The organism is Cupriavidus necator A5-1, from assembly GCF_000744095.1.
GTDB classification, from domain to species: Bacteria; Pseudomonadota; Gammaproteobacteria; order Burkholderiales; family Burkholderiaceae; genus Cupriavidus; species Cupriavidus necator_A.
On record NZ_JQLI01000001.1, the window covers coordinates 112884 to 339199 of the forward strand.

General features: G+C 62.1%; 195 protein-coding genes, 3 rRNA genes and 44 pseudogenes (1 of these 242 only partly in view). 121 read left to right on the forward strand and 121 right to left on the reverse strand.

The window, feature by feature from the left end; all coding sequences use genetic code 11:
* Positions 1-362: 362 nt before the first annotated feature.
* From K307_RS00575 to K307_RS00585, 3 genes and pseudogenes are all read right to left on the reverse strand, one after another.
* Complete coding sequence (locus K307_RS00575; protein ID WP_042875676.1) at positions 363-1448, reverse strand: IS630 family transposase; 1086 nt, start codon at positions 1446-1448, stop codon at positions 363-365.
* A 119-nt stretch (positions 1449-1567) separates the two neighbouring features.
* The gene (locus K307_RS00580) at positions 1568-2101 is read right to left on the reverse strand and encodes a tautomerase family protein (RefSeq protein WP_042875678.1); all 534 of its coding nucleotides are present in this window, start codon (positions 2099-2101) and stop codon (positions 1568-1570) included.
* Between the two features lie 76 nt (positions 2102-2177).
* A pseudogene (locus K307_RS00585) lies at positions 2178-2393 on the reverse strand (OsmC family protein); the annotation flags it as partial.
* Positions 2394-3118: 725 nt separating this feature from the next.
* On the opposite strand from K307_RS00585, the gene K307_RS00590 reads away from it, so the two are divergent.
* Positions 3119-3571, forward strand: a complete 453-nt coding sequence (locus K307_RS00590) for a pyridoxamine 5'-phosphate oxidase family protein (protein ID WP_042875680.1) — start codon at positions 3119-3121, stop codon at positions 3569-3571.
* A 69-nt stretch (positions 3572-3640) separates the two neighbouring features.
* Positions 3641-4756, forward strand: coding sequence for a medium chain dehydrogenase/reductase family protein (locus tag K307_RS00595; RefSeq protein WP_080744798.1), 1116 nt, complete (start codon positions 3641-3643; stop codon positions 4754-4756).
* A gap of 209 nt (positions 4757-4965) precedes the next feature.
* On the opposite strand, the gene K307_RS00600 is transcribed toward K307_RS00595, so the two are convergent.
* The 3 genes from K307_RS00600 to argH form a co-directional block, all read right to left on the reverse strand.
* Positions 4966-5373, reverse strand: a complete 408-nt coding sequence (locus K307_RS00600; protein WP_042875682.1) for a RidA family protein — start codon at positions 5371-5373, stop codon at positions 4966-4968.
* Positions 5374-5496: 123 nt separating this feature from the next.
* The gene (locus tag K307_RS00605) at positions 5497-6459 is read right to left on the reverse strand and encodes a Bug family tripartite tricarboxylate transporter substrate binding protein (protein WP_042875683.1); all 963 of its coding nucleotides are present in this window, start codon (positions 6457-6459) and stop codon (positions 5497-5499) included.
* A gap of 18 nt (positions 6460-6477) precedes the next feature.
* Positions 6478-8016, reverse strand: a complete 1539-nt coding sequence (gene argH, locus K307_RS00610) for an argininosuccinate lyase (protein WP_042875684.1) — start codon at positions 8014-8016, stop codon at positions 6478-6480.
* Between the two features lie 163 nt (positions 8017-8179).
* Between argH and K307_RS00615 the strand changes: the two genes are divergently transcribed.
* Positions 8180-9061 carry a LysR substrate-binding domain-containing protein gene (locus tag K307_RS00615; RefSeq protein WP_042875686.1) on the forward strand — a complete coding sequence of 294 codons (882 nt, stop codon included), beginning with the start codon at positions 8180-8182 and terminating at the stop codon, positions 9059-9061.
* A 63-nt stretch (positions 9062-9124) separates the two neighbouring features.
* Here K307_RS00615 and K307_RS50765 read toward each other — a convergent pair whose 3' ends face one another.
* Entirely contained in the window at positions 9125-9349 is a 225-nt protein-coding gene (locus K307_RS50765) for an IclR family transcriptional regulator C-terminal domain-containing protein (protein ID WP_230625383.1), read from the reverse strand.
* A gap of 254 nt (positions 9350-9603) precedes the next feature.
* On the opposite strand from K307_RS50765, the gene K307_RS44025 reads away from it, so the two are divergent.
* Positions 9604-9873: a hypothetical protein gene (locus K307_RS44025; protein ID WP_051974536.1), complete on the forward strand. Its 270-nt coding sequence runs from the start codon at positions 9604-9606 to the stop codon at positions 9871-9873.
* Positions 9874-10258: 385 nt separating this feature from the next.
* Here K307_RS44025 and K307_RS44980 read toward each other — a convergent pair whose 3' ends face one another.
* The 5 genes and pseudogenes from K307_RS44980 to K307_RS00650 form a co-directional block, all read right to left on the reverse strand.
* Positions 10259-10552 carry a YciI family protein gene (locus K307_RS44980; protein ID WP_080744799.1) on the reverse strand — a complete coding sequence of 98 codons (294 nt, stop codon included), beginning with the start codon at positions 10550-10552 and terminating at the stop codon, positions 10259-10261.
* 147 nt (positions 10553-10699) lie between these two features.
* A pseudogene (locus tag K307_RS44985) lies at positions 10700-11228 on the reverse strand (IS66 family transposase); the annotation flags it as partial.
* A gap of 424 nt (positions 11229-11652) precedes the next feature.
* On the reverse strand, positions 11653-12393 hold the full coding sequence (locus K307_RS00635; protein WP_042875689.1) for a hypothetical protein: 741 nt from the start codon (positions 12391-12393) through the stop codon (positions 11653-11655).
* A 476-nt stretch (positions 12394-12869) separates the two neighbouring features.
* A protein-coding gene (locus tag K307_RS00640; protein ID WP_230625384.1) for an IS3 family transposase occupies positions 12870-14422 on the reverse strand; the annotation gives its coding sequence in 2 pieces (ribosomal slippage) (positions 12870-13960 and positions 13960-14422; 1554 coding nt in all).
* A 30-nt stretch (positions 14423-14452) separates the two neighbouring features.
* Complete coding sequence (locus tag K307_RS00650) at positions 14453-15103, reverse strand: TetR/AcrR family transcriptional regulator (RefSeq protein WP_042875691.1); 651 nt, start codon at positions 15101-15103, stop codon at positions 14453-14455.
* Between the two features lie 131 nt (positions 15104-15234).
* Between K307_RS00650 and K307_RS00655 the strand changes: the two genes are divergently transcribed.
* The 5 genes and pseudogenes from K307_RS00655 to K307_RS44995 form a co-directional block, all read left to right on the forward strand.
* On the forward strand, positions 15235-16317 hold the full coding sequence (locus K307_RS00655) for an alkene reductase (protein ID WP_042875692.1): 1083 nt from the start codon (positions 15235-15237) through the stop codon (positions 16315-16317).
* A 52-nt stretch (positions 16318-16369) separates the two neighbouring features.
* Complete coding sequence (locus tag K307_RS00660) at positions 16370-17158, forward strand: SDR family NAD(P)-dependent oxidoreductase (protein ID WP_042875694.1); 789 nt, start codon at positions 16370-16372, stop codon at positions 17156-17158.
* A gap of 42 nt (positions 17159-17200) precedes the next feature.
* A complete protein-coding gene (locus K307_RS00665; RefSeq protein WP_042875695.1) occupies positions 17201-18064 on the forward strand; it encodes an alpha/beta fold hydrolase in 864 nt (287 codons plus the stop codon).
* A 6-nt stretch (positions 18065-18070) separates the two neighbouring features.
* Positions 18071-19072, forward strand: coding sequence for an NADP-dependent oxidoreductase (locus tag K307_RS00670; protein WP_042875696.1), 1002 nt, complete (start codon positions 18071-18073; stop codon positions 19070-19072).
* Between the two features lie 426 nt (positions 19073-19498).
* Positions 19499-19815 (forward strand): annotated as a pseudogene (locus K307_RS44995) (3-hydroxyacyl-CoA dehydrogenase NAD-binding domain-containing protein); the annotation flags it as partial.
* A 228-nt stretch (positions 19816-20043) separates the two neighbouring features.
* Here the strand turns inward: K307_RS44995 and K307_RS00680 are convergent.
* Positions 20044-20730 carry a TetR/AcrR family transcriptional regulator gene (locus tag K307_RS00680; RefSeq protein ID WP_329955785.1) on the reverse strand — a complete coding sequence of 229 codons (687 nt, stop codon included), beginning with the start codon at positions 20728-20730 and terminating at the stop codon, positions 20044-20046.
* Between the two features lie 447 nt (positions 20731-21177).
* Here K307_RS00680 and K307_RS00685 point away from each other — a divergent pair, with 447 nt between their 5' ends.
* The gene (locus K307_RS00685) at positions 21178-22071 is read left to right on the forward strand and encodes an NAD(P)/FAD-dependent oxidoreductase (RefSeq protein WP_042875698.1); all 894 of its coding nucleotides are present in this window, start codon (positions 21178-21180) and stop codon (positions 22069-22071) included.
* 98 nt (positions 22072-22169) lie between these two features.
* Entirely contained in the window at positions 22170-22631 is a 462-nt protein-coding gene (locus K307_RS00690) for a methyltransferase family protein (RefSeq protein WP_035825701.1), read from the forward strand.
* A 709-nt stretch (positions 22632-23340) separates the two neighbouring features.
* Here K307_RS00690 and K307_RS00695 read toward each other — a convergent pair.
* A complete protein-coding gene (locus tag K307_RS00695) occupies positions 23341-23787 on the reverse strand; it encodes a winged helix-turn-helix transcriptional regulator (RefSeq protein ID WP_196251501.1) in 447 nt (148 codons plus the stop codon).
* 311 nt (positions 23788-24098) lie between these two features.
* On the opposite strand from K307_RS00695, the gene K307_RS00700 reads away from it, so the two are divergent.
* From K307_RS00700 to K307_RS00725, 6 genes and pseudogenes are all read left to right on the forward strand, one after another.
* Positions 24099-24743: an isochorismatase family cysteine hydrolase gene (locus K307_RS00700; protein ID WP_042875700.1), complete on the forward strand. Its 645-nt coding sequence runs from the start codon at positions 24099-24101 to the stop codon at positions 24741-24743.
* The gene (locus tag K307_RS00705; RefSeq protein WP_042875702.1) at positions 24740-26317 is read left to right on the forward strand and encodes an aldehyde dehydrogenase (NADP(+)); all 1578 of its coding nucleotides are present in this window, start codon (positions 24740-24742) and stop codon (positions 26315-26317) included. Before K307_RS00700 ends, K307_RS00705 begins: the two co-directional genes overlap by 4 nt.
* A gap of 106 nt (positions 26318-26423) precedes the next feature.
* Positions 26424-26741: a hypothetical protein gene (locus K307_RS00710; protein ID WP_051974537.1), complete on the forward strand. Its 318-nt coding sequence runs from the start codon at positions 26424-26426 to the stop codon at positions 26739-26741.
* The gene (locus K307_RS00715; protein ID WP_042875703.1) at positions 26738-26956 is read left to right on the forward strand and encodes a hypothetical protein; all 219 of its coding nucleotides are present in this window, start codon (positions 26738-26740) and stop codon (positions 26954-26956) included. The genes K307_RS00710 and K307_RS00715 overlap by 4 nt, the downstream gene beginning before the upstream one ends.
* Before the next feature lie 198 nt (positions 26957-27154).
* On the forward strand, positions 27155-27769 hold the full coding sequence (locus tag K307_RS00720) for a VOC family protein (RefSeq protein WP_042875704.1): 615 nt from the start codon (positions 27155-27157) through the stop codon (positions 27767-27769).
* 487 nt (positions 27770-28256) lie between these two features.
* Positions 28257-28886: pseudogene (locus tag K307_RS00725) on the forward strand (epoxide hydrolase); the annotation flags it as partial.
* Positions 28887-29305: 419 nt separating this feature from the next.
* Here K307_RS00725 and K307_RS00730 read toward each other — a convergent pair.
* From K307_RS00730 to K307_RS00750, 5 genes and pseudogenes are all read right to left on the reverse strand, one after another.
* Positions 29306-29644 (reverse strand): annotated as a pseudogene (locus tag K307_RS00730) (transposase); the annotation flags it as partial.
* Positions 29622-30085, reverse strand: a pseudogene (locus tag K307_RS00735) (tyrosine-type recombinase/integrase); the annotation flags it as partial. The pseudogenes K307_RS00735 and K307_RS00730, both read right to left, overlap by 23 nt.
* A 689-nt stretch (positions 30086-30774) precedes the next feature.
* Positions 30775-32250 carry an amidase gene (locus tag K307_RS00740; protein WP_042875705.1) on the reverse strand — a complete coding sequence of 492 codons (1476 nt, stop codon included), beginning with the start codon at positions 32248-32250 and terminating at the stop codon, positions 30775-30777.
* Positions 32251-32417: 167 nt separating this feature from the next.
* Positions 32418-33764 (reverse strand): MFS transporter, encoded by a 1347-nt coding sequence (locus tag K307_RS00745; RefSeq protein ID WP_042875706.1) that lies wholly within the window; start codon positions 33762-33764, stop codon positions 32418-32420.
* Positions 33765-33955: 191 nt separating this feature from the next.
* Positions 33956-35230, reverse strand: a complete 1275-nt coding sequence (locus tag K307_RS00750; protein WP_042875709.1) for a M20 family metallo-hydrolase — start codon at positions 35228-35230, stop codon at positions 33956-33958.
* 184 nt (positions 35231-35414) lie between these two features.
* Here K307_RS00750 and K307_RS00755 point away from each other — a divergent pair, with 184 nt between their 5' ends.
* From K307_RS00755 to K307_RS00760, 3 genes are all read left to right on the forward strand, one after another.
* On the forward strand, positions 35415-36002 hold the full coding sequence (locus K307_RS00755; RefSeq protein WP_042875712.1) for a cupin domain-containing protein: 588 nt from the start codon (positions 35415-35417) through the stop codon (positions 36000-36002).
* Positions 36003-36101: 99 nt separating this feature from the next.
* Complete coding sequence (locus K307_RS47205; RefSeq protein ID WP_155301013.1) at positions 36102-36257, forward strand: hypothetical protein; 156 nt, start codon at positions 36102-36104, stop codon at positions 36255-36257.
* 456 nt (positions 36258-36713) lie between these two features.
* On the forward strand, positions 36714-37160 hold the full coding sequence (locus K307_RS00760) for a DUF3761 domain-containing protein (RefSeq protein ID WP_042875714.1): 447 nt from the start codon (positions 36714-36716) through the stop codon (positions 37158-37160).
* A gap of 525 nt (positions 37161-37685) precedes the next feature.
* On the opposite strand, the gene K307_RS00765 is transcribed toward K307_RS00760, so the two are convergent.
* From K307_RS00765 to K307_RS00795, 8 genes and pseudogenes are all read right to left on the reverse strand, one after another.
* Positions 37686-38036 carry a hypothetical protein gene (locus K307_RS00765; RefSeq protein WP_042875715.1) on the reverse strand — a complete coding sequence of 117 codons (351 nt, stop codon included), beginning with the start codon at positions 38034-38036 and terminating at the stop codon, positions 37686-37688.
* 31 nt (positions 38037-38067) lie between these two features.
* Positions 38068-38944, reverse strand: a pseudogene (locus K307_RS00770) (alpha/beta fold hydrolase); the annotation flags it as partial.
* Positions 38945-39173: 229 nt separating this feature from the next.
* Positions 39174-39713 carry an alpha/beta fold hydrolase gene (locus K307_RS48765; RefSeq protein WP_230625386.1) on the reverse strand — a complete coding sequence of 180 codons (540 nt, stop codon included), beginning with the start codon at positions 39711-39713 and terminating at the stop codon, positions 39174-39176.
* Positions 39713-40228 (reverse strand): alpha/beta fold hydrolase, encoded by a 516-nt coding sequence (locus K307_RS48770; RefSeq protein WP_230625387.1) that lies wholly within the window; start codon positions 40226-40228, stop codon positions 39713-39715. The genes K307_RS48765 and K307_RS48770 overlap by 1 nt, the downstream gene beginning before the upstream one ends.
* 26 nt (positions 40229-40254) lie before the next feature.
* A complete protein-coding gene (locus K307_RS50770; RefSeq protein WP_042875718.1) occupies positions 40255-40581 on the reverse strand; it encodes a hypothetical protein in 327 nt (108 codons plus the stop codon).
* Positions 40582-40661: 80 nt separating this feature from the next.
* A complete protein-coding gene (locus K307_RS00785) occupies positions 40662-40871 on the reverse strand; it encodes an NAD(P)-binding domain-containing protein (RefSeq protein WP_042875720.1) in 210 nt (69 codons plus the stop codon).
* A 441-nt stretch (positions 40872-41312) separates the two neighbouring features.
* Positions 41313-42176: a questin oxidase family protein gene (locus K307_RS44030; RefSeq protein ID WP_051974540.1), complete on the reverse strand. Its 864-nt coding sequence runs from the start codon at positions 42174-42176 to the stop codon at positions 41313-41315.
* 117 nt (positions 42177-42293) lie between these two features.
* Positions 42294-42902, reverse strand: a complete 609-nt coding sequence (locus K307_RS00795) for a DJ-1/PfpI family protein (RefSeq protein WP_042875722.1) — start codon at positions 42900-42902, stop codon at positions 42294-42296.
* Between the two features lie 149 nt (positions 42903-43051).
* On the opposite strand from K307_RS00795, the gene K307_RS00800 reads away from it, so the two are divergent.
* Complete coding sequence (locus K307_RS00800; protein ID WP_051974541.1) at positions 43052-44026, forward strand: LysR family transcriptional regulator; 975 nt, start codon at positions 43052-43054, stop codon at positions 44024-44026.
* Positions 44027-44173: 147 nt separating this feature from the next.
* Entirely contained in the window at positions 44174-44362 is a 189-nt protein-coding gene (locus K307_RS00805; RefSeq protein WP_051974992.1) for a hypothetical protein, read from the forward strand.
* Between the two features lie 456 nt (positions 44363-44818).
* Here the strand turns inward: K307_RS00805 and K307_RS48775 are convergent.
* Positions 44819-44941 (reverse strand): annotated as a pseudogene (locus K307_RS48775) (IS5/IS1182 family transposase); the annotation flags it as partial.
* Between the two features lie 266 nt (positions 44942-45207).
* Positions 45208-46554, reverse strand: a complete 1347-nt coding sequence (locus K307_RS00810) for a hypothetical protein (protein WP_042875726.1) — start codon at positions 46552-46554, stop codon at positions 45208-45210.
* Positions 46555-46836: 282 nt separating this feature from the next.
* Between K307_RS00810 and K307_RS47210 the strand changes: the two genes are divergently transcribed.
* Positions 46837-47049, forward strand: coding sequence for a hypothetical protein (locus K307_RS47210; RefSeq protein ID WP_155301014.1), 213 nt, complete (start codon positions 46837-46839; stop codon positions 47047-47049).
* A 327-nt stretch (positions 47050-47376) separates the two neighbouring features.
* Positions 47377-47963, forward strand: a pseudogene (locus tag K307_RS00815) (J domain-containing protein).
* A gap of 454 nt (positions 47964-48417) precedes the next feature.
* On the opposite strand, the gene K307_RS00820 reads toward K307_RS00815, so the two are convergent.
* Together K307_RS00820 and K307_RS00825 are read right to left on the reverse strand one after the other, a co-directional pair.
* Entirely contained in the window at positions 48418-49212 is a 795-nt protein-coding gene (locus K307_RS00820) for an alpha/beta fold hydrolase (RefSeq protein WP_042875727.1), read from the reverse strand.
* Between the two features lie 108 nt (positions 49213-49320).
* Complete coding sequence (locus tag K307_RS00825; RefSeq protein WP_080744800.1) at positions 49321-50034, reverse strand: D-glutamate cyclase family protein; 714 nt, start codon at positions 50032-50034, stop codon at positions 49321-49323.
* Positions 50035-50196: 162 nt separating this feature from the next.
* Between K307_RS00825 and K307_RS00830 the strand changes: the two genes are divergently transcribed.
* Positions 50197-51351, forward strand: coding sequence for an ATPase (locus tag K307_RS00830; protein ID WP_042875729.1), 1155 nt, complete (start codon positions 50197-50199; stop codon positions 51349-51351).
* Positions 51352-51494: 143 nt separating this feature from the next.
* On the opposite strand, the pseudogene K307_RS45005 reads toward K307_RS00830, so the two are convergent.
* Positions 51495-51741 (reverse strand): annotated as a pseudogene (locus K307_RS45005) (filamentous hemagglutinin N-terminal domain-containing protein); the annotation flags it as partial.
* A gap of 393 nt (positions 51742-52134) precedes the next feature.
* On the opposite strand from K307_RS45005, the gene K307_RS00835 reads away from it, so the two are divergent.
* The 6 genes and pseudogenes from K307_RS00835 (at position 52135) to K307_RS00860 (ending at position 60807) form a co-directional block, all read left to right on the forward strand.
* Positions 52135-52683 carry a DUF1003 domain-containing protein gene (locus tag K307_RS00835; RefSeq protein ID WP_042875731.1) on the forward strand — a complete coding sequence of 183 codons (549 nt, stop codon included), beginning with the start codon at positions 52135-52137 and terminating at the stop codon, positions 52681-52683.
* Positions 52684-53389: 706 nt separating this feature from the next.
* Positions 53390-55325 (forward strand): annotated as a pseudogene (acs, locus tag K307_RS00840) (acetate--CoA ligase).
* 67 nt (positions 55326-55392) lie between these two features.
* Positions 55393-55698, forward strand: a complete 306-nt coding sequence (locus tag K307_RS00845; protein ID WP_042875733.1) for a DUF485 domain-containing protein — start codon at positions 55393-55395, stop codon at positions 55696-55698.
* Positions 55698-57362, forward strand: a complete 1665-nt coding sequence (locus K307_RS00850; RefSeq protein ID WP_042875735.1) for a cation acetate symporter — start codon at positions 55698-55700, stop codon at positions 57360-57362. The genes K307_RS00845 and K307_RS00850 overlap by 1 nt, the downstream gene beginning before the upstream one ends.
* Before the next feature lie 149 nt (positions 57363-57511).
* On the forward strand, positions 57512-59674 hold the full coding sequence (locus K307_RS00855) for a 3'-5' exonuclease (protein ID WP_042880985.1): 2163 nt from the start codon (positions 57512-57514) through the stop codon (positions 59672-59674).
* A gap of 14 nt (positions 59675-59688) precedes the next feature.
* Positions 59689-60807 carry a DUF294 nucleotidyltransferase-like domain-containing protein gene (locus K307_RS00860; protein WP_080744801.1) on the forward strand — a complete coding sequence of 373 codons (1119 nt, stop codon included), beginning with the start codon at positions 59689-59691 and terminating at the stop codon, positions 60805-60807.
* A gap of 135 nt (positions 60808-60942) precedes the next feature.
* On the opposite strand, the gene K307_RS00865 is transcribed toward K307_RS00860, so the two are convergent.
* The 4 genes and pseudogenes from K307_RS00865 to K307_RS50780 form a co-directional block, all read right to left on the reverse strand.
* Positions 60943-61194: a hypothetical protein gene (locus K307_RS00865; RefSeq protein WP_042875737.1), complete on the reverse strand. Its 252-nt coding sequence runs from the start codon at positions 61192-61194 to the stop codon at positions 60943-60945.
* A gap of 129 nt (positions 61195-61323) precedes the next feature.
* A complete protein-coding gene (locus K307_RS00870) occupies positions 61324-61500 on the reverse strand; it encodes a CsbD family protein (protein WP_042875739.1) in 177 nt (58 codons plus the stop codon).
* Between the two features lie 98 nt (positions 61501-61598).
* Positions 61599-61676: pseudogene (locus K307_RS50775) on the reverse strand (DUF3309 family protein); the annotation flags it as partial.
* A gap of 458 nt (positions 61677-62134) precedes the next feature.
* Positions 62135-62542, reverse strand: a pseudogene (locus K307_RS50780) (GH36-type glycosyl hydrolase domain-containing protein); the annotation flags it as partial.
* Positions 62543-62558: 16 nt separating this feature from the next.
* Between K307_RS50780 and K307_RS00875 the strand changes: the two are divergent.
* Positions 62559-62777, forward strand: a complete 219-nt coding sequence (locus tag K307_RS00875; RefSeq protein WP_419187132.1) for a GH36-type glycosyl hydrolase domain-containing protein — start codon at positions 62559-62561, stop codon at positions 62775-62777.
* A gap of 395 nt (positions 62778-63172) precedes the next feature.
* On the opposite strand, the gene K307_RS47215 is transcribed toward K307_RS00875, so the two are convergent.
* Complete coding sequence (locus K307_RS47215) at positions 63173-63400, reverse strand: hypothetical protein (protein WP_155301015.1); 228 nt, start codon at positions 63398-63400, stop codon at positions 63173-63175.
* Positions 63401-64250: 850 nt separating this feature from the next.
* Here K307_RS47215 and K307_RS47220 point away from each other — a divergent pair.
* Together K307_RS47220 and K307_RS00885 are read left to right on the forward strand one after the other, a co-directional pair.
* Positions 64251-64874, forward strand: a complete 624-nt coding sequence (locus tag K307_RS47220) for a hypothetical protein (RefSeq protein WP_155301016.1) — start codon at positions 64251-64253, stop codon at positions 64872-64874.
* Positions 64875-64893: 19 nt separating this feature from the next.
* The gene (locus K307_RS00885) at positions 64894-65412 is read left to right on the forward strand and encodes a hypothetical protein (RefSeq protein ID WP_042875743.1); all 519 of its coding nucleotides are present in this window, start codon (positions 64894-64896) and stop codon (positions 65410-65412) included.
* 103 nt (positions 65413-65515) lie between these two features.
* Here the strand turns inward: K307_RS00885 and K307_RS50785 are convergent, their stop codons facing one another.
* The 3 genes and pseudogenes from K307_RS50785 to K307_RS45020 all read right to left on the reverse strand — a co-directional run.
* A complete protein-coding gene (locus tag K307_RS50785) occupies positions 65516-65599 on the reverse strand; it encodes an IS3 family transposase (RefSeq protein ID WP_419187133.1) in 84 nt (27 codons plus the stop codon).
* Between the two features lie 24 nt (positions 65600-65623).
* Positions 65624-66370, reverse strand: a pseudogene (locus K307_RS00890) (IS4 family transposase); the annotation flags it as partial.
* Positions 66371-67247: 877 nt separating this feature from the next.
* Positions 67248-67614, reverse strand: a pseudogene (locus K307_RS45020) (low affinity iron permease family protein); the annotation flags it as partial.
* A gap of 233 nt (positions 67615-67847) precedes the next feature.
* Here K307_RS45020 and K307_RS48780 point away from each other — a divergent pair.
* The 3 genes from K307_RS48780 (at position 67848) to K307_RS48785 (ending at position 69565) form a co-directional block, all read left to right on the forward strand.
* A complete protein-coding gene (locus K307_RS48780; RefSeq protein WP_230625389.1) occupies positions 67848-68501 on the forward strand; it encodes an NAD(P)H-binding protein in 654 nt (217 codons plus the stop codon).
* An 8-nt stretch (positions 68502-68509) separates the two neighbouring features.
* Positions 68510-69139, forward strand: a complete 630-nt coding sequence (locus K307_RS00895; protein WP_155301018.1) for a DUF6988 family protein — start codon at positions 68510-68512, stop codon at positions 69137-69139.
* Positions 69140-69346: 207 nt separating this feature from the next.
* Positions 69347-69565: an NUDIX domain-containing protein gene (locus K307_RS48785; RefSeq protein WP_230625390.1), complete on the forward strand. Its 219-nt coding sequence runs from the start codon at positions 69347-69349 to the stop codon at positions 69563-69565.
* 244 nt (positions 69566-69809) lie between these two features.
* Here the strand turns inward: K307_RS48785 and K307_RS00900 are convergent, their stop codons facing one another.
* Positions 69810-70070: an XRE family transcriptional regulator gene (locus K307_RS00900; RefSeq protein ID WP_042875745.1), complete on the reverse strand. Its 261-nt coding sequence runs from the start codon at positions 70068-70070 to the stop codon at positions 69810-69812.
* A gap of 593 nt (positions 70071-70663) precedes the next feature.
* A pseudogene (locus K307_RS00905) lies at positions 70664-71583 on the reverse strand (tripartite tricarboxylate transporter substrate-binding protein).
* Positions 71584-71799: 216 nt separating this feature from the next.
* Between K307_RS00905 and K307_RS44035 the strand changes: the two are divergent.
* Complete coding sequence (locus tag K307_RS44035; RefSeq protein ID WP_051974544.1) at positions 71800-72132, forward strand: LLM class flavin-dependent oxidoreductase; 333 nt, start codon at positions 71800-71802, stop codon at positions 72130-72132.
* A gap of 406 nt (positions 72133-72538) precedes the next feature.
* Here K307_RS44035 and K307_RS00915 read toward each other — a convergent pair whose 3' ends face one another.
* The 4 genes from K307_RS00915 to K307_RS00930 all read right to left on the reverse strand — a co-directional run bounded on the left by K307_RS00915 (position 72539) and on the right by K307_RS00930 (position 76672).
* Positions 72539-73318, reverse strand: coding sequence for a DeoR/GlpR family DNA-binding transcription regulator (locus tag K307_RS00915; protein ID WP_042875747.1), 780 nt, complete (start codon positions 73316-73318; stop codon positions 72539-72541).
* 88 nt (positions 73319-73406) lie between these two features.
* Positions 73407-74408, reverse strand: a complete 1002-nt coding sequence (gene pdxA / locus K307_RS00920) for a 4-hydroxythreonine-4-phosphate dehydrogenase PdxA (RefSeq protein ID WP_042875749.1) — start codon at positions 74406-74408, stop codon at positions 73407-73409.
* Positions 74409-74444: 36 nt separating this feature from the next.
* The gene (gene dtnK, locus K307_RS00925; protein ID WP_042875751.1) at positions 74445-75692 is read right to left on the reverse strand and encodes a D-threonate kinase; all 1248 of its coding nucleotides are present in this window, start codon (positions 75690-75692) and stop codon (positions 74445-74447) included.
* Entirely contained in the window at positions 75689-76672 is a 984-nt protein-coding gene (locus tag K307_RS00930; RefSeq protein ID WP_042880990.1) for a 2-keto-3-deoxygluconate permease, read from the reverse strand. The genes dtnK and K307_RS00930 overlap by 4 nt, the downstream gene beginning before the upstream one ends.
* Before the next feature lie 221 nt (positions 76673-76893).
* Here K307_RS00930 and K307_RS00935 point away from each other — a divergent pair, with 221 nt between their 5' ends.
* The gene (locus tag K307_RS00935; protein WP_268989161.1) at positions 76894-77910 is read left to right on the forward strand and encodes an alpha-hydroxy acid oxidase; all 1017 of its coding nucleotides are present in this window, start codon (positions 76894-76896) and stop codon (positions 77908-77910) included.
* A gap of 119 nt (positions 77911-78029) precedes the next feature.
* On the opposite strand, the gene K307_RS00940 is transcribed toward K307_RS00935, so the two are convergent.
* From K307_RS00940 to K307_RS00975, 8 genes are all read right to left on the reverse strand, one after another.
* Positions 78030-78461, reverse strand: a complete 432-nt coding sequence (locus K307_RS00940) for an HU family DNA-binding protein (RefSeq protein WP_042875753.1) — start codon at positions 78459-78461, stop codon at positions 78030-78032.
* 112 nt (positions 78462-78573) lie between these two features.
* The gene (locus K307_RS45035) at positions 78574-79083 is read right to left on the reverse strand and encodes a hypothetical protein (RefSeq protein WP_230625391.1); all 510 of its coding nucleotides are present in this window, start codon (positions 79081-79083) and stop codon (positions 78574-78576) included.
* A gap of 181 nt (positions 79084-79264) precedes the next feature.
* A complete protein-coding gene (locus tag K307_RS00950; protein ID WP_042875755.1) occupies positions 79265-80320 on the reverse strand; it encodes an alkene reductase in 1056 nt (351 codons plus the stop codon).
* Between the two features lie 84 nt (positions 80321-80404).
* Complete coding sequence (locus K307_RS00955) at positions 80405-80755, reverse strand: ArsR/SmtB family transcription factor (RefSeq protein ID WP_051974548.1); 351 nt, start codon at positions 80753-80755, stop codon at positions 80405-80407.
* Positions 80756-80898: 143 nt separating this feature from the next.
* On the reverse strand, positions 80899-82236 hold the full coding sequence (locus K307_RS00960; protein WP_042875757.1) for an LLM class flavin-dependent oxidoreductase: 1338 nt from the start codon (positions 82234-82236) through the stop codon (positions 80899-80901).
* A 34-nt stretch (positions 82237-82270) separates the two neighbouring features.
* Entirely contained in the window at positions 82271-82981 is a 711-nt protein-coding gene (locus K307_RS00965; RefSeq protein ID WP_042875758.1) for an ABC transporter ATP-binding protein, read from the reverse strand.
* Positions 82978-83862: an ABC transporter permease gene (locus K307_RS00970; RefSeq protein WP_051974549.1), complete on the reverse strand. Its 885-nt coding sequence runs from the start codon at positions 83860-83862 to the stop codon at positions 82978-82980. The genes K307_RS00965 and K307_RS00970 overlap by 4 nt, the downstream gene beginning before the upstream one ends.
* Positions 83863-83871: 9 nt before the next feature.
* Complete coding sequence (locus K307_RS00975) at positions 83872-84954, reverse strand: ABC transporter substrate-binding protein (RefSeq protein WP_080744803.1); 1083 nt, start codon at positions 84952-84954, stop codon at positions 83872-83874.
* Positions 84955-85433: 479 nt separating this feature from the next.
* Between K307_RS00975 and K307_RS50790 the strand changes: the two are divergent.
* The 4 genes and pseudogenes from K307_RS50790 to K307_RS00990 all read left to right on the forward strand — a co-directional run.
* Positions 85434-85760 (forward strand): annotated as a pseudogene (locus tag K307_RS50790) (pseudouridine-5'-phosphate glycosidase); the annotation flags it as partial.
* Between the two features lie 581 nt (positions 85761-86341).
* Positions 86342-86794: a response regulator transcription factor gene (locus K307_RS45045; protein WP_080744805.1), complete on the forward strand. Its 453-nt coding sequence runs from the start codon at positions 86342-86344 to the stop codon at positions 86792-86794.
* Between the two features lie 213 nt (positions 86795-87007).
* Positions 87008-88063, forward strand: coding sequence for a hypothetical protein (locus K307_RS00985; RefSeq protein WP_042875760.1), 1056 nt, complete (start codon positions 87008-87010; stop codon positions 88061-88063).
* A gap of 124 nt (positions 88064-88187) precedes the next feature.
* A complete protein-coding gene (locus tag K307_RS00990) occupies positions 88188-88616 on the forward strand; it encodes a hypothetical protein (protein WP_042875762.1) in 429 nt (142 codons plus the stop codon).
* A gap of 176 nt (positions 88617-88792) precedes the next feature.
* Here the strand turns inward: K307_RS00990 and K307_RS00995 are convergent, their stop codons facing one another.
* The 3 genes from K307_RS00995 to K307_RS01005 all read right to left on the reverse strand — a co-directional run bounded on the left by K307_RS00995 (position 88793) and on the right by K307_RS01005 (position 91439).
* Positions 88793-89302 carry a RidA family protein gene (locus K307_RS00995; protein WP_042875764.1) on the reverse strand — a complete coding sequence of 170 codons (510 nt, stop codon included), beginning with the start codon at positions 89300-89302 and terminating at the stop codon, positions 88793-88795.
* A gap of 102 nt (positions 89303-89404) precedes the next feature.
* Positions 89405-89824 (reverse strand): c-type cytochrome, encoded by a 420-nt coding sequence (locus K307_RS01000; RefSeq protein ID WP_042881003.1) that lies wholly within the window; start codon positions 89822-89824, stop codon positions 89405-89407.
* A gap of 19 nt (positions 89825-89843) precedes the next feature.
* On the reverse strand, positions 89844-91439 hold the full coding sequence (locus K307_RS01005; protein WP_042875766.1) for a flavin monoamine oxidase family protein: 1596 nt from the start codon (positions 91437-91439) through the stop codon (positions 89844-89846).
* A gap of 182 nt (positions 91440-91621) precedes the next feature.
* On the opposite strand from K307_RS01005, the gene K307_RS47225 reads away from it, so the two are divergent.
* From K307_RS47225 to K307_RS01025, 5 genes are all read left to right on the forward strand, one after another.
* Entirely contained in the window at positions 91622-92317 is a 696-nt protein-coding gene (locus K307_RS47225) for a hypothetical protein (protein ID WP_155301019.1), read from the forward strand.
* A gap of 846 nt (positions 92318-93163) precedes the next feature.
* Complete coding sequence (locus tag K307_RS01010; RefSeq protein ID WP_042875767.1) at positions 93164-93631, forward strand: hypothetical protein; 468 nt, start codon at positions 93164-93166, stop codon at positions 93629-93631.
* A gap of 491 nt (positions 93632-94122) precedes the next feature.
* Positions 94123-95004 (forward strand): alpha/beta fold hydrolase, encoded by an 882-nt coding sequence (locus K307_RS01015; RefSeq protein WP_230625392.1) that lies wholly within the window; start codon positions 94123-94125, stop codon positions 95002-95004.
* Between the two features lie 134 nt (positions 95005-95138).
* A complete protein-coding gene (locus K307_RS01020; RefSeq protein ID WP_042875771.1) occupies positions 95139-96206 on the forward strand; it encodes a medium chain dehydrogenase/reductase family protein in 1068 nt (355 codons plus the stop codon).
* A 525-nt stretch (positions 96207-96731) separates the two neighbouring features.
* Complete coding sequence (locus K307_RS01025; protein ID WP_230625393.1) at positions 96732-96992, forward strand: DUF3307 domain-containing protein; 261 nt, start codon at positions 96732-96734, stop codon at positions 96990-96992.
* Positions 96993-97775: 783 nt separating this feature from the next.
* On the opposite strand, the gene acs (K307_RS01030) is transcribed toward K307_RS01025, so the two are convergent.
* Positions 97776-99833, reverse strand: coding sequence for an acetate--CoA ligase (gene acs / locus K307_RS01030; RefSeq protein WP_042875773.1), 2058 nt, complete (start codon positions 99831-99833; stop codon positions 97776-97778).
* A 196-nt stretch (positions 99834-100029) separates the two neighbouring features.
* Between acs (K307_RS01030) and K307_RS01035 the strand changes: the two genes are divergently transcribed.
* The 6 genes from K307_RS01035 to K307_RS01055 all read left to right on the forward strand — a co-directional run bounded on the left by K307_RS01035 (position 100030) and on the right by K307_RS01055 (position 103562).
* On the forward strand, positions 100030-100458 hold the full coding sequence (locus K307_RS01035) for an ACT domain-containing protein (protein WP_042875775.1): 429 nt from the start codon (positions 100030-100032) through the stop codon (positions 100456-100458).
* A gap of 3 nt (positions 100459-100461) precedes the next feature.
* Positions 100462-100770: a hypothetical protein gene (locus tag K307_RS01040; protein ID WP_051974551.1), complete on the forward strand. Its 309-nt coding sequence runs from the start codon at positions 100462-100464 to the stop codon at positions 100768-100770.
* A gap of 320 nt (positions 100771-101090) precedes the next feature.
* Entirely contained in the window at positions 101091-101687 is a 597-nt protein-coding gene (locus K307_RS01045) for a short chain dehydrogenase (protein ID WP_042875777.1), read from the forward strand.
* Between the two features lie 50 nt (positions 101688-101737).
* Positions 101738-102052, forward strand: a complete 315-nt coding sequence (locus K307_RS45065) for a high-potential iron-sulfur protein (protein ID WP_080744808.1) — start codon at positions 101738-101740, stop codon at positions 102050-102052.
* Between the two features lie 472 nt (positions 102053-102524).
* The gene (locus K307_RS01050; protein ID WP_042875779.1) at positions 102525-102815 is read left to right on the forward strand and encodes a hypothetical protein; all 291 of its coding nucleotides are present in this window, start codon (positions 102525-102527) and stop codon (positions 102813-102815) included.
* Between the two features lie 192 nt (positions 102816-103007).
* Positions 103008-103562, forward strand: a complete 555-nt coding sequence (locus tag K307_RS01055; RefSeq protein ID WP_042875780.1) for a thioredoxin family protein — start codon at positions 103008-103010, stop codon at positions 103560-103562.
* A gap of 26 nt (positions 103563-103588) precedes the next feature.
* On the opposite strand, the gene K307_RS01060 is transcribed toward K307_RS01055, so the two are convergent.
* The 4 genes and pseudogenes from K307_RS01060 to K307_RS48810 form a co-directional block, all read right to left on the reverse strand.
* Complete coding sequence (locus K307_RS01060) at positions 103589-103993, reverse strand: alpha/beta fold hydrolase (protein ID WP_042875782.1); 405 nt, start codon at positions 103991-103993, stop codon at positions 103589-103591.
* Between the two features lie 4 nt (positions 103994-103997).
* Positions 103998-104381, reverse strand: coding sequence for an amino acid synthesis family protein (locus tag K307_RS01065; RefSeq protein WP_196251503.1), 384 nt, complete (start codon positions 104379-104381; stop codon positions 103998-104000).
* Positions 104382-105354: 973 nt separating this feature from the next.
* Positions 105355-105570 (reverse strand): DUF2188 domain-containing protein, encoded by a 216-nt coding sequence (locus K307_RS01075; protein ID WP_042875786.1) that lies wholly within the window; start codon positions 105568-105570, stop codon positions 105355-105357.
* Between the two features lie 346 nt (positions 105571-105916).
* Positions 105917-106114 (reverse strand): annotated as a pseudogene (locus tag K307_RS48810) (universal stress protein); the annotation flags it as partial.
* On the opposite strand from K307_RS48810, the gene K307_RS01080 reads away from it, so the two are divergent.
* Complete coding sequence (locus K307_RS01080) at positions 106084-106431, forward strand: hypothetical protein (protein WP_051974552.1); 348 nt, start codon at positions 106084-106086, stop codon at positions 106429-106431. The pseudogene K307_RS48810 and the gene K307_RS01080 sit on opposite strands and share 31 nt — an antisense overlap.
* A 166-nt stretch (positions 106432-106597) precedes the next feature.
* Here K307_RS01080 and K307_RS47230 read toward each other — a convergent pair whose 3' ends face one another.
* Positions 106598-106819 carry a hypothetical protein gene (locus K307_RS47230; RefSeq protein ID WP_155301020.1) on the reverse strand — a complete coding sequence of 74 codons (222 nt, stop codon included), beginning with the start codon at positions 106817-106819 and terminating at the stop codon, positions 106598-106600.
* A 303-nt stretch (positions 106820-107122) separates the two neighbouring features.
* Between K307_RS47230 and K307_RS01085 the strand changes: the two genes are divergently transcribed.
* The 4 genes from K307_RS01085 (at position 107123) to K307_RS50795 (ending at position 109608) form a co-directional block, all read left to right on the forward strand.
* The gene (locus tag K307_RS01085) at positions 107123-107545 is read left to right on the forward strand and encodes a universal stress protein (protein WP_042875788.1); all 423 of its coding nucleotides are present in this window, start codon (positions 107123-107125) and stop codon (positions 107543-107545) included.
* A 151-nt stretch (positions 107546-107696) separates the two neighbouring features.
* Entirely contained in the window at positions 107697-108074 is a 378-nt protein-coding gene (locus tag K307_RS01090) for an amino acid-binding protein (protein WP_051974553.1), read from the forward strand.
* Positions 108075-108256: 182 nt separating this feature from the next.
* Positions 108257-108466, forward strand: coding sequence for a hypothetical protein (locus K307_RS01095; protein WP_155301021.1), 210 nt, complete (start codon positions 108257-108259; stop codon positions 108464-108466).
* A gap of 884 nt (positions 108467-109350) precedes the next feature.
* Complete coding sequence (locus K307_RS50795) at positions 109351-109608, forward strand: hypothetical protein (protein WP_042875791.1); 258 nt, start codon at positions 109351-109353, stop codon at positions 109606-109608.
* Here the strand turns inward: K307_RS50795 and K307_RS01105 are convergent.
* The 3 genes and pseudogenes from K307_RS01105 to K307_RS01115 form a co-directional block, all read right to left on the reverse strand.
* Positions 109605-110667, reverse strand: a pseudogene (locus tag K307_RS01105) (patatin-like phospholipase family protein). The gene K307_RS50795 and the pseudogene K307_RS01105 sit on opposite strands and share 4 nt — an antisense overlap.
* 17 nt (positions 110668-110684) lie before the next feature.
* On the reverse strand, positions 110685-110990 hold the full coding sequence (locus K307_RS01110) for a hypothetical protein (RefSeq protein ID WP_042875792.1): 306 nt from the start codon (positions 110988-110990) through the stop codon (positions 110685-110687).
* A 646-nt stretch (positions 110991-111636) separates the two neighbouring features.
* Positions 111637-112140, reverse strand: a complete 504-nt coding sequence (locus tag K307_RS01115; RefSeq protein WP_042875794.1) for a ProQ/FinO family protein — start codon at positions 112138-112140, stop codon at positions 111637-111639.
* 628 nt (positions 112141-112768) lie between these two features.
* Between K307_RS01115 and K307_RS01120 the strand changes: the two genes are divergently transcribed.
* Both K307_RS01120 and K307_RS01125 read left to right on the forward strand, forming a co-directional pair.
* The gene (locus K307_RS01120; RefSeq protein ID WP_042875796.1) at positions 112769-113236 is read left to right on the forward strand and encodes a (2Fe-2S)-binding protein; all 468 of its coding nucleotides are present in this window, start codon (positions 112769-112771) and stop codon (positions 113234-113236) included.
* A complete protein-coding gene (locus tag K307_RS01125; protein ID WP_042875798.1) occupies positions 113233-115548 on the forward strand; it encodes a xanthine dehydrogenase family protein molybdopterin-binding subunit in 2316 nt (771 codons plus the stop codon). Before K307_RS01120 ends, K307_RS01125 begins: the two co-directional genes overlap by 4 nt.
* 173 nt (positions 115549-115721) lie before the next feature.
* Here K307_RS01125 and K307_RS48815 read toward each other — a convergent pair.
* Positions 115722-115890, reverse strand: a pseudogene (locus K307_RS48815) (amino acid ABC transporter ATP-binding protein); the annotation flags it as partial.
* A 360-nt stretch (positions 115891-116250) separates the two neighbouring features.
* Here K307_RS48815 and K307_RS01130 point away from each other — a divergent pair.
* Entirely contained in the window at positions 116251-116730 is a 480-nt protein-coding gene (locus K307_RS01130; protein ID WP_155301023.1) for a hypothetical protein, read from the forward strand.
* A 319-nt stretch (positions 116731-117049) separates the two neighbouring features.
* Here K307_RS01130 and K307_RS01135 read toward each other — a convergent pair whose 3' ends face one another.
* From K307_RS01135 to K307_RS01150, 4 genes are all read right to left on the reverse strand, one after another.
* Positions 117050-118000 (reverse strand): N-carbamoyl-D-amino-acid hydrolase, encoded by a 951-nt coding sequence (locus tag K307_RS01135; protein ID WP_042875802.1) that lies wholly within the window; start codon positions 117998-118000, stop codon positions 117050-117052.
* A 60-nt stretch (positions 118001-118060) separates the two neighbouring features.
* On the reverse strand, positions 118061-119338 hold the full coding sequence (locus tag K307_RS01140) for a Zn-dependent hydrolase (protein WP_051974554.1): 1278 nt from the start codon (positions 119336-119338) through the stop codon (positions 118061-118063).
* Complete coding sequence (locus K307_RS01145; RefSeq protein ID WP_042875804.1) at positions 119335-120561, reverse strand: diaminopropionate ammonia-lyase; 1227 nt, start codon at positions 120559-120561, stop codon at positions 119335-119337. The genes K307_RS01140 and K307_RS01145 overlap by 4 nt, the downstream gene beginning before the upstream one ends.
* A gap of 70 nt (positions 120562-120631) precedes the next feature.
* A complete protein-coding gene (locus K307_RS01150; protein ID WP_042875806.1) occupies positions 120632-121516 on the reverse strand; it encodes a MurR/RpiR family transcriptional regulator in 885 nt (294 codons plus the stop codon).
* 304 nt (positions 121517-121820) lie between these two features.
* On the opposite strand from K307_RS01150, the gene K307_RS01155 reads away from it, so the two are divergent.
* The 4 genes from K307_RS01155 to K307_RS01170 all read left to right on the forward strand — a co-directional run bounded on the left by K307_RS01155 (position 121821) and on the right by K307_RS01170 (position 124859).
* On the forward strand, positions 121821-122615 hold the full coding sequence (locus K307_RS01155; protein ID WP_042875808.1) for a transporter substrate-binding domain-containing protein: 795 nt from the start codon (positions 121821-121823) through the stop codon (positions 122613-122615).
* 68 nt (positions 122616-122683) lie between these two features.
* Positions 122684-123343 carry an amino acid ABC transporter permease gene (locus K307_RS01160; protein ID WP_080744812.1) on the forward strand — a complete coding sequence of 220 codons (660 nt, stop codon included), beginning with the start codon at positions 122684-122686 and terminating at the stop codon, positions 123341-123343.
* Between the two features lie 12 nt (positions 123344-123355).
* The gene (locus K307_RS01165; RefSeq protein ID WP_042875810.1) at positions 123356-124006 is read left to right on the forward strand and encodes an amino acid ABC transporter permease; all 651 of its coding nucleotides are present in this window, start codon (positions 123356-123358) and stop codon (positions 124004-124006) included.
* Positions 124007-124094: 88 nt separating this feature from the next.
* A complete protein-coding gene (locus tag K307_RS01170) occupies positions 124095-124859 on the forward strand; it encodes an amino acid ABC transporter ATP-binding protein (RefSeq protein ID WP_042875812.1) in 765 nt (254 codons plus the stop codon).
* Between the two features lie 184 nt (positions 124860-125043).
* Here the strand turns inward: K307_RS01170 and K307_RS01175 are convergent, their stop codons facing one another.
* Positions 125044-126567, reverse strand: a complete 1524-nt coding sequence (locus K307_RS01175) for a flavin-containing monooxygenase (RefSeq protein ID WP_042875814.1) — start codon at positions 126565-126567, stop codon at positions 125044-125046.
* Positions 126568-126707: 140 nt separating this feature from the next.
* Here K307_RS01175 and K307_RS01180 point away from each other — a divergent pair, with 140 nt between their 5' ends.
* Both K307_RS01180 and K307_RS01185 read left to right on the forward strand, forming a co-directional pair.
* A complete protein-coding gene (locus K307_RS01180) occupies positions 126708-127190 on the forward strand; it encodes a pyridoxamine 5'-phosphate oxidase family protein (protein WP_042875816.1) in 483 nt (160 codons plus the stop codon).
* Positions 127187-128518 (forward strand): GAF domain-containing protein, encoded by a 1332-nt coding sequence (locus K307_RS01185; protein WP_230625395.1) that lies wholly within the window; start codon positions 127187-127189, stop codon positions 128516-128518. The genes K307_RS01180 and K307_RS01185 overlap by 4 nt, the downstream gene beginning before the upstream one ends.
* Here the strand turns inward: K307_RS01185 and K307_RS50800 are convergent.
* Positions 128452-128955: a porin gene (locus K307_RS50800; RefSeq protein WP_155301024.1), complete on the reverse strand. Its 504-nt coding sequence runs from the start codon at positions 128953-128955 to the stop codon at positions 128452-128454. The two genes, K307_RS01185 and K307_RS50800, sit on opposite strands and share 67 nt — an antisense overlap.
* Positions 128956-129643: 688 nt before the next feature.
* On the opposite strand from K307_RS50800, the pseudogene K307_RS48820 reads away from it, so the two are divergent.
* The 3 genes and pseudogenes from K307_RS48820 to K307_RS01195 form a co-directional block, all read left to right on the forward strand.
* A pseudogene (locus K307_RS48820) lies at positions 129644-129736 on the forward strand (glycine zipper domain-containing protein); the annotation flags it as partial.
* Positions 129737-129923: 187 nt separating this feature from the next.
* Positions 129924-130736 (forward strand): ribose-phosphate diphosphokinase, encoded by an 813-nt coding sequence (locus K307_RS01190; RefSeq protein WP_230625396.1) that lies wholly within the window; start codon positions 129924-129926, stop codon positions 130734-130736.
* Positions 130687-131049 (forward strand): TraR/DksA family transcriptional regulator, encoded by a 363-nt coding sequence (locus K307_RS01195; protein WP_042875818.1) that lies wholly within the window; start codon positions 130687-130689, stop codon positions 131047-131049. Before K307_RS01190 ends, K307_RS01195 begins: the two co-directional genes overlap by 50 nt.
* 114 nt (positions 131050-131163) lie before the next feature.
* Here K307_RS01195 and K307_RS01200 read toward each other — a convergent pair whose 3' ends face one another.
* The 6 genes and pseudogenes from K307_RS01200 to K307_RS48825 all read right to left on the reverse strand — a co-directional run bounded on the left by K307_RS01200 (position 131164) and on the right by K307_RS48825 (position 137560).
* Positions 131164-131406, reverse strand: a complete 243-nt coding sequence (locus K307_RS01200) for a hypothetical protein (protein WP_042875819.1) — start codon at positions 131404-131406, stop codon at positions 131164-131166.
* A gap of 45 nt (positions 131407-131451) precedes the next feature.
* Positions 131452-132064 (reverse strand): annotated as a pseudogene (locus tag K307_RS01205) (nitroreductase family protein).
* A gap of 181 nt (positions 132065-132245) precedes the next feature.
* Complete coding sequence (locus K307_RS01210; RefSeq protein ID WP_042875821.1) at positions 132246-133775, reverse strand: bifunctional aminoglycoside phosphotransferase/ATP-binding protein; 1530 nt, start codon at positions 133773-133775, stop codon at positions 132246-132248.
* 474 nt (positions 133776-134249) lie between these two features.
* Positions 134250-136550: a heavy metal translocating P-type ATPase gene (locus tag K307_RS01215; RefSeq protein ID WP_042875822.1), complete on the reverse strand. Its 2301-nt coding sequence runs from the start codon at positions 136548-136550 to the stop codon at positions 134250-134252.
* 420 nt (positions 136551-136970) lie between these two features.
* Positions 136971-137180: a hypothetical protein gene (locus K307_RS01220; protein WP_230625397.1), complete on the reverse strand. Its 210-nt coding sequence runs from the start codon at positions 137178-137180 to the stop codon at positions 136971-136973.
* The gene (locus K307_RS48825) at positions 137177-137560 is read right to left on the reverse strand and encodes a reverse transcriptase domain-containing protein (protein WP_329955909.1); all 384 of its coding nucleotides are present in this window, start codon (positions 137558-137560) and stop codon (positions 137177-137179) included. The genes K307_RS01220 and K307_RS48825 overlap by 4 nt, the downstream gene beginning before the upstream one ends.
* A 227-nt stretch (positions 137561-137787) precedes the next feature.
* Between K307_RS48825 and K307_RS47240 the strand changes: the two genes are divergently transcribed.
* From K307_RS47240 to K307_RS48830, 4 genes are all read left to right on the forward strand, one after another.
* Entirely contained in the window at positions 137788-138021 is a 234-nt protein-coding gene (locus K307_RS47240) for a hypothetical protein (protein WP_051974556.1), read from the forward strand.
* A gap of 182 nt (positions 138022-138203) precedes the next feature.
* On the forward strand, positions 138204-138704 hold the full coding sequence (locus tag K307_RS01235; RefSeq protein WP_042875824.1) for a hypothetical protein: 501 nt from the start codon (positions 138204-138206) through the stop codon (positions 138702-138704).
* 271 nt (positions 138705-138975) lie between these two features.
* Positions 138976-139107: a hypothetical protein gene (locus K307_RS50220; RefSeq protein WP_268989163.1), complete on the forward strand. Its 132-nt coding sequence runs from the start codon at positions 138976-138978 to the stop codon at positions 139105-139107.
* Between the two features lie 24 nt (positions 139108-139131).
* Positions 139132-139401, forward strand: a complete 270-nt coding sequence (locus K307_RS48830; RefSeq protein ID WP_230625399.1) for a hypothetical protein — start codon at positions 139132-139134, stop codon at positions 139399-139401.
* A gap of 285 nt (positions 139402-139686) precedes the next feature.
* Here K307_RS48830 and K307_RS45110 read toward each other — a convergent pair whose 3' ends face one another.
* From K307_RS45110 to K307_RS01260, 6 genes are all read right to left on the reverse strand, one after another.
* Positions 139687-140034: a YkgJ family cysteine cluster protein gene (locus tag K307_RS45110; RefSeq protein ID WP_080744814.1), complete on the reverse strand. Its 348-nt coding sequence runs from the start codon at positions 140032-140034 to the stop codon at positions 139687-139689.
* A 63-nt stretch (positions 140035-140097) separates the two neighbouring features.
* Positions 140098-140265 carry a hypothetical protein gene (locus K307_RS48420; RefSeq protein ID WP_196251505.1) on the reverse strand — a complete coding sequence of 56 codons (168 nt, stop codon included), beginning with the start codon at positions 140263-140265 and terminating at the stop codon, positions 140098-140100.
* Positions 140262-142136: an RNA polymerase sigma factor RpoD gene (gene rpoD / locus K307_RS01245; protein WP_230625401.1), complete on the reverse strand. Its 1875-nt coding sequence runs from the start codon at positions 142134-142136 to the stop codon at positions 140262-140264. Before rpoD ends, K307_RS48420 begins: the two co-directional genes overlap by 4 nt.
* A gap of 127 nt (positions 142137-142263) precedes the next feature.
* Positions 142264-143433, reverse strand: a complete 1170-nt coding sequence (locus tag K307_RS01250) for a DUF1275 domain-containing transporter (protein ID WP_042875826.1) — start codon at positions 143431-143433, stop codon at positions 142264-142266.
* A gap of 42 nt (positions 143434-143475) precedes the next feature.
* Entirely contained in the window at positions 143476-144300 is an 825-nt protein-coding gene (locus K307_RS01255) for a fused MFS/spermidine synthase (protein WP_042875828.1), read from the reverse strand.
* 13 nt (positions 144301-144313) lie between these two features.
* On the reverse strand, positions 144314-144586 hold the full coding sequence (locus tag K307_RS01260) for an HPr family phosphocarrier protein (protein ID WP_051974557.1): 273 nt from the start codon (positions 144584-144586) through the stop codon (positions 144314-144316).
* A 179-nt stretch (positions 144587-144765) separates the two neighbouring features.
* On the opposite strand from K307_RS01260, the gene K307_RS01265 reads away from it, so the two are divergent.
* Positions 144766-144969, forward strand: a complete 204-nt coding sequence (locus K307_RS01265) for a ribbon-helix-helix protein, CopG family (RefSeq protein ID WP_042875830.1) — start codon at positions 144766-144768, stop codon at positions 144967-144969.
* A gap of 287 nt (positions 144970-145256) precedes the next feature.
* Here the strand turns inward: K307_RS01265 and K307_RS01270 are convergent, their stop codons facing one another.
* The 9 genes and pseudogenes from K307_RS01270 to K307_RS01305 form a co-directional block, all read right to left on the reverse strand.
* Positions 145257-145787 (reverse strand): NADH-quinone oxidoreductase subunit B family protein, encoded by a 531-nt coding sequence (locus K307_RS01270; RefSeq protein ID WP_013959507.1) that lies wholly within the window; start codon positions 145785-145787, stop codon positions 145257-145259.
* Complete coding sequence (locus tag K307_RS01275) at positions 145787-147337, reverse strand: NADH-quinone oxidoreductase subunit C (protein WP_042875834.1); 1551 nt, start codon at positions 147335-147337, stop codon at positions 145787-145789. The genes K307_RS01270 and K307_RS01275 overlap by 1 nt, the downstream gene beginning before the upstream one ends.
* A 4-nt stretch (positions 147338-147341) precedes the next feature.
* Positions 147342-148796, reverse strand: a complete 1455-nt coding sequence (locus tag K307_RS01280; protein ID WP_042875835.1) for a hydrogenase 4 subunit F — start codon at positions 148794-148796, stop codon at positions 147342-147344.
* A 1-nt stretch (position 148797) separates the two neighbouring features.
* A complete protein-coding gene (locus K307_RS01285; RefSeq protein ID WP_042875836.1) occupies positions 148798-149457 on the reverse strand; it encodes a formate hydrogenlyase in 660 nt (219 codons plus the stop codon).
* A gap of 10 nt (positions 149458-149467) precedes the next feature.
* Positions 149468-150415, reverse strand: coding sequence for a respiratory chain complex I subunit 1 family protein (locus tag K307_RS01290; RefSeq protein ID WP_022534749.1), 948 nt, complete (start codon positions 150413-150415; stop codon positions 149468-149470).
* Between the two features lie 7 nt (positions 150416-150422).
* Positions 150423-152447, reverse strand: coding sequence for a hydrogenase 4 subunit B (gene hyfB, locus K307_RS01295; protein ID WP_042875840.1), 2025 nt, complete (start codon positions 152445-152447; stop codon positions 150423-150425).
* A 3-nt stretch (positions 152448-152450) separates the two neighbouring features.
* Entirely contained in the window at positions 152451-152726 is a 276-nt protein-coding gene (locus K307_RS50805) for a ribbon-helix-helix protein, CopG family (protein ID WP_042875842.1), read from the reverse strand.
* A 254-nt stretch (positions 152727-152980) separates the two neighbouring features.
* Positions 152981-153469 (reverse strand): annotated as a pseudogene (locus K307_RS45115) (IS630 family transposase); the annotation flags it as partial.
* Positions 153470-153620: 151 nt separating this feature from the next.
* The gene (locus K307_RS01305; RefSeq protein ID WP_042875844.1) at positions 153621-153890 is read right to left on the reverse strand and encodes a hypothetical protein; all 270 of its coding nucleotides are present in this window, start codon (positions 153888-153890) and stop codon (positions 153621-153623) included.
* Between the two features lie 381 nt (positions 153891-154271).
* On the opposite strand from K307_RS01305, the gene K307_RS01310 reads away from it, so the two are divergent.
* Positions 154272-154499 carry a hypothetical protein gene (locus K307_RS01310; protein ID WP_042875846.1) on the forward strand — a complete coding sequence of 76 codons (228 nt, stop codon included), beginning with the start codon at positions 154272-154274 and terminating at the stop codon, positions 154497-154499.
* A 65-nt stretch (positions 154500-154564) separates the two neighbouring features.
* Here the strand turns inward: K307_RS01310 and K307_RS01315 are convergent, their stop codons facing one another.
* Positions 154565-155080, reverse strand: a complete 516-nt coding sequence (locus K307_RS01315; protein WP_042875847.1) for a hypothetical protein — start codon at positions 155078-155080, stop codon at positions 154565-154567.
* 677 nt (positions 155081-155757) lie between these two features.
* Between K307_RS01315 and K307_RS01320 the strand changes: the two genes are divergently transcribed.
* From K307_RS01320 to rrf, 3 genes are all read left to right on the forward strand, one after another.
* Positions 155758-157289, forward strand: a 16S ribosomal RNA gene (locus tag K307_RS01320).
* 332 nt (positions 157290-157621) lie between these two features.
* Positions 157622-160500: ribosomal RNA gene (locus tag K307_RS01325) — 23S ribosomal RNA — on the forward strand.
* Positions 160501-160616: 116 nt separating this feature from the next.
* Positions 160617-160730 (forward strand): 5S ribosomal RNA (rrf, locus tag K307_RS01330).
* The 16S, 23S and 5S rRNA genes sit together here, the layout of an rRNA operon.
* A 590-nt stretch (positions 160731-161320) precedes the next feature.
* Here rrf and K307_RS01340 read toward each other — a convergent pair.
* The gene (locus tag K307_RS01340) at positions 161321-161629 is read right to left on the reverse strand and encodes an EthD family reductase (protein WP_042875851.1); all 309 of its coding nucleotides are present in this window, start codon (positions 161627-161629) and stop codon (positions 161321-161323) included.
* 364 nt (positions 161630-161993) lie between these two features.
* On the opposite strand from K307_RS01340, the gene K307_RS01345 reads away from it, so the two are divergent.
* From K307_RS01345 to K307_RS01360, 4 genes and pseudogenes are all read left to right on the forward strand, one after another.
* Positions 161994-162623 carry a plasmid pRiA4b ORF-3 family protein gene (locus tag K307_RS01345; RefSeq protein WP_080744815.1) on the forward strand — a complete coding sequence of 210 codons (630 nt, stop codon included), beginning with the start codon at positions 161994-161996 and terminating at the stop codon, positions 162621-162623.
* Positions 162624-162661: 38 nt separating this feature from the next.
* Positions 162662-163480 (forward strand): annotated as a pseudogene (locus K307_RS01350) (ISKra4 family transposase); the annotation flags it as partial.
* 217 nt (positions 163481-163697) lie between these two features.
* A pseudogene (locus K307_RS01355) lies at positions 163698-164063 on the forward strand (ISKra4 family transposase); the annotation flags it as partial.
* 69 nt (positions 164064-164132) lie between these two features.
* On the forward strand, positions 164133-164387 hold the full coding sequence (locus K307_RS01360; RefSeq protein ID WP_042875853.1) for a hypothetical protein: 255 nt from the start codon (positions 164133-164135) through the stop codon (positions 164385-164387).
* Between the two features lies 1 nt (position 164388).
* Here K307_RS01360 and K307_RS01365 read toward each other — a convergent pair whose 3' ends face one another.
* The 4 genes and pseudogenes from K307_RS01365 to K307_RS01380 all read right to left on the reverse strand — a co-directional run.
* Positions 164389-164805, reverse strand: coding sequence for a TraR/DksA family transcriptional regulator (locus tag K307_RS01365; RefSeq protein WP_042875855.1), 417 nt, complete (start codon positions 164803-164805; stop codon positions 164389-164391).
* A 99-nt stretch (positions 164806-164904) separates the two neighbouring features.
* A complete protein-coding gene (gene phaP / locus K307_RS01370; RefSeq protein WP_042875857.1) occupies positions 164905-165450 on the reverse strand; it encodes a TIGR01841 family phasin in 546 nt (181 codons plus the stop codon).
* A gap of 83 nt (positions 165451-165533) precedes the next feature.
* Positions 165534-165731, reverse strand: coding sequence for a hypothetical protein (locus tag K307_RS01375; protein ID WP_042875858.1), 198 nt, complete (start codon positions 165729-165731; stop codon positions 165534-165536).
* A 395-nt stretch (positions 165732-166126) separates the two neighbouring features.
* A pseudogene (locus tag K307_RS01380) lies at positions 166127-166773 on the reverse strand (glutathione S-transferase family protein); the annotation flags it as partial.
* A gap of 539 nt (positions 166774-167312) precedes the next feature.
* On the opposite strand from K307_RS01380, the pseudogene K307_RS45120 reads away from it, so the two are divergent.
* Positions 167313-167610 (forward strand): annotated as a pseudogene (locus tag K307_RS45120) (FIST C-terminal domain-containing protein); the annotation flags it as partial.
* An 8-nt stretch (positions 167611-167618) separates the two neighbouring features.
* On the opposite strand, the gene K307_RS01390 reads toward K307_RS45120, so the two are convergent.
* Positions 167619-168329 (reverse strand): SDR family oxidoreductase, encoded by a 711-nt coding sequence (locus K307_RS01390; RefSeq protein ID WP_042875861.1) that lies wholly within the window; start codon positions 168327-168329, stop codon positions 167619-167621.
* A 292-nt stretch (positions 168330-168621) separates the two neighbouring features.
* On the opposite strand from K307_RS01390, the gene K307_RS01395 reads away from it, so the two are divergent.
* The 12 genes and pseudogenes from K307_RS01395 to K307_RS50815 form a co-directional block, all read left to right on the forward strand.
* A complete protein-coding gene (locus K307_RS01395) occupies positions 168622-169104 on the forward strand; it encodes an SUF system Fe-S cluster assembly regulator (protein ID WP_042875863.1) in 483 nt (160 codons plus the stop codon).
* A 31-nt stretch (positions 169105-169135) separates the two neighbouring features.
* Complete coding sequence (sufB, locus tag K307_RS01400) at positions 169136-170584, forward strand: Fe-S cluster assembly protein SufB (RefSeq protein ID WP_042875865.1); 1449 nt, start codon at positions 169136-169138, stop codon at positions 170582-170584.
* Between the two features lie 65 nt (positions 170585-170649).
* Positions 170650-171420 (forward strand): Fe-S cluster assembly ATPase SufC, encoded by a 771-nt coding sequence (sufC, locus tag K307_RS01405; RefSeq protein ID WP_042875867.1) that lies wholly within the window; start codon positions 170650-170652, stop codon positions 171418-171420.
* A complete protein-coding gene (sufD, locus tag K307_RS01410) occupies positions 171417-172748 on the forward strand; it encodes a Fe-S cluster assembly protein SufD (protein ID WP_042875869.1) in 1332 nt (443 codons plus the stop codon). Before sufC ends, sufD begins: the two co-directional genes overlap by 4 nt.
* Complete coding sequence (locus K307_RS01415) at positions 172745-174013, forward strand: SufS family cysteine desulfurase (protein WP_051974560.1); 1269 nt, start codon at positions 172745-172747, stop codon at positions 174011-174013. The genes sufD and K307_RS01415 overlap by 4 nt, the downstream gene beginning before the upstream one ends.
* Positions 174013-174459 carry a Fe-S cluster assembly sulfur transfer protein SufU gene (gene sufU / locus K307_RS01420; RefSeq protein ID WP_042875871.1) on the forward strand — a complete coding sequence of 149 codons (447 nt, stop codon included), beginning with the start codon at positions 174013-174015 and terminating at the stop codon, positions 174457-174459. The genes K307_RS01415 and sufU overlap by 1 nt, the downstream gene beginning before the upstream one ends.
* A 4-nt stretch (positions 174460-174463) precedes the next feature.
* On the forward strand, positions 174464-174832 hold the full coding sequence (locus K307_RS01425; RefSeq protein ID WP_042875872.1) for an SUF system Fe-S cluster assembly protein: 369 nt from the start codon (positions 174464-174466) through the stop codon (positions 174830-174832).
* 1 nt (position 174833) lies between these two features.
* On the forward strand, positions 174834-175154 hold the full coding sequence (locus K307_RS01430; protein WP_042875873.1) for a Rieske (2Fe-2S) protein: 321 nt from the start codon (positions 174834-174836) through the stop codon (positions 175152-175154).
* 341 nt (positions 175155-175495) lie between these two features.
* Positions 175496-175882: a plasmid pRiA4b ORF-3 family protein gene (locus K307_RS01435; protein ID WP_051974561.1), complete on the forward strand. Its 387-nt coding sequence runs from the start codon at positions 175496-175498 to the stop codon at positions 175880-175882.
* A gap of 59 nt (positions 175883-175941) precedes the next feature.
* Positions 175942-177078: an IS110 family transposase gene (locus tag K307_RS01440; protein WP_042875874.1), complete on the forward strand. Its 1137-nt coding sequence runs from the start codon at positions 175942-175944 to the stop codon at positions 177076-177078.
* A 343-nt stretch (positions 177079-177421) separates the two neighbouring features.
* Positions 177422-177954: pseudogene (locus K307_RS50810) on the forward strand (ISKra4 family transposase); the annotation flags it as partial.
* A 77-nt stretch (positions 177955-178031) separates the two neighbouring features.
* Positions 178032-178779, forward strand: a pseudogene (locus tag K307_RS50815) (ISKra4 family transposase); the annotation flags it as partial.
* On the opposite strand, the gene K307_RS50820 reads toward K307_RS50815, so the two are convergent.
* On the reverse strand, positions 178751-178957 hold the full coding sequence (locus K307_RS50820; protein WP_063771650.1) for a helix-turn-helix domain-containing protein: 207 nt from the start codon (positions 178955-178957) through the stop codon (positions 178751-178753). The pseudogene K307_RS50815 and the gene K307_RS50820 overlap by 29 nt on opposite strands.
* Positions 178958-179051: 94 nt before the next feature.
* Positions 179052-179372 (reverse strand): high-potential iron-sulfur protein, encoded by a 321-nt coding sequence (locus K307_RS01450; protein ID WP_042875876.1) that lies wholly within the window; start codon positions 179370-179372, stop codon positions 179052-179054.
* Positions 179373-179746: 374 nt separating this feature from the next.
* On the opposite strand from K307_RS01450, the pseudogene K307_RS48850 reads away from it, so the two are divergent.
* The 3 pseudogenes from K307_RS48850 to K307_RS01465 all read left to right on the forward strand — a co-directional run.
* A pseudogene (locus K307_RS48850) lies at positions 179747-180130 on the forward strand (ISKra4 family transposase); the annotation flags it as partial.
* 137 nt (positions 180131-180267) lie between these two features.
* Positions 180268-180520, forward strand: a pseudogene (locus K307_RS01460) (H-NS histone family protein).
* An 11-nt stretch (positions 180521-180531) separates the two neighbouring features.
* Positions 180532-180726 (forward strand): annotated as a pseudogene (locus K307_RS01465) (ISKra4 family transposase); the annotation flags it as partial.
* Between the two features lie 304 nt (positions 180727-181030).
* On the opposite strand, the pseudogene K307_RS50825 reads toward K307_RS01465, so the two are convergent.
* The 3 pseudogenes from K307_RS50825 to K307_RS50225 form a co-directional block, all read right to left on the reverse strand.
* Positions 181031-181664, reverse strand: a pseudogene (locus tag K307_RS50825) (hypothetical protein).
* 253 nt (positions 181665-181917) lie between these two features.
* Positions 181918-182567, reverse strand: a pseudogene (locus tag K307_RS50830) (DNA-methyltransferase); the annotation flags it as partial.
* A 195-nt stretch (positions 182568-182762) separates the two neighbouring features.
* A pseudogene (locus K307_RS50225) lies at positions 182763-182897 on the reverse strand (helix-turn-helix domain-containing protein); the annotation flags it as partial.
* Between the two features lie 428 nt (positions 182898-183325).
* Here K307_RS50225 and K307_RS01495 point away from each other — a divergent pair.
* The 6 genes and pseudogenes from K307_RS01495 to K307_RS01520 all read left to right on the forward strand — a co-directional run bounded on the left by K307_RS01495 (position 183326) and on the right by K307_RS01520 (position 189743).
* Positions 183326-183567 (forward strand): annotated as a pseudogene (locus K307_RS01495) (H-NS histone family protein).
* Positions 183568-183848: 281 nt separating this feature from the next.
* Complete coding sequence (locus K307_RS01500) at positions 183849-187340, forward strand: DEAD/DEAH box helicase (protein WP_042875883.1); 3492 nt, start codon at positions 183849-183851, stop codon at positions 187338-187340.
* A 75-nt stretch (positions 187341-187415) separates the two neighbouring features.
* Positions 187416-187676, forward strand: a pseudogene (locus K307_RS01505) (universal stress protein); the annotation flags it as partial.
* Positions 187677-188082: 406 nt separating this feature from the next.
* The gene (locus K307_RS01510; protein WP_042875884.1) at positions 188083-188766 is read left to right on the forward strand and encodes a hypothetical protein; all 684 of its coding nucleotides are present in this window, start codon (positions 188083-188085) and stop codon (positions 188764-188766) included.
* Positions 188767-188917: 151 nt separating this feature from the next.
* Positions 188918-189390: pseudogene (locus K307_RS01515) on the forward strand (DUF4142 domain-containing protein).
* Positions 189391-189455: 65 nt separating this feature from the next.
* On the forward strand, positions 189456-189743 hold the full coding sequence (locus K307_RS01520) for a cupredoxin domain-containing protein (RefSeq protein WP_268989202.1): 288 nt from the start codon (positions 189456-189458) through the stop codon (positions 189741-189743).
* A 44-nt stretch (positions 189744-189787) separates the two neighbouring features.
* Here the strand turns inward: K307_RS01520 and K307_RS01525 are convergent, their stop codons facing one another.
* From K307_RS01525 to K307_RS01540, 4 genes are all read right to left on the reverse strand, one after another.
* On the reverse strand, positions 189788-191365 hold the full coding sequence (locus K307_RS01525) for a UxaA family hydrolase (RefSeq protein ID WP_080744818.1): 1578 nt from the start codon (positions 191363-191365) through the stop codon (positions 189788-189790).
* Positions 191362-192966 carry an aldehyde dehydrogenase (NADP(+)) gene (locus K307_RS01530; protein ID WP_042875886.1) on the reverse strand — a complete coding sequence of 535 codons (1605 nt, stop codon included), beginning with the start codon at positions 192964-192966 and terminating at the stop codon, positions 191362-191364. Before K307_RS01530 ends, K307_RS01525 begins: the two co-directional genes overlap by 4 nt.
* A gap of 38 nt (positions 192967-193004) precedes the next feature.
* Positions 193005-194336, reverse strand: a complete 1332-nt coding sequence (locus tag K307_RS01535; RefSeq protein WP_042875888.1) for an MFS transporter — start codon at positions 194334-194336, stop codon at positions 193005-193007.
* Between the two features lie 112 nt (positions 194337-194448).
* On the reverse strand, positions 194449-195660 hold the full coding sequence (locus tag K307_RS01540; RefSeq protein WP_051974565.1) for a fumarylacetoacetate hydrolase family protein: 1212 nt from the start codon (positions 195658-195660) through the stop codon (positions 194449-194451).
* 150 nt (positions 195661-195810) lie between these two features.
* Between K307_RS01540 and K307_RS01545 the strand changes: the two genes are divergently transcribed.
* Positions 195811-196773 (forward strand): LysR substrate-binding domain-containing protein, encoded by a 963-nt coding sequence (locus K307_RS01545; protein WP_042875890.1) that lies wholly within the window; start codon positions 195811-195813, stop codon positions 196771-196773.
* Between the two features lie 44 nt (positions 196774-196817).
* Here the strand turns inward: K307_RS01545 and K307_RS01550 are convergent.
* The 4 genes and pseudogenes from K307_RS01550 to K307_RS45140 form a co-directional block, all read right to left on the reverse strand.
* Positions 196818-197350: pseudogene (locus K307_RS01550) on the reverse strand (cytochrome b/b6 domain-containing protein).
* 30 nt (positions 197351-197380) lie between these two features.
* Positions 197381-197536, reverse strand: a pseudogene (locus K307_RS47250) (PepSY domain-containing protein); the annotation flags it as partial.
* 3 nt (positions 197537-197539) lie between these two features.
* On the reverse strand, positions 197540-198520 hold the full coding sequence (locus tag K307_RS01560; RefSeq protein ID WP_042875891.1) for a Bug family tripartite tricarboxylate transporter substrate binding protein: 981 nt from the start codon (positions 198518-198520) through the stop codon (positions 197540-197542).
* Positions 198521-199502: 982 nt separating this feature from the next.
* Positions 199503-199691, reverse strand: a complete 189-nt coding sequence (locus tag K307_RS45140) for a hypothetical protein (protein ID WP_080744820.1) — start codon at positions 199689-199691, stop codon at positions 199503-199505.
* A 327-nt stretch (positions 199692-200018) separates the two neighbouring features.
* Here K307_RS45140 and K307_RS01565 point away from each other — a divergent pair, with 327 nt between their 5' ends.
* On the forward strand, positions 200019-200843 hold the full coding sequence (locus K307_RS01565; protein ID WP_042875892.1) for a 3-keto-5-aminohexanoate cleavage protein: 825 nt from the start codon (positions 200019-200021) through the stop codon (positions 200841-200843).
* 814 nt (positions 200844-201657) lie between these two features.
* Here K307_RS01565 and K307_RS01570 read toward each other — a convergent pair.
* The 4 genes from K307_RS01570 to K307_RS01585 form a co-directional block, all read right to left on the reverse strand.
* The gene (locus K307_RS01570; protein WP_042875894.1) at positions 201658-203472 is read right to left on the reverse strand and encodes an L-lactate permease; all 1815 of its coding nucleotides are present in this window, start codon (positions 203470-203472) and stop codon (positions 201658-201660) included.
* Between the two features lie 1165 nt (positions 203473-204637).
* Entirely contained in the window at positions 204638-205171 is a 534-nt protein-coding gene (locus K307_RS01575; protein ID WP_042875896.1) for a tautomerase family protein, read from the reverse strand.
* Between the two features lie 76 nt (positions 205172-205247).
* Positions 205248-205664, reverse strand: a complete 417-nt coding sequence (locus K307_RS01580) for an organic hydroperoxide resistance protein (RefSeq protein WP_042875897.1) — start codon at positions 205662-205664, stop codon at positions 205248-205250.
* Positions 205665-206071: 407 nt separating this feature from the next.
* Positions 206072-206782 carry an SDR family NAD(P)-dependent oxidoreductase gene (locus K307_RS01585; protein ID WP_042875898.1) on the reverse strand — a complete coding sequence of 237 codons (711 nt, stop codon included), beginning with the start codon at positions 206780-206782 and terminating at the stop codon, positions 206072-206074.
* 509 nt (positions 206783-207291) lie between these two features.
* On the opposite strand from K307_RS01585, the pseudogene K307_RS48870 reads away from it, so the two are divergent.
* Positions 207292-207414: pseudogene (locus K307_RS48870) on the forward strand (SAM-dependent methyltransferase); the annotation flags it as partial.
* A gap of 373 nt (positions 207415-207787) precedes the next feature.
* Here K307_RS48870 and K307_RS01595 read toward each other — a convergent pair.
* A pseudogene (locus K307_RS01595) lies at positions 207788-208413 on the reverse strand (tyrosine-type recombinase/integrase).
* Between the two features lie 276 nt (positions 208414-208689).
* Between K307_RS01595 and K307_RS01600 the strand changes: the two are divergent.
* Complete coding sequence (locus tag K307_RS01600) at positions 208690-208911, forward strand: hypothetical protein (RefSeq protein WP_042875902.1); 222 nt, start codon at positions 208690-208692, stop codon at positions 208909-208911.
* 197 nt (positions 208912-209108) lie between these two features.
* Here K307_RS01600 and K307_RS01605 read toward each other — a convergent pair whose 3' ends face one another.
* On the reverse strand, positions 209109-210218 hold the full coding sequence (locus K307_RS01605; RefSeq protein ID WP_042875903.1) for an aromatic ring-hydroxylating oxygenase subunit alpha: 1110 nt from the start codon (positions 210216-210218) through the stop codon (positions 209109-209111).
* Between the two features lie 554 nt (positions 210219-210772).
* Positions 210773-211246 (reverse strand): hypothetical protein, encoded by a 474-nt coding sequence (locus tag K307_RS48875; RefSeq protein ID WP_230625404.1) that lies wholly within the window; start codon positions 211244-211246, stop codon positions 210773-210775.
* A 1047-nt stretch (positions 211247-212293) separates the two neighbouring features.
* Here K307_RS48875 and K307_RS01620 point away from each other — a divergent pair.
* From K307_RS01620 to K307_RS01670, 11 genes and pseudogenes are all read left to right on the forward strand, one after another.
* A complete protein-coding gene (locus tag K307_RS01620; protein WP_051974566.1) occupies positions 212294-212998 on the forward strand; it encodes a glycoside hydrolase family 25 protein in 705 nt (234 codons plus the stop codon).
* A 182-nt stretch (positions 212999-213180) separates the two neighbouring features.
* The gene (locus K307_RS01625; protein ID WP_042875908.1) at positions 213181-214701 is read left to right on the forward strand and encodes a hypothetical protein; all 1521 of its coding nucleotides are present in this window, start codon (positions 213181-213183) and stop codon (positions 214699-214701) included.
* An 805-nt stretch (positions 214702-215506) separates the two neighbouring features.
* Positions 215507-216589, forward strand: coding sequence for a catalase (locus K307_RS01630; protein WP_042875910.1), 1083 nt, complete (start codon positions 215507-215509; stop codon positions 216587-216589).
* 457 nt (positions 216590-217046) lie between these two features.
* A complete protein-coding gene (locus K307_RS01635) occupies positions 217047-218054 on the forward strand; it encodes a LacI family DNA-binding transcriptional regulator (RefSeq protein WP_042875913.1) in 1008 nt (335 codons plus the stop codon).
* Positions 218055-218157: 103 nt separating this feature from the next.
* Positions 218158-219492, forward strand: coding sequence for an FAD-dependent oxidoreductase (locus tag K307_RS01640; protein WP_042875914.1), 1335 nt, complete (start codon positions 218158-218160; stop codon positions 219490-219492).
* Positions 219489-221174 (forward strand): dihydroxy-acid dehydratase, encoded by a 1686-nt coding sequence (locus K307_RS01645; RefSeq protein WP_042875916.1) that lies wholly within the window; start codon positions 219489-219491, stop codon positions 221172-221174. The genes K307_RS01640 and K307_RS01645 overlap by 4 nt, the downstream gene beginning before the upstream one ends.
* 18 nt (positions 221175-221192) lie before the next feature.
* Positions 221193-222167 (forward strand): Bug family tripartite tricarboxylate transporter substrate binding protein, encoded by a 975-nt coding sequence (locus tag K307_RS01650; protein WP_042875918.1) that lies wholly within the window; start codon positions 221193-221195, stop codon positions 222165-222167.
* A gap of 234 nt (positions 222168-222401) precedes the next feature.
* Positions 222402-222954, forward strand: a pseudogene (locus K307_RS45155) (DUF4158 domain-containing protein); the annotation flags it as partial.
* Between the two features lie 102 nt (positions 222955-223056).
* A complete protein-coding gene (locus K307_RS01660; protein WP_230625406.1) occupies positions 223057-223962 on the forward strand; it encodes a YceI family protein in 906 nt (301 codons plus the stop codon).
* A 60-nt stretch (positions 223963-224022) separates the two neighbouring features.
* Positions 224023-224533 (forward strand): annotated as a pseudogene (locus K307_RS01665) (hypothetical protein).
* A gap of 1145 nt (positions 224534-225678) precedes the next feature.
* Positions 225679-226316, forward strand: the 5' portion of a protein-coding gene (locus K307_RS01670) for an ArsR/SmtB family transcription factor (protein ID WP_042875922.1). 28 nt of this gene lie beyond the right edge of the window; 638 of the gene's 666 nt are visible here — the first part of the coding sequence; it begins with the start codon at positions 225679-225681; its stop codon lies beyond the right edge, outside the window.

Consider the following 226316-nt stretch of genomic DNA (forward strand, 5'->3'; position numbering starts at 1 on the left):
CCAACTTCCGTAGTCGACCCACTGCCGCCGGTCGCGCGGTCGGGCATTTAAGGGCAGCTAACGGAATGGTCCGGTCACTCACGCCGGCGTCTTGGGGACAGGAGTTCGGCCTTTGCGGACGTTGGAGTGTCGGCGAATGTGAGCCAGCTCGTAGGCGCTTTGCCGACATTCACACCGTTGCAGCCTCGAATGTGAGGTACCGTTGCGAGTGGACGAGTACCTGCGACCCAATTTGGCCGGTTGGCACGGGTGCGGCCCAAAGGCCGCTTTGGAGTGCCCAACCGACGCTCGAACGCCATCGACTTTCGATCAAGTTCATACGGGTAGTGACAGGCTTCGTCTATCTGGCGGTCATCCTCCAGCTAGTGCAGCGTTCCATTCTGTTTGGAACTTAAGCGGCGGTTGGCGCGAATGACCTTCTGTAGGATGTCGCGAGCGCTCTTGGTCCAGATGAACGGCTTGGGGTTGGTGTTGTGGTGAGCGATGTATTCGTTGATGGCGTCGACCAGTTCCGGCACGCTGGTGAATACGCCGCGGCGAAGTCGCTCGGTTGTGATGTCGCGAAAGAACCGCTCGACCATGTTCAGCCATGATGCCGAGGTGGGTGTGAAGTGCATGTTGAATCGAGGATGCTTGGCCAGCCAGTCTTGCACCGCAGGATGCTTGTGGGTGGCGTAGTTGTCGGCGATCAGATGCAGCGTTTTGTCCTTGGGCGTCTCGCGGTCGATCTTGCGCAGGAACTTCAGCCACTCGGTATGGCGGTGGCGCTGCTGGCACTGGGCGATGACTTGGCCATCGAGCACGTTGAGCGCGGCAAACAGCGTGGTCGTGCCGTTGCGCTTGTAGTCATGCGTCATGGTGGCCGCACGCCCCTTCTTCAACGGCAAGCCGGGCTGCGTGCGATCCAGCGCCTGCACCTGGCTCTTCTCATCGCAGCACAGCACCAGCGCGTGCTCGGGCGGCGACATGTAGAGGCCAACGATGTCTTCAAGCTTCTCGACGAACTTCGGATCGCGCGAGACCTTGAAGCCGCGCACGATGTGCGGCTTCAACCCGTGGGCGTGCCAATGGCGCATGACGGTGCTGGCGCTCACGCCCAACTCGGCGGCCATCTTGCGCGTGCTCCAGTGCGTGGCTGCTTCGGGCTTGCTTTGCGTGGTCAGTTCCACCAGCCGCGCCGTGTCCACCTTCACCGGCGGCGCACCGCGCGGCAAGTCGCGTTCGATACCGGCCAGCCCCGATTGTGCATACCGCTCACGCCAACGCGACACCTGCACGCGTCCGATTCCCAACTGCTCGGCGATGTCCTTGTTCTGCATTCCGTTGGCGGCCAGCAGCACGATGCGCGCGCGCTGCGCCAGCCTCACGCTCGTGAGCTTTGACCGAACCAGCCTCGTCAACTTGGTTCGCTCCTCGTCGGTCAACATGATCTCGGGGGCAACTCGCACTCGCTCTCTCCACGTTGTGGTCGCAGTAGAGCATTGGAGACGCCGAATTCATATAGGTTCCATCAAGAACAGAACGCTACACTAGATCATCAGTGGACCCGTCGACCTGCGAGATCGCGCTAAGCGTTGTCGCTCGCCCATTGGAATACATCGACAGTGGCCTCGAGCGTCATTCGTGCCTTTTCGCGCCGTCTGCGTGCGAGTCGCTCCGCGCCGGCGCTCCGTTCGGCCTCACCGGCAAGCAAAGCGTGAATGTCGGGGAGCGTATAGATGGCGCCACGACTGCCCCAGGTACCGTCCGGAATCTCCGTCGGGAAGACCCAGACGCGCGATGCGACCTCTTCGAATGGTCGGTTCTCGGCGCGGGCCACCGCTTCCGTGACTGCCTTAACCAGCGCTCTACGCGACTCGTCGGTGTATTGCCCTTCGGGCGCCGACGGAATGATCCGGTAGCGCGCTGCTTTCGAGCGTTCCCCACCGACGAATACCGCAGCAGGTCGATGGAGATTGAGAACGGATACGCTCTGTGCAATCGGATTGGCCGGATCGTACCCTTCCGCTTTGATCAGAATGTCAGTCAATTCTTTGATCAGATGGGCTTCCGCCTCACGGGTCAAGGCATCTTCCGGCCAGAGTGCGTCGATCATTGGCATGGTGCTGCTCCTTTTCAGTGTTTTGGCCTGGCGGTTCGCAAGAGAGCTCTTCTACTCGTTCAGGCATGCATTCCGGTTAAATGAGCGCGATCATGACATCGATGTTGCCGCGCGTAGCCTTGGAATACGGACAGGTCTGATGTGCCCGGTCCACCAGCGCCTGAGCGACGTCACGCGGCAAGCCGGGAAGGCTCACGTTCAAACGCGCCTGGAGAAAGTAGGCGCCGTCAGTAGTCCCGAAATCAATTTCGGCATCGACACTCGTGTCGACCGGCAGCATGACGTTCAAGGCGCCACGCCTCGTTTGCGCTGCCATATCATGCCCTGTTAGTCGTCGGGACCGAGTGGCAAGGACCTACGCTAAGTCAAGCTTCACCTAGAACACTCCATCACCTATGTTGGTTTCTTAGGAATGGTTGGCAATGGCCGCTTAGGTCGGATGGCGCGAGTTGAATTGCAGAGCCAAAAGAAAAAATCGGCGAGACAGGGCATGTTCGCGACCGTCCGCAGGGGGCGGCGAGCCTAAGGTCAAAGCATCATTGGCGACCGTCTCTTCTCGGGGCGGAAACGGACGGCCGAAAATCGTGTTTGAGTGACTCAAGCTGGCCGCCTTCTGTCATTGGAGGAATAGGCTCCGGTCGTCGCTTCGTGGCCCCACGCGGCCCTAACAGCGGCTTCCGCGGGAAACTCCGTTGTTCTCTATTGTAGACTTGGCGCTACATCGCGGTTGCGTAATTCCGAGCCAACTCCACCAATGGCACCTGTGGACGGTCGCTGGAACCGGATCCCCGCCTCGCACTTGATTGATACAAGTCAACAAGCAAGGATCTGCTGCTTCTATCATGAAGCAAGGATCGATGGCTGTGGCGTCACGCAACTGCAGCCTTCCGGTTCATGACGGGTGCTATCGGACTGGCGGCCCCAGCCTGTCTTGCCTCTTCCCATCACTGCAATCGAGGCGTCTCCGGAGCGTTGGCAACGCGGTACCCCATTTCCCGACTGCAAGGGAGAATCATTATGGATGACGAGATCAGGAAGAAGATCCTGGCGCTACTGGAACAACACCGGATCATGACGATCGCCACGATCCGGCCGGATGGCTGGCCGCAGGCGACCACTGTGGGCTACGTCAGCAAAGGCCTTGTCCTCTACTTCCTGTGTGGCCTGGAAAGCCAGAAAGCAGCCAATCTGGCTCAGGACGACCGGGTATCCCTAACCATTGATGACGATACCTCTGACCTAATGGCGATCACGGGGCTGTCCATGGCAGCGCGCGCGAAGCTCGTCCTCGACCCCGCCGAGGCGGACGAGGTCCTGCACATGCTTCCCCTGAAGTATCCGCAGCAAATCAAGTTGCCAGTACCAATGCCTACCCGGAACGAGGTGAGGATTTTCCGAGTGACGCCCACTGTCATTTCTGTCCTTGACTACTCGAAAGGTTTCGGACACGCGGACCTGGTCGTGTGCTAACACTTGACTAAGACAACATAGACGTCGGCAATCCGCCACGCAGTCCTGCTACCGAGACGGCTCCGTCAAATGAGAAACACGCGCGTCATAGTCACTCATTACGGCGGGCCTGATTCGCTTCAGGTGATAGATGAAGAGTGCCCTGAGCCAAAGAACGGTGAGGTGCGGGTAAGGGGGCTGGCAGCGGGAGTGTACCAGCCCGACCTGATGATGCGCGAAGGCTTTCATCCCGAAACGCCTCCTCTGCCTTTCACACTGGGGTGGGACCTGGTTGGACTGGTGGATCGGCTTGGCGACGGAGTTGCCGAAGTCGATTCAGGTCAGTTGGTCGCTGCGCTACCCATCACCGGCGCGTATTCCGAGTTCGTCTGTCTGCCGCAGCGTGAACTTGTTCCGGTGCCTTTCGGATTGGACGCCGCCGAGGCTGTCAGCCTCGTGCTGAACTATGTCACGGCCTACCAGATGTTACATCGGTCCGCGAAAGTCAAGGCGGGCCAGCGCGTGTTGATTCATGGCGCGACAGGTGGAGTCGGGTCGGCATTGATGCAACTCGGGCGCCTTGCCGGGCTCGAGATGTACGGTACTTGCTCATCGCAACATATGCCTGTGATTTCTGCCCTGGGCGGGATCCCGGTTGATTACAAACAGGTTGATTTTGTCAAAGAAATTCAACGCCTCACGGGATCCGGTGTGGACGTCGTTTTTGATGGCATCGGTGGCCCCAATATTTGGCGTTCCCGCGAGGCCCTGTGTCCCGGCGGGACGGTAGTGGCTTATGGACTCTCTGCCGCGCTACGTGGAGGGCGATTGGCGTCTGGTCGCTCAGGCCGCAGGAATCGCTTCCAACGGCTCGCCATTTTCGTTTTGTTCATTGCCGCCGGCTACGTTCTCCCGGGCCGGAAGCGCGTCGTCGCCTATAGCATTCAGTGGCTCAAGCGGATGCGGCCAGCATTGTTTCGCCAGGATCTGATCGCCTTGTTCGATTTGCTTCAACAGAAAAGAATCAAGCCGCTGATCGCGGAAAGGTTTTCTCTGGCTGAGGCAAGACAGGCGCATGAGTTGCTTGGAGAGCAGGGTGTTACAGGCAAAGTCGTTTTGGTGGCAAAAGGCGTTGACGCGATTGCGAACCTCAGCGATGGCTGCAGAGAAGATACTTTCGTCCCCACCGAGGGCGACGGCTCATGAGCCCAGCCAACGTTCAATTGCTTGCGTGAGAGGTTGGTGTCCGTAGGAATGCTCAGCGGGAACCAGTGTCGTTCGTCTCTTCCCGACCCCTATGTGCACATTGAAACTATGCGCACATAGGGGTCGCTATGCAAACCTCTGCATAGCGACCCGAAGCGGCTATTCGCCAGTTTGCGGTTAGCGGCCGGTCTGCAGCCGCTAACAGACGGTCACGTGGAAGCCAGATCTCGTTTGACTGCCACGCATTTGATCTCGACCAATAAGCCCGGATGGGCGAGTTCGGAAACGCCTATAGAGGTCCATGCGCACGTGCCATGTGGAAAAACCCGATTCTTCACCGCGCGGAATACTGGCATATGCGCGCTCATCTGCACATGGTACGTCGTCATGTCGACAACGTCCTCAAAGAGGCAGCCGGACGCTTCGAGCACCACACGCAGATTTTCCCAGCATGCCAGAAATTGTGCCTCGGGATCGGCAATCACTTCGAGGTCGGCGGTACGCCCGACCTGTCCAGCGCAGAAAACGGTCACGCCTACCTTCACTGCGGGTATGTAACTGGCGCGCTCTACGATACGTTGCATCGTCGGCGGGACGATCAATTTGCGGTCTGCCATGTGTTCTTTCGTTATCAAATTCAAGTGGTCATTCCCTGCGGTCTTGGAATATCCCCGCTCGTGACAATCTGGGACGATCTCCAGGAGGCGCCATATCCAACATGCAAAGGCGCCCCGGCATCTTCATTCCAGCTGGATGTTGGCGTGCTTGACTACTTCGGCCCAGCGCCGGGTGTCGTCGGCTATCACCTTGTCAAGGTTTTGCGCGTTGCCATAGAACGGCTGCGCGCCTTGTGTGGTCAGCTGCTTGACCATGGCGGGATCAGTGGCAATGGCCCTGACGGTGTCCTGCAGCTTTCTGATGACCTCCGGGCTGGTGCCGGCGGGCGCCATCAAGGCGGACCACGACTCCGTTTCCGCGTCCTTGATCCCAAGTTCCGCGAACGTCGGCACGTCCGGAATCGCGGCATTTCTTTGCCGGCTGGCGACACCCAGCAACTTGACCTTGCCTGATTTCACATAGGGCTGCAGACCGGGAAGATTCGCAAACAGAACCTGAATCTGGCCGGCAAGCAGATCGGTCGTTGCCGGTCCGGCACCCTTGTACGGCACGTGCGTGAATTTGACGCCGGTGCGCAGCATGAACAGCTCACCGATCATATGGTTGACGGACCCTTGGCCCGCCGACCCCATATTGAGCTTGCCGGGATTCGCCTTCGCATACTGGATCAGCTCGGCGATATTCTTCGCCGGCGTGTTTGCGGACACGGCCAGCACGTTCGGCACCGTGGCAAATAGCGCGATGGGCGCGAAGTCCCTCGAAGGCGAAAAACTCAGGCTGCGCGACACCAGCGGCTGGATGACCTGACTGCCCATCGTCGCGTATAGCAGCGTGTAGCCGTCGGCGCGTGCCTTGGCCACGAACCCCGCGCCGATGGCACCACCAGCGCCAGGTTTGTTGTCGACAACGACCGGCTGGCCGAGCAACTGGGACATGCGCGTGGCTAGCAGCCGTGCTGTGAGATTCACGGTGCCACCCGGCGCGAACGGCACGACAAGGGATACGGGCTTGTCGGGATAGCCTTGCGCGCTGACAGCGGAGCAGCACGCCATGGCCGCGACCAGCACTGCGGTGAACTTGAACATGGTCGTCTCCTTCAGTCGTCAGCTGGCTTGCGCCAGGGCTTGCTGCACATGGCCGGCTGCGGCGATTGCCCGGGTGAGCTGCTCCAGCAAGGCAGCGGCGTTGTCGAGCCGTTTTTCGATGGATGCCAGCGTCTCGGCGTGCACGTTCAGTGCGGCTCGCTGTGCACCGATCCGATCGCGCACGCCTTGCGGTGCCGGCGCCCCGTACGATTCCCGCCCATTGACATTGCAGATCGGATCCAGACATTTTGCAACGTCCTCGGCCGGGAGCGCGGCCCGCCGCCCCAGCTGCTGCTGGGTCGCATCGTCAATCATCTCGGTCGTGATCGCCGTGGCCGGCAAACCCTCGTCGAGCGCACGCCGTACCACGGCGCCGATGATATGGTGCGCATCGCGGAACGAAAGGTCGGCGTTACGCACGAGCAGGTCGGCCAGATCGGTCACTGCGGAGAAATCATTGGCCGCGCGCGACGCCATGCGTTCGCGTTCCGGTTGCACGTCACGCACGAGCAGCGCCATCAACTCCAGACACTTCAACGCTTCTTCGCAACTCTCCCAGCAGGTACGCGTGCTTTCGCGACTGCTGTCGCCGGAATGCGTGAAGTGCGTGGATTTCACCGTGGTCAGCGCAGCCGACGTCAGGCCGATCAGATGCGCGGTCTTGCCGCGCAGATACTCCAGCACGACCGGGTTCTTCTTCTGCGGCATGATGCTCGACGTGCCGGCAATGCTGTCCGGAAACGTCAGAAAACCAAATTCGGGCGTCGACCAGATATAGAAGTCCTGCACCATGCGGCTGCACGTGATCATCATGATCGAGAGCGCCGCACTGAGCTCCAGTGCAAAGTCTCGCGACGCGACGCTGTCCAGCGCGTTGCCAAGCGGCCGGCTGAAGCCGAGCAGGTTGCTGGTCAGCGTGCGATCGATCGGGAACGACGTGCCAGCGAGTGCGCATGCGCCCATCGGGCAGCCGTCGAGCGTTTCCAGTACATGCTGCAGCCGGTCGATGTCCCGTGACCAGGCTTCGACCAACGCGGAAAAGTAGTAACCGTAGGTGATGGGCTGGGCGGCCTGCATGTGGGTATAGCCCGGCATGACATGGTCGGCGTAGGCGTCGGCCTGTTCCAGCGCACTATCGCATAGCGACACAAGCGCCGCGCAAATCCGCACCACGTAGGCCCGTGCGCGAATCCGGTCGTTGGTCGCGCCAATATCGTTACGGCTGCGCGCCGTATGCAGGCGGCCGCCGAGATTCTGGCCGACGAGCTGGATCAGATGCGCCTCGTAGTTGAAATAGGCGTCTTCTCTGGCAGGATCGAGCTCCACAGCGTCAGGGCCGTCCCGGCGGATTTTCAGGAGGGCATTGGCCAGGGTCGACGTAGTGGTTTCGTCGAGAATATCCTGCCGATCCAGCATAACCAGGTGGGCCAGATTAATCTGGGTTAGGACGTCGAAGTTCTTGTTGAAGAATTCGCGCGTGGTACGGGGCTGGAAAATATATTGAATTACCTCCTGCGCGGGAGGCTGCTTGAGACGACGGCTGACTTTCGATTCCATTTTCAACTCGATTGAAGAAGACCTGCATCGAGTTTGGTTTCCGCTAACCCATACGTCAAATCAGGCGATCACAGCTTCCTATACAATTCCGATATGGGTTGGCGCGATATGCGGCGAAGCGGCCACGCATGCCACAATCCCCCGTATTTCAGGAGCGAATTCGATGAATTTCAAGGAGATAGAGGCATTTCGGGCCGTGATGATGTCGCGCTCCATGACCACGGCGGCGGGCTTGCTGCATACCTCCCAGCCCAACATCAGCCGCTGGATCGGGATGCTGGAACGCAAGGTGGGATTCCAGCTTTTCCAGCGCGTGGGGACAAAGCTGCTCCCGACCGCTGAGGCCGAAGCGTTTTATGCAGACGTCGAACGGGCGTTCATGGGACTCGAATCGCTGGACGAAAGCGCGAATTCGATTCGGCGTAGAGGTACCGGCCTGCTTCGTATCGGCGCTGTCGGATCTATTGCGGAAAGCGTCTTGCCGGCCGCGCTGGCGATTTTCCGGCAGCATTTTCCGGATATCCCCGTTTTGCTGAATACCGGCAGATCCGATGTCGTCGCAAAATGGACGGCGACCGGGTTTTGCGATATCGGATTCTGCTCGGTCCCGACAGACTTGCCGAGCCTGCACTACGAGGAAATCAACGTTGCGCGCGGGGTGTGCATCGTGCCCCGTTCGCACCGACTGGCGACCCGAAGCGTCATCGAGCCCGCCGACTTCGATGCCGAGCAGTTCATCTCGCTGCCAATTGAAAGCGCGAACCGGCGCGAGATCGACAGTCACTTCCAAATAGGGGCCAGGGTGTTCGCCATCGAAACGCCTTATGCGACCACCATCTGCAAGATGGTCGGCAAAGGTCTGGGGGTGTCCATTGTCAGTCCTATCGTCAGCCGCGCGTTGGGTCTTGCCGATGTATGCGAAATACCTTTCTCACGCGAGGTCATGTTCCGCAGCTTTGCCGTGACATCAGACCATTTCCCGCTGAACTTTCTCGCCAGCAGGTTCGCGGAATGCGTGCGGCAGGCGTTTGACGCGTTTCATTGATTGAACAACGGGGCGCAGGTGGCCGGCCGTTCGTGGCGTTGACACGGGGCCATACGCGCCGCCTTAATGTCGGTTCATCCCCTGCCGAGCGGCGGGCGCTAAGGGAATGTTGGTCAACTGGGCCAACTCAGTTGCCGCCTCGCGTAGCAGCGCCGAATACTCGTGAATCCTCTCTGTCGTCAGCCGCACCCGCGGACCGGCAACGCTGATCACACCGACACAGCGCGAGCCGCTGACCACGGGCACCGGTATTGCCGACATACGCGGGGCGAAAACCTCGTCGATCATCGCGTAGCCGCGCACGCGCGCCCCCGTGCAGGAATCCCAGTAGCGCCTTCAGCGTCGTCGGCGCATTGGGCTCGTACTCATTGGGGCTGTCCGAAGCCCTGCAATATTACCAGCGCGACCGCCTGTTCGTCGGTCATCGTCATCAGCCACGCACTGGGAATACCTCGATGCATCGCCATTCAAACCGCCAGTGCAGCCGTGAGGTAACGCCATGTCATACGTCATTGCCAATATCGTCCGAGCACGGCGCAACCGTGAAGGAATTCCACATCCGCCGCACCGATGGCGCACCGTTGCCCGAGTGGCTGGTGGGTTCGCATGTCACGCTCGGAATCAGGGCGGGCGACGGCAGCGAACTCGAGAACCACTACTCGCTGATCGGTGTGCCCGGGCGGGCCGCCATCTACCGCATCGCCGTGCAGCGTGGAACGCATGGCAAAGGCGGTTCCCGATGCCTGCATGACGAATATTCGGTGGGTGACGCCATCGAAATGACGGGGCCATTCAACAGCTTTCCGCTGTAAGCCACGCCAGCATCGTCCCGCGTCGTTCTCGTGGCTGGCGGCATCGGTGTGACACCGATACTGTCAATGGCCCATGCGCCTCGCGCTCAGGGCATACCGTTCGACCTGCATTACCTCGCGCGCAGCAACGACCGTCTGGTGTTTCTGGACGAACTGGCCGCTTTCGCAGATGACCGTTGACGTCCAGCCCAGGACGTCCATCCTCGATGCCTTGATCGCCGCCGACGTGTTCGTCTCTGACTGCAAGCGAGGCGAATGCGGTATGTTAGTAAGCGTCCGATTCAAGACGTACTTGACCTGTGCAGCATTGCCGGTTCAAGGGGCGAGCGACCCTGATGCTCTCTTTGTGCGCATGACAAAGCAGTTTCGCAGGAGGGTTGGCCTGTCAGATAAGAACCGGCTCCGGAAATGCGCGATGCCACGAGTGAATTTCGACACTCTCGCGCAAACCATGACTCCAAAACGGATCCGACTGCAATAACGTTTCGATTTCTGCCTTGTCGGTTGCTTGAACGATCCATAGGCCACCAACTGGAGCTGCGTCTGGATCCGGTCTTAGCGAGCCCGCAGCCAGAACTTGATTTTGATGGCGCTGCAGCCAGGCTATGTGCGCGTCAAGAAGAGTCGCGCGCAGCGCCAAGTGGTCTGGTTTGTCATGAAAACGAACCGCGAATAGCATTCGTGCGTGCTCCTGATATGTGGGGCAATAGTACCCGAAACAAGGCTTTGGTCAGCCGGGGAGTAACGCCCAAATTGCTCAGGGCAGCAGTCGTCGATCCGATTGATAGTAACCGTGCGACCGACTAGCGTGCTTGACGAGGGACGTTCAGGTTGCGTTCGGGCGAAGCTGGTCGGCCACGGCCCAAGGCAGCAGTTCGCTGACGCGATTGACGGGGCGCTCGGCAATGCGGGCAATGACGTGTCGCAGGTAGCCTCGGGATCGAGACCGTTCAGTTTGGCTGTCGCAACAAGCGTATAGATTGCGGCGCCGCGTTCACCACCACTGTCGGAGCCGAAGTGTAGGAAGTTCTTCCGGCCGAGCGCAACGGCGCGCAAGGCGCGCTCCGCGGCATTGTTGTCGATCTCGACGCAGCCATTGTCGACATACAGCGTTAGCGCAGTCCACTGATTCAGTGCGTAATTGATGGCCTTCGCGGTATCACTTTTGTGCGAAACGGTGCTGAGCGTCGAGCGCAACCATATTTCGAAGGCGTCCAGTAAGGGGCGCGCTCGTTCTCGTCGGACGCGTCTTCGCTCGTTGGCGGTTTGCCGCGGATCTCGGCCTCAATCGCGTACAGTTCGCCGATTCGGCGAATCGCCTCGGTGTTGATCTCGTTCCTGCGTGCCAGGTGCAGGGTCAGTCCCCTGACGCCAAAATCTTGAGGTGCAGATCACGATGCTGTTCGCGATGCCTAATCTGTGGATAGTGCGCAAGAAGCTGTGCATCGCAACAGCATGAGATGCAAGCGTGGCGTCACGGCGCAAGCGGCGCCGCCACAGTGCGCTGTCGCAGGCCAGGACAGCACAGCTAATCTAAGCAAAGTCATCGCACTTCGCGATCACGCAAGCGTCGAGTGTCGGAGATCTGCGTAAATTCGTGTTGCGCAGACCTTCCTTAACTCTGCGTTTTGAGGCCGCAGCCAAAGGTACTTCGGTCGTTCCTTGGGTAGCGGTGAAGGACCGTTCCTGGCCGGAACGTGACGGCCAAGGCGGTCGACCGAGATCGGCCAAGACGGCGGTCGCCTTTCTTCCAGAGCAAGTATTTGACGATTGACTCGACTAGTCAGCCCGCCGCCACTGACCTGATTCGTGGCGCACGCTGACCCTGTCTCCATTAAGCAACACTTGCTCTTCACTCATCCTGATTGAGGTCGAAAGGTCAATGTCGAAATCGACCTTGAGTGCTTGTTCGACATAGGCATCCTCGATGGGAAGCTCCCAGGTCAGAAATAGCTGCGTGCAGTCCTGGTCGGCCGGGAAGTCGGTCACATCAAAACCGTTGCTGCCGCGTCGAATCACCCCATGAGGCTGGCAGGGATCGAATATCAACACCCTTCCCCGGCTCAGGGGGATTCGAAGACCCAACGACGGAAAATGTACGTCCAGCCCCTTGTCCTCGCTCAGGAAGAGATTGCAGAAGGCCGCACCGCCATACTGCTCTCCGTCATGGTGATACCTCGCGCCGCGGCAAGCCATGAGAGCGACGTCGCTCGGGGCAAACACTTCAGATAGTCCAAGCGTGCTCGTCCAATCGGACACCGCCCGCACGCAGCGCGAGTAGTCCGGCCAGCGAGCTCGCGCTCGTGCCAGAGGCATAACCTCGACGTCTCCGGGCTCCAGGGTCATGCGGGACGATATCTCCCTTGCCCAATCCGCGAGCAGACGTGCTGGCGGCTCGGGTATATTGACCGTGCCCGACAGCACGATGTCACTCACGCTCCGACTGCGGATGGCGTCGCCACCCCAGAAATAGGAGGTGAGGAGTGTTCGGGCCGGAGATTGTTGTGGGTTTTGGCTCATAGCCAGCAGTGTAATGCGGCTGCCTCGGTTGCTTTGCCATCGCGCCAGCCAACGGCGCTTGTCGACCCCGAACTGCCGTTCAGACTGCCCCGCTGCAACGGCCGCTTCCAGAGAGCAACCGCCGCTCGTCATCGCGTGTAAACGGGCTGGCTCATCAGCGGCTGGGCGGACGCCTACTACTTCTCGGCGGAACTGATAGTGTTTCCGGTCGGGACGGGAAGGTCCATCCGCTGGGCACCGCAATCGCGCTGCCGCCGTTCGGGCAGAAGGCAGGCGCTGCCCCGGTCCTGTTCGGCTTCATGCAAATGGGCTGCGCGGCCCCGCCATGGAGTTGTCTCTGCGCAGGTTGTGCCCGCCTATTTGGCCTTCTTTATCGTCCTGGCGGCCAGCTTGCCGTTGTCGCCGCTGGTGTTCTGGCGATCGGCCGGTCGCTGAATGCCAGAAGCGGCGTTTGTCAACGTACTTGTCGCGTCACCTCACGCAACCTGCTTTAGTTCTGCTGGCTCAATCCGTTCCGGATTGAGCCAGACTTTGTCGGCCAAGCTCCAGTTCCGTGTCGACCCTGACCAACGCTCTGGCGTTCTGGCCTTCGCCTCTGCATAGACCGCTTCTCGTTGAGCCAGCACCGCTGCGGATATACCGCTATGGCGCTGCGCCGGTGTCACGAATTTCAGCCCACTATGCTTGTGCTCGTGGTTGTACCAACGCACGAATCGCTGCGTCCATGCGCGTGCCTCGTCCACGCTGCCGAATGCCTGGCGCGGGTAGTCCGGCCGATATTTGCAGGTCCGGAACAGCGACTCGGCGTAGGGGTTGTCATTGCTCACGCGCGGCCGGCTGAACGAAGCGACCACCCCCAGGTTTTCCAGGGTGGCCAGCATCGTCGCGCCCTTCATTGGACCGCCGTTATCCGAGTGCAGAACCAGAGGACGTCCAGCCAGACCTTCGGCCAAACTGGATCGCCGCATGAGCAACGCCGCCAACTCCGCCGATTCCGCCCGATGCACTTCGTGACCGACGATCTTGCGGCTGAACACGTCCAGCATCATGTACCAGTAGTAATACTGTCCCTTGATTTCCGCTGGCATCCAGGTGATGTCCCAGCTCCACACCTGATTGGGTCCGGTGGCGCAATGGCTGGTCACCACCCGGGCCGAGGGCTTGCGCGCACGACCACGGTGATGCTGCTGCGACGCACTACGCAAGACACGATAAAAACTCGACCCCGAGGCCACGTACTGGCCGCGGTCCGCCAGCGTCGGGACGATTTGGCTGGGCGGCAAACTGGCAAACTCCACGCTGTTGGCTACCTCAAGAATTAGCTGGCGTTCCGGCTCGCTGAGCTTGTTGGCTGGCGCTGGCCGCTCAGTGGTGGTGCGAGCATCTGCGACCACCTCATCGCCCTCCTGAACCCAGCGCTGGAAGGTGCGCAAGCTCAGACCCAACTCGTCGCAAGCGTGGGCCAGTCGGCAGCCTGAGCGTTCTGCCTCTCGAATCAACGATATACACAACCGGCGATCTGGGACGCTGATCAGTCGTCCTCTTTTTCTCCCCAAATCGCCTGGGCTTTTTTTCTCAGGATGAGCAACGCGGCCGCTTCCGCCAGCGCCTTCTCCTTTCGCTGTAATTCCTTCTCAAGCTGCTGGATGCGCTTCTTGTCACCTTTCGACTGAAGCCGTTGCTCTCGCGCCTGCTCACCTGCGTTCGCATTGGCCGATCGACAGGCCTCTCGCCAGGCAGCGATCTGCTCGGCGTAAAGACCCTTGCGGCGGCAATACTCGGCCAATTCCGCTTCATTGAGCGGCGCGGTTTCCAGCACCACCGCAAACTTGTCTGCCGAGGACCAGGCCTCGGGGTTCTTTCCATCTCCCGGCACCGGGACTCCTTGCGCTTTCATCTGTCGACGCCAAGCATACAGCGTTTGCTCAGTGATCCCCGTCTCCCTTGCCAGCGCCGACACCAACGCGTTCTCAGGAGGCATCATGCGGCGCAACAGCGCTTCCTTTCTCTCTGCTGAATAGGCTCTCATTCACTCTGACTCTACCGCCCCCAGACTGGGTCAATCGAAATCAGTAACACGACAACTATGCTGACACCGGGGGGAAGTGCGCCGGTCATGCGAAGAAGTGTTTGCTGTTGTGGACACGCTCAGTGACGCGAGGATCGCGTCGCGGCAAACCGCCAGGATTTCGTCGGCCAGCGGCGAGTCGTCCGGACAGGCCCGCGACATGACGACGGCGCCCACCGCGTGCGCCAGTATGTCGAGGGACCGGGCTCGCGCCCGACCCGGATCGGCTCCGTCCGAAAGAGTGTCCTCGGGCCTCAGCGCAGCCAGCAGGCTCTCAATGCCAGCCGCGAACGCGGTCCGAACCGCTTCTGGTTGACGCGCGGCATCCCCGCCTAGTGCGGCCATCGTGCAACCGGTAGCGCGGGTGTCGCGGTGCTCGCGAGAAAGGTAATGCTGCACGAACTCTGGCGCGTTTACACCCTGGCTCATTGCCACCGTCTGCGCGATGCCGCAGGCCGCCGATTCCGCCATCAGGTCGGCCTTGGAGCGGAACTGTCTGTAAAAGCCGCCGTGGGTGAAGCCGGCGGCGGCCATCAGATCGGCAACGCCAACCCCGTCGTAGCCACGTTCCCGAAACATCTTGGACGCCGTCGCGACAACGTGCTCCCGGTTGGCCTGTGCCTGTGCCTTGGTGATCTTCATTTCCTGACCACGGTGGGTTCATGTCTGCGAAGGCTCCATTATACATTGATGTTAATCGTCATCAAAACATTGACAGTTAAGATTATGATCGTCATCATTGAGTGCAATTCCAACCTAGAGGCTGACGCAACATGACCGACAAGACGCTTTTCGAGCCCTACAACCTTGGGCGCCTGACACTCGCCAATCGTTTTGTCATGGCGCCGCTGACTCGCAATCGCGCAGGCGCGGGGCTGGTACCCAGCGAACTCGCCGCCACCTACTACGCCCAGCGCGCCTCGGCCGGCCTGATCATCACGGAGGCCACTCAGGTGTCGGTCCAGGCTCAGGGCTATCAGGACACGCCGGGCCTGTACACGCCCGAGCAAATCGTCGGCTGGCGCAAGGTCACCGAGGCTGTGCATGCCAAGGGGGGACGCATCTTCGCGCAACTCTGGCACGTCGGCCGTGTCTCGCACGTCGACGTCCAGCCTGACGGCGCTGTGCCGGTCGCGCCTTCGGCCATCCGCGCGGCGACGAAGACCTTTGTCAACAACGGTTTTGTCGACGTGTCGCAGCCGCGCGCCCTCGAACTCAACGAACTGCCGGGCATCGTTGGCGACTTTCGCCAAGCCGCGGCAAATGCAATGGCCGCAGGCTTCGACGGCGTGGAGATCCACGGTGCCAACGGCTACCTGCTGGAGCAGTTCATCAAAGATGGGGCCAACCAGCGCACTGACGCCTACGGCGGCACGATCGAGAACCGTGCGCGCCTGTTGTTGGAAGTCGTCGCGGCAGTGGTAGCAGAAATCGGCGCCGACCGAACCGGTGTGCGCATCTCGCCTGTGTCACCGGTAAATGGCATTTCGAGCAGCGACCCTCAGCCGCAGTACGACTACATCGCCGGGCAGCTCAGCGCGCTGGGCATCGTCTACCTGCATGTGGTCGAGGGCGCGACCGGCGGCCCGCGCGATGTCGCACCGTTTGACTACGACGCGCTGCGCCGCCGCTTCAGGCAAACGTACCTGGCCAACAACGGGTACGACCTGGAACTCGCCACCGCCAGGCTCAAACAGGGCAAGGCAGACCTGTTCGCTTTCGGCCGTGCCTTCATCAGCAACCCCGACCTGGTCAAACGCCTGAAGACGGGCGCCCCATTGGCCCAGCCCGACTTCGCCACGCTCTATGGTGGCGGCGCTGCGGGCTACACCGATTATCCATCCATCACAGCCTGAGTCGCGCGCCGCTTGCATCCGCGTCCGAACCGCCTTGAAAAGAAAATTATTCATGACCACGCTTCCGACTGTTCTCATCACCGGCGCCTCCTCCGGCATCGGCGCCACCTACGCCGAGCGCTTCGCCCGCCGCGGCCACGACCTTGTGCTGGTTGCACGCGACAAGGCGCGCCTCGAAACGCTGGCCGCGCGGCTGCGTGAAGAAAGTGGGGTGGCCGTGGAAGTGCTGCAGGCCGACCTCACCCAGCCCGCCGACCTTGCCGGGGTCGAGACTCGTCTGCGCGAGGATGCTCGCATAGGCATCCTGATCAACAACGCCGGGATGGCTCAATCGGGCGGCTTCGTGCAGCAGACGCCTGAGGGCATCGAACGCCTGATCACGCTCAACACCACGGCGCTTACGCGGCTTGCAGCCGCCGCCGCTCCGCGCTTCGTGGAGTCGGGTACCGGCGCAATCGTCAACATCGGCTCGGTGGTAGGTTTCGCGCCCGAGTTCGGCATGTCGATTTACGGCGCCACCAAGGCGTTTGTGCTGTTCCTGTCGCAGGGATTGAACCTCGAGTTGTCGCCCAGCGGCGTCTACGTGCAGGCGGTGCTCCCAGCGGCGACCCGCACGGAAATATGGGGGCGCGCCGGCATCGACGTCAATACGCTACCCGAGGTGATGGAAGTCGGCGAACTGGTTGATGCGGCACTGGTCGGCTTCGATCGCCGCGAACTCGTGACTATCCCGCCGCTGCACGTGGCGGCGCGCTGGGACGCATTGGATGGCGCGCGTCAAGGGCTCATATCGGACATTCGACAAGCCCAGGCGGCCGAACGCTATCGGCCCGAAGCCTGACCGCCACAATGACCGGGGCGTCACCCCCGACGAGAATCGACCATGAACTTCAAAGCGCTGCAGGCGTCTTATGCCCACGCTCAGACCAAGCTCGTAGAGGCGGGCGGAACCACGTTCGCTTATCGCGAACTGGGACAGCATGGCGGTACCCCGCTGGTCCTCCTCAACCACTGGGGCGCCGTGCTGGACAACTTCGACCCGCGCATCGTAGATGGCCTGGCTCGTGAGCACCACGTTATTGCCATCGACTATCGCGGAATCGGTTTGTCCGGCGGCACCGCGTCGGTGACCGTCGACGAGATGGCGCGCGACACTATCGCGGTGATCCGCGCGATGGGTTTCGATCAAGTAAATCTGCTCGGCTTTTCGCTTGGCGGTTTCGTGGCACAGGACGTGGCCCTGAAGGCGCCTGCCCTTGTGCGCAAGCTCATCCTTACCGGCACGGGCCCCGCGGGCGGTCAGGGCATCGATCGTGTCGGTGCGGTGTCGTGGCCGCTGATACTCAAGGGCCTGCTGACGCTACGCGACCCCAAGACCTATCTCTTCTTCACCACTACGGCCATCGGCCGGCAGGCGGCAAGCGCCTTCCTGAAAAGACTGAAGGAGCGCCGCGCCGATCGCGACAGGGGACCGACACCCCGCGCCTTCTTGCGCCAGCTCAAGGCGATTAAGGCTTGGGGCCAGCAGGTGCCGCAGGATCTCTCCGGCCTGCGCATGCCGGTCCTGATCGCCAACGGCGACAACGACATCATGGTGCCCACCACACTGAGTCGCGACATGGCCCGCCGCATTCCCCATGCGCAGTTGGTCATCTACGAAGACGCCGGCCATGGCGGCATCTTTCAATATCACGCCGACTTCGTGTCGAAGGCGCTGGCGTTCCTGGCAGCCCCCCACATTGGTTAAAGCAACATGCAAGCACTCACATTCAAACGCTATGGCAGATCACCTGAGATCGAGTTCGCCGACGTTCCACGCCCCACGTTAAAGGCGGATGAGTTGCTGGTGCAGGTCCACGCGGCCGGATTGAACCCAATCGACAACATGATTCCCGCGGGCACGTTCAAGCCCGTCCTGAAGTTCGAATTACCAGCAACGCTAGGCAGCGATATTGCCGGCGTGGTGGTTGAGGTTGGCAGTCGCGTGACGCGTTTCAAGCCGGGCGATGCCGTTTTTGCCAGTCTCTTCGATCTTGGCAGAGGGTCGATCGCCGAATTCGCGGCGGTGCCGGAAAGCGTTGCCGCACCGAAGCCGGCCAAGCTCGACTTTGTGCAGGCCGCCTCCGTTCCGATGGTTGGCCTCACCTCGTGGCAAGCATTGAAGGAGCGTGCCAATGTTCGAGCTGGCCAGAAAGTGTTCATCCCTGCGGGGTCGGGCGGTATCGGTACGTTCGCGATCCAGCTAGCAAAGTACTTTGGTGCCAAGGTAGGAACGACCACCAGCACGGGTAATGTCCCACTGGTCACCACGCTGGGCGCAGACGAGGTGGTTGATTATAAGAAGGAGAACTTCGAAAAAGTGCTGCGGGGCTACGACGTCGTGCTCGGTACACTGCGGGGCGATGCGATCGAGAAAGCCATCGGCATTCTCAAACCAGGGAGCAAGGTTGTCTCGCTCATCGGTCCGTTGGACGCAGCGTTCGCACGCGCACGACGCCTGAATTTCTTTCTAACGTTCGTGTTCGGCTTGATGAGCCGAAAAATCATGCGCCTTGCAAGAAAACGGGACGTCACCTACTCATTTCTATTCGTCCGTCCCGACGGCGCCCAACTCGCCGAGATTGGAGGACTTCTCGAGTCGGAACACATTCGTCCGGTGATCGACAGGGTTTTTTCGTTCGAGCAAGCGAAGGAAGCGCTTGAATACTTGGCCCAGGGACGCGCGAAGGGCAAGGTCGTCGTGAAGATCAAGTGAGTGGCCAAACGGTTGACTGTGCAGGAGCTTGCCCTAGCGACTGAAGACGCGGGTGACTAGGTTAAGGCTCATGGAGAACCGGATGGCCGGTTAGAGGTGCAGAGCCGCCGCCCGAACGTCCGAGCACAAGCGCGAGCGAATGACGCTTGTTGGCCGGGTCCGGCCCGACGCCGAGCACAACCGAGCGTTCTTCCTCACCGGTCCGCATAGGGCAGAAGACGACCCTTCTGAGTCATTCAAGGGTTCTTCGCGTGGGTCTGCTACCGCCTTCAAACCGGCCAATCGCCCTTTGTTCCATACTCTGGAAATCAACTGATGTAGCGCGGTGCTTTGCGTGTAGTCTCGTCGCAGACCTGTCTGAGGTTCGGTCTTCAGAGGCAAGTTGACCAAAGACCCTGGCCGAGAGCCAGGCCAGGGGAAACTCAAATTGTCTACGCGAAGAAAATCAACGTTGTCGGTACAGTCGGTACCGGCGCCATTGGCCGGGGCATCGCCCAGATGCCGCGCAGGCAGGCCTGACCGTCGATCTGTACGACATCAACGCGCAAGATGTGGCTGCCGCGCGCCAGTAGCTGCAGGATACCTTCGCTAAGCTGGCCGACAAGGGCAAGATCAGCGCCGCCGACAGCGAAGCGGCGCTGGCACGCGTCAAGGCATGCAACGCGCTGGAAGACCTGGCCGCCTGCGAAATGGTGGTGGAAGCGATCGTCGAAAAGCTGGAAGTAAAGCGCGATCTGGTCGCCAGCGGCGCGTGGGTGCCGCCGGATCATTCGGCGCAGTACACGCGTGCGGTGGAGCCGCTCGGAGCCCGCGCGGTCGCGTCTTCACGCAGACGGACGTGACGCCCGCTGCGCCGAAAGCCTGGCCACCGCGAGCACCAGCAGGCCGCCTGCCATCCCGAGGCAGCCGCGCACAGGCAGAGATCTTCGCTTCGCGCCGCATGCTCACGACCTCAGGCCGCTTTGTGGAGCCTACGCACCGTATGCCGCCATGAAGACCCGAACGGCCTCGCGCAGAAGAGCCCTGTTTTCCCGGGTATCCGGCATCTCGAGCTTCAGCAGTCCGCGGATGTGCCCGGAGCCCAGGAACATCGACAGGAACAGGTCCGCCGCCTGAAGCGGGTTCCGCACCTTCAGCGTGCCCGCCGAGTCGGCACGGCGCAGGTATGCAGCCAGCTCGCCGTTCACACGCTCCGGGCCGTCCTTGTAGAACGCACGGCAGGCTTCCGGCTGCGCCCCCGCGACGCCGTAGACAGAGCGCAACGCGCCCAGGGCGTCGTCCCCGCGCGCCAGTGCGAGAAACCGGGCGCCGATCGCCAGCAGCGCCTTCTCCGGCTGGTCCGGGTCCAGCGCCCCGGCGCCCGGGACGCCAGCCACCACCGTCGCCGTCCTGTCGCGCACGACCGCCTGGAACAGCCTCTCCTTGGAGCCGAAGTTGCTGTACACGGTCATCTTTGCCACACCGGCGTCCGCGGCGATGGCATCCACGCTGGCACGCTCCAGGCCATGCTCATTGAAGTGCCTTTGCGCCGCTTCCAGAATGCGCCGCAGGCGCTCGGGATCGCGTGGCCTCCCGCGTTGGGGCTTGGGAGCGGGAACTGGGGGGCGGGCCATGGGCAGATTTAGTGGATTCGACAGTTCATTATAGCTCGCGCGCATTATTGGACTTATGGTCCAGTAACTGACGGCGGCCCGAGGAACCCCCATGACGCAACAGATACGACCGACTGGACCTCGCAGCAGGCGTGGCGGGCACCACCCGCGACGCCGCGGCGATCGCGTGTCCATGCCGAGCAAACTCACGAAATAGGTCTCCGCCGCGCTGAGCAGGGTTACGAGGAACATCACCCCCAACGGTGGGCAGGGCGAGCAGCGGCAGCAGCGGGCCATCAAGCAGGGCGGACTGTGGAAGATTAATTGGACTTGACAGTTTGCTATTCCCGTCTCACATTACTATACTTGTAGTCCAATAATTAATCCGCCTATGACTTCCTCTTCTTGTAGCAGCCGCAGGCCGGCCCCGCTGCCCGTCTCGAGCGCGTAACGCTGGACGATATTGCGCGCCAGGCCCAGCCCGCCCCCATCCACAACACGGAGCTCATCACCATGAATGACGTCATCATCATCGGCGGCAGCTTTGCCGGCCTCGCCGCCGCCCTGCAGCTCGGCCGTGCCCGCCGCAAGGTCACCGTTCTCGATACCGGCTTGCCGCGCAATCGCTTCGCCGGCCACTCGCATGGCCTGCTCGGCCACGATCACAAGCCACCGCTGGACATCCTAGCCGAGGCGCGTCAGCAACTGGCGCGTTATCCCACGATCAGGCTGGTCAGTGCCCGGGCCGACAGCGTCTCCGGCGCCATCGACCGTTTCTCCGTCCTTACTGGCGATGGCGAAAGCCTTGAGGCGCGCCGCCTGATCCTGAGCTATGGCGTCGCCGACCAGATGCCTGATGTTCCCGGCTTTGCCGAAAGCTGGGGCACGTCCATCGTGCCCTGCCCCTATTGCGACGGCTTTGAAGTCGCCGGCCAGCATTGGGGCCTCGTCTGGTCCGGCCCGCAGTCGCACCAGTCTGTCAGGCTGTTCCACGATTGGACCGACAAGTTGACTGTCTTCGCCGATGGTCACGACATTCCGCCCGATATCCAGGTCGATCTGACGCGCCGCACCATACCTGTTGTCGATGGCCGGATCATCGAGATCGCCCATCACAAGGGCCATATCACCACCGTCAATCTCGATACCCGCCGCAATATCGCGGTCGACATCCTGTTCGCCCATCCGCGCAACAAGCCGTCCGCAAGCCTGCATGAATCACTGGGCCTCGCCACGGTGGATACGCCCGTCGGCATCGCCCTCAAGGTCGACGAGCGCCGCCAAACCAGCATGCCCGGCATCTACGCCGCCGGCGATCTCGCCACGCCCTTCTTGCCCTCGGTCACGCTTGCATCATCGCAGGGCGCGATGGCGGGTATCTTCGCCCAGCAGTCGATGCTGGTTTGAGGGCATAGATTCCCGAGGGCGTGATCCGCAAGACCTGCCGCTAATCAGGTGTGTGCGTGGCGGGTCATGCCGGGCACTAGGCCTCATCATGGAGTGTTATGAGCGTGCTTGAACTGAAGGTTCCTCCCCCCATCGTGGCGCTTGTCTTGGCGCTTCTTATGTGGCTGACGCCAGCCGTCGTGGGCCTTGTGCAGATTCCCTATCCGGCCCGCGTGCTCTGCGCTGTCGTTTTGGTGTGCGTCGGCCAAGGCATCAGCATCGCCGGAATGGTTGCGTTTCGGCGCGCCAAGACCACCGTGAACCCGGTTAAGGCAAGCTTGGCGTCCTCGTTGGTCATCCAAGGCGTGTACCGCTATACGCGCAACCCCATGTATGTCGGGCTCTTGCTTACCCTGTTGGCGTGGGCAGTGTTTCTGGTGAATCCACTCGCCGTCCTATGGGTGGTCGTGTACGTCCTTTACATCACTCGGTTCCAAATCATTCCGGAAGAACGTGTGTTGGCGTCTCTATTTGGGGCAGAGTACGAGGCTTACAAAGGGAGGGTACGCAGATGGGTATGAGGCCTGACGGGTCTGCAAGCACTTTCCCCTAAGTCAACCGCCTGACCAACGCTCCGGTTGACGCAGACAGCGCCGGTTCTCGGCTAAATTTTGCCTGGACAGCCGCTTAGTTGATATGGGTGCCTTCTGATTTTGAGGACTTGGAGCTGTCGTTGCCCCGAACCCCGGGATTGTGTGCAATTTGCACGCGCATGTCGAACGGCCGCTTCTGGCCGATCTCGGTCCGATTGCCGCAGCGAAACCGCGACCGTCTCTGACCGACCCTTGTCGGTCACTCGACGGTGCAGGCACCAGCGGCCGGATCGGCCGAAGAGCGGGCGTTCGTTGTGCCTCTTCTTATCCTCCTGGACGATGAGATGCGCTTCTCGCTCACACTTACGGTGGGGCCCCACTGGCCGCGAGAAGATCGAGAAGAATGCCGATGGCGGTCGCATCATGGTCATCGACGGCGCAAACTACCCTTCGCCAAGCGGACGTCAAGCAGCGGGTACGCCGTTGCCAAGGGTACATAGAGAACGTCAAGCGGACTGCCTGCGGGGCTGCGCGCATTGACCGACATGATCCGCGAATCCGCTGACGCGAACCTCGAGCGCGTGGCCGGGGAGAAGAAACGTCGCTCGCCGCCGGCGCATGGCACGCGGCGCTGATGCGCTATCTTCGCGCGTTGGCGTACTGCTCGAACGACCGCTCGAGACGCGACATCGGACCCCTATTTCCTCTTGAAGACAGCGCGTCGTTCTGCGCGCTCCGTCGCAAATTGACTGCCAAGCGACGCATCCAGGTCCTCTCGCTGCACCTCGATCCCGCATTGCGGACACACACTGGCGAGACCCACATCGTGGCCGCACTCACGATGCACAAAGTGCATGGCGACTTCTTCGTTGTCATCTTTGCACCATGTTTCTCCCCACGCCCGCAATGCGTAAACGACGGGATAGAAAGCCCACCCCTTTTGGGTCAGACGATACTCATAACGCAGCGGCCACTCGGTGTATGGTTGACGCTCAACCATGCCATCCGCCTCAAGCGCCTTCAAACGCGTAGCGAGCATCTGAGGCGTCGCATTCGTCTGGATCTGTATCTCTTCGAAACGCGTTTCACCCATGTACAGCTCCCGGAGCACCAGGACTGTCCACCGGTCGCCGACGATATCCATCGAGCGCGCCACCGGACACACCGTATTTGCCTTCTCCGTCACACGTGCCACAACTGATCTCCAGTGTTACTATTATTTTCATAGTAGCACAGCACGCGATGTCACAATCCTCCCAGATCGAGCTGCACGCGACCACGTCCGATATGCCGCTCGCGAGCAGTTCAGCCAGAAGTCTCTGTTTTTCTTTACACTATGATTTTCATAGTTATACTTCGTCGTATCGATGTGTGAGACGTCACGCACCACTCAAGCAGCCGGCGCCACTGCGAAATGCGACTCCGATCGGACCTACCCCTGAATGGAGAACCGAAATGACTAATCCTGTGTATCCCGAGGAGCGAACCGGCCTGCTGCTGGTGGACCCGTACAACGACTTCCTTTCGGATGGCGGCAAGCTGTTCCCGATGGTCAAGGACGTCGCCAACGACGTCGGACTGCTCGACAACCTGCGCGCTTCGGTGGCGGCAGTACGCAAAGCCGCCCTCCAGGTCTTCTACGTGCCGCATCGTCGCTGGCAACCCGGCGACTACGACCACTGGGACCACCCGAATCCGACGCAACGACTGGTGCAGAAGCGTCACACCTTTGCAAAGGGCGCGTGGGGCGGCGAATGGCATCCTGACTTCGTGCCGCAAGACGGCGACATCATCATTCAGGAACACTGGGCCCAGAGCGGCTTTGCCAACACCGATCTCGACTTCCAGTTGAAACAGCAAGGCATCACGCACGTGATCGTCGTCGGCCTGCTGGCGAATACCTGCATCGAATCGACGGCGCGCTTCGCCATGGAGCTCGGCTATCACGTCACGCTCGTGCGCGATGCCACGGCCGCCTTCAGCAAGGAAATGATGCACGCCGCGCATCACCTGAACGGGCCGACGTTTGCCCACGAAATCCTGACGACCGCCGAACTGGTTGCCGCCCTTCCCGTGGCATCGCAGGAGAGCGCAGCATGAACCTCACCGGAAATCTCCTGATAGGCGCGCAGGAAGTGGGCGCCATGGCGGGCACCATGCAGGCGCTCAATCCCGCGACCAATCTCAAGTTCGCACCAGATTTCGCATTCGGCGGCATCGACGAGGTCGACCGCGCGGCGCAACTGGCCGACGAAGCCTTCGACAGCTACAACAGCACGAGCCTTGAGGTGCGGGCAACTTTCCTGGAACGCATTGCCGAAGGGATCGGCGCCAATGCACCGGCACTGGCCCAACGCGCCGCGCTGGAAACCGGCCTGCCGGCCGCGCAGCTCGAAGCAGAAGCCACCAAGGCCGCCACCCAGTTCCGGCAGTTCGCAACGGTTGTGCGCCAGGGGCGCTTTCGACAGGCAACGATAGATTCCGCCCAACCCGAGCGTCAGCCGCGTCCGCGCATGGATCACCGTATGCAGAAGATCGGGCTCGGTCCGATTGCGATCTTCGGCGCAAGCAATTTCCCGATCTCGTACTCGGTCGCTGGCGGCGACACCGCATCGGCGCTGGCAGCAGGCTGCCCTGTTATCCTGAAGGCACACAACGCCCATCCCGGCGCATCGGAAATTATGGGACGCATCATCCAGCAAGCGGTGAAGGACGCCGGCCTGCACGAGGGCGTCTTTTCGATGCTGCGTGGCGACGGCAATGCGATCGGCGAGGCGCTGGTGGACCATCCGCTTATCAAGGGCGTGACGTTCACGGGCTCGGAGGCGGGTGGCATGGCGCTATACCGCCGTGCACAGCAGCGTCCCGACCCGATCCCGGTCTTCACCGAGATGACGAGCGTCAATCCCACCTTTGTACTGCCCATCGCACTGTTCTCGCGCGGTGGCGAGATTGGCGACGGTTTTGCCGAACGCATGCTGGTGAACGTGGGTCAGGCCTGCCTGAAGCCCGCGATCCTGCTGGCCATTGATGGTCTCGGCTACAGCGAACTGAAGCAGGCAATGATTGCCCGCGTCAACGCGATGCAGGCTCGCACCATGCTCACGCCCGGCATCAACCTGGCGTACCGCAAGAACGTCGATCGTCAGCTCGCTGCCGGCGCGGAGAAAATCGCCACGGGCGCCAATCCCGAAGGCGAATGGGACGGGCAGTCATACCTCTTCGAGGTCGATGGCGCACGCCTGCTTGAAGAGCCGGCCCTGCTCGAAGAAGTATTCGGCCCGGCAGCGCTGCTGGTACGCGTGAAGGATGACGAGCAACTGGTCGCGATCGCCAGGCGCTTCCGCGGCCAGCTTTCAGCGACGATGCATATCGAGCGCGCCGATCATGCGCTGGCGGCCCGGCTTTTGCCTGTCCTTGAACGCCGCACCGGCCGCATCGTCGTCAATGCGTTCGCACATCCGCAGGAAGTCTCCTACGCATCGATTCACGGCGGTCCGTTTCCGGCCACCTCGGATAGCCGCTTCACCTCGGTCGGTATGAGCGCGATCGAACGTTTCCTCCGGCCTGTCTGCTACCAGGGCTTCCCCGACGAGCTATTGCCGCAAGCGCTCAAGCAGGACAATCCCAGCGGTTTCTGGCGCCTGACGGATGGCGAACTGTCGAAAGCCTGATCGGGTTGCAGGCAGCGCGAACAGCGCCAGTAGTCTGCCTGCGCCGCAAGGGCGCGGGCCACGAAATCATGGTACGTAGCAACGATTTACGCATAGGAGATTTCCCATGCAGTTTCTTGTCCTAGTCTCTCTCGCCGTCCCCACTTCCCAACAGACGCCCACACGCGACGAGCGCGAAGCCGAGTTCGAGGTCATCCGGCACCTCTATGTCGATAGCATCGTCAGGCAGATCTGGCTGCGGGGCGATGGTGGCGCATGCATCATTGCCGAGAGCGAAGATGCAGAGACCCTCTGGACCAAGTTTTCCACCTTACCTTTGGTGAAATCTGGGTACCTTCAACCCCCAAAGGTAATTGCACTGAAGCCGTATGCCGGTTTTGGCCAGACCATATCAAACTCTGACTTTCAAGGAAATCGATTATGACTACCAACATCGCCAAGCGTTTGGTATTCGCCGTCGCCCTGGTTGCTGCTGCTGCCGGTGCGCAGGCTGCCAGCCTGTCCCACGCGGGCGCGCGCGACATGTTCACAGACGTTGCCCGTTCGATAAACGATGCACGCGATCCGTACACCGACGGTGCGCGCACGGTGCAGGAACCGCGCAGCCCGTACTACGACGGCGCCCACACATATCGCTGAACGATTACGGCGCGCATCTCGTGCCCATAACCATGACGCTCCGGCCCGGACTAGGGCATTCGAACGTCATGGAGATTCCTAATGCTCATCCCGATGCTCACTTCCACGAGGCATCCGCCATGGAAGCGAAGCATCGCGGCCGACCACGGGGACGTTGGCCGCATCCAGCCAATCCCATCCCTCTGAAGGAGTTCTATTGTGAAGACTATTGCCACGAACGACATGAAGCTCGAAGTTGTCGTCATCCCCGTTTCGGACGTGGATCGAGCCAAGCGCTTCTACGGCCGCCTGGGCTGGAAGCTCGACGCTGACTTCCCTAAGGGCGACGCGTTTCGGGTCCTGCAGTTCACGCCTCCAGGCTCGTCGGGTTCGATCCACTTCGGCACGGGAATCACGTCCGCCGTGCCGGGCTCGGCACAGGGACTCTATCTCGTCGTGTCCGACATCGAGGCAGCTCGCGCCGAGCTCGTAGATCGCGGTGTCGACGTTAGCGAAGTGTTCCACCGTTCCGTCGGTGAACCCCCGCAGGATGGCCCGCATCCGCAGCGCCAGACCTACTCCTCGTATGCAACGTTCAGCGACCCGGACGGCAATAGCTGGCTGCTGCAGGAGGTCACCGCACGATTGCCCGGACGCGTGAATGCGGACACGACATTCGCCTCGTCGACGGAACTCGCGGCCGCGCTCCGGCGTGCGGCGGCTGCGCATGGCGAGCACGAGAAGCGCAACGGCGGCAAGCACGATGAGAACTGGCCGACCTGGTACGCTGAGTACATCATGCGGGAGCAGTCTGGCGAGGAGCTGCCGGAGTAAGCGGCGGCCGCGCCCCTCACGCTGCCCGTCGAAGACGCGGGAGATGAGCGCCAGACTTTTCGCGTCATGGTGGTTGGGCATGGAGGTGGCGAGGCCGACGTGCGAATCCGCCAACGCGGTCAGCGTCTGCGGGCGCGACCCCATGTAATAGGCGTAGGTCAAAAGGTCGTGGTGGGTTGTCGCGCCTTACGTGCGCGCCAGCGCCTTGCCACCATCAGCTTCGCGGTGAGCGTCTGAACCACCTCACCGCGTTGGCAGATGGTTTTGGAGCTCATGACCACGGCGCCAATCACAGACGCATCAATACGTTAGCGCTAACAGAGCGCGTCGCCCTGCGCGCGTCGCAGACTCTCGCGCTCTTAATCGGAAAATTACCATGTTTATAGTATCGTCAGCGCCAACCCGGCGCAGCCTTCTTGCATCAGCCGCGGCTGTGCTCGGCCTTGTTTTGGCCACTTCCTTCAGTTACGCGCATGCCGTTCCGGCAGGCTTGCAGGCTCCTCCGGGACTGCTCGGCATCCACACCAACATGCCGGCGACGGTCCCAGCCAACGTCGACAAGGCGCTCCAGATCGGCGCCCCGGCGCCTGCCGGTCTGTCAGCGGAGGAGAATCGCGCCTATGAGCAGCTCGCCCTTACGTTCAAGGAAGTGGACTACGCCCGGATAATGGGGTCGCGCCCGCAGACGCTCTACGGCATTGCCGATTCACCCGTTGGCCTCGCCGCCTGGCTTCTCGACCACAATGATGGTGATGGCCAGCCGGCCGCGGCGGTAGTCTCGGCTCTGGACCGGACCACGAGCGCCACAGGCGAACTGACGCGTGACGAAATCCTCGACAACATCACGTTGTACTGGCTGACCAACACCGGAGTCTCTGCATCTCGTCTCTACTGGGAATATAAGGGAGGCTTCTTTAACGCCAAAGGCGTCAAGATCCCGGTGGCAGTGAGCGTGTTCCCCGGCGAGCAATATCAGGCGCCGCGAAGCTGGACAGAGAACGCGTACTCCAACCTCATCTATTACAACCGAGCTGAGAAAGGCGGCCACTTCGCCGCATGGGAGCAGCCTGTGATCTTCGCTCAGGAACTTAGGGCGGCATTCAGGCCGCTGCGCTGAGCTAGTGGACGCCGACGGACTCCCTCCCCGGCGTCCGCCTCCTCACCCCCAGAATTTCAAAGTGGTGGCGGCAGCCCTTCCGGCGCCGTCCACAGATTAGGAGATTGACCATGTTTGGACCATATTCCCTGACGACTCCAGGCCGGAGATGGTGCATGCCGCGCACGAACTCAATGGCTCCCACATATGCCCACGCCATTGTGCCAACGGACGAACTCATCGCGATCAGAGCCGGGGGATGTGGGAGGGAGCGTGGCGTGAAGTGGACGTAGGCAGGGCGCGAGGTTGCGGAAACTCAGGACCATTTGGACACCGCGAGCGTGCGATGAGGCGGCCTGAGACAGCGAGCACGACTGTCCGCTTGCGGCTCCGGTGTCCGGAGAGCCGACGATCGAGTTTGATACGTAGGACGTGTGGTTTCATGTGACGACTCGCTGTGGTGGCGGTCCGCGGATGTAGGCACTGCGCGGGATGACCTCAATGATGAGCATCGGTGCACCACAGCGCCGGCAGCGGAAGGGCGTCGGTGCAGCGAGATCGGTGTCGTCAGGTGGAGCGGTCACCGTAGGCACGACATTCAACAGCTCGTGCGCTTTGGCCAGATTCGCGCGGCGCACCGGATTGGCAAGCAGGCCATAGTGTCGAATGCGGTGGAAGCCGCCAGGCAGCACGTGCAACAGGAAGCGTCGCATGAACTCATCCACATCCAGCGTCATGGTCTTGTAGCGGGTGCGCCCTTTGGCCCGGTAGTCCTTCCACGTTCAACGCCACCACTTCGCTTGCGCGCAGGCCGGCGCCATAGGCGCCGCGAGCGCGGTCTGGTGCTTCAGGTTCCCAGCGGCAGCCAGCAGTCGGGCGACTTCGTCGGGGCTGAGTACCACCGGCAGGATGCGTGGCACTCGCACCGGACGCATCTTGGCCATGCGTTGGGCATCGCCGAGGGTCACTTCAAAGAAGAACTTCAATCCGGTGATCGCGGCATTGAGCGAAACCGGAGAGATGCCGTGATCAACCAGATGGAGTTGTTAGCGCCGTAGGTCTTCGGTACTGGCCGTGTCGGGAGAGGCGCCGAGAAAGACCCTGAACTGACGCACGGCGCGAATGTATTGGGTCTGGGTCTTGTCCGCGAGCCTGCGCATCCGCATGTCTTCGATCATGCGCTGGCGTAGCGGGCTGATGGTAGGCGTCGCGACTGACATGGCTGTGCTCCTGTCGAGGTTCGAGGCGAATTGCCTCGGTCCTCAACATAGGAAACAGCGCTGGCGGTTAAGTCACTTCGCGCTTGGCCGGAGGGTTACCGCGCGAGCGGTTTAGTGTACGCCTGTGAGGGCGTGCAATCTGCGGGGTGAAAGTCCCCGCCGGAGTTGGCCACAGCTCCGTAGCTGAAGGTAACTGCGTCGTCGCGAGGCGGGGTGGGGAGTAACCGGAAGCGAACTGTCGGTCCGTAGGTTAACGAACCTGTTTCGGCGGGGTATGGCGGCGAGCCCGCACTAAAGTGGCGAAGCTTGGAAGTAACACAGCACGCTGTTGTGGCGGATAAAGCGGTGCGGTGGCGTACCACGTGGTTGAGGACGGAACGATGGGACGGTAGCACGAAGCAAGCGGGGAGACCTGCCGGCGAGGTGAACGCTGGCAGGAGTCAGAGTCCCGATAGTACTGCACACGGAAGCGTAAAGCCGTGGAGACCTGCGTCAGAGCAAAAGGCGCACTAGGGAAGCGGGGCAGGAAAGTTGATAGCAGAAGATCGGAAGGAAGCAGAGATGAAGATCGAAGCATCGCCAGTGTCGAAAACGACTAGACGAGATGCAAACGCGCTGGGAAGCTGCGTGCAGCGGAAATTCGCGTCAGCTTCAATCTGGACGGACGCTATGTTGGCTGCTCATAGTTGCTATGTCATCTCGTTGACGATTGACCCCGCCCATACCGGTGGCCGCTGTCCGCGCCAGGGACATGCCGCCTCCAATTGTGCAGCGAGACGGAACAGTGTGTCCTCCCGTCCAAAGCTGGCCATGAAATGCGACCCGATCGGCAGACCCGTTTGCGGGTCGATGGAAAGCGGCACCGACATTGCCGGTGTCCCGGTTACGTTCGATAGCGCTGTAAACGGTGACTGGTTGAAAACGTGGGCGATCCAGCCGAGCCCATCGACGGATGTTTCCACCCGGTTGTAGTCGCCAATGCGAGGTGGAAGTGCGGGTAGTGTCGGCGTCAACAGAATATCGTAGTCACCGAAGAACCACCCCAGCGCCCGTGTGACCGTGTTCCTAATCTGCAATGCCGACAGTAGGTCTACGGCGCCAATCTGGCTTCCGTATCGATAGAGCGCCAGCGTTGCAGGTTCGAGGTGGTTTTCATCCACGCTCCGACCGGTGGCGGCGGCAATCCCGTTGATCCGGAACGTCGCGTTGGCGGCCCAGATTTGCGCATTGCATTGCACGAAGGTGTCCCAGCTTACACCGAGATCTGGCACGACTTCTTGCACATGATGACCCAGCGACTCAAGGATCCTGGCCACCTTGCTCAAGGCATTGGCAACCCCCGTGTTGGTGCGTGCGCCATTCAATGGGTTCGTCATGAACCCGATCTTCAGGCTTCCCGGTGGCTGCTGGGTCTCCCACAGATAGCTGGCATTGGGCGGTGCAGTGTAGTAAGGCTCGCCCACACCGCCGCCGTGGATGCCATCAAGCAGCGCTGCACTATCGCGCACGGATCGGCTCACGGCAAAATGCACGCCCAGACCATTCCATACTTCGTCTACAAAGGGGCCGTTGGACACCCGTCCCCTGGTTGGCTTCAGGCCGAAGAGTCCATTGAACGAGGCAGGCACCCTGATCGACCCGCCTCCGTCCGTCGCATGCGCAATGGGAACGATACCGGCGGCAACCGCCGCGGCCGCGCCGCCGCTCGAACCGCCCGCGCCATGCTGCAGACTCCAGGGATTCCTCGTCGGACCGTACAGCACGGGTTCGGTCGTCGTGCTGACCGCGAGTTCCGGTATGGTTGTTCGTCCAAGCGTAATCAAGCCTGCCTGGCGGAAGCGCGTCATGACGTATGAGTCTGCCTTTGCGACGGTTCCGATCGCCAGACGACTGCACATTTCGCTCCTGCGTCCCTGCATGGCGACGCCGAGATCCTTGAGGAGAAACGGCACGCCGCCGAGCGGCCTCTGATCGGGGCTTACGGTGCCGGCCGACTGTATGTCCACCTCTTCGGGCCAGTAATCGAGTACAGCATTTACGTGGGGATTGACCGCCTCGATGGCAGCCAATGCGGCCTTCGCAACTTCCGTTGCTGTCACTTCTCTTGCTGCGATGAGGTGATGCAAGCCCATGCCGTCAAGGGCAGCGTATTCGGCGAGCTTCATTCGGATGTTCCTTTTCAGCGAGACATCAGGAAGGTGCGCGGCGCCAGGTTGCGCGCCCTGTCTGGTTTGACGGGAGGCAATGAAGGACGTTCGTCACACATCCTGCTCCCCGGATGCCTAATTATTGAGTGGCTACCGGCATGCACGATCACTGGTCAGAGGGCGATTCACTTCGCTCGATGCATGCCAGCAGTGATGGTCGGCTCCTGGTGAAGCGTGGCATCGGTCCCAGGCTTCAAGCGCAGGAGTAGGAAGATGACTGCGCACGCCAGCAACATTGCTGCCATCAGCAGGAAGCCGGGGTAGACGCTGCCGGTCATGGATTTCGACCAACCGATGATGCTTGGGCCGAAGAAGCCGCCAGACAGGCCAATTGTATTGATCAGGGCGATGGCTCCGGCCCGTGCATCTCCCTTTATGTACTCGGCCGGAACGGCCCAGAAGACGATATTGGCCATCCACATCAGGCCGGTAGCAACAGTTATGCATGCCAGTGTCACTGCGAAATTGCCGTCGGCAAGGTACCAGCCAATGAAACAAAGGCAGCTTATGACGGCCGGCACGGCGATGTGATGTCGACGCTCCTGACGCTTGTCGGAACTACGGCCGCCGAAGAAGATGGCAAACGCCGCGGCCACATAAGGGATGGCCGCATACCATCCGAGTGCCTGCGTGCTGGTAACGCCAGTGGACTTAATGATCGTCGGCAGCCAGAAACTCAACGCGTAGATCGGCGCGATGATGCACAGATAGCCAGCCGCCAGCACATACACCTTGGGATCACGCAGTACAGTGAGGAACGATTCGTGCCGCCGGTCCACGGTCGTGGTCGTTTCCGCGGCCAGCATGTGTTTCTCCGCCTCGTTGAGCCATTTCGCATTGGACGGGCCATCGGCGAGCAGGAAGTAGGCCGCGACGCCGAGCACAAGGGTGGGGGCTCCTTCAATGAGAAACATCCATTGCCATCCGGCGAGATTGCCCGTGCCGGCGAAAGCCGTCATGATCCATGCGGACAGCGGGCCACCAACAATTCCGCTGAACGGGCCTGCAAGCCAAACCATCGAGATTGCCCCGGCTATGCGGGTGGGACCATACCAGCGCGATAGGTAGAACAGTACGCCCGGCGCGAAGCCTGCTTCGAAGACGCCCAGCAGAAAGCGCAAGACGTAAAAGACAGGGACGCTGCTGACGAACATCATGCACATCGAGGTAATACCCCAGAGCACCATGATGCGGCTGAATGTGAGCCGAGCGCCAACCCTGGGTAGCAGCAAATTGCTTGGTACCTCGAACAGGACGTAGCCCACGAAGAATATCCCGGCCCCGATGCCATAGGCGGCGTCGGAGAAACCGAGGTCGCTCTGCATCTGAAGCTTTGCAAAACCTACGTTGACTCTGTCCAGGTAGGCGAACAGGAACCCGATGAACAGCAATGGCAGTAGATGCAGATCTATCTTTCGATAGAGGGACACACCGTCCGTCCCGCTCTCTGAAATACGGTCTTTCCGAGACACAGACCTCTCCTTTGGTTGGTATGTATGGCCTTGCCACGCGTGCGCACCGACACCAGGCGGTGCAGTCGAAATGATCCTCGCGCAATTGCTTGGCAAGTTCGCTTCATGTCGACCAGCACTTCCCGGTAGCGGTGCGTCCGATGGCTGCCCGTGTGCGGTGGGCCAGGGCGCGATGCGGCAGTTGGAACTGCTTATAGTTGTGCGGACATGATCGCCAGCATGGCGTCACAGAGGACCTGCGCCCCGGCTGCGACATCAACCTCGCGCGCGTTCTCGGCCTCGTTGTGGCTGATGCCTTTTTCGCAAGGCACGAAGATCATTCCGGTGGGAATATGCTCTGCGGTGTACTTGGCGTCGTGGGTTGCGCCGGAAACGATGTCCAGGAATTTCATGGCCCGACCACCCGCGGCGTTGCGCACGGTTGCCACCACGCGATCGTCGAACGTTACCGGCGTGGACCTCAGCAGAACCTTCGCTGACACCGGGCAACCTTCGACCTCGCCGGCGCAAAGTTGAAGGATCTTCTCATCGGCGCGCAGCAGGAAATCTGGGTCGGGATGTCGCAGATCGATATTGAATGTCACCCTTCCTGGCACGGTGTTGGGCGATCCCGGATAAACCTCCAGCCTTCCGACGGTGAAGCGCAGGATATCCTCGGGGTCGTCCATCGCCGCGCGAATGCGTGCGATGAGCGTGGTGGCGGCCACCAATGCGTCCTTGCGATGCCGCAGAGGCGTGGTGCCCGCGTGGGCCTCGGCGCCTAGCAACTGGATTTCGTAGGCATGAAGGCCTTGAATGCCGGTTACAACTCCCACGTCGCATGCCTGGCTCTCAAGTACAGGGCCCTGCTCGATGTGGGCTTCGATATAGGCAAAGCCGCTCATGTCAAGCGCGCGCGTCTCCAGCACCGGTAACTCCGCAAGCTGAATCTTCAGCGCGTCTTGCACATCGATGCCGTCGACGTCCTTGATCGCCAATGCATCGGCCAGCGGCAGCGCGCCGGCCGCAACTGCGGAGCCCATCGTTGGTGGGGGAAATCTTGAGCCCTCCTCGTTCATCCACACAATGAGTTCGAGCGGGCGTTCGGTCTCGATGCCGTGGTCGTCGAGCGTCTCGAGCACTTCGAGACCTGCGAGCACGCCATAGACGCCATCGAACTTGCCCCCGGTTGGTTGCGAATCGAGATGGGAACCTGTCAGGACCGGGCTAAGGTCCGGGCTCTTTCCGGGGCGGCGGATAAACAGATTGCCGATGGGGTCGATCGAGGCCTGATAGCCTCGGCAGGATGCCCATTGGAGCAATAGCATCCTGCCCCGGGTGTCCTCCGTGGTGAGCGCCTGGCGGTTGACGCCGCCCTTGGCTGTGGCGCCGATGTCCGCCATGGCGCAGATATGTTCCCAGAGTCTCTGGCTGTTGATGCGAGGGCCGACGGGGGTAAGTGAGCGGATAGAATTGAGGGCGTTCATCTGGCTGTCTGCCTTGTTTCGTTGCGAGCCAGTTTGCCCAGTCGATTCCTGTTAGTCAAGTCACTTGACTAACAGGAATCTTGCTGTCATAAATAGTGATGCGGGGACGACTTCAAGTGCGTTTGCCGGAAAATGCGCTTATACTTCACATTTGGCGCGGCCGAATATAATCGTTGTGTAATTTATGGAAAATACCGGACTAAATCAAGAAATTATTATCGGAGGCCGGTTGAAGCATGCCAGACTTAATCTCAAACTGAGTTTGCGCCAGCTAGCCGAAAAGGTCGGATGTACCGAAAGTTTCCTTTCGAAAGTTGAAAATAACAAAGTACGACCTTCGCTTCCGATGATTCACAAGATCGCCGTGAATCTAGGGATCAGCGTTGCCAGACTGTTTGCGGAAGAGGGGGATGCGTCAGGCGTTGTCACTGTGATGCGCGAGGGGCAGCGGCAGGTTCTACGTACCGAGCATAAACGCGCGGGGAACGGCGTCACTTTGGAAACCCTGGTTCCCAATCATCTGTGCACGTTGCTGGAGGTGAATATTCACCATATACCGGTCGGCACCTCGTCCCAGGGGTATCTGGAACACCAGGGCGAGGAGATGGGCTACGTGCTGGAAGGAGAGCTCGAGTTGACCGTGGAGAGCCAGATAGCGATCGTGAGGAAAGGCGATTCTTTCTTCTTTCTTTCGCATCTTCCTCACGGCTACAGGAATATCGGCCTTGTCGATGCCCGGGTGCTATGGGTCAATACTCCACAAAGCTTCTAGAATTTCCCCCCCGGTGACAGCCGGCCGCTCCGAATTTGTTGCCGTTGGCTGGTGCTTTGCAAGCAGTCGCGCGAGGTTGTTCCTGATGCGGGGAAGCGAATGCGCGGTACCTTCGGCTCTCATTTCCTCACCCTGATGCCCGAGGGGGTTGTCGCCGATGATTTGGCTAGCGGCAAGTTGTGGCACAATTTGGCGTTGCAGCATGAAGCACCCATGCCGGTTAATGCGATAACGGAGACGAGTTCGATTGCCTGAGCAGGAGCGACGCTTATCGAGTTCCGTCGCGAGCAGTTTGAATAGTTGAATGGTCCCTAGCCGGACCAAATCGGTCATTGCGGTGCGCCTGCTTGACTGACTCAAATTGGCCGACCTCGGTCAAGTAAGGCATGGCGCGGGGTCGACTCCACCCGCCCCCGGATTGGCTGCACGTTGCGCTTTCATGGATTAGATCGCCCGTCGGTTGCGTGCAGCATTGGATACATCACTGTCGACTTTTCCGGCCGCTGTCAACGCCGCGCACTCCGCGAGAGTTAATGGAGACGAGCCCGACGCATGTCCGTAACGCTCTCGCGCGCTCATGTCTGTGTGGTCGCTTTTTGCACGTCTTTCCCGGGCTGAGGATCGCAATTCTCGGCCAATGCCTGGTCCGTGGCCGGATTCCGCGCAAGCGTTTTTTCATGTCGTTGTTTCACCCTGATCTGGGAGCAGCCAATGAAGATCCTGCTGATATCGATGGCCGTTGCTGCCGCGGCGGGCATATCGCTTAGTGCTAATGCGCAGGCACCCGCCAGCGCCCCGTCAGGCAGCACCGCGCTTTGCAAGGACGGGACCTACTACGCCGGCGCCACCAAAAAAGGCGCCTGCGCCGGACACAAGGGCATCAAGGATTGGTATGGTGCCGAGTCCGCGGCCTCGGCACCTGCCGCGGCCGCTGGTCCGGCATCGAAGGCCCCAGCGCCTGTGGCTCCTGCCGGCGAGAAGAAGACCGCCGCGGCGCCGGGCGGCGGGCCTGGCCAAGTCTGGGCGAACTCCTCCACAAAGGTCTACCACTGTCCGACCGATCGTTACTATGGCAAGACCAAGACCGGCGAATACATGTCGGAGGCAGACGCGAAGGCTAAGGGCTTCAAGCCAGATCACGGCAAGGCCTGCTCCTGAGGCCATAGCTTGCGCACGGAACCCTCTGGTTCCGTGCGGGTGTTCTGTACCGGTGTCCGCGACGCCCGGCACAGTGTTTTCCCTTTCCGCTGTCGGTTCGGGCGTACGTTTTCCTGTCAGGTTTCTCGTTGAGCAGTGGGGCTGGCCTGACTCGGCAGTGGCCCCCAAACAGTGTGGGGCGGTGAACCCGCCGGCAGTAGGCCTAGCGTCACCTGTCGCGATCATGTCTACCATCCCATGATGGCGGACCGGTTCCGACCCATTCTGCCGTTCGACTTCAGGGATCAAATGGCGGCAATGGTCCCGACTAGCGCCATTGCCGCGCCCAATAGCGCGATGACCTGGCAGTCTGCCGACGCCGGCGAGGGCATTGCCTTACCGCGCACGATTCCACCGCTTGCCATACAGTCTGGCGTGAAGTCGCCATCATGACCGTCGCGTTGGCAAGCTTTCAGCTCGACGCAGCGCGAAGTGTCCTCCCGTGGCGCCGGCGCGGGCGTTGACGGCCAGCCGCCTTGCGTGGCGTCAGATCATCCCCCCAGAATGGTTGCGTGCCCTGATGACCTCGGTGGTATCCGACTTTGCCCCTCTGCCGGGCTCGCAACGCACGTCGAGCGGGAGGTCGTCGGGCTGCGGCGTGAACTGCTGCAGCAGGGCAATGGCGCCGCGTCGATGGCTATGTTCGGGAACCCCATTCGCGTAGTGGCACAGGCAGCCGAAGCGGCGCAGCCGGTCGATCTCGTCTTCGAACAGTACCGGAAACATCTGTGCGCGGCGCGGATGATCGCGCACACTCGGGTCTTCGTCGATGACATCGTCCGCCGGTCCCGACGGTTGGCGGGCCTGCGCGTTGTCAGATTTGGAAGTTCGATTCATCGCGCATCTCCTCGTCGAAGCCGGATCGCGCTTAGAGCGGGGAAACGTCGAGCACTGCCTGGGCGAACGCCGTCGGTGCTTCCTGCGGGAGGTTGTGGCCGATGCCACCGGTCAGGTCCCGGTGTTCATATTTGCCGGTGAACTTGCCGCGATATGCACTGGGCGCGGGATGCGGTGCACCGTTAGCATCCACTTCCATCGTTATGGTGGGTGCGCCGATCGTGGGGGCGGCCGCCAGCCGCTTCTCGATGTCATCGTATTTGGCTTCGCCTTCGGCCAGCCCTTGCCGCCAGCGCTCGTTGTGTACGCTGACGGGCACGTGAACGGGTTCTGGAATGCGGCGGCACTGCGCTCGAAGGTGGAGTCGTCGAACTTCCAGCGCGGCGATACCTGCTGCCAGATCAGCCGCGTGAAGTCGTGCGTGTATTTTTGATAGCCATCGCGGCCCCGATCGGTCGGAAGATAGAACTGATACCACCACTCGAGCTCGGCCGCGGGGGGCAACGGCATCCTGCCTGCCGCCAGGCTGCCGATCAGGTAGCTGCTGACCGCGACGAGCCCGTTACAGCGTTCCGGCCACAGTGCGGCGATGATGTCGACCGTGCGCGCGCCCCAGTCGAATCCCGCGAGGACGGCTTTCTGGACTCGCAGTGCATTCATCAGCGCGACGATATCAAGCGCCACGGCTGCCGGCTGCTCGTTACGGAAGGTGTCCTTCGACAGAAATGTAAGTGGAACCATAGCCGTGCGGGTACGGAACGATCACGCGGTAGCCGCGCGATGCTACCAACGGGGCGGCATCGACGAAGGCGTGGATATCGTAGGGCCAGCCATGGAGCATGACCACGGCAGGGCCGTCGACGTCCGAGCTCGGCGTAGCCCACATTGAGCAGCCCTGCGTTGAAGTTCCTGCGAGGCCGATCGATCTCGTTTGTCATTGTTCTCTCCTCCTGATGACTGAGGAGGCTTGCGGCAACCCGATAGTCAATCTAGTTTTGGGGCGGTCATTTGCAAACCAGAAAATGGAGGGCGAGGCGTGGCGGATGACCTGGCAGCGGGTAGAGGGCGGCCGTTCGTCTGGCGCCGCGCGCTTGCCCGCACGGCGCCCGGCTCATGCGACCAGCAGTCGACTCGGCATCAGTCCCCGGGCGTCGCCGATGGCTCGCCCTGTAGGAAATCCCGGATTCGGATCGTCCTGGCAATGAGATCGGGCCGTTCTTCCTGGAGGAAATGGCCGGTGTTTTCGACATGAAGCGTCGTCACACTGGACGCCCGGGGCGGAATGACCTTTTTCATCCATCGGTAGGCCGGGCCGCCCACGGCCAGCACGGGCATGCCGAGCTTGTCGTAGGTCTTCGCGTCCGCGATGTCCTGAGTGAATGACTGGTACCACGCATTGCTCGCGCGGATCGCCTCGGCGCTGTTGTAGGCGCGTTCGTAGACTGCGCGGTCGTGTGCGTCGACCGCACCTTCGTCCAGCAGGAAGTAGCGGAAGAGCCAGTCCTGTTCGACGCGCACGCGCCCCGCGAGCAGTTGCTCGGGAAACCCCTTGACCTGGTGGAAGGCGAACCACCACAAGTAGGGGTGTGCAAAGTCGAGCTTGTCGCCGAACGTGCCTTGCGCGGGCAACAGCGGGAACGTCAGCAGGCTGTCGTCGGGATGCGGAAATTCTAGCATCACGAGCTTGCCTGCGGGAAGTTCGCCGCATAGGCGAACGCGACGGCCGATCCAATGTCATGGCCGGCGATGTTGACATTGTCATGGCCGAGCGACGTTACGAGTCCGTGGATGTCGCGCGCCATGGTCTTCTTGTCGTAGCCGTAGGCCGGCTTGGACGATCCGCCCATGCCTCGCAGGTCGACGGCGATAACGGTGTAGTGCTCGGCCAGTGCCGGCATCACCTTGTGGAAGGTCCACCAGGTCTCTGGCCAGCCGGGCAGCAGCACCAGCGGCTCGCCACTGCCGCCTGCCACGTAGTGCAAACGGACACCGTGGACGTCGGCATACCCGTTCCGGAAACCGGGTAGCGATTTCACCAGTGCGCTATCAGATACCGACTCGCTGGCAACCGTGGGCGTCTTCTCGACCGACGCGCGTGCCGTATCAGCCGGCCGCGCGTGGCCCGGCATTGCAGTCAGCATCAACACCGCGAACGCGGCGCCAGCGCTGCCAAATTTAGCGATCGAGTTCAAGAAATGTCTCCAGGCTGGAAATGGATTCAGACGGTGGCCGTGCGGGGGTCATCGGCGCTAGGTTTGGCCACGGGCTGAGCAGGGGCGTGGCGATCGTGCACGTGAGCCGTCGGCGTGCGGTCGATCAGCAGGCTCAGCAGTTCGGGCCGGGCGTAGTGGCCGCGCGAGTCCATCAGTTGCTTGCGTCGATCGATCAGCGAGAAGTCGAGGTCGGCGATGACGCCGATCAGCATGCTGGGCGAATGCAGCAGCTCAGCGAAGGGCGGGATCGCCTTAACCACTGTCGCCCACGGCGCGAGCCTCGCGATCTCTTCCGCGCCGGACGTGTCGGTGCCGACGAGCAGGCCGCTCATGTCGGGCTTCAGCGCGTTCGTGCAGTCCCACAGTATTCTTTTCGACGGCGTATTTCCAACCTGAGAGAGCGCGTCGGGCGCTATGGTCCAGGGCGTGGCCAATACGACCACACGTCGGCAAAGTGCACCGTCTCGGCAACCGTGCCGACGCTTGCCCCGAGTGCTGCTGCGTCTGCATTGAGCTTACCCAAGTCGCGGCTGAAGCTCAGCATCACGTCGTGGCCGCGAGGCACGAGATGCTTCGCGAGGCCAGTCCCTACGTTGCCCGCGCCGATAATTCCGATTTTCATGATCGAGTCTCCTTCCTGCCAGGATCACGGCCGATCTCAGCCGATGTTGGCCCATATCGACTTGTACTGAGTGTAGCTCTGCAGCGCCTGGGCGCCCCCGTAGGCGTGCGGCCACTTTGGTGCTACAGGGATCGGACCTGTCATTTCAGGCAATGAGCTAAAGTGAACGATTAGTCTGCTGCCACGATACTGACGGATGCCCAGCCGTAACCTTCGCTCAGCGGAACTCCAGTCCAGCCGCGTCGCGCTGGGCGGCGCTCCAGTTCCTGGCCCGGAGGAGTCGCGACGCCCAGTCCTCTGCCGCTGCCAGATAAACCGGTTGCGGATTCAGGCGATACTCCCGGACGCAGGCTTCGGCGAATTTGAGCGCGTGGGGGATCTTCCGTGTCGATGGAGCGGTCAATGACCACTGACTCTTCCTGGGGCGGCCAATCGTTGTGCTCAAAAGCCCGCTCGTCGCCGTAGGCCGCAGCCGTTGCGTCGACGTTTTGCCAGACATGGGCCAGCGCAGTCTTGTGCAGCCCGGCCGGGAGGTGTGGCAGCAGCAGGCGAAGCGCGGCCGCTACCGTGACCATGTTGAAGTAACACGAGGGGCTGACGGGACGCGTTGGCCAGGTACAGGCGCGCACCCGCCTCGGTAAGCGAGCTTAGGGCGCGCTCGACCGATTCAGGCTCGGCCGCACGGTCTACAGCCCGTGAGAACTCCTCCCTACGCGCTTGCATCACACGGAGGTAAACCTCTCTCGGCATGCCCGGCCGCGCCTGGCCGCTCAGAAAGAGTGGGATCCGGCCGAGCGCGTCGCCGAGTTGGAGCGCACCCGCGAGGCGCGGAGTGCCGGGGAGCTTGCGGTAGTAGGCAGCCCAGTACGCCAGCGCGACCCCGAGTTCTTCGACGCGCAGCGGAGTCTCGGTGTTTGCCAGCGCGCGAAGCGCATGCGCAGTGCGAAGGAATCCATGGCCGCCCGCCGAAGGGGCCGCTGGTAGCAAACGGCCGATCCACTCCGTGAACACTGTCCGCCAGGGTGCCTCGGTCAGTTGAGCATGAAAGAAGGCAACCCAGTCTGGAAACCGCTCGATGGCCCCGAGCGCCTCCGCCCAACATTCTGCCGTGATGGGCGAGCGGGGGAGCGGCATCGCATCGAGTTTGCGCCGATATCGGCCCGCCCAGGCGACCACCACGTCCTCGCGACCCAGCGCGACCAGCGCCTCGGCGGCCATCGGTCCGTGATTGGGTGCGCCGCCACCTGCGATCTCACTGCCGGTTCCTCGCAAGCGCTCGAGTGCTTCGTCGAAGGTGCTGTTCATAATTTGACTCCCTCCGGGTCCTCCGGGAACTGCAGAGGACGGGACAAACCGACGGTCATCGAGACCCGGACCCAGCCGCTGTTACCAGGCGATGAGCGAAAATCACCAAAACGGTTGTCATCCCGTGACTCCTTCATCGAATGGGCTTCTCTTCGTGCCTTTCCATAGGTAGTTGCAAATTGCCGCCGTGAAAGGCTTGAGATCTCGAGGATGCCGTGAGGAGATGAAATTCCGGTCGATCACGACACTCTTGTCCTCCCAGATTCCCCCGCAACCTACGATGACCGGCTCCACGGCCAGCTCGTTGTATTGCTCGGCGGATAGCTCGCTGTCGCCCGTAAAGCCAGTGATCCGGCGGTCGCGAACGATGCCAGCTTCGGCTGCAAGCAATGCACCCCTGCAGATGCAGGCTACCAACTTGCCTCCTCCTGCGATCGCGCGCACGAAGGCTTTGATTTGCTCGTCCTGACTCAGGATTACAGGACTTTTCGCACCGCCCGGGATCAAGATGCCATCAAACTCTTGGGCCTCGACCTCAGCGATGGAGTAGTCCACGTCGTAGGTGCCGACTTTCTGGAAGTAGCTGTAGATCTCAATCGTACCCCTGGCCGGCGAGACGATATCGACCTGTGCCCCAAGGAGTTCGAGTGCGAAGCGCGGCACCAGGCACTCCTCTTCCTGGAAGCCATCTGCGATGAGCGCTGCGATCCGAGGTTCGTTTGACATGTATGTCCTCCTTGCCCCCGCTACTTGAGCAGCTTGAAGGGGTGGGTCCTACATCCGTGCCCAGTCGCGGAGTCGTCTGAGGTCGTCAACAGAGATGGTGGCCCCCTCTGACATATCCGCCAAGCGGATTTTGTGTATATCATTTATCCATGTCGCGAATAGATGAACAGGTCGCCGCAAGCCACCCTGACGGGGTGAGCCTTGAAGCCTTCGATCTAAATCTGTTGCGTGTTTTGGACGCGCTGCTCGCCGCACGCAGTGTGTCTGGGGCTGCACGCCGTCTCAATTTGAGTCAGCCGGCGACTAGCGCCGCGCTCTCGCGCCTGCGCCAGGCGCTCCAAGATTTGCTGCTCGTGCGGATCGGTAACCGCATGACGCCCACGCCTCTCGCGGAGGAGCTGGGACCCCGCGTTGCGCGTATTCTCAAAGACGTCCGAGATGCGCTGCACGCAGCCGCCAGCTTCGAGCCGGCGACCACCCAGCGGCGCTTTCGCATCGGCGCCAACGACTACGCCTCGCTGGTCGTGCTGGCACCGGTCGCGGCGCGCCTGCGCCAACTCGCACCACGCGCTACGCTTGAAATCTTGCCTCTCGATACTGCTCCTGACCTGGGACTTGCCACGCGCGCGCTCGATTTCGTCATCGCCGATCGCTGGAGCTTGCGCGGCATTCGCGGCCTAGAGACGCTGCTTCACGAGTCTTTCGTGAGTGTCGCGCGGGCGGACCACCCTCGATTGCCGCGCCGCGTAACGCTCGAAGCGTTTCTTGCCGAAGATCATGCCTTGCTTGCCCCTCGTGGCATGTCTTCTGGAATCGTTGATCATGCACTCGAAAGGATGGGGCATACCCGACGAGTAGCGTTGACCGTGCCGCATTACCTGGTCGCGCCGATGATCGTGGCGCAGACGGACCTGATCATGACACTTCCGCGGCGCATCGCTGACTGCTTTGCCGATTCCCATCGCTTGCGCATTTTCCCGCCGCCGATCGCGCTAGAAGGATTTGATGTGGCAATGGCATTCGATCTTCGTAGCGAGGCCGACCCACCTGTGCAATGGCTAAAGCAACTTCTGCGCGCCATTGCCGGAGACGTCGACAAGGTCAGCGGAAGGAAGAGGCAATGACACAGAACGGCCGTGCCGCGAGCAGGGCGCTGAACCCTGACAAGAACGGCCCTATTGGTTGGGAAAGCGAGGATCGCTTCTGCGGCAATGGTGTTCCGTAAGTCTGGCTTCTTGGTGCGCAATCGCACCAACGCCAAGGATGTGACCATGAACAAGAAGAAAGAGTCGGCAGGCAGGTTTGATGCTGTATTTTTCTTCTATCCGCCAGGCTCGAAGCCTAAGAACGCCACTGGCGTGACGGCCAGTGGCCCCGCTAATGCGCAGATCCTCGCAGTCATGGACGCTGTTCAGGCTCGCGTATTCGCCAAGTTCGAGGAATCGGCAAGGCTTGGATAGATTGTCGCCAGAAAACAAAGCTAGGGGATCATGTTTGCGCGGGCGGTCCTGGCGTTTGTTGCACTGCCCGGCGTAGTGGCCTTTGCTGTGCCCGGCATCTGGCTGATTGCCAGCTCACACACGCAGCTCGCACAACGGGGGGAGCGTTCAAATTTCAGCGGTCGAGTGGACAGGAAAAGCATGCCCACTGTTCTAGCGGTTTGACCGACCGGTTCGACTCAGAAGCCGACGTAGCCGCAATGGTTGCCTAATGGCTGTTCCTGGCCGGCAGGCGACATCAGTCAGTCGATCGCCGGTCGGCGCTTGCCGGCCCCCTTCAGTCCTTCGACGCGGCGTCGCGCCAACGGCAGGTTTCAGGGTCAGCGGCCATCCCTTCCCATGGCTCGCCGGCAGGTCGTCCAGCATCGGCGTATGGGCGGCCGCGCCGGGGAGCATGGGGTTGGGAGCCGTCTTCAGCAGCTCCTGATCGATCCATATCGTGATATCTCCTCTGGCAATCAGCCCTACGTTGTATCGCGCCCAGTTCTGGACGCGGTAGACCGCTTTGGGCCCGCTTCGCTGCCGCTTATCCTTGCGCATCGTCCCGGAAAAAGTCCAAGACACTACGCCGCTTCACCCAAAGTTAACAGGGCCACTGCCCCAGCCGTTGCGCGTGAACGTCAGCCGCCACGGACCCGGGATTCATGCAACAACGCCGTCAGCCAGCACTATCGAACTGGCAAACAGCAGCCTCCCATGCCCGCTGATCAAGGCCGGTTGACCAGACTGCTTACACTAGCCGACTTCGCGAAGTTGAATCATCAAATTTGTTAATACTGCGGATTGTGCGCGTGGTGGATGCTGATTCAATAGGTCCGAACAAATGGGTAGAAGCAATTGAAGCCGCGCACCGCAAAGATCAACCATGTGGTAGCGGAGACTGCGGAGGCCGTCTTCATGCGGAAATAGGTGTTGCTGCTGCCGCGATCCGAGTAACTCAAGCCCCCGTCTCCTTGCTGCTGGGCTACCAGGTTGTCGAGATACAGGTCGATCTTTCCCTGGATCGCCCAGGTGCTCCAGCCTAGGCTCGCATAGAAGGCTTTCACCATCTTGAGCGCCACCATCATCTGCCCGGTGCCTTCGTACCAGGCGTCCTGCAGTTTATCGTTGACAATGATGAGGTCGCCGTTCGCACCCGAGCTGGCGGAGAAATAGTCATACCAGGCGTTGAAGTAGGTACCCTGGTTGGCGCGCTCACGGCTATGGACGAAATCCACGCCACCGCTGTATTCGAACGGGCTTGGCGACGTCTCGACCGCCCAGCGAACCAGCGAATAGTATGCGTTGTTGAAGTCGTCACCCATCGACGCGGCCCCGAACGTCAGCATGTCGGTGGGGAACTTGCCATCGTTGCGCCCGCCGTTGAAATGCAACTCGGCTGCGTTCCACACGTTGTTGGTCAGGAATATGTAGATGTTGCCGAGAGTGGAGTCGATCGAGTAGTCGCCCGCCAGCGAAGCGTTGGCCCTCGCGTACAGTGCGCTGTTCGCCCTGATACCCTTGAGGAAGGCATAGAGGTCGAGGTTGTGCTCTGTCGAGGCCACGCTTTGCAGTCGATTCGACGCAAAGTTCACGGCACCGTCGCCGCCCCATTGGGTCTTCCACTGATTGCTTGAAACATAGCGCGCAATGGCGACAATCATGTCGTCGAATGTCGTGTCGCCCGGATTGCGGGCCTTATAGGCCAGTGCTGCCAGGCCGACCCATGCCGTCGGGCCGACGTCAGTGAAGGGCTCGGCTACGGCACCGTTGGCGTTGGAGGTCGAACAGGTATAGGCCGTGTACCATGATCCCTCCGCATTCTGGGCCGCCTTCAACCGGCTAAGGATTGCCAGTGCTTTAGTCGCGCTGTGCTGGCGGTTGCCGGGGCGCCGATCCTGAAGGTACGCGATCACCGCCAGTGCTTGGTCGTAAGTGTAGCCGCGGTCGTCGGGCGCGCGCGGAACGACCAGTTTGTAAACCCCGTTTTCGATGGTGTACTGATCGTTGTAGTCGTTCTTGTACGATTGGACGCAGCCCCCCAAGTATTGGCCGTCTAGCCAACCGTAGGCGTTAGCGACCGCCGTATCGATTTGCGATGGCGTGGCAGCAAACGCGTTCAGACTTGCCGCTGCGAACGTTAATTTGATCAGAGCTTTTGCGAGACGCTTCATGGTATTTCCCCTTTCCATTTCTCACACCGCATGGGCACTTGTCACGGCGGCTGTTCCACGACAACGTGGCAGAGCCCATATTCATCCAGAGCCCTGTGCCGCCATTCAGCTTGAGCCCGTGGCGATCGCCTAACGGCTTGGCGGTCCGGCGCCGCCACCGTCTCAGTGACGGCTCCGATAATGCTCGGCTCGTGGCGCCGTGGTTGCACCGTTCCGCGTTTTGCGTGAGTGGGGCAAGCATTGCGTCTGACTTGGCGGGGACCGCGCGGAACCGTTACAACATTGAAAATGGCCGTCTCGCCGTTCGTCATGCCGATCGCGGGCATGCCAGGCTTCGATCCTTCGCAAAAATCTAGCGCAACGAATAGCAGGCCGGTGCCTTCGCGATCGGCGCATCTCAAAGCCGCCTTGACATGGGCGGCGCGGCTCGAAGAAATACAGCGCGAGCAACGTGCCAAGATCCGCAAACAACTGATTAGGCAGGCTTTTTTATAGGTTCGGATTAGCAGTCCTGGAGCAGCGCTGGTGAAACGCGGTACGTTGTTTCAGCGGAGAAACACGCCGTGGAAGCGGGAACATTGGTAGATAGGGGAGCCCGCAGAGACCCCCAAAGGCATCTCAGGCGTTGCTGAGCTCAGGGGGTGCACTTCAGATTGAGTGGCCGCGTTCGTGAATGTGTTTCAGACGTAAAACAAGCCTGGCGCGAGACACTACTTCTCCTCCATGAATGAGAATCCGGTGATCCATGCGGCCAGCGCAGCCCTCTCCTGCTATGCCGAGCAAGCCCCCACCAGCTGTCCCATCGCCCCATGACCACCCACCATCTATTCGACCCTCAGCGTGCAACCGGACGCCACCCTGGACGAGATCAAGCGCGCCTACCGCAGCGCCGCGATGAAGTGGCACCCCGGCCGCAACCTTGGCCGCGAGGCGGAAGCGCACGCGGCATTCCAGGAAATCCGCGATGCCTACGCCATTCTTTCCGATGCCTGGCAGCGCCAGGTCTACGACGAGGTATTCAAGGGGAGATGCGGCGCTGGCAGGCCGAGCGCGAGGCGCAGGAAGTACAGGAGCGCGAGGCCTAGCGCGTCGCGCAGGAACAATACGAGAAGATGGTCGCCATCGCGATGCGCTTTGCCGACGACGGCAACAACCGAGACGCCATCTTCGGCGTGCTGCTCGACCGGGGCTGCGAGGCGGAACTGGCGGCACGCATCGCTGACAGCGTATGGGCCTTGCAGGAGGAGTCGCGGTGGGCAAGTGCGCCGGCCGTGGATGCGCCTGACACCGAGGCTGCCCCGACGCCCGCCGGCTCGGCGGCGTCAAGCCCAGACGAGGTGGCGCAGCCCAGGTATCACCCCGGCGCGTTCGATTCGTTCTGGTATGGCTTGTTCGGCATCCGCTCGTAGCGGGGCCTCCGTTTGTCGTCAAGCGCTAGCTGTGGAGCCTCAAGACGTTGTTTCTCCACGCTGGAAGTCGGGACAAGAACTGGTCAAAATCTCACTAATTCGTATTCCTGCATATCAAAAAACAAAGAACCGAGGTCACAAGCGGTTGTGTGTTCGCGAGGGCGGAACTTGTTGATACGTATAAACGCAAGCGAACGCGACCTTGGTTGGCTGGGAGCGCTGAAGATTGGGTACGAGCTCTCAATTCTTGATTCGCCGATCCGCGGGGTCGAGAGCGGCTTTCTACACGCGCCTTCTCGTTTTCGGCTGCGCTCCGTGACCGATCGAAGTTCAACCAATTCGACCCTTCCACCGGTGTCAGCGTGGGGGCCTATAGGCCGGGAAGGGACCACCGCCAGTTGACTACCGGTCGGCGCCTCGCGTTCCTGCACGGTCATTCAGAGAGCCGACCTGATCATCGTTCGTGCCCTGCAATAAAGCCCTCAACAGTGTCGTGCAGCAGTTCTGGCTTCTCCAGGAAGATGAAGTGGCCACCATCCAGCATGGCAAACTCGGCCCCCGGAATCCGCTCAGCAAGCTCCGCGGAGAAATACGGCGGGGCACAGAAGTCGCGCTCGCCCACCAGCACCAGCGTCGGCGTCGCGATCGAAGGTAGATCCTTGAAGGCGTCGTGCCCAACAATCATGTCGATCCGGGCAAAGGCGATCTCCGGTTCAAATGTGCCAGCCGCTGTAGCGTTCACCCACGCCTGCACCTTTTCCGGGTGCTCGCGCATGAATCTCGGATCGAAGAGGAATAGTGCGTTGGCCTCGGTGGACGCGCGCAGGCCGGAATCGTTCAACATGCGTCGCCGCATGTCGAACTGGCGACGGTAGAACGCGTCCGCGCGTGCAATGGACGAGACAATGGTTGCGCTGCGCAATAGCTCCCGGTGATGGATCGCCAGCAACTGCGCAATGGCGCCGCCGGTCGAGGAACCGACCACGTGTACCGGCCCGCATCCGACCGCCTCGATGACCCGCGCCATGTCCCGCGCGTGTTGTGTAATCGTCATGTCGCGTGCGGTGTGCTCGGACGCGCCGGTGCCGCGGTGATCCGGCACGGTCACCTGATGGTGCCTGGCGAACAGATCGATCTGCGGGCCCCAGGATGCGCCCACGCCCGCAAGCCCTGCCAGCAGAAGAACGGGCGAACCCTGGCCCTTGACCTCATAGTGGATCGAAACACCGTCGGACGTTACGTTTGGCACTTTGCTTCTTCGGTTCAGGGCGACGCGAAGGACACGGCGAACGCGTCGACGATCGCGCTGTTGAGATGGATATTAGTGCCGCCAAACGGGAACACGCCAACAGAGACCTCAGATCAGCGTGACGTCCTCGATCGCCACGTCGCCCACCAGCATGTAGCCGGGCGCATGCGTGATACATAGCGGCAGCCGCGCCTGCACAGCCGTGGCCTGAGGCGTCGCGCCGCAGCCCCAGAATACCGGGATCTCGCCTGGCAGGATGTCGGTGGACTCGCCCTCGTCGGGACGGTTGACGTCTGCAATGCCGATCGCCGACGGATCGCCGGCGTGCACCAGCTTGCCATGCGCTGCCGGCAACGCGGCGCAAATCTCGGTAGCGCGCGCGGCCTGGGCCGGCGTATAGGGGCGCATCGACACCACCATCGGTCCGCGGAACGGCCCCACCGGCGTGGTTTCGATGCTGGTGCGGTACATTGGCACCACCTTGCCTTCATCGACATGCCGCACGGGCAGGCCGGCGCGCTGGAGCGCATCTTCGAAGGACAGCGAGCAGCCCAGCACGAAGCCGACAAAGTCGTCGCACCACAACGCGCCGATGTCGTCGCACTCTCCGGCTAGCTTGCCATCGCGCCAGACCCGGTAGCGCGGCAGATCGGTGCGCAGGTCGATACCCTCGCCCAGCGCTGGCACCAGCGGCGAGCCAGGCCCGGTCATGCCGATCAGAAATCGTCGGCCCACTGGCGTGGCAGGATTGCTGCGGATGGCGGCGCGCGCGATGGCGGGGCTGGCTGCCCAGCCGGGCAGCGCAACGGTAGGGGGATGCATGTCGGTTCGCCCCAGGCCGGTGTCGCTTTACCGAAGCGCCTCACGCGCGGTTTCCTTGACGCGCAGCAGCCCAAGCAATGTAATTTACAATGCACAAATATAGCGATCCAGCTATAATTCACTATAATTGGCTATAGTTTTCTGTAGTCGACCTCATTTGGGATGGAAGTGTTTCGTAGAAAGGCCCTCGCCGCCGCACTCGCCGCCAAGATTCTGGAGGTGTCGCCAACATCCGCTTCCAGTTCCGGCTTGTTTCTGGCGGCTCCCCGCCGGACTGGTAAGTCAACATTCTTGCGGGAGGATCTGCGGCCAGCGCTGGAGGATCTACGCGCTCTGGTAGTGTATGCCGACCTCTGGGAGGATCGCCGGGCTGATCCAGGCGAGGTTGTCGTTGGCGCGGTCAGGGCGGAACTGGCCAAGCATGAGGGTGTCATCACCCGTCTCGCGCGGGCGGCAGGAATGGATAAGGTTGCCGTTGGCGGTTTGTCGTTCTCCTTGGATCGTGTCGGTCTGGGCGAGGGGATTTCCCTTTCGGCCGCATTGGCTGCACTGTCCGATGAGTCCAACAAACCCATCGTGCTGGTCATTGATGAAGCGCAGCAGTCTATCGTTAGCGAGAAAGGCAACGATGCCCTGTTCGCACTCAAGGCGGCGCGCGACGAACTAAACAGCAGCCGACATAAGGGCCTGCGTATCGTCGCGACTGGCTCGAACCGGGACAAGCTGGCCATGCTTCGCAACAGCAGCGACCAGGCTTTCTACGGCGCACCCCTCGTTCCGTTCCCCGTCCTTGGCATGGACTACATTCAGTGGTTCTGTGATCGGCTCAATCTGGGTGCCAAGCTCGATCCGACTCAAGTGTTTGAATTGTTCAAGCGCGCTTCTTTCCGCCCGGAGTTGCTCGGTGCCGCGGCGGATGCGCTCCGCTTCGATTTCGGAATCGCGCCAGGTGATGTCCCGGCGAGGTTTGCTGCTGCTGTAGAGGAGCAGATCGTTGAGAGCAATGTGGAACAGATGCGGGTCGTGCACAGCCTCACACCGCTTCAATCGACGGTGCTTCGGGTCATGGCTGTTCGCGGGAATAGCTACGCCCCGTTTGAGGCTACCACCGTGGATGCTTACAACATGGTGCTGAAGTCTATCGATCCTGGCTCGGACGCAAAGGTGGACGTCTCCGGCGCGCAGCAGGCGCTCGCAGCACTGCAGGAAAAGGCTCTCGTTTGGAAGGCTGCGCGTGGTGTCTACGCGCTCGAGGAAACTGGACTTATCGCGCTGATGGACCAGGCCGGAATGCTCGCGGCAGTGCCTGTGGCGTAGCCAGCGCGATCTTTATGTCGATGCGACTCCAGTCCTGAAGTAAGGGGGTCGCTTATTGCTGGACTTCTCCTGCCGCGAAGCCGCTATATCAAAGGGTCGGGGCAGAAGATTGCGGCCAGCTACCCGCGCGCGCTGCGACTGTCTCCAACGAAAGATCCTTCGCCGAGCGACACAGCTCTACGCTGCAGTTGCTCGTTAGCGGTGGTGAAATCATTGAACGTGACCTGCCCGGTAGTCAGGGCCAAGTTGCCGGTTGCGCACCGTCAGGCCATTCACGCTGATGCCGTTCGGATTGGCCAGAATCACGTGGGCACGGGGTCCGATCACGCTGAGAGCTCCTTCCAGCACGGAGGGATTAGTGCTGGTGACATTGTTCAGGATGGTGCGGGCGATAGTACGTGCTTACCTCGTATTTGCATCGCTTACCTGTGCTTTTATCGCTTCGTCTCGCCAAGTTGACTATGCCCACCCGACGGGTGCCCACTGATACTTCGATACTTCCATCGCGGCAAAGGTGCGTCAAACCTGATAGTCGTGGCTGGCCAGATCGGTCTTGATTGTCCAGGTGCCGCTGAGGATTCAACCAGTGGATGCAACGGATTGGTCGGATTGGTGAAATCGTTCTGCAGGTGTTTCGTACTACACTCTGCTCATTCCCACGCCGCGTTGCCTGCGGTGAGAAATGGTCTGACGATAGGCTTCCGATGTTCATTGAGGGTCTCGGTATAGTGCCGCAGACGTCGCTGCGGACTGGTCTCGAACGATTACTTACTTGGGGAATGTATGAAAACACCGAACTCCGGCTCCCATGCCGCTCCGTTCGACGTTCCGAACGTTGATCACTTTCGCTTCCACCGGCCTCACGCACATCTTGCCCCGGCATTCGGCAACGACAGGTTCGCGCTCAAGGCCGAAGCCTTCGCGCGTTTTTTCGGGACGCCCGTTTTTTTAGGGGCACAGACGGTAATCGTCGCCATCTGGATTGGGGTGAACGCCCTCGGTTTCACCAGGTTCGACGTTTACCCATTCATTCTCCTTAATCTGGCATTTAGTCTCCAAGCGGCCTATGCCGCGCCGCTCATTTTGCTTGCTCAGACGCGACAGGCGGCGAGAGACAACGCACACACCGAGGCTGACGCGCAACACAGGGAGGCCCTTGCTGTCGCTAACGAGCAGCGGCAGGCAATTGCCGCGCAAAACGCGGCACAACTGCTGGAGTTGCTGCAGCGGAATACGGAACTGACCGAACTTACCCAAAAATTAACTGTGCGTGTTGAAACGCTGACCGTCGAGTTGCACGAGAAGCTCTTGCAAAAAGACTCAAAACCATAGACCCGGCTCCCTGCCCATCAAGGCCGAAGTGGACATTGGTGAGGTACTCCCCCTTGAGCCCCCTCCAGAGGCGAGTGAGCGGTCGATCGAGGGGGCGCGAGGCCGCTCCGGGATCGGAAGCAGCCCTTCGTGCCCACGGCTCGCTCGGCTTACATCACGCCACCTTGATCTCAATGCGCATCGGTTGCGCGAAGTCGGCATTCGGGATGTGCAGCTTGTGCCGAAACTGCCGCTCAAGACAGATGCCAAGCGTCGGCGAGTGTCCGTTATCGGGTAATCCGCGCAAGACCTACGGTCAGCCAAGCGCAGACCTTCAAAAGCTGCCTGCGCGGCATTCGGCGTGAGCCAGACCTGCTGTCGCTATCGTGCCAAGGGCTCGGCGGCGAACGCTGAACGCTTTTCATTGCCGAGTGGCCTGGCTGGCGAGTTCGGAGCCGAGCGTGCGTCGAACATCGATTCGCTTGGGTGGCTTCCCTTTAGCTTGATGTGAAGTCGCGGCGGGAAATCCTGTCTACACTTCCTAATGGGAGGACACCAGCCAGCCCCCAGAATCTCCACGCTATTCCGCCGTACGCGTCGAACCTGCCACGACAGGTGCGCCGAGATGACTTCCACGGTACCCCATGGCGAGACGTAAAAGGCAATTCAGGCCGACCAGGGCCTTTTCTCAAGCGACGAGCGCGGCCGATTTTCATGCGAGGACACTATGTCTACCATCGAACCCGGACATCCCGACGCCGCCGCCCTTGAGATTCCTCCGGTCAGCCATGCAACCATCGACGGCATGGACGCCTACCATAGGCTGGTGGCGGAGGCAGAGCACGATCATCAGGCGTTCTGGGCACGCCTTGCCCGGGAGCATCTGGCGTGGCGAAAGCCATTCACCAGTGTTCTTAACGACACCCATGCACCGTTCTACCGATGGTTTGAAGATGGTGAACTGAACGCGTCGTACAACTGTCTGGACCGGAATCTCGCCAACGGCAACGCTGAAAAGACCGCCATCGTTTTCGAGGCGGACGGTGGCGAGGTTAGTCGCATCACTTATCAGGCTCTCTATCATCGCGTGTGCAGACTCGCCAACGCGCTACGCGCGCGCGGCATAAAAAAGGGCGATCGCGTGGTGATCTACCTACCCATGTCGATCGAAGGCGTGGTTGCAATGCAGGCCTGTGCCCGCATCGGCGCGACGCACTCCGTGGTTTTCGGCGGCTTCTCCGCCAAATCACTGCACGAGCGGATGACCGATGTCGGGGCGATAGCGGTAATCACTGCCGACGAGCAGGTCCGCGGTGGGAAGACCCTACCGCTGAAGACGATCGTCGACGAAGCACTTGCAATGGATGGCACCGATGCCGTGCGCACCGTCGTGGTCTATCAGCGAACCGGTGGGCAGATTCCGTGGGTCGCCGGACGCGACGCGTGGCTCCATGAACTGGAGCAGGGCCAACCCGATACCTGCGAGCCAGAGTGGGTCAGTGCCGAACACCCCCTTTTTGTGTTGTACACGTCGGGGTCGACCGGAGCGCCGAAAGGGGTGCAGCACAGCACCGGTGGCTATTTGCTCTGGGCCGCCGTGACGATGAAATGGACCTTCGACATCAAGCCGGACGACGTATTCTGGTGTACCGCCGATATCGGCTGGATTACGGGGCACACTTACATCTGCTATGGCCCGACTGCTGTCGGTGCGACCCAGGTGATGTTCGAAGGCGTCCCAACTTATCCGAACGCTGGCCGCTTCTGGGACATGATCCAGCGCCATCGGGTGAGCATCTTCTACACAGCACCAACGGCCATCCGCTCTCTCATCAAGACGGCCGAGGCAGACGAGGCCGTCCACCCGCGTAGCTTTGACCTGGGATCGCTACGCCTGCTTGGCACGGTCGGCGAGCCGATCAATCCGAGCGCATGGCGATGGTATGCCGAGCACGTCGGCGGCAGCCGGTGCCCCGTGCTTGACACCTTCTGGCAGACCGAAACCGGCGGTCACATGATCTCGCCGCTTCCGGGTGCTTCCCGACTCGTGCCGGGATCATGCACCCTGCCGCTGCCTGGCATCGATGCGGCGATCGTTGACGAGGCCGGCAATGAGGTGCCCAACGGGCAGGGTGGTGTACTGGTCATTCGCAAGCCATGGCCGCAAAGGCTACTATCCCGATGAACTCGGCGGCAGGCTGTATCTCGCGGGCGATGGTGCAGTCCGCGACCGGGAATCGGGCTACTTTACGATCACAGGCCGCATCGACGACGTGCTAAACGTATCTGGTCACCGGATGGGAACCATGGAAATCGAGTCTGCGCTGGCAGCGAATCCACTTGTCGCAGAAGCGGCGGTAGTCGGGCGGCCCGATGAAACTTGCGGAGAGAGCATCGTTGCCTTCGTGGTCCTCAAAGCGCCTCGTCCGACGGGGGCGGATGCCAAGAGAGTGGCTGACGAATTGCGCGCGTGGGTGGGCAAGGAAATAGGCCCGATCGCAAAGCCGAAGGACATCCGCTTCGGCGACGCGATGCCCAAGACACGTTCCGGCAAGGTTGTGCGCCGCCTACTGCGATCCGTCGCGAAGGGCGAGGACATATCGCAGGATACGTCCACTGTCGAAAACCCAGCGGTGATTTCGCAGTTCGCCAAGCCGGTCTGAACGCGGCATTGCTGGCCTGCTGCACAACCTCTGCGCATTCTCTTTACGACAAGACCGGAGATACAACATGGAAGAAGATCTCGCACAACGGATAATCGCGAATCCCAATTATCAGCGGCTGGTTTCGACACGTTCCACGTACGGATGGGTGCTGGCCGGCATGATGATGGTTGTGTACTACGGTTATATCCTGCTGGTTGCATTCGGAAAGTCGCTGCTTTCCGCCAGGATTGGCGATGGCGTGATGACCTGGGGCATCCCGATTGGTCTCTTCGTGATCGTTTTTACCGTGGCCATCACGGGCATTTATGTCTGGCGCGCCAACCGCGAGTTCGATGATCAGACGGCGCAGATTCGCAAAGAGGTGCTGTAATGAAAAGACACCACCACATCCTATGCGCACTGACGCTGTTTTCTGCCGCCGCTGCCGTCCTGGCAGCAGGGGGGGATCTCGGTGAATTGCAGAGGCAACCGACCAACTGGACTGCGATTGCGATGTTCGCTGTCTTTGTCGTGTTCACTCTGTTCATCACCAAATGGGCGGCCAGCAAGACAAAGTCCGCAGCGGATTTTTATACGGCCGGTGGCGGCATCACCGGCTTCCAGAACGGTCTGGCGATTGCTGGCGACTACATGTCCGCGGCCTCCTTTCTTGGCATCTCGGCTGCGGTCTACTCCAATGGCTACGATGGCCTTATCTATTCGATTGGCTTCCTGGTCGGCTGGCCTGTCATCACCTTCCTGATGGCGGAGCGCCTGCGCAACCTCGGTCGCTTCACCTTCGCCGATGTCGCAGCGTATCGCTTCAAGCAGACGCCCATCCGGGTGTTCGCGGCTTCAGGCACGCTTGTGGTAGTGGCGTTCTACCTCATCGCCCAGATGGTCGGCGCCGGCCAACTGATCAAGCTGCTGTTTGGCCTGGAATACTGGCTCGCCGTAGTGATCGTCGGCACGCTGATGATGGTTTATGTGCTGTTTGGCGGCATGACCGCGACCACGTGGGTCCAGATCATCAAGGCATGCCTCCTGCTCGCCGGCGCATCGTTCATGGCTTTCATGGTGCTCGCGCAGTTTCATTTCAATCCTGAAGCGCTGTTCGCCAAAGCGGTCGATGTCCATGCCAAGAAGGACGCCATCATGGGCCCGGGCACGTTTATCAAAGACCCGGTCTCCGCCATTTCGTTCGGCATGGCTTTGATGTTTGGCACAGCGGGCCTGCCGCATATCCTGATGCGGTTCTTCACCGTGCCGAGTGCCAAGGAAGCACGCAAGTCAGTGTTCTGGGCGACGACGTGGATCGCCTACTTCTACCTCCTGACATTCATCATCGGCTTTGGCGCCATCGTTCTGGTCAGCACGAATGCGGTGTACAAGGATGCACTGGGCGGGTTGCTGGGCGGTAACAACATGGCAGCCATCCATCTTGCAAACGCCGTTGGCGGCAATGTGTTCCTCGGTTTCATCTCCGCCGTTGCCTTCGCAACGATTCTTGCGGTGGTCGCGGGGCTAACCCTGTCCGGCGCCACCGCTGTCTCACATGACCTTTATGCGACCGTTTTCAAGAAGGGCAATGCTACCAGTGAAAAAGAACTGGGGGTCTCGCGTCTTACGACAGTTGCGCTGGGCATCGTGGCGGTGATCCTGGGGATTGCGTTCGAGAAGCAGAACATCGCCTTCATGGTGTCGCTTGCGTTCGCCGTTGCGGCATCGGCTACCTTCCCCGTGCTGTTCATGGCTGTGCTGTGGAAAGACTGCACCACGCGCGGGGCAACCATTGGCGGCTTTCTCGGCCTGATTGTTGCTGTCGGCCTGACCATCGTGTCCAAGTCGGTTTGGGTGGATGTATTCGGCTACAAGGATGCGATCTTTCCCTATACCTCGCCCGCTTTGTTCTCGATGACGGCTGGCTTCGCCGGTATCTGGCTGTTTTCGATACTCGACCGGAGCGCGCGCGCCCTTAGCGACCGGGCGGGCTATCCGGCGCAGAAGGTAAGGTCGGAAACCGGTATCGGCGCTGCGGGCGCTTCCGGCCACTGAAGGGCCATGCGTCCGGCAAAGGGACGCGACCTGCAGGTGAGCAATGGCCTCGCGCCAGGGCGTGGGTGCCTGTATCACCAGCCGCTTCTCCCCCAGCGATTGGTGGAGAAGCGGCGCGCTTTGCGCATGGAATGTTTGTGAGACTTCGAATGATTCGAGAGGCGATCGCCAGACACCATTTTGGCCTGGCATTGCTGCTGCTCTTCGCAGTACAACTGCTCATTGTCTGCGCGATCTTTGCCTTTCTTGCGCTCGACATGACAAACGTGCAGCGCGCATGGTTGGGGGAGATGCTGTGGCAACGCCTCGCGTTAGGTGGTGCGCTCGCGGTGCTGCTGCTATTCGCGTTGGCCTTTGGCCTCAGAACGTTGCTTGAGGCCTATGTGACGCCCGTCGCCCGCCTGGCCGAAGACGCAGTGCTGCTTGCGGCCAACCCCGGCCATCGCATAACGGCACAGGGCGCTCGCAACGTGCGCATTCTCGCCGAAAAGCTTAACCTGCTGGCAGCAGTTCATCAATCGCTGCACGACGAGGTGCAGGAAAAGATTGAGGTGGCAAACCGCGCGCTGGCGCAGGAGAGGAATCGGCTCGCCGCGCTCATGGCTGAGCTCACAATGAGTGTGCTGGTCTGCAATATCGATGGGCGTATTCTCCTCTACAACGCCAACGCCAGGCATTTGCTCGAGAGCCGTGATGGTGGCGTCTTCTCGCCTGGCGGCGCCGCAATCGGTCTGGGCCGCTCACTGTTCGGTGTGTTGGAACGCGGGCTAATCCTGCATGCGCTCGAACAAATCCAGTATCAGCTCGGGCAGCATGCAGATGGCATGACGCGACCGGTATCCGGCTTCGTCACCACGCTCGCAGGAGGGCGGATCGTGCGCGCCCACATGTCCCCTGTGTTTAACGGTGGGCATGCCATGAACGGCTTCGTGCTGACACTGGAAGACATCACGCGCAATGTCGAGGCAGCGAGCCGCCGCGACGCATTGCTGCTGTCGCTTACCCAGGACGTTCGCGTCGGACTGGAAAAAATCCATACGGCTGTGCAAGCCATGCAGTCATCCCCGGAAACGGACTGCGCGGAACGGGCCCGGCTGACCGGGATCATCCACAACGAAGCGAAGCACCTGAAGATCCAGTTCGACCGCGCCGTGGATCGGCATGGTGACAGTATGGACAACCGCCAGGAACTGGAAGAGATTCGCGGGGCTGATCTGATCGCGCTGCTGCTGCGGCGCATCTGCAGTGCGACTCTCAGCGCCACCGCCAGCCCCATGATCGACGCAACAGTCTGGCTCAGGGTGGACAGCTACGCATTGACGCAGTCGCTCGTATATCTGTCACGGCAGCTTGGCAGCGAAGCCGGCGTTACCGAGGTGCAGTTCGCCCTGTCTCGGTCCGACCGGCTGGCCCAGCTTGACCTCACTTGGCGCAACGCGCCGTTGGCCGCTGACACGCTGGCGGCATGGGTGAATGCGCCCTTGCAAATCGGCGCGAGTGGCCAGGTATTTACGCTGAATGCGCTGATTGCCCGTCACGCAGGCGAGGCGATATATTGTGCTGACGCGTCTTCGGGTGTGGCGCGCTACCGCTTGATGTTGCCGGTCTCCGAGCCCCGGCCGGCGTTGAGCATCCCGCTGACACAGGTCGGCCGCCCTGAATTCTACGATTTCGACCTGTTCCACCAGGCGGGACAAAGCGCCGAGATCGACCACCGTCCGCTCCCGCAACTTAGTTACACGGTGTTTGATACCGAGACCACGGGACTTGACCCCGCCGCCGGCGACGAGATTATCTCCGTTGGCGCGTTGCGCATTGTCAATGGCCGGTTGCTGCAGCAGGAAAACTTTGACCAACTTATCCAGCCGCGGGCTCAATTGAGCGCGGACTCGATTGCGATTCATGGCATCACGCGCGCCATGCTCGATGGCCAGCCACCGATCGAAGCCGTGCTGCCGCAGTTTCATCGCTTCGCCGCTGACACCGTGCTCGTCGCGCACAACGCCGCCTTCGACATGAAGTTCCTGCAATTGCTGGAAGCGAGAACCGGAACGGCCTTCACGCAGCCGATCCTCGACACGCTACTGCTATCACAGGTGATTCACCCCCATAAAACCGACCACACACTGGAGGCGCTCGCCGAGCGCCTTGGCGTTGCGGTAATCGGACGTCATACTGCGCTTGGCGACGCGATCGTCACTGGCGAGGTCTTTCTCAGGATGCTTCCCCTCCTGGCGGAAAAGGGAATCTTTACCCTCAAGGAGGCCCTCGATGCCGAGCAACAGACGGCTTACGCGCGTATCAAATACTGAGGGACATAGCGCCCATGGATAGCCATTCCACGATCAATCCTGATGCTGCTCCCGATCCATGCAGCGTCGAGGGAAACGTATTCGCACAAGATCTGGGCCATGTTCGTCTGGGCATCGTCAGCGCGACGGACGAGGCGGGCTTGCAGCGGGCAGCCGCTGAGATTCGAGCGCTTATGCATCGCCTGGTTGGCGAAGTACCCGCGGAAGCGTGCACCCGCCTGATCTCCAGGCTGAATGATGCGCTGACGCGCCGCGTGATCGAACTGACTTGCGCAGACGCGCGGATGCCTGCTGGACACTGGTGCTGGATAGCGCTCGGCAGCGAAGGCCGGGAGGAACAGACGCTGTCGACCGATCAGGACAATGGCATCATCATGGCTGGCCACGACGGTGCTGAAGGACTGCGCGAGAGACTGTTACCGCTGGCACTGCGTATCAACGAAGCGCTCGACGCCTGCGGATTTCCGTTGTGCACGGGGAAGATCATGGCGAGCAATCCGCAATGGTGTCTTGACCTGCATGAATGGCGGGAGCGCTTCGCTAGCTGGATCATTGATGGTGATCCGCAGGCGCTGCTCAACGCAACCATCTTCTTTGACCTGCGCCCGCTTTTCGGTGCTCACGACCTGGCAGCGGCGCTGGCGGACTGGTTAGCGGAGATCGGGGCGGACAGCCCCCGCTTTCTGTTCCAGATGACCGAAAATGCATTGCGGCGTAAACCACCGCTCGGTGTGCTGCACGATTTCGTGGTCGAGAAAGGCGGGATGTTTGCTGGCACCATCGATCTCAAACGGGACGCCGCAACGCTATTTGTCGACGCGGCGCGCATCTATGGCTTGGCCTGTGGGGCCCGCACCAGCAACACGGCGGATCGCCTCAGACTGGCCGCCGACGCGGGGCGTCTTCATCCGACCGATGTGCAAGCCTGGATAGACGCGCTCTATTTCATCCAGAAGTTGCGCCTGAAGAATCAGCAGTCACATTACGAACAGGGCTCGACCATGCACAATCATGTGGATCCGAATGAACTGGGCGTGGTTGAGCGGCGCGAGTTGCTCAACGCCTTGCGCGCAGCCCGCGCACTGCAAAGACGTCTGGCGCTGGATTACCTTGGCACAAGCCAGGGCATCTGAGCAAGGGCTCTGCTGCGGATCGAAGATGGCGCTGAACGTAAGCCGTTGGATGGTAGGACCTGACATGTCGCTGCGGCCCTGATCAATCTCGGAAAGCCGACATTGAGCTTTCATTAGACTTTTCTTTACCGGGCCTCAGGCGAAGACGCGCGATCTCAGGTCGTCCTCGAAATCGACAGTCCATTGCACACCCAGGTTTCCGTCGTACTGCCGGATTTCCCTGCCGAAGCCTACCGAGATGGTGCGGCCGTGAGCCGGCACATCGCCTGCCGCGTCTTCAACCGCTGTCACAGTGAATCCGTGGGGGGCGACTCCATTGCGCAGGCAGGTCTCGCGGAAAGCCTCCTGCTCCATGGGAGGGAATTGATTCAGCATCGTGTCCAGCATGGGTGCCTCCTGGCGCCGGCATGTAACGAGGAAAAGCCGAATCGGGAGAAGGCGGCCAGCCGACTGGTCGCCTTTGCCATCCCGCCGGCGGTGCGCTGGCTTGGGTGCTCGCCCTCTCTCCGTATCGTTTTATTGCGCCTTCTTGATATCCGCCTTGACGTCGCCATACGCCGCCTGCGTCTTGCCAATCTCCTTCTTCAGGGTTCCCGCCACTTGCGTTTGCCTGTTTCCAGTCATCTTGCCAAAGGCTTCCTTGACTTTCCCGGCGGCCGCCGTGACCCGGCCCTTCACTTGATCCTTGTTCATGATGTATTCCTCTTCATTGGTGTTGCGTGCCGGATGCTGAGGCTATCTGGCCGCGGCACAGCGTGCTGGCGATGTCGAGAATATTCCCGATGCCTGGTCTAGAGTCTGCCTAGCAGCAACAGGGCAAGGACCACAACAAGAATCACCCCGAGTGCGCCGGACGGAGCGTAGCCCCATCCGCCGCCGTACGACTAGGTGGGAATTGCCCCAACGAGGAAGGTAGCCAGGACAATCAACAGCAAGAGTCCAATTGACATGATGCGCTCCTGATTCTGCAAAAACATGCTTTCCGCCGATGCAGCCAGACGGACGGCAGCCGTTCTAGCGGATCGCGTTGTCGATGGCCACGCCATGGAATCCTGAGCACCGATTCGAGGGATTCGCTGAAGTACTTGTTGCCGGTACGTCGTATAGATAGAGACACCTCTATCCTGCTCAGAGCATAGTTGGGATGGGATCTCGTGTCAGTCCGGTGCAGTACGCTTGACGGGGCGCCGGCACGGATTGACTGCCCGGATACGGGAGACCTAGACCAGGAGACCAGCAGCGTGTACTCGCCCCCATCAAGAGGGACGCTAGCCTGGCCGTCCTTACAGGGGATGCTGACGCCGTCAAGGATCGCCTGCGAGACACCGCCGGCGCGGTGCAATGACGCGCTCCAGTCGCCGCCGCCGATCAGCGGCAGCCCGTGCTCGCCGGCGTGCGCTATGCAGCCGTCGATCCCCCGCGCGCAATGCTCAAACAGCGAGGCCGATACATTCGAGACCATTGGCTGGAAGAAGGCGTCGGCCTTGGTGGGGCCCAGCAGCTGGCCTTCCGGAACGGCACCATCTCATCCAGCACGCTGGTGTCATCCGAGCTGGCGATATAGCTGGCGGTAGCGAATGCCAGCCACGCGCGGTCGTCGGAAATCCTGGTTCGCACGCCTTGGCCCGGAGTGCGGCAACCACCAATGCTGGACGTCGCCTTCGACGAACTGTCGCCCGGCGGCGCGCAGCAGATGCCGCCGCGTGGCGTCGGGACTGGCAAGGGTGAGCGCCATGTGGGGCACCCTCGCCATGTTTGCACCGTTGGCGCAGACCCGCGATGCCGGGCGCGCTAACCGCTGGCGCGCGCATGCGGCCTTGCTGCTCGAGGCGGTGGAGCGAGCGGCCTGGGACGGCGACTGGTATTGCCGCGCGACCTTCGACAACGGCACCTGGCTCGGCTCGAATGACCGCGATGAATGCCGATCGACGCCATTGCGCAGTCCTGGCTTCCTCGGGGTCAGGCATTGACCCGCGGCCACCGGGCTCCGACTTGCGGTGCTGTGCGGAGGTAATGACCCTGTGCATGATGGCTCCGGTGTTTGTGTGACTCGGGCAGAGTGTCCCCGGGGTATGCGAACCGCCCTGAACAGGCAGCCGCGCGCCGTGGCGTCAGGGAGGAAGTACTCCTTCATCATGCAGCGCCGACGGACCACGGCTGACACCAATCCATGCTGAAGTCGGTACGCTGGCGGACGGTAGGCGCTTCACGAGTGCATAGGGAAATCGCTAGAGATCGCGGACTGGTGTTCCGAACCTTTCACGCGTCCTCGCACCGCACCAGGCAGGCTCCATTGGGCCGCCACATCCGGGTACGGCACCGTACCGACTATATACGGAGGACGCCCTGACGGCTCAGGCTTTACTCACTGCGTTTCACCTGACACAAACGCAGGATCGCGCGAATGGCTGCCATGATCCAAGGTCAATTTCGGCACGCCATCAAAGGGATTGGTGTGCAGATAGCGTTGACTCGCCAGCCAAGTGCATAGACCGTTCAGTATTGCGCAGGCAGTCATCTGGCTGGCCCGGGACAATGGGCCATCAAACAGCCGCCAGTCGGCGTCCCAGCGCGGCACCAGTCGCGTACCCACCCAACGCTCGGCCGGCTGGGGGTTTGCGAGAGATGCCACATAGGACGCTGTAGTGGGTGGCCTGAATTGACGGGGGGAAAATCAATCGCTCGGCGACGACGAACTGCCTGGAAATCCTGGTAGCCTCAATGTTGAGCAGGAAGTCCACCATGGGATCCATGACCTCGTAGGACAGGCTCACCGAGTATCGGAGACGGTTCATCTCAGGCCTCGCGTTAACGACGACCTGAAGAAAAAGAAAGAGATCCGGCCAGCGAAGGTCCCTGGGTAGCCAGTCAGCACCGATCTATGGCTGTTAACCTCCGCTCGGCATGTGGCCAGCGATCAGGTCAGGGCCCAGCGAGGACGATCCCACCGCAACTGAAGATCGGATGCGCCCAAAGAACAAGCCCTCGGCCGCATGACCGAGGGCATGGAAACATGAAGCTATCGTCCAGTGTGCCTATGCAAGCCGCAATTGGTTCCTCGGCGCTGCACTTGACTGGCTTTCGGCTACTCTCCCCACCCGCTCCGCATTTCCAAGGATCGTCAGCGCGTCGTCATCTATCGACGCAAATGGATCCACCGCCTCGAGAACCGGCAGTTTGCCGTGGATTTCCATTTCAGTGCAGTGCCAGCGGTGGACGACCGGTCCGCGTTAGTGGGCGCCGCAGGTGCGCGCGCAACGCCTGCCAGGCCATTTTGTAAGGGCGTTAGGACGGCATGCAACGGCCCCCTATACTGTTAGTTGTAGCGTCCTTGAAGCCGCGTGCTTTGGGTTCGCCTATCACTCGTTTCCGGGCCTTCCCCCTCGATGACGTCTTAGGACTGGTGACTCCTGAAGTCACTCACGGGGATTCCTGGAAATTTCATGCAAGATGCCACGCGGCGACCTCTGTTCGCCCACTCCCCCAGTAACCAAGGAAGCCGGTCGTTCGCCAAGATCGATGCAATGGATGTCCGGCGATTATTTGCCGAAAAACCGATCGCAAAGTTGATTTCCGCTTTCCTTGCTGCTCTTCCGTGTTTCAGGCTGGCCGAGCCGCGATCTCATCGTGACGATGATGCCGTAAAGATCCTCAGCAATGCGGGACGGATGGAAATGATTACCCGTTCGCGATGGAGGATCGGAGCCCACAGCGGTGGCGCTTTGTCACAACTGCCGCAGAACCTTGCAAGCAATGAAGGAAATATCGTGCCGAACAATCCTGCGAAGACCACCTACCGGGCCATTCCCGCCACGCGCCTGCTGCGCGACCGCCAGGTCGGCCAGTCGCCGAAGGGAAGCATCCAGCGATTTGGATTCATACGATTAGTGGCAACACAATGGCATCAGGCAGCCACGCTACTGATTGACTGGGATCGCGCTGTCAACGAAGGCTGGCCTAACCTGCGGTCACCATCCTGCCCCAGAGTCAAGGGGCTCTGGAGCCTGGGCCGCCTGGGCCGGAATCATTCCGCAAACATCCGCCGGTTCGCCGGAAGTGGAAATTGAGATTGAGTGAGGTAACACCATGCGTACGCTGCTGTATTTCAGGATGAAAGACGCCGTCACGGCGAGGCTGGCGCAAGCGCGATTAGGCGACTTGGCCGGTACATCAGCACTCGTCGCGGGACCGTGGTTCGTCCAGCGCGACAATCAGCCAGTTGACGGATTGCCGAAGATTGACCCCGGCCAGACTACGTATCGCGAAGAAGCAGCGATCACCGGGATTTTCGCGGGCGCGATCGTCGCCGCGCTGGTAATTTTCAGATACGGAGTCTCCGCCGGTACGGGCGCCACTGCCATTGCGTATGTTGGCGCTATCATGCTCGGCGCGATGATCGGCTGGTGGATCGGCGGATTGGTCGGCGCCAAGGTCGGCCGTCTCGGCCTGCGGCAGCAGAAAGCGCAAATGGCACCGGGCCAGTTGCTGATGATTGCCAGTTGCGACTCGAAATCCAAGGAATCCATGAAACAGTTTATCAACGAACTGGGCGGTGTCAGTATCGACGAGCACAGCGACTTGATGCCGAACTTCAGGTGGGTATGATTGCCGGAACGGATCTGCCGATGCGGTCCCGGAAATATACGGTACGCAGCTAGGAAAAGAGGGCCAGTCCGAACTGCCCCGAAAAAGTTGGACAGTTAAATCGCTAGGCGCCTAAGGGCTGAATCCTGTATTGCACGGAACTCAGCCCTTTTTGATTCAGCTTGATGCGATCGAGATTGAAGTGGATCTAGCCCATCTCGTTATACAGAAGTCATGATTCATCCCGCAGTGCTTGAATGGTGAGCGCGGCGTCCATGGTTCGCTGCGTGCCGATCCAGATCGTCTTGGCGGCGGGCTCACCATTGCTCTTCCGCCCAAGGAACCCCCCAAGGAAGCAACCAACCGGATCATCTGATTGAGTGTTACAGGTGTCTTCGGCTGGACCTTCTTGGCGAGCAGATATGCCCCCCGAATCTCGTCGGCGTCGAAGAACCGTGTCGGATGCAGATCCGGGCAGGTTCTGCCCAGTCGTATCAGTCTGGCAATGCGCCACGCCACCACCATATACAACGCCAAGGCCCGCCCCACACGATCCATGTGGGATAACTGCAGCGTTTCGACCTTGCAGCCGGTCTTCAGGACATGGAAGAACATCTCGATCTCCCATCGAGCGCGATACCAATCAATCAGCTCGATGATAGCATCGGCATCCTGCGTTTCCCGGGTCGTCAAGAACCGCCAAGCCACTGGCTTGACGCCCGCGGGCGCTCCGGTCTCCCTGGCCTCTACACAGGTGAGCGCCGGGCCGGCCAGACCTGGCAGCTTCACTCGTTGTGCGCAGTAGCTCCTGTTTGACCTGGCGCGCCTTCTGGCCTGCACGCCCTGGCAAGATAAAGGTGATTTCCCCAAGTACCGGGCTGGCGTCAACGCTATCCCACAACTTGCTCCCCTCACGAAGGTTGCGGTTGTACTGGCTGCGGATCAGCCAGTAAAGAAGGGGTTGTAGCACCTGCTTCCTGGTTGCCTCGAAAGTGGAGACCCTGAACCTGCATTTCGAGGCGCTCAACTATCAACCGGTTTGGGGTCGCCATCCTTAGTACTAGCGAAATGACCCCGTGCGCGCTCCGGATTGTGATGCGAGGCCCCACGCACTCGATGTCCCAGTTTTCGGAGCCCATCGCCCCCTATTAAGAAGCCCCAGAGATACGTTCCATCGGGGGTATATGCAATTGGTCATTGACGACCACGAACTATCCAAAATAGGTGTATGCTTAAACTTCACCCCCCTCTGCAATGGTTCGCACCCGGGAATTTTTGGCGCACCCACCGGGGAACACCATGTCAATCCCGCTCAGGTATGAGTCCACAGGCACAACGAGTAAGCACTCGTTCCAGTCTTCTCACAAGCTTTCCAAGACCGCACCACAACCAATTTCGCCGGCGCCGGGACCACCGGCTCTCGTCAAGGACGAGAGCTTCAAGTGGACGATGCCGGACGACCCGAAGGGCGATTACGCGTAGCGATTAAGCCGAAGCATGCAAAACCAAAAAGCCCCGCGCGGCGCAAGCCGGCGGGGCACGAGGCGTTTACTAGGGTTGCTCGTTCGAGAAAACGATCTCCCACCCTTCCAGACGCACCCACGTGATGAAAGCTCTGCTTCCTCACTTGCCCGAGGCCTTGGCCATGGGGCCCCAAGTGAGCTTTAGCCCGATCACAGCGCGTCGGGATCGCTGCGCCAATAGATTTTGGCGCCAGCCAGGCTTCGCCGACGTGTATATGAAGCCTGATTAATATTGTCGAATTGTCGCCCTGCCAGGGGGAGATTGATTTTTGGCGAACCTGTCCGCTGCCATAAAGGCCGGCCCCCACTTCTGCCGACCCCTGCCGGATTTTTTTAAGGGGTCTCTCCGTCCCTGACTGCATGCCGCGCTCGGGCCTTGGCTGCATGATTTTTTTTCGCGTCGTCCATGCTATGACTCGCTTTCACTCCTTCATCCTTGTCCGCTAACGCAGCCAATCTATGGTAGTAGGGAGGCTACTTGGCGAAGCTCATCTTCATCGAGATCTTCGATGGAAACCAGATGGTTGCTGGCTTCTTTGTGAGAACCTATAAGTTCATTTAACTTTAAATGCAAGGCGACGGAGTCTTTGTTCTGGCTTTGTTGAATCAGGAAAACCATAAGAAACGTGATAATCGTTGTTCCGGTGTTTATCACCAGTTGCCAGGTTTCGGAAAAATGGAATAGGGAGCCCGTTACCGCTGGTTTCATAGTGCGCATTTTCGCGCACATGACGTACACGGCGGCGGGTGCGGGCTGGCGCACACAGCCGAGTAAGCACGTCTCAGGGGCTGGATCGCATGCCTCGGAGCGGCAGGGGAAGGAAGAAGGGGCGACAGCAATCTTTCCACATCGGATTTCGGCCGATTCGCAGATGGCTTAAGACGGGCGCGATGGGAGACGGCCCCCGCCGTCCTCGACCAAGCGGACGGCGCATGCGGATTTCCGACGAGCCATCCCATGCACCAGTGCGCTGCTTGAACGGCGGCGAAAGGGAACGCGCCGGTCGTGGCCACACGACCGGCGCGGAGCTTGACGTTCAGGTCGAGCACGTCATTGCGGCCATGCAGGCGGCCGGCGTCAGGCGGCTGGTCGTGCCGTCGCTGGGCATCTACGACGAGGTGCCGGGCAAGTTCGGCGAGTGGAACAACGCCACCCTCGGCGAAGACCTGAAGCCGTTCCGCCATCAGGATCATCGAGTCACCGCAGCTGCACCTGCACGCCAACGTGGGCGTGAGCAAGCCCAATACCGACGGCGACAAGCACGGGTGGCGGCCACCGCCTCGGGAGTGAACGTGCTCAGCCGACCAGATCGCCGTTCGCGCCTGGGCAGAGTGCATCACGGCATAGGTCCGGTAACAGAGAAACCGGGTGTGCCTGGTCTTGGTGGTGACCGGCGGCTGGCCGTGCGCGAGAACGTGCGCGTAGTGGGCGCGAAAGCGATAGAATGCGACGCATCTCTTCGGGGGAAGCCCATGTCATTACCCTGCACTGCCAGCTATCGAGAGGTCTCGCTTAGTATCCGGGCGCGAGACGAGCGCGAGTTCGTTCCGCAAGGCAATGCGCAATACGCGGGCAAGCGACAATGAGGGCTGAAATGCAGGGTGATTTGCTGGAGCGTACCGCTGCTTTCCACAAAGCGGCCGTCGCGTGCATCGGCAATTCGCAGCCGCGCGAAGATAAGAGGGCGGTATCAGCCTATCAATGTGCGCTCATGTCGGTTGAGCATGCCACGGGAGCACTTGCCTTGCTCAGTATCGGCCTGCCGAATGCAGCCATGGCGCTGTTTCGTCCGCAGTTTGAGACATTGGTTCGGGGCGTCTGGCTTCTAGAAGCGGCTGACGAGAAGTGGGTTCTCCAGTATCACGAGCCACTGTCTCAGGATTCAGGGCGTGCAGCCGAAAACGCGCCGGGTGTGAACGCCATGTTCGACCAGCTCCTCAAGCTGGGCGAGCCGCGAGTACAGGGTGTTATCGCCAATCTTGACCAGTATCGCGCGCTGAACTGGAGTGCACTCAATAGCTTCACGCATGGCGGCATGCACCCAATGGCAAGATCCGGTGCCGGGTACACGGATGAGCTTGTTGACAACGTCATCCGCAACGCGAACGCGCTGGTCTGCTTGGCGGCGCAGATCGCAGCGCTGGTATCCGCCGACCCACAGGCATGCATGGTGCCCGTGCGAAAGCTGCATGAGGACTTCCGGGACTGCATACCACTTGCCTGAGACTTTACGCGGGCGGCTGGTCTGGCTGCGCTTTCGCGGATTTCGGCTTTGTGCGGGTCGCTGGCAAGCCCCTGCACCTTGCGTCGGTCGGCTCGGCTCATGGCTTTGAAATGTCCCTCTCCTCACCATGGCGCACAGAAAAGTAGGGGCGTACCCATTTCTGCGTGGTCTTTGCGCCGGGCCAACTTATGCAGCAATCGATGGGCCATGGCATTTCCTTGCAAGGAGGCCCGTGTGCTGCTTGTTTCTAGGGACGGAAGCAAGTGGGCTCTGCCTGGCGGGCGCCCGAGCAAAGAGGAGACATTCGCTGATGCAGCACGCCGAGAACTGGAGGAAGAGACGGCCTTGACCGCCCAAGGGGGTGGTGTTCTTGTTTCAGGTAATAGGCGCGACGACAGTGCATCACGTTTTCGGAGCAAACATTAGCAAAACTGCGGCCCCGAGGCCTAACAAGGAAATTGCGCGTTGTCAGTGGTTCTCACTCTTGGAGCTGGTCGAGACCGTCGTCAGTCCTGCGCCAAATCGTTGAGTTGGTTTTTCAGCTACACCGACGTTAGATGCTAGTGGCGGTAGTGGAGATCGTCGAAGCTGCGCTGTCACAGGCCCAATCGCAATTACGAAACAAGATATCGGCGCGGCAGGACAACTCTCTTTGGTCATTGCGCTGCAATCAATACAACCGGGAGGTAAGGCGAGCGAGCCAACCGCGCAACTCATCTGCGCGAATATCTTGAAACTTACCGCAGAGAACCAGGGCGAGATCCGACTGAAGCGTCCCGAGCACGGCTGCAGCGTCGGACAAGGTAATGCCTGCGGCTCTCATACATACCGTAATGTCTTTCACGATTTCCGCCTTGAGCGGAATTTCCTCAGCGTCCGCGAAGCCAAGCTGCGCGTAGACATTGGTCGGCCCATACTCGAATCGAAACATGTGGACCTCCTATGTTGTTGTTTTTGAACCTGGCCATCGAGCGCGCTGTACCAATACAGTGCCGGCTGAGGGCAGGATTATTGGTGCATACATTCGATAAGACAATCGGGGAAACACTAAGTCGCTTATGGCCACGGGTAGTTCACGGCTCCAAAGCGATTTCATCACCCCGTAACAAGGGCAAGGAACTGGTGGCAGCCAAGCTGGGCGTTTGAACGGCTGAGTTACGTGCGAGCGAACGACGCTTCATGGGCCGAAAGCGATCAAAGGCGTCAGACGGATGGATGGCATTTTCGCGGCATAGGAGACAGTCACCATCCGGCAACGGCGACCGGATGTCCGCGCGGAGGCCTTCCAAACGTCGCCTTCCCGACCTAGGCTGTCACCAGTGGAGGCAACAGCGAATTGCGCGGGCTTGGTCAAACACGCGCGAAGAGGGCTGGGAAAGCACATCTCACCGGCCGACCCAGTCGGGCTCATGCCCCGCGCCGCTACAGCTCGGCCTCGGCAATCGCGCCTGAATGCTCGGCCGGCGCCGCGATCCTGAAAACAGCCAGCCCACGCCGGTGCGCTCCCTGTGTGAGGGCCTGTGATCACCGCAGGGCAATGCCCGACGAGGCGATCACCGACGCGTATTTGGGCAGGTCGCGCGTGAGCGTGGCATCCAGTTCCTGCGCCGACGAGGCACGACCACATGTCCCGCGTCTTCCAACTGGCTGCGGGTTGTGGCGTCATGCAGGACCGCTGTCACATCGCGGTTGATGCGCTCGACCACGGCGGCCGGCGTTGCGGCGGGCGCAAGCAGGCCCTGCCAGCTCTCCACGGCAAAACCCGCCGCACCGGCCTCTGCCAGCGTGGGTACCTGCGGCAGCGCCCTGGAGCGGTAAGGCGTCGTGACCGCCAAGGCGGTGAGCTTGCCGGCGCGTACATAGTCTGTCACCGCCGCCAGCGTGATCAGCGTGGCGTCGATATGGCCGCCAAGCAGGTCGACCGTAGCCGGCGCACCGCCGGGGTACGGGATGTAGTTGACTTTCATGCCGACCTGGCGCGAAAGCATTTCATGCACGACGTGCGCGATGCCGCCATTGCCGGGTAGTCCCAGCGCCAGTTCGCCCGGCTTGCGGCGTGCCAGCGATACGTAATCCTGGAAGCTGCGCACGCCGAGATCGGGCCTGACCACCAGCACCTGCGGATTGACTACCGCCTTGGTGACGCCGCGGAAGGCGCAGCTGGTGTCATAGGGCAGGTTCCTGAACAGCGATGCATTGAGCGTTACGCCTTCGCCGCCGAGCAAGAGTACGTGGCCGTCGGGTTTTGCCTTGGCTACCTGCGACGCGCCGATGGTGCCGCTGGCACTGACGACATTGTCGACCACGACTGGTTGTTGCCATTTCTCGCTGAGCTTGGTGGCCAGCGTGCGCGCCAGCTTGTCGGCGCTGCCGCCGGGAGCGACCGGTACGACAATGCGCACGGGGCGCGAGGGATACACGGCGTCGGTGGCGAAGGCCGGCATGCAAGCGGCGGCCAGCGTGGCAGCGGAAAGACTCAGGGTGGCGCGAAGGAAGTTGCATCTATGTCGATGTGGCGGAAATGCATGCGCTTAATCATCAGGGCAGGCATTTCTCGGTGGCGGGGGCGCTGAACGTCACGGGCAGCAAGCAGGGCCATCCCGTGCTGATCCAGGCCGGCTCCTCCGGACCAGGCGCTGGCGGCCCGCCATGCCGACGTGGTGTTCACCGCCCAACAGGACCTGGAAGCGGCGCGTGACCTTGCCCAAGGGCTCAAGGCACAGGTCAGAGCGCAGGGCCGCAACCCGGCACATTGCCTGATCATGCGCGGGCTGATGCCGATCATCGGGCGCACCGAAGCCGAGGCGCACGACAAGCTCGCAGAACTGCAGTCGTTTACCGACCAGTCCAATGCTCTGGCCATCCTGAGCGAGCAACTGGCCGTCGATGTATCGGGCTACGACCTCGACAAGCCGCTGCCTCCGCTGGCGCCCGAGCAGGTGGTGCACAGCCGCAGCGCGCTGCTGTTGAGCTCGCCGAGGGGCGCCGGCTGACGTTGCGCCAGCTCTATCACCTGGTGGCCAGCGCTTGCGGCCACCAGATCGTGGTCGGGACTGCGGAACAGGTTGCGCAACACATGATGGACTGGATCGCCAGTGGTGCCGCAGACGGGTTCAACATCATGCCGGCGTACTTCCCCGGGGCTTCGAAGATTTCACGCGCAAGGTTGTGCCGATCCTCCAAGCGCGCGGTGCCTTCCGGCGCGAGTATGAGGCTGACACACTGCGCGGTAATCTTGGTCTGCCGGTGCCGCCCGGCGCTGCCCTCACGGCATCCTCATGAGATCCAGTTCGTATCGCGCCTGGCTTCTAAAACGCGGGTCGCGACACTCCACCTGCTGGGATCAGCGGGCACCGCTCGCAGAGCTAACGGTCCTCAGCAGCGGCTGCGCGCGGGGAATCAGTCGGGGGCGACAGCCACACGTACCTGCTTCAATGCCTGGAACGGTTCCAGCTGCGCTGCGGTGGCCGCCGCGTCGGTGATCAGCGTCCATGCGCGGTCTAGCGGCGTCCAGTGCTGCTGCTGTGCCCGGCCCAGCTTGGTGGCGTCGGCCAGCACGAAGATATCTGCCGCCTGGCGGATGATGCACTCCTTCAGGTAGGCCTGCTCCGCGCTGGCTTCGCACAATCCCACGCCCGCGACCACGCCGTCCGCGCCGAGGAACGCTTTGTCGACACTGATGCGCGACAGCGCCACCTGGGCCAGCGGGCCGAAGGTCCCCATGCTGGAAGGACGCACGTCGCCGCCGATCAGGGTCACGCGGATGCCGGGCAGGCCGGTCAGGGCGGTGACGGCCAGCAGGTTTGTGGTGTAGACATGGAGGTCCTCGCGTGCCCCCAGCTGCCGAGCCAGCGCAGCGGCCGTGGTGCCGCTGTCGAGCAACACGGCGTCGCCGTCCTGCACGAAGCTCGCCGCCATGCGGGCGATGGATTCCTTCTGCTCACGCTGCAGCGACTTGCGTTCCTCGAGCGAGGCCTCGGGCTCGTGGCCACCCACCTGCATCAGCGCGGCGGCACCGCCGTAGGTCCGCACAATGCGGCCCTCGCGGGCCAGCGCGGTCAGGTCGCGGCGCACCGTGGCCACGGAAACCCCAAGGCTGCCAGTCAGGTGTTCGACATTGGCGACCTCGCCCGAGAGCACGAGTTCGAGAATAGCGCGGCGGCGGTCGGCGGCTTTCATGGCTGGCGAAATCAAAATTGGGGATGTTCAACGATCCCCGATCTTACAGGAGCCGGCAGTCCCGGCAGCCCCGGCGTGCGCCGATGGCTCAGGCGCGGCGCGTGGCCAGCTCGGCGCCCTGGCGCAGCGCCTCAAGTAGGCTGCGTTCGTCGGCGATCCCCTTGCCGGCGATGTCGAACGCGGTGCCGTGATCTACCGACGTGCGGATGACCGGCAGGCCCACCGTGATATTGACGCCGGCCTCCAGGCCGAGCACCTTGACCGGCCCGTGGCCCTGGTCGTGGTACATCGCCACCACCAGATCGAAGTCACCGCGGCCGGCGCGATAGAACAGCGTGTCGGCGGGCAGCGGACCTTCCACGTCCCAGCCGCGCGCGCGCAAGGCCTCGACCGCCGGGATGATCTTTTCCTCCTCCTCGCCGTGGCCGAACAGGCCGTTCTCGCCGGCGTGCGGATTGATGCCGCACACGCCGATGCGCGGCGAGGCAATGCCAGCGCGCTGCAGCGTCTGATGGCCGCGCTCGATCGTGCGCTGGACCAGGCCCGGCTCGATCTTGCGGATGGCGTCGAGCAGGCCGATGTGCGTGGTGACGTGGATCACGCGCAGCTTCGGCGCCACCAGCATCATCGACACCTCCGGGGTGCCGGTCAGGTACGCCAGCATTTCCGTGTGGCCGGGAAACTTGTGACCACCCGCGTGCAGGGCTTCCTTGTTCAGTGGCGCTGTGCAGATCGCATCGATCTTCTCGTCGCGGGTCAGCGCCACCGCGCGCTCGATGTAGCGGAAGGCGGCATCGCCGGCGACGGCGGACAGCTTGCCGAAGGGCAGGTCTTCCGGGATCAGGCCCAGGTCGATGCAGTCGATGGTGCCGGACTGGAAGCGCGCTTCTTCCGGGGCCTGGATGGCGTGCACCTTAAGCGGGGAGCCGACGAGCCGGCCGGCCAGTTCCAGCCGGCGCGCGTCGCCGATGACGAGCGGGCGGCATTGCGCACGAACGCTGTCATGCGCGAGGCTCTTGACGATGACTTCGGGGCCGATGCCTGTGGCATCGCCCATGGTGATGCCGATGACGGGGAGGTAGTCGCTCATTTACGTATCTCTTGTCGAGTGTGGCGCGGCGCGCCGTCAGGCTGACGGCGCGCGGGATTCAGTCATAGCCTGCCACGCAAGCCACAGGGCGGCCTCGGAGCCGAATGCGCCGGCCTTGGTAGCAACGCGGCGCGCGGGCACGCCGGGCAGCGCAGGCGTGTCGGACAATGGCACACCGGGTTCGACTTCGCGCCGCAGTGCCAGGGCGCCGATGCCGGCCGCCGAGAGCATGGCCCGAGCCGTCTCGCCGCCGGTGGCGATCAGGCCGCGCGTATGCTGGAAGCCGGGCAAGGACAATTGCGCCAGCGCGGCGCTCAGGCGCGGCCCTTCGCCCGGGTCGAACGCGTCGTCGCGACCAATGCTGACCAGCAGGTCGCCGCCTGCCCGCAGGCATTCGGTGATCGATTGCTGCGCGGCGTCCCACTCAGCGTGGCCCGCACCTTCGCGCAGGATCCGCGGCGGGACCACCATCGATGGCATCCCGGTGCGTTCGCGCAGGCACGCGGCCTGTCGCCCGGAGATGCCCGAGAGGCTGCCGACCAGCGTCAGGACCGGGCCGCGCTCAGGGGCAGGCAGCGGCTGCGGCGCACCGCCCTCGAACAGGCATTGTGCAGCCAGCGCACGAGCCAGGCCGCCCGAGCCGACCCAGAATGCGGGGACGTCGAGCTGCGCCGTGGCCGCGGCCAGCGCCGCCAGGTCTTGCTCCGTCTGCGCATCGCAGACGACGGCCTGCACGCCTTCGCGCGCCAGTCCGGCGATGGTTAGCCGTAGGGCCACGTCACCCGCGCGCACCATGTCCAGCGGCAACAGGGTCGCCCGCAGCCCCTGCGCGGCCAGTAGCGCGACAAGGTCGGCACGTCCGGTAAGCCCTTCCAGGCGCCAGATGTCGGAGGCTTCCAGCGGCTGGCCGTTCACGAACATGCAGCCACCGGCCGTAGTGCGGCCAGTGGCCGGAAAGGCCGGCGCGACGATGGCGAGGCCCGCCAGCGGCGGCAGCGCGGCGGTTTCGACAGCCCAGTTGCCTCGCAACGTGGAATCGATCTTCTTGTATAGCCGCCGCCTGGCGCCCTGGCCGCGATGCCAGGCTTCGAGATTGCGCGCCGCCGCCTCCTGGTGCGCCATGCGGCGGCTGTCGATGTCGCAAGCCACTACGTCGGCCTGCGACAGGTCCGCGCCCGCGGGCGCCGCCTCCAGTGTTACGACGGTCCGGGCGCCAGACATGGCGTAGCCGATCGCGCAGTCGGCAGCGCCTGACAGGTCGTCGGCGATGATGAGCCAGCTCATGCGGCGGTCCTCACCACCGCCTCGGCCTCCTTGCCCGCCACGCGGCGGGCGACCCAGGCGGTCACCAATGGCGTCAGTACGGCGGTGACCACCACGCATGCGGCCACCAGGATCGTGGCGCTCTTGGCCGATTCGGCGTAGACCGGATTGGCCGCCGCGACCAGCGTCGGCACGGCGGCGGCATTGCCGGCGGTGCTGGCGGCCGCGACGCCTGCCACGCCCGTGCCGCCGGAGAGGCGGTCCGCGAAGTACAGCGCGCAGCCGGTGACGGCCACCACGGCGACGCCAAGTCCGAGGCCTAGCATGCCCGCCTGCCAGACCTTGTGCAGGTCCAGGCCGGCGCCGAGCGCCAGCGCGAAAAAGGGGATCATTACCGGCACGGCCTTGCCCAGGAAATCGCGCATCTCCCGATCCAGGTTGCCCAGCAGCATGCCCAGCATCAGTGGAAGGATGCTGCCGACCATCGTCGGCCACGGGAACGCGGACAGGCCGGCCACGCCTAGCGTCACCATCGTCAGGAAGGGGCCGGACTCCAGCGACATGATGCTGTAGGCGCCCACGTCCTCAGGCTTGCCGTACTGGCCCATCAGGGCCATGTACAGGCCACCGTTGGTGTCGTTCATCGCGGCCACCACGGCAAGCGTCGACAGGCCGGCGAATATGCCGGCACTGATCGGCGCCTCGCCCAGGAAGTGGCCCATGATCACGCCCAGCACAATGGCTGTGCCGACCTTGGTGCCGAACAGCACGCCGCCCTTCTTGAGGATGTACGGCGTGGCCTTGATGTTGATGCTTGCGCCCATGCAGACATAGAACACCGCGAGGATGGGCAGGGCGCCGGTAAAGAGCGCACCGGTGAACGATCCGAAGAACTTCGGCCCTTCCGGCGCGAACGTGGCAACGAGCGAACCGATCAGCAGCGGCACGATCATCATGCCGCCGGGCACACGCTCGACGGCGCGCTTGATGGAAATCTGCATGTCTGTCTCCTGCCGCTGGGTGCGGCCCTTGTATGTTTCGAGCAAACAAATGATCGAAGCGATCATTTGTTTGCAGGAGTGTAGATCAGCAAACTAGATTTGACCAGTTCAATCATAAATGTGATTGAAAAGATCAAATTCGTGCGAGAGGCGTGCGAGGAGCCTGTTGCCTGCCTAGAGGGATAGCGGAGCTCATATCGCTCAAGTGGTGTTGAGCCAACATGGATGAACTTAACTTGAATCAGGTAGCAAGAGCTGCCCGTTGCTGGAGCGGCTACCGGTCGGCAAACTGCTCAGGGACTAGCGACTGGTCACTGCATGCTGTCCCCGACATTGGGGACGGATCAACACCTGGCTTCGTGGTCCGGCTTGGCATCCCGTTCGTGATGAGCACGGCCTCGACGGTCGGCCTGGATGCCTTGTGCGAGGCGGCCGGCCCGGTGCGCTGGTTCCAGCTTTATATGCTGCAGGACCGGGGACTTGCCACGGCACTGCTCGCCCGCGTGCATGCGGCAGGCTTCTCTGTGCTGGAACTGACGGTCGATACCGCTGTAACCGGCCGCCGGGTACGCGATATCCGCAATGGCTTCACGCTGCCGTTCCAGTGGAACGCGCGCAAGCTGCTGGATGTGTCCCGACGCCCGCGCTGGGCGCTGCAGATGCTGCGCGCGGGGTCGCCGACGCTACGCCTGTTTGCCGAAGCCGTGGGCCGTGTCCCGAGCGGATCTACCATCACGGAAGTCATGCAGCAGCAGATCAGCAATGCATTCACCTGGGACGACCTTGCCTGGCTGCGTGCGCGATGGCCCGGCAAGCTGGTGCTGAAGGGCGTGGTGACCGCGGCGCAGACCCGCCGTGCTGTCGACGCCGGCGCCGACGGCGTGGTGGTGTCCAACCATGGTGGCAGGCAGCAGGACGGGGCGCGCTCCACCATCGAATGCCTGCCCTACGTGGTCGAAGCCGCCGCGGGCCGCCTGGAGGTGCTTGCCGACTGTGGCTTTCGAACCGGCGCGGATATCGCCAAGGCGATCGCGCTGGGCGCCGGCGCTGTCCAGGTCGGCCGCCCTGCGCTGTTCGGGCTGGCTGCGGGCGGCGGTGAGGCTGGTGTGTGCCAGGCCATCACTATCCTGGCCGATGAGTTTGATCGTGCGATGGCGATGACCGGGGCGACGTCGGTGGGATCACTGCGTGGGCGGGTCGAACCCGGCTCTATGGACGCGCCCTCAGATCGACGTTGAGCGCGCGCGGGCCAGGGGCTCGGCAATCCTCGATCGCGGTCCCACTATTTCCTGGGACACTTGATCCATGAGACTGTTTCTCTCCTTGGTCGCACGCGCGCCGCTGTGGCCAGGCGCGATTACAGCGCCGCGTCCTTCAGCTTCTTCATGGCACGCACCTTGACCTTCACGCTGGCCGGCTTTGCCGCAAACCATTGATCCTGGCCGGTGAACGGGTTCTTACCGAAGCGCTTCTTGGTGGCCGGGACCTGAATGGCCGACACCTTGAAGAGGCCCGGCAGGGTAAATTCGCCGGCGCCCTTTTTGTGGATGGCGTTCACCATGGTGTTTTCCAGGTGGGTAAGCACCGTCTGAACAGTCTTCTTGTCCAGTTCGGTCTGGGCGACCAGGTGTGCCAGTAGGCTGGACTTGGTGAACGTGTCCTTCAGCGGCTTGACGATCGGGGCGGCCGCGGCAGCCTTTTTGGCCGGAGCGGCCTTCTTTGCCGGGGCAGCCTTCTTTGCTGCGGACTTCGTTGCAGTCTTTGCTACAGGTTTTGCTTTCGTGGCCATAGTCGTGTCTGGTTAAAAATGCGCGCCTGCAAGGGAGCGTGCGCCGCACCGCCGAAGAATAGCAAAAGCAGACGCGCCAGCAATAGTGAGAAGCGCTTAAACGCCGGCATTTTCAAGGGCTATTGCGCTGTTGCAACGTCAGATGGCAGCGATGGTGGCGGCAATGCGGTCGCACGTGCGATTGCTGGCTAGGCCCAGCATCTGACTGACCTCGTCTCGCGCGCGGCCGGCAAGCAGCTGACGCCGGCAGAAGGTATTGCGCAGCGTGCGTGGGCTTGGCTCGGCGCCGGAGAAGTGCGATCGCTTCCAGCGCGGTGGCCACGATCCGGCCAAAACTCATGTCCGTGATGTGTCGACCATCCGGGGTAAGCGTGAAAAGCAGGCCGCCCTCGATGGAGAGGGGTGCGCGCGGCCGGGCGCGCCAGGCACGAAGCAGCGGTACGGCGAAGTCGCCCAGATGGACCGTGCGGGCGTCCCGTGGTCCGTGTGCCTGCACGAAGAGGTAGGGCGGATTCGCGTCCGGATACAGATCAACCAGCCGCGCGGCGGCCGGGTTTTCCAGCCGCACGCCGGCGAAGACCAGATGCCGGCATAGGCGGTCCAGCAGTTTCACGTACCGCATGTGGGTCGCCGGTGAGTACGACCTGGCGTCGGGCGTCTGCCAAAAAGCCTCGATGTCGGCGGAGCCAAATGAAGCAATGGTTGCGCCCCTGGCCACCAGGTGTCGGCGAAAGTGCTCGAACTTGGTGCTGGACGATTACCGGGGAGCAAGCCCCGCTCGCGGGGCCTTCATTGCGGCTCGCTCAGGCGAGGGCGGGGTAGTCGATATACCCTTCCGCGCCAGGGTGATAGAAGGTGTCCGGCCGCGGCGCGTTGAGCGACGCGTCCAGCTCAAGCCGGCGCGGCAGGTCCGGATTGGCGATGAACAGTTGGCCAAACGCTACGGCATCCGCCTCACCCGCGGCGAGCAAGGCTTCGGCGGTTTGCTTGGTCATCTTCTCGTTGGCAATATAGACGCCGCCGAACGCCGCCTTCAGCGCGGGTCCGAGGCGGCCGTCGCCCAGCGCCTCGCGCGAGCAGATGAAGGCGATGCCGCGCTTGCCGAGTTCGCGGGCCACATAACCGAAGGTCGCGGCCGGATCGGAATCCCCCATCGAATGCGCATCGCCGCGCGGGGCCAGGTGCACACCGACACGGCTGGCGCCCCACACTTCGATGCAGGCGTCGGTGACTTCGAGCAGCAGCCGCGCACGATTCTCGATCGGGCCGCCGTAGGCGTCAGTGCGCTGGTTGGTGCTGTCCTGCAGGAACTGGTCGAGCAGGTAGCCGTTGGCGCCATGGACTTCCACGCCGTCGAAACCCGCCGCCTTGGCGTTCTGCGCGCCGCGGCGGTAGGCCGCGACCACGCCGGCGATCTCGTCGGTTTCCAACGCGCGGGGTGTCACATAGGCGCGCTTCGGGCGCACCAGGCTCACATGGCCTTCGGCGGCAATTGCGCTCGGGGCGACCGGAAGTTCACCATCCAGGAAGACGGGATCGGAGATCCGGCCGACGTGCCACAGCTGCAGCATGATGCGGCCGCCGGCAGCATGGACCGCCTCGGTGACCTGCTTCCAGCCGGCCACCTGTTCATCGGTCCAGATGCCGGGCGTGTCGGCATAACCCACGCCTTGCGGCGTCACCGCCGTGGCCTCGGAGATGATCAGCCCGGCGGAGGCCCGCTGGACGTAGTACTCGGCCATCATGGCATTCGGCACGCGGCCGCCGCCGACCGCGCGCGAACGCGTCAGCGGCGCCATGATGATGCGGTTGGGCAGGTCGAGATCGCCGACACGGATGGGATCGAAGAGAGTGGGCATGGGATTCGCCTTTGTTGTCGAGGTTGAACCGCGCACGATCGGTGCGCAATGGCATGGCGCCGTGTAATCCGCGGCGCAGGTTGTTTAAAGGTCCTGGTGGACGTGTTCGAGGAAGGCCTGGATGGTCTCCTCGTCGCGCTTGAAGAAGACCCACTGTCCGATGCGTTTGGAACTGATCAGGCCGGCGCGCTGCAGCGTTGCCAGATGCGCGGAAACGGTTGATTGCGATAGACCAACCTGCGCGTCGATCAGCCCGGCGCAGACGCCCAGGTCGAGCGGATATTCCTGCGCCGAGAAGTACGCTTCCGGCGTTCGCAACCATGACAGGATGTTCCGCCGCACGGGGTTCGCCAGGGCCTTGTGAATCGCGTCCACATCGAGCGCCGGCTTGACGGAGGGCGTGGCGGGGCGCTGTTTCGGTTTCTCACGAACCATATATCGTGCTTTCTTCAAATTAATATCGGCATTGTACGATATTTATCTCTGGCACGTTGCACGTCGAACGATGGGCAGCCGGCGACGAGGTCGCCGCCGAACGGCCTGCGGCCCATTGCAGGCGGCCTTGGCTACGCACTAGATTACTGTCCTCGCGCGTGGCCGGAAACGCCTGGTCGCTGCAGCCCGTAGTGGCCGCGCAGGGTCCGCGCGTCATACTCATAACGGAACAGTCCCCTGCGCTGCAGGATCGGCACGACGTGCTCGGCAAAATCGTCGAGGTGAGCCGGCAGTACCGGTGGCATGACGTTGAACCCATCCGCGGCCCCACTCACGACCCAGTCTTCGATCGTATCGGCGATGCGCTGCGGAGATCCCGCGATGGTGTAATGCCCGCGGGCGCCGGCCAGCTTGTAAAGCAGTTCGCGCAACGTCGGCCTCTCGCGCTCCACCAGCGCGGTGATGACCGCTGCGCGGCTCTGGGCCGCCTGCACCGTGGCGGGGTCGGGAAAGTCCTGCACCGACAGCGTCTGGTCCAGGTCAAGGTGGGAGAAGTCGTAGCCGCCGAAGCGGTTCGACAGTCGCGCAAGGCCCACGGAAGGCGCGGTCAGCGCATTCAGTTCGTCCCAATGTCGCTGCGCTTCCGCGTCGGTCGATCCGATCACGGGGCTGATGCCGGGCAGAATGATGATCTGGTCCGGGTTGCGCCCGATGAGACGCGCCTTCTCCTTAAGCTCCCGGTAGAAGCTGATGGCGGTTTCCTTCTGTAGGTGCGCGGCGAAGACGGCCTCCGCGTAGCGGGCTGCGAAAGCCTTGCCTGCCTCGGATGACCCCGCCTGCACCAGGACCGGCCGTCCCTGCGGTCCGCGCGGGAGGTTGAGCGGGCCGGCGACGCGATGGAAGGGGCCGACATGGTCGACCGGGCGCACGCGTTCCGGGCGGACATATTCGCCGCTGACCGGATCGTCGACGATTGCGTTGTCATCCCAGCTGTCCCACAGCTTCGTGACAGCTTCCAGGAAGTCGTGCGCGCGCGCATAGCGTTCCGCGTGCGGCGGCTGCGTCTCCAGGCCAAAGTTGCGGTTGGCGCCCTGCACCCACGATGTCACGATATTCCAGCCGACCCGCCCGCCGCTGAGATGATCGAGCGAGGCAAACTGGCGCGCGAGGTTGAACGGCTCGGAATAGGTCGTCGATGCGGTGGCGATCAGGCCGATCCGCTGCGTGGCCCGGGCCAGCGCCGCGACCGCCGTCAGCGGCTCCAGCGCGCCGCCCGCGACATGTTCGATGCCGTCGCCGAGCGCGAGCGCATCGGCCAGGAATACCGAATCAAAGCAGCCGGCCTCGGCCGTGCGTGCCAGGCGCTCGCAATAGGTGATATCCGTCAGCGCCTGCCGCGTTGCGCGCGGATGGCGCCAGCCGGCTTCATGGTGGCCACGGCCGTGGATGAAGAGGTTAAGGTGAAGGCGCTTCTTGGTCATGAACGGAATGAGGCTTGTCAGGCAACGGGTGGGCCTACGCGACGATCTCGACGCCGAGCGCGGCGAGCAACTCGTCTCGCAGTTGGTCGTAGGCGTGGCCGTGGCTCTTGCGTGGGTGGGAAAGCAGGATGCGCCGGTCGACGCTGATACGGCCGGCGTCCATCACCATGACGCGATCCGCGAGCAGCAGGGCTTCGTCCACGTCATGCGTGACCAGCACCACTGCCGGCCGGTGCTGGCGGATCACTTCGTGCAGCAGTTGCTGCATCTTCAGCCGGGTCAGCGCATCCAGTGCCCCGAACGGCTCGTCGGCAAGCAGCAGCGCAGGCTTGCGTACCAGCGAGCGCGCCAGGGCAACCCGCTGCTGCTCGCCGCCGGACAGCGTTACCGGCCAGGCGTCTTCGCGCCCGGCGAGGCCCACGTTGGCAAGCGCGGTGCGCGCCCGGACGGCGGCGTCCGCCTCGTGCAGTCCCAGCTTCACGTTGCGCAGGACCGGCTCCCATGGCAGCAACCGCGAGTCTTGGAACAGCACGGAACGCGCCTGCGGTACCCTGAGCCGGCCTTCTCCGGCGACATCCGCATCCAGCTGGGCCAGCGCGCGCAGCAGCGTGCTCTTGCCCGAGCCGCTCTTGCCGATCAGCGCGACGAATTCGCCCGGTTCGATATGGAAGCTGAGATTGTCCAATACCACGCGATCACCATAGCGACGCGTCAGGTGTTCGACTTCGATGCCAGCGCTGCTCATGATCCGATCGCCCTGCGGTACGACAACGCCTTGCGCTGCCACAGCCGGACCAGCAGGTCGGAGCTAAGGCCGAGCAGGGCATAGAGGAGCAGGCCGACGACGATGACATCGGTCTGGCCGTAGTCGCGCGCACGATTCATCAGGTAGCCGATGCCTTCGGTGGTGTTGATCTGCTCCAGCACCACCAGCGCCGCCCAGCAGGTGGTCACGGCGAGCCGCAGGCCGGTGAAGAATCCCGGCAGGGCGCCCGGCAGCGCCACCCGGCGGATAAACTCGGTACGCGACAGGCCCACGCTTTGCGCCAGTTCGACATAGCGGATGTCGAGCCCGCGCAAGCCCGCGTGGGTGTTGATGTAGATCGGCACCAGCACGCTAGCGGCGATCAGCGTGACCTTCATCGACTCACCGATGCCGAGCCAGAGGATGGCCAGCGGGATGAGCGCCAGCGTCGGTACCGCGCGCTTGATCTGGATCAGGCTATCGAAGCAGGCCTCGCCCCAGCGGCTCAGCCCGGATAGCAACGCCAGTCCCACGCCAACGGCCACGCCGGACAGCAGCCCCGCGTAGGCCCGCTGCGCGGACGCCCACAGATGCGGCCACAGTGTGCCGTCGCTCAGCAGCCGGAAGGCGGTCTCGGCCGCCGTGGACGGCGCCGCAAGCAGCCGAGGGGGCAACACGCCGGCACGTGAGGCAAGTTCCCAGGCGAACAGCACGAACAGCGGGCCGACCATCAGGCCCCAACCGCCGAGGCGGCCCGGCACCAGCCTGGGTGGCCGGGAGCGCCGCGTCGCGACGGTGTCGCGCGGCGCAGTTGCCGCAGACGTGGCTAACCAAGGCGCTTGCGGGCGTGTGCCGGCAGTGGAAGGAAGCGGGGAGGGCATGGTCGGCTCCTACTGTCGCGCGGCAGCCAGCCCGGCCACCGTGGCGCGGATGACTGGATCGAAGCGCAGGTCGAACTCCTGGCGGGCATCTAGGCGCCGCGGGATATCGCCTGCCTCATGGATCAGGTCGATCAGCCCTTGCTGGGCAGCGATCGAATCGGCGAGCAACGGATAATCGAACCGTCCCTCAGCGCGCACGATGGCCAGACCATCCTCTTCGCGCAGCCCCTGGTTTTTCACGTAGTAGGCATTGACCCATTGCTGAGGGTGCTTCTCCGACCAGTCATTGGCGCGGATCCATGCCTGCACAAACTGACGGATCGCTGCGGTCTTGCCGGGATCCGCCAGCGCCTTGGGGCTGGCGTACAGGTAGGCGGTGCTGGTGGGCAGTTGCCGGTGCTCGGATGCCGGGATCGCGCTGGCCTTGCGGTCGGCGAAGTCGCGCAGATAGCGGCTGAAGTGGGGTTCATTCAGTGCGGCCACGTCCACTTGGCCGGCGCGGATCGCAGTGGGAAACTCGCCCGCGCGCAGCGGCACCAGCTTCACGTCGCGCCGGGACAGGCCCGCCACCTTTAGTGCCGTCAGCACGAACGGCTGGCGGCCTGTGCCCTCGGCGTAGGCAACCGTCTTGCCCTTGAGGTCCTGCAGCGTCGGAATGGTCAGTCCCGGCCGCACCGCGAACCGGTAGTCCGGTGCGGAGGTCTTGCGCGCCGCGACGATCGGCAAAGGCTCGCCGGCGGCATGAGCCTGGATCGGCGGCGTGTTGCCAACGACCGCCAGATCGAGCGCCCCGGCGCGGAAAGCTTCCAGGATCGCTGGGCCGCCCAGGAAGTTGGCATAGCTGACCTGCGCGGAGAACTTCGCTTGCTCGCCTGAGGCGCGCATCAAGGTCTGCAGGGCTTCGTTCTGGTCGGCGGCGATGAGCTTCGTGCCGGCGGAGACCGCGGAAGGAAGGGTTACGCCCTGAGCCAGCGAACGTGCCGGTGCAAGCGCGGCAAGGGAGGCCAGAGCGGCCAGAGCGGGGAGGGGCGTGGCAAGACGCGCGATGGTGCGCAACGCATGGCGAAGGTGGGAACCGTGGCGAACAATCATGAATGCAATGGGTGGTGCGTCGGCAGGACCCCCATTATTGCGACGGATATCGCGCGCAGATAACGAATGTTTGTGGCGATCGTTATGCGCAAATCGAAGCGCATAACCGTCTGCGGTTTTCTTCGTTCCGTTCGCGCGACGCAGTCCCTAGAGTGATCCTCTGCGCGGCGGCGCGCAAGCTTGCCCCAATGGCGCCGCGCCCGCCCGGAGACAGGAGGCCTATCGGCTTTGCCTTCTAGCCGCCCAATGACGTGCGCGAAATCACGTTATCACCGGCGCCGGGCGGCCCCTATCAGCAGTGGCGGACAGCACATGCCACGTCATGTGATCAAGGCCTTTCGCTGGTCTGAGGCAGCAACAGCCGGCAATCGAATGTTTCTCGACATGCAACATTCCGGCCTCTGCGTGGCGCCCTCTGGGGCGCCGCATGAAGCCTTCAGGCCACTGCTCCGGCGTGCGGGGTAGCCCCCCAAAAGGCTAATCGGCGGGACCTGCGGGCCGTGCTGGCCAGCGGCGGCCTTGGTGCCACGATCATAGAGGGCACGATGATCTGCGTTGCGCTGACCGGCATCGAAACCTTTGTCACCTGCGACCATGGTGGCGTGCGCACCGCACTGCGCCACCCTGAAAAAAATGCAATTAATCGCCAAGAGGCAAGATCGACCGCCTCGCCGCAAGGGCGCTCGCGAAGGCGATACTTGCAATGGATGCAGCGTAGAAGATGGCGGTCAAAGTGCAACTGCGCGCCGTTTAATTCTGATCTGCACGTTGTCTTCGGGCCTGGCCCCGCTTGGGGATCCCTTTGATTTCCTTGCCATCTGCAACGGTGCGCAGGCACACCCCTGGCTCTGGACCCGTTTCCCCCTTGGGGACAGGCCCGCGACGAGGCACGCGCAGCGCAAGTCCTTGATTCCCTGCATCAGGCCCCCGACCACCCGCTGCGCTCACCGGTTCCGCCGATCAACTCCTTGCGCCTGCCGCGCAGCCCCTACCTTCAGCGCAGCAAGATATTAGCCCCCCTAACATCTGGCTTTAGACAATAAAAATTATCACTGCATTCCACGCTGCTAAGATGGTAGCAACACAATATAAGAATGTGGTCAATGTGAGATCAAGTAGAACCACGATAATAAATACGGGGCGGCAACGACATCGGCAATTTTCAACGCCGGTATAAAGCAATCCACACCTTTCCAGTCATCCAACTCCGCCACGGGGGTGGCCCGGCTCGTCTCTAAATAAGGAGGCGGCATATGCCTTCCGTGACCGCCACCCTTTCGTGCGATATCGCATGGTCCGCCTTCGGCCGACGGAATTGCAGTTCACGAACGTCCGCCAGCCTTCCGCATCGTGCCCATAAGTCCATCACCGACGGCAGCAGGGTGCGTTGTCCCCCGCAAAGCTGACCGCACGAGAGTCGCAAATCCTTTCATTGATCGCCAAAGGGATGAGCACCAATGAAATTGCGATACATCTCGGCGTTACCTTGTTCACCGTGAGGAAGCACAGAAACAACATCTCCGCGAAATTGGATATCCACACCACGTCCAAACTCGTTTCTTTCGCGATACACCATGGCAATATCGCTGACGACAATCATCCATTCGAGTTTTCAAGGCACGATAGCCTGAGCGATCGTGAAAAAGAGATCCTGCGAAAGCTGGAACTCGGCCTGACAGCCAAAGAAATAGCCAGGAATCTTCGAATCAGCCCACGGACCGTCAGCAAGCATGTCGAGAATATCCGCTCCAAGACGGGACTCAAAACATTGGCGGACCTCATGCTGGTCTCCAGGCAGTTGCAAACCTCTGAAATCCGGAATACGCACCGCTCAGAATAATTAGGGACGGACATCCTCCCTTCATCGTTCCCCACCACCACTCACTTCGGCACATAGCCCCAATGAACAGATGCGTCCCGGCAAGCGTAGGTGTCAGGAATACGCATTCGGAGTAATTGTTTGCCCCTCTTGCAACGCCAACACTGGACTCTGCGGTACGCACCAACTCCGCAGAGGCCATCCGATCCTAACCGCTTGCAAGGGGGTAGAACCATGAACTGGAATCGTTCCTTCACTGACTTGATACGAAACGGCCGCCCTGCCTACTGGGGAAACTGGACGCTGGCCCCGAATATCAAGCCAGGTGCCGTCGGCTTCGTCTCTCCGGACAGCGGTGACTTCACGCTGGTGCGGGAAGAGACGCCTGGGCTCGCGCTGAGCACGCGTGGCATCCCCAATCAATGGAAGCTGTCGTCCAGCAATGTCCAGCGCACCGAATCCAACGTGAACCTGGATGGTTCCGGAACCGATCCGGATACCGGCACCAAGATCACGGCGGGCGTGGAGGTGAAGTGGGATTTCGCATCGGTGGGATCCCTGGCATCCGAGTTCAGCATCGCGTCGGAAACATTCATCAGCGACCTGACATTGCTCACCAAGCCGGATACGCTCAAGTGGCTTTCCGACCAGGCGCAATCCGTCAGCATGGGTTCGAATGGACAGATGGCGCAAGGATTCGGGGTGGTGACCAGCGCGGTCTATGCGCATAGCGGGCTGAATGTGGGTTCGCAGGACAACAGCTCGTCCTTTTCCATTGCCGGTTCAGCCGGTGCTGTCCATGACATGCTCGGTGGCGCCAACGGCAAAGGCTCGTTTGTTTCCACAAGCCAGAACAAGAGCGTGGATCAGCATCTCTGGCCGTACCAGGCGGAGCAACTCGCCTCTTCTCCCATCCCGATCGCCTATACATTCGCCTCGTTCGACGGGACGCTGTTGATTCCGAACTGGATCACCCGGCTTGGCGCATTCGAGATCTTCTTCGATAACAAGCCGGGATGCACTTACATCACGCACATCCAGATCAGCTACGACACCCCAAAAGGTTCGCAAAAGGACGAATTCTCCCTGACCGGTGGCATTTCCAGGACGGTTGGCAACATTCCGCTCAACGCGACCAACATCCGGGTGGACGTGAAGTTCCAGGGAATGATCAACAGCGATCACTACGGCTTCAGTTGGCCGAACCCGCTTGGACAATGGCTGACGGGCCGTCGTGTGATCGAGATGACTGGGGTCTGGCCAGGCCAGACCCACGCCCGCGAACTATAGCGCCCCCACCATCGCCGGATGTCGATCACACTGCTGCGCGAACGTCCTCGCTCACGACCGCGCCTGCCCGCGACATCAGGCCCCGGTCTTTTGCCGTTGTCAAAGCTCTCAAGGAGATCAAGCCATGGCCACCCTCGTCAACCTCACCCAAAAAACCCCCAACGCCGTACAGATCTGGGGTTTCCATGATCCCTGCACCGTCAGGGATGTTGCAGGCGCACTGAACACCATCGCCGCCGGACTGAGCGGCGATGGCAATACGATCCACATCATGTCTGGAACCCATGGATACTGCAGCCGGCAGGTCGGCGCCGTTGCCACGCGCGACCAGCGGTTCGCGCAGGAAGACCGAAGCCTCGCCTCTCCGCAGACAAAGGACAACAAGGCAGTCGCTGTCGCCGTGCACGATTTCAACAATGGCAAGCTGTCCGCGCCCGATTATGTGACCGCTGCGATGGCGAAGCTGAATTCGGACATGCGGGCCATTGTGACGAACAGCCCGGGAACCCATACGTTCCTCCTGGCGTATTGCTGCAGCGCCGGCACGCGGTAAGGTCTAGCCAGATGTAAGCCTGGCGGCCAGGATGGGGGCCGCCAGGCATCTTCCACGGCGGTATCCGGGGAAGCCTTGATTTCGGTGCAATGTACGACGGTTCGCAAGCCCAGCAGGGGTGCGAGCTATAAAGCGTAGGCTGACAGAGCACCTATTTGGGCGCGGGCCGCATCCGCCTATTTCTTGCGCGCCGCCACCACCTCGATTTCCACCAGATAGGCTGGATTGGCCAGTGCGGCGATCTGGAAGGCCGAGCGCGCCGGCAGCTTGGGCTGGGCGCTGGTGCCGAAGAACTGCGTATAGCCTTCCATGAAGCCGCTGAAGTCCATCTTGTTGTCCTTGGCGGGATCGGCCACCAGGTAGACCTGCATCTTCACGACATCGCCCATGCCGAGGCCCATGCCCGCCAGCGTCTTCTCGATGGCCTTGAGCACGCCGATGGTCTGGCCCTTGGTATCGCCGCCATAGGCCAGCGGGCTGTCCTTGGGCTGGCTGGCGTCTTGCAGCGGCGGTACCTGGCCGGATAGGTAGACGGTGGTCAGCCCGGCCGGTATCTCGACCGCCTGCGAGATCGGGAAGCTGGAATTGGGGAGCTTGTAGCGGATGACGTCATCGGCGCCAAACGCGGAGGCGCCGGCGCACAGCGCCATGGCAAGGATCAGGGCCTTCTGGATGTGTCTTCGCATGAGCGGGTTCTCGTGGAGGTAGATGAAACGAACGGATATCTGAATACGACGGGCAGACGGCGGCGCCGTACGGTGCTGGCGCCTTGCTGCGCCAGGCCTAAGCTACTGCCGCAATTTGCCGGCGGCGGCCTCGGAAACGGGCTCCGTGTAGTGGTTGCCGAAGTGCGTGCGGACATAGCCGACCACTTCCACGACCTGGGCATCGCTGAGCATCTTGCCGAAGGACGGCATGCCCTTCTGCCCGTGCATCACGACGTAGAGCGGATAGTCCGCCGTGGTCAGCCGTGCATTGCCGGCCAGCGCCGGATAGGTGCCGGCACCCTTCGCGCCTTCGCCGTTCGGCATGTGGCAGGCCTGGCACAGCGCATGGTAGATGGCTTCGCCGGTGGTTTGCTGGAATTTCGGGCCGACCGAGAAGGTGGGCTGCGCAGGCGCGGCGGTCTGTGCCGAGGCGGTTCCGCCGGCGACCAGCGCCAGCGCGGACAGACTGCTCAGTGCGAGGGACCTGATGGATTTGGTCATGATCTGGGCGGTGTCCGGGTTAGGCGAGGGCACGGGCATGCAGGCGCTGGATCGCGTCGAGCGAGGACAGGATCGCGCCTTCCTGCCAGGCCGGGATATAAGAGGTGTGCTCGCCGGCGAGCACTATGCGATTGTCCACCTGACACAGGTTCTTGTAGTGCTGCTGCCGGGTGCTGTCGGTCCACATCCCGTAGCAGCCATGCTGCCCCGGCACGCGGTACCAGGCGACGGAGACGCCGCTGTCGAACTCGCCGGCGTACTGCGGATGAATCTGGTTGCCGAATTCCACCGCGCGGCGCACGCGCTCCTGCGGCGCCATGGCGCCGAACTCGAAGGAGTTCGGCCCTTCGAAGATGTAGGCGCCCAGCACCACCGCCTTGCCCTTCGCGCCGTAGCGCGTGGACGGATAGGAGATGCGCGAGATCGGCAGGTCCGTGTAGGTGATGCCGCCGTAGATGCTGTCGTCCTGCTCCCAGAAGCGGCGCTTGAACTGCAGGCCGACCTTGATCGAGGAACCGTAGGGCACGGCGTTGATCGCCGCCTGCATCTCATTGCCGACCTGGATGTCGATCTGGCTCAGCACCGACAGCGGGATGGTGCAGACGCACCAGTCCGCCTTCGCCTGCTCGATCGCCCCGCCGCGCGCCAGGTCGGCAAAGGTGACGGTGACCCCGCGCTCGTTCTGCTCGATCTTCGTGACCTTGGCCTGGTAGCGGATCAGGTCGCCCACCTGCTTGGTGAAGGCCTTGGCAATCATGTCCATGCCGCCGACCGGCTGGAAGATGCTGCTCTGGAACTCGTAGTCCTGGCCGCTGGCGATGTAGCGCCACAGGCCGGACTGGATCAGCTCGCTCGGGTCCAGCGGCTTGGACGGCTTGGCCAGCGGCATCAGGCCGCCACCCGGATCGACCTCGTAGCCGCGGCGGTCGCTGGTGATGGTGCCTTCGCGGTAGCGATGCTCGGAATCCAGTGCGCCCCAGCGGCGCAGGCCTTCCAGCAGCTTCTCCTTGTCTTCCTTGCTGACACTGGCGTCCAGGTTGCCCTGGCCCGCGGCCTTGCTCAGCAGCTCGGCCACGTGGCCGTGGAAGTCCGCCTGCACGTGGCGGTAGCGCTGCGGCTTGCCGCCATAGGCCTTGCTCGAATGGACATAGGCGTTGTAGTTGACCTGGATGAAGGGCTCCAGCGCGACACCGAGCCGGTGGCAGTAATCGAGCACGCCATGATGGTGGTAGGGAATCCGCCAGGGGCCAGGGTTGAAGTACTCGCCCGGTGCGAACTCGCAGCGCTGCACCGCGCCGCCGAGCTCGCGCACGGTATCGCCGCCGCGGACGCTCCAGCAGCGGCCGCCGGCGCGCTGGCTGAATTCGAGGATCCTGACCTTGTAGCCGGCATTGCGCAACTCCAGCGCCGCGACCATGCCGGCCAGGCCCGCGCCCAGCACCAGCACGGTGGCGCCCTTCCTGGCCCCTTCGAGCTTCGGCGGTCCGCTGTAGTGGGACTCGGTGGCGAAGCCGAGAGAGGACATCGCCTGATACATCGCTGCACCACCGGCGGTCTTGCCGATCATGGTCAGCAGGTCGCGCCGGGTGAACCCTGTCTTGTTTTTCGATGTCATGGGGTAGTGGCTATGTTCATTTGAGGAGAGACGACGGGCGCGGCCGTACGGCCGTACCCTTGTGCCGGGGAGTGCCGCGCACGGGCGAATCGCATCGCAGCACGCCTGACGGAGGCTCATGGCGAGCACCGGAGCAGCTTTGTGCAGCGGCTTGCCCGGACTCGTCCCAGTATGCGAGAACCATGCCAGAAATGACATTACTGTCACATTGGCGGTTTGGGCGAAGCTGTTCCCGCCGCTGGTGGCGGCGGCGCACGCCAGCGGCGAAGCCAAGTGCGCGCCGCGCCTCCATTGCGGTGCATGCGGCGGCTTGGCGCCGCGCGATGCCACTTGGGCATCGGCTGGAGCAGGGCGATAGCGCCGCAATGCTGCAACGGCTAGAGCAATCCGATCTTCTCGTGGTGGCGCTGGATGAGGGCCGCCCGGCATACAGCGACGGCCCGAGCAACGCGACATTGATCAAGGCGCTGCGCGGTGCCAAGTTGCACCTCTGGGACGGCTGCCCCTGTCCAGCGTTGCGCCGATTGTCAAGAATGGAAGGTATGGTGCGCCTGCTCGATTGCGCTATTCCCTGGGAGATCGCGATGGAGAAATTGGTGTCGCCCATTCCCTCGGAATGCTGGCCGACGTGCTCAGCAGGGGCGACCAGCGCGTGGGAATGCTGGCTGAATAGGCTGACGCCGCTGCATCGCAGGCCAGGCCAGCGAGCGCACGTCTGCCTCGTTAACGGTGCCGGCTCAGCCTCCGCAGCTGGATCTGATGCGCTGCATCCCTCGGCCGGCGCCATCAAGCATGGCCGGCATATGGTTTGCTATAAGGAAAGCAAGCCCGTCCCTTGGCAAGGACGGAAGGGCAATTTTCTTACTCTGGTAGCGTAGGTGGGCAGATGAAGCCAATAGTTCACCATTTTCATGCGCAGCCGCCCCATCATGGGGCGAGGTACTACTTCACACTTGCAGCCTGCTTAGTGGTCTCGGGCGTAGTCTACGTTGTCTGGGCGCTTGTGCGGTAGACGGTGAGCACGCCAATGGCATGAGACCATAGGCGCGGGCGATGCAGGCAAACAACATAAGAACACGCAGGATGCGAACATGCTGAGTCCCCATGAAATCGCCACACTGATCTTGGTCAAGGATTGTCCTGACCCTTTTTGCTTGGACCCCACGGCAATTGATGCGCTGGTAGGGCGCCAACTCGTCACGATAGAGAGAGGCCCCTCAGGCCGAGCAAGCCCTCGTCTCACCCATCGCGGGCAGTCCATCCTCAAAGCAGTCGGGCGACGGGGCTAAGGCGGACCTCCTACGCGACATAGTGCACTGCGGCCCCTCGGTACCCCCACCTCTGAAGGGCTGTCATCTGCATTCGTGGCGCAGCAATAAACTTGAATCTTGAAAGCGCCCGCGAGCGTGCAAGCGCCCCCACGATGATGAAGGGGGGTGTACGTCAGCTGTAGTCCCACGGTCCCACTGGTCAAGCCGACACGAAGAAGGCAATCGACAGGGTAGTCCATGTGAATCCAAACTTCCGCTTCTCGGCAGGCGGGCTCGAGGTGATGATGTCGCGCAGCCCTGGCAAAGGGGTAGAGTCTTACTGAATGCTTCGCACGGCTGCGAGCATGGAAGAGCGCTGGCCGGGATTCGCAAATATGTAAAGCTTCACATATTTGCGAATCCCGGCCAACCCTCAAGACAGGGCGGAGAACGATCAACAATGCAGGAGGCGGAATGCAGGAAGAGTTCGGGTATAAGGATGCGGCCGGTCGATGGGTCGCAGGTTTCGGGTCCCGTCGCGATGCAATCTCGGGGGCAGCGAAGGTTGGAATTACGCAGGTAGTTACCGCGGGCTTTAGCCCTGAGTCTCCGTCCTATTTCGCGCGGTTCGAAGCGACGAGGATTCTCGAGCGGATGCTCTCGGGCATGGCCCTGGGCGAGCAGGAGGGCAAATTGATTGGCAGCGATCAAGCCCAGGATGTGCTCGCACCCATTCTCGCGGCAACGAGCGGGGATGGCTTTCTAGAGCGCGAGTCCCCAGAGCCATGGAAGCTTCAACTGGATCTCATGAATCGGCTGCAAACCGCGGTCGCCGCGTGGATGGAAGAGAACCACCTAGAGTTTGCGCCGCCTAAAGTCGTAGTCTACGGTTCGGAGCAACTCCACGTCGGCGGCACGAATCTGGACGTACCGCTTCGGTAGGCCTTTGCAGCGACTCTGGCTGCAGAGCGCCGCTGACGGGCTGATCGTACTATAGGTGCGAAATTTGGTGGTGGTTTGTTTCTAAAAATCCATACGGATCAAGCACCTGCAAAATAGCTCTGTCGTTCGAAACGGATGGAGTCGTGAAGCCTTGCTGTAAAGCAGCACCGTCAGCTTCGGCACTGAAAGTGCGAATTGCCGTCGAGAACGTTCACAAGTTTCGGCCGGCACCCCCCAGGTGAAGCCTGGAAGCGGTTGAAGCCGTTCGACCGGAGCGAGATCGTGGAGGTATCTCACCGGATAAGAATGCTGATGCAGGTCAAGTTCCCTCTTCCGGAAACTATCTAGTCTGGATTGGCAAGAAGCAGAGACGAAGCTCCATGAGACATCGGGGAGACACTCCACCGTTTTGTGGGCCCAATGGCGGGACCCTTTCAGGCAGCATTGCGGAGATCGGCTATCTCCGGCTAGGTGGGCTCGATCAGTGGGTGATGATTCGTGGCGAAAACGTTGCTAATCCACCATTGATCCTTCTGCATGGCGGACCGGGTTTTCCTGAGATGAGTCTTTTTAGGCGCTTCAATGCGCCCCTTGAGAAGAGCTTCACCGTCGTCTATTGGGAGCAGCGCGGCACAAATAAATCATTTAATCGTAAGACGCCGGAATCCTCCATGACAGTTGAGCAGTTCCTAGCCGATCTCGACGAGTTGGTTGACGAGGTATGCAAGCGTTTCGGGAAGGATAAAGTTGTGATCTACGGGCACTCCTGGGGCTCTGCGCTTGGCGCGCTCTATGCCGCAAGATTCCCGCAAAAGGTCACGGCTTATGTTGGCGCCGGTCAGATTGGTGATTGGCAGGCTAGCGAGGTGTCGTCGTATTCCTTTGTACTCGCTGAAGCGGAGCGGCGCCACAATCGCAAAGCCTTGAAGGAGCTTCGCGCCATCGGCGAGCCACCCCACACCGTCAAAAGGATGATGGTCCAGAGGAAATGGCTCGTGCGCTTCGTCGGCATCGTGCGCGGAATGTCCTTATGGAAGTTCTTCCGAATCGTTCTCAGCGGACCGGAATCGTCAATCTTCGACCTGCCCAACAACTTGCGCGGCCAGCTATTTTCCGTAAACGCTATGTGGACTGAGATATCTGCGCTGAATCTCGTTAAAACCGTGCCCGCGCTACAGATGCCTGTCTTCCTCTTTATCGGGCGACATGATCATGTGATCGCAGCGGAAACGAGTGCAGCCTATTTCGACAAGCTGACTGCCCCGTCGAAGAAACTCATCTGGTTCGAGGAATCCGCACACGAGCCGGCGGCCGAGGAGCCTGCCAAGTTCAACACGGCCATGGCGAGCTTGGTGCGGCCCAACTGCCTGTAGTTTCTGATGCTCGCAGTCCCGCCGAGAAACTGGAGCTGCCATTGCCAGCCAGAGCGTCAGATGCGCATTGCTGGAGGCGACAGCTGGACAAAGAGCAGCACTAGCCTAAGCAGCCGGCAAGGGAGTAGAGGTCCATGAGGCACACACGCATCATCGTCACTCGCTATGGCGGGCCCGACGCCCTTACGGTGGTTGAAGAAGAGTGCCCCGAACCGAGGGAGGGTGAAGTGCGGGTGAGAGTGCTGGCCGCAGGTGTGGGCTTGCCCGACCTGATGATGCGCGAGGGCTTTCATCCTGAAACTCCTCCGCTGCCTTTCACGCCGGGGTGGGATCTGGTTGGCGTGGTGGATCGGCTCGGCCCTGGTGTCTCTGGAATCGAACCAGATCAAACAGTTGCCGCGCTGCCAATCAGCGGTGGATACGCGGAGTTCGTCTGCCTGCCGCAGCGTGAACTGGTTCCTGTGCCGTCCGAGTTGGACGCCGCAGAGGCTGTCAGCCTCGTGTTGAACTACGTCACGGCGTACCAGATGCTGCATCATTCCGCCAAGGTCAGCAAGGGCCAGCGCGTTTTGGTCCACGGTGCGGCGGGCGGGGTTGGGTCGGCACTTTTGCAGCTTGGGCGCCTCGACGGATTGGAGATGTACGGTACCTGTTCATCGCGAGGGGCGCGGACCGTTTTCGACTTGGGCGGTCTCCCAATTGATTACCGAGAAACTGACTTCGTGGAAGAAATTCACCGCCTTACGGGTGAGGGCGTAGACGTCGTCTTTGACGGCATCGGTGGTACTCACATATGGCGTTCCCGCAAGGCTCTCCGTGCTGGCGGGAGGGTAGTGGCTTATGGCCTTACTGCCTCGCTGTTTGGGGGACGATTGGCTTCAGGTCGTCCAGGTCGGCGTAATCGCTCGCATGGACTGGCGATATTCGGCTTGTACATTGCTGGCGGCTGGCTTCTCCCAGGCCGGAAACGTGTGGTCCCCTACAGCATTCAGTGGCTTAAACGGCTGAAACCGACGCTGTTTCGACAGGATTTGATCGCCCTGTTTGACCTTCTTCGACAGAAGAAGATCAAGCCGATAATCGCGCGGCGATTTCCCCTAGCCGAGGCAAGACGCGCGCACGAGTTGCTTGGCAAAGAGGGCGTAACAGGGAAGATCGTGCTCACGCGCAGCGCGTCGTCGCTGGAATCAGGAACTGCATAACCATGGCATGCAGCGGACGGCGCTTCGAACTGCCGATACCACTGGTTGGAAGCGTTCGGCCCTTCTCGGACGATCGGCATAGTTAGTCTTGTACCTCCGCGTTAAACGCCGGAGGACAGGATTATGGATGCAGAAGAACCATGCGACGGTGCTCAGGCCCAGCTGGCGCGGGGTCCGTTCCGTAGCCTATTGATAAGGGTCGGCCGGGCTGACGCTGGCGGACCTGCACGCGGCAGGGTGCTTCGCGGCGCCGCGCCAGGTCTGCTAATGCAACGCCCGAGGGCAGACCTGGGACGGGTAGGGGGAGGGGCCGGCGTGGCTGCAACGCCTGGTCAATGCCGGGCAGAGTGTGGAGTTTTTCCGGGTCGAAAGGCCCGCGTAGCGCGACGCATATTGCTGCCGGCAGCGATTTCTGTGGCAGCTATGGTGGTCTTATTCTTTACTGTTCATTGATAATGAAAAGCCGGAGCGCGGTGCCGTCGCCGATGCGTGCGGTCTGGCATGACTTTGGGTGGAGAGCTGGCCATGGCGTTGCTGCAGCTATTCGCACTGTTCACCAAGCATCTCGTGTGCGACGTCCTGTGGCAGCCGAGCTGGATGCTGGCCGGCAAGGGCGACTTCCGGAGCCCAGGTGGCTATGCCCACGCGGGGCTACATGGCCTGTGTACCGCTGTGCTGCTCGGCGGCTTCGGTGTGGCCCATTGGCTCTGGCTGGGGATTTTCGACGCCGTCGTCCACTACATGGTCGACCGCTGGAAGGTGCGCCTCGGCCGAAGGCCAATTTGACGCCGAACTTGCCGCAGTTCTGGTGGGCATTTGGCGTGGACCAATACGCGCACGTGCTGACCTACCTCGCCGTGGTCTGGCTCGCTGGGAGGCTGAACTGATTCGTCGGCGGCTCAGCTGTCGGCCCCGCCTGCCGCGGCACCATGTGCCGACGGGTGCAGAGCACCGCCCGTGCCGATCTAAACCCAAATGGTCGAGTACGGACTGACGCTGGTGAACCTGCGGGCGGCTGGGGCTTTGCGGCGCCGCCGATCCAGCGCCCCGTCTGGTAGCGCAACGCCGAGGAGCAGAGCTGGGACGGGCACGTTGAACCGCCGGTGTGGCTGCGGCGAGCGGTCAATGCCGGACAGCGTGTGGAGCTCTTCCGGGTTGAGGAGGCCAAAGAAAGATCACTAAAGATCCGGTCTGAGCGTAGATAAGCAGGCATCCAGCCGCGAGCATCAGCAGCGGCAAAGTGGCGGCGTACATAGCAGCGGGGTACTTGTCGCCCTATACCAAGCCCCCCAATCCCTGTCGGGGTACCTACGTCAAAATTGTAATTTTGCCGCTCTCCCCGGTGAAAAACGCCTACCTGCTTCTTCCAGAAGGTCGAGTAGCCGACGCAGCGCGCCTCGTGCCATGGAAACTAGTTGTCGGCCTGACCCACCGCCGGTTCTAACTGCGTATTCTCTTTTCCGAGCGGAGGTTGTCATGACAATCGAAGGCTACCAGGGCTACACCGTCCGCGGCTTTGCAAAGCAGCTTGCGATTGACAATGCCGCCGGACATTGACCGCCGCAGCCCCTATGTCGCCAGCTCCCTGATCTTCTCGACGACCTCCGGATTGGCAAGCGTGGACACGTCGCCAGGCTCCTGGTGGTTGGAGATCGCCGCCAGCACGCGGCGCATTATCTTGCCCGAGCGTGTCTTGGGCATGTCGGGAACAATCACGACCCGATGCGGACGTGCAATCGCGCCAATCTGGGATACCACCGAGGCCGAGACCTTGTTCGCGATCTTCGTGGATGGCGACAGTCCCGGCTTGAGCGACACATAGAGATCAGGCACCTTGCCCTTGACCTCGTCGGCCACCGGCACCACCGCCGCCTCGGCGACCTCGGACACCAGCAGTGCGGCCGATTCGATCTCCTTGGTGCCGAGGCGATGGCCGGAAACGTTGATCACGTCGTCGATGCGGCCAAGGATGCGAAAGTAGCCGTCCGCCGCCTGCATTGCGCCATCGCCCGCCATATACGGCCAGTCGCGCCAGTCCTTGCTGTCGGGATTCTTGCAATAGCGTGCATAGTACTGGCGCACGTAGCGTTCCGGATCTTTCCAGACGGTCTGGAATATGCCCGGCCAGGGATTGCGGATGCAGATATTGCCCGCCTTGCCCGAGCCGGCCGGGACCTCCTTGCCTTCCTCGTCAAGGATCACCGGATGAATGCCCGGGATCCCCGGGCCCGTGCTGCCGGGCTTCATCGGGTGGATGCCCGGCAGCGTGCTGCAGAGGAAGCCGCCATTCTCGGTTTGCCACCAGGTGTCCACGATGACCGCCTTGCCCTTGCCGACTTCACGGTGGTACCACTTCCAGACTTCAGGCTCGATCGGCTCGCCCACCGTGGTCATGTGCTTGAAATGGTAGTTGTACTTCGCCGGCTCGTCGGGCCCGTTGCGCCGCAGCGCGCGGATTGCGGTGGGCGAGGTGTGGAAGATATTGACGCCGAGGCTTTCCGCAATACGCCAGGGCCGGCCGGCGTCGGGCCAGGTCGGCACGCCCTCGTAGACGACAGATGAGGCGGCGAGCGCGAGCGGGCCATAGACGATGTAGGAATGCCCGGTGATCCAGCCAATATCGGCCATGCACCAGTAGACGTCCTCGGGGTGGATATCCTGGATGTACTTCGAGGTCCACGCCACGTAGGACAGATAGCCGCCGGTGGAATGCTGGCAGCCCTTGGGCCGGCCCGTGGTGCCGCTCGTGTACATCAGGAACAGCGGTGCCTCCGCCGGCATCGGCTCGGGCTCGACACGCCTGCCGCGGAACCCGGCGAGCACGTCATTGAGAATGACGTCGCGGCCCTTCACCAGTATGGCGGCACTGGAATACTTGCCCGGGTAGCGTTGCCAGATCAGGACCTTCTCGACCTGCTGACCAGCGCTGGCGGCCTCTGCCACAGCGATGTCGGCCTTTTCTTTGTGATCGAGCAATTCACCGCCGCGGTGATAGGCGTCCATGGTGATCAGCAGCCGGCTCTCGGAGTCCGCGATGCGCTCGGCGCAGGCCTTTCCGCTGAAGCCGCTGAAGACCTGCGAATGAATCACGCCGATGCGCGCGCATGCGAGCATGGTGATGGGCAGTTCGGCCACCATGGGCATATGCAGCGTGACGCGGTCGCCGGCCTTCAGGCCGCAGAACTCGCGCAGCAGGGCGGCCAGCTCATTGACGCGAACAAAGAGCTCCTGGTAGGTGAGGTGATGCACCGCCTCATGCTCCGGCTCGGGCACGAAATGAATCGCGGTCTTGTTCCTGTACGCAGCGAGGTGGCGATCCACGCAGTTGTGGCAGGCGTTGATCCTGCCGCCGACGAACCAGCGCCAGAAAGGTGGGTCGCTGGTATCTACTGTCGTTTCCCAGTATTTGTACCAGTCCAGCAGGTCTGCGAACTCCTTGAAGCACTCGGGGAAACGATCGAGGGAGAAGCGTTCGAAAATGCGCGGATCGGTCAGATTGGCCTGCGCAATGAACTGGCCGGTCGGCGGGACATAGTCCTCCTCGGGCCAATGGACCGCGATTTCCGCCTCGGACACATCGGCCGATTCCTGCTGGGCAGCATGGCGTGGCGATTTGACTTCAGACATGACGATTCCCCTTCACTTTCCATGGCATCCATCCAGGTAGTGCCAGTATCACCATCCTGCGATAGCTGCCTGAAACGACGAGTCCATATTAAGTCCGGGCACCGGGAGTTGCCAGTGCCGCTGTCCCGCCGAGCCCAGAGCTTGCCTGCCGGCCGCCATACGCTAGATTCGTATTGGGGGGCATTGGAGAATGAGCATGACCAACGATCTACTTGTGGAACGCGTGGACGTGTGGGCGACAACCATACCGGACCGGCCCGGCGGCCTCGCGGAGGTACTGGAGGCCTTGCGCGATGCCGGCGCGGACCTGCAATTCGCGATTTCGCGCCGCACGCCGGAGGACCCCGGCAAGGGTGTCGTGTTCGTGACACCGCTGCAGAATGACAGGGAAATCCGTGCAGCTGCGCAGGTCGGCTTCAATGTCACGCACAGCCTGCATTCGGTGCGTATCATGGGCGGGAACCGGCCCGGCATTGTGGCGGAGCTGACCCGCAAGCTTGCGGAAGGCGGAATCAATCTACGCGGATTCTCTGCTTCCGTCATTGGGGTACAGTTTGTCGCGTACGTATCGGTGGACTCGCTGGACGATGCGAACAAGGCAATGACGGTCTTGGGCAAGGGCTGAAGCTTGCCACGGGGCGAAACACAGGCGATCAAAAGCCATCACAAGAGTGACAGGCAGGCGCAACCCTATCTGAATTTTGGCGGACGCTTTGACGTGGCGCTGGCCTTCTACGGCAAGGTCCTGAGCGCGCAGGTGACCTTCATGATGCGGTACAACGAGGGGCGGGGCGATCAGCCCATCTCCGAGGAATGGAAGGAAAGGGTCATGCACGCCAATATCCAGATAATCGGCGAAAACCAGATCATGGCTTCTGACGGCATGCAGGGACAGACCCCGGCGTTCTCGGGATTCAGATGTCGGTCGGCGCGGTGAGCGAGGCCGAGGGGGCGAAGATCGTCAAGGAGCTGGCCGCGGAAGGGCAGGTGGTGATGCCCTAAGGCGAACGCCTCGCTGCTCGAGTCGCGGCGACAGAATCTGCACCGGCGCGCGGCCGCCTAGTAGGAAGGCGGGGCCCCGGCGCTGATGGCCGAGCACCTGGATGCCGCAGGCGATCCCAGCGCACCTGAGGCCTATGCCAGCAATCGGCGCGCAGTTGCGCGCAAGGCGTGTGCTATGCACCAGGCTATTTCTCGCAACGAGTTAGGTACTGAGGGCCATTCATTGCCAGCCGTCATCTGTTATCAGGGGGAGGTATGCGCATCCTGGTCATTGGAGCCACAGGGCTCCTTGGGAAAGAAATTACGGCCTTATTGTCGGAAGAACATGACGTGGTAGGGGCCAGTCGTAGCTCTCCGGCGGTCTCAGTGGACATCTCCGACAAGCAGTCGATTCTGACGATGTACAAACAACTGGGCACGGTTGATGCCATGGTCTGCGTAGGAGGCACCGCGAAATTCGCCCCACTGGACGCCCTGACTGACGATGATTTTGCATTCAGCCTCGCCAATAAGCTGATGGGGCAGGTCAATCTTGTGCGGTATGGGGTTCCCTACATCTCCCAAGGCGGGTCGGTCACGCTCACCAGTGGCACCCTCGCGCAGCATCCAATGCTCGGTGGTGCTGCCGTGAGCACCGTGAACGCCGGCATCGAGGCGTTCGGGCGGGCTGCAGCGCTCGAATTGCAAGGCAAGATTCGCGTGAATGTCGTCAGCCCCGGATGGGTGTGGGAGACGCTCGAAGCGATGGGACGCGATCCCGCCAAGGGCGTTCGGGCGGCGGTGGTCGCACAGGTTTACCGGAAATGTATTCTGGAAGACATTTCCGGGCAGGTAGTGTCGGTCACCCACTGAATCGCCGTGAACACAAGCCGCCCAACGATCTCTCGACTGGAGGTGCTGCGATGACTACTCGACGAACGTTTCTGAAGGGTATATCGAGCATAGTAACGGCCGCGCTTGCCGGCATCGAGTCGCCGGCAAGCGCACAAGCGGGGAAGCTTGATGAAAACGATCCGCAAGCCGTTTCACTTGGATATAAGCACGACACAACGAAGGTCGACAAGGCCAAATTTCCCAAGCACGAGGCAAGCCAGAAGTGCAGCAACTGCCAATTGTTTCAAGGAAAGGCCAGTGACGCGTGGGGACCCTGCCCCATCTTCGGTGGTAAGCAGGTCGCGGCAAATGGTTGGTGCAACTCTTATGTGAAAAAGGTCTGAGAAATCTAAAACGCGTCCCCCTCTGAGCGCGCGATCTCACATGAAAGGAGACAGCAATGAAAAATCTAACCTTCCTCGCCGCCCTTTCCCTAACGGCCGTTGCGGCTTGGGCCCAAGGCGGTCGCTACGGCTCCCCTCCAACACCTGGGACTGACACTGGCAGGCGCGCGGAGCCGTCTGTGCAAGCCGCCAGCGGTGCCTCCGGCGAGAGTGCCAAAAAGGACAAGAGCGAAGCGCACGGCAAGGTTGACCGCAGTATGGGGCGTGCCGGCGGCCAAGGCGCTTCCGCCGCGGCAACGCATAGCCACCCTGACGTCGGCGCCCAAGAGCCAACCCTGAGTTGGTCCTGAGCTAAAGTCGAAACTGATTTACGGGCGGGGAATTTGAGACACGGAGTAGGGGGCATGCCATGGGTCGGCGCGGCGCTGTCGATGCGCGTCGCCGAAGCCTACGTCCAGAACGGAGACTGTGAGTGCGCCTGCACGAAAAAGGCAGCAAGCACCACTTGCCGCTGCTCGGTATCCCAGTCTCCGGTGCAGTAGAGAGCATCGAAATGGCCCCGTCCCGCCGCGTGTCTGCCCTCTGGGCCCAACGCACCTCGATCTCGAGCACTAAGCCGGTATTCCATGGCGCCGCATCGCCAGCGAGGAACCTCGCCGGGCCTTGGATGGCCTGCCTTTCGAAGCGCGACGCCATCGTCGATGCCGGCAGCCTGAAGACGTCATTTCGGCAAGGTAAAATTGCAGAAGACATCTTGGCGTGAGCACAATCCAGTGGGGGACGCTGCCCCGTTTCCAGGATCGTGATGACAGGGTGGGCGAGCATCAGTGCTTCGTCCTGTGTCATGGCTGATCTCCCAACCACGCCGATCGATGAGCAAAGCTTCGGGGTGCGTCTCGAGGTATAGGCTCGCGAATGAAAGACACGGCTATCTGGCCGCCCGAGGAGCACGCAAATGGGTACCGAATCCCCCGCAGGCGATCTGGGCGCCGCAGCGCCCAGGTTCTCGCTGCCCGCCACCGACGGCAGAACGCTTACGCTCGACGACGTGCGCGGCGAGCGTGGCGTCGTCGTGGTGTTCATGTGCAACCACTGCCCTTATGTGAAGGGCGCGCTGGCACAACTGATCCGCGGCGCGCGCGATCTCGGGCCGCTCGGCATCGGCATCGTGGGCATCAACGCGAACGACGCGCGCACCTATTCGGAGGACTCGTTCGACCGGATGGTCGCGTTCGCGGCAGACGCCGGTTTGCCATTTCCCTATCTCTATGACGAGACGCAAAAGACGGCCCGCGCATATGGCGCGGTCTGCACGCCCGAGTGTTTCGGCTTCGATGCGAACCTGCGGCTGCGTTACCGGGGTCGCGTGGGCGCGTCGCGCAAAGACCCGGTGGCCGGTGCGCCGCGCGACCTCTTCGAAGCGATGCGGCAGGTCGCGCAGACCGGCGAAGGCCCTGCGCAGCAACACCCGGCGTTTGGCTGTTCGATCAAGTGGAAACTGGAAACCTGACGCCGCAGCACTAAACGACGTGCGGCTCATGGCTTTTTCATCGTCGTCCCCGGCGCGTGCCGTGCGCTCAGGTCGTGGGCGGGCCGATCCACCGCGCAGCCCCAGACGAACTGCTCGTCCTGGTCGAAACGCATGCCGAGCTGCCACGCGATTTCCGCACCCTCACCCCGGCAGCTTCGATGCCTAGGTAGCAAGTTGAGCAACTGCGCCGCGTAGTCGTGCAGCATCGCCCCTTCGGGCGGCAGCGCGCTGTCGCTATGGCCGAGCATGTGATGGGCGATGACTTGGTAGCTTTCGGCTAAGGCGGCAATTTGCGGGGCCCAGATGTCCTTGTTTATGCCGACACCATGGATCAAAACCACCGCTTTTCCGCGCCCAAATACACGGAATGCTGTGCCGTTGGCGACTCCGCCCGTCTGGTCAGGAAGCATAGGATCACGCCTCATTGCTGCCGAGCTCCTCGATGTCTTTATAACGGTCGCCGATACGATGATGAGGACGACCGCCGTCGACGAGCCAAGCGCGATGACGAATTCGTCGGGCGCCGGCGCGTCGGCAATTGAAAAAATGGATGGTCACATAGTGCGAACGCATGCCTTCGTCCGCCTTGTGCATCAGCGGAATCATCACGGGACAATTCGGACGGCCACGCACTTTGGTAAAGGCGAGATAGCTCTTAGCCCCAACGGCCTTGCGGTATTTGTTGCCGAAGCGAAGAGTGTGGATCAGCGCGGACGCATGCTCGAGCTCACCGTCCATCCCGACGAGCGCCGCCTTGCCGTAGCCCTCGACGGCGTCGCCGGAACTGGCGAGTCGCAAGATCTCACCTGTCAGCAACTCACCGAGCACGGACGCGCATCGTGGATTTCCGGCTTGAGGTCCTCGACGAACCCCTTGGTTGCGGAAGACCGCTGAGCGGGCAAGGGGCCGGCTGCCGGCTGTGCACTCAATCTATTGACTTCAACAATGGCAAACGAGATTGAGCGGGCGGACGCGATCCGCTGACACCCAGATGGCCGAGTATGACCTGACGCCGGCTGACTTGAAGGCGGGCTGGGTGTTTTCCTCCTCCGCCGGCACCGCGCCCGGTCTGCTACCGCAACGCCGAGGGCCAGAGCTGGAACGGGCAGGGGGAGATGCCGGATTGGCTGCGACGCGCGTGCTGATCCGTGGACAGCGCTCGCATTTCGCGCAGATATGCACGCTCGCCTTCAGTGAATTCAAACACGCTCGCTCTCCTTTTTTCATCGTATCGACGAATCATACCGAGCATTTTGCAGACATTCGCATCGTGACGGCGAGTAAAGCAAGGGCGAGAAGTGCTTGTCGGACTGACGTTCGAGGAAACAATTACATGCATGTCCCACAAGCGCGCCTTCTTCGAGCCGGGAGGGCGGTGCAACGAAGACAAAGACACTTATCTTCGATTGTGCAGCAAGCACGAGGCCGCGCGCTTGGCGGTCATTGCGGCCGAGGCAGAATCACGGGACGATACGCTGACTCGCCCCTAAATCACCGGAGCTTTGGCTTCATTCCGTGGCGGCCGCTGGAGTATTCCGGCGCCGCCTCGCCGTTGGCAGCCCGCCTCTCACGCCGGCGAGCGCCAGCATGCTGCCTGGCTACCTGCAGCGCCTGGGCTGCCCTCGGATCAAACGTCGCGATCCATTCCCACATTGCGTCCTGCCAAACCGACTCCCAGCCGCTCTTGCTGTAGGGCTGGCCCTTGCGATTTGGGAAGAGTGCAACGCGGCCGCCGGCGTGTCGGCGCACAGCCTTGGGCAAGGCATCGAGGCTATTGTGGGTCTTTGCTGTAGGTGTTGCGTTCTCGGATTTTGCCGTCCCGGCCGTGGATGAACAGCTCAACGCCATCCTCTTTCGCTTTTTCTGTGCCGGCGGCGACCGCCTGATCCTGCGTCAGGTATTCCGCGCTCGCTTCGTCTTCCCCTTCGACCTCGACGACCCAGCCGTGCTTACCGGTTGGGATAACGTGGATATTGTGTGCGTGCATGGTGTCTTCCTCCTGCCACCCCTAATAATTTAATTTTGGCGCTGGTGCACTGGGACCACCAGCGGCGACTGTGCGACACCGCCCAGTGTAAAGCACACGCACTCTATGACGGGGCACATGGCCACGCCGGGCGCGGATCGGCACAGTGGGCGCTGTCATTTCACCCGCAGTCAAGTTACCCGAGGACGCTGGCCTTCCATTCCTTGAAGACCAGCTCATCGGGCTCGTCATCGATGCCGTGAATCAGCGGGACGACTTCGTTTTCAATTGCCATTTTCATCGCTGCAGCGATGGCACACTGCACGCGCGATGACCACCTTTTAATGATTGTAAATAGTAGCAGAGGGAGATTGGAATATCGGACCAGTCCTTTGGCGACGCTGCAAAGCAGCAATCGAAGCGTACCGCAACGGCCGTGTGTGCCAATTACCAGTAACTCGGCTTGAGCAGCTTGCTCAACAACCGTTGATATGTCGCCCGTGTCAACCGGTTCGTCAAGCAGGCGGGGCTCGCATGCGATCCCTGAGCCTGCGGTTGAGCGCATGCAGCACCAAACGCAGCCGCAATCGCGCCGGACGACTGTTCTGCCTGATGGCCCGCAGCTTGGCGCGCAGCAAGGACATCGCGCTGGGCGGCTTCTATCGCCGCATGGCCGCACGACGCGGTGCACTGATTGCCAACATCGCCTTGGCGCGCAAGCTGGCGGTCCTGTTCTGGCGCGTCATGGTTAAGGGCATGCAATATGTCGAAAGCGGCTTGGCTCACTATGAGGCCCGCGTCCTCGAAACCAAGCAACGGGGCCTCAGACGCCTAGCCAAACAACTCGGCCAAGAGCTAATCCCGCTCCCTGCTACTGCATAGGTTCATGGAAAGGCATGCCGATCTGTGCTCCTTCGCGTCGCCGGGGTCATGGCCTGGCTGTGCACGCGGCCGCCGAGAGTCGGCGGCCCACTCACAGTATGGGCGATTCGCTCGCGGGCGAAACCCCTGATTACAGCTGACTTGTGTAAGCGCAAGTGACACCGGGCTAAGAATTTGCCGAAAAGGCCGGTGTGGCGTCGGGACGGTCCCAATATGGTGGATTGCCGAAGCGCGCCGCAAAGAAATCGACGAAGGGCGGGTCTTTGCGGTACCAGGTGAGTCGAATCACTTCGCTATGGCTCCCCCGAACAGCGGCGGTCGTTGCGCCCAGCGGCGTATCGAAGCGCCAAATCGGGCATGACACCAGCAAGGCCACCTCGATCCGCATCAACCTGTCCCACCACCAGGTCCGTCAGGCGCGGGGCGAGCGTGATGTCCGACGTCAGCGGCGATGTCGTCTTGGCGACGGCGACATCCCCGATCGCGGTCGGGCTTGTGACCGATTATGTAACGCCTCCTCAATTGACGTGAGGCTTTTGGCACCTATACTCGATTCCGGTGACGGGTATTGGGTAGCCTCGATGATGCTTGGCCCCCGGCGCCTTGTGCTCCACACCCGCAGACACAGGACGGCGAATTGGGCCATGCATGAGCGTACTGATCAAGTAAGGAGGGCAATTTCAAGCATCTTCTGCTGGCGGTCGATGGCTCTTCATTGGCCGAAGCGGCCTTCCACAAGGCGCTCGTATTGGCGCGCGAAATGAACGCCCGTGGTACAGCGGTGCGAGTCTGCCCGCATTTCCACGTGCTGACCTATCAGGCAGAAATGCTGACCGACACCCGCGAGGAGTACATCAAGGCGGCGTCAGAGGAGCCGACGCGATACCTGCATGGCATTGCACAGGAGGCTGGTGCGGCCGGTGTACCTTGTGAAACGACCTATGTGGTCAATGACCACCCATACGAGGCCATCATAAAATCGGCCGAAGACAAAGGCTGCGACCTGATCGTGATGGCCTCGCATGGACGGCGCGGTGTACAAGGCTTGGTACTCGGCAGCGAGACGTTGAAGGTGCTGACCCATAGCAAGATCCCCGTGCTGGTCTACCGCTAAAGCGATAGCATCGAGGCACGTCCGCCGTTTGCTCCAAGAAGACGGCTTCTCGCTGAGCACCCATCCAATGGATGGTGCGCCACGTCTGGATGACCAGCCAATATGGAGAGCGGCCTCTTGCACCGAGCGAGTAGGGCTAGGAGAAACGACGATGGAACTGCTCGTGGAACAAGTGGAAGTCTGGGTGGCGAGCATCCCGAACAAGCCGGGTGGCCTGGCCGCGATCTTGACGACCTTGCGCGATGTGGGGGCCGACCTGCAATTCATCATTGCACGGCGCAGTCCAGACAGGCCTGGCGAAGGCGTCGTGTTTGTCACACCGCTGCAGTGGGATCGGGAAATGGTGGCGGCGGCCGTGGCAGGATTCAATATCGCGCAGAAGCAGCACTGTGTTCGCGTCTTGGGCAGCAATCAGCCGGGGCTTGCCGTTGCAATGACCGAGGACCTAGCCGAAGCGGGGATCAACCTCCGTGGCATTTCAGCGGCGGTGATCGGTACGCAATTTGTCGCGTTTGGCTCTGCTGCGTAAGGCGGCCTTACGATAGCGAATTGCCTGCGCCCCGTTGTTGCCTACCGCCTGTGGCCTCTTGCCTCAGTCAGACCAGCACGTGACGTGTCTCTACATATCAGGTGATCCCACGGGTTGAGGTAGTGGCCAGCGGAGTGTTTTTGCCTGGAGTGCTGGTAGTCGCCTACGACGACGATGTGCCGATGAACGAAGTGATCTGTGACGGCAGGACGGCCATCTTCGTTCACAGCGAGGCGATGGCCATGGCCGAAATGCAGGCGTTACAGGTTCGATCCCGGTTTGATAAGTCAGCCTGGGGGCTTGACCTCCGCCTGCCGGCCATACGGGATATGCTGCAACGGATAGCGTCAAAGCCGTCAATAAGCAAAGCGTCGAACCGGCTCAGCCTTTGAAGGGGGGCGCAGCGCGGTTCGGTAAGCACAGGTCTCGGACCTCTTCGCGTTATCGCATGTTATACCTGAGCCGATACTATGGAAAGCCAACCCAGTTAAGGCGCTGCATGGCTACCATCCTCGCCACCTCATTGGTCGGGATTCTCATCGTTCCCTGAACATCGTGTCTCGCATCAACGACGAAGACGGCAAAGTTTCGATGAGTTTTCGAGCCCAAAGAAGCCCCCGATATTGGGCGGTTTCACTATTCGCGTAGTGCCCCAATGCTCCCGATTCTCGGACTATTCGCTGCCCTAGGCATACGCGACCATGCGCCTCATAACCACCCTCACCATTGGGGCTTGCAAAGCCTTCGGCGAAGTATCCAAGGTACACCTCGATAGACATAAGCGCTCCCCTTCAACAGTCCGCACTTTGCCCAAGTAATTGATAGCTTAATAGATGCTGACAGGCAATGCCAGCTGGAATTTCGTTCGCAGGCCTAGACTCCACCTGAGCTGCCGCCTTCTGTCTGGGCCGGTAAGCCCGCGAATGTCGATCGGCGCGCGCCGTGCTGCGATCCATGCGCTGGTGCCCGGCATACATACGTTGGCCGAACAACAGGGCCTCGAATGCGCCCAATCTCGGTGATGCTATCGTGAGAATGTGCTGGCACACGCGTACGCGCAGTGTCGCTCGAACAGGGGCGCACCGCGTGTCGATCGGCAAGACTTTGCGGAGGTCGAAGCGTATGGGGTGCAGTGGCTCGGCGAACTGGCGCTTGCGCTCAGGCAGGAGAGTTACCGAGCGGACCTATCAGACGAGTGTTTATCCCGAAAGCCAATGGCAAACTCAGGCCACTGGGCATCTCGACCTTGCGGGGTCGGGTGTGCTTGACAGCAGCAATGCTGGTGCTCGAACCGGTCTTCGAAGCGGATCTTCTATTCGAGCAGTACGCCTACCGGCCGGGCCGCAATGCCCAGCAGGCGGTAATCGCGGTGGAAGAATTGCTGTTTCGCGGTCACACGGACGCCGTTGACGCCGACTTGTTCGAATCCACATGCCAGACAAGTTCGGTTTGCTTGGCGGTAGTCATCATGATCCGGGTCTCCCTGGTTTCACGAATTTGCACCAATAGCTTCGTAGACGCGAGCACTCGTTAATGGAATTCCTTGCGCAAATCGACGCTGCACCGTTCGCCGATCGCGCTGTAGTTCTGTGCCGGCCAGTGCTCGGCCTGATCGCGCCCTTGGGTGCGTAGGTAGCAGAGAAAGTCCCAGTCCGCATTAAACTTGCTGGAAACGCCGAGCGCCGTCATGGTCTGGTCCGAGCCGATCGAATGGATAAGCATTTCCTTCATCTCGGTCCGGTCCAGCTTGCCGTCCTGGATCAGGGTGGTGATGAAGCTGATCGCACGCAGCTCGCGGATCAACGAGGAATTGAAGCTGACTTCGTTAATGCGATTGAGAATCTCCATCGCGGTCTTCGGGACGCCCTTGCGAACGATCGGGTTGATATGGACGATCACCACATCCCGCGTGCCGCAGTTATAGATCAGCGGGAAGCTGGCGGGGTTGCCGACGTAACCCCCGTCCCAGTAGTGTTGGCCGTCAATCTCCACGGCCCGGAACAGGGACGGCAGGCAGGCCGAGGCCAGCACCGCCTTCAGACAGACTTCCCCGCGCGAGAACACGCGCAAACTGCCGGTTTCGACATTGGTTGCGCACAGATAGAGCTGGATCGGGCAATGTCGGCTCAGGGCGTCGAAATCGACATGACGGGCAAGAACGTCGCGCAGCGGGTTGAAGTTGAAAGGATTGAAATCGTAGGGTGAGAGTACGCGCAGCAACAGGTCCGTCAGCACGTACATCGGCGAGCTGTCGAGCCCGTAACCACGATGCAGCCAGGTCTCCCACGGCAGTTTGCGGAACGGGCTGCAGATCTGCGCGGTGCTGGAAACGTCTCGCCAGAAGTTGTGCAGCGCGGTGCGAGCGCAAGGCGGCCCCACCCTTGAGCAAACCGTAGGCGAGTACCGCGGCATTCATTGCACCGGCGCTGGTGGCGCTGATGCCTTCAATGGCGAGCCGTTCGTCCTCGAGCAGGCGGTCAAGTACGCCCCAGGCAAAGGCGCCATGGGCACCCCCGCCCTGCAATGCGAGCGTGATGGGCTTTACGGGGGCCTTGGCGCCGCCTGCGTGGTGTGTTCCGGGGTTGGTAGACACGTCTCGCTCCCTCAGTGTCAGATCCAGCCGCCGTTCGTGGCCAGCGCCGTCGCGGTCATCGAGGCCGAGTGGTCGGAGGCGAGGAATACCGCCAAGGCGGCCGGTTCGACGACCCGCACGAATTCCTTGCGGGCCTGATGCACCGGCATGACATGACGTACCAAGTTGGCGGGGACAATGTCCTTCGCCCCTTGTAGTGCGGGCAAATTGTGATCAAGTTGGGCGGTGAGCATGATCACGGCAAGGTAGCGGTCTGCCTCGACTTCCTTCAAGTCTTCCATCACCTGGAATCCAGCCCAGGCGGGCATCTGGAGATCAAGCACGATCAGATCGTAGCGGTTCTGGCTTCAAAGCTCGCAAACCACACGCAGATCCATTTTATGACGACGCAAACGTGGCCGGGCCGCGCAGCATCTGCTCGAGCAACAGGACATCGGCCTCCAGATCGTCGGCGATCAGGATCCTTGCCTCAAGGTTTGTCGGATGGGCTAACCACATCGCGCATCCTGGAGGGGCTCTTGAGGAGATTATGCTCTGCCATCGACTGTGCTGAGCAATCTGCTAGCAGAACCCATAAGGTCTGCAAAGCGGCACATTTTCCAACGTCTTTGATCAACGACGCCCCCATCGCGCGCGACGATTCGTACCATTCAGCAACTGGCTGACCGCATCCGAGCCACCCGGGTCAGGGGGAGGGATGCCCATTGACCCGGCGGCGAGGAGTTACGGTGTCTCTGTCGGCATGCTGTCCAAGCTAGTCAATGGCAAGGGCGTCAATCTCGAGATGTCCTGCGTGTGCGGTCAGCATCGTCAAAGTTGGGAGTCGCCGATGTGCGAAGCCAGCCGGGTCTGACTCAGCCGAGGTCAGACAAAATGCCGCGTGGGATAAGCGCGCCCCCAGGTGCCGTGGCGCGGAGATGGATTGCTGTGCGCCTTCGCTGAACCGGCTGTCCACGCCAAAGCCTCAACCTATCGAGCCGCATCAACGGGGTGCGACGCCTTCGCCGATTTGGACGGTGCCCCCGGCCAACGCCTCGCTTGCAGTTGCTGCGCCCGTTTTGCATCCTCCGGGCGAACCTGCCCCGCCTCCTGGCCGGCCAGATCCATTCGCGATGCGCCTTCGATGAGGCAGGCCCAGTAGCGGGCGCCGCGGCACCAGGTCTTGATCGCCTCGCGCAATTCGGCCTCGCTCAGGGAAAGGTCCTGCGCGTATGGGAGGAGATCCTCGAAGATGCCGATCTTGAGCGGCACCTTGGGCGCCGGGTTCTTCGGAAAGGCTAGCGGAAAACGCCGTTGCAGCCTGGCGATCGCGTGGACCACCGGATCGACCGACTTTGCCGGCTTTGCCGGATTGGCCGGCGCAGCGTCCCGTGCGCGGGGTGGCCTGGCCCGCTTCGGAGCCTTGGCAGCCTTTTCGGCCTTTGCCTGCTCTGCCAGTTGTACTCTGAGTGCCGCAAGTTGTTCGAAGCCCATTGTATCCAGTGGTGTATCGCGAGGAGCGATTTTAGCAGCCGCGTCCCCTTCGGGGCTTGCCATTGGCTTCGAGCATTACAACGAGCAGCACCCCCACAGTGCTCTGAACTACCGCTTGCCGCGAGAGTTCAGGCGCGCTATGGCGTTATCAACCTAAGGGTGTGACCGTGTCCGGGGACCCAGGGGCAAATCCATTTGCGTATCGACTCCCCCTTGAGCGGCTAACCCTCAATCCGGATTTGGATGTCGACATCTATGGGGATGCTTAGGTCGAAGTCGTTAGCTGTGCATTCAACGGCACTCCCGGAGCCTGCTGCCCTAACGTGCGGGGACTAACGTTTACCAATCATCGTGACGTGCTCTCTAGTTTATGCTCTTGGCGTTGGGGCCAAGTCGATGCGCATTGGTAGGGGTCACCCGCGCCGGCAGCGGTATCTGGCAGCGAAAGGCGTCTCCTGGTGGCAAGCTTGGGGCACACATTTTGCCCTTCAAGACAAAGCGAGCTGTTGAACCCGTCGGCTAAGGGGCTTGACAGTCAGTGCCTCTTGGTCGCATAACCGTCGACTCAGGGTGTCAGTTGCGGCGCTGCATCGCAGAGTTCCTCATCATCGGATAGGAGTCGCAGCGCATGCTGAAGCTAGAGGTCAACGGCCAGTCGCACGTAGTCGACTTGCCTGGCGAAACCCCGCTACTGTGGACACTTCGGGATGAGCTGGGGATGTCGGGAACCAAGTTCGGTTGCGGGGCAGGGCTTTGTGGCGCCTGTACGGTGCATCTGGATGGCACGCCCGTGCGTTCCTGCATCACGCCCATCTCGGCAGTCGAGGGAAAGAACATACGGACGATCGAAGGCCTCGGGCAGGTCAAGATTGGCGCCGCACTGCAGGCAGCCTGGATTGCGCTGGGTGTCCCCCAGTGTGGCTACTGCCAGTGCGGGCAACTGATGTCGGCTGCGGCGCTGCTTGCCGAGCATCCACGTCCCAGTGATGAGCAGATCGACCAGGCGATGAGTGGAAACCTTTGCCGGTGTGGCACCTATAGCCGTATCCACGCCGCGATCAAAAAGGCTGCCGCAGCGCTGGGAGGCAAGGCATGAGCGCGACACGCAAGGACGCTGTCCACTACGCCAGCAGCGCTGCATCGATTTCGCGTCGGCAATGGTTGAAGATGGCTTTGGCATCTGGTCTGGCAATTGCGGTGTCGCTGGAAGGTGTAGTGATAGCCCGACGATTCAGGCCAGGCAGGTTCGGTGGCGATGGCATGGCAGGCGGTCAGGTGGATAACCCCCTCATCTTTGTTTCGATCACCCCGGACGGCGTAGTGTCCGTGGTCTGCCATAGGTCGGAGATGGGGCAGGGGGTGCGCTCCAGCATCCCTCTGATCGTAGCCGAGGAGCTTGAGGCCGATTTGACCCGTGTCCGGGTCGTACAGGCGGATGGCGACGAACAGCGCTACGGCAACCAGAATACCGACGGCTCGCGTAGCATCCGGCATTGGATGATGCCTGGGCGTCGCGTTGGGGCAGCGGCAAGGACAATGCTGGAAGTTGCTGCGGCAGCGCGCTGGAATGTGCCGATTGCCGAGGTGCGCGCGCGCAATCACACGCTCGTGCATGTGCCGACTGGCCGGACGCTGGGTTTTGGTGATGTCGCTGCCGACGCCATGCGACAGCCGGTTCCGGCGGCCAGCGAACTCAGACTCAAGCCGGATGCCCAGTTCCGCTATATCGGCAAAGAGAATACCTGGCTGATCGACGGCTCCGATATGGTACACGGGCGCGCGGCCTATGGCATCGACACTCGCCTTGAGGGAATGGTCTACGCCGTGGTGGCCCGGCCTCCGGTGTTGGGTGGAAGGGTGAAGCGCTACGATGCTACCAGGGCGCTGCAGGTGGCAGGCGTCCTGCGCGTGATAGAAATCGAGCCAAGTCCGCCACCGGCCGGTTTCAATCCTCTTGGTGGAATCGCGGTCATCGCCCGCAATACCTGGGCGGCCATGAAAGGTCGGAAAGCGCTCGTGGTGGAATGGGATGACGGCCGCAACGCCTCCTATGACTCCGAGGTCTACAGGGGTACGCTCGAGAAGGCCGCACGTGCTCCCGCGAAGGTCATGCGCAATGACGGCGACACCACGCAGGCGTTGGCGCAGGCGAGTCGGCGCGCGGAGGCCGAGTACTATCTGCCTCATCTGGCGCATGCCTGCATGGAGCCTCCGGTTGCGACGGCCCGGATTGTGGATGGTAAATGCGAGGTGTGGGCTTCTGTACAGGCACCACAATCGGCTCGCGACGCCGTCGCTGCGCGGCTGGCAATGAAGCAGGATCAGGTCGCCGTACATGTGACGCTGCTCGGTGGAGGCTTCGGTCGCAAATCCAAGCCGGATTTTGCTGTCGAAGCCGCTGTGTTGTCGCAAGCCATGGGCGGTAAGCCAGTCAAGCTGCAATGGACCCGCGACGACGATATTCACCATGACTATTTCCATGCCGTGGCTGTCGAGCGGTTCGAAGCCGCACTGGGCGAAGACGGCAAGCCGGTAGCCTGGCTGCACCGCTCGTCGGCTCCAACCATAGGGTCAACGTTCACGGCCGGACAGAAGGGGCTGAGCCCAGGGGAGATGGGGCAGAGCGCAATCAACATTCCCTTCCGGATTCCGAATATTCGCATCGAAACCACGGAGGTGGATGCGCATACGCGTATCGGCTGGTTTCGATCCGTGTCCAACATTCCCCACGCCTTCGGGGTGCAATCTTTCGTTGCGGAACTTGCCGCTGCCGCCGGGCGGGATCATAAGGACTACTTGCTGGACTTGATCGGTCCGGCAAGGCGGATTTCACCACGCGAGCTTTCCGACGATACCAACTACGACGAGGACCCCGAGCGCTATCCCTTCGACACGGGGCGTCTGCGTGGCGTGATCGAGATGGCGGCGAAAGCCGCACGTTGGGGCCGTGCGATGCCAGAGGGAAGGGGCATCGGCATTGCAGCGTCCTATTCGTTCATGAGCTATACCGCTGCCGTAATCGAAGTCAGCGTGGATGACAGGGGCGCGCTGCGCATCGAGAGCGTCGACATGGCGATCGATTGCGGCCCCCAGGTGAACCCGGACCGCATCCGTTCGCAACTGGAAGGCGCCTGCATCATGGGGTTGAGCCTGGCTTTGTATGGCGAAATCAGCTTCAAGCACGGGCGGGTAGTGCAGTCCAATTTCCACGACTACCAGGTGTTGCGGCACCATGAAACCCCGCGGTCGCTGCGCGTTCACCTTGTGCCGCCGGATATGTCGGTGGCGCCGGGTGGGGTCGGGGAGCCGGGCCTTCCTCCCATCGCACCTGCGCTATGCAACGCAATTTTTGCTGCAACTGGACGACGAATCCGGAATCTGCCAATCGGGCAGCAGATTTCGGCCTAGGGTGGCTTCCCGGCGGCGGCGCTGGTAGACACTGTCCGGGCTTGCGTAAATTGCCGCTGCGTCCGTGGGGTCTGGTTGAGGTGCACTTGCTCGTTCGTGCGCTCGTCCAGCGACAGGACGCAGTTACCGTTGACCGCCGCCATCGAGGTTAGAAGCACGGTTGACCGATTCCGTCATCCGGCAACTGCGGATACCCACGGGGAGCGAATATCCGACAGAAAGCGGTGCGCGCGCGGATGTACCGGACTCTGGAAGAACTGCTCCGGCTTGGCGCGTGCGTTCGAGCACCCGGCCCTGATCCATGAAGATCACGCGGTCCACCACTCCGCGCGCGAAACCAAGCGCGGTGTGCAAAGATGGTGGTTGCGGCCGTAACCGCGTCGCCTCGAAGTCCGCTTCTGACTCGTCGGTTGCGCTACAGATCGATGCGGGCTACATCAAGGCGCCGCGCTAGACGATACGCGATGGATTCCTGTGGTCGCGTCCAAACTGGTCTGGCCTAAGACGCCTCATACCCTTGCGCACGCCTACGCAGTTGGGCACGAGCCCACGCAAGGGCTACGTCAGCAAGCGTTCTTGCAGTCCGTGGGGATCGGGCCGCAGGTTCCGATCACAGTCCTCAGTGATGGCGGCGATGATATTAATTTTGCGTGCAAGTTGCCGTCTGCAACGGCTCGCGTGCTGGACTGGTACCACATTGGCATGCGATTCGAGAACCTCCTGATGTCGCTCCGAGGTCTGCGCGGCACTGATGTGTATTCCAAAAATCGGCTGCGTGAGCGCGTGATCAAAGCGAAGTGGCTGTTATGGCACGGTGGGTCTGCGAGGTGCTTGGAAAGACTGGAGTCGCTGCGACGCGACACAGGTTGGATCGGCGCTCGCAATCCACTAGGGCGCGTGATCCGTTATTTGCGATGTTGCTCCCGCTATCTTGTCAACTATCAGCAGCGGCGTGCCCAAGGGCTGCCCATTTCAAGCGCAGGAGCGGAATCGGTGGTCGACTATGGGATTGGTCAGCGCATGAAGAGGAACGGGCATATGCGCTGGACGATATCCGGGGCCAATACGCTGCTGCAAGTGAGATGTGCCGTTCTCAACGGTGAGGATATACGCAATTTCAGGCGCTGGTACACGCCTGACAGGAAAATCGAGGGGTTCGCAAATGTCATTCATGCGTCATAAAAAGCGCCCCTGACTTTGGCCACTCCCACCCCGTTGCGCAATGACAATGTATTTAGCTCGCAGACGGCCGGAGCGCGTCCATAGCTTGCCCGGGTCAACCGAATCGCCTCAACGGGCGCAAAGCCAAGCCGGCAGAAAGGGCGACGTCCCTGACAGCGAAGACAGGAGCAGGGGCCCGCTGGTGACGCCCTGCGGGCGCCACGTTGATTGACATCCTGGCGGCCCCTGCTACGCCAGGCTTGCGTTTTCCGAGTCCGCTCGTCGCGTGTCGACCCCCTTCATCCTGCCTCAGCAACCCCGGTGGACGTGTTCACCTCCGCTAGCCAAGCGGCGATCCATCGGCGCGCAGCGTTTCGCCCTTGCGCTCGACGATCATGCCGTAGGCGTGCGGCTGCCGGTGCAGGTCGAAGTTGAAGGTGGTGCGCTTGTATAGCGTGGAGAAGTCGAGGTCGCAGCGTGCGATTGCCACTTCGTCGCCCTTGGTGATGCAGCCCGCGACCACTTCGCCGGATGGCGCGATGATGCAGCTGCCGCCGATGCTGTCGACGCCTTCCTCGATCCCAGCCTTTGCCACGCCGACCACCCAGGTGCCATTCTGGTAGGCGCCCGCCTGCATCGAAAGCTGGTTGTGGAACAGCGAGAGGTCGTCGTGCGCAGGTGCCGGCGCGTTGTGCACCGGCGTGTTGTACCCGATCAGCACCATCTCCACCCCTTGCAGGCCCATCACGCGATAGGTCTCGGCCCAGCGCCGGTCATTGCAGATGGCCATACCGATCTTGCCACCGAAGGCCTCGGTGACGCCAAAGTGGTCACCGGGCGTGAAGTAACGCTTCTCCAGATGCTGGAAGCGGCGCCATGGTTCGTGCTCGTAGTGGCCGGGCAGATGCACTTTGCGGTATTTGCCGACGATGGTCCCGCTGCGGTCAACCAGGATCGAGGTGTTGTAACGAACCTGGCGCCCGTTCTCGTCGGCCAGTTCCGCATAGCCGAGGTAGAAGCCCACGCCGAGCTCGCGCGACAGCGCGAACAGCGGCAGCGTCTCGGCGCTCGGCATCTCGCGTTCAAAGAAGCTGTTGATTTCCCCATCGCTGGCCATATACCAGCGCGGGAAGAACGTGGTCAGTGCCAGTTCGGGGTAGACGATCAGGTGCGCGCCGCAGTCATGGGCTTCGCGCATCATTTCGCAAAGGCGGGCGACCACCTGCACGCGCGAATCGGTGCGTGCGATCGGGCCCAGCTGACCAAGTGCGACATGGATGAAACGGGACACGTTTGACTCCTGAAATTCGGGAATATTGGGCGTTGGATCGGGGGGCTGTGCCGGGGCCGTTCAGGGACGGTTCGCCAGGCTGACGACCACGCGCATCAGCAGCTGCGCGCCCCGCACCAGGTCGACGGGTTCGGTGAACTCACGCACGTTGTGGCTGAGCCCGCCCACGCTGGGAATGAAGATCATGCCGGCAGGGCATACGCGCGCCAGCATCTGCGCGTCGTGGCCCGCTCCGCTCGACATCCGCCTGGTCGACAGGCCGAGCGCATCACTGTGCCGCTGCACCAGGTCGGTCACCAGCGGGTCGAACGCCACCGGCTCGAAGCGCGCCAGCGAACGATGGCGCAGCGCGACACCTTCCGTCGCGCAGGTCTGCTGCGCGAAGGCGAGCACCTCGGCCTCCGCCTGCGCGAGCGCCGCGCTGTCGGTGTTGCGCAGATCGACGGTAAAGGTCGCGCGGTTCGGAATCACGTTGACGAGGTTCGGCTCGAAGCGGATCGCGCCGACCGTGCCGATCTGGCGGCCGCCGTAGCGCAGCGCCAGATCGTGCGTGAAGGTTGCGATGCGTGCGGCGCAGTAGCCAGCGTCGTGCCGCAGGGCCATCGGCGTGGTGCCGGCATGGTTGGACACGCCTTCCAGCACGAACTCGGTCCAGCTGATGCCCTGCACGCCTTCAACCACGCCGATCTGCACGCCCATGCGGTCCAGCACCGGGCCCTGTTCGATATGCAGCTCGACAAAGCTGTCGACCTCGGGCCGGCCGACCGGCGCATCGCCGCGATAGCCGATGCGCTCCAGTTCCGCGCCGACCGTGCTGCCGTCGATGCCGCCTGCCGCGAGCGCTTCGTCGAGCGGCATGCCGCCCACGAAAACCAGCGAGCCCATCATGTCCGGCTGGAAGCGGGCGCCTTCCTCGTTGGTAAAGAAGGCGATCGCCAGCGGGCGGCGCAGCCGCACTCCGGCATCGCGCAGCGCGGCGACCACTTCCAGTCCGGCCATCACGCCATAGTTGCCGTCGTACCTGCCGCCAGTGCGTACCGTATCGATGTGCGAGCCGACCATCACCGGCGGCAGGTCTTCATGGCCGGCATGAATCGCGACGCCGTTGCCGATGGCATCGATGGTAACCTCCATGCCGAGCGCGCGCATTTGCGCGACGGTCCAGTCGCGCCCCGCGCGGTCGGCGTCGGTCAGTGCCAGGCGGCAGACGCCGCCGCCGTCGATGGCGCCATGCGCATTCAGTTCGTCGAGCCGGCGCAGCAGCCGCGCACCGTCGATGCCCGGGAATTCGGTGTCGAGCACCGTGCGGCCGCTATCCGCGCTAAGGTTCGTCGTCATGCCAGCGCTCCCGCGCGCACGGCGTCGGCACTGCGCCCGACCAGCTGCGCGTACAACCCGGCATCGGTATCGGCCTCGCTGCCAACGAACAGCAGGCGGCTGTGCGCGCCGAGGCGCAGCGCTGCACGCGCTTGCGTATCTTGCATGGCCGCAATGGCGGCTGCCAGGCCCGCTACCGCGGATTCGCCGGCGACGATGGCGGGATCGCCGTCGGCGGGATTCGCCAGCAAGCGCATCGTCGCCACCGCCGCTCCGTCATCGATGGTGCAGAAGGCATCCGCGCCGTGGGCCAGCACTTCCCACGCCAGCAGTGACACTTCTCCGCAGGCGAGGCCCGCCATCAGCGTATTGAGCTTGCCGGTCACCGCCGTCACGTGGCCGGCGCGCGCGCTGCGGTACAGGCAGTCGGCGGCGTCCGGCTCGACCACCACGAAAACCGGGCGCTGCGCCGCGTTGCGTTCCCAGAAGTAGGCGCAGACGGCGGCGGCGAAACCGCCCACACCGGCCTGGATGAAGACGTGCGTTGGCCACTCGGGCAGCGCGTCGACGGCCTCGGCCACCATGACCTGGTAGCCCTGCATGACATCTCGCGGGACGTCCATGTACCCGGGATATGAGGTGTCGGAAATCACGTGCCAGCCGCGTTCGCGAGCGTCGCGGTCGGCCTGCTGGACCGCCTGGTCGTAGTTGCCCGTCGTCCGTACCACGGTCGCGCCGACCTGCTCGATCGCCGCCTTGCGTCCTTCGCTGACGGTGGCGTGGATGTATATCACGCAGGCGCAGCCGAACCGCCGGGCGCCCCATGCGACCGAACGCCCGTGGTTGCCATCGGTGGCGCAGGTCACCGTGTAATCGGCGCACAGCGCGCGCAGTTCGGGCGCGGCGAGGTCGGCAGGGGTCAACGCGCGGCCGATCCGTTTGCCGATCTCGCGCGCCAGCAGGCGGCCCACCGCATAGGCGCCGCCCAGCGCCTTGAAGCTGCCGAGGCCGAAACGCGTGCCTTCGTCCTTGTAGTGGATCGTGCCGACGCCCAGCGCGGTGGCCAGCGCTGGCAGCGCATGCAGTGGCGTAGGCCGGTAGCCCTCCCAGGCGGTGATGGCGCGTTGCGCGGTGGCCAGCGCCGGCGCGCCGAGAATAGCCTCGCGCGTGCTGCCATAGCCTTCGCTGCGGGTGCGCGCAGGGTTGACGAAAAGATCGAGCTTGAGCTGCGGTAACGTGGACATGGGACTTCCGGTGTTGACTGGACAGGGGACTGCGCGAGCCGACTCGCGCTGTATTCGGGATGCGCGGCGCTCACGCCTGCAGGTCGAGATCGTCGAGCAGGTCATGCGCGCGTTCGACCCGCGCCATCCGCGCACGCGCGCGCTTGTGGGCGCGCCGCGCCATCGCGGTGGCGAGGTAATTGACGAGGCTGGTCGCGGCTACATAGGAGTCGAACACCTGGTCGCTATGATGCGAGCAGCGCAGCACGGCGGTGGCGTGCGTGGTCAGCGGGGAGACCGGCGCATCGCTGAGCAGGATGAGCTTTGCCCCCGCCTCGGCGGCCAGCGTGACGATCGGTGCGAGCCGGCGCGTGCGGCGCCGGAAATCGACCGCGAGCAGCACGTCCTTGCTGTCGATTTCCGCGATCAGTTCGGCATCCTTGCCGGCCTGCTCGTTGAGAAGGTAGACCTCCGGCCGTACCTGCGACAGCAAGGCATTGGCATAGAAGGCCAGCATGAAGCTGTTGCGATAGCCGACCACCCAGACCCGGCGCGCATCGGCCAGTTCGCGCAGGGTGGTATCGAGTACCCGTTCGCTGAGCTGCTCCGGCAGGGCTGCCAGCCGGTGCGCGTCGAGCTGAACATGTGCCTGCAGTCCGGCGAGCGCGGGTAAAGCCGCACCCGTGAGAGCGCCACGCGGGGTGGCGGCGCGATCCATCTTTGCCAGCGGAGACTGGCTTGCGCGCTGGTCGCGCAACGCCTGCCGGAACGCGCCGAAGTCGGCATAGCCGAGCCGCCGGAAGAAGCGGGCGGCGCTTGCCTTGGACACGCTCGCCAGGTCGGCGAGCTCGGTAGCGGAGTATCCGAGCAACTCGTATTTGCGGCTGAGCAGTACGTCGGCGAGCTTCTTGTCGGTGCCGGAGAACTCACCGTAGCACTGGATGATCTGCGCTTCGAGCGCGTCGTAAGTGGTCATGTCGGAGCGATCGATTGCGATACCTGGGTCTCGTCCCGGCTGCACCGGTTTGGCGCCGCCTCGCACAATTATGAAACAAGAGTTTCTCTATTTGTGGCATGTGAAACCGCTGTTCCACGTTTCGGTCTTTGCCGAGCAAAGATGATGCCAACTGCCGTCGTGGCTTGCCTGATCTCGCCTAATCCGTTGAATCTAAAGAGAGAGTTATCTCTTCCTGGATCCGGGCGGCGCCTCAATGGACCGTGGCATGCATCTTGCGGGTTGGTCCTTCGTTCTCCTCGACCGACTGAAGAAAGGGTGTTTTATGAAACGCAGACAGTTCACCGCCATTGCCACCGTCCTCGCCACTGCCGCCATGGTCGCCATGGCGCCTGCGCAGGCCGACGATTCCCTGACCGCGGTGATGGCGAAGAAGTCGATTGCAATCGGCATCCCGGTCGACTTCGCGCCGTATGGCTTCATGGGCCCCGATCTGAAGCCGCAGGGTCTGGATGTGGCCGTGGCGCAGATGATTGCCGACAAGATGGGCGTCAAGGCGGACCTGGTGCCGGTCAGCACGCCTAACCGCATTCCCTATCTGCAAACGAAGAAGATCGACCTGATCGTGTCGGCGCTGGGCAAGAACGCCGAGCGTGCCAAGGTGATCGACTTCACGATCGCCTATGCGCCGTTCTACCAGGCCGTGTTCGGGCCGAAGAGCCTGAGCATCAAGAGTTTTTCGGACCTCGGGGGCAAGACCATCGCTGTGACGCGCGGCACTATTCAGGACGACGTGCTGCAGCAGGTCGCGCCGCCCACGCTGAAGATCCAGCGCTTCGAGGACGACAACTCGACGGTGGCCGCCTTCGTGACGCAGCAGACCCAGCTGGTTGCCACCGGGGCCGCGGTCGCCGCCATGGCGATCCAGAAGTATCCGAAGGTGGACGCCGAATACAAGCTGCTGCTGAAGGACTCGCCAAACTTTATCGGCGTGCGCAAGGGCGAAACCGCACTGTTGACCAAGGTCAACGAGATCCTGCGCCAGGCCAAGGCCGACGGCACGCTGGGTAACTATGCGCAACGCTGGCTCGGCCGCGGCACCGGCGAGCTGCCCGAATAAGACCCTGCCAAGACCGCGGCGGCGCGCGCCGTCGCGGGTTCCACCTTCGCTTCTGTGTGGCTGTCCGTATGATTTCCTTTGATTTCGGGCCAGTGCTCTCGCAATGGCCGATGCTGCTGCATGGCCTCTGCCTGACCGTTCTGCTGACGGCATTCTCGGCAATCGCTGGCACCGTGCTCGGCATCGGCTGCGCCTGGTCGCGCCTGCACGCGCCGGCGTGGGTGCGCGCCATGGTCGGCGGCTATGTCGAGGCGATCCGCAACACCCCTTACATCATTCAGCTGTTCTTCGTCTTCTTCGGCCTGCCGACGATTGGCGTGCGGCTGACGCCCGAGGTGGCCTGCGTGTTGTCGATGACGCTCAACCTGGGTGCCTACGCCTGCGAGATCATCCGCGCCGGCCTCGAATCCACGCCGCGCGGGCAGATCGAAGCCGCGCAGAGCCTGGCGCTGGACCGCTGGCAGATCTTCACGCGCGTGGTGCTGCCGCCTGCGCTCAAGCGCGTCTGGCCGGCACTGGTCGGCCAGATCATCATCGTGATGCTGGGCTCGTCGGTCTGCAGCCAGATCTCCGCGGAGGAGATGTCCTATGCGGCAAACCTGATCGCCAGCCGCACCTTCCGGAACTTTGAAGCGTATATCGCCGTTGCCGTCGCGTACCTGGCGCTGGCCGTTGCGGTGCGCCAGGCCCTGAACTGGATCGGGCCGCGCTTTTTGTTCGGACGCTGACAGGAGACGGCCATGATCGAGTTTTCACTGTGGGACATCTTCCGCAACCTACTTCTGGCGCTGCGCTGGACCGTCGGACTGTCGCTGATTGCTTTCGCCGGCGGCGGCATCGTCGGCCTGTTGCTGCTGGTGGCGCGCATTGCGAGGGTGCCGGGGGCGGGGCGCGGCATTGCGTTGTACGTCCAGCTGTTCCAGGGCACGCCGTTGCTGATGCAGCTTTTCCTGGCCTATTTCGGGCTGGCGCTGATCGGCATCGAAACCTCGGCGCTGTTCGCCGCCGCATTGTGTCTCACGCTCTATGCCAGCGCCTACCTGACCGAGATCTGGCGCGGCTGCGTCGATGCGATTCCGCGCGGCCAGTGGGAAGCATCGGCCAGCCTTGCGCTGAACCTGCGCGAGCAATTGCGCTACGTGATCCTGCCGCAGGCGGCGCGCATCGCGGTGGCGCCGACGGTGGGCTTTATGGTGCAGGTCGTCAAAGGCACTGCACTGGCTTCGGTGATCGGCTTCGTCGAAGTGACCAAGGCCGGGCAGATGATCTCGAACGCGACCTTCCAGCCCTTCCTGGTCTATAGCTGCGTCGCGTTGCTGTACTTCGCACTGTGCTTCCCGCTGTCGCTCTGGAGCCGCAGGCTCGAACGCGGCTGGCAGGCACATGCCTGAATCCGCAGACAGAACCGCGACGGGGATTCGCACCGAGCCCCCACCCACGCCTACCAAGCCTTAGCAAGGCTCTCCAAGCTGCATATCCATGTCCACATCACACGCCACCACCCAGCCATTTGCTCTCGTCGATGTCGAGGGCCTGCATAAGCAGTATGGCGACAACGAAGTCCTGAAGGGCATCGACTTGCAGATCGGCCGGCGTGAGGTCGTCTGCATCATCGGCCGCAGCGGCTCCGGCAAGAGCACGCTGCTGCGCTGCCTGAACGGGCTCGAGGCTTTCCAGCAAGGCAAGCTGTCGATCGACGGCCAGGTGCTGCGTCACGGCGACGCGAAGACGATGCGCGAACTGCGACAGAGCGTCGGCATGATTTTCCAGAATTTCAACCTGTTCCCACACCTGACCGCAGGCCAGAACGTGATGCTCGCGCCCACGCTGGTCAAGGACGTGCCGAAGGCGGATGCGCGCCGGCGCGCGCAGGCACTGCTGCAGCGCGTCGGCCTCGGCGAGAAGTTCGACAGCTACCCCGACCAGCTCAGTGGCGGACAGCAGCAGCGCGTGGCGATCGCCCGCGCGCTGGCGATGGACCCGGCCGTGCTGCTGTGCGACGAAATCACTTCGGCGCTGGACCCGGAGCTGGTGGGAGAGGTGCTGAGTGTGGTCGAGTCGCTCGCCGCCGACGGCATGACGCTGATCATGGTCACGCACGAGATGAACTTTGCGCGCAAGGTCAGCGACCACATCGTCTTCATGCACCAGGGCAAGGTGCACGAGACCGGCACCCCTGGGCAGGTGTTCGGCGACCCACGGACGGCGGAATTGCAGCAGTTCCTGTCGGCCATGCACGGCTGATCCGCGGCACAGTTGCCCGAACTGCTGAACGCCGGTGTGATCGAAGGCTTTCTTCCTCGAAGTCGAGGCCGCCTTCCCCGGAGCGCCACGATGAACCGGGTGGCGTTCGCCGCGTCGGGCCCCTCGCGGCCCGGACGTACAGCGTGCGTGGGCGACTGGAATGGCTGGCGACGCGAGGCGCGGTTCAGGCGACGACGGCTTCCCGGCTGCCGATCAAGCTGCGCAACCGCAGCTCCTCGGGCGTAAACTCCGGGCCGCGTATTGCCCCGAATGCCTGAGCCGCTGTCAGCGTCCGGGTCGGCGCGTCGTTCAGGCGGTCTGGGCCTTGCAAGCGGAACGAGACCGGCGACAAGGGGCCGAACAACAGCGCGCGTTCGAGCTCGGGCCAGCGCGCCAGATCGGGCTCCACGCCGATCTGGCGCGCCAGCGAAACCGCAAGATCATGTAGCACTGGCTGTTGCCCGCGCTGCCGCATCGCCTGGGACGCCGCCAGCCCCTGCGCCATCTGTGTCGGCGACGGCATGGGTGTCAGGCCGGCCAGCGTGTAGGCAATCCAACGGGCCTGCAGTTCGAGCAACGGCAGATAGGGGCCGACCAGGTTGTAGAGGCCGACGAAGGCCAGTCCCCGGAGGTCCGGATGAAAGGTATGGGCGTGCAGGTCTAGCCCCCTGCCGTCGTAGTTCAGCGTGCGTGCAATGTCTGGCGCCAACCACGGCACCGACAGGCCAAAGCCGGTTCCGAAGAGAATCGCATCGGGCGTTGCGACAGTGCCGTCGGTAAAGCGCACGGTGCTCCCGTCGATGCGGTCGATCCAGGGGCGCACGGTAACGCGGCCTTCGGCCACAGCCGGCAGGAAGCCCTGTGACTGGGAGATGCCGGCAGCGAACACATTGGCATCGGGCGCCGGCGCCCCAAACTGGTCAGGCGCGCCGCCGGCCCGAAGCACGGCCGCCTTCAGGCCCTCCGCTAGCGCCTCGGCCGGAAGCGCCTCGCCCGCCAGCGCCGCCGCGCGGTGGAACAGCACATGTTCGGCCGGCACGCCTGCAATCAGCTTAGGGACAATATAACGCTGGCGGCGGTAGGCTGCGGTGACGTTTGCTCCGCCAAAAGCGAGATCGGAGGCGATTTCCAGGGCGCTGATCGAACAGCCGGCCACCAGCACAGAACGGCCTCGGTAAGGCCCGGCACCCTTGTAACGCGCGGTATGTGCGATACCGAGCGCGCCGGTAAAGTTCGCCATGCCAGGAATGTCAGGCAGTAGCGGCACGGCTTGCGCGCCCGTGGCCACGATCACCTGGCTGAAGCTTTCTTCGTGCATTCTGCCCGCACTGCGCGAACGTAGCCGCCAGCAGCCGCCCTCCGCGGCCTCGAGGCGCTCGACACGCGTGCCGAGGCGGATGCAGCGCAGTAAATCGAAGCGGGCTGCATAGCGCTCCAGATAGGCAAGCATCTGGTCCTGGCGCGGATACGTCGCTACATCTATGCCATGGTCCAGGTCGGAGAAGGCCGACATGACTCGGCTGGTGTTTGTGCGCATCCCGGGCCAGGTCGCGCTGGCCGCGCTGCACAAGTTCCATTGACCGCCGAGCCGGTCGCCGGCCTCGAACAGGATCGGCTCGAAGCCGTGCTGCAGCAGCCAGCGGGCCGAGACCAAGCCGCCCGGGCCGGCGCCGATGATGGCAATCTGCCTGCCTTTCGGATGTTGCATGGTGGGACTATCCTTTTGTCGATGGTCCCAACGTTATAATCTGCCACACAAAATAGCGTCGCTAAAAGGTTGCTAAGCGGCTGGCCGTCCTTCCTAAGTTATTCCTAACCGTTTCCGAGGCGAAGACAATCCGGGCCAATATGCGGCTATCAGACGAGATCCTGGACTTTATCGCGAGCCCCGTGATGATCATCGTCGGCACGCGAGACCAGGCCAACCGCCCCTCGATCGCTCGCGCGGTCGGTGCTCGCGCCATCAACGAGGAAATCGTCGAGGTCATCGTGTCCGCCTGGCAATGGCCGGAAGCGATGGACAACTTAGCCGCCAACGGGCAGGCCGCCGTCACCTTTGCTCGCCCCGCGGACTATGTCTCCTATCAATTGAAAGGCTCCGCCCAACTCCGCGCAGTCGATTCCTCAGACCTGGAGCTTTCCCGGCGCTACCGGGCCGACATCTATGCTTTGTTCGGCGGCCTCGGACTGCGGCCCGAGCTGGTCTCGCCGTGGCTCGCGGATCGGGAGCTGACGGTCGCACGGCTGCATGTGCGCGAGGCCTACATCCAGACCCCCGGGCCAAAGGCAGGCACAGCCGCGGGCTCGCCCACGGAAATGGGTGCGGGATGATGCCACTGCGCGACCTCGACGACTGCTTCGAGGGCGTGATCCCCTCGATCATCGCCACAACTGCGGCCGACGGCACGCCCAATATCTCCTACCTGTCGCATGTGGTGATGGTGGACGACGCGCATATCGCCATTTCCAACCAGTTCTTCGCCAAGACCGCCGCCAATATCCGCGCCAATCCGCATGCCTGCCTGCTGCTGGTCAGCGCCCGCCACGGCGGTCAGTACAAGCTGGATATCACCTGGGTTTCATCCCGCGACGAAGGGCCGCTGTTCAAGCGCGTGGCAGACCAACTGCGGGCCAGCAGCGCCCAAGTCGGCATGGCTGGCATCATGCGCCTCAAGGCCATCGACGTGTTCCGCGTCGATGGCATCGAACCTGTGGTTTCCCCCGCGCGGACGGATCATGCAGGCGACGCATCGCCGGCGCCCGATCTTGCCGTCCTCGGCCAGGTGATGAAAACCATCAGCACACAAAGCGATACGGAAGGCGTAATGGGTGCAGTGCTCGACGGCTGCACGCAATTGGGATTCCCGCATGCCATCGTGCTGCAGAGCGACCCTATCCGACGCCTGCTTACCACCGTGGTCAGCCGCGGCTACGGCCGCTCCGGCGCCGGTTCTGAAGTGGCATTCGACGAGGGACTAATTGGCATCGCCGCCGTCACCCGGCGCCCGGTGAAAGTCAATGACCTGAGCCGGATTCGGCGGTTGGGCGACGCAATCGAAGCCAGCAGTCCCGCCGACGAAAACCGCACCCGCATCATCGTGCTGCCCAGCCTGCCCGACGCCATGAGTCAGATGGCCGTCCCCATCCTGGCCCAGGACACGCTGCGCGGCGTGTTGTTTGTGGAAAGCCCGGAGCGGATCGCCTTTCGCACGGCACATGAAACGACACTTGAAATGATCGCCAGCCAGTGCGCACTGGCTCTGGCGCTCTGCGAAGCGCTGGTCCGGGACGCCCGCCCGTCAGCGCTCCGGACGGTGCCCGGACAGCCAGGTGATCGCGTCATCCACGTGACGCACCACCCTGTTGACGATAGTGTCTTCATCGACAACGCCTACGTCATCAAGGGCGTCGCGGGACGCCTGCTGGCCTATATGCTGGGCGTCTACATCAACGAAGGCCGGAACGCCTTCAGCAACCGCGAGATCCGACTGGCGGAGGCGCTGCGGCTACCAGAGATCAAGGACAACCTCGAAACGCGGATGCTGCTGCTTCGGCGGCGGTTGGGGGAGAAGAATCTTCCCGTGCAGTTAATTCATGCGGGGCGGGGGCAGGTCCGGTTGGTTGTGGATGGGGTGCCAGTGCTTATGAGGGCTGGGTGAGCGGCGAAAGACTGATACGGTTCTTGCACCGTCCATGAAATAGACCCGATGCGAGTTTTCGGCTGCATCGGGCAAGAAGGCCGGCGAGGACCAGCTCGCCGGGTGGTAATCAGAAAATGTGATTGATGCCGATATTGAATACTGAGTTGCCGGCGGCTGGGCTGCCGACATCGTTCGCATTCCACACGCGGTAGAAGCCGCTGGTAGCAAGTATTCGACGCACGGTTCCAGATGTGCGCGTATGACGTGTAGAGACTGGTGCGCTTCGAAAGACGATGCACATATCCGATGGCAGCCTGCTGGGGATCGTTGTTAGCTGCCGTGCGATCGTTCTTGTGGATGTACGACAGGATCACGCGTCCCGCCCCGACCGGCACCATGGCGCCAACCAACACATCTTCCGATTTGTAGTTCGGCGTATCGGACAGGCAATGCACGACACTGGCACTGGCACAGGCCGAGGTCGACCCGTTCGCGTGACTGGGCTGGCCGGTACGACCGAAAACCTGATCTCCGCGGGCGGCCGCGGCGGGAGCAATCGAGCGAATAACGTCTTCAAGTACAACCTGCCAAATGCGCTTGGCGGAGTGGGCGGCGACCTGTCATACAGCTGCGCGTCAGAGGCAATTCGATCCACCGAAAATGCAATTAATCGCCGGCGCTTGCGCTCGTCTCCATGTGTTGCCAGTCAGTCGGGGATTTTCTGGGGGCTGAGGCCTGCAAGCTCCGGCATTCATCAGCAGCTCGCGGTTACCGATCGCTGTCATGACGGCTCCCGGAATTCGGCTCTGGGCTTTGCTTTGCGGGCGATTTAATAAGGTCGCGCAACTCCTCGCATGACTTTGCCCCCGTCCGTCAGGTTGATCCTCTTGGCCGGTCACGCTAGCCATATTTGATCTTACATTTATCCCCCACTCAAAGATGCCGCTGGCTGGTTCTGGCAGCGCCCAAGTCATTCTGCTCTTGAAGCTGAGGATTGTGGACTGAGCATGCAACGTGGGATGCTCAGCACCGTGCGCCGCCGTGAGATCCCGGGGTATTCGCAACACTGCCCCGTCGCTTGATGTCATTCTCGTGCGGGATTTCAAGTAGTCGAGCGCACCCGTCGACACCACGGATCGCTACGTCCACGCGCATCCCTGGGAGAGCATCGGCTCCGTCGCCGCGGTCGCGGCCGTGGCCGGCGCCCTGGTCGCACTGGCCGTCACCCGCCGCTAGCGCGGGCACGGCAAGCCTGGGTGCGAACCTGCAAGGACGCCTGCATGGATCCGATCGTATTCGCCATGCCCGGCAGTGAACGGTAGGCCGCGGCCATTGCAGCCTGCCTGCCTCGCCCGGCCGGCCGGGCGAGGCCGAGGTCCGGCGCTTTCCCGACGGCGAGTCCTACGTCAGGCTGCTGCAGCCTGTGGCCGGTTGCGAAGCCCTGATGGTGTGCACGCTGGACCGTCCGGATGCCAAGCTGGTGCCGCTGCTGTGGCTCGCTGCCGCTGCCAGGGGAGGCGGCGCCGTGCAGGTCGGACTGGTGGCGCCATACCTGGCGTACATGCGCCAGGACAAGGTCTTCCGGGCAGGGGAGATCGTGTCGGCACGCCATTTTGCGGCGCTGCTGGGGGCCAGCTTCGACTGGCTGGTCACGGTGGACCCGCACCTTCACCGGATCGGCAGTCTGGGCGAGATCTTCACCAGGCCGGCGATCGCCGTGCATGCTGCCCCGGCGATTGCGTCATGGATCGGCCAGGCGGTGCGCGCGCCGTTGCTCGTCGGCCCCGACGACGAGAGCCAGCAGTGGGTCGACGACATCGCCAGCCGCTGTGGCGCGGACAGCATTGTTCTGGTCAAGCAGCGCTTCGGCGACCACGAGGTCAGCATCGACGCGAGCGGCCTGCCCACGGCCGCTGGCCGTACGCCGGTACTGGTCGACGACATGGTCTCCACCGCGCGCACCATGCTGGCGTCGGCGCGGCTGCTGCGCGAACACGGCTACCCGGCGCCGGTCTGCGTCGGCGTCCACGTGCTGTTCGCGGAGGCAGCCTACGCCGACCTGCAAGCGGTCGCGGTCGACATTGTTACGTGCGACACCGTTGCGCATTCCCGTGGCAGAGCGCCTGGCAGCCGGCAGCCGGCATCCGGCAGGCACTTCAGGCGCCAGCGGGTTCAGGAGACCCATTATGAGCAAGCTCACAGCGCAGGAAACCGTCTCGCTGGCGGCGCAGCTTGACGCGGACGAAGCGCGCATCCATGCCGCCGTTGGTTCCGCCGACACGCCGATGACACCATTGGCGCAGCGTGAGGCGCGGGACGAGGGCGACCTTGCCGACGAAGAAGTCACGCAGCGGCAGGACGACGCGATGCTGGACCACTATCGCATGCAACTGGCCGACATCGCCGCCGCGCGGGCGCGGATGCAGCACGGTCAGTACGGCATCTGCATCGATTGCCAGCAGCCGATCCCGTTCTCGCGCTTGCAAGCATATCCGACCGCGAAGCGCTGTACCGTATGCCAGCGCCGGCACGAGCAACTTTATGCGTGACAGTTGGAGGATACCGGGCAGCAGGCCGCTGAGGGCAACTGTGCGCCTGGCGGGCTGCCGCCGCGGAAACGACGGTCGCCCCCCGGCAGCGGCCGGGAGGCTGGCGCTGACCGGCTAGCGCAGGTCGTACTCGCGCATCATCTCGGTCGTGACTGCCTTGACCGTGGCCAGGCATGCCGGCGGGACTGCGGGGAAGGCGTCGATGGTCCAGTTGCAGCCGCCGTTGGCAGCTGCGTCGACACGCTGCGGCAACGGGATGTCGCAGTCGCGGCAGGTGTCGCCGAGGTCGGCGTTTTCCTGCAGGCGCCGCAGAATTTCATTGCGGATCTGTTCCGCACTGCCGAGGTTCTTGATCATGTCGGTGTCTCCTGTTGTCTGGTGGTGGCGATCCGGCCAGGATATCTAGACCGGCGCGCTGTCGTGCGGGGCCGGGCGCCCGACGGTCTGGGACAGGATCGGTTCCTCGTCCTCGTTCAGCGACATATGCTCGGCCAGTTGGCGCCGGTTGAGCCAGCCGCGCACCACCGCGCCCAGCCCGGCCGAGGCGCAGTAGAGATAGACGTTCTGGACCATGGCGCCGGCCGCGGCGGCAGCGAAGGTCTCGTGCAGCTTGGGCGGGACGTCCTGCATCCGGCCATGGTTGGCGACGTAGACCAGGTCCAGCGGCGCCATGCCGACGAAGTCCTGGTAACCGGTCATGCTGCGCACATCTGCCGCGCGCTTCAGCGCCAGGCAATGGTGGACCGGGTCGTAGCGGTAGAGGCCGGCGGGCAGCGCCGCGTAGACGTCGATCACCGCCGCGCCGTGCGGCGAAGGGGCCGTGCGGCCGCCGCCCTGGGAGCGGCTGCTCGTCGAACTCACGGGTGCTCATGCGCTGCCACAGCGCCCCCATCAGCGGCAGGCCACCGGTGCGGTCCGGCTGTGGCAGGGCGATGACCCGCTCGCTCGTGCCGGTGGCGGGGCGTGGCAGCAGGTCTTTGATGGGCTGGTAGGGGATGCGCTTCAGTTCGTCCATGGGATGCTCACATTTGTTGCAAAGAGCGGCGCCAGCGCTCTGCGCATGGCACCGGTATGGACGAATGTAGGCGCTGCTCCCGACCTTGGGTTGCGCTCCGTCAAGCCGGGGCTACGGGGCGTGCCGGGGGGATGCAAGCGATCCCGGGACGGCTTCGGATGATGCCGGCAGGGCCCTGGCGTCAGCCGCGGCCGGGGGCAGCGCGGCCCATGAAGCTGCCAGGCATGGCGACGCAGGCGCGCTCGGCTTCGGTCAGCGGATCCTGGATGCGTATCTGCCACGCCAGCACGCCGTCGTCGGCATCCGACAGGTCCCCGCCCGCCCGGGCACGGGCGGCGATGCGGGCGCGCAGCGTCTCAGGGCTGGCTTCGCAGGTGACGATGGCGAAGGGCACGCTAAGGCGGAGGGCCTGGGCCGCAAAGCGCTCGCGCTCGGCGCAGGCCAGGAAGGTGGCGTCGGCAATCATCGGGAAGCCGGCGCGGCAACCGAGCCGGCAGACGGCGAGCAGGCGTCGGTAGGTCCGCGCCGTTTCGCTGGCGGCATACCAGCCACCCGCGGGCATCACGCCGCGGTGCAGGCCCTTGCGTACCGCGTCGGAGCGCACGCGTACCATCGCCCCCGCCTTGCTCATCTGCGCAGCTACCGTGGACTTGCCGCTGCCGGACAGCCCATGCATCACCACCATCGGCCCGCGACGGCGGCTGAGGCATCGCCATGCCAACGCCAGCAGCCTGCCTGCCTCGGCCTGCGCCGGCGCCATGGACGCGCCCGCGGCGTGCTGCTGGCAGGCGCGCTCCAGCAGCACGCGCGCGCGCACCAGGGCCCGCATGGCGAGATAGAAGGGCAACACGGCCAGCGCGCCGTAGTCTCCCGATTGCGCCAGGTAGCCGTTGAGCAGCCGGTAGGCCAGCGCCGGTCGGCCATGGTGCAGCAGGTCCATGACGGGGAAGGCCAGGTCGCTGATGGTGTCGGTCCAGCGCAGCGCGGCGTCGAACTCCAGGCAGTCGAATGGCGTCGGCACGCCGTTCAGCAGCACGATGTTGCCCAAGTGCAGGTCACCATGGCACTCGCGCACATGGCCGTTGTGCAGGCGTGCCCGGAACGCGCCTGTTAGCCGGGTGGCCTCGCTGCGCGCCCGCTGGGCCACGCGGCTGGCCAGGTGCGAGGCCTGCGCCAGCCGCTCGATGCCGCCCAGGCACTCCGCAAGGGTCGCGTCGATGCGGGCCGGCGTGCCAAAGCCATCGGAATGGGCGGCAGAGGGCTGCGCCTGGTGAAAGGCCGCAATGCTGCGCGCCAGCGCATCAATATGCCCCGGCTCCAGCCGGTTCGCAGCGATCCTTGCGCTGAGCATGTCTTGTTGGGCGAAACGCCGCATCCGGACCGCATGCTCGATCGGCATGCCGCTCCCGCCGATGCGCACGGAGCCGGGCGTCGGGCCTGCCACGATCGGCACCACATCCAGGTACAGGGCGGGTGCGAACCGGCCGTTCAGGCGCAGCTCGGTCTCACAGTCGTCGCGGCGTGCCTGCGCGGTGGAGAAGTCGACAAAGTCGAACCGCACCGGCTTGCGCACCTTGTAGGCAAAGTCCCCGGCCAGGAAGACACGGGAGATATGCGTCTCGATGACCTGTACTGCCGGCGCCGGGTGGGGGTAGGCGTCCGGCTGCTGCAAAGCGGCCGTCAACGCCGCGTCGTCCCATTGACTCTCCATGTCCCTTGCCGCCTGCTCCCTTCCGCTGTTGTGCACTACCACCTCAACTGCAGCCTCGGCACGCAAACTCTGCCTGCCAGCTCGCCCCCGCTGCGTCCTAGGCCGTCACGCGTGCGGTCCGTCTTCAGATGCGCGCCAAGGGGGATCTCCGTGGTGATTGCCGCAAGGCGCTGTGCAGGTCCGGTATCGTTGTCGGCCGCCGATGCCGAAATCATCCAGCGCCGAAAAAGCTGTCGGCATGGTGCCATGCCGCTCGTACGTGCTTTGAGACGGCGCTTGTCCGTCATGCGCACCCGGCCTGTCAGCGGAATCTGACAGGGACGTGGCAGCATAACCCGGTATTTCCCGGCCATTGTTGTGAAAAGGAGCATTCCCCTACATCCGCAAACTGGTCTCGCCCAACTTTGGTTCAGCCGGGGTATCGCGCGCCGGGTAGGATTCAGCCAGTAACATATGCGCGGTGCCGTCGCGCGCTCACTCCATTGGCGCGTCTTCGCGCAGCGCATGGAATAGCTCGTCTTCCTGCGCGCAGTGCAGCCGCAACACGGCGTCGAGCCCGTAGAGCAGCCGCTGGTACTCCCTGATGCGGCTTGCGTCCGGCCCGTCGGGCGGCGAATCGTCGGCCATGTGCTGCAGCAGCCGGATTACGCGGAAGAGCTCGCGGTGCATCGCGCTCATCGCCGCCAGCGGGTCATCGCCCCCGACCAGCCGCGCGAGCTGTGGATAGAGTTGCGCGTCATCGTGCTGTTCGTGGGGCAAAAGCTTCCCGCTGAGGGATGCGCACAAGCGGCGCAGTTCCGTGCCCGCGGCCTCGCCAGGCATGGCTGGCAACCTGTCCGCGAGGCTGCGGATCTGCTCCATCAGCGGCGCCAGCGCGGCGTGCTCCTGGTTCAGGCGCTCAGCGTCGGCCGTGGACAGGCGTTCTGCCGGCACCGACGGGTCGGCGCGCAGGGCGCGCAGCGCATTTGCGATGACCAGCACATCGATGACCTCCTGCAGCAAGGCGCCGGCCAGTGGCGGCAGGTAGCCGAACGCGGCGACCGCCATCGCGACGAACGACAGGCCCATGCCGGCCATGGCGCTTTGCACGGCCAGCCGGCGCGACCGGCGGGCAATGCGCACCGCGTCCACCAGCCGGTCAAGCCGGTCCACCAGCAGCACGACATCCGCGGCTTCCGACGATGCCGCGGCGCCGCGTGCGCCCATGGCCACGCCGACGTCCGCGGCGGCCAGCGCCGGTGCATCGTTCACGCCGTCGCCCACCATCAGCACGGTGCCGTCGTGGCGCGCCGCCTCGATCGCGGCAAGCTTCTGCGAGGGGGTGAGGTTGGCATGGACCTCGGTCACGCCAAGCATCGCGCCGACCGTCTCGGCGACGTTGGGCCGGTCTCCCGTGAGCATGGCCAGCCGCCGTATGCCCGCCTTGCGCAGCAAGCGCAACGCGCGCGGGGTGTCCATGCGAATCAGGTCCACGAACTGCAGTGCCCCGACCAGCACGCCGTCGACCGTGACCAGCGAGACCGAGGCGCCTTCGTAGGCCGCGCGTTGCAGCATGGCCTGGCACCAGGGCGGCCCGGCATCGCCGCCGCCGGTAAAGGCGGGCGATCCCACCGCCACCACGTGCTCGCCGACCCGCCCGGCAACGCCAGCACCGGCAGTCTCGGTCACGCCCGATGGCAGGTCCAGAGCCAGGCCTCGCTCGCGCGCCGCGGTTGTGATGGCCTCGGCGACGACATGGCCGGAGGCCTGCGCCAGCGAAGCGGCGACGCGCAGCACGTCGGGCGCCGGCCATCCGGGCGCGCTCTCGATGGCCGCCAGGCGGGCCCTGCCGCCCGTCAGCGTCCCGGTCTTGTCGAAGAAGAGGATGCTCGCCTGCGACAACCTCTCAAGCGCGCCGCCGCCTTTGACCAGCACGCCGCGGCCGGCGCAACGCGAGACCCCCGACACGATCGCCACCGGCACGGCCAGGATCAGCGGACAGGGGGTGGCGACCACCAGCACCGCCAGCGCCCGCGAGAGCTCACCGCTGGCAAGCCAGGCAAGCCCGGCGACGAGCAGGGTGACAGGCACCAGCCACAGTGCATAACGGTCGGCCAGCCGCGCCGCGGGCGGGCGCTCCGCGCGGGCGGTGCGCACCAGCCTGGCGATGCCGGCGAAGGTGCTGTCCGCCGCGGTGGTCGCTGCCACCATCTCGAACGGGGTGCCGGCGTTCAGCACACTGCTGCGCACGGTCTCGCCAGGGAGGCGCTGCCGTGGCAGCGACTCGCCAGTCAGGGCAGATTCGTCCAGCGTCGCCTGGCCCAGCAGTGCGCCGTCCACGGGCACGACTTCGCCATGACGGACCAACAGCCGATCCCCCGGACTGACCACATCGAGGGATACCGCGCGCCATTCGCCGTCCTCTAAGCGGTTGGCCGACTGCGGGGCACGGCTGAGCAGGGCGGACATCTCCCGCTCGGAGCGGGCCTGCGCATAGTTCTCAATGGCCCTGCCGCTCTCGATCATCAGGGCCAATACGGCAGCCGCGAGGAATTCGCCAAGCGCCAGCGCCAGCCCGATCGCCAGAAGCGCCAAGACATCGACGCCCGCCTCCTTTCGGCGCAGCGACTGCACGATGGCGACGATCAGCGCGCCGGCGACGACCAGTGCACCAGCCGCCCAGGCGAGCCTCGCGGCAACCGCTTCGCCGAAGGCAAAGAGCAGCAAGCCGCCCCCCAGCGTGCCGGCCGCGACTGGCAGCAAGCCGAGGTCGAACTTGCGAAACCCGACATGCATGGCGAACTCGCCTCCCCCGCTGGCTCCGTTTGCCGGCCGACTCCTGTAGATGCCTTCAGATGATGGCAGATCCTGCCGCGCCAGCGGGCGGCGTAATCCAGGCTGCACGCCCAATCGGGCACTGTGCCTGGTAACAGGGATGTTAGCCCAACAGGCACAGGGCCGATAACAGCCTTGGCCGTCGGCAGGCACAGCGGGCCCAGGCGTCGGTGGGATCGCGGTTGCTATGGTCCATGCTGCGCGACAGCTACTCCCTCGATGCGATTGACGCGGCGACCGAGGCATAAGCGACGGCCTTCGTGGTGCAACGCGACCCTTACCTGTTGTACTGAACAAGCGCGCACGGCCGGACGGCAAGGGGCTGGCAGGTCTCCGGTCCGACGGGATTGTTCCGCACGCCAAACCTTACGGCTAGACCCATCATCCGCCTGGCGCCATCTTTCCACCCATCCCCGGACCCATGCCCGGACCCATGCCTTGGTCGTTGGCCATCGTCTGCATCATTTCCTGCATGAACGCCATGTGACTACCCGCCATATCTTGGCACATCTGCATTTGATTTGATGGGGCGTTTCCCTTGGCGACTCTTTTGCCAGGAGCCATACGAGCAGGGCCGCCCATTTTCATCATGTCCTTTGCATGCGCTTGGCGCTGGTCAGCCTCAGGACCGCAAACCGTCCCTTACGTGTCTTCCCACAGCAATGCGTGAGTCCAAGGAAGTCGAAGGTCGGCGGCTTGCCCCCATTACGGCGTCGGCAATTCTGGCGCGCGAAGCGCCCGAACTCGATCAGCCGCGTTTTGCCCTCGTGCAGTTTCAAGCCGAAGCGAGCCATCCGCTCGGTCACCTCGCGCTGGAAACGCTCAGCGTCACCGATGTACTGGAACCCTGCGATCCAATCATCGGCATAGCGCACGATGACCACATCGCCTTCGGCATGCCGCGCACGCCACTGCTTCACCCACAGGTCGAACGCGTAATGGAGATAGATATTGGACAGCAGCGGGCTGATGGCTTCCGCCCTGAACTGTCCCCACCTCGCTCTGCGTCAACCTGCCGTCTTCCAGCACACCAGCGTGCAGCCACTTCTTGATGAGCCGCACAACCCGTGTGTCCGCTACCCGGTGCTCGATGAATCTGACCAGCCAGTCGTGATCGATTGTGTCGTAAGCGCTTAAGCCGCTGCTCCATGACGATGAGGACCTGGCAACGCTGCGTGATCAACGTGCCAATCCGGTCATGCCGACGCCGCGCTCGGAGGGGGCTGACGCCAAAGCCGCGCGCCACCGGACCGACGACGACCTGCCCGTGGATAGCCTGCAGACGCTGCTGCAGGACCTCGCCACGTTGACCTATAACGTCACCTCGACCTCGGTCAACCCACAGACCAAGATCGTCATCACGACCCGTCCCACGCCGTTGCAGCGCAAAGCCTTTGCGCTGCTCGGCATCGACCCCGGCTGTTCCCAGTAGCCAACCCCCTGCCGCTTGAAAATCTCTCGGCGCTTCAACAGGTTAGCTTGGTCTCCGAGTCAAACTTCGGTTTAGATAGGAGAAGGGACGGGTAAACGTTCGGTTGTCCTGACTTCGAATCAGTAGCCTTGAGACTGACCGACGTCGTCGACTGGGGTAGAAAGGCCAATAGGAGAGGCAAGATGAAGAAGGAACTCATAGGGGCAGCATTTTCCGCAATCATGCTTTGCGTAACTCCTGCGCTAGCTCAACAAAGTAAGCTTGCTGCCAAGAGTGCTCCAGCGAAACAGGAGCAACCCAACGTCGCCGAGTTCGACAAGCAAGCGGCGCAGATTCAGGAAAACATGCGGAAGATGCAGGAGCAAATGGACAAAATCCGCCAAACGCAGGACCCGCAAGAGCGCCAGAAATTACTTCAGGAACACTGGACGGCCATGCAGAGCACGATGGGCATGATGCACGGCATGTGGGGGCCTGGGATGATGGGCGGGCACATGATGGGCGGGCACATGAGGGGCGGCCCCATGATGGGGTGGGGACAGATGGGCGGCTACTATTCGAAGCTCACTCCTGAGCAGATGAAGCAGCGGCAGTACATGACGGACCAGTACATGGGCATGCAGCAGATGATGATGAACCACATGATGATGCACCAGAACTGGATGCAGCCGCGCCAACCTTGAGGACTGCCGCCGGCGATTACGCTTGCCTTTCTGCAAAGGACCGGCCGCCAGCATCTGGCCACTGACGCTTCGCTGAAGGTGCTGACCCATAGCAAGATCCCCGTGCTAGTCTACCGCTAAAGCGATGGCATCGAGACACGTCCGCCGTTTGCTCCAAGAAGACGGCATCTCGCTGAGCACCCATCCAATGGATGGTGCGCCACGGCTGGATGACGAGCCGATACGGGAAGCGGCCGCTTGCACCGAACGAGAAGGGCTAGGAGAAGCGACAATGGAACTGCTCGTGGAACAAGTGGAAGTCTGGGTGGCGAGCATTCCGGACAAGCCCGGCGGCCTGGCCGCGATCTTGACGACCCTGCGCGATGTGGGGGCCGACCTGCAATTCATCATTGCACGGCGCTGACCAGACAGGCCTGGCGAAGGCCTCGTGTTTGTCACACCGCTGCAGGGGGATCGGGAAATGGTGGCGGCGGCCGTGGCAGGATTCAATATCGCGCAGAAGCAGCACTGTGTTCGCGTCCTGGGCAGCAATCAGCCGGGGCTTGCCGTTGCAATGACCGAGGACCTAACCGAAGCGGGGATCAACCTCCGTGGCTTTTCAGCGGCGGTGATCGGTACGCAATTTGTCGCGTACGTGCCCGTCGACTCGCAGGCAGAGGCGGACCGGGCAGGGGACGTCCTCAACGCCGTTGTTTGAAGGAGCGCGTTCACACATGACGCGCTCGCGAGAGGTATCGAGAGGCGTCGCGTGCCCGGTTCGCGCGACGTGCACAACGCCTCGGATTCGCTTGGCGAACGCCCCGCGCGACAGACCAGATTGTCGCCTGCTCTCATTCAGCGCCTACTTGGTCTGGGGCCCGAGGCCCCAGATACCACCGGCATTGCCGGCAGCCAGCGTTGGCTCTGTTGCGCAATGCGCGCCTTACGATAGCGAATTGCCTGCGCCCCGTTGTTGCCTACCGCCTGTGGCCTCTTGCCTCAGTCAGACCAGCACGTGACGTGTCTCTAGAAAGAAGCGCTGAATCTGTTGTTCAATGTCCGGATCGATCATTTTGTCCGGCCGGTTTCCGTTCGGGCAGGCAAGCCTTGGGGTCGTTCCAAACAAGCGACAAATCAACGGGCGCTCCGAATACACGCTGCATCCCTTGGTATCAAGATGAGGGCAACTTAGGTTTGCCAGCGCAGTTTCGTGCTCGGCATCGCTCTTGACAGGAAGCCTCGACATTTCCTCCGTTGAGGTTGTCACAGGACCACAACAGTCATGACACCCGGGGGTGCACGCGAATGTGGGAATTCGTGAGCGAAGAAATCTGATCTTTTGACTATTCATTGGTGCAGGTATCAGGCAGTCGGTCAGGAGCGAGCCGAGGTAGCGAAAGGTTCGCGCACGAGTTCAACTACCGTTCCCCCGCGGTAGTCCGAGGAATTCCGACGCCTCTTGCATAGCGCTCTCGGCCAGCTCACGGGCTTCCTCGCCTCCGCCGGGCGTCATCCGGCCGACCAGTGCCGCGTAGAGCAAGTGGATCAGGTCCACGGCACGGTGATACTGGTCGTCGTTCATATCTTTCTCTCTACGAAGCCATCGAGCCGTGTCGTCAGCTCAGGTTTGCGCAACTTTCGCAATGCCTGGGATTCCAGTTGGCGGATGCGCTCGCGCGTCAGGCCGAACTGCGCGCCGATTTCATCCAGCGTGTAGTCGGTCTGCAGCCCTACGCCAAAGCGCATGCGCAAGATTTTTGCCTCGCGCGGGGTTAGCGTTGCCAGGACAGCTTCCATTTCCTGCTGGAGTGCCGCTTGGGTCGCCGCGTCCACTGGGGATATCGTGTCCTCGTCGGCCAAGGTGTCTCCCAGTAGCGCATCCCCGCTTTCCCCCAATGGCGTCTCCAGCGAGATCGGCTGCTTGACGAGATTCAGGATGGATTTGATCTGTTTCTCGCTCATCGCCAAACGGGCAGCCAACATGGACGGCGTTGGCATGGCGCCAGTTTCCCTGAAGATCTCGCGTGAATGCCGGTTGATCTTGCCCATGGCCTCCACAAGATGCATCGGTATACGAATGGAGGGCGCCTTATCGGCGATGGCACGTATGACCGCCTGCCGAACCCACCAGGTGGCGTAGGTTGAGAACTTGTAGCCGCGCCGGTAATCGAATTTGTCTACGGCGCGCATGAGTCCAATATTTCCCTCTTGGATGAGATCCGGCAACGGCAAGCCACGATTCTGGTATTTTTTGGCGATGGAGACCACCAGTCGGAGGTTGGCCCCGATCATCTCGGACCGGGCTTGCAGGGCTTTCGTCTTCGCCTTCGCGGCTCGTTTGGCGGTTTCCCTCAGATCCCCCAGCGGCATCGCGGCGCGGGCCTCCAGGGCACGCAACTGTTGCTGAAGCGCTCGCACTTCAGGCGTCCATCTGATCAGGTGAGCGCGGATGGCGGAGTTCTCGGCCGCGAGCGCTTTCATCCAGTCTAGATTTGCGGCTTGATCCCTGATTCCTTCTAGAAACACTTCGCGCGCGATGCCACATTTGTCGATCAGGATCTCGGCGATGTGGCACTCCGTTTGACGAACCTCCCCGATCAACGCTTCAAGGATCTGCGTGAGGATCGCAATGGTGGGCGGGCTAAAGCGGAATGCTCCAAGCTCAGATTGGAGGGTGGCCAGCACCCTGACATATTGGGTGTGGTCGGGTCTTGGGCAGCACGCGATGCTAGCAAGCGCATCGGCCTGACACCGGATCGCTGCAAACCTTCCAAAGGCAATGTCCCGCCAGCGCAGTGATTCGCTATCAGAAGACGTCGTCGGCACAGGATTGCCATCGTCGAACCCCGTGTCGTCATCCTCCAGTTCCGCTGCGGTCTGCACCTGCGCTTCTGGTTGCAGGCTACCGCCTGCCTCAGCTTGCGGCTCCACAATGTGGTCGACCAGATCATCAAATGCCATCTCATCGCAGGCAACCCGGTCGGCCATTGCCAGGAGTTCGGAAACCACGACTGGGCAAGCCACCATCGCCGCCATCATTTCCGCCAATGCGTCTTCGATACGCCGGGCGATGGCCACCTCCTCCTCGCGCGTCAGGAGAGCGATCGCGCCGATCTCTCGCAAGTACATCTGCGTGGGATCCGTCGTGCGAGTCAATCGACCGTCGCTCTGCGTGATGGCCGCGGCGGCTTCCTCTGCGACATCCTCCTCGTTTGCGGATGGTGCGGCATCCTGAGTCAGCCATGCCGGAGCTTCTGCTGGCGCTCGGTCGACGACTTCGATGCCGAGATCGGCCAACATCGCTAGCGTCCGGTCGATGGCACCTGATGTTTCGTCGCAATCCGGAAGCTGATCGCTCAGCTCACCACGCGTCAGGAAACCGCGCTCTTTGCCAAGGGCGATTAGCGCAAGCAGGCTTGTACGTAGGTTCTCGCTCATTTCATCCGCGCTCACGCGCGATCCCGCGTCTCGCTCCCGCGTGAGGCGTTCGCAAAGCGCATCATTTCTGCCCCCGGCGACAGCCAGACCCATGACTTCGCTGTGGGACTGGCCGATGGCTGCGCCTGATCGGGCCGTCGTTTCATCTGCTTCCCCGCCCGGGCAGATGTTGCACGAGCCAGATAATTGCCGACACCGCCGCAATGGCCCAGAGCGTCACGATCACCAGCGCCGCAACGTGGCTGACGGGGTGGCTGGCCGATGCTGCGGCTGCCGCGGCCGCCGCGCGATGCTCGCGCATCACCTCGACCGGAATCCATCGTATTGCCACCAACAAGCCGAGAGGCACCACCACCACGTCGTCCAGATAGCCGAGCAATGGAATGAAATCCGGAATCAGGTCAATGGGCGACAAGGCATAGGCGGCGACCAGCAAGGCCAGCGCTTTCGCATACCATGGCGTGCGAGGATCTTGCGCGGCCAGCCACACCGCATGCGCATCTTCCTTGACTGCGCGAGCCCAACGCCGCGAGCGTGCGGCCAAATGAGGCAAAAGGTCCCGGCGCCACAAGTGCAGACGCACATCGTCGAGCACAGGGACTGCCGCGAGGGCGAGCAGCAGGGTTGCCAGCACGAGCGTGGCGCTGAACCCGACGTGCTTGAACCCCAGGGCGCCAATGACGCCGCCGGCGAAGAACAATGCGACGAGCGTGATGAGTACCCGTAGTTTGTGTCGATTGGCGAGCACCGGTGGCTTGCTCGAGTCGGCTCTGGACAAATTCCAATAAAACAGCTTGCCCAGTTCTATGCCGATGTCCGTGACCATGCCGGTCACGTGCGTGGTGCGGATTTCGGCGTTCGACAGCTTGGTGATCATGGCATTTTGTAAGCCCATGATGAAACAGAGCACCATGACCGTTGCCGGCACGAACAGCCATTCGTGGCGCTCGAGATTGCTTCCAAGCAGGCCAAAACATACCAACAGCGCGGCTTCCAGCATGAGCGGCAATGCGTATTCGCTATGCAGGTGCTCGCGCCGACCCCAGTTAATCAGCACCGCTGAGCAGGCGGCGCCCGCCAGAAACGACAGCAGCGCCCCCAGGCCGTCCAGCATCAGCCAGAAACTGCCAAGCGCCAGGTTGTCGGCCATGGCGGACACAATCCCCGACATGTGCGAGGTGTACTGCTGCACGGCCAGGAAACCGCCCGCGTTAGTCGCTCCGGCCACAAAGGCCAGGTAGCAGGCCAGTTGCCAATTGCTGTCGGGACTGCGCACCTTCCCAGTCAGCTTACGCAAGTACAGGATGGGCATGGTTGTATTGGTGAGGAGGCCTGCACGCGGGGAAGGGGCTTTTCAATACCGGAGCCTTGCCAGCTTGGGCCAGGCGGCACGATCCGATGCAAGGCGCTCGCCGCGTTTCAGACGGCGAGCGGCTGCAGTCAGGTTCAGCGAATGCGCCGTTTCCAGGATGCGCGCCCGCGCCATTAGTGCTTCCAGAGCGGGCAGCTTGTGTGCCCCTTTCCAGGCGAACAGTGTGTAGTTGGCACTGTCTTCGGAAAGAGAAATCGACATTGATTTGCCGAACACGGCGCTGACTTCCTCCAGATAGAACGGGATATCGGGATCGCTTTCGAGAAAATTGGCGACCAGCACACCGGTATCGGCCAAGCGTGCATGACAGGCGGCATAGAAGTCTGCTGTGCCAAGCTGAACCGGCATGCCATCAGCCAGGAACCCGTCCACCAGGATCACGTCCGGTCGCGCATTCTGGTTCGCGACATATTCGGCGCCATCCGCGCAAACCACCTCGAGTCGTTCGTCGTCCGGCGGGATCTGGAACTGCTCGCGCAAGGCGATGACCGCCGGATTGATTTCAATTGCCACAACCTTGGTGTTGGGTAGATGCCGGTAGCAGTATTTGGCAAGTGAACCGCCACCCAAGCCGATCATCGAGATTCTGGTTGGAGTCGGGTGCAACAGCAGGAAACCCATCATCGTCCTGGTGTAACCCAGCACGAGCTTGTCGGGATCCTTGCGCGACATGAAGCTTTGGGTGGCCAGTGCGTCGAAATGCAGCGACAGGGCGTGCTGGGTTTCCAACACCTGGGGCGTACCGTCACTGGTTGCCTCGGCCAGAAATTTCAGATAGGCCTCGAACGAGGAGCGGTCCGCGTGCATCTGTCCGTTTCCATTAGAGAGACTTGGGGAGCGCATCCCCCCTCAACAAGGCCGCGATGGTAACGACAGCGGCGGCCTCGTCCACGCCGTCCGCCTGGATGCGTACATGCGTTCCCGCCCGTGCGGACAGCCGCATGACCTCCATCACGTTCTTGGCGCTTGCGACCCAGGGGCTGCAAATGAGCAGGATCTCGCACTCAAACTGATTAGCAGTGAACGCCAATCGCGCGGAATTCCGTCCCTGAAACCCGTTCTTGGCGGTCACCTCTATGGTCACTTCTACCACTGTGCCCTCATCAAAAAAAGTGAGTCTCAAGACTCATCTGTACTGGCGCCGTGTTGTGCGGCTTTAGACGCGTCTTCTCCTGCCCACACCTCCGGTCTCACGACGGTGCGAATACGTGGTGAGCATTGCAGTTGTATATTATGATAATCTAATTATTATACGATGACACTCCAGAACGCATGGAATCCAAGACCGCTCGCCTGACCGTATTGATCGACCCGGAGAAGAAGAAGGCCTTTGAGGCGCTCTGTGCCGCCCAAGACCAGACGCCATCCCAGATTGTTCGCCAGATGATTCGCGAGTATTTGCAGCAGTACGAAGTGGACTACGCCACCAAACCGACGATCGGCGCGCCTAGTTTGGCGGCGAAGGAACGTGGGTGATACGTAGCAGGAAGGCTAGCTGCTCCCGGCGCTCGCAGGCGGGTCCGGTTCACATGGCGACCAAGTGCTGTGAGCGGCACGCCCGTGCGTGACGGGCATTAGGCAATCGTGCCATTAGCTAGCCAGCCGTTCTCAAGGCCATAGTCGACGTGCCACTGTGGCACTGCAGGCGATGCTTCGCGGCGGCGCGCTCTTCTTAGGGCCTAGCAGTGTCGACGATTGGGGGCTGGCCCCAACTTGGCAAATTGCAGGGCATCGCATACAAGGCTCCCTGGCGAACAATACCGCTAGCGCCGTGCGGGATTGGTCTGCCGCTGCCGAATGGCGCTCAGAATCCCGCGCAGGATCTCTAATGGCGGCGGTGGACAGCCTGGCACGGTTACGTCTACGGGGATGACATTGGCGACACGACCGCAGCTTGCATAGCTCTCCCCAAAGATACCGCCGGTGCAGCCACAGTCGCCCACCGCCACTACCAGTTTCGGCTCCGGGGTTGCCGCGTAGGTGCGTCGCAGGGCCTCTTCCATGTGACGCGAGACGGGTCCGGTCACCAACAGCATGTCGGCATGGCGCGGGCTGGCGACGAACTTGATGCCGAGACCTTCAATGTTGTAGTAAGGATTGCCGAGTGCGTGGATCTCCAGCTCGCAGCCATTGCACGAGCCGGCGTCGACCTGCCGGATCGTCAGCGCCTGACCGAGAATGTCGAGCAGCTCCCGGTGAATGCGCTGGATAGAGGCGGGCTCGCCCGCCGCGGTGGGCGGCGCCGGCTCGGTGACAATGCCGGTGCGGGCAATCTGCTTGAGGATTTGCCACATCAGAGATCGTGCCCGGAGTAGCTGAGGTTGAAGGATTTGTTGATCAGCGGAAAGTCCGGCACGATGTTGCCGATGATGGCATGCTCCAGCACCGGCCAGTTCTGCCACGACGGGTCGTGGCAATGGCAGCGGAGAATGCTGCCGTCATCGGCAAGTTCGAGCGCGACGAGGACTTCGCCGCGCCAGCCCTCCACCCATCCCACCCCGATGGCGGCACCAGCGGGTACTTGCGGCACGATTCGCGTGGCGCCCTCCGGCAGACCTGCACAGATGGCACGGCTCAGTCGTAGAGACTCCAGCACCTCATCGAATCGCACCGCCACGCGGGCGGCGACATCCCCGCCGCGGTGCGTGGCCATTTTCACGGCGAGGCTATCGTAGGGCAGCCAAGTATGGTCGCAGCGCAGGTCCACGGCGCGGCCACTGGCACGTCCGGCGAGGCCGGTCAGCCCAAGCTGGGCGGCAAGCTGTGGCGTGACGCGGCCGGCCCCAACAAAGCGGTCCTGCAGGCCCGCGTGCTCGTCGTAGACCGCGCGCAGCACACGTACTTCCCGCTCGATGTGGTCGCACTGCTGACGCAGGCGCTCAAGCATGGCTGTCGTCAAGTCCTGTGCAATGCCGCCGGGCACCACAGCGTCCATCATCAGCCGGTGGCCGAAAGCCTCTCCGGCCAGCCGCTGCCAGTCTTCGCGCAAGCGCGAGAATTGCGCCAGGCCGAAGGCCAGCCCCGCATCATTGCCCAGGGCCCCCAGGTCACCCAGATGATTGGCCACCCGCTCACGCTCGAGCATCAGGGCGCGAAGCCAGTTTGCCCGCGGCGGAGGCGCGCAGCGCCAGGCTGACTCCAGCGCCATGCAATAGGCCCAGGCAAAAGCCACGGTGGAATCGCCCGAAACCCGGCCGGCCAGGCGGTAGCCCTCTAGCGGCGGCAGTTCGGTGAAACGCCGCTCAATGCCCTTGTGCGTGTAGCCCAGGTGTTCTTCCAGCCGCAGCACCTTCTCGCCGACCACGGAAAAGCGGAAGTGGCCGGGTTCGATGATGCCGGCATGCACCGGGCCGACCGCGATCTCGTGCACCCCATCGCCCTCTACACGCACGAAAGGATAGTCGGCAGGTAGTTTGCCGGCCGTGGCCGCACCCGCTTGCGCGCCGCTTTGCAGCGGCCGCGCCCCTGGCGGCCAGAGGCCGTGGTCCAGCCAGGGCCGGGCATCGCGGTTGCCCTGCACGGCGATACCTACCAGGTCGGTCATGGCACGCTGCATCCGGCCCGCGCATGGGAATATGCCGGCCAGATCCGGCACCGCGGGCGCGATACCATCAAGCGGCAGTTCGAGCCATATCAGTCCCCGCGGCGTGGCGTACGTCACGCATGCCGTCAACGTACCGCCGATGGTACTCCGGTCGACGCCCCACAGCGCAACGAGGCGCCCGGCAGCGTCCGCCACCGCACGGGCCGTGGCGGACCAGCCGTCTGGCCCGACCTGGCCGTGCCAGACTGGCAGCGGCGCGGGCAGCCGCTCCAGGTCGAGGCCGGGATCTGACGGTGTCATCGGGTCAGCTCCCCAGCATGGCGGCTGCCTGCCGGTACCAGGTGTTGAGATAGGGCGGGATATAAAGACCCAACATTAGCCCCAGGGCGAGATGCGTGAACACCGGGACCAGCGCTGGCGGATGCGCCAGCGGCTTGAGCGTGGTGTCGCCGAAGACCATCGGTTGCACCCGACTGAACACCGCGGCGAACGCCAACCCGAGTGCGAGCAGCAGGAAGGGCGTGGCCCACGGCTGCTCGCGCATGGCGGTCGTGACGATCAGGAACTCGCTGGCAAAGACCCCGAACGGCGGCATGCCCAGGATGGCGAGCACCCCTACCATCAGACCCCAGCCGACCGTGGGACTGACACGGATCAGCCCGCGGATGTCGTCCATGACTTGCGTGCCCGCCTTCTGCGCGGCGTGGCCGACTGCGAAGAAGATTGCAGACTTGACCAGCGAATGCACCGTCATGTGCAGCAGGCCGGCATAGCTGGCGATTGGCCCGCCCATGCCGAAGGCGAAGGTCATCATGCCCATGTGCTCGATGGACGAATACGCGAACATGCGCTTGATGTCGCGCTGCCGGATCAGGAAGAAGACAGCTGCGACCACCGATACCAGGCCGAACCCCATCATCAGGCGGCCGGTGAGATGGTTGCCCAGCGCCGCATCGGTCAGCACCTTGCAGCGCAGCACGGCATATAGCGCCACGTTGAGCAGCAGGCCAGAGAGCACGGCGGACACCGGGGTCGGCCCCTCCGCGTGGGCATCGGGCAGCCAGTTATGCAGCGGGACCAGGCCGACCTTGGTGCCATAGCCGATAAACAGGAAGGCGAACGCCAGCGTGATGATGTTGGGATCGAGCTGGCGCTTTACCGCGTCCAGGTTGGTCCACAGCAGCGCGCCACCCTCCGGGCCGATGACCTGCTCGGCGGCCATGTACAGCAGCACCGTGCCGAACAGTGCCTGGGCAATCCCCACCCCGCACAGGATGAAATACTTCCATGCCGCCTCCAGGCTAGCGGCGGTGCGGTAGACGCTGACCAGCAGCACGGTGGTCAGCGTGGCGGCCTCCATCGCAACCCAAACGATACCCATATTGTTGGTCGTCAGCGCCAGCAGCATGGTGAAGGTGAAGAGCTGGTACATGCTGTGGTACAGGCGCAGCCGCGGCGGCGTCATCTTTCCGTGATCGTGCTCCACCCGCATGTACGGCCGCGAGAAAATCGAGGTGGTCAGGCCCACGAACGCGGTGAGCGCAACCAGAAAAACGTTCAGCGGGTCGATGTAGAACTCACGGCCCCACGCCAGCATGGGGCCATTGGCGACGATTTGCGCCGTCAGCACGCAGGCGGCGAGGAATGTGCCCAGGCTGAAGGCGACATTGATGTCGCGTGCGCGCTCGCGATGTCCCGTCAGCGCCAGCACCAGCCCACCGGCGAGCGGAAATCCGAGCAGAAAGGCCAGCGCGGTCAACTCAATCCTCCTTCAGCTTCTCAAGGTGACGGATGTCCAGGCTGTCGAACTGCTCGCGGATCTGGAACATGAAGACGCCCAGGATCAGCACGCCGATCAGCACATCCAGCGCTATGCCCAGCTCGACCACCATCGGCATGCCATAGGTCGCGGCGGTGGCCGCAAAGAAGAGGCCGTTCTCCATCGCGAGGAAGCCGATGACCTGCGGCACCGCCTTGGAGCGCGTGATCATCATCAGGAAGGACAACAGCACGCAGGCCAGCGCGATGCCCAGCGTGCCGCTGGCGAGTTTCAGCGACAGCCGCGAGATCGGCATGGTGAGGTTGAAGGCGAAGATAACCACCAGGATGCCGATCAGCATGGTGGTGGGGATGTTGATCAGCGTCTCGACGTCCCAGCGTATCTGGAGACGATCGATAACGCGGTGCAGCAGATAGGGGATGAGCAACACCTTGAGTATCAGGGTCAGGCCGGCCGACAGATAAAGGTGCGGCTGGCCCGTCACGTAGCCGACGACGGCGGTGGCCAACGCCAGGGTCGCCCCCTGCAACGTGAACAAGTTGATCAGCGACAGGATTCGTCGCTGCGAGATCATGGCGAAGGCGAGGATCAGTAGCACCGCGCCAAGGAGGTTGACGAACTGGGTGAGGAGCGCAGTCATTGCCGTGTTCTCAGTGAGCCAGCAGCAAGTGGACCAGCATGCCGATCACAGCCAGCAGAAAGGCGGTGGCCAGGAACTCCGGCACACGGAAGATGCGCATCTTGGCGCTCGCGGTCTCCAGCGCCGCCAGCAGGACCCCACCCACGATGAGCTTGAGCAGCAGCGCGGGCAGCGCCAGCAGCATGGCCAGGGGAGCGTGCGCTTCGGCAACGCCCCAGGGAAAGAACAGCGCCAGGCCGATGCAGGAATAGGCGAACAGCTTGAGGCTGGCCGCCCACTCAAGGAGTGCCAGATGCCGGCCCGAGTATTCGAGGATCAGCGCCTCGTGGATCATCGTCAGCTCGAGGTGAGTGGCGGGATTGTCGACCGGTATGCGAGCGTTCTCGGCCAGCGATACCATGGTGAACGCAACGCCGGCAAACGCCAGGCCCGGGTAGATGGCCAGGTCCCGGTGAGCAATCGTCTCGACAATGGTGGTGAGCGAGGTCGACTTGGAGATCAGCGAGGCGGAGAACAGTACCATCAGCAGAGCCGGTTCCGCCAGGAAGCCGATCAGCATCTCGCGCCGCGCGCCCAGCGTCCCGAAGGCGGTGCCGACGTCCATTGCCGCCAGCGAGATGAAGACCCGCGCCAGCGCGAACAGGCCGACCAGGGCGATCGCGTCGGCGGCCGGTGCCAGTGGCAGGTCCGTGGAAACGGTAGGGATGATAGAGCAAGCGAGCGCCATGCAGCCGAACACCACATAGGGCGTGGCGCGGAACAGCGGCGACGCATTATCTGCGACCACCGATTCCTTGTTGAATAGTTTGTGCAGCATTCGATACGGTTGCCAGAGGCTGGGCGCCGACTTGTTCTGCAGCCAAGCCCGCCACTGGTTGACCCAGCCGATCAGCAGGGGCGCCAACGCGATCGAGATCACAATCTCGAGTAGCTGTGACAGGATTCCGGTCAAGTTCATGCAACCCTCATCGCATCACGGCCAGTAGCGTGGCGGCCAGGGTCAGGAAGCTGTACAGCAGGTATGCCGAGATGCGTCCCTGTTGCATCAGGCCGATCAGCCGGGCCAGATACGACGCCAGATCGATCACGGGGACATACATCCAGCGCCAGAAATGATCCGCCACTGTGACCCGGTAGTGCGGCTGCTCATCGAATGGCGTCGGCAGGTCGCGGCGCATCCGAAAAAACGGTTCAAAGATCTGGCGGATCGGCTGACCGAAACCCTCGGCGGTGTCCTGCATGCGCGCGGTGCCCCATGGGAAGCCGCAAGCCCAGGGCGGGCTGCGGCGAAGCCGACCGTGGTAGAGGCGGCGCACCAGCAGGTAGGCGAGGGCAACGCTGGCCAGAATGCCGAGCAGGAAAATGACCGGCCCATAGCTGGCCTGAGCCAGGCCGGTCGGTGCCAGCAGCCAGCCGCTGGCCGCGGTCCGGGCGCCGAGTCCGCTCGCCACCAGCTGCTGCGTCACCGGATCGATCAGCTGGACGAATTGGGTCGGCAGCAGGCCAAGCGCGATACAGCCCAGCGCGAGCCACAGCATGCCCGCGCGCTCCCAGCGGCCGGCGTCGTGCGCGTGGGCCAGCTTGGGCTCACGGGGCTGGCCGAGGAAGATCACGCCGAAGAACTTTACCATGGTGTAGCCGGCCAGGGCCGCCACCAGCGCGATCAGCGCGGCGACCACCGGGATCAGCATGGTCAGTATCGGCTCCGGAAGACCCGGCGTGAACAGGAAGCTCTGCAGCAGCAGCCACTCCGAGACGAAACCGCCGAGCGGAGGCAGCCCCGCGCTGGCCAGCACGCCCAGCAGCGTAAGCCAGCCCACCCATGGCATATAGCGAATCAATCCGCCTAGCTTGCCGAGGCTTCTCTCCTCGGTGGCATGCAACACGCTACCGGTCCCCAGAAAGAGCAGGCTCTTGAAGAAGGCATGGCTGGCGACATGGTAGAGCGCGGCTGTCAGGGCCAGGGCGGCCATTGGCGCCATGCCGTAGGCTGAAAACAGCAGTGTCAGGCCCATGGCAACGAAGAGCAGGCCCATATTCTCGATCGACGAATAAGCCAGAAGCCGCTTCATGTCGGTTTGTACCGCGGCAAAGACCACGCCGAACAGCGCGGTGGCCAGTCCAATGGCCAGCAGCAATCCGCCCCACCACCACAGACGCACCTGCAGCAGGTCGAAGGACACGCGCAGCAGGCCGTAGATGGCAGTGTTGAGCATGACGCCGCTCATCATTGCCGACACCGGTGACGGCGCAGCCGGATGCGCCTCCGGCAGCCAGACGTGCAAAGGTAGGATGCCGGCCTTGGCGCCGAATCCGAACAGGGCCAGCAGGAAACCGACCGAGGCCCAGAGCGGCGTCAGCGCCTGGGCTCGCATGCTGGCAAACGTATAGTCGCCGGTGTTGGCCTGCAGCACGCCAAAGCACAGCAGGATGGCGATCGCTCCGATGCGCGCCATTGTGATGTAGAGATAGCCGGCGGCGCGCACTTCGGCGATGCGGTGGTTGGCGGTCACCAGGAAGAATGAAGACAACGCCATGGTTTCCCACATCACCATGAAAGAGTAGGCATCGTCTGCCAGGATCACCCCGGCCATGCTGGCGAGGAACAGGTGGTACTCAAGACAAAGGAGGCCCGGCGGCGTGCCTTCGCCCTTGCGGAAGTAGCCAGCCGCAAACGTCGAGATGCCGGTCGCCGCCCCTCCCATTACCATCAGGAAGTAGGCCGACAGGCTGTCGACCCGGACGTGGAACGGCAGTGTGGGCAGGCCAATGGGCAGCACGGCAGCCTCAGGCGCGCGGAATACGGCGTGGAGCGCCAGACCGAACAGCGCCAGCCCTAGCAGTCCCCCGATGGGGAATAGCACGTGGGATACCAGTGCAAACCGATGCAGCACCAGGACCCCTGCCACGCCGACAAGCAGCCAGGCCCCAACCACAACAAGCATCCAGTCGAGATGGAGCCATTGGGTAAGAGGGGGCACGCTGCTCATGGATCAGGCTCCGCGACGGGTCGCACGGCGCTTGGCGGGAGGTTTCGCGTCGCGCCGCGACGGCGCGCCGACCGGTGGCCTCTCTTTGCTCATGGCTTCCGCTTTGTCCGTGTCCACGCCGCTGGGGACGTACTGGACGCCATGCTGGGTCAGGTAGTCGCGGATAAGACGCCGTATCACCTGCGAGGCGGTCAGATCCTGCTGTGCGCAAAGGCGCTCGAAGGCAGCCTTCTTGTTGGGATCGATGAGCAGCGTAAGCCGAGCGGTCTTTTGCTCCATGGGAGCCTCAAGATGGCAATACGATGATTACATGAATCACATCATAGATGATGGCCATGCGAATCCAAAGGGCTAGACGCTACCATTCCTTGACCACCGCTTGACGGCGGAACCGACCGACGCTCGCGCTACTTATGCGCTGGGGCGCTCAAATTTCATGGACCAGCCGGCCGCCCGGTGATCCGACGCCACGCTCCAGGGCGAATTGGCCGGCGCTGAGGTCCACCCGCGACGGCGCCGCAAGCGGGGCCAACACTGGTGGGGGTGAAATGCATGTGAAATCGTGGGTGTTTGGCGAGCCACGCTTGCACATTGGGGTGCTTGTGGGTTGCATAGTTGTCGGCGATCAAATGAAGCTCGCGGTCCTTGGGCGTACTTCGATCAATCTGCCGCAAGAAGCGTAGCCACTCTTGGTGTCGATGCTTTGTCATGCACTGACCAATGACACTACCATCGAGGGTGTTCATCGCCGCGAACAAGGTCGTCACACCATGACGCTTGTAATCGTGAGTCATCGTCTCACAGCGCCCTCGCTTCAACGGCAGGCCTGGCTGGGTCCGGTCAAGCGCCTGAATCTGGCACTTCTCGTCGCAACAGAAGACCAATGCACGTTCTGGTGGATTGAGATACAGCCCGACGATGTCGTCCAGCTTCTCGGCGAAGTGCTTATCGTTCGACACCTTGAAGCTCGCCACCCGATGCGGCTTGAGTCCATGCGCGGAGGTCGTTGTAGAACTTGTAGCCGTCGCTCATCAACGCCGCTACCACCGGATGCCGGCAGTAGGCCGGTCGTCAGGCTTGCAGCGGCTCTCGGCCTCAATCGCTTACAGTTAACCGATCTGGCGCAGCGCCTCGGTGTTGACCTCGTTTTTGTGAGCCTGGCTTTCGTGCAAACTATTTGTGCCTGACGGACGTGGACAAGCTGTCGATAACTGCCCTGGCCGAAGATAGTGCCAGGTCGATGGCGGCGTGGGGTGTGAGCGCATGATGCGGTGGAAGCGCTGGCACCAGCCTGAGTGAGCCACTGCCCACGCTAACCTGAGTAACGGTCGCTGTTGCGAGGAAGGTTGGCTGCGCCGCGCCGGGGTCGAGGACATCTTCGGATGAGCGGCGTACAATTGCCGACACCTTGAAGCCCTTATAGATCGAGTTATTCTGAGACATGTTGGTCTCCTTTCAGCAATCAGCATACGCTGTTCGCTACACGGTGTCCGATTTTCAATAGCATTGGGACGCGACACGCAGGTACCGTGGTCTGCGAGTGCAGCCAGCAGGACATTTGGCGAGTACCGCAGCAATAGCCTTGCTACGCGAGTGTTGTACTACGTGATGCCACGGGACCAAGTCTTCGCCCAAGGATACGACCATCCGGATGCCGTCGATCCAGTACTTCTGAAGATTGTCGAGTAGGCGAAGTCGGTTGCCGGCGCAGGCCGAGCGGCATATTCGCGAAGGACGGGCGCACAGCCAAAGCGCAATCGTGCGCGCGCTGCGCGCCGAAGAGCGCGCGATGCGATGAATGTTTAGGGCAAGGCCCCGGATCTCATGCTGGTCTTCACCGGATCAAGCCGGGACAAACTCGCGCACCTGGTCATGAATTCGCGCATGCCGTTCTATGGTTCCCAGGTGACGCCGTTCCCGCTGCTTGATCGAAACTTCACCGACGAATTTACCAAGAGCGTGAACCGGGCACTCGCCGCGGGCAATCGGTTTGAGCCGGCAGCCGTTTACCAAGCCTTCATGATGGCGAGATCGAAGATTAGGCGTGGCTGAGTTGGCTCGGCGCCAAAGGCCTGACGTCCTGAAGAACGCGGTTACGCGATGCGCCAGGCGGGCGGTCACCGAAACGACTTGGTGACCTGGCCCAGTTGGGCGGTCTGGGGGCCGCGTCGACTAGTGCCTCCAGGCCAGCCTGCACGAAGGAGGTGCCCGTGGGCAGCCAGCCTAGTCGCTGCGGGGCTGGTCCTGCAGGCTCGCCTTCGCTTCTGCCTCGGTCTCGTAGACATAGGGCGCGAGGCCGCGCCGGGCGAGGTGTCGCTGAGGTTGGCGCGCATGAAGGCGCTGGTGGTAAAGCGGGTCACGCCGACGTAGTAGCGTGCCACCGTGTCCGAGATCATCTCGACATAGGCATCTTCCACGCTCCGGTCGAGCACGAAGCCCGCGTAGTTGACCACGGTGTAGACCCTGTGGCCCAACGGCTCGCAGATGCGGATGACCTCGTTGCGGATCGCCTCGATGTCTTCCTGGCGCTTCACTTCGAGCTCCTCGAAATTCAGGAACAGGATGTTCTTCTCTTCGTCGTAGTTGAAGCGCGCCCCCAGCGGCAGGCGCAGCACGTCGGCGCGCAGTCCCATCGGCTCGGGGCGGATTCAAGATGGAAGAACAGGCCGCTTACAGTGTTCCTGCTAGGTCGACGAGCGTCGCAAGCCGCAACCATCAGTACAGAACCGCGAATCGCTCGGATGAAGTCCGGCGCTCGAGTCGTCGAGAAGGGTGGGCGCGAGCAACGTCATGATCGGTAGCGCGTGGCCCCGCGGGCGGCGACCAGCTCGGTGCTCATCCACGTCGCGGGTCGACGCAAAAGTGACAAAATAGGCTCTTTCAAAATCTTTTCAAAAACGCTTGCAAGCCAGGCATGGAGGCATTAATATTCGCCCCCCCGTTCGCAAAGCACCGCGCAACGGAGGTGGGAAAAGACTTGCAAGGATTAACTCGAAAGAGTGTCCAGAAAAAAGAATTTCTCGAAAATGATTGATTAATCGCAGAAACTTCTTTATAGTCTCGCTCCTTCGCTGCTGACAAAGCAGCGACGCGACAAGCAAAGCGAATCGCGGCAAGTTCTTTAACAAACAAACACCGATAAGTGTGGGCGCTTGATAACGGATGCGAAAGACTTCGGTCTTTTAGCTTACAAGTTATAAAGTGCTCGCACAGCAAAACGTGACTGGATCTTCGGATCTGGTCAGTCAGTTTTCTGAGAGTGAGCGACCGCTCGAAAGAGCGAGGACCCGTGAGGGTCCACACAGAGATTGAACTGAAGAGTTTGATCCTGGCTCAGATTGAACGCTGGCGGCATGCCTTACACATGCAAGTCGAACGGCAGCACGGGCTTCGGCCTGGTGGCGAGTGGCGAACGGGTGAGTAATACATCGGAACGTGCCCTGTAGTGGGGGATAACTAGTCGAAAGATTAGCTAATACCGCATACGACCTGAGGGTGAAAGCGGGGGACCGCAAGGCCTCGCGCTACAGGAGCGGCCGATGTCTGATTAGCTAGTTGGTGGGGTAAGAGCCTACCAAGGCGACGATCAGTAGCTGGTCTGAGAGGACGATCAGCCACACTGGGACTGAGACACGGCCCAGACTCCTACGGGAGGCAGCAGTGGGGAATTTTGGACAATGGGGGCAACCCTGATCCAGCAATGCCGCGTGTGTGAAGAAGGCCTTCGGGTTGTAAAGCACTTTTGTCCGGAAAGAAATGGCCTGGGTGAATACCCCGGGTCGATGACGGTACCGGAAGAATAAGCACCGGCTAACTACGTGCCAGCAGCCGCGGTAATACGTAGGGTGCGAGCGTTAATCGGAATTACTGGGCGTAAAGCGTGCGCAGGCGGTTTTGTAAGACAGGCGTGAAATCCCCGAGCTTAACTTGGGAATGGCGCTTGTGACTGCAAGGCTAGAGTATGTCAGAGGGGGGTAGAATTCCACGTGTAGCAGTGAAATGCGTAGAGATGTGGAGGAATACCGATGGCGAAGGCAGCCCCCTGGGACGTCACTGACGCTCATGCACGAAAGCGTGGGGAGCAAACAGGATTAGATACCCTGGTAGTCCACGCCCTAAACGATGTCAACTAGTTGTTGGGGATTCATTTCTTCAGTAACGTAGCTAACGCGTGAAGTTGACCGCCTGGGGAGTACGGTCGCAAGATTAAAACTCAAAGGAATTGACGGGGACCCGCACAAGCGGTGGATGATGTGGATTAATTCGATGCAACGCGAAAAACCTTACCTACCCTTGACATGCCACTAACGAAGCAGAGATGCATCAGGTGCCCGAAAGGGAAAGTGGACACAGGTGCTGCATGGCTGTCGTCAGCTCGTGTCGTGAGATGTTGGGTTAAGTCCCGCAACGAGCGCAACCCTTGTCTCTAGTTGCTACGCAAGAGCACTCTAGAGAGACTGCCGGTGACAAACCGGAGGAAGGTGGGGATGACGTCAAGTCCTCATGGCCCTTATGGGTAGGGCTTCACACGTCATACAATGGTGCGTACAGAGGGTTGCCAACCCGCGAGGGGGAGCTAATCCCAGAAAACGCATCGTAGTCCGGATCGTAGTCTGCAACTCGACTACGTGAAGCTGGAATCGCTAGTAATCGCGGATCAGCATGCCGCGGTGAATACGTTCCCGGGTCTTGTACACACCGCCCGTCACACCATGGGAGTGGGTTTTGCCAGAAGTAGTTAGCCTAACCGCAAGGAGGGCGATTACCACGGCAGGGTTCATGACTGGGGTGAAGTCGTAACAAGGTAGCCGTATCGGAAGGTGCGGCTGGATCACCTCCTTTCAGAGCGTGCATCTGAAGTTGAGCGCTCACACTTATCGGTAGTTTGTGGTTAAGGCCAGGCTGGTTGGCCAAATGGAAGCACTCTGCGAACGAGTGCTTCCATTTGGCATTGCCAAGCGATCCAACGATCGGCTGTTCTTTAAAAATATGGGATGTAGTAAAGGTGTCGCGCAAGCGTTGATGAGACGCTGCAGTACAAACGCGATACCGGGTTGTGATTGTATCAACCAAAATGTATTTAAGTGATCGAAAGATGACTTGGAATACGGCACAAATGCGAGAACTCATCCTGTAGCGACTTGTTTCGAGCGATCGAGACACACTCGTTATAGGGTCAAGCGAACAAGTGCATGTGGTGGATGCCTTGGCGATCACAGGCGATGAAGGACGCGGTAGCCTGCGAAAAGCTTCGGGGAGCTGGCAAACAAGCTTTGATCCGGAGATGTCCGAATGGGGAAACCCGGCCCGTATGGGTCATCCCACACTGAATTCATAGGTGTGGGAAGCGAACGCGGCGAACTGAAACATCTAAGTAGCTGCAGGAACAGAAATCAACCGAGATTCCCAAAGTAGTGGCGAACGAAATGGGAAGAGCCTTGTACTCTTTAGCAGTGGTGTTAGCAGAACGGGATGGAAAGCCCGGCCATAGCAGGTGATAGCCCTGTATGCGAAAACACGATTGTGGAACTAGGTGTACGACAAGTAGGGCGGGACACGTGAAATCCTGTCTGAAGATGGGGGGACCATCCTCCAAGGCTAAATACTCGTGATCGACCGATAGTGAACCAGTACCGTGAGGGAAAGGCGAAAAGAACCCCGGGAGGGGAGTGAAATAGATCCTGAAACCGCATGCATACAAACAGTCGGAGCCTGGCAACGGGTGACGGCGTACCTTTTGTATAATGGGTCAGCGACTTACATTCAGTGGCAAGCTTAACCGATTAGGGCAGGCGTAGCGAAAGCGAGTCCGAACAGGGCGTTGAGTCGCTGGGTGTAGACCCGAAACCAGATGATCTATCCATGGCCAGGTTGAAGGTGCGGTAACACGTACTGGAGGACCGAACCCACTAACGTTGAAAAGTTAGGGGATGAGCTGTGGATAGGGGTGAAAGGCTAAACAAATCTGGAAATAGCTGGTTCTCTCCGAAAACTATTTAGGTAGTGCCTCGTGTCTCACCTTCGGGGGTAGAGCACTGTCATGGTTGGGGGGTCTATTGCTGATTACCCCGCCATAGCAAACTCCGAATACCGAAGAGTGCAATCACGGGAGACAGACATCGGGTGCTAACGTCCGGTGTCAAGAGGGAAACAACCCAGACCGCCAGCTAAGGTCCCCAAATATGGCTAAGTGGGAAACGAAGTGGGAAGGCTAAAACAGTCAGGAGGTTGGCTTAGAAGCAGCCACCCTTTAAAGAAAGCGTAATAGCTCACTGATCGAGTCGTCCTGCGCGGAAGATGTAACGGGGCTAAGCCATATACCGAAGCTGCGGACGCGCGCAAGCGCGTGGTAGGAGAGCGTTCTGTAAGCCTGTGAAGGTGTCTTGTAAAGGATGCTGGAGGTATCAGAAGTGCGAATGCTGACATGAGTAGCGATAAAGGGGGTGAAAGGCCCCCTCGCCGTAAGCCCAAGGTTTCCTACGCAACGTTCATCGGCGTAGGGTGAGTCGGCCCCTAAGGCGAGGCAGAGATGCGTAGCTGATGGGAAGCAGGTTAATATTCCTGCACCGTCGTATGATGCGATGGGGGGACGGATCGCGGAAGGTTGTCCGGGTGTTGGAAGTCCCGGTCCCTGCATTGGAGAAGGCGCTTAGGCAAATCCGGGCGCGGAATTCAAGGATGTGGGGCGAGCGGCCTAGTGCTGCGAAGCAATTGGAAGTGGTTCCAAGAAAAGCCTCTAAGCTTCAGTCATACGAGACCGTACCGCAAACCGACACAGGTGGGCGAGATGAGTATTCTAAGGCGCTTGAGAGAACTCGGGAGAAGGAACTCGGCAAATTGGTACCGTAACTTCGGGATAAGGTACGCCCTGGTAGCTTGACTGGCCTGCGCCAGAAGGGTGACGGGGTTGCAATAAAATGGTGGCTGCGACTGTTTAATAAAAACACAGCACTCTGCAAACACGAAAGTGGACGTATAGGGTGTGACGCCTGCCCGGTGCCGGAAGATTAAATGATGGGGTGCAAGCTCTTGATTGAAGTCCCGGTAAACGGCGGCCGTAACTATAACGGTCCTAAGGTAGCGAAATTCCTTGTCGGGTAAGTTCCGACCTGCACGAATGGCGTAACGATGGCCACACTGTCTCCTCCCGAGACTCAGCGAAGTTGAAGTGTTTGTGATGATGCAATCTCCCCGCGGCTAGACGGAAAGACCCCATGAACCTTTACTGTAGCTTTGCATTGGACTTTGAACCGATCTGTGTAGGATAGGTGGGAGGCTTTGAAGCGTGGACGCTAGTTCACGTGGAGCCGTCCTTGAAATACCACCCTGGTTTGTTTGAGGTTCTAACCTTGACCCGTGAATCCGGGTCGGGGACAGTGCATGGTAGGCAGTTTGACTGGGGCGGTCTCCTCCCAAAGTGTAACGGAGGAGTTCGAAGGTACGCTTGGTACGGTCGGACATCGTACCTAAAGTGCAATGGCAAAAGCGTGCTTAACTGCGAGACCGACAAGTCGAGCAGGTGCGAAAGCAGGACATAGTGATCCGGTGGTTCTGAATGGAAGGGCCATCGCTCAACGGATAAAAGGTACTCTGGGGATAACAGGCTGATACCGCCCAAGAGTTCATATCGACGGCGGTGTTTGGCACCTCGATGTCGGCTCATCTCATCCTGGGGCTGTAGCCGGTCCCAAGGGTATGGCTGTTCGCCATTTAAAGAGGTACGTGAGCTGGGTTTAAAACGTCGTGAGACAGTTTGGTCCCTATCTGCCGTGGGCGTTGGAATCTTGACGGGGGCTGCTCCTAGTACGAGAGGACCGGAGTGGACGTACCGCTGGTGTACCTGTTGTCTCGCCAGAGGCATCGCAGGGTAGCTATGTACGGAAGAGATAACCGCTGAAAGCATCTAAGCGGGAAACTCGCCTGAAGATGAGGATTCCCTGGAGGCTTGACCTCCTTGAAGGGTCGTTCGAGACCAGGACGTTGATAGGCTGGGTGTGGAAGCGCAGTAATGCGTTAAGCTAACCAGTACTAATTGCCCGTAAGGCTTGATCCTATAACCAGTGTGTTTTACCTGGTGTGTGTGATCGTGTCTGTGCCAGATACGCACAACCCCCAACTACATCCCTATTCGTGACGCTGGCCTCAACCCCAGCGCCACAACCCCTTATGCCTGGTGACCATAGCGAGTTGGAACCACCCCTTCCCATCCCGAACAGGTCCGTGAAACGACTCCGCGCCGATGATAGTGCGGATTACCCGTGTGAAAGTAGGTCATCGCCAGGCTCTTATCCCCAAAACCCCTCGACAGCGTGTGCTGCGAGGGGTTTTGTCTTTGGCGATTCAAAATGCGGACGTGTCTATTCGCCTGCGATCAGAACGTCGCTGTGGGCAAGCTCCAAGGCAAACAACCGCGTAAGCGTCCGCTCCCCCTTGTATTTACCCACTTGTTCAGGGGGAGGAGGGTGGCCATGCGAATCAGCTTGCAGGTCGTCGTGCAGGACGAAGAGGGCGTGTCAGCCACCGTTTACCGAGGTCGCCCTGTTCGAACGAAAAAGGCTTGACGCCGGATCACCGGGGCTGCATTTGGAAGAGGCGAAATCGCTGCTAAGCAGACTGCAGCGCGCGATGATCGCGCCACAGGTTGCCGAGGCGGTTACCAGAACCAGCGTTTGCGCCACCTGCGGTTCGCCGCTAGCCTGCAAGGGTCACCATCGGCTGGTCTTTCGCACAGCGTTCGGGGGACTGTCGATTGACAGTCCCAGGCTGTATCCCTGTCGGCAATCGATGTGGCGACAACTCCCGGGCGCCTGCCATGGCCCTTGTGCTAGCGGGCATATCCCCTTCTCAAAGAAAATGGGCCGCGAACCGCCGGCCTAAACTTCCTTCGTGTCGAATATGAGCATGTCAACGCCGGCCTGGGCAAAATTGGCCACATCAGCTGCTGCTGCGGCACCCTCAGGCGAAGCCATTGCCTGCTGGAGCGCCACCAGCGAATCGAAGCTCAGCACCGCAACCAGGTGAAACGGCGAATTGCCGCCCGGGCTCGCAACCGGGCCGCTGCTGACCTCGTAGCGTCGCAGGCCGGGGATCTTCTTCGCGATCGGAACATGGGTCGAGAAGTAATATGAATCGAAGGCTGCCGTGTCCGCAGGCTTCTTGTATAGCACCACTAGCTTTGCCATCGTGGTTCTCCAAACGTGATAGTAGAGCCTGAGCTTGCTAGAGTATCTATCCTACAGCGTGTGAACCCCATTTCTGTCAGGGCACGCATTGTCCAGTGCGCTTGATGCGTAACGGTACAAAACTGTGGGTTCGCAGCGGGTTCCGGCGTGGTTGACAGGGGCATGGCTTGGGGCACGCGCTGTGGAACGCGACGGCGTCACGCCCACCCGCCTGACCGTCGCTTCCGCGACAACTACCAGATCCCGTTGGCACACGCGCCGGACCGAACGAGGAATGCTTTATCAGCAACGTCGGAACGCCTGCGGCCTTTGAGGAGAGCGCGCCAAAGCGGGGGCGAACTCCCTGACTCCCGTTGTGAGGCCAATGAGCCACCTAGAATGTGCGGATGGCTTCCGACCTTCGCCTGCGACCTTCGTCCTTCAACTCCGAATTACGCTGCGCGGCTTGAGCCCGCCGGTTTGGCGACGTGTGCTCATTCCCGAGAACATGACGCTCGGGCAATTACACGAAGTCATCCAGATGGTCATGGGCTGGACGGACGATCATCTGCACCAGTTCATCATTCGTGGCCAGCGATACGGCGAAGCCCGCGAGGGCGCTCTGCAATTTTCCACGGCGGCAACCGCGCTGACGCTGAGCGCATTCGCTTTGCGCGAACACGAGGCCTTTTTCTACGTGTACGACTTCAATGCGTGGTGGCGGCACGATATACGCGTCGAGCGGCGCGCGCTGAGGCAGGATACTGAGCTGTTGCCACGTTGCGTGGCTGGGTGCGGGGCTTGTCCGCCGGAGGACATCGGCGGGGTGGAAAGATACCTGGAGGTTAGAGAAAAATGGAGCGAATGGGAGCTCCTGGATTGGCTCGAATCCCTACGCGAGCGCCCCCTCGAGCTGGACGAGCTACGCGATGAGGTCGACCAGTGGCTGACTTGGCTGGACCGTCGCTTCGACCGTCGGATCGTCAATGATCAGTTGCGACAGCTCCAGATGTAGACTGGTCGCCGCAGATTGTCCACGGGAAGAGGGCGGCCATGCGAATCAGCTTGCAAGTCGTAGTGCAAAATGATGGGGAAGTGCCCGCCACCGTCACGGAGATCGCCCAGTTCGAACGAAAAGGCTTTGATGCCGGATCACTGGGGCTGCATTTGGAGGAGGCGAAATCATTGCTGGGTCAGCTGCAGCGCACGATGGTCGCGGCACAGGTTGCCGAGGCGGTTGCCCGGACCAGCGTTTGCCCCACATGCGGTGCGCCGCTGGCCTGCAAGGGTCACCATCGGCTTGTCTTCCGCTCGCCGTTTGGACGGATGTCGATTGACAGTCCCAGGCTGTATCCTTGTCGGCAATGCACGGGCAACGCCCCCGCCTTCAGTCCGGTCGCCAGCGGCTTGCTTGAGCGGGTCAGTCCAGAACTACAGTATCTTGAGGTCAAGTTTGCAGCGCTGATGTCCTATGGCCTGACCGTCAACGTCCTGCAGGAGGTGTTACCGCTCGATCATGTGCTGGCGGCCAGCTCGATGCGGGATCAGGATGCCGGCCACAGCTTTGCCTACGTGCACAAGCTGGAACAGCGGCCAGTTGATCGCATGCTGAACTTCCGCTGGCGAGAAGGTGTGCAACCCGCTCAACCGGTCACCTTTCTCTCGGACGGCGGAGAGACCGTACGGTCTGCCCAGTTCGGATTTGGTGATCGCGGTGAGTGCGTCCTCGATTGGTTCCACATCGCCATGCGGGTACAGAACCTCGAACAGATGATCAAGGGCCGGCCGTCACACAGTGACGGCCCGAGCAACGCGACCTTGATTAAGGCGCTGCGTGGTGCCAAGTGGCACCTGTGGCATGGCTGCCCCTATCCACGATCCGGCGCCAGGTCACCGAGCTCGGCCGCCGGCTGGAAGCTGAACAGGCCACCGATTCCTGGCAGCAGGTGGAGATGGCGGCGAGCATTCGTTCTCCCGACATCCCGGAACCCAGTCCGGTGCGCGCGGTCGGCATTGACGGCGGCTACCCTTCGGCTGGCGGGGCACAGGCGTCGCCAGGACGGCTGGTTTGAAGTGATCGTCGGGAAGTCCAGCGTTGCGCCGACTGAAAAGCCTCGGCTGGGATCTTGACGCTGAGGCCAGCTCCGAAGAGGCCAAGCTCCATGACAGACTTGAGGAGTTCATCGTCTATCTGGACAACAACCGGGGCTTCATCGTGAATTACGGTGATCGCTATCGCCACGGGGAGCCCATTGCATCGGGTTTCGTCGAGTCGGCCGTCAACCAGGTAATCAGCAAGCGGTTCGCTAAACGGCAACAGATGCCCTGGCGGCCGCGTCACGCGCACGACCTGCTACAAATCCGGACGGCCGTGCTCAATGACCAGCTCCGACCGCACGTTGAACGATGGTATCCCTCCATCGCCGGAGAAGAAGACCACCGCCCTGCCGCTTAGTCAGCCCCCATTTTGGCGCGGTCTCCTAGGGGCAGCGCCACGGACCTGTGTTTATTGCCGGAGACTGAAATGCTGGAAAGAAAACGGTCTTACAAGGGATTCCACGTTGCGCTGTTCGTGCCGGAGGTGATTGAGCAGGGCACGCCAAACGGGCGCGTCCAAATCTCCGCGCGCAATGAGGACATGGGCATCCGTTTTACGCCGGACTGGCCCCACCCGCCCGCAACGCTGCAGGAGACAGAGGACTGGCTTTTTGCCTACGCTGCCGGGATCATCGATTGCGAGCTGGCTGGCGGCTTCGGCATTGATCTCAGGAACGAGTGAGTCAGCTACGCGACGACAGGTCTGCGGAAGCCGGTCGGGGCGTATCCTGCGCCTGGCGTGAATAGAGGTGTTCGTGGCGACTCTGACATGCCGTGCAGCGTATGGCGGTTGGGTACGCCTGCAAGCGGGAGAAAGGAATGGCCTGCTGGCAGTCGACACAGACGCCGTACTGGCCGCTTCTCATCCGTGACCGGGCCGCGTCAATGTCGGCCAGTTGCATGCGATAGTGTTCCAGCATCGCGTCGCCCTGGCGCTGCACGGTCTTTTCGTCCGCCAGTTCACCTTCATCCCGGTGTTCACGTTGCGTTGGCGGCACGACAGGCGAATCGGCGGTTCCGGCGACGGCACGGATACGCGACTCCTCAGCGTCCATTTGTGCCGCCAACGTCGCCAACTCCTCCTTTGTCAGCTCTTCCATGGTTGGCCTCCTGAATAACATCCTGGGGATCGCACGCAGACAGACCGTCCATTTGCCAGCATAGCAAATACCACGTGGCCCATGCACGACTACCACGTGTCAGTGCTCGACCGCCTGCTTGGCAGCCTTTGACGCCGTGTTACTCGCCGCGCTGACGTTCTGTTCGGCGACCTCGACCGCCTGCTTTGTGGTCTGGAACATCGCTTCACAGAACTTGTTAGTGGCGGTCATCACCGAGGTCAATGCCCCCAGCGCGGTTTCCGAATCCGCCGACGTGCTGTTCGCCAGATTGTCGATTAGCTCCTGCATCCGGCGGTTGTGCGCTTCATATTGCGCTTCGGCGACCTTGGCGAATTCGGTTTGGGTGGCCGTTCCGATCTCAACGAGCTGGCGCTGGTACGACAGCGCCTTCTCTCCGATCTGCGGGAGCATGCTGGCCTGCAAGGCTTGGAACTCCTGCTGGTTTTCGGCGCCGAGCGCCTTCTGCGCGGTCTCCCGCGTTTCTGCCAGCGTCGACTTCATTGCCTGCAAGTTCAACTGGATCAGCCTTTCGAAGCCTTCGAGGGCCTTGTTGGTCAGGCCAAACATGATGGCCAGATTGGCTTGTTGCACTGCGGTGATTTGCTCAGCGGACCACGGAGTCATCATGCGTCTCCTCAGAATCGACCAGGGCACGCTTGCGCGGAATCGAACGATGCGGCGTGCGGTGGGATGTCGGAATGGGCTAGTTAGCGGATGCGCGCAATGGCGTTGAGGAGGGCGCCGCCTCTGGCGGTGATGCATGGGCGTCGATGGCCCGAGTCAAGCCTTTCCAGCTGCACCAGTTCGCGTTCGAGGAGGGCGTCCACGTCCGCGCGGTCCAGCTCAGCGTGATCCGGTGCATCCTTGACGAGTAAGAGGGTGGCCACTTCATGAGGACTCAGCATCCTTGTCTCCTGGATTTATCGGTTTGGACTGCTGGGAAGTTGCAATGATAGCCGTCGCAGCGGAGCTCGATTCAGGCGGCGAAGACGGCGATGTTCCTGCTGCCCAGCGTGCCTGCGCCGCAGCGCCGGGAGAATCAATTCAATACCGCGAACGTCGATTGATCAAGGTGTGACATGAAGCTTCTGTGAAGGCAATGTGGTCGACGCTTCTGAACTGACTAGGCTAGTAACGCCTGGTACCCGAATGCAATGGGGCTCGCATGGCCGGTGCGTCGCACGTCTCCGCGCACGATGGCGGCGTCATGTGGAGTCGTTGCACGGGCCTGCCGCGCAGACATCACGACTATCGACGGCTGCCGCGCGCGGGGTTGATCGCAATCCAATTGCCCGACTCCGAACTCGACATCGAGTTCGGCGATCTCGTTGGGTTGCCGGGCGGCTTCGATCCACTCCTGCATCCCCGGCTGGCCATGATCGTCCGACAATAGGCGGCCAGTACCTCATCGAGCTGCACGTCATAGGTGAGAAAGCGGGTCACGACCGGCGCGTACATGGCATCAGCCATGGAGCGTGCACCGAACAAATAGGGGCCGCCGTAGGTCGTCAGGCATTCGCGCCAGATGGTCGTGATCCGGTCGATGTCGCCTTGCGCGCGCGACCAGACCTTGAAGCCGGGACGATGGGCCCGCAGGTTCATTGGCAGCGCCGAGCGGAGCGCGCTAAAGCCAGAATGCATTTCGCCGCGAATCGACCGACAGTGCGCCCGGGCGACGCGGTCGGTGGGCAGCAGACCGGCGTCTGGCCGCGCTTCGTTCAGGTACTCGGCGATCGCGAGGGTATCCCAGATCCTGATGCCTTCATGCTCGAGGCAGGGAACCAGGATCGAAGGCGAGAGCAGCAAGAGTTCCGCGCGGGCGCTCGGGTCCGCGGGCGGCACGAAAATCTCGTCGAATTCGAGCCCGCTGAACTTTACCAGCAGCCAACCGCGCAGTGACCAGGCGCCATAGTTTCTGCTGCTGATGGTGAGGGTGGTCCTTGACATGGTGAACTTCCTGCACTAGCGATTGTCTCTCTATCAAGACGGAAAATTCGATGTACGTGTTCTATCGATCCTGGCCGTAATGCTGGTGGCTAGCATTGCGGGTGGTTTGGTTTTTGCGGCTCCTCACATGATCTCCGCTGATCAATGAAGTCGGCGAATAGCTATGCAATCTATTCCGACGTGGGTTTTCGCGATGCGGGAAGGAAAGGCAGCGCGGCACGCCACCGGAAGTCAGTTGAATGCCGGCTCGACATAGGGTGGCTCAACGCCGGGAAAATGCCCCCGTCTCACGGACTTCAGACGCGGCAAATCACGTCGCAAAGGGGGAACTTCGAAAGAAGCAGCGCTGTGGACGCCTCGTCTTCGGAGGAATGCGGGCGATAGCACACCTCTGATAAAGCGCTTTCCGCCAATTCAACCGTTTCGGCGCTGCTTGCCGACGGCAGTTCTGCCGCTGCAGGCACAGGTCATGCAGCGATGCCGGTAACCGCTGTACACGAGCCCAGTTCGGCCAGATGGCGAGCCGCCTGGGGCGCCAGGGCGTGCGGCAGGCCTTTTGCACGCGCAATCCCGCCGCGGCGCGGCCGGACCTGGTGCGCATTGCCACCGAGATCCGCGCCGAGCTCGAGAGCCGCGCGGCCGGCCAGGCCGCCGGCGCGCGCTACATCAGCAGCTCGGGCCGGGGCGGGCCGCATTTCGGCGCGCTGCACGTGGAGCTGCAGACGGTACGAAATGCGCTTGGCGACCTGCCGCTGGCGGGATTTTTCGCCGCGGCGAGATCGCGCGGGACCACCCATACGGCTACACCGGGTGTTGACGGCTTTCACCGGGCGTTGAGCGCCTGGCTACCATGGAATCGGCTGGCGATTGCGGAAAAAGCCACCGGTGGGGCCATCGTCGGGCAGCGTTGCCAGCCAGATCACGGTGTCGATGCCCTGTTCGGGGGAGCGCGGCGCATCGGGGCCGCCCAAGTCGGTGCGACACCAGCCGGGACACACCGAGTTGACCTTGACGCCGCTATCGGCCATCTCGGCGGCCAGGATGCGCGTGACGGCATTTAGCGCCGTTTTCGAGATTCGGTAGGCCGGCACGCCGCTGCCCATCTCCGCCAGCTGTCCCATGCCCGAAGCCAGGTTGACCACCCGGCCGGCGCGGTTGGCGCGCAGCAGCGGCGCCAACGCCTGGGTGGTCCGCAGCACGCCGAAAAGATTGGTTTCCAGGGTGCGGCGCAGGGTCTCGAGCGGCAGGTCGAGCAGCCTGGTGTCGTAGTGGTCGAGCGAAACACCCGCGTTGTTGATCAGCACATCCACGCGACCGAAGCGTTCGGTCAGCCAGTTGGCCAGCGCAGCTGCCGAGCTGTCCTCCGTGACGTCAAGGGGGTGGTAAGCGATCGCATGACCCGCAAGCCGGAGCTCTGTCTCCAGCACCTCGAGGTCCGTCGGCTTGCGCGCCGTGGCGACGACCAGATGGCCTTCCACGGTAGCCAGCCGGCGCGCGGCTGCGCGGCCCAAGCCGCGGCTCGCGCCAGTGACGACGGTAATAGGTTGGTTGACCATGCCTGAATCTCCTCGCCGCCGGGGTGAGGCGGGCCAGCTCTCGCTGCGTTAAAGACTTGCCCACATCGCACGCCCACGCACGTTGCTAGAGGGACGCGATGAAGTCGTTCCAGAGTCCCCTGAAAAGTCTCGGCGTTCGCATGTCCCTCAAAAGTGCAGCTAATCATCTATACACCTCCCGACGGCGGCCTGGTGATAGCGGATTCCTCCGCATCCTGGCCTGACGCGAAACAGGGATGCTGGAACAAATGAGGACCAAATTGGTTCTAATTGGTAAATACTGGTGGCGACAATGCTCAGACTAAGCAAGCTGACCGACTACGGCACGGTGATCATGACGCACTTGGCGCGAAACCCAGGCCGAATTTACAGTGCCGCCGAGGTCGCCGCCGCGATCGGCGTGGCGGTACCGACGGCAAGCAAGATTCTGAAGACGCTGGCAAGGCACCACTTGCTGCAGTCGTTGCGCGGCGCCAATGGCGGCTATCTGCTGGCACGACCGCCGGAACAGATCTCGATCGCACAGGTGATTGACGTCATGGAAGGCCCGGCCGGCATGACCGAGTGCTGCGTCGCTGCCGGCCTGTGTGCACAGGAAGGTCTGTGCGCCATCCGCGCCAACTGGCAATCGATCAGTAGAGTGATCTTTAGGGCGCTTAACGGTGTGACACTTGCAGATATGGCGCAACCGGTGTTGCACCCGGTGGATATTGGCGCCTTGCACGCCCGACGCGCACACGGGCCGCAAGCTGACACGCAAGCTGACATTTCGTGATTTAGATGACAGTGGCAAGCGAAGGCAGAACATGGCAACCCCGGCACGCAAGCTCGACGAACTGATCAGCCAAGGCTATAAGCATGGCTTCTACACGCCCGTGGAGACGGACACGGTGCCGTGCGGGCTGAATGAGGACGTGATCCGCATGATCTCGGCCATCAAGGGCGAGCCGGAATTCATGCGGGAGTGGCGTCTCAAGGCCTACCGCCACTGGCTAACGATGTCCGAGCCGCACTGGGCGACGGTCAAGCACCCGCCCATCGACTACCAGGCGATCGCCTACTATTCAGCGCCGCGCTCCCAGAAGGCGGGACCGAAGACGCTGAGCGAGGTCGATCCGGAGTTGTTGCGCACCTACGAAAAGCTGGGCGTGCCACTGCACGAGCGTGAACTGCTGGCAGGCGTCGCCGTGGACGCCGTATTCGACAGCGTCTCGGTGGCCACCACCTTCAAGCAGAAACTGGGCGAACTCGGCATCATCTTCTGCTCGTTTTCCGAGGCGGTGCGGGAGAATCCGGCGCTGGTGCAGCAGTATCTCGGCACGGTCGTGCCCTACACCGACAATTTCTTCGCCACGCTCAACTCCGCCGTGTTCAGCGACGGCTCGTTCTGCTATATCCCGCCCGGGGTACGCTGCCCGATGGAGCTGTCGACCTACTTCCGCATCAATGCCCGCAACACCGGCCAGTTCGAGCGCACCCTGATCATCGCCGACCAAGGCGCTTACGTCAGCTACCTGGAGGGTTGCACCGCGCCGATGCGCGACGAGAACCAGCTGCATGCCGCGGTGGTGGAGCTGATCGCGCTGGAAGATGCACAGATCAAATACTCGACCGTGCAGAACTGGTATCCGGGCGATAAGGAAGGCAAGGGCGGCATCTACAACTTCGTCACCAAGCGCGGCGACTGCCGCGGCGCGCGCTCGAAGATTTCGTGGACCCAGGTGGAGACCGGTTCCGCCATCACCTGGAAGTATCCAAGCGTGATCCTGCAGGGCGACGACTCGGTCGGCGAGTTCTATTCGGTCGCGCTGACCAACCACTACCAGCAGGCCGACACCGGTACCAAGATGACCCACCTTGGCCGGAACACCAAGAGCACCATCCTTTCCAAGGGCATCTCGGCCGGTCACGGCCAGAATGCCTACCGCGGGCTGGTGAAGATGGCCAAGAGCGCAATCGGCGCGCGCAACTACTCGCAGTGTGATTCCCTGCTGCTGGGCGACAAATGCGCCGCCCACACCTTCCCATATATCGAGGTGAAGAACGCCACCGGCCAGGTCGAGCACGAGGCCTCCACCTCGCGCATCGGCGAGGACCAGTTGTTCTATTGCCAGAGCCGCGGTGTCAGCGCAGAGGATGCGGTTTCGATGATCGTGAACGGTTTTTGCAAGGAAGTATTCAAGGAGCTGCCGATGGAATTCGCGGTGGAAGCCCAAAAGCTGCTGGGCGTGAGCCTGGAAGGCAGTATCGGGTAAGGGGGGCGCGCACGGGGCGCGCCGCATCAGGGCGGCATTGGAGGCATTGGAGAAAGAGGCCAGCCATGCTTGAGATTCGCAAGCTGCACGTCAGCGTAGACGACAAGCCCATCCTGCACGGCATCGACCTCAGCGTGAAGGCCGGCGAGGTGCACGCCATCATGGGCCCCAACGGTTCGGGCAAGAGCACCCTCGCCCACGTACTGGCCGGCCGCGACCGCTTCACCGTGACTGCGGGTGAAGTCCTCTACGACGGCACGAACCTGCTTGGCATGCCGCCGGAAGAGCGCGCCCGCGCGGGCATCTTCCTCGCCTTCCAGTATCCGGTGGAAATCCCCGGCGTCTCGAATATCTACCTGCTCAAGGCGGGGCTCAACGCGATCCGCAAGCACCGCGGCGAGCCGGAGCTGGACGCCATGGATTTTCTCGCCCTGGTCAAGGACAAGCTCCAGCTCATGGAGATGGACCAGGACCTGCTTTACCGCTCGGTGAACGAGGGCTTCTCCGGCGGCGAGAAGAAACGCAACGAGATCCTGCAGATGGCGGTGCTGGAACCCCGGCTCGCCATTCTCGACGAGACCGATTCCGGCCTCGACATCGATGCGCTCAAGATCGTCGCCAGGGGCATCGAGGCCATGCGCAGCCCGCAACGCGCCATTGTGCTGGTCACGCACTACCAGCGCCTGCTCGATTACATCGTGCCGGATCAGGTTCATGTGCTTGCGCACGGCCGCATCGCCAAGTCCGGCGGGCCAGAGCTGGCGCGCGAACTGGAGCGGCGCGGCTATGCCGGGGTGGAGGCGCAGGCCGTCACCGGGATGGAGTCTTCGACATGAGCGCAAGCGGACTGGAACACTATCTCGCCGAGTTCGACCGCGTCGAGGCCGCACTGCCCGGCCGCCGCCTGGGCTGGCTCACGCACGCGCGCCGGCAGGCGCTGGATCATTTCGCCCAGGCCGGGTTCCCCACGCTGCGCCAGGAGGACTGGAAATACACCAGCGTGGCCGCACTCGAGAGAAGCCGCTTTGCCGTGGCACTGCCGCAGGCCGGCGACGGCCTAGACGCTCCGGTGGCAGCGCGGATCGAGGCGCTCGCCCTGACCGGCGCGCACCTGCTGGTATTCGTCAATGGCGCGCACCAGCCGCAATGGTCGCGCATCGGTGCCCTGCCTGCGGGCATGGTGCTCGCCGGCCTCGCCACCACGCTGGAGCGCGCACCGGACTGCCTGGAAGCGCTGCTCTTGCGCCGCGCAAGCGACTACCCGTCCGGTTTCGCCGCCTTGAACATGATGTTCATGACCGACGGTGCCTATATCCGCGTGGCGGCGGGCACCGTCCCCGAACAGCCGATCCACTTGCTGTTCCTCGCCACGGCTGGCGAACTGGCAACCCATGCGCGCAACCTCGTGGTGGCGCAAGCCGGCAGCCGAGTCTGTATCGTGGAGCACCACGCGGGCCTGGATGGCCTGGGCTATTGCACCAATACCATCACTGACATCGTTGCCGAGCGTGATGCGCAGGTTGAACATCACAAGCTGCAGCAGGAGAGCCTCAAAGCCTTCCATATCGCCAGCGTGAATCTGGACCAGCGGCATGGTAGCCGCTCCGCTTCCAGTTCCTTTGCCCTGGGCAGCGCCCTGGCGCGGGTCGACATCGAAGTCGGGCTGAATGCCGAGCATACCGAGTGTTCGCTGGACGGGCTGTATATGCCCGGCGGGCGGCAGCATATCGACCACCACACCCGCATCGACCATGCCAGCCCGCACAGCAAGAGTCGCGAGTTGTATAAAGGCGTGCTGGCAGGCGCCTCGCGCGCCGTCTTCAACGGCAAGGTGGTGGTGCATGCCCATGCCCAGCACAGCGATGCGCACCAGTCCAACCGCAACCTGCTGCTGTCCGACCACGCCGAGGTGGACACCAAGCCGCAACTGGAGATCTATGCCGACGACGTCAAATGCAGCCACGGCGCCACCGTAGGCCAGCTCGATGTCGAGCAGATCTACTATTTGCGCTCGCGTGGGATGCACGATGCCGCGGCACGTGCCCTGCTGACCTTTGCCTTCGCCGAGGAGGTCGTCAAGCGGCTCGGTCCTGCCCCATTGCGCACGCGGCTGGAAACGCTCTTGCGCGGCCGGCTGTCTGAGCCTGTGAAGGAGCTGCCATGAACACGGCAGCGCATGAACGGATGGCCGTGGAGCGCGCGGTGCCGGTCGCCCGCCTGGAGGTGGAGCGACTGCGGCAGGATTTCCCCATCCTGCGCCAGACCGTCAACGGCAAGCCGCTGGTCTATCTGGACAATGCCGCCACCACCCAGAAGCCGCAAAGCGTGATCGATTGCGAAGCGCATTACTACAGCGCGCTTAACGCGAACATCCATCGCGGCGTGCACACCCTGAGCCAGCGCGCCACCGATGCCTACGAGGCCGCGCGCGAGGCGGTGCGAGACTTGATCAACGCGGCCGGGCGCGAGGAAATCGTGTTCGTGCGCGGCACCACCGAGGCGATCAACCTGGTGGCGGCAAGCTTCGGCCAGCGCCTGCGCCCGGGCGACGAGATCCTGATCAGCGCGATGGAGCACCACTCCAATATCGTGCCGTGGCAACTGGCGTGCCAGCGCACCGGCGCCTCGCTGCAGGTGGCGCCGATCAACGATGCCGGCGAGCTGATGCTGGAACAATTCGCGCGATTGCTCGGCCAGCGCACCAGGCTGGTCGCGCTGACGCACCTCTCCAACGCGCTCGGCACGGTCAACCCGGTGCGACACATCATCGAGCTGGCGCATGCCCGGGGTATCCCGGTGCTGATTGATGGCGCCCAGGCTGTGCCGCACCTCAAGGTCGACGTACAGGCCCTCGATTGCGATTTCTACGCCTTCTCTGGGCACAAGCTCTACGGCCCCACCGGCGTCGGCGTGCTCTACGGCAAGGCTGCGCTGCTCGATGCCATGCCGCCTTACCAGGGTGGCGGGGACATGATTCGCGAGGTCACGTTCCGCAGGACCACATACAATGAGCTTCCCTACAAGTTCGAGGCCGGCACGCCCAATATCGCCGGCGTCATCGCCCTTGGCGCCGCCATCGAGTATGTGCGCGCGCTTGGCCTGGAGGCCATCGCCGCCCACGAGCACGCGCTGCTCGCCTACGCCAGCGCGCAGGCAGCGCAGATCGCCGGCCTGCGCATGATTGGCACGGCTGCCGACAAGGCGTGCATCCTCTCGTTCACCCTGGACGGCATCCATCCCCACGATGTCGGCACCATCCTCGATCAGCACGGCGTGGCGGTCCGTGCCGGCCACCATTGCGCTATGCCCGTGATGGAACGCTTCGGCGTGCCTGCCACGGTGCGCGCTTCCTTCGCGCTGTACAACATACGTGAAGAAGTGGATGCACTGTTTGCTGCAGTGCGCGCGGCACAGGAGGTATTCGCCTGATGTCTGACCTGCGCAACCTCTACCAGGAAGTGGTCGTCGACCACAGTCGCTCGCCGCGCAATTTCGGGCGGCTGGCGGCAGCGAACCGCAGCGCCGAGGGCTTCAACCCGCTGTGCGGCGACCGGCTGACGCTATACCTGAGAATCAGCGATGGGGTGATCGAGGACGCCAGCTTCGATGGCTCGGGCTGCGCCATCTCCACCGCCTCAGCCTCGCTGATGACAGAAGCGCTCAAGGGCAAGACCGAGGCACAAGCGCGGGCCTTGTTCTCCGGCTTCCACGCGCTGGTGACCGGGGAGCCGGGGGAAGCCGGCGTGCCGCTGGGCAAGCTGGAGGTCCTGGCCGGGGTGCGCGAGTTCCCGGCACGCGTGAAGTGCGCAACGCTGGCCTGGCATACCATGCAAGCCGCTTTGGAGAACCGCGCCAAGCCGGTCTCAACGGAGTGAGGCGATGAGCATGATCGATTGGCTGCGCAAGGCCGAGGAACACGAAGACAGGTTCGAGCCTGAGCCGGACAGCCTCGAGGGGCGGGTGATAGCGGCCTTGCGCACCGTGTACGACCCCGAGATACCGGTCAATATCTATGACCTTGGCCTGATCTACCAGTTATCGGTGGACGAAGCCAGCGGCAAGGTGGGCATCCGCATGACGCTGACCGCACCGGGCTGCCCGGTGGCGCAGACCTTCCCCGGTGTGGTGGAGGGCGCCGTGATGGAAGCCCGCGGGGTGAACGAAGTCGAGGTTGAACTGGTGTGGGACCCGCCCTGGTCGAGAGAACGAATGAGCGAGGCGGCGCGCCTGGAACTGGGGCTGCTCTGAGATGAGCGAGTGGATCGATGTCGCCCGGGCCGACGAGTTCGCGCCCGGCACTTGCCGCAGCGTCGATGTCGATGGCGTACAGGTCGCGGTATTCAATGTGGGTGGCAATTATTACGCCATCGAGGACCTCTGCTCGCACGAGGCCGAGCCGCTTTGCGGCGGTGACGTGGAAGGCCAGGAAGTTGTCTGCCCGCGCCACGGCTCGCACTTTTCCCTGATTACGGGCGAGGCGCTGTCCCCGCCCGCCTACGAGCCGGTGGCGACCTTTCCGGTTCGGGTGGAGGCCGGCAAGGTACAGGTCAGGGACGAGCGCTGGGAATAAGTGGCCGCGCTCTGGCTGGCCATTCGACTGTTGGTTGTCAAACGGCCGAGAATGTTAAGGGGTTGTCCGATGCCTGCTCGCGCGCGCTGGGGGGGACGCTGCGCCGGAACCGGCCGGGCAGGCGCCGGACAAGCCTCGAGGGAGGAAAACGTGGGGTAGAGCGACACCGCCTGGACGCGCTACACGAGACCGCGCCAAAACGGGGGCAACGACGATGTTTTCCGATGAGAGGCTAATGAGCCACCTACAATGCGCGCATGGCTTCCGATCCTTGGCCGGTAACCTCCGTCCTTCAACCCCGAATTGCTCTACGCGGCTTGAGCCCGCCGGTCTGGTGACGTGTGCTCATTCCTGAGCACATCACGCTGGCTCAGCTTCACGAGGTCATCCAGGCGGCCATGGGCTGGACGGACGATCATCTGCACCAGTTCATCATTCGTGGCCAGCGGTACAGCGAAGCCCGCGAGGGCGCTCTGCAATTTTCCACGACGATTACCGCGCTGACGCTGAGTGCATTCGCTCTGCGCGAGCAAGAGGGCTTCGTCTACGTGTACGACCTCAATGCCTGGTGGCGGCACGATATCCGAGTCGAGCGGCGCACGCTGCAGCAGCATCCTGAGGGGCGGCCACGCTGTGTGGCGGGATTTGGCGCTTGTCCGCCAGAGGACGTCGGCGGGCTGGAGAGGTACTTGGAGGTTAGAGAAAAATGGTGCGCCAAGATCCTATGAGACAGGACAAACCGATGCTTAAAATCAGCGTGTCGTGCTTGGCTCACAGGGGAGACATCATGCGTACAGATATCGAGGAGCGGGTGTTGGCGGTATCGCTCGAACTGGCGGCCGCGAAGTGGAAGGTCGCGTTACACGACGGTCACCGCGAGCAGCCTGCGGTGCATACGGTCGCGCAGCCGCAAGCCTCAGCGCGTCTGCAGGAGGTGCTGGACCTGATCGAACAGCACAAAAAGAAGTGGTCCCTACCAGCCGGGCTGCGCGTCGTCGTAAGCTACGAGGCCGGCCAGGACGGGTTCTGGATCTGTCGCGCGCTTCAGGCGCACGGCATCAAGTGCTACGTCATCGATCCGGCCAGCATTCCGGTTGAACGCCACAAGCGGCGCGCGAAGACCGACCGGCTCGATGTCATCAAGCTGGTGATCAACCTGCGCGCATGGCTACGCGGCGAGCGCGACCGCATGCACGTGGTTCACGCGCCATCGCCGCAGGACGAAGCGTCGCGGCACCTGATGCGCGATCGCGGGCAACTGCAGAAGGAAGTGCTGCAGCACCGCGACCGCATGCGCAAACTGCTGGCCACGTTCGGCTGCTGGGATGAGGTGGATCACAAGCACTTCGCCGGCCGGCTCGCCCGTGACGAGGTGAAGTGTCACGACGGCGCGCCGTTGCCGCCCGAAATGCGCGAGCGGCTGCTGCGCGAGTGCGAACGGCTGGCGCTGGCACAACAGCAACTCACGGCGCTGGAGAAGACGCGGCAGGCAAGCCTGCCCGCACCCGCGCGCAATCGACGCGATGACCTGGCCCGCCTGAAAGGGATTGGCGAAGTGGGCGCGTCGCGCCTCGCGCTCGAACTGTTCTGGAGGGACTTCAGCAACCGGCGCCAAGTTGGTGCCTGTACCGGTCTGGTGCCCCAGCCCTACGACAGCGGCGAGAGCCAGGTCGACCAGGGCATCAGCAAACAGGGCAACCGACGAGTGCGCGCGTTACTGGTCGAGATGGCATGGTGCTGGCTGCGCCACCAACCCGACAGTGCACTCACGCGCTGGTTCAACGCGCGCACCCAGAGCACGGGACCAAACCGGCGGGCCCGGCGCATCGCGATCGTTGCAGTCGCACGGCGACTCGCCATTGCGCTGTGGCGCTATCTGAAAGACGGTGAGATTCCCGAAGGCGCACGGCTGAAGTCAGCGTAGGCTCCCAAAAAAAGTTTTGCAGGAAGGAGGTAACGGTCGGTCAGGGCAACTACGCAAGCACAAACGGTCTGAGGTGAACATGCCCGTTCTCCTCCCGGGTTGCTGATGCAACCGATTTACCAAGATGGGGCATGTCTCCTGGTTGATGATTCCGGCGTAATGCGCATGCAGGACGAGGCCGGCCAAGCGCCGGCGGATAGAAGGTGGTCAGACGTCACGTCTGACGCGCGCACAAACGGCTTCAGACTATGCCGCACGTAGGAAGTTTGATCGTCGGTCGACTAGCCCCAACCTCCCAAAGGGACTTGACAAACCACTGCTCATAGAAGGGAGGAGGGCGGCCATGCGTATCAGCTTGCAACTCGTAGTGCAGGACGAAGGGGGCGCGCCGGCCACCGTCACGGAGATCGCCCAGTTCGAGCGAACGGCCTTTGACGCTGGATCGCTGGGCCTGCATCTGGAGGAGGCGAAATCGTTGCTGGGTCGGCTGCAGCGCACGATGGTCGCGGCACAGGTTGCAGAGGCGGCTGCCCGGACCAGCGGTTGCCCCACGTGCGGTGCGCAGTTGGCTTGCAAGGGCCACCATCACCTGGTCTTCAGAAGTGCGTTCGGGCGACTGTCGATTGACAGTCCCAGGCTGTATCCCTGCCGACAATGCAAGGGCAAGGGCTGACGCACCGAGCTTCAGTCCGGTCGCCAGCTGTCTGCCTGAGCGCGTCAGCCCAGAGCTGCAGTATCTCGAGGTCAAGTTTGCAGCGCTGATGTCCTATGCCCTGACCGTCAACGTCCTGCAGGAGGTGTTACCGCTCGATCATGTGCTGGCGGCCAGCTCGATTCGGCGCCAAGTCACCACACTCGGTCGCCGGCTGGAAGCGGACCAGACCACGGACGCCCGGCCGCAGGTCAAGATGGTGGCGAGAACCTGTTTGCCCGGTTTCCCGGAACCCAGTCCGGTGCGCGCGGTTGGCATTGACGGCGGCGGCTGGCGGGGCACAGGCGCCGCCAGGACGGCTGGTTTGAAGTGATCGTCGGGAAGTCCATGCGGGATCAGGGTGCCGGCCACAGCTTTGCCTACGTGCACAAGCTGGAACAGCGGCCAGTTGATCGCATGCTGACCTTCCTTTGGCGAGAAGGTGTGCAACCCGGTCAACCGGTCACCTTCCTGTCGGACGGCGGGGATACCGTACGGTTTGCCCAGTTCGGCTTTGGGGACCGCAGTGAGTGCATCCTCGATTGGCTCAACATCGCTATGCGGGTACAGAACTCGAACAGATGATCAAGGGTCGGCCAGCACACAGCGATGGCCCGAGCAACGCGACCTTGATCAAGGCGCTGCAAGGTGCCAAGTGGCACTTGTGGCACGGTTGCCCCTACCCAGCGTTGCGCCGACTGGAAAGCCTCGGCTGGGATCTGGACGCCGAGGCCAGCTCCGAAGAGGCCAAGCTCCGTGACAGGCTCGAGGAGTTCATCGTCTATTTGGGCAACAACCGGAGTTTCATCGTGAACTACGGTGACCGGTATCGCCACGGCGAGCCGATTGCATCGGGTTTCGTCGAGTCAGCCGTCAACCAAGTGATCAGCAAGCGGTTCGTCAAACGGCAGCAAATGGCCTGGCGGCCTCGGCACGCGCACAACCTGCTACAAATCCGGACGGCCGTGCTCAATGACCAGCTCAGATCGCACGTTGAGCGATGGTATCCCTTCCATCGCCGGAGGAGAACACGACCGCCTTGCCGCTCCATTCTTGGTCAGCCGCGCCTTGCGGCCTTTCCATCGAAAACAGCTCCAGGCCGAGCTGCTCCTGCAGCCGGGCGACCATGTAGCTCACCGACGACTGGCTGCGGTGCAGTGCCTCGGCCGCCTGGGGCATAGCCGTCATGCGCCACGAGGGCCCGCACCACGCGCCACTGCTCCAGCGTGGTTCTTGGCATGTTCAAGGCAGCACGCTTCCTGCATCGATGCAACGTACGATGTCAGCCCTGCTCCCAGGCGCTGCACCACCCCTTCGCCGCGACATCCTTGCCGCCGAACAGCGCGCAACCGCCGGCGGCGCTGCCCTCGTCACCCTGGTAAAGCTGGCAGTTGGCGCAGGTCTGGGATAGCTTGTGGCTGGGATATTTCTGCGAATCGACCTTGGAGGAATCGGCCTTGTAGCCGACCTTGAGCGCCTGCGGCTCCTGCTCGCCCAGCATGGCTGCGGCGCGGGCCTGCCGACTGCCGAGGGCCACTGTGGCAGCCATGCCGGTAGTCAGCGCGAGCGGAAGGTAGCCAAGGAACTGTCGTCTGCGCGGCATGGCGGGGGCTCCTCTGTGGTGGGGACGGTGGGCGGCATGTGCCTGCCGTATGGACAGAGGTTACTGCGGATTGCGGGGGAGAGGCAATTAAGGGGGGGGCGGCTGGCGGCGTCGACAAAAGTGTCGGCGGGCTGGGTACCTGGTGACATCGTTCGACACGCCTACTCTCCCTGTTTAGGTTTGACTTTCTCGACAGGGTCGTCGTACTTTTGGCGGAATATCTGGCGGTAGCCAACTGGAGCGCTGCTTGCAGCAAGGCTTCCTGGCCAGCCTCGTTCTCCGCGTCGCACATCTTTTCAAGTCCTTGATCCGCATAGGCTTTCGAAGCCAAGCCGCCAGATGTCGCACCAAAAGTACGATGACCCCAAGTGGCACACCTGTGGCATGGCTGCCCCTATCCAGCGTTGCGCCGACTGGAAACCCTCGGCTGGGATCTTGAGGCTGAGGCCAGCCCCGAAGAGGCCAAGCTCCTCGGCAAGCTTGAGGAGTTCAGTCTGCCTGGACAACAACCGGCACTTCATCGTGACGGTGACCGCTATCGCCACGGGGAGCCCATCGCATCGGGTTCGCCGAGTCGGCGGTCAACCAGGTGGTCAGCAAGAGGTTCGTCAAACGGCAACAGATTGCCTGGCGGCCTCTGCACGCGCACGACCTGCTACAAATCCGGGACGGCCGTGCTCAATGACCAGCTCAGATCGCACGTTGAACGATGGTATCCATCCATCGCCGGCGGAGAAGACCACCGCATTGCCGCTTAGTCTAGCCCCCGCTTTGGCGCGCTCTCCGAGCGGGATGGTGGCGGCGGGCGGCGGCGCAAGGCCGGCGGCCCGGCGCCAACAACGAATCAAGGGGCGGACCACGCCCGCGGCCCTTCTCAACCCGAATGACGGCAACGATGGCAACGAGAAATGAGCGGGCGGACGCGATCCGCTGGATCCAGGCGCAGATGGCCGACTACGGCCTGACGATGGAGGAGCTGGAGGCAGCCGGGTGCTTTGATCCGCCGCCGCCACCGCCGCCAATCCAGCGCCCGGCCTGTTACCGCAACGCCGAGGGGCTCAGCTGAGACGGGCAGGGCGAGATGCCGGACTGGCTGCGGCGGGCGGTCAATGCGGGGGCAGACGGTGGAGTTTTACCGGGTCGGATAGGGAGGTCCCTTCCATTCGATCGTATGTTGAAATTTCTTCTGCGATAAGGTGTGCAGCCCGGTCAACCGGTCACTTTTCTCTCGGGCGGCGGGGATACCGTACGGTTTGCCCAGTTCGGCTTTGGAGACCGCAGTGAGTGCATCCTCGATTGGTTCCACATCGCCATGCGGGGGCAGAACCTCGAACAGATGATCAAGGCCCGGCCGGCACACTGCGACGGCCCGAACAACGCGGACTGATCAGGGCGCTGCGTGGGCGTTTCGGCTTGATGATGGATTCGATCATGCTACGATCCTCCGAAAGGGACGGGGGCGACTATGGCAACAGAGACCTACGGGGGATACACCATTCGAGGCTTTGCAAAGCCCATGGGGACAGCTCGTTCGAAGCTTCGGGGGCCGTAGAGAAGGGGACCCAAGTGCTGGAGACCTCCGATCCGATTGGCTTTTACCCGAGCTTCCAGCGGGCAGTCGCGGAAGGCCTCGTCTGGGCGAGGGCGTGGGTTGAAGCTCATGTCTGAACCCTCCTGAACTCCACCACCCACACCCAGGGATTTGCCCCCCACGCGCCGGCCCCGTTGATGGAGTTCCAGAGCGATCTGAATGCGTGAACCGCGGGGACCCCAACGGCGGATGCGTGGCGCGCGTCCGGACTATCTACGAAATGTCCGCTATCCCGATCAATCGATACGCCTTCTGAAAGGGCATCTTTCTCGCTGCAGTCGTTCAGCCGCTCGACGCGCACGCCAGCCACCTCAAGCACCAGGCGGCACGCTGCGCGCGGCATACGGATGCTCGGCTTCCACGTGATCGCCTCGGCCGGCGGGATGTTCTCGAAGCCGCGTGGCACGCACGCGGGATAGTCCGCGCGGTAGACGGTCGGGCCCGGACCTAGGGCAGCGGGCTGTGCCCACGTCTCGCGCACCATACCTGTCTCCCGGTTGGCCGTAAGGGCAGTGGATCGTGATGTCCTGCAGGTGCGGCAGCAGGAGTCCGGCGAGCGGCTTGGCCAGCCAGTCGCCCATGAGGTTGCCTTGCTCGCTCACCTTGGGCTGCGGCTTCACCACGCGCCGCGTCTGCATCTTCCGGCCATCCAGGATGGCGCGCACCATGGCGCCGCTGAAGAGGATGGGGCGTTCTTTGATCATGCTAGGATTCCTTCGTCAACCGGGAGGCGAAAATGGCCAAATGCGATGCGTGCAATGCGATCGTCACGGACAGGCGCGGAGAGCGCGGGCACGATGCGCTCGTAGAAACAGGGCGTGAGAAGTTCCAACCATTGGGGCAGGCCGGTATTGTCACGACGTCTTACACGTGTTCGATATGCGGAACGAAATGGCACTACGAGAACGACAAGAACGACCCCGTCGCCGGATGGCATGAGGTTGCGGGGTGATTTCAATTCTCGACCTCCAGCACCAGCCCCGGCTGCCGCGTACGCTCAGCCTGGAGCGTGATGTAGTCGGGATTCAGTTCTGCGCCGAGCCAGCGGCGGCCCAGGCGCTGGGCGACACTGGCCACCGTGCCCGAGCCCATGAATGGATCGAACACGATGTCGCCGTCGGGCTGCAGGCAAGAATGCAGGGCTCTACAAGCGCCTCGGGGAAAGTGGCGAAGTGGGCGCCAGTGAAGGACTGCGTCGGAATGGTCCAAACCGAGCGCTTGTTCCGCGTCTGGCTGTAGTCGACGTCCGCCCTGCCTGCGCGGTGCTGCGCCTTCTGGCCATGCTCGCCGGCCGAGTACTTCGTCTCGCGCGCGAAGCTATTCCGCTTGGAGTAGCGGCCGGTCAGTTCGCGGTGGCCACCGGCGGCCGTGTCCCAACCAGCCGGGGTCCGTACGCGCGCCTTGGGCTCGGCGTCGAACCAATGCCCGAAACCGACACCGGTAGGTGTGACTCCGTAGGCCGCCGGCTCCTTGATCGCCTCCATATCGCACCGGTAGCGATCGCTCTTGGCCATTAGGACCAGATATTCGTGGGCCTTGGTGCAGCGGTCGCGCACGCTCTCCGGCATCGGGTTCGGCTTGTGCCAGATAAGGGGTGATCGTACTTTCCGTGTAAAAATGGCGGTAGGAGGGCTCGCAGCCGCCCTGTGGCAAGGCTTTTCGCCGCAATGAGTCTCGCGCGATCTGTGTATGTGTAAGTCCTTGATGGATCGGCACTTTCCGGGACAAACCGCCAGAAAATGCACGGAAAGTACGATCACCCCAGAATGGGCCAGACGAATAGATTCGAGGCTGGTAGTCTACGATCTTGGTCTACAGAGGTGAAGTAGTTCGAACTTTTTCGCCTGGTATGCAATGCGAGTGCGTGTAATGCCTAGATCTCTTGCTGCAGCTGACAGATTACCCTGTCGGCGTTCAATAGCAGTCTTGACGAGGAGGTACTCCGACTTGTCGAGAGAATCATTGGATAGCTTGCGCTTCGGTTAACAACGAATTTTGTGACTGCTCTGTTTCGGACAGCGCGCCACCTATTTCAACATTGCTGCTACTAGCAAGCCGGGATGCCGCTTGGCTCCGCAAGTCAGCGGGCGACCTGGAAACCGTGCGAGCAGAAGTCGCTGCGGCGCAGCGCCGAGCCGAGCGCGCCGAAGCCGAAGCGGCACTGGCGCGCCAGCTGCTGGCAGAATTGCGTGTGGCGCCGCGCGAGCGGGACGATGGTGGCGGGCGGCGGCGCAAGGCCCGCCCGGCGCCGACCGAGAAGGAAGCACAGAGCGAAAAGCAGGGCGAAGAAGAGGCCGAAGAACAGAGTGCGCCTACGGCTTCCCTCAACCCGGATGACGACAGCGACGGCATTACGACAGCGATGACAGGCAACAATGGGCGGGCGGACGCGATCCGCTGGATCCAGGACCAGATGGCCGAGTATGGGCTGACGATGGCAGGGTTGGAGGCGGGGGGTGCTTCGATCCGCCGCCACCACCGCCACCGCCGGTCTACTACCGCAACGCCCAGGGAATGAGCTGGGACGAGCAGGGCGAGATGCCCGATTGGCTGCGGCGGGCGGTCAATGCGGGGCAGAGTGTGGAATTTTTCCGCGTCGGGTAGAAAAAAAATGATTGGCGACACGGCTATTCTCGAGGCTCGCACGGCGTCGAGAATGGGGGCGCCAAATTGGGGCGTCAATGCTCGACGGCATGAAGTTGGGGGATGCCAACAATCGCCAAAACCGCTATTACAATTGCGCGTCCCGCGCAGTGCGGCGAGCGCCTGCCGTGGCAAGCGTGCGAGGGGAACGGTACGGTTGTGCTGCAGATTCCCCTATCTTGGTACACCCTCTTGGTCCCCGGACCTGCAAATCCACCGAACGTTGAAGGGATTCTGGCCCAGTGGCGCGACAATCTTTCGGTAGAACGTGGTGGGGCGAGCAATGGCTCAATGCCCTGACACACATCGACTACGACAACCGTCTGCCGCGTGGACGAGCCTATGCCAACAAAGGGGCGGTCAAGGATCTTGTCGTCAGGGCTGGAACGATTCAAGCCCAGGTACAGGGCTCCCGGCCACGTCCCTACCAGGTCACGATTGCGGTGCCAGCGCTTCCCGCAAAGGATTCCACACGGCTCCTGGATGCCATCGCTACCGAGCCCACCCTGATCGCCCGGATGCTCAACCGGGAACTAGATCCGGCGGTGCTGGATCACGCACGCAAGCTGGGGATTTCCGTCTTTCCCACCAGATGGAAGGACCTCGATATGCAATGCTCCTGCCCCGATTGGGCCGTGCCTTGCAAACACCTGGCTGCAGTGATTTACCTCTTGAGCCGGGAAATCGATGGCAATCCGTTCCTGGTGTTTGCATTGCGGGGTGTCGACCTGGCGACAGCCTTGAAGTCGCGCGATATCCACCTGGAGCCGGCAGGTGGGGCTGTGCTGCCCTCATTGACCGAGTTGCTGCCGACCGGCGCAGAGACACCAGTTGATGCGGGGGATGTTGCTGTGCTTGATCAGCTTGATTTGTCCGGGATTCCGGACCTGACCGGTCCACTGCTGCACGTGCTGCCGGCACAACCCACGTTCTTTCCCAACGGAGATTTCCGCGAGACATTGCGGCGTGTGCTGGCACGGGTGGGTAAGGCGGCGCGACAAGCCATGGATGCCGGCGTCAACGCTCAGATCGTCACGCTATCTGGTGATGACCGACCGGTGATTGCATTGGACGCAAGATTGCAGCCTTCGGTGTACGGTACGAAGGACGTCACCACCATCGATGCACTGGAAGCAGCATTGGCACACGTGGATGTGCGCAATTTGCCAGACTTGCAACCTGAAGTTGCCGCGCTGTTCCACGTGCGACTGCTGGCGCTGCAGTTGATCGCGCGTGGCGCGGTGGTGCCCCAGATCCTCTTGGCGGATACCGATACTGTCGTGCTGCACTGGTTTCCGGCCACGCTCGATGATGTCGTCGGTAATCTCATGCAGCGTCTTGCCGCTGCGTTGCCATCTGGCATGGTCAAGACGGGGCAGGGAAGGAAGCGAGCCGTCCTCACCCAGGAGGCCCAGGCAACATTCCTATGTTCCCTGTTTCTGAACCACTTCATTCACGCATGGTCGGATGGCACCAAGGAAAAGCCCTCTGCGAATAAAACGCTGGCGATGTTCTTCCGCACCGGGCGGGCACGGTATGACGGTCCCGGTGAGGGGGAGATTGCCGCTGGCATCCACACCTGGCTATCCCGATTTCATTTGGCGCGCCGAGAACATGTACCGGTGCTATGCCTCGAGGAGGCAAAAGCGGGCCATTTCGGGCTGGCACTCGCGATCGAGCATCGTTCGGCAGCGCTGAAGAAACCAGTACCACTGGCAGCGATTCTGACCGATGAGGCCTGGTCGAAGGCCCGTTTTGGCATTCTGCAGACAATCGCGCTAGTGGCCGAGTTTTTCCAACCGCTCAATGCCTACATCAGTGCTGGCGCCAAGGCCCCGGTCAAGATTGCTGCGGATGAGCTGCCGGCCTTGCTGTTTGATACGCTACCGGTAATCCGCTTGCTCGGGATTCGCGCGCTGCTACCGAAGGCGCTCGACCATCTACTGCGACCTCGCCTGTCCATGCAGATCAAGGGTACGGCGACCGATACTGCGGGATTTTTTCGCGCCGACGATGTTCTTGCCTTCGACTGGAAAGTGGCCGTCGGTAACCATCTGATTACGCGCGCCGAGTTTGAAAGGTTGGTGAAGGATGCCGCAGGCGTTGTACGTTTCAAAGGGGCGTACGTCTATCTGGATCCCAAAGAGATCGAGCGCCTGCGTGCCCAACTGCTTAAGCCATTGGCACCTTCGGGCGCTGAACTGTTGCGCGTGGCCCTCGCAGGCGAATTCGCCGGCACGACCGTTGGCCTGGATGCCAAGGCCCGCAAGATCATTCAAGATTTGGTGGAAGCGGGCACGGTCCCGTTGCCTCGTGGTATCAACGCCACCCTACGCCCTTACCAGCAGCGGGGTTATGCCTGGCTTTATCGCAACGCGCGAATCGGTTTGGGCAGCGTGATCGCCGATGACATGGGGTTGGGCAAGACACTGCAGGTCATCGCTACGCTGCAAAAGCTCAAGGAGGATGGCGCGCTTGACGACGCCAAGGCCCTGGTCATCGTGCCTACCAGTTTGTTGACCAATTGGCAGAAGGAAATTGGTCGTTTCGCCCCCAACCTGAGCGTTGGCATCTTCCACGGCAGCAAGCGTGAGCTCGCGGTGATTCGGCCTGATGTCCTGCTGACGACCTACGGCATCGCGCGTACGGCTGCTGCTACCCTCCATGCCTTGGCATGGCGCGTCGTCGTAGTGGATGAGGCCCAGAACATCAAGAACCCGGCTGCCGCCCAGACCAAGGCCGTGAAAGCGATCGCGGCCAGCAGCTTTATTGCCATGAGTGGGACGCCGGTGGAGAACCGCTTGTCCGAGTACTGGAGCATCCTGGACTTTGCCAACCGGGGCTATCTGGGAAGCCTCAACCAATTCGCGCGGGAATATGCGATGCCGATACAGATCCAGCGCGATCAGCATGTCGTGCAGCGCTTCAAGCGGGTCACGGCCCCCTTCCTGCTTCGACGCCTGAAAGCCGACAAGGCCATCATCAGCGATCTGCCCGACAAGATCGAGCAGAATCAATACTGCACGCTGACCAAGGCCCAGACGGCGCTGTATCAATCGGTGGTACAGGAAGGATTGCGAGTCATCTCGGGGGAATCCGACACCTTCAAGCGCCAAGGCCTGGTGCTGCAGATGATTCTGGCATTGAAGCAGATCTGTAACCATCCGGCGCAATATTTGAAACAGGGACAGGCCGACGCGGCGGCGTCTGGCAAAGCGGAGCGTTTCTTTGAACTCATCGACGATATCCACGCCAGCCACGAAAAGGTGCTGGTCTTCACCCAGTTCCGCGAGATGGGAAACCTGCTCTGCAGTTGGCTGCGACAGCGATATGGCCGCGATCCGCTATTTCTGCATGGGGGTGTCGGGCGAACCAGTCGAGATGCGATGGTCGAGCGATTTCAAAACGACCGTACCGAGCGTGTTTTTATCCTGTCGCTCAAAGCCGGCGGGACAGGGCTAAATCTGACCGCGGCCTCCAACGTCATCCACTACGATCTATGGTGGAATCCAGCGGTGGAAGCGCAGGCAACGGACCGAGTCTATCGCATTGGCCAACAGCGCAACGTTCAGGTCCACCGATTCATCACTCGCGCTACGTTTGAAGAGCGTATCAATGACATGATTCGCGCCAAGCGGGAACTGGCCGACTTGGCAGTCGGCACGGGCGAACAGTGGATCGGTAGTCTTAGCGGGGACGAGCTCAAGACGCTGGTCAGTTTGGCAGAAAGCTGAGTTAGAAATGCTTGGTGAGGTTGTCTGCAGTCGCGTTTGTCGTTGGGAGATGCCGGGCATCCAAGCCGCGAGGCGTTCGAAGGACGTGCGGCAGAAGTGGCCAACGCCAGGCTGGCCGAGGTTGTGGCGGATGCCAAGGCAGCAGGCGTCACATGCCAGACCGAAATGACGATCTCGATTCCGTACCAGGGGATCATCGAGGCGGCGACCAAGCATGGATGTGACGTCATCTTCATGGCGTCGCACGGACGACGCGGGCTGGAAAGCCTGCTGGTCGGCAGTGAAACGCAACGGGAGCTGACGCACTGCCGGATTCCGGTGTTGGTTTATCGCTGACGAACTGGCGTGCGAGTGCGAAGCGCTACACTCGCACGCTATGCCGGCAGGCTTTCGGGGCCGGTATCACCACCCGGCCGCCGGCCGTGGAACGCGTCGTCCAGGAGCGCCCGGATGCCCGCTGCGCCCAGCGTGCGCGGGTTGGGGTACCGCGCCTGCGCGCCAGTTCGCGAGGCCGCAATTCCGGCCATTCCTGGGAATGGATTGAGGTCGAGCAGCACACAGAGGGTTCGGGCCCGGCCAAAGCAACATAGACCTTCTCCCGGGCATACACTGGATGGAGGCGGCCGCAGTGTGTTTTGGCGCCCAGCGTTTCTGTTAGCCGCCGGGCAGACTCCCCCGAGCGTCCCGGGTGCCGGCTGCGCGGCGATAGCCACGCCACGCGGAAGCTGCCGTCTCAAATGCCATGAGTTACATTCGCGCACCGTTCACCGACGATCAGGTCCAGAAGCTCAACGAGAACCAGGTCGGCCTCGGCGGCCCGGTTCTGCGCGCCTTCATCTGCAGGAACAGCGCCGATCATCGCCACGGAGTCGAAGGTGGCGCCCCTGGCATCCTGATTGCCACCAAATACGGCTGGGTTTGCCCACACTGCAATTACAAAAGGGACTGGGCATTCGCGATCATGGCGACCCGGTTGACTCGCCCGCCGACCGCCATCCAATCCTTTGTCTATACGACGCCCTCAATCGAGAAGGCCAACATCCTCCTCGGTCAATATGAACGGCTTGTGGCAACCGAGCGCCCGGGCGCGGCCGTGATGGTCGCCTGCATCAAGAATCGCATCGAGGAAATGTCGCTCCCCGGATTCGGCACTATCGAGCTCAACGAGATCCCCACTGACGCGGTGGTGAGACAATCAGAAGGACGTAATTACCGGATCGTCTCGGGACAATCACATCTCCAAGCCGCGCTGCGCCTGACCGGCCGCGCGCTGGTGACGGATGCTGTCACCCTTGAGCAGTTACACGTCCATGACATCGACGGCAAACTGTTTGCCATTTCGTCCGACGCCCAGGCAGTGCTGGACTTAGAAACACTTACGGCGATCGAACACGCCAAAGCCGACCCGCGCGCGAGACGCGCGTGAACTCGTTTCGCTGTACGCCGCACTGAACTCACTGGCACGGATCTCGATGCGAAGAGCGGGAGTCAGGGAGTTCGCCCCATTTTGGCGCAGTCTCAGGCAGGCGGACCTGGGTGCCGAGCGCCAGGCCCACGCCGCGACCCAGGCCGGAACAGTGCTTGCCCAGGATACGCCCAACGATGCCCAGATCGCCGCGATCGTTGTCACGGCGAACCAGGTCGATATCGACGCCGGCAAACTGGCCAAAACAAAGGCATCCGCCAAGGACGTCAAAGCGTTTGCGTAACAGATGATCACCGACCATACCGGCGTCAACAAGTCGGCCAATGCCCTTGTGAAGAAGCTCAAAGTCAAGCCTGAGATAATCCGACCAGCGCCAGTCTCAAGGCAGACGGAAAGAAGAATTTAGGGAATCTCAAGGGTCTCAAGGGCGCGCAGTTCGATAGCGCCTATATCGACAACGAGGTCACGTATCACCAGGCGGTGATCGACGCGATGGACAAGACCTTGATTCCCAATGCCAAGAACGAAGAGCTGAAATCCCTGTTGGTGAAAGTACGGCCTGCCTTTGTGGCCCACCTGGAGCATGCCAAGCAGATACAAGGCTCGCTCGGCAAGAAACAGTAACTCCCGGCGTGGCACGCTCGGAAATCCGATCTCGGGCTGCGGCGCTTTGGCTTACAGCGGGACTGGTGCTGGCCGGGTCGGCTTTGCCGGCGAGCGCCAAGCCCGTCACGCACATCGTGATAATGGATGGGACCCGTTTCGAACCGCAGACCCTCCGCGTGCGGCCCGGAGACGTTGTCGTGTGGGTCAACAAGGACCCCTTCCCCCACACAGTGACAGCACCGTCCGGTGCATTCGACTCGAAGAACATCGCGCCAGGCAAATCGTGGAAGTATGTGCCCAGGAAGGACGGCGTTTTTCCCTACACCTGTACGTTGCATCCGACCATGAAAGCCACCCTTCGCGTCGAATGAGGATCGATACCCGCAGTTGCGGCCGCTTCGTGATTGGACAGGACTTATGTGATCGCCCCCAGTTGCCAGGGTACGAACTCATTCTGGCCATAGCCGTGCAGTTCGCTCTTTGACTGCTGCCCGGAAGCCACCATCAGCATCAGCCGGAAAATCTCTTCTCCAAGCGCTTCGATGGTCCGCGTACCGTCGATGACCGCGCCGCAATTGAGATCAATATCCTCCTGCTGCCGCTCCCACAAGGCCGTATTGGTGCCTAGTTTCAACGACGGCGCCGGCGCGCAACCGTATGCCGAGCCGCGTCCGGTGGTAAAACAGATCAGGTTGGCGCCGCCCGCCACCTGACCCGTGGCGGAGACTGGGTCGTAGCCGGGCGTGTCCATGAATACCAGTCCGTGGGCATCGACCGGCTCCGCGTAGCGGTACACATCGACAACGTTGGTGGTGCCGCCTTTGGCCACGGCCCCGAGCGACTTCTCGAGGATCGTGGTGAGACCGCCGGCCTTGTTGCCCGTAGACGGGTTATTGTCCAGGCTGGCGTTCATGCGCACGCAGTACGCCTCCCACCAGCGGATCCGTTCGATCAGCTTCTGGCCGACTTCCGGCGACACGGCGCGGCGCGTCAGCAGATGCTCGGCGCCATAGATTTCCGGGGTTTCAGAGAGGATGGCGGTGCCGCCGTGTGCCACCAGCCGGTCCACCGCGGCACCCAGCGCCGGGTTGGCGCTGATGCCGGAGTAGCCATCCGAACCGCCGCATTGCAGCCCGACCACCAGGTGGCTTGCATCGACGGCTTCGCGTTCCACCCGGTTGGCGTCGGGCAGCATCGCCCCGACTTGATCGATGCCGGCCGCAACCGTGCGGGCGGTGCCGCCGGTGGCCTGGATCGTCATCGTCCTCAAGGCGGCGCCGCGTGTCAGTCCCTGGCCCTCCAGCAGGCCATCGATCTGGTTGGTTTCACAGCCCAGCCCGACGATCAGCACCGCGGCAAAGTTGGGGTGGCGGGCGTAGCCGGCCAGGGTACGCCGCAGCATCTCGAGGCCTTCCCCTTCTCCATCTACCGCGCAGCCTTGCCCATGGGTCAGTGCCACCACACCGTCCACGTTGGGATAGTCGGCCAGCGCATGGGGGTTGAGGTCGCGGCGAAAATGATCGGCTATTGCCCGTGCGGCGGTTGCCGAGCAGTTCACCGAGGTCAGGATGCCGATGTAGTTGCGCGTGCCGACCCGCCCGTCGGCGCGCACAATGCCCATGAACTGCGCACGCGGCAGCACCGTGGCGCCAGGCCGTGCCTCGGTGCCGAAAGCGTAGTCGCGCTCGAACGTACCGATGGACAGGTTGTGCGTATGCACGTGCTCGCCCGGCACGATGGCGCGCGTGGCGAAACCTATGATCTGCCCATAGCGGCGCACTGGCGCACCGGCCTCGATCGCGCGCACTGCCAGCTTGTGCCCGGCGGGCACCAGGCCGCGTACCGCCAGCCCTGTGTCCAGGGACGTCCCTGCGACCAGTTGCTGGCGCGCAATGACCACGTCGTCGTCAGGATGCAGGCGCACGACCGGCTCAAAGGTAGTGGCGGCGTCGCTGGCCGGGCTTGCCGTTTCGTTCTCCAGGATGGCGCTCATGCTGCCGCCTCCAGGGCGCGTTTGCCGGGCACCGCATCCCGTGTCGACACGCCGTCGACCAGGCGAGTCAGATTCCATGGGTTGGCGTCGCGCAAGGCCGGGGGAAGGCTGACATTGGGATAGTTCTGATAACACACCGGTCGCAGGAAGCGTTCGATGGCAGCGCTGCCAACCGAGGTGCCACGCGCATCGGTGGTCGCCGGATAGGGGCCGCCGTGCACGATGGCGTCACTGACTTCCACGCCGGTCGGATAGCCGTTGAAGAGTAGCCGGCCGACCTTCGTTTCCAGCAATTCCACAAGCCTGGCATTGCGCTGGAGGTCGGTTTCGCTTGCCAACAATGTGGCCGTCAACTGCCCGCGCATCTGTTCGGCAAAGGCCAGGAAATCGCTGACCGAATCCAGCGCCACGACTACTGTCGACGGACCGAATACTTCTTCCTCGAGCGAGCGATCCTGCGCAAACAGCAAGTCCCGCTCGGCTTTGAGCAGATGTCCGCCGATGCGGCCGTCTGCCTCCACCGCCGCCAGCGCTTCAATGCCGGGGATCGCGCGCAGGCTGGCCAGCCCGCGCCGGAAGTTGTCGTGGATGCCGGTGCCGAGCATCGCCTGCGGCTCCGCCTGGGCAAGTGCCGTGCCGAATTCCGCCAGGAACGCATCGAAGGTGGGGGAGCGGATCCCAAGCACCAGGCCGGGGTTGGTGCAAAGCTGGCCGCAGCCGACGGTGACCGAAGCCGCCAGTTCGCGGGCAATTTGCGTACCGCGGTCGGTCAGCGCGGAGGGCAGCAGGAAGACCGGATTCACGCTGGACATTTCGGCGAACACCGGAATCGGCTCCGGCCGCGCCTGTGCCATGTCGAACAGCGCCCGGCCCGCGGCAAGCGAGCCGGTGAAGCCAACGGCCTTGATCTGCGATGCCCATACCAGCGCCGCACCGGTGGCCGCGGTGCCGTAAATCATGTTGAAGACGCCGGCCGGGGCGCCGCTGCGGGCAATGGCGCGCTCGATCGCGTCGGCCACGTATTCGGACGTGACCATGTGGCCCGGATGCGCCTTCACTACCACCGGGCATCCGGCCGCCAGTGCCGATGCCGTGTCGCCGCCCGCCACCGAGAAGGCGATCGGGAAATTGCTGGCGCCGAATATCGCCACCGGGCCCACGCCGATGCGGTACTGCCGCAGATCGGGGCGCGGCAGGGGTTTGCGCTCGGGCTGCGCGCGGTCGATGCGTGCGTCGAGATAGTCGCCGCGCCGCACCGTGGCGGCAAACATGCGCATCTGGTTGCTGGTGCGCTTGCGCTCGCCTTCCAGCCGCGCCGCCGGCAGTGCGGTCTCGCGGCTGGCCGCGGCGATAAACGCATCACCCAGCGCGTCGATCTCTTCGGCGATCGCTTCAAGCAGTGCGGCGCGCTCGGCCGGGCTGCTGGCCCGGAAGGCGGGGAAGGCCTGGTGTGCGGCCTGCGCCGCAGCCGCGACTTCGGCCTCGGTCGCCTCATGGAAGCTTACCGGGTGCCGCTCGCCCGTCACGGCGTCGACGCTGTAGAGCAGGTTGCCCTGCGCGCTGCGTTTGTCGCCGATGTAGTGATGTCCGAGGATGGTCATGTCAGGTTCTTGGAGTGCAAGGAATGCGGATGGGCCGGTCACGCGGCCTCGGACGAGCCGAGCCGTAAGGCGGATGCGCGGCGGGCATGTGCGCCAACGCTCTTCAGGAGCAGCACGCCGATCATGCCGGCGATTGCCAGCGCCAGCATGCCCGCCTGTTGGCTGTGGAAGGCCGATTCGACCGCGGTCTTCACCGTCGGGGCGATAAAGCCGCCGAGATTGCCCAGCGCACCGATCAGGGCGATGCCGCTGGCCGCGGCGGTGCCGCTCAGATATGCAGTGGGCAGCGTCCAGAACAGCGGCTGGACGACGACGAAGCCGACCGTCGCGAGGCAGAAGGCTAGCAATACCGGCACCAGCTCGTGGCCCAGCGTCGACAGTGCGATGCCGGTGGCCGCCATGGCGAGCATGGCCATGGCAAATTCCCGTTGCTTGCCCTTTGCGTCTGCGATGCCCGTGATGAAGCGCAGTGCAACCAGGGCACAGAACCAGGGGATCGCCGTCAGCAGGCCGACCTTGGCGCCGACCGCGGTGCCGGTCAGCTCCGAGATACGTGTCGGCAGGTAGAAGATGACGCCATAAACGCTGACCTGGATCGCGAAGTAGATGGCTACGAAGCGCAGCACCTGCCAGTTGCCCAGCGCGCTCAGCGCGGTGGCCGGCCCATGCGCGATCTTGTGGTTGTCTTCCGCAGCCATCGCGGCTTCCAGCGCGGCCTTCTCGTCGGCGCTCAGCCACTTCGCGTCGCGCGGCTTGCTGACCAGGTAGAAGAAGGCGATCACGCCAACCACCGATGCTGCCAGCCCTTCGATGATGAACATCCACTGCCAGTTGCGCAGGCCGAGCTGGCCACCCATCACATCGAGCAGCAGCCCGGAGAGCGGACTGCCGAGCACCAGTGCCACTGGCAAGCCGAAGTAATAGACACCAAGTGCCTTGCCGCGCTGGCTGGCGGGAAACCAGTAGGTCGAGTACAGGATCACGCCAGGCGAGAAGCCGGCTTCGGCTACGCCAAGAATAAAGCGCAGCACGTAGAACGAGGTCTCGTCGTGCGCGAACATCATGGCTGCCGAAGCCAGCCCCCAGGTAATCATGATTCGGCTCAGCCAGACCCTGGCGCCGACCCGGTGCAGGATCAGGTTGCTCGGAATCTCGAACACGGCATAGCCGATAAAGAAGATGCCGGCGCCCAGCGCATAGGCTGCATTACCGATATTCGAATCGACCATCAGCGCCTGCTTGACAAAGCCGACGTTGGAACGGTCAAGCATCGACAGGGCGAACATCAGCGCAAGGAAAGGCGTGAGGCGTAGGCGGGCCTTGCTTACTGCGCTGGCCAACGGCTCATATTTTGCAGCTTGAGTCTGCATGGGTTGTCTCCGGTGCGAATCCGCTTGCGGCGGGCTCGTGAGTAGCGGCATCCCCGTCTTTCGCTTGCGCGGGGTTGTGCCTTGATCAGGGGGGGGCGCCGTCCCGGCGCGTTCAGAGCGATGCGCCGAGCAGTCCGCGTGCCGCAAGATTTGCCATCAGGGCACGCACGCCGAAGGTCCAGGGTGCGATGCGGTCGCTTCGGCCGACCCGGTTGACCAGAGTGCCAAGCTGCCGGCTGGAGATGCGGACGATATCGCCGTCCTTGTGCGTGAAGCCGCCGCCCGGCGCGTCGCGGTCTTCCACGGGCGCAAAGAGCGTGCCAAGAAACAGCATGAAGCCGTCGGGATACTGATGGGTGGCGCCCATCGCCTGCGCGACCAGGTCGAGCGGATCGCGCGTGATCTGGTCCATCGAACTGGTACCGGACAAGACGAAGCCGTCCTCGCCATCGACACGCAATTCCACCTTGGCGCGGCGCACGTCGTCGAGCGAAAAACTTTCGTCGAAGAGGCGCAGGAATGGCCCGATCGCGCAGGAGCCGTTGTTGTCCTTGGCCTTGCCGAGCAGCAGCGCGCTGCGGCCCTCGAAATCGCGCAGGTTGACGTCATTGCCAAGCGTGGCCCCCACCAAATGGCCACAGCTGTTGGCCGCCAGCACGATCTCGGGTTCGGGGTTGTTCCACGCCGATCCGGGGTGCAGGCCGATATCTGCACCAGTGCCCAGGCCGGACAGCAACGGTGCTTTGGTAAAGATCTCGGCATCAGCACCGATGCCGACTTCGAGGTACTGCGACCACATGCCATGCGCGATCAGCAGGGCCTTGAGTTCACGTGCCTCGGCAGAATCCGGCCGGATGCTGGAAAGACGGTCACCCACCAGCGACCGGATCCTGGTGCGTACCTCTGCCGCGCCCTGCGGGTCGCCCTTGGTCTGCTCCTCGATAACGCGCTCGATCAGGCTGCCGGCAAACGTCACTCCCGCTGCCTTGATCACCTGAAGGTCGCACGGTGCGAGCAGGTGCGCTGCCGCGGGGTTACTCGTGCTGACGGGCGCACCGGCAAGCAGGCTGTCCAGGCTGCCGATCCATCGGCCAAGCGTGGCGCGCACTGTGGCCACGGGATCGTCGTGCTCGAGCAGGCTGCTCATGGTTGGCGCGGCTTCGGAAATGTCAAACACGCCATCGGCTCGCACCACCACCACTGACGGTCCGGCGGGCATTGCATCAGTAGGCGGCAGCCAGGCGCGGCCAACGAGCGTGCCGAGCGTGCCGTCGGCAGGGAGGGTGTCCATGGCGCCAGGGCCAGGCGCAAGCAGGGAAGTCATCGTTGTCTCCACGGATTATTGTCATCGTGCGCCCGTCGTGACTGCGGTCCGGTGCGCAGGTGCAACTCTATGTTTGTCATCGATAAACATCCAATCGAATATTCGGTAAAATCGATTCCAATTCGTTATGAGTTTGCTGGGGTTAACCTTATGGCCACACAGCCTGCCGCCGCCCCGTCTTCCGTGCTGACCCGGCTGCGTTTCAGGCACCTGCAGTTGCTGGATGTCCTCGGGCGCACACGCAATCTGCGCGTCGCCGCCGAACAGCTGCATATCACCCAGCCGGCCGCCACCAAGATCCTGGGCGACGTTGAAGCCATGCTGCAGGCAAGGCTGTTCGAACGCCTGCCGCGCGAGATGCGTCCGACCGACCTGGGCGTGTTCGTACTGCGCTATGCCAGTACAGCGGTGGCGGATCTCGGCAAGTTTGTCAGTGAGCTGGAAACCCTCCGGGCGGGCGGGCACGGGCACCTCACGGTGGGGGCCATCTCGGCCTCCGCGGCACAGGTCGTGACCGCTGGCATCCGGGACATCCTGGCAATGCGCCCGCGGCTAGTGATCAAGCTCGTCGAGCAGAGCAGCGACCAGCTTGCGGTCTGGCTGGAGGAGAAGAAGCTCGACATCATGGTGGGCCGCCTGACGGAGCCGCGCCATCAGGCCATGTTTGATTTCGAGGTGTTGTCGCCAGAACCGGTGTGGGTGGTTTGCGGGCGGCAGCATCCGCTGCTGGGGCGGGCGCGGCTGGAACTGGCCGACCTGGGCGAGTGGCCATGGATCCTCTATCCGCCCGCAACCGCTATTCGCCAGTTGTTTGAGGAAACCTTCGCCGCGGCTGGCATTCGCTCGCTGGTCGGCATGGTGGAGACCCCATCCATCTTTTCGACGCTGGAGTTGTTGCAGGCCACTGACATGCTGTCGCTGCAACCACGCGCCGCCGTCGAGAAATACGTGTCGGAAGGGATCCTCGGACACCTGCCGGTTCCGATCCGGCGGGCCATGACCAGCTATGGCATCGTCACGCGCAAGAACGAAGCACCGTCGCAACCGATGGAGGAGTTCATTGCCGTGTTGCGGTCTGCCGCAAGGAGGCTGGGCGCCGCCGGTCATTCCTAGCGCATGCGTGGCCACCGGAGTCGCCAGGCAGCGGCAAGGCGCCTTCAGGAATCCATACGGGTTCGCTTATTGCCGGTAAGCATGGCGAGGACCAGGTTCTCACTGTGGGCAATGCTCATGGCGATCGCCGCGCTGACATGGAGCACGACCGGGGCTATCAGTGCGTCGGCAAGCCATGCGTGCAGGTCTTGCGGCCAGTCCTCGCCCCAGAAGCGGTCCAGCCGCGATCAACCCGTGAGCGCAGCAGGAGAATGAGCGCCCACAGCGCCAGCATCATCACATCGCCAAGAGGGGGGTGGCTCAGGTGGCGGGGAGGACGCCCCGCCACCATGGCCTTGACGTGACGGGCCAGGCCCGACCAGTTTGGAAGCCAATTGGCGAAGCCCGCGGGCCCGTTGCTGACGCATCCCCAGGCCAGCCGGAGCATCACCAGGCCCGCGGCGACATAGCCAAGGTTGCGATGCAGCGGGCCTCCGGAATCCTCATACAGGTCCCACACCACGATGGCTGCCACGCCCCAGTGAGTGAGGCGAACCACTAGGTCCCAGACGCGCACCGATTCCGGTCGTGCGGGCATGACAGGCATGTCGCAGGCACGGTGGCCCGGTTACTTCTCGATCTCCGCTTTTACGATATCGAGCGTCTTGGTGTCGAAATAGATTTCGGCCAGGTGCCATAGATTTCGTGGCAATTGCCGCACCTTGAACTTCTTGATGTTGTAGCCCTGCGCCATGATCTTGGCCTTGGCGTCGGTTTCCTTCATCCGCTAGTCCACCGTCGCGCCGGTATCTCTGACGATCTTCCCCAACCGTACCGTTTCCCCGCGAACCAAGGCGCCAAAAGCCTCTGGTGTGCCACCGACCGCTGGCGTTCCAAGCGCTTCCCAGCGCTTGCGGAACTCCGGATCGGCAAAGATCGCATTGATTGTGCGGTTGAGGCTGAGCACGACGTCGCGAGGTGTCGCAACTGGCACCGCAATGCCGTGCCATGCGACAAAATCGAACCCTGGCATGCCGGATTCCGCTAGCGTCGGAACATCGGGCAACGCCGGAACCCGGCCTTTGGTGGTAACGGCGAGAGGACGTAGCTTGCCGGCTTTGATATAAGGCAAAGAGCTGGCCAGGATGTCGAACATGACCGGCACCTGGGCTCCCAGCACGTCGTTCAAGGCAGGCCCCGCACCTTTGTACGAGATGTGCTGCATCTTTGTTGTGGCTGCCGTATTGAACAGTTCCCCGGCCAGGTGCTGGGGCGTTCCATTGCCGGCCGAGGCGAAGCTGTAGTCCCCCGGTTTGCTCTTGACGGAAGCAATGAAGGACTTCACGTCCTTCACAGAGGATGAGGGGTGAACTTCCAGCACCAGCGGGAACGCTGAAATCTGGATCACCGGAGCAAGATCCGCCTGTGGGTTAAAAGGCAGATTCCGGTAGAGCGTGGGATTCACAGCCATCGGCCCGCTTGCAGCGAGCAGGATCGTGTAGCCGTCGGGGGCAGCCTTGGCGACCACGTCCGTTCCGATGTTGCCGCCCGCACCGGCACGGTTCTCGACCACAACTGGTACGCCAAGTCGCGATTGCATGCTCGCCTGCAGCAGCCGCGCCATGAGGTCGGTCGGACCTCCGGGCGGATAGGGTACGACGAAGCGAATTGGCTTCGTTGGATAAGTCCCGGAGCTTGCCGCCGCGGCGCTCGCGCAGCCAGACGCGAGCAGCAGGCCAAAGCAGGCCAGTGTCAATTCTCTTTTCAAGAGTGTCTCCTCTTCCGCTCGCCTATGCCCCCTCCTTTCTCGGCTTGTGGTGTGCCATCGGAATCGTGTCGGAGTAAGCAGGCGAGGGCGAGTATAGAAGGCGGTAACCAATGCGTGTATTGGTATTTTTTGATCTATTGATCGGGATTTCAGATCAAACCGCGTGCACCCCGGAAATCCCTCCAGGGCCCCGGCGAGCATATCGAGCCCACGCTTCAAGTTGACTCCGCAAGTCCGCCAGTTATTGCGGAGGCAGGTGTGGAGTGGGTGGATCAGGGTAAGGTTGTCATCAAGATCCGATAGAAGGAGCTATGCCTGTTTGTTTCCTCGCAGATGTAGCGGTGCTTGCCCCCACGTCAGTCCACACTGCCGCGTCGGGCGACTGAAATGGGCACGCTCTCGTAGAAGGAAAAGAGACTGTGTGACTATGTCGTTGACGTGGAAAGTCAACCGTCCGTTGTCAGCGTGGAGCCGACTTTCAAACGTCCGCGTAGCAATCAAGTGGAAGGGCCACTCATGGCCGGGATCGGTCGCACGCCTGGCGACGGTGACTGGTTCGTTTTCGGCCGAGCCGGGCAATCACTTTCCGATTCTCCAACGGCTGAATCAATCAGATTGAGCGTCAGGATGTTGGATCCGGATGCCAGGGTTGTCGATGCGCACTTGGTGCTGGCCCTGCCACCATTTGATCCGCTGGCAATAGCCGCAAAAAGGTCCAAGTCCGCCCGGGTTCTCGGCACCTCAGCAAGGTCCCACTCCTCGCGTTGCGGAATCACCATGCCGCGTCGTGCCTTGCCGGGCCGTGAAGCGGGCGCAGCAATGGGTGGTTGTCCGCGCTCACAGTCGGCATGGTTTCTCAATAGCAGTAACTGTTACCAGGAGCAGCCTAATCGAACCACAATAGTGCGGTCGGGCGGCATACAGGAACAGGAACCGTCGGTCATCTGGTCTGCTGCGGCCGTGGTGATTGGCGCTTCACGGCCTACTTGCCGCTGCGCTTGCCGCCGATGCCGACCTTGCCGCGCCCGACCTTCCGATGCGGTACACAGGGGCGCAGCCTCTTTCTGGAGCTAGCCGTCAACGTGACGTGCTCCGCAGGGTAGCGGGTTGTTCTATGCAGCGCGACCTGGTAGGCGGGATGGCCCGGATCTATGCGCTTGATAGCTGACATGATTGGCACCTCCTCAAAGGATTCTGGTCCGAAAAGGTACGGCGATTATGCCGCCTTCCTGAACACGCCATGCGCTCGTTCTGGTGGATGCCGGCAATGGTCGGGCGTCGATCGGCGTGCGGCGTCGACAGCAATCGATACTCCCTCCGTATCATCGCAGACCCAATCAGTATTGGACGAAGCCAGCCAGCCGCCCATACGATGCATGCGCATTGTCGACCAATACGAACGAGGACAGCGCCAACCCAGCGCAGAGGTCGCCCTCTCGGTGACCCCGGAGGCACCAAAAAAATACCCCGTCCCCCCTACCTAATCTACTGAACAAGCATGAACAAGCCTTGCATCATTTCTGTTGCGATCACGGGATCACTGCCGTGCAAGAAAGACAATCCGGCTGTGCCGATCACGGTGAACGAGCAGGTGGAATCGACCCAGGCGGCATTCGAAGCCGGGGCGACCCTGGTTCATCTCCACGTACGCAACGATGACGAAACTCCCACGTCAAATCCCGATCGTTTCGCCCTGGTTCTGGAAGGCATTCGCAAGTACGCGCCGGGCATGATCACCCAGGTGTCCACCGGTGGTCGCTCTGGGGCCGGCAATGAGAGAGGTGCCATGCTATCCCTGCGGCCTGACATGGCATCCTTGGCAACCGGCTCGGTCAATTTCCCGACCCGGGTCTATGACAATCCGCCGGACCTGGTCGACTGGCTCGCCGCCGAAATGAAAGCCTACGGCATCAAGCCCGAAGTCGAGGCCTTTGACCTGTCGATGATCTTCCAGGCCGCAGCTATGCAGGCGGCGGGCGCGATCGTCGGTCCCCTGCACATCCAGTTTGTCATGGGCATCAAGAACGCAATGCCTGTCGATCGCGAAGTGCTTGAATTCTACGTTCGTACCCTCAAGCGCCTTTCGCCCGATGCTACCTGGACAGGCGCCGGCATCGGTCGCAATCAACTGACGATGGCTCGCTGGTCTCTCGAACTCGGGGGGCACTGCCGCACCGGGCTCGAGGACAATGTGCGGATGGACAAGAATACGCTCGCCCCGTCCAATGCCGCGCTTGTGCGCCAGGTTGCCGAGCTTTGTGAGGAGTATGGTCGCCCCGTCGCGACCGCAGCCCAGGCTCGCGAGATCCTGAATCTGAGCTGAACAGCATTCCCACATCGCTCACGACAACACCAACCCCAAGCCGTTCATCTGGACCAAGAGCGCGCGCGACATCCTACAGAAAGTCATTCGCGCCAACCGCCGATTAAGTTCCAAACAGAATGGAACGCTGCACTGGAAGAGGTTGCCGGCATCATTGGCTGCCTCGGCCTTCTTCGTGCGCGGCTACATCGGCGCCGGCTCGGCCTTCATCTGGTCCGCGGGCTGATCGCTGGTCGCAAATCGATGAGCAACAAAAAGCACCTGTTACAGGTGCTCGGCGCTTTCAGCCCTAGAGACGCGTCCGAACCGGGTCAGCGTTCCTGATCCGGTTCGGGCTTGCAGGTTGCAGGCCTGCCACGACCACGTTCCATCCAAGAAGGCATGATCGTCTCGCTGACCTACCTTCGCTTTGCTACAGCGTGTCTCAGTCAGCACTTAAATTATAGGGCAGCCGATGGTTGGGTCAACCCGAACCTGGCTTTGCCGCCGTGCGACCAGCGACATAGGGTGGCACAAATGAAAGAAAGCCCTGGCAAGGTAGCCAGGGCGTAAACGGGGAAGCGACATATCTTGGCGAGATGTAAGGTGCTGTATAAGTAGCTTACTCGCAGCAGGACTAGCAGACCTTGTGCTCTGTCGTCCGAAGGCGCCGTCGCGGCAGGTCTGCCAGTCGAGGCGTGCATGGGATAGCGACGCGAATTCGTTGAACTGCTCCTTACCGGTTGCTCACTGGCTCTTGCCGACCCGTGACCCAGACATTTGGCGTCCGGTAGTTGGCTGGCCGCTTCGATATACGAAGCGGCCAGCTTACGCTTCACTTGCCGACCGGCGGTATCGGAATGATCCCCGGGAAGACGTAGGCTTGCAGCAGCGCGATCAGGCCGATCAGCGCGGCGCCGGCGATGGAGTGCCAGAAAATCGTGCGGAAGATGGGCCCCAACGCGTGCGACCGCTCCGTTGGCTCGTCGTAGCATGCCGCACAGGCCACCATGATTGACTGCGCGTCGATCATCTTTCCCATCACGCCGCCGGTCGAGTTCGTGGCGACGATCAGTATCGGGTTCAGGTTGAGTTGTTGGGCAGTGATTCGCTGCAGGCTACCGAACAGGGCATTGGAAGCAGTGTCGGAGCCCGTCAGGAAGACGCCGAGCCAGCCCAGGTAGGCGGCAAAGAAGGGATATAGGTAGCCGGCCCCGGTGAACGCGAGGCCGAGCACCGCGTCAGTACCGGCGTACCGCGTCAGGAAGCCGAGCCCAAGGACTTGCGCGATCACCAGGACTGGAATCTTCATGCGCTGGAGGGTCTGGCCGAAGGCCGCTTTCCATTGCGCCGCACTCAGCCTGAGGACCAGGCCGGACAGGATGGCCGCGACGAACACGCCCGTCCCGGCGGCCGAGAGCCAGTTGATGGTGAACCTTGCCACCTCCGGTTTGGCATTGACCAGCGCCACCGGTGGCATCCGTTGCACCAGGTTGTGCAAGGCCGGCATGTCCCAGACCGGCAGCGAGAGCGTTCCTGAGAACGGTGAGCCGAGCAAGGTCGTGGAAAACGTGACCGAGGAGAACAGGTTGTTCAGATACTTCTTAAACTCCGGAATGCCCCAGATGGCGCAGCAAAGGATCAGGATCACCCAGGGCAGCCATGCGTAGACTGTCTCCCGGGTCGTGTACGGGTACTTCCACTCGGTACTGTCGACCGTGGCATTCGCGCTGGCCTCGCCGGCCGCAGCCAGCGCCTCTCGCTCGGCCCTGAGCAGGAAGCGTGTCTTCGGATGCCACAAAAAGCGCAGGAACAGCGCAGTGCAGGTGACCGAAAACACGCCGGAGACCACATCCGTCATCAGGTGGAACTCGTTGGTTCCTGACGCGAACCACTGCATGACGGCGAACGATGCCCCGGCGCACAGCGCCGCCGGCCACACCTCGAATGCTTCCTTCCAGGTGCCGCCTTCCATCTTCACGAACGTGGCAACAAGCCAGAACGGCACCAGGATCGAGACAAAGGGCAGTTGGCGGCCGGCCATTGCGGACAGCGTGACCTGGTCCAAGCCGCTCACCGCCGCCAGCGTGACGATCGGCGTGCCGATCGCTCCCCACGCGACCGGCGCGGTATTGGCCAGAAGATTCAGGACAGCGGACTGGAAGGGCTTGAATCCCAGGCCCACCATCACCGCGCCGGCGATCGCCACCGGCGTCCCGAAGCCCGAAGTCCCCTCGATGATCGCCCCGAATGAAAACGCGATCAGCACGCACTGCAACCGCCGATCGAACGAGATATGGATGATGGACTCCTTCACAATCTCGAACTTGCCCGTCACCACGGTCATCGTGTACAGGAACATCGCAGCCAGGACGATCCAAATGATGCCCAGGAAGCCGGACAGCGACCCGAGCGCAAAGGCCGACGCCGCCGAGGCAAGTGGCATCCTGAAAGCGATGCAGGAGACCAGGAAGGCGGCGATGACGCCATAGAACGCGGCATAGGGCGCGGAGATGCCGAGGTGCACGTTGCCTTGCGCATCGCGGTGCCGATGCAGGGCGATGAAGTACAAGAGCACAAGGATCGGGATCGCGGCCACCACTGTGGAAAGAAACACGTTCCCGAGCGGATCGTATGTCTGCTGGTACATGGTTTCCCTCGTCGGTTACCCCGTTCAAATGAATCGGCTGCTGCACATTCACTTGGCGAATTAGTATCCGGTACGCGAGTTGTTCTTAGGCGAAGAGCAGCGGGGTCCGCAAAAATTCTACTGCTGTATGTACAGGCCAGCAAACCAGAACGTGCGCCGGCTTCCCCGGCCCGATGTCACGACTGCGCGGCGACACCGTAAAGGACCGCCGGTCTTGCTGTTGTGCCGCACCCAGCAGATAGGCAAGAAATCATCATAAGCAACGTCCGAGATTTCACATTCGTTGCGTTCGCGCCCTTGCATCAGGGGCATTCCTCCGTCACAGGGGGTCTACCATTGCAGCTATCGCTTCCGTAGCGGCACAGACTTGACGGCTCGGGTATCGGCGGCGCCAGCGCTCGCAAATCGGGTGATCGAAATCGGTGCATAGGCCGAGATATAGATCTTCTCGTGCCGCATTGTCCGGTCAGCGCCCCCCTTCCGGCTGAGAGCGTCTTCCCCATTTCTGCAGGCATGCATGCAGAATGGGGTCGCTTCAGAAAGTACGATGACCCGATCAAGCCCGGTTCCAATACGCTCTCAATGACCTGTTAGCCGCAGGCCCAGCAGCAGCATGACGGAGACTGTCAGCAGCGGCGTTAGTGACTGCCAGAAGCACACCGGATTGCGTTCAAGAAGCGAGATCGGACGGCGACCTTGGGATTGACGTTCATAGGGCACCGTCAGTGGCAAGGATGAAAACTTCGCCGACTTCGGCTCGCCAGCCGGCGCTTCCCGACCCACTGCCGCCGGTCGCGCGGTCGGGCATTTAAGGGCAGCTAACGGAATGGTCCGGTCACTCACGCCGGCGTCTTGGGGACAGGAGTTCGGCCTTTGCGGACGTTGGAGTGTCGGCGAATGTGAGCCAGCTCGTAGGCGCTTTGCCGACATTCACACCGTTGCAGCCTCGAATGTGAGGTACCGTTGCGAGTGGACGAGTACCTGCGACCCAATTTGGCCGGTTGGCACGGGTGCGGCCCAAAGGCCGCTTTGGAGTGCCCAACCGACGCTCGAACGCCATCGGGCCGCTTTCGATCAAGTTCATACGGGTAGTGACAGGCTTCGTCTATCTGGCGGTCATCCTCCAGCTAGATCATCAGTGGACCCGTCGACCTGCGAGATCGCGCTAAGCGTTGTCGCTCGCCCGTTGGAATACATCGACAGTGGCCTCGAGCGTCATTCGTGCCTTTTCGCGCCGTCTGCGCGCGAGTCGCTCCGCGCCGGCGCTCCGTTCGGCCTCACCGGCAAGCAAAGCGTGAATGTCGGGGAGCGTATAGATGGCGCCACGACTGCCCCAGGTACCGTCCGGGATCTCCGTCGGGAAGACCCAGACGCGCGATGCGACCTCTTCGAACGGTCGGTTCTCGGCGCGGGCCACCGCTTCCGTGACTGCCTTAACCAGCGCTCTACGCGACTCGTCGGTGTATTGCCCTTCGGGCGCCGACGGAATGATCCGGTAGCGCGCTGCTTTCGAGCGTTCCCCACCGACGAATACCGCAGCAGGTCGATGGAGATTGAGAACGGATACGCTCTGTGCAATCGGATTGGCCGGATCGTACCCTTCCACTTTGATCAGAATGTCAGTCAATTCTTTGATCAGATGGGCTTCCGCCTCACGGGTCAAGGCATCTTCCGGCCAGAGTGCGTCGATCATTGGCATGGTGCTGCTCCTTTTCAGTGTTTTGGCCTGGCGGTTCGCAAGAGAGCTCTTCCACTCGTTCAGGCATGCATTCCGGTTAAATGAGCGCGATCATGACATCGATGTTGCCGCGCGTAGCCTTGGAATACGGACAGGTCTGATGTGCCCGGTCCACCAGCGCCTGAGCGACGTCACGCGGCAAGCCGGGAAGGCTCACGTTCAAACGCGCCTGGAGAAAGTAGGCGCCGTCAGTAGTCCCGAAATCAATTTCGGCATCGACACTCGTGTCGACCGGCAGCATGACGTTCAAGGCGCGTGCGGCCCCACTCATTGCGCCAATAAAGCATGCCGACCAGCCGGCGCCGAACAGTTGCTCGGGATTCGTCCCCGCGCCTGCGGAACCCGGTCGCGAAAGTTTGATGTCGAGGCGACCGTCCGAACTGCGCGCGGCCCCATCGCGGCCGCCCGTCGTATGGGTCTTGCCTGTGTACAGCACGTTTTCGATTCGAGTCATGATGGTTTGCTCCAGTCGATCAATGGAAGTATTAAAGTGCGCAGATTTATCCCGCGTGTGTCGGAAAGTGCCGGTTTTGTAATCTCGGGTATCAACTGGCACTGCGGATACAGTGCGCTACACGGCTGCGGCGCGTCAGATCCAGCGAATGCAACACCGGGCCGCGCGCCGTCATATCGAGTGTCAGAACAGATGTCGCACGCCTATCCACCTGACGCCGAACTGAACTGATCACCGCCCGGAATGCCCGTAGGCGTCGAATTTGGCTAAACCGAGCGTCGCGAGCCGATTGTTCGTCACACGGTCTACGAACGGATAGAGGGCGTCGCGCGTGATAGCGGATAGTAGGCATGTGAATCTCCGTGATACGGTGCGCGAATAGCGCCGTTGTAGGCGCCTCGGTAGGCTCAGTGGCCAGCGCTCTGGCCTCCGTCCACGTGCAGGATCTCGCCCGTGACGAACGGTGCGGAGTCGAGATACAACACGGCGTTGACGATGTCGCTCATCTCGCCCATATGGCCAACGGGATGCAGCGCGCCCAGCGCCTCATGCGTTTCTGGCGCGTGCATCGGCGACTTGATGGCGCCCGGCGAGACAGCGTTCGCGCGGATACCCGTCTTCGCGTATTCGATGGCGAGCGACCTGGTGGCCGCATTCAGGCCGCCTTTGGTCAGCGACGCGAGCACCGACGGCACGCCCGAGATTGCGTGGTCCACGAGGCTTGTCGTGATCTGCAACACATGGCCGCTCCCGTTCTTCTCCATCTCGGCGATCGCGAGCTGCGTGATATGGAAGAAGCCGTTCAGATTCACGTTCATCACGGCTGCGTAGTCCTCATCTGTGTATTGCGTGAAGGGCTTCGCGATGAAGATGCCCGCGTTATTGATCAGCGTATCGACGCGGCCGAAGCGCTCGACGGCTGCGGAGACGGCACGCTGTGCCACTTCTCGGTCGCCGATGTTGCCCGCGATCGTTACGATGTTCGGATCGTCGGAGGATTTGATCGAGCGTGCGACAGCGACGACGCGATAGTCGTGCTGACGGAAGCCCTTGACCAGTTCTGCGCCGATGCCTTGCGATGCGCCAGTGACGATAACGATTTTTTGCGAGTTGCTCATGATTGACCTCTAAGGTTGTCGGCATTTGCTGTCGGGGGTCCGCAGCGCCGTTGGATCGTCAATCTAGGCTTCCCCGACCCGCTTGCGTACACCCGGAATGGACAAACAGTTGTGATCGCCAGGAACAAATGCGGCTGGTGTGTCTGTGCACTTCAAGCGTGTCCGAATGCGGGGTGGATGTGTCCAGATGGTCTTTAACCGAAATTCAGTTGTGCGCGTGGCCACTCGAGCTGATGTCAGGCACCTTCGGCATCGGACATGTGGCGAACACGCTGTCGCTCGCCGAGAACATCGAGAATCCGGTCGACCCTGATTACCAACTCGCCCACCGCTCTGAAGCGCTTCGTCGCTGTCAAGAACTTCGTGACGCTGATCGGGGGACTTGCGGCATCGCGCGAGATACAGGCCGTCATCGGCCTGCTTCAGGCACATGGTTCGTTAATACCAGGCTCGCCTCTAATGGCTTCTGAGATGTTACTGGTGAACCGACTGGATATCGCTCGCCACACGAACGCCGTAGGGCGATACCGAACGTCAGCGCTCTCCTTTGCGACGGCGCCATGCTGGTCATGTCCTTGCGTCACGGCCCGGTTCCGGAAGGACGACGGATGTTCGACGTTTCGGCGGGAGAGAGAGAGAGAGAGAGAGAGAGAGAGAGAGAGAGAGAACTCAACTCGCAAATGCTCAGGGCTTGCGAGGAGAGCGGCCTCAGTGAACGTCTCTTTCCTGCTGAGGCGAAGGACAGCTTGGGGTCGCGAGTACGTATTCGCTTGCAGCGAGAGCTGTCATTTGCCACTGCCGACATCGGAATGTCGATAATGCAACCCGAAGCTGCCCTCAACAACGCCGACAGCCGAACGTCTGGAATGGCCGACAGGCACCACTTCCACGCTGCAAATTGAATGGCTGATTCCTGAGTGGAACCGACGCCTGAATGTCTGAGCGATGGTGCGAGCGAATGACGCTTCGTGGCCGACAAGCGACCGCTCGCCGGCGATCAGGTTCTCACACCTCCGTTTGCTCTGCCATTTCGAGCGCGTCGTCTACTTCAATGCCCAGATATCTAACCGTGCTTTCAAGTTTGGTGTGTCCCAGGAGCAACTGTACGGCGCGCAGATTCTTTGTGCGCCGGTAGAGTAACGACACCTTGGTGCGTCGCATCGAGTGCGTGCCGTACGCCGTATCATCTAGCCCGATGGAGGCAACCCAGCGATGCACGATTCGGGAGTACTGCCGGGTTGAGAGATGTGGGGACGAATGCAGCCGGCTTGGAAACAGGAAGTCGGTCGGCTTCAATCGACGAGCTTTGATCCAGGTTTCTACACATTCACGAGTTGGGCCCGTGATCTCGAACTTACCGGTCGCTGAGTCTTGTGCTGCAGCACAGTAGCCCGGGTAGCGACCTGGTTGCCATGACACACGTCTTGCACATGCAGGCGAGTGAAGTCGCACGCCCGCAGCTTGCTATCAATGGCAAGATTAAACATGGCGAGCTCGCGGACGTTCGAGGACATCTGCAGCCGAGTACGTATTGCCCAGATTTCACTGAGCTTCAACGGCGGCTTCTGTCCAGTGAGCTTGCCCTTGTTCCAGGGGATACGATTTCCGAGAGAGGAGTGCAGTGATTCCATGATGATCTCCTTTCTTGCGAAGGGAGCCAAAGTCTGCACTTCATCGGGTGGTCGCTGACCGACCCCATTTCGGTCATCCGTGGCTTCCCGAAAGCTGTCCCTGAAGTTCAGGAAAGCGGTCCCCTCGGCTTCCGACTGAAGGCGACCGCCGAGGTGCGCAGCCGCCAGCATGTCTTCGTTGATTTTTAACCGTCAGCAGTGTCGGCTTGCGCACAGACCGCCTGCCGCACGCGCCGCAAACTACTTCGAATCTGTCCAACCCGCCAGGAGGCACAGATGAAACAAGTATCACTGACCATTCCAGAAATTGGATTGATTGCCGGAACACGGGCGGCAGGCGCTGCGGGCCTCGCACTGTTGCTCAGCGACCGAATGAATCCGGAACAACGCCGCGCCATCGGCTGGACGCTGCTCGCTGTAGGGGTCATCACCACAGTGCCGTTGGTCGCGCAAGTGTTTGGGAAACGTCAGCCATACAAGAGCCCCGACGAGAAGTGAAGTAATGGTGCGAGGGCCAGAGCCAAAAATTGACGGGCTTGACGACCGACCGGTGCTGGCTGGCAAGCGACCTCCGCCAGTTGCGAGCCGATTGGATCTTCCCGACCCGTTATAGCCGTTGCGAGTACCGGCAGGTGAACGGCCGCTTCCAAAGTACAACCGCCATCTCGACACCCTAGTCCCCGTTGGCCTCGCCGTCAGGCCGTGTCGCCCACCTCGCGGATCGGGATCGTGGCGCGGCCGCCGCAGTTGCGCAGCACGTCTCGCAATTCGATGATGACCGGAAATACCTCGTGGTTCCAGTCGGCTCCCTGCTTGTCGTGGGCCTCTTGCTCGCGCTCGACGATCCAGCGGTCCTCCCTGAAGATGCGTTCTGTGAACCAGACCAGCAGCGGCCATGCCAGGTCCAGTGCAAACGGAATGCCGGGCTTGCGGATGGAAAGCAGGCCAAACGTCCGGTTGGTGCGCTGCGCCGCATCCAGCGGCACGTAGACGATCCACAGGTCCATCACTAACGTGCCGTCGCCCGAGCGGATCTGGAGGGTCTGGTACGGATATCCGGTGCGCACCGTCATCACGTCCTTGTCGTCCCGGTCGCCGTTCTTCTTGGTGGCGCCAAACACCAGCGCCTCGCCCACAGGCTGCTTGCCTTCCATGCGCGCGAACGTGTAGTCCACTTCCACCCAGTCCTTGCCGCGACGGCGGCCCAGCGAGCGCGCGCGCATCTGCCCCATCTGCCGCCGGTGTAGGAACTGGTGGTTCATGTCCATCAGGTTCTCGTGCATGAAGGAGTAGTGGCACTTGACCTCGCGGCCAAAGCGACGCGTCTTGTACGCCTTGTCCGTCACCGATGGCAGAGCGGGCAGCGGCCGCTCCTTGGCAAGCGCCACATCGCCAGGAAAGACAAAGATGAGGCCGTGCACCTCGCGGCAGGGATAGGCACGCACGCCGTTGGGCAGGCGCTCACGCCCGAGGTATGGCACATCGACGCAGCGGCCGGTGCAGTCATAAGTCCAGCCGTGATAGCCGCAGCGGATGGACTCGCCTTCCACCACGCCCGCGTGCAGTGGCACCTGCCGGTGTGCGCAACGATCTTCCAGTGCGAATATCGTACCGGACTCGGTACGAACCAGCACGATCGGATCGCCGGCAAAATGCACCCCGAGGGCTTTGCCCCGCTTGACCTCATTCGACCAGGCCAGCGGAAACCAGTGATCGGGATGGATGGGCACACGGCGCAGGTCGCGCACGGGCGCGTTTGCGTGCGGGTCGATGGCACTGCTATCCGGCAAAGGCATTGCATGCATGCGTGACGCCTCCTCGCATAACGGGAGCTTCGACCGTCGCCACAAGCCGACCAATTAGCGAACGGGGGATCTGGCGCAGTTTACGCGAAGTCTGCCGAACTCACCGAATCCCGTTCTTTCTATGGTGTGCTTGGAAGGCTGAAGGTCATGGCCACCTTCGGTCAATCGACCCCGCATTCTAGTAGGGCTGGTATGGCCGACACCGTGACGGGGTATTGAGGCGGCGAGCGTCCGGTGCCTGGTACGGAGCCGACGCTCAACTGTCCGCGCTATAGCGCCGGGCAACGGCCGAAACTGGCCGGGAAGCGCCCGATCGCATGAGCGACCCTGGGGAGGGGCAGCCAAGAATTCGATCGCCTTGTCGCCCATAAGCGCTTAGACGTCGCAGGCAGCCGCGGGCGTCATGGCGGGCGGGTCGAACGCAATGCCTGCGAGGTGAAGCCGCGCGAAGATGTCCCCCATCTCGAAGTCCCAGTTCGCTGGCATGGTGTCTTTCAACCCCAAGCCGCCACAGGCGGGACCGTTGTCGAGGTATGTGCATTCTGCTTCGGTAATCATAACGATGACCAAAAATGGCCGGATGTCCTGCGCCACTCTTCAACTGAGGCGCCTTGTGCAAATCTGGCGATGCATCGGTCCCGCAGGAAGGCGCATGGCACGACGTGCTCAGGGTGCTTGCCGCCGTTCCTTCCATAACCTGTCGGCACTTGCTCTGCTGCTAGGTAGTATTCGAAGCACCGGGAGTGCGCACCCTCGCTGGCGAGACGCGTTTGCTGCAGGTACCGCACAAGGCGAACGAAGGAGCGCTGGATGATGATCTCGGCGTCGCTGACGGCCTGGAAGGGCCTGGCCGCGTTGGCGCAGAGGATAGCCAGATCGGCCTCCATGGCCGCGTCGAAGGCGGGCGCGGCATCCTTTAGTGCCAGCCACTTGGCCAGCTCGGCGGCCAGGCGCAGCAGGTGCCAGCCGTCGGCAAGATCCGGCTGCATGCCGAACACGAGCAATGCCGGAGCCGGCAGGGCGCGCATTGCGTGCCGCCAGGGCGTCCGGCTCTACCAGTTCCACCCGGGCAATGCCCGGCATTCCGCTGAGCAGGTGCATGACACCGTGCCGCTACCGGCATGTCGTCGATCACCACGGCATGCGCCTCGCGGCCGCTCCACGGTTCGTCCAGCTCATCCTTGTTTCCTCCGGTTTACCGGCGTTGGCTTCGTGGCCAGCGTCTGGCACTAGAACCAGCAAGGGGAATGCCAGCGATGGCAAGGCAGCCTCGTGCCATCGTGTGCAAGCGCGGGAGCCAGGCCTGGCGCGGGTTTCCAGGCGGTTGCCGCAAACATGGCTGCCTTTGCGGACTACCGGCGGCCGCGGGAAGGTGTTACGTGTAACGTAACGTGTTACACGATTGACCCCGGCGGGAACTCACGCTTGATGGAAATCACAGAATAATCGACTTGGACCCGGCGCTCGAACCGCATTACGGCCAGTATCGGTCTTGAGGGGACGGATCCCTGGTAGCCGCGTCGCGGGGCATGTAGCGTTACAGAACGCCCCGTGCCAGAACGACGCAAAGGCTGAGGCGGCGAGGAAGTCCATTGGCCGACGAGACTTGGAGTATCGTGCCGAACCGTCTTCATTCTTTGAACGGAATGGTCAGGCGAGGCTCACCTCGAGCATCGTGTGCCCGTCGCTGCGCCAGTCCTACCAGGTTGCAGGAGAGCCATCAGCCGGCCCAGCGCGGCGATCCCCGTCTTTCCGGAACCTTCAACATTGGAATGAAGCGCTTTTCTTTAACTGTATTGCAGCTCCGATATGCCTTGTCGCTTTTATCAGCATTCAATTTCTTGCAACACGAACTCATCCACCTGGCTGAGATGATCCGCCGGATTGTTCTCTATTCTTCAGGGTAGTCTGCCGAGCATTTGGTGCGGCCAGGAACCGGGGTTGATGGTTGGGAGAATCCGCCTGTGCCTATGCGCCCGTGTCCTGGAGATCTCGCAGCATTCTTCAGATCCCGCCACAGTTGATAGGCGATGGCTTCGACGTGATTCAAAGGCCATTCGAATTGGGAGGTTCCGATGCCAGACACTCTAGTCGGAACGATCGATGTCATCATCGACGTCAACCACGATAACCGTTTCGACGCAGTCAAGGCATTCAATGCCGGTGTCAGGGCGGTCATCCACAAGGCCAGCGAGGGCGCGACCTTCCAGGATCCCAAATACAGGAAGCGGCGAGATCAGGCACTGGCTGCGGGATTGCTGTGGGGCGCGTACCACTTCTCCAGCTCTCGACCCGCCACCAAGCAGGCAGACAATTTCCTAGCCGCCGCGCAGTGGGGAGATCCAGCGGTGGACAATTCCAGGACGCTCTTCTGCCTTGATTTCGAACCCAGCTCAAGTGGACCTGACATGACGCTGGATCAGGCCCACGAATTCGTCACCAGGGTAAAAGAGCAGACTGGCCGCTGGCCCATGATCTACGGTGGCAACATGCTCCGCGATGCCGTGCAGACCCACGGTGCCGACCCCATCCTCAAGAATTGTCCTCTTTGGTATGCCCGGTACAGGACTCAGCCGGTCGGGATCCCTATAGAGACCTGGCCACGATTTATCCTTTGGCAATACACGGACGGCAACGCTGGGCCATCGCCGCACGCGTTTCCGGGGCTGGATCCAACCGATCGAGACTGCTTTGCCGGAACGGTAACCCAATTGGAGACGGAATGGCCGTTCCCTGACTATTTCAAGACAGCGCCAGCGTCGACCGATCAGAACGCGTAGGAGTGAGAGCTTTCCTTACTTCATTTGGAGCATATTGATTGCCGTCATGCTTCCGCATGGCTTCCTTGGGCCTGGCCAGCGCCCCACGGCGCTCGCGCGCACGAATACAGTGTGGGCCGCAACTTTGCGATGCGGCCCTCAGCCCAAGACCAGTCAGGAAACGTATCAAGGGGAGAAGGGCCATGTGCGATTCATACCTCGCAAGCGCTTTGCTGGCGCTTGTGACGTTATTGCTCTGCGGATGTGCGCCGAACTATGCCTATCGGACTCATCTCGTCTCTGTCGACGAAGTGCACTGTCCGCTCACCAAGGTTAAGGCTCAGGATGACGCGCGTGCGGTGAAGGACTGCGAGCAAGTTACGCCGGAAGTGGCGCAAGGCGCTTATGAACTCCATTTCGTTGAATTTGACGATCAGGGTTGGCTCTATCCAGACAAGCTCGCAGCCGGAGACGAGCTTGCAGCCAGTCCCTCGGGCCAGATTGATCATTTGATGAACCGACTGAGGCAACTTCTTGACCAGAATGACGACCTGAGCCTCATTGTGTTTGTGCACGGTTGGAAGCACAACGCGCAGTCGGACGACTATAACGTGCGGGACTTTCGCGCCTTGCTCCAGGCGGCTGGCGCAGAGGAACGCGACAGGGCCGGGCGAGACGGCACACCGAGGAAGGTGGTGGGCGTCTATGTCGCATGGAGGGGCAGGTCGTGGGTACTGCCCGACCCGGTGCTGAGCCTGTCGTTCTGGGCGCGCAAGGAAGCAGCGCGCCGTGTCTCGATAGGGTCGGCGCGGGAGCTGTTCGCGCGGTTGCGGGCCATCCGGCATCACTACAACAACGCGTCAGCGCCCGGCGTGGTCACTACGGGTGCGGTCTCCGAGCAAACGTCCAGGCGTCCGCGCATTCGCACTTTGATGATCGGTCATAGCTTTGGCGGGCTGATTCTTTACGCTGCCATGTCCGGTCCGCTGATCGAGGCGCTGGCCGCGCAACAAGATCTGCATGGATTCAAGGAGGGGCATGAGCTGGCGGAAAGACCTGCAGACATGATCTTGCTGATCAATCCGGCCTTCGAGGCATCCCGTTATGAAGCGCTCTATCGCGTGTCGAGCCGGTATCGACCAATACGGTTCCAGCCACCGCTACTCGTGTCGGTTACCTCGACCAAGGACTGGGCAACTGGCATCGCCTTCCCGGTGGGACGGTCAGTGAATACGCTCTTCGAGCATGAGGCTTCCAGCGAAGAAGGAACCGCCATGAAGAAGACGCCTGGACACATACAGCACTATCTGACGCACCGGCTTTACGCTCATGCGCCAGGCATGGCGTCCGACGCGAGAACCGCAGTTCAAGACGGCGATGCCCGTTGCCAGAACTGGAAGTCAGAGGAGGAGTTGCATGGACTGCACGATGCAGCTTTGGCAGAGGCGGTGCATCTCAACAAGAAGATTGAGGCAGAGAACTCGACTGAGTTCTTCAGCCAAAACTTGACGCAGGACCATCTACTCAACTCAAAGTGGGCCCGTACCTTCTGCGGCGGCAGCTATCTGACGCCTGTCGGAGACAACGGCATAGACAATGCGAACGCCATCGTATGGAACGTTGAAGCCGACGGCGAAATCATCAAGAACCATGACGATGTGATGAACCCCGCCTTTCGGGCTTTCATGCGTCAGCTCTATGGGGATGTCTCGATGCATCCTTGACGCTCCTGGCAGGGCGGCGGCAGGTTGTTACGCCGAGCGATACAGGCGTTAGCGGAAGGGCGCGATCCGGGCGATCTCACGACAATCGATGACATCTGCGCGCTGGAACAGGTGCGTTCGGCGATAGCCGGATAACCTTGGGCAGGGCGAGGGTGATTTCCGCAGCGTGTCGCGACAGCCCGCGTCCTTGGCGTCGCGCCATACTATTCTCCGGCTTTTTGGTGGCTGTCTTGCTCGGGACAAGGGTTCTAGCTTGCTCAGGGAAGTTCTTGTGGCAGCACGCATTTCCGCATGCTTGGATCGTGAATGTCTGCTGTTTGAATAGAACTGATGTCTGAAAGTCTCTGTGGCGCGCGGACGAAGGGCTGGAAATGGCCGGCAAGCGACGTAGGCCAGCGCTCGCCGGTCGTCGCTTCCCGACCCCCGAAGCGGTCTCCGGATTCGCCGTCTAATCAATGGCCGTTTCCGAGGTCAACTGGTCTTCCGATTGCGCGATCTTGTACCGGATTGCCAGCATTGGCGGTCGCTTGCGGTCGGCTCGAGTTGTCGCCTGCGAACGGCACCTCACCGGCCGCCAGGGGATGCACGATTTCAGCGCTTGCGGGGCAGCGCGAGAGCGCGTATCAATGTAGACGTAAGGATGCCTCGGCCGCACGGTATTCGTTCTCAGTTGTATTATTGACTGCCTCGTTAAGACTTCATTCGAACCGCTGGCCGGCGAGGCGATGCATGACTGGGGAGGCCGGCCGGTTGCGACAGGCACCGAGCCGGATGCGTAGTGTAACGAACCAGATCGGAGGCAGCCGTGGCGAACGAAACGACAGTCGGTGCAGCAGGGCAACACGTAGGCTCCGGCACCGGATGGGAAGACCACCCGGACACGCCGGACATCCTAGCCACCCTAATCGGAAAGATCAGGGCACAACAGGAATCGATCGCGTCGAGCAGCCGGACGGGCTTGAGCGGGCGTATCGACAGGGGACAGCATCAAAAGCAGGTGATGGGCGCGTTCGGCACGCTGCGCATCTTCGACACGGTGCCGCCCGCGCTTGCGTCGGGTCCCTTCGCGAAACGCGGCGCTTCGGATGCGCCGCTCCTCTACCGCGTGGCGTGCCGCTTTTCGAACGGGCAGCCCTGTCCTTTCGCGGACACGGAGGCGGACTTGCGCGGCGTTGCCGTCAAGTTCTTCACGGTTGAGGGCACTGAGACCGATTTGCTCGTGACGAACGAAGGCGGTCGATCGCATGCCCGGGATGCAAAGAGCTTCATGGAGATCGCCGATGTGCTCGTCTCCCATATCGAGGGCGGACTTGCGGGATTGGTCGGAAAAGCGACGGCTGACGTGTTCGGGCGCAAGCTCGGACCTGTCGAGGCGGCGCGCTCCTTTGGCATCCTGTTCGAAGCGACGAAGTTGCACACGGTGGCGAGCCTCACGACGGAGAAGTTCTGGGGCTCGGTGGTGAAGTGTAACGATGCAGCCTTCAAGTACTCGCTGCAGCCGTGTCCCGACACCGTGCCCGGCACCGATGACGATCGTCATGGCGAGCAGTATCTGCGCAACGATCTGCTCAATCGCCTGAGCAAGGGCGCGCTGAAGTGGCAACTGGTGGTGCAGCTCTTCACCGACGAGAAGCATACGCCGGTGAACGACGCTTCGATCGTTTGGGAGGCTCCGACAGTCGTGATCGGCGAGCTCGAGATTTCGTCGGCGCCTTCAGCCGAAGACGAGGCCGCCGTCAATCAGATGGCGTTCAATCCGGGCAACGGGTTCGAGCCGCTCGGCATAACGCATGCACGCAGGGTGGTCTATGCGGCAAGCGCGGCCAACCGCGGGGACCGGGGCCTGCTGTCGAGTGCGGAGGCGCGCGCCCGGATCGAGCGTGCCTAGTATGGCCGAGGAGGCGAAGAGCATGATCGTCCCGCGAAGTTCCGTTACCTGAGCGGAGCCGACATTCGAATGTTCGCGTGAGAGTGTGGTCGAACGGCCGTAGCTGGCCGGCAAGCGACCTACGGCAGCCGCTCACCGGTCGTCGCTTTACGACCCTTTATAGATCGTTCGGCGGCTTTGGTTCGAGACGCCGAGCTGGCCGAAACGCGGACTCTTGCTTCACGACGAAAGTGGGCTCCGCGTCGGTGGAGAATGAGATTGAATTCCTTCGTAATGAGACACTGCAAGGCTGCTCTTCCCTCCACTCAATACGCCCTTTGGCAAGGTCGTCATGCACGCTAACTCGGCCTGAAGTGCCGGTCTTCCATGGGGGCACCGGCCGCCACAGCCCATTCAGAAGTGTTCGTTTAGAATTGGGGCGCATCCCCTACAACGCGCCGCTGATTCTGACAGCACCATGAGCAAGAGGCTTACCAGTATCGACATTGCCCGCCTGGCCGGAGTGTCCCAGACCACCGTTTCCCGTGTTCTTCAAGATCTGCCGTCAGTAAAACCGGAAACAAGGGCTCGGGTTCTCAAGGTCATACAGGATCATGAATACTCCCCCAGTGCCGCAGCTCGCCAGATGAAAACCAGGCGCAGTGGCACGGTTGCTGTCGTCGTCGCAAGCCTCTCGAATCCGCTCTACCCGTTGCTGCTTCAGCTATTGGTGGAGCGCCTCGCGAGCCACGGCTTCCGAACGACGGTCTGGGAACTGGACGGCGTGATGGACGATGCAACAGTGCGCGCGCTGGCGGAGAGTGCGACGGACGGCGTGATTTTTGCCGCCGCGCTCGATGAATCCAGGGAGCTGCTGACCAGGGTGGCGGCAGAGAAGCCGATCATTCTGATCAACCGATCCGTCGGAACCAACCTTTTCGATACGATCGTCAGCGACAACTACGCCGGCGGCAGACGCGTCGCGGAGTATTTCCTGAGCGCGGGCCGCAAGCATATTGGATTGATTTCCGCAAAATCGAGCAAGAGTTCGAGAGCAAGCACGATTCGCGAACGCGAAAGGGGGTTCATGGAAGGGCTCGGGGATGTGGCACTTGGCCCGGCTTTCACTCGTGCTGACGCGGCGGACTTCGGCTATGAATTCGGTTTCCGCGCCATGCAGACGTTGCTAACCGACAGCCCCGAAGTTGACAGCGTCTTCTGCACCAATGACATCGTCGCAATCGGCGCACTAGATGCCGCAAAGCGCTGCGGGCGTTCGGTGCCCGATGACATGTGGATCGTGGGCTATGACGATATTCCGATGGCCAGATGGGAATGTATTGGCCTGAGCACCGTTCAGCAACCGCTGCCGGCGATGGTGGAGCAGGTCGTTGAGCGGCTTGAGCGCCGCATGGCCGACCCCATGCTGACTCCGCATACGTTCGTGCTCCCGAATGATCTCGTGCTGCGTCGCACAACATCTTGAGGTTGAACCCGCAAAGAATGCGCATATAATGACTACGTAACCATTTCGTGCTGATGCGGTTCGGCCTGCGTGAGTGTGCCCACCGCAAATTTTTGGAGACAAAATGACTACGTATTCATCTGGGGCCGTTGCCGAGCCACCGCGCTCGACGCCGGTGATCCGGACGGCGGACATCTGCGTGGTGGGCGGGGGCGCCGCCGGCGTGGCGGCCGCCATCGCGGCAGCGCGTGCCGGTGCGAAGGTGCTGCTGCTGGAACGCGAGGGATTCCTCGGCGGCACTTTGACTTCGGTCAGCCTGGGCAGCATCTGCGGTCTTTATGCGGTCACCGAGTCGGAAGTCCGCCAGATCGTCGGCGGGTTCTGCAACGAGGTCATCGAACGACTGCGAGCTCTCGACGGGGTAGGCGAGCCAACGCGGTGGCTCGAGACGGCCTCGTTGCCCTATGACCTTTTCGCGATGAAGGTCGTGCTCGACCAGCTCATCCAGGACGCCAAGGTCGAGGTGCTGTTTCACGCGATGGTCGTGGGTGTCGCCATGGACGGCGAGGACGTCGATGCCGTGCTCATCGAAACCAAGCAAGGTCGGCTGGCGATCCGCGCGAAGGCATTCGTGGACTGCTCGGGCGATGCGGACGTGGTGAAGTTCGCCGGCGCACCGTTCGAAATTTCCACGGGTGACCTGCAGTTCCCGACCACGATGGTGCGCTTTGGCGGTGTCGATACCACGGCGCTCGGCAACCTGAGCCGGGCGGCGCTGCGCGAGCGTCTGGAACGCGCCGTGGAAGACGGCTACGACCTGCCCAGAACGGCCGGCGGCGTGTTCGCCGAACGGCCGGGTCTGGCGCATCTGAATATCACGAAGGTCGCGGTGGATGGCAAGTCGCCGAACCCGTTCGACGTCAGCGTGATGTCGCGGGCGGAGCTGGCCGGGCGGGAACAGGTTTGCCTGTATCTGCAGGCCTTCCGCAAATTCGTACCGGGTTTCGAATCAGCGTTCGTGATGGATACCGGCGCCGTGATCGGCGTGCGCGAGAGTCGGCGCACTGTCGGCAGCTATGTCCTGACCGATCAGGACGTGCTCGAAGGTGCGCGGTTCTCCGACGCTATCGCCTGCTGCGCCTGGCCAATGGAAGACCACGCGGCGGGCCGTGCAACCAAATGGATCTGGTTGCAGCCAGGCACGTACTTCCAGATTCCGCTGCGCTCGCTGACGCTCCCCGGCTTCGACAACCTGATGGTGGCGGGCCGCTGCGCATCGGCCACGCATGGTGCGCAGGCGTCGATCCGCGTCACCGCGCAGTGCTTTGCGATGGGCGAGGCGGCGGGCCATGCCGCTGCAGCCGCCGTGACGCGGCAATGCAGCGTGCACAGCGTTCCCGCCACTGACATCCAGCAGGCCCTGGCCCGCAACGGCGCATTCCTTGGAGACGCGCAATGACTTCGCAGAAATATCGTAGCAACTTCGTCCCCGGCACTACGCGCTGGGCGCTGCGCAAGGCGCAATGGCAGGCGCTTGGCCTCAGCGATGCGGATATGGAGAAGCCGAAAATTGCCGTAGTCAACACGTCGTCGGAATTGTCGAGCTGTTTCAGCCACCTCGATGGGGTGGCGGCGCAGGTGAAGGCGGCGATCCGCGCGGCCGGTGGCGTGCCGTTCGAAGTGCGCACCGCTGCGCCGAGCGACTTCATCACCAGTGCGGGCAAGCAGGGGCGCTACATCCTGCCGTCGCGCGACCTGATCGTCAACGACATCGAAGTGCAGGTCGAGGGTGCGCAGCTTGACGGCATGGTTTGCCTGGCGTCGTGCGACAAAACCACCCCCGGTCAGATGATGGCGGCGGCGCGGCTGGACATTCCGACGATCGTCGTGATCTGCGGCTACCAGGCCAGCGGCCAATACAAGGGCGAGCATGTCGATATCGAGGACGTGTTCGAGAAGGTCGGCATGCATGTGACCGGGCAACTCTCGTTCGAGGATCTCGACGGCATGTGCAAGCGCGCGGTGCGTAGCCCGGGCGTTTGCGCCGGGTTGGGCACGGCCAACTCGATGCACATCGTCTGCGAGGCGCTGGGCCTGACACTGCCGGGCGCGAGCCCGGTGCTGGCGAGTTCTCCGGCGATGGTGGAGCAGGCCAGGGCGGCGGGGGCGCGCATCGTCGAAATGGTCAATGCAGGCCTGACGCCGCGCAGCATCCTGACGCCGGCGGCGTTCCGCAATGCCGTCAGGGTGGCGCTTGCGCTTTCCACGTCGATCAACGTTCTGCGCCATCTGCAGGGCGTTGCCGAGGAGGCGGGCACCGATGTCGATCTCTACGACCTGTTCGAGCGCCTTGGCCGTGAAGTGCCGCTGCTGGCCACCGTCAAGCCGAATGGTCCCCATCGCACGGAAGAGCTGGAAGCGGCGGGTGGCACGCTGGCCACAATCAAGCGCTTGGCGCCGATGATCGAGCAGGATTGCCTGACGGTGTCCGGCAAAACCTGGAATGCGATTCTGGACGACTATGAAGCGCCGTCGCCATCCATCCTGCGTACGCTTGAAGATCCCATTTCGACCAAGCCATCGCTGGTCATCCTGAAGGGATCGCTGGCGCCCGAGGGCAGTATCCTGAAACTTGGCAATGCTGGCGAAAAGGCGGAGCGCTTCCGTGGCAAGGCCATGGTGTTCCACTCGCAGGAGGAGGCCATTGCTGCGCTGGCGGATGGCAGGATCACGGCCGGCACCGTGGCATGCCTGCGCGGCATGGGCCCGATTGGCGGGCCGGGCGTGGCGCTGGCCTCGTCGTTCGTGGCAGCGGTGGAAGGCGCGGGATTCAACGGCAAGGTGGCGGTCGTGACCGATGGTCAGTTGTCGGGCCTCAATCGCGGCGTGGCCGTCGGTCAGGTCTGCCCGGAAGCCGCCGCGGGAGGGCCGCTCGCGCTGGTTCAGGATGGCGACGACATCGAAATCGATATTCCCGGCCGGCAGATCAACCTGCTTGTCGACGAGCGCGAGCTGGCCGCGCGGCAAGCCCGAGCGGCGCCGATCCTGGGCGCCACGGAGCAGGGCTGGCTGAACATCTATAGCAAGACAGTAAAGCCGCTGGCTCGCGGTGCCGTACTGATCCCGATCCATCCCCGTTGAAGATTATCTGGAGGAGACATGAAAGCAATCATCAAAATCACCTGGCGCACGGCCATCGTTGCGGCAACGCTGGCGTCCGGCATGGCCGCGGCAGCGTACCCGGACAAGCCGGTACGCATCGTTGTGCCGTATCCGCCCGGCGGCGCATCCGATACCACGGCACGTGTGCTGAGCGAAAAGCTCAAGGAAGTCACCGGCGGCACCTTCGTGGTGGAAAACCGGCCTGGCGCCAACGGCAACATCGCTGCGGAAATGGTGGCGAAATCGCCGGCGGACGGCTACACGCTGCTGATGGCGAACGTCGGTCCGAACGCAATCAGCCAGACCATCTATCCGCACCTGAACTACGACGTCAACAAGAGCTTTGCGCCGATCGGCCAGACCACCACGGTGCCGATCGTGCTGGTTGCCGGCCCGAAGGTCAAAGCGACGGACATCAAAGGCCTCGTGGCTGAAGTCAAGGCCAACCCCGGGAAATACACTTTTGCCTCCGCCGGCAATGGTTCGTCAAACCACCTCGTTGGTGAAATGTTCAAGTCGGGCCTGAAGCTCGACATGATGCATGTACCGTATAAGGGGGACGGCCCGGCGATGACCGACGTGATGGCCGGTCAGGTATCAATGATGTTCACCACGGCGGTTGCCGCGCGTCCGTACATTACGGGGGGCAAGCTTAGGCTGATTGCCGTGGCCAGCAAGAAGCGCGTGCCGGCATTTCCGAGTGCGCCAACCATTAGTGAGACGGTGTTGCAGGGCTTTGATGCCTCCTCCTGGGGTGGTATTGTTGCCCCGGCAGGAACCTCCCCAGAAGTTGTCAAACAGCTCAACGCCGCGCTGGTTAAGGTGCTGGCCATGCCAGACGTGAAGGAGAAGCTCGCGACCCTCGGTGCGGAAGTTGTAGCCAGCAAGCCCGAAGAGTTTGCCGGCTATATCAAGAGCGAAACTGACAAGTGGGGTGCGGTCGCGAAGGCGGCCAATGTCGTGGCTGAATAACCGCGATAGGGGCAGCGCGCAGGATGGGCGGTGAGCGGCGGTACGCTGCTCACCGCATTATTGCGTCAACGACGGAATGACGATCTCCTTGGCATGATTTCGGTGCAATTTACGACGGTTCGCAAGCCCAGCTGGGGCACAGGTTCTCAAGCGTAAGTTATTGTTTTTTCGAGGTTTGCTGTTCGCCTTTGCTTGACGTATCGTGTTTGGCCCACTGCACGGAAGGTGCACGAGATGCAAGGCTGGCAGAGCACCCATTTTGGGCGCGCGCGAGGTGCCGCGTGAACTCAGCAGTTTCGAATTGCAGCCGTTTTTCACATACAGCCGCGCCGAGCACGAACTAATCGGGCGACGGCGCGGCCGGGCGACGGCGCGGCGCAACGATGAAGCTGGGCCTGGCGCTGCACATCGGCTTTTTGCGGATGAGCGGTTGCCTATTGGACGCGTTCAGCATCCTGCCACCAGCACTGCTTCGCCATCTTGGCACGGAACTCGGTATCAAGACGCCTGATCTGGCGTCCTTGCGGGCGCTCTACGCGCGTGGGCGAACCCTCTCCGAGCATCAACTGCTGGCCTGCCAGACGCTCGGGTTTCGTTGGATAACGATGCATCAACGCCGAGCCCTTGTGCGGGCGCTGCGTGACGAAGTGCTGCATTGCGCCGATCGGGACCGATTGCTGTCGTATGCGCACCAGTGGCTGTATCAGCATCGACTGAGCTGGAGGTCCATGCCGCCGCCTCGATCCTTTCGGCGGTACCTCCGGCAACATGGCGACGATGGCTAGCGTAGCAAGCAACCCTTCGGCATCTGGGCGGCACGCAATGGAATAAATCATGGCCCCCAGGCGTTTAGTCAAATGGACCATCATTTTTCTGCCAAGGAGGGGTCATGCGCGATTCGCCACACCGGTTCCTTGCCACTCGCGGACACGCGATTGCCAGACTTGTGCTCGCCACTTTCACATTCTTGGCGGGTGCCCTCTGCCAGGCCCAGCCAGCCGAGGCGGACGGGTGGCCAGATCGGTACGTGCTGGAGCCACTACGCTCGATCGTCACGTTCGACGTCGACGCCTTCTCGGACTCGCATATCAAGATGCGCTTTCACCGCATGCATGCCCAGCTTGAAGGGACGCAGGCCGGCCTTGACTCAGGCCGCGTGACGGTGACGATCGATGCTTCAAGCGTTGAGGCGCACCCGCGCTTTCTGTCCCTGATCATCCGGGGCGGCGGCATGCTCGATGTGGCCCGCTATCCGGAGATCCGCTTTGTCAGTACCCGCTTTGTACGGACCGGGGAAGGCAGTGGGTGGCTTTTCGGCAACCTTACGATCCACGGCGCTACGCGCCCGGTCAGCCTTCTCGTGGCACCCGGCGGCGCCATCGGAAGTCCGAGGCGCGACGGCACGCTTGCCTTCTCCGCGGCCGGGGAAGTCAGCCGCCGGGAGTTTGGGCTGTCAGCATGGTTCCCCACTGTGAGCGATGCCGTGCACGTGAATATCCAGGTGGAGTTTGTGCATGGACCTTTAAGCGCCGGGCAGTACCAGGGGGTTTTTTTCCCCAATGCAACACAGGAGAACATCATGTCGACCCGAATTGTTGCGGCATTGCTTGCCGCGTTCCTTCTTGCGGCTTGCGGTGGAGGCGAGGACGATTCCGTCACCACGGCCGGGTCGGGGGCGGGCATGACGGGCGGCGCCTCGTCGGGAAGCGCTCCCGGATTCCAGCCTACGCCAGGCACCGGGGGTGGCGGTGGTGGCGCAGGCGCCGGTGGAGCAGGGGCCGGGTCCGGAATGTAGCCGGTGGATCATGCCTGGATCAAATGCCGGCCGACAGAAACTGCGGCTTTCGGCATTGGAGTGCAATATCGTTTCGCCATATGGCTGGCCGGCAGCGCGGTTGCGCTGGCTGCCTGTGCGTCCCTGCAATCGCTCCAGACTGTACAGAAAATGACCGGCAGTCCGGCAAGCTCCGTGCGTGAGACCTTTGGCGCGCCCACGGAGACCTATAAGCTTGCCAACGGCACCAGCCGCTGGATCTATTCGCACCAGCCCCTGGGGTATGAGGTCTACGCCGGAGATTTTGACGCGAACGGAAAGCCGGTCAGCTTCGGCCAGATGTTGACCGAGAAGGAGATCTACGAGGCAAAGCCGGGGGTCTGGACCAAGCGCGACGTGGCCGAGCGCTTCGGCCACGTCGCGCGAGCCTGTTCACTACTACGCGCTCATGAAGCGCGAGGCTTGGTCGTACCGGCTCTATGCGAGTGGCTATCAGCCGGCTCACTTCAGTGTCTACTTTGATGACCGGGGGGTACTGGATCGCACGATGATCATCGTTGATCCGCTTGGAGGCGACCGGCGGCGCAAGTAAGGCTGCACCTGGTGATGCCTCCGGCTTTCGAGGTCGGCCAGCGATGGCCGGAGATCGCTGGCCTCGCCGGGAGGCTTGCACGCGTGGGCATTCACGGAGATCCATTGGCTGCTGGCAACCCTTCTCTGCCGTTGGGGGCTCGTTGGCCCAACGGCGGTGTTGGAGGTAGCGGCATGTAGGGCGACCGCGCCGCAGTGGTGTTCGCAAGGCCTGAAGAGATTTCGACATTCATTCAAAGGCAGTGCCCATGACCGACGAAGCCGGTACATGCAGCTTAGCGTGCCCTCGGCACTGCCGCTGCGACGGCCTCGCCAATGGCCTGCCTCACGTCTTCTCGCTATCAAAGTTGGGCCCCGCACCTGACTACTTCTCGGCCTACCCGGCCGTCAGCACAGGCTTGCCAGCAAGTGGACCCTGAGCGCTGCCATCCGATTTGAATCGCAAATTGAACTCCCAGAAGGTGTGGGTTTTCCGGTCGGCAGTGGTGGAGCCGGTACGCGTCGCCGCAATAGCGGATGGCGGTGACTCGTGACGCCGCGTCAGACTCCTTCAAGTTCGGCAGGCCCCGATCGGGAGCCGACACGCGACCAGTGGAAACTGCCTCAAGGTAAGCAACCAGATCCGCTCGGGTGCGCGCGTCGGCAATACCGGGAAAACCCATCGCATTACCCGGCACCAGCGCCGCAGGGCTCTTGAGCCAAGCATCCAGGTTCCGCGTGTCCCAGACCAGACCTGATCGCTTTACAAAAACCAAGCGGAAACGGGTTCGGGAAACTGGGGCGATACATCGGCCGCCGATTCTCGCCACCGGAATCATTCCGAAGAGAGAAATGCGACCGCTATGGTCGACTTTCATTCCCATTCGGGCGTTCGACGAGGACTTCCTCCTCCCGAGTCGCCTTCATGCGTCAATCGCGGAACTCTTCCAAACGGCACTACGACGACCCGAATGGTCATTCGCCCAGAGGCCTGCGACGACCGAAACCTTAGTGGAGTTGCCGCGCCTGGCTTTGGACGAGGTTGTCTTGGCTCAACTTGCTGAGCGAAGGTCGGTTGCCCACGACGGCGATTGCGCTTGCCACGGGCCCACCGGGCCCTCCGCTGCAAAATCTTGCCATAATTCTAATATTCACTAGAATGATGGCATGAGAGAGTTGAAGAATCACCTTTACGAGCAGGTCGCCCGGATCGGGAAAGCTGTAGCCAGCCCGAAGCGGCTGGAGCTCATCGAGCTCCTGTGCCAGGGCGAGAAAACGGTCGAGGTACTGGCTGCCCAAGCGGGAATCAGCGTGAAGCTGGCTAGCGCCCATCTCAAGGAACTCCGCGAGGCCCGTCTCGCCGAGACTCGCAAGGATGGAAAGTATGTCGTGTACCGGCTGGCCAGCACCGGTGTGGCCGACCTCTGGGTGACCTTGCGTTCCGCAGCCGAAGAGCGGCTGGTCGAATTGCAGGTGGCACTGGCGACCATCGTCGAGCATGGCGATGACCTTAAAGGATTTGACCGGGTCGCCATCTTGAGGAAGGCAAGGGCAGGGGAGGTGCTGGTGCTCGATGTACGCCCTGCCGACGAGTTCACCGCGGCCCACCTACCGCATGCTCGCTCCTTACCGCTGGGCGAGATTAAGAAGCGGCTTGCCGAGATCCCCAAGGACATGCCTGTGGTTGCCTACTGCCGAGGACCCTTCTGCCTGATGGCCAAAGACGCCGTCGAGCTCCTGCGCAGCAAAGGCTACCACGCCTTCCATTTGACCGATGGTGTGGCCGAGTGGCGGGCCCACGGGTT

What these genes read in the sequence shown, in the direction of transcription:
- K307_RS01285 (WP_042875836.1), bottom strand. Translation starts at nt 149,457, where the DNA reads ATGACTGCGCTCCTCACCCAGTTCGTCAACCTCCTTGGCGCGGTGCTA.
- K307_RS00990 (WP_042875762.1), top strand. Translation starts at nt 88,188, where the DNA reads ATGGCCACCCTCGTCAACCTCACCCAAAAAACCCCCAACGCCGTACAG.
- K307_RS00950 (WP_042875755.1), bottom strand. Translation starts at nt 80,320, where the DNA reads ATGCCCACTCTCTTCGATCCCATCCGTGTCGGCGATCTCGACCTGCCC.
- K307_RS00615 (WP_042875686.1), top strand. Translation starts at nt 8,180, where the DNA reads ATGAATTTCAAGGAGATAGAGGCATTTCGGGCCGTGATGATGTCGCGC.
- K307_RS00965 (WP_042875758.1), bottom strand. Translation starts at nt 82,981, where the DNA reads ATGAGCAGCGCTGGCATCGAAGTCGAACACCTGACGCGTCGCTATGGT.
- K307_RS01155 (WP_042875808.1), top strand. Translation starts at nt 121,821, where the DNA reads ATGAAACGCAGACAGTTCACCGCCATTGCCACCGTCCTCGCCACTGCC.
- K307_RS01430 (WP_042875873.1), top strand. Translation starts at nt 174,834, where the DNA reads ATGAGCGAGTGGATCGATGTCGCCCGGGCCGACGAGTTCGCGCCCGGC.
- K307_RS01650 (WP_042875918.1), top strand. Translation starts at nt 221,193, where the DNA reads ATGAAAGCAATCATCAAAATCACCTGGCGCACGGCCATCGTTGCGGCA.
- K307_RS45110 (WP_080744814.1), bottom strand. Translation starts at nt 140,034, where the DNA reads ATGAATAGTCAAAAGATCAGATTTCTTCGCTCACGAATTCCCACATTC.
- K307_RS48875 (WP_230625404.1), bottom strand. Translation starts at nt 211,246, where the DNA reads ATGCGCGCCCTGCCGGCTCCGGCATTGCTCGTGTTCGGCATGCAGCCG.
- K307_RS01340 (WP_042875851.1), bottom strand. Translation starts at nt 161,629, where the DNA reads ATGGCAAAGCTAGTGGTGCTATACAAGAAGCCTGCGGACACGGCAGCC.
- K307_RS01640 (WP_042875914.1), top strand. Translation starts at nt 218,158, where the DNA reads ATGACTACGTATTCATCTGGGGCCGTTGCCGAGCCACCGCGCTCGACG.
- K307_RS00830 (WP_042875729.1), top strand. Translation starts at nt 50,197, where the DNA reads ATGGAAGTGTTTCGTAGAAAGGCCCTCGCCGCCGCACTCGCCGCCAAG.
- K307_RS00795 (WP_042875722.1), bottom strand. Translation starts at nt 42,902, where the DNA reads ATGTCAAACGAACCTCGGATCGCAGCGCTCATCGCAGATGGCTTCCAG.
- K307_RS00825 (WP_080744800.1), bottom strand. Translation starts at nt 50,034, where the DNA reads ATGCATCCCCCTACCGTTGCGCTGCCCGGCTGGGCAGCCAGCCCCGCC.
- K307_RS01170 (WP_042875812.1), top strand. Translation starts at nt 124,095, where the DNA reads ATGTCCACATCACACGCCACCACCCAGCCATTTGCTCTCGTCGATGTC.
- K307_RS50770 (WP_042875718.1), bottom strand. Translation starts at nt 40,581, where the DNA reads ATGAGCGGCCTGCTCGTCGGCACCGACACGTCCGGCGCGGAAGAGATC.
- K307_RS01150 (WP_042875806.1), bottom strand. Translation starts at nt 121,516, where the DNA reads ATGACCACTTACGACGCGCTCGAAGCGCAGATCATCCAGTGCTACGGT.
- K307_RS01360 (WP_042875853.1), top strand. Translation starts at nt 164,133, where the DNA reads ATGCTGGAAAGAAAACGGTCTTACAAGGGATTCCACGTTGCGCTGTTC.
- K307_RS47220 (WP_155301016.1), top strand. Translation starts at nt 64,251, where the DNA reads ATGCAAGATGCCACGCGGCGACCTCTGTTCGCCCACTCCCCCAGTAAC.
- K307_RS01600 (WP_042875902.1), top strand. Translation starts at nt 208,690, where the DNA reads ATGAAACAAGTATCACTGACCATTCCAGAAATTGGATTGATTGCCGGA.
- sufU (WP_042875871.1), top strand. Translation starts at nt 174,013, where the DNA reads ATGTCTGACCTGCGCAACCTCTACCAGGAAGTGGTCGTCGACCACAGT.
- K307_RS47240 (WP_051974556.1), top strand. Translation starts at nt 137,788, where the DNA reads ATGCCGACGCCGCGCTCGGAGGGGGCTGACGCCAAAGCCGCGCGCCAC.
- sufB (WP_042875865.1), top strand. Translation starts at nt 169,136, where the DNA reads ATGGCAACCCCGGCACGCAAGCTCGACGAACTGATCAGCCAAGGCTAT.
- K307_RS00590 (WP_042875680.1), top strand. Translation starts at nt 3,119, where the DNA reads ATGGATGACGAGATCAGGAAGAAGATCCTGGCGCTACTGGAACAACAC.
- K307_RS01000 (WP_042881003.1), bottom strand. Translation starts at nt 89,824, where the DNA reads ATGACCAAATCCATCAGGTCCCTCGCACTGAGCAGTCTGTCCGCGCTG.
- K307_RS01440 (WP_042875874.1), top strand. Translation starts at nt 175,942, where the DNA reads ATGCGTACAGATATCGAGGAGCGGGTGTTGGCGGTATCGCTCGAACTG.
- K307_RS00765 (WP_042875715.1), bottom strand. Translation starts at nt 38,036, where the DNA reads ATGAATCGAACTTCCAAATCTGACAACGCGCAGGCCCGCCAACCGTCG.
- pdxA (WP_042875749.1), bottom strand. Translation starts at nt 74,408, where the DNA reads ATGAGCGACTACCTCCCCGTCATCGGCATCACCATGGGCGATGCCACA.
- K307_RS01005 (WP_042875766.1), bottom strand. Translation starts at nt 91,439, where the DNA reads ATGACATCGAAAAACAAGACAGGGTTCACCCGGCGCGACCTGCTGACC.
- K307_RS01140 (WP_051974554.1), bottom strand. Translation starts at nt 119,338, where the DNA reads ATGACGACGAACCTTAGCGCGGATAGCGGCCGCACGGTGCTCGACACC.
- K307_RS45140 (WP_080744820.1), bottom strand. Translation starts at nt 199,691, where the DNA reads ATGTCAGCTATCAAGCGCATAGATCCGGGCCATCCCGCCTACCAGGTC.
- K307_RS00705 (WP_042875702.1), top strand. Translation starts at nt 24,740, where the DNA reads ATGAACCTCACCGGAAATCTCCTGATAGGCGCGCAGGAAGTGGGCGCC.
- K307_RS00800 (WP_051974541.1), top strand. Translation starts at nt 43,052, where the DNA reads ATGTCGCGAATAGATGAACAGGTCGCCGCAAGCCACCCTGACGGGGTG.
- K307_RS00960 (WP_042875757.1), bottom strand. Translation starts at nt 82,236, where the DNA reads ATGACCAAGAAGCGCCTTCACCTTAACCTCTTCATCCACGGCCGTGGC.
- K307_RS00970 (WP_051974549.1), bottom strand. Translation starts at nt 83,862, where the DNA reads ATGCCCTCCCCGCTTCCTTCCACTGCCGGCACACGCCCGCAAGCGCCT.
- K307_RS01525 (WP_080744818.1), bottom strand. Translation starts at nt 191,365, where the DNA reads ATGAGCGCCATCCTGGAGAACGAAACGGCAAGCCCGGCCAGCGACGCC.
- dtnK (WP_042875751.1), bottom strand. Translation starts at nt 75,692, where the DNA reads ATGAGCTGGCTCATCATCGCCGACGACCTGTCAGGCGCTGCCGACTGC.
- K307_RS47225 (WP_155301019.1), top strand. Translation starts at nt 91,622, where the DNA reads ATGCCAGAAATGACATTACTGTCACATTGGCGGTTTGGGCGAAGCTGT.
- K307_RS01165 (WP_042875810.1), top strand. Translation starts at nt 123,356, where the DNA reads ATGATCGAGTTTTCACTGTGGGACATCTTCCGCAACCTACTTCTGGCG.
- K307_RS00760 (WP_042875714.1), top strand. Translation starts at nt 36,714, where the DNA reads ATGAAGATCCTGCTGATATCGATGGCCGTTGCTGCCGCGGCGGGCATA.
- K307_RS01345 (WP_080744815.1), top strand. Translation starts at nt 161,994, where the DNA reads ATGAGCCACCTAGAATGTGCGGATGGCTTCCGACCTTCGCCTGCGACC.
- K307_RS01210 (WP_042875821.1), bottom strand. Translation starts at nt 133,775, where the DNA reads ATGGAGAGTCAATGGGACGACGCGGCGTTGACGGCCGCTTTGCAGCAG.
- K307_RS01635 (WP_042875913.1), top strand. Translation starts at nt 217,047, where the DNA reads ATGAGCAAGAGGCTTACCAGTATCGACATTGCCCGCCTGGCCGGAGTG.
- K307_RS01215 (WP_042875822.1), bottom strand. Translation starts at nt 136,550, where the DNA reads ATGCATGTCGGGTTTCGCAAGTTCGACCTCGGCTTGCTGCCAGTCGCG.
- K307_RS00650 (WP_042875691.1), bottom strand. Translation starts at nt 15,103, where the DNA reads ATGAAGATCACCAAGGCACAGGCACAGGCCAACCGGGAGCACGTTGTC.
- K307_RS00985 (WP_042875760.1), top strand. Translation starts at nt 87,008, where the DNA reads ATGAACTGGAATCGTTCCTTCACTGACTTGATACGAAACGGCCGCCCT.
- K307_RS01090 (WP_051974553.1), top strand. Translation starts at nt 107,697, where the DNA reads ATGGAACTGCTCGTGGAACAAGTGGAAGTCTGGGTGGCGAGCATCCCG.
- K307_RS00665 (WP_042875695.1), top strand. Translation starts at nt 17,201, where the DNA reads ATGAACTTCAAAGCGCTGCAGGCGTCTTATGCCCACGCTCAGACCAAG.
- K307_RS01180 (WP_042875816.1), top strand. Translation starts at nt 126,708, where the DNA reads ATGCGGCTATCAGACGAGATCCTGGACTTTATCGCGAGCCCCGTGATG.
- K307_RS00750 (WP_042875709.1), bottom strand. Translation starts at nt 35,230, where the DNA reads ATGAACGCCCTCAATTCTATCCGCTCACTTACCCCCGTCGGCCCTCGC.
- K307_RS01115 (WP_042875794.1), bottom strand. Translation starts at nt 112,140, where the DNA reads ATGGGCTTCGAACAACTTGCGGCACTCAGAGTACAACTGGCAGAGCAG.
- K307_RS01535 (WP_042875888.1), bottom strand. Translation starts at nt 194,336, where the DNA reads ATGCAGACTCAAGCTGCAAAATATGAGCCGTTGGCCAGCGCAGTAAGC.
- argH (WP_042875684.1), bottom strand. Translation starts at nt 8,016, where the DNA reads ATGGAATCGAAAGTCAGCCGTCGTCTCAAGCAGCCTCCCGCGCAGGAG.
- K307_RS01625 (WP_042875908.1), top strand. Translation starts at nt 213,181, where the DNA reads ATGTGCGATTCATACCTCGCAAGCGCTTTGCTGGCGCTTGTGACGTTA.
- K307_RS01020 (WP_042875771.1), top strand. Translation starts at nt 95,139, where the DNA reads ATGAGGCACACACGCATCATCGTCACTCGCTATGGCGGGCCCGACGCC.
- K307_RS00755 (WP_042875712.1), top strand. Translation starts at nt 35,415, where the DNA reads ATGGAAAATACCGGACTAAATCAAGAAATTATTATCGGAGGCCGGTTG.
- K307_RS00895 (WP_155301018.1), top strand. Translation starts at nt 68,510, where the DNA reads ATGCAGGGTGATTTGCTGGAGCGTACCGCTGCTTTCCACAAAGCGGCC.
- K307_RS00595 (WP_080744798.1), top strand. Translation starts at nt 3,641, where the DNA reads ATGAGAAACACGCGCGTCATAGTCACTCATTACGGCGGGCCTGATTCG.
- K307_RS00670 (WP_042875696.1), top strand. Translation starts at nt 18,071, where the DNA reads ATGCAAGCACTCACATTCAAACGCTATGGCAGATCACCTGAGATCGAG.
- K307_RS00915 (WP_042875747.1), bottom strand. Translation starts at nt 73,318, where the DNA reads ATGAAAGCCGCCGACCGCCGCCGCGCTATTCTCGAACTCGTGCTCTCG.
- hyfB (WP_042875840.1), bottom strand. Translation starts at nt 152,447, where the DNA reads ATGAGCAGCGTGCCCCCTCTTACCCAATGGCTCCATCTCGACTGGATG.
- K307_RS01580 (WP_042875897.1), bottom strand. Translation starts at nt 205,664, where the DNA reads ATGACTCGAATCGAAAACGTGCTGTACACAGGCAAGACCCATACGACG.
- K307_RS01365 (WP_042875855.1), bottom strand. Translation starts at nt 164,805, where the DNA reads ATGGAAGAGCTGACAAAGGAGGAGTTGGCGACGTTGGCGGCACAAATG.
- K307_RS01390 (WP_042875861.1), bottom strand. Translation starts at nt 168,329, where the DNA reads ATGGTCAACCAACCTATTACCGTCGTCACTGGCGCGAGCCGCGGCTTG.
- phaP (WP_042875857.1), bottom strand. Translation starts at nt 165,450, where the DNA reads ATGACTCCGTGGTCCGCTGAGCAAATCACCGCAGTGCAACAAGCCAAT.
- K307_RS48765 (WP_230625386.1), bottom strand. Translation starts at nt 39,713, where the DNA reads ATGCTAGAATTTCCGCATCCCGACGACAGCCTGCTGACGTTCCCGCTG.
- K307_RS01175 (WP_042875814.1), bottom strand. Translation starts at nt 126,567, where the DNA reads ATGCAACATCCGAAAGGCAGGCAGATTGCCATCATCGGCGCCGGCCCG.
- K307_RS01290 (WP_022534749.1), bottom strand. Translation starts at nt 150,415, where the DNA reads ATGAACTTGACCGGAATCCTGTCACAGCTACTCGAGATTGTGATCTCG.
- K307_RS01305 (WP_042875844.1), bottom strand. Translation starts at nt 153,890, where the DNA reads ATGTCTCAGAATAACTCGATCTATAAGGGCTTCAAGGTGTCGGCAATT.
- K307_RS00845 (WP_042875733.1), top strand. Translation starts at nt 55,393, where the DNA reads ATGGAAGAAGATCTCGCACAACGGATAATCGCGAATCCCAATTATCAG.
- K307_RS01055 (WP_042875780.1), top strand. Translation starts at nt 103,008, where the DNA reads ATGGGTACCGAATCCCCCGCAGGCGATCTGGGCGCCGCAGCGCCCAGG.
- K307_RS01565 (WP_042875892.1), top strand. Translation starts at nt 200,019, where the DNA reads ATGAACAAGCCTTGCATCATTTCTGTTGCGATCACGGGATCACTGCCG.
- K307_RS50220 (WP_268989163.1), top strand. Translation starts at nt 138,976, where the DNA reads ATGGAACTGCTCGTGGAACAAGTGGAAGTCTGGGTGGCGAGCATTCCG.
- K307_RS01250 (WP_042875826.1), bottom strand. Translation starts at nt 143,433, where the DNA reads ATGCCCATCCTGTACTTGCGTAAGCTGACTGGGAAGGTGCGCAGTCCC.
- K307_RS00850 (WP_042875735.1), top strand. Translation starts at nt 55,698, where the DNA reads ATGAAAAGACACCACCACATCCTATGCGCACTGACGCTGTTTTCTGCC.
- K307_RS00680 (WP_329955785.1), bottom strand. Translation starts at nt 20,730, where the DNA reads ATGCGCGCGAGCTATAATGAACTGTCGAATCCACTAAATCTGCCCATG.
- K307_RS01530 (WP_042875886.1), bottom strand. Translation starts at nt 192,966, where the DNA reads ATGACCATCCTCGGACATCACTACATCGGCGACAAACGCAGCGCGCAG.
- K307_RS44980 (WP_080744799.1), bottom strand. Translation starts at nt 10,552, where the DNA reads ATGCTATTCGCGGTTCGTTTTCATGACAAACCAGACCACTTGGCGCTG.
- K307_RS45035 (WP_230625391.1), bottom strand. Translation starts at nt 79,083, where the DNA reads ATGCGGTACGTGAAACTGCTGGACCGCCTATGCCGGCATCTGGTCTTC.
- K307_RS50805 (WP_042875842.1), bottom strand. Translation starts at nt 152,726, where the DNA reads ATGGAGCAAAAGACCGCTCGGCTTACGCTGCTCATCGATCCCAACAAG.
- K307_RS01095 (WP_155301021.1), top strand. Translation starts at nt 108,257, where the DNA reads ATGAACGAAGTGATCTGTGACGGCAGGACGGCCATCTTCGTTCACAGC.
- K307_RS01060 (WP_042875782.1), bottom strand. Translation starts at nt 103,993, where the DNA reads ATGCTTCCTGACCAGACGGGCGGAGTCGCCAACGGCACAGCATTCCGT.
- K307_RS01275 (WP_042875834.1), bottom strand. Translation starts at nt 147,337, where the DNA reads ATGACACCGTCAGATCCCGGCCTCGACCTGGAGCGGCTGCCCGCGCCG.
- K307_RS01010 (WP_042875767.1), top strand. Translation starts at nt 93,164, where the DNA reads ATGCAGGAAGAGTTCGGGTATAAGGATGCGGCCGGTCGATGGGTCGCA.
- sufC (WP_042875867.1), top strand. Translation starts at nt 170,650, where the DNA reads ATGCTTGAGATTCGCAAGCTGCACGTCAGCGTAGACGACAAGCCCATC.
- K307_RS00900 (WP_042875745.1), bottom strand. Translation starts at nt 70,070, where the DNA reads ATGTTTCGATTCGAGTATGGGCCGACCAATGTCTACGCGCAGCTTGGC.
- K307_RS01220 (WP_230625397.1), bottom strand. Translation starts at nt 137,180, where the DNA reads ATGATGAAAATGGGCGGCCCTGCTCGTATGGCTCCTGGCAAAAGAGTC.
- K307_RS00710 (WP_051974537.1), top strand. Translation starts at nt 26,424, where the DNA reads ATGCAGTTTCTTGTCCTAGTCTCTCTCGCCGTCCCCACTTCCCAACAG.
- K307_RS00785 (WP_042875720.1), bottom strand. Translation starts at nt 40,871, where the DNA reads ATGAAAATCGGAATTATCGGCGCGGGCAACGTAGGGACTGGCCTCGCG.
- K307_RS00935 (WP_268989161.1), top strand. Translation starts at nt 76,894, where the DNA reads ATGGATGAACTTAACTTGAATCAGGTAGCAAGAGCTGCCCGTTGCTGG.
- K307_RS01575 (WP_042875896.1), bottom strand. Translation starts at nt 205,171, where the DNA reads ATGCCAATGATCGACGCACTCTGGCCGGAAGATGCCTTGACCCGTGAG.
- K307_RS01585 (WP_042875898.1), bottom strand. Translation starts at nt 206,782, where the DNA reads ATGAGCAACTCGCAAAAAATCGTTATCGTCACTGGCGCATCGCAAGGC.
- K307_RS00995 (WP_042875764.1), bottom strand. Translation starts at nt 89,302, where the DNA reads ATGCGAAGACACATCCAGAAGGCCCTGATCCTTGCCATGGCGCTGTGC.
- K307_RS01075 (WP_042875786.1), bottom strand. Translation starts at nt 105,570, where the DNA reads ATGCACGCACACAATATCCACGTTATCCCAACCGGTAAGCACGGCTGG.
- K307_RS00810 (WP_042875726.1), bottom strand. Translation starts at nt 46,554, where the DNA reads ATGAAGCGTCTCGCAAAAGCTCTGATCAAATTAACGTTCGCAGCGGCA.
- K307_RS01015 (WP_230625392.1), top strand. Translation starts at nt 94,123, where the DNA reads ATGATTCGTGGCGAAAACGTTGCTAATCCACCATTGATCCTTCTGCAT.
- K307_RS48780 (WP_230625389.1), top strand. Translation starts at nt 67,848, where the DNA reads ATGCGGATTTCCGACGAGCCATCCCATGCACCAGTGCGCTGCTTGAAC.
- K307_RS01185 (WP_230625395.1), top strand. Translation starts at nt 127,187, where the DNA reads ATGATGCCACTGCGCGACCTCGACGACTGCTTCGAGGGCGTGATCCCC.
- K307_RS50795 (WP_042875791.1), top strand. Translation starts at nt 109,351, where the DNA reads ATGCTGGTGCTCGAACCGGTCTTCGAAGCGGATCTTCTATTCGAGCAG.
- K307_RS01415 (WP_051974560.1), top strand. Translation starts at nt 172,745, where the DNA reads ATGAACACGGCAGCGCATGAACGGATGGCCGTGGAGCGCGCGGTGCCG.
- K307_RS01080 (WP_051974552.1), top strand. Translation starts at nt 106,084, where the DNA reads ATGCGATCCCTGAGCCTGCGGTTGAGCGCATGCAGCACCAAACGCAGC.
- K307_RS47205 (WP_155301013.1), top strand. Translation starts at nt 36,102, where the DNA reads ATGCGCGGTACCTTCGGCTCTCATTTCCTCACCCTGATGCCCGAGGGG.
- K307_RS01545 (WP_042875890.1), top strand. Translation starts at nt 195,811, where the DNA reads ATGGCCACACAGCCTGCCGCCGCCCCGTCTTCCGTGCTGACCCGGCTG.
- K307_RS00870 (WP_042875739.1), bottom strand. Translation starts at nt 61,500, where the DNA reads ATGAACAAGGATCAAGTGAAGGGCCGGGTCACGGCGGCCGCCGGGAAA.
- K307_RS01570 (WP_042875894.1), bottom strand. Translation starts at nt 203,472, where the DNA reads ATGTACCAGCAGACATACGATCCGCTCGGGAACGTGTTTCTTTCCACA.
- K307_RS00855 (WP_042880985.1), top strand. Translation starts at nt 57,512, where the DNA reads ATGATTCGAGAGGCGATCGCCAGACACCATTTTGGCCTGGCATTGCTG.
- K307_RS00655 (WP_042875692.1), top strand. Translation starts at nt 15,235, where the DNA reads ATGACCGACAAGACGCTTTTCGAGCCCTACAACCTTGGGCGCCTGACA.
- K307_RS01510 (WP_042875884.1), top strand. Translation starts at nt 188,083, where the DNA reads ATGAGTTACATTCGCGCACCGTTCACCGACGATCAGGTCCAGAAGCTC.
- acs (WP_042875773.1), bottom strand. Translation starts at nt 99,833, where the DNA reads ATGTCTGAAGTCAAATCGCCACGCCATGCTGCCCAGCAGGAATCGGCC.
- K307_RS01235 (WP_042875824.1), top strand. Translation starts at nt 138,204, where the DNA reads ATGAAGAAGGAACTCATAGGGGCAGCATTTTCCGCAATCATGCTTTGC.
- K307_RS00860 (WP_080744801.1), top strand. Translation starts at nt 59,689, where the DNA reads ATGGATAGCCATTCCACGATCAATCCTGATGCTGCTCCCGATCCATGC.
- K307_RS01450 (WP_042875876.1), bottom strand. Translation starts at nt 179,372, where the DNA reads ATGCCGCGCAGACGACAGTTCCTTGGCTACCTTCCGCTCGCGCTGACT.
- K307_RS45065 (WP_080744808.1), top strand. Translation starts at nt 101,738, where the DNA reads ATGACTACTCGACGAACGTTTCTGAAGGGTATATCGAGCATAGTAACG.
- K307_RS50765 (WP_230625383.1), bottom strand. Translation starts at nt 9,349, where the DNA reads ATGATCGACGAGGTTTTCGCCCCGCGTATGTCGGCAATACCGGTGCCC.
- K307_RS00740 (WP_042875705.1), bottom strand. Translation starts at nt 32,250, where the DNA reads ATGAAGCTCGCCGAATACGCTGCCCTTGACGGCATGGGCTTGCATCAC.
- K307_RS00600 (WP_042875682.1), bottom strand. Translation starts at nt 5,373, where the DNA reads ATGGCAGACCGCAAATTGATCGTCCCGCCGACGATGCAACGTATCGTA.
- K307_RS00580 (WP_042875678.1), bottom strand. Translation starts at nt 2,101, where the DNA reads ATGCCAATGATCGACGCACTCTGGCCGGAAGATGCCTTGACCCGTGAG.
- K307_RS00700 (WP_042875700.1), top strand. Translation starts at nt 24,099, where the DNA reads ATGACTAATCCTGTGTATCCCGAGGAGCGAACCGGCCTGCTGCTGGTG.
- K307_RS00660 (WP_042875694.1), top strand. Translation starts at nt 16,370, where the DNA reads ATGACCACGCTTCCGACTGTTCTCATCACCGGCGCCTCCTCCGGCATC.
- K307_RS00930 (WP_042880990.1), bottom strand. Translation starts at nt 76,672, where the DNA reads ATGCAGATTTCCATCAAGCGCGCCGTCGAGCGTGTGCCCGGCGGCATG.
- K307_RS00875 (WP_419187132.1), top strand. Translation starts at nt 62,559, where the DNA reads ATGTTTGCACCGTTGGCGCAGACCCGCGATGCCGGGCGCGCTAACCGC.
- K307_RS01195 (WP_042875818.1), top strand. Translation starts at nt 130,687, where the DNA reads ATGAGCAAGCTCACAGCGCAGGAAACCGTCTCGCTGGCGGCGCAGCTT.
- K307_RS01645 (WP_042875916.1), top strand. Translation starts at nt 219,489, where the DNA reads ATGACTTCGCAGAAATATCGTAGCAACTTCGTCCCCGGCACTACGCGC.
- K307_RS48420 (WP_196251505.1), bottom strand. Translation starts at nt 140,265, where the DNA reads ATGAACGACGACCAGTATCACCGTGCCGTGGACCTGATCCACTTGCTC.
- K307_RS01255 (WP_042875828.1), bottom strand. Translation starts at nt 144,300, where the DNA reads ATGCACGCGGACCGCTCCTCGTTCGAGGCCTATCTGAAATTTCTGGCC.
- K307_RS00605 (WP_042875683.1), bottom strand. Translation starts at nt 6,459, where the DNA reads ATGTTCAAGTTCACCGCAGTGCTGGTCGCGGCCATGGCGTGCTGCTCC.
- K307_RS01045 (WP_042875777.1), top strand. Translation starts at nt 101,091, where the DNA reads ATGCGCATCCTGGTCATTGGAGCCACAGGGCTCCTTGGGAAAGAAATT.
- K307_RS48785 (WP_230625390.1), top strand. Translation starts at nt 69,347, where the DNA reads ATGGCATTTCCTTGCAAGGAGGCCCGTGTGCTGCTTGTTTCTAGGGAC.
- K307_RS01375 (WP_042875858.1), bottom strand. Translation starts at nt 165,731, where the DNA reads ATGCTGAGTCCTCATGAAGTGGCCACCCTCTTACTCGTCAAGGATGCA.
- K307_RS01605 (WP_042875903.1), bottom strand. Translation starts at nt 210,218, where the DNA reads ATGCATGCAATGCCTTTGCCGGATAGCAGTGCCATCGACCCGCACGCA.
- K307_RS00955 (WP_051974548.1), bottom strand. Translation starts at nt 80,755, where the DNA reads ATGGTTCGTGAGAAACCGAAACAGCGCCCCGCCACGCCCTCCGTCAAG.
- K307_RS00690 (WP_035825701.1), top strand. Translation starts at nt 22,170, where the DNA reads ATGAGCGTGCTTGAACTGAAGGTTCCTCCCCCCATCGTGGCGCTTGTC.
- K307_RS00975 (WP_080744803.1), bottom strand. Translation starts at nt 84,954, where the DNA reads ATGATTGTTCGCCACGGTTCCCACCTTCGCCATGCGTTGCGCACCATC.
- K307_RS01145 (WP_042875804.1), bottom strand. Translation starts at nt 120,561, where the DNA reads ATGTCCACGTTACCGCAGCTCAAGCTCGATCTTTTCGTCAACCCTGCG.
- K307_RS00695 (WP_196251501.1), bottom strand. Translation starts at nt 23,787, where the DNA reads ATGGATATCGTCGGCGACCGGTGGACAGTCCTGGTGCTCCGGGAGCTG.
- K307_RS01035 (WP_042875775.1), top strand. Translation starts at nt 100,030, where the DNA reads ATGACCAACGATCTACTTGTGGAACGCGTGGACGTGTGGGCGACAACC.
- K307_RS01120 (WP_042875796.1), top strand. Translation starts at nt 112,769, where the DNA reads ATGCTGAAGCTAGAGGTCAACGGCCAGTCGCACGTAGTCGACTTGCCT.
- K307_RS01125 (WP_042875798.1), top strand. Translation starts at nt 113,233, where the DNA reads ATGAGCGCGACACGCAAGGACGCTGTCCACTACGCCAGCAGCGCTGCA.
- K307_RS00715 (WP_042875703.1), top strand. Translation starts at nt 26,738, where the DNA reads ATGACTACCAACATCGCCAAGCGTTTGGTATTCGCCGTCGCCCTGGTT.
- K307_RS01310 (WP_042875846.1), top strand. Translation starts at nt 154,272, where the DNA reads ATGCTGGTCTTCACCGGATCAAGCCGGGACAAACTCGCGCACCTGGTC.
- K307_RS00835 (WP_042875731.1), top strand. Translation starts at nt 52,135, where the DNA reads ATGAAAACACCGAACTCCGGCTCCCATGCCGCTCCGTTCGACGTTCCG.
- K307_RS01160 (WP_080744812.1), top strand. Translation starts at nt 122,684, where the DNA reads ATGATTTCCTTTGATTTCGGGCCAGTGCTCTCGCAATGGCCGATGCTG.
- K307_RS01270 (WP_013959507.1), bottom strand. Translation starts at nt 145,787, where the DNA reads ATGTGGCAAATCCTCAAGCAGATTGCCCGCACCGGCATTGTCACCGAG.
- K307_RS01425 (WP_042875872.1), top strand. Translation starts at nt 174,464, where the DNA reads ATGAGCATGATCGATTGGCTGCGCAAGGCCGAGGAACACGAAGACAGG.
- K307_RS01540 (WP_051974565.1), bottom strand. Translation starts at nt 195,660, where the DNA reads ATGACTTCCCTGCTTGCGCCTGGCCCTGGCGCCATGGACACCCTCCCT.
- K307_RS00940 (WP_042875753.1), bottom strand. Translation starts at nt 78,461, where the DNA reads ATGGCCACGAAAGCAAAACCTGTAGCAAAGACTGCAACGAAGTCCGCA.
- K307_RS44030 (WP_051974540.1), bottom strand. Translation starts at nt 42,176, where the DNA reads ATGAACAGCACCTTCGACGAAGCACTCGAGCGCTTGCGAGGAACCGGC.
- K307_RS01660 (WP_230625406.1), top strand. Translation starts at nt 223,057, where the DNA reads ATGCGCGATTCGCCACACCGGTTCCTTGCCACTCGCGGACACGCGATT.
- K307_RS01200 (WP_042875819.1), bottom strand. Translation starts at nt 131,406, where the DNA reads ATGATCAAGAACCTCGGCAGTGCGGAACAGATCCGCAATGAAATTCTG.
- K307_RS47230 (WP_155301020.1), bottom strand. Translation starts at nt 106,819, where the DNA reads ATGCGGATCGAGGTGGCCTTGCTGGTGTCATGCCCGATTTGGCGCTTC.
- K307_RS01265 (WP_042875830.1), top strand. Translation starts at nt 144,766, where the DNA reads ATGGAATCCAAGACCGCTCGCCTGACCGTATTGATCGACCCGGAGAAG.
- K307_RS01620 (WP_051974566.1), top strand. Translation starts at nt 212,294, where the DNA reads ATGCCAGACACTCTAGTCGGAACGATCGATGTCATCATCGACGTCAAC.
- K307_RS50820 (WP_063771650.1), bottom strand. Translation starts at nt 178,957, where the DNA reads ATGACGGCTATGCCCCAGGCGGCCGAGGCACTGCACCGCAGCCAGTCG.
- K307_RS00805 (WP_051974992.1), top strand. Translation starts at nt 44,174, where the DNA reads ATGAACAAGAAGAAAGAGTCGGCAGGCAGGTTTGATGCTGTATTTTTC.
- K307_RS01130 (WP_155301023.1), top strand. Translation starts at nt 116,251, where the DNA reads ATGCGATTCGAGAACCTCCTGATGTCGCTCCGAGGTCTGCGCGGCACT.
- K307_RS00865 (WP_042875737.1), bottom strand. Translation starts at nt 61,194, where the DNA reads ATGCTGGACACGATGCTGAATCAATTCCCTCCCATGGAGCAGGAGGCT.
- K307_RS01315 (WP_042875847.1), bottom strand. Translation starts at nt 155,080, where the DNA reads ATGGGACTGCGCGCCGACGTGCTGCGCCTGCCGCTGGGGGCGCGCTTC.
- K307_RS01395 (WP_042875863.1), top strand. Translation starts at nt 168,622, where the DNA reads ATGCTCAGACTAAGCAAGCTGACCGACTACGGCACGGTGATCATGACG.
- K307_RS00885 (WP_042875743.1), top strand. Translation starts at nt 64,894, where the DNA reads ATGCGTACGCTGCTGTATTTCAGGATGAAAGACGCCGTCACGGCGAGG.
- K307_RS00685 (WP_042875698.1), top strand. Translation starts at nt 21,178, where the DNA reads ATGAATGACGTCATCATCATCGGCGGCAGCTTTGCCGGCCTCGCCGCC.
- sufD (WP_042875869.1), top strand. Translation starts at nt 171,417, where the DNA reads ATGAGCGCAAGCGGACTGGAACACTATCTCGCCGAGTTCGACCGCGTC.
- K307_RS00635 (WP_042875689.1), bottom strand. Translation starts at nt 12,393, where the DNA reads ATGAGCCAAAACCCACAACAATCTCCGGCCCGAACACTCCTCACCTCC.
- K307_RS01025 (WP_230625393.1), top strand. Translation starts at nt 96,732, where the DNA reads ATGGCGTTGCTGCAGCTATTCGCACTGTTCACCAAGCATCTCGTGTGC.